The organism is Streptomyces sp. NBC_01591 (assembly GCF_035918155.1).
In the GTDB taxonomy this organism is placed as follows: domain Bacteria; phylum Actinomycetota; class Actinomycetes; order Streptomycetales; family Streptomycetaceae; genus Streptomyces.
The window spans coordinates 2,926,732-3,157,417 of sequence record NZ_CP109327.1 but is presented as its reverse complement, the minus strand read 5'-3'; the positions used below and the strand labels follow the sequence as shown (position 1 = coordinate 3,157,417).

The following is a 230,686-nucleotide window of genomic DNA, read 5'->3' as shown; positions in this document are numbered from 1 at the left end:
TCGAAGGCCTTCGGCGACAAGGTCCTCATCGACGACCTGTCGTTCACGCTGCCGCGCAACGGCATCGTCGGCGTCATCGGTCCGAACGGCGCGGGCAAGACCACGCTGTTCAAGATGATCCAGGGCCTGGAGACCCCGGACAGCGGCTCCGTCAAGATCGGCGACACGGTCAAGATCTCCTACGTCGACCAGTCCCGCGCCAACATCGACCCGAAGAAGACCCTCTGGGCCGTCGTGTCGGACGAGCTGGACTACATCAACGTCGGCCAGGTCGAGATGCCCTCGCGGGCGTACGTCTCCGCGTTCGGCTTCAAGGGCCCGGACCAGCAGAAGCCGGCCGGTGTCCTCTCCGGTGGTGAGCGCAACCGCCTCAACCTGGCGCTGACGCTCAAGGAGGGCGGCAACCTGCTGCTCCTCGACGAGCCCACCAACGACCTCGACGTCGAGACCCTGTCCTCGCTGGAGAACGCCCTCCTGGAGTTCCCGGGTGCCGCTGTGGTCATCTCCCACGACCGCTGGTTCCTGGACCGCGTCGCCACGCACATCCTGGCGTACGAGGGCGACTCCAGGTGGTACTGGTTCGAGGGCAACTTCGAGTCGTACGAGAAGAACAAGGTCGAGCGTCTCGGCGCGGACGCGGCCCGCCCGCACCGTGCCACGTACAAGAAGCTCACGCGAGGCTGATCGTCTTGGCTCGTCACATCTACAACTGCCCGCTGCGCTGGTCGGACATGGATGCCTTCGGCCATGTGAACAACGTGGTCTTCCTCCGCTACCTGGAGGAGGCGCGCATCGACTTCATGTTCCGGCTGGCGCCGGGAGACGGTTCGCCGTCCTTCGCGGGCGGCTCCGTCGTGGCCCGGCACGAGATCGACTACGTACGGCCGCTGGTCCACCGGCACGAGCCGGTGACCGTCGAGTCGTGGGTCACGAAGATCGGCGCGGCGTCGCTGACGATCGCGTACGAGATCAAGGACCCGGACCAGGTGTACGTCCGGGCCTCGACCGTCGTCGTGCCGTACGACCTGGCCGAGGAGCGGCCCCGGCGGATCTCCGCCGAGGAGAAGCTCTTCCTCCAGCAGTACCTGGCCGAGGAGCCCGCCGCAGCATGACGGTGCCCGTACGGTCGCTGGAGTTCGCCGACACGAGGGAGGCCGCGGATCTCGCGGCCTTCCTCGGCCGGCTGCTCCACTACGACCGGGCCGCCGTCGTGCGGATGCAGGCGGGCGGCGGTGCGCTGGCGGTGTTCGGCAGGCCGCCGTCGTTCGAGGTCCTGGCGATCCGGGCGGCGCGGCTGGCCGGGCCGGCCGGCAACTTCGACGTCACCGTGTCCGCCGGTGAACTCCTCGAATCCCTCGACGTCGAGGGCGCGGCAGCCGGTTCGGGCTCCATGCCCGCACCGGTCACCGGGCCGCCGTGGACGGGGGTCCTCCCGCCCCGCGGCGGCTGGCGTGAACTGCCGGGCCTGCCCGACCCGGTCTCCCTGCGCGCGGCGGTCGCCGCGGCGGTGGCGGAGTTCCGCTCCCGCGACGAGGCGCTGCCCGAGGAGCGCCGTACCCGGGCGGAGCGGGACCTGATCGGCCGCGAGATCTGGTCGCGCACGGTCGCCGGTACCGGGCTTCCGCTGCGGGCCGTCCACGCCGCCCAGTCCCTCGGCTTCCTCCGCCCGGCGCCCGACTTCCCGGTCGCCCTGCTAGCGGCCGGGTCCTGGCTCCGGCTGCGTACCCCGTTCGGCTCGGTCGCCCTGCGCGGCCCGGGCAGCGGGCTCGGCACGCTCGCTGTGTCGGTGGGCACGGGCTGAGCGACTGGCCCTAGCCGGTCAGGGCCCTGTCCACCAGGCGCCGAGCGGCCGCGTCCTGGGCGTCCTGGGCCGGGTCGCCCATCCGCAGGGTGAACGTGGCGCTGGTCGCGGCCCGCGAGCCGTCCGGCGTCACCCCGCTCTCGGAGACGATCCCCAGATGGGTTCCGCCGTGGAACCAGATCCCGCCGTCGCTCCCGGCCACCGGGCGCCAGGCGATGCCCAGCCCGTAACGGACTCCCGGCGCCGCGATCCAGTCCTCGGCCACGACCGTCTCCTTCATCGCGGCCAGCTGGGCCGGGCGCAGCAGCCGGCCGCTCATCAGGGCGCGCAGGAAGACCCCGTGGTCCTGGGTGGTGCTGATGACGGAGCCGTCCGCCCCGCCGCCGGAGGCCAGCGTCGTGTCGGTCGGCCGGGCGCAGCCGGGGAACCAGGTGTGCGCGGTGGCCGTGGGCCGGGGCACGTACGGGGAGGTTCCGGGGGTGAAGGTGTGACGCAGGCCCAGGGGTTCGATGATCCGGTCGTGGATCTCCTGCGCCCAGGAGTTGCCGGTCACCCGCTCGATGATCAGGCCCGCCACCACGTAGTTGGTGTTGGAGTAGCCCCAGCGCCGTTCCAGGGCGGGCTGTCCGGCGTCCGGCACCCACAGGGGCGGCCGGCTCAGGGCCGCCTTCAGCTGGTCCTCGGGGGCCGTGGTGCGAAACCGCGAACGGTGGTACCCGGCCGGGGTGAACGCATCGGCCGCGTCGGGCGAGACGGCGAGGTAGTCGTTCAGGCCGCTGGTCTGGCGCAGCAGGTCGGCGACCGCGATCCTGCGGCCGTCGTTGCCGTTGCCCCGCACCGCGCCGGGCAGCCACCGCTCGACGGTGTCCGTGAGCGCGAGCCGCCCCTCGCCCACCAGTTGGAGGGCGAGCGTGGCCGTGAACGTCTTGGTGTCGCTGCCGATCCGGTAGTAGGCGTCCCGGGGGACCGGGTGATGCCGGGCCCCCGGGCCGGCGGAGCCGGCGCGGGCCGTGGTCCGGCCGCGGGCGCTCTGGACCTCGGCCAGTACGCCGGTGGCTCCGGTGGCCAGGATCGCGTCCACATCGTCCTGGAGGCGGCTGCCGAGCCCGGGACGGTGGCGGGGCGCGGCCGTCGACGCGGGGCCGGACGCTCCGGTGAGCAGGGCTGCCGCCGTGGCTGCCAGGCCCGTACGTCTGCTGATCACCGGTCCTCCTCGGTGCGCGGGCAGGTCAGGTCGGCGGCGGGGAGCGTGCCGTCACGCAGGTAGTCGTTGACGGCTCCGTCGGCGCAGGGGACGGGGGCGAGGCCGTCGAGTCCCCGCCCGTACACCCCGTGCGAGCGGATGTCCGCCGTCACCAGCCGTGAGCCGGTCAGGCGGTGGTGCAGTGCCAGTGCCCCTTCGTACGGGACGTTGTTGTCGCGCCGGGCCTGGAGCATCAGGACGGGTACGTCGTTGCCGATCACCGTGGCGGGTTCGCGGGAGGTGCTTCTCCAGAACGCGCACGGAGCCGTCATGCCGTTGACGAGCGGGCCGAAGACGGGCTGGGTGGCGCGACTGGCCTCCATGTTCCTCCAGTACGTCTCCGGGTCCCCCGGCCAGCCACCGGCCGGCCAGCCGCTGTCGCCGCACATGAAGAGGGCCCCGCCCAGCATGCTGTCCGCCAGCTCGGGCGAGGCGAGCAGCTCCAGCATGGCGGCGAGCTCCGGGCCGGGCTCGACCGGCCTGCCCGCTGCGGCGTCGGCCAGGTCCCGCACCGTACCGGCGAGCGCCGGGTCGTACTCCTCGTGCTGGATGAGCTGCCTCAGCACCAGCCGCAGCAGCGGCGCGTCGAGCCGGACGCCGGAGACGGTGACCGGGCGCCGCTCGGCCCCGTCGAGCAGCCGTTGGACGCTCGACCGCACGCGGGCGGGCGTGCTGCCGAGCCGGTAGGTGCCGTCGTGCCGGGCGGTCCATCCGGCCCAGGCGTCCAGCGCCTCTTCGAGCGGCCTGCCCGCCCGCTGGAAGAGTTCGTACTGGGTGGCCGACGGGTCGGTCGAGGAGTCGATGACGATGCGGTCGGCGCGGCGCGGGAACATCTGGGTGTAGACGGCCCCCAGATCGGCGCCGTACGAGACGCCGTAGTACGACAGCCTGCGCTCACCCAGTGCCGCGCGGATCGCGTCCATGTCGCGGGCGACGTTCCGGGACGTGGCGTGGGGGAGGAGCCGTGCGTTGTCCCCATGCTCCTGGCAGCGGCGTGCGGTGTCGCGGGCGGACCGTACCGACCGCTCGAAGTCCTCGCGGCGGGTCGTGGCCGGGCCGTGCACGGGCGCCGGGGCGGCGGGGTCGCAGGCGACGGGGGTGGACTCGCCGAGGAAGCGGGGATCGAAGCCGATCAGGTCGTAGCGGTCGGCGGCGTCCTTCAACGCGGGGCGCAGATACAGGGTGTTGGCGAGTCCGGTGCCGCCCGGACCGCCCGGATTCGACAGCAGGATGCCCCGCCGCTCCCCGTGCTTCGCGGTGGCCTTGATACGGGAGACGGCGATCCGGATCGTCCGGCCGCCGGGTTCGGAGTAGTCGAGCGGGACGGTCACCTTCGTGCACTGCGCACCCGCCTCGTTCAGCTCCTGCTGCTGCGGCGAGCAGGGGCCCCAGACGAGCCGCTGGTGGGAGGGGGTGGCGGGGGTGGCCGACGCGGGTACGTTGCCCGTGAATAAACAGGTCAGGCCCAGGCCGGCGGCGGCCAGCGTGGCGACGCGCATGGTGCTCCTCGGGATCAGGTGGATGACTCCCGCACGACGCTAGGGGCGTAGGCGGCGCGGGAACATCGGGCCACCCGGCCGAAGCGACCTGGGGCCAGCACCACCAACACCCGTCACGGGCGCGGCTGGTCGTCCGGCCAGACCCCGATGTGGTCGTGCTCCAGCTCCAGCATCACCCGGTGCTCCATCCCGAGCGCCTCCGTGTAGTCGGCCGGCAGTTGCAGCCGGCCCGCCCGGTCGAGCATCGCGTACTCCCGGGCCACCTGGGACTCCAGACCCGTCGTGGCGTCGACCTCGGTGCGGCGCAGCACCTCGGAGGACGTACGGCCGTCCCGGATGGCGACCGTGCGGCGGACCTCGTCGGCCACCGCCTGGTCGTGCGTGACGATCACGATCGTGGTGCCGAGCTCCTCGTTGGCCCGGCGGAACGCCGCGAAGACCTGCTCGCCGGTGGCCGAGTCGAGCTCGCCGGTCGGTTCGTCGGCGAGCAGCACCGACGGGTTGTTGGCGAGCGCGACCGCGATCGCCACCCGCTGCTGCTGGCCGCCGGAGAGCTGCTGCGGGCGCCGGTCGCGGCAGTCCGCGACCTCCAGGATCCGGAGCAGTGATTCGGCGCGGGCGGCCCGTTCGGCACCCCGGACCCGGCCCCGGCCGCGCAGCTGCATCGGCAGGGTGACGTTCTGGATGGCGGTGAGGTACGGGAGCAGATTGCGGGCGGTCTGCTGCCAGACGAACCCGACGATGTCCCGCCGGTAGCGGAGCCGTTCCTTCGGCCCCATCGACAGCAGATCGCAGCCCGCGACCTTCGCCGAGCCGGCCGTCGGCACGTCGAGGCCCGCCAGGATGTTCATCAGAGTCGACTTGCCGCTGCCCGACGCGCCGACCAGGGCCATCAACTCGCCCTCGGTGACCAGGAGGTCCAGGCCCTGGAGGGCCTGCACCTCCACCCCGTCCGCCGAGAAGATGCGGACCAGCCGGTCGCAGGCGATCAGCGCGTCGTGCCCGTACGAGGGCCGGTCGCGGCGCGCGTTGGCGCGCTGTTCGAGCTCGGCGAGTGTGGTGTCGGCCGACGGCGACGTCATCGGGTGTCTCCTGACCTGAGTTCGGTGATCGGTCCGCGGCGGCCGGCCCACCGGGCCTGGACGGCGGCCAGGGCGGCGGTGAGGACGACCACGCCGAGCGCCGGGAGCGTCAGCGACCACGGGTCGGCCCGCAGCGGAGCGGTGTCGAGTGCGGTGGAGCCGGGCCCGGCGGAGAGCGCGAGGCCCACCAGATCGACGCCCGGCGCCAGCAGCACGATCGTCGTCCAGCCGACGAGCACCCCGCCGAAGGCCGCCAGCAGTGTCTGCGGCAGCGATTCCAGACCGAGCAGCCGTCTGCCCTGCCGGGAGGGGAGGCCCATGGTCCGCAGCCGGGCCAGCAGGGCCGTGCGCTCCGGCGCGGTGCGCAGCAGCGACAGCAGGACGGCGAGCAGGGCGTAGCCCGCACCGGCCACGACCGCCGCCGCGTAGATCCCCCAGGCACCTTGCTGCATGGGGGTGTCGAGGAACGCCTCGCGTTCCTCGGAGCGCAGCCGTACGGCGAAGCCCTCGCCCGCGTGTTGTGCCGCCGCCCGCAGGGCCTTCGCGTCCGGGGAGCCGCCGGTGATCAGCAGGGTGGTGGTCTGCCGACGGGTCAGCGACGCGGCGTCGACGATCAGGAAGTCGCTGTCGGGGACGGCGGCGGTGCGCGGGGCGATGCCTGCCACCCGCACCGTGAGGTCCCCGGCCGCCGTGGACAGCTCGCGCGGCCGGTCGCCCAGTTCCGCGGCGACGGACGGCGACGCGATCACGGGCAGCACCGCGTCCTTCGGCGGGGCGGTCCCCTTCGCCGCCGGGTCCCCGGCGGGCCTCAACCGGTCGGCGGGGAACGGACCGAGGCCCGTCGCGCGGGCCAGCCGGGCGTACGTCGCCGGGTCGACACCCAGCACGGCGGTGCTCTTCATGCGGTTGTTCCCGGCCGGGTCGGCAGGCAGCGGCACGCCGGACACGACCTGTACCTCCGCCACCTCCCGCACACCGTCCGCCTCCCGCACCTCCCGGATCAGGCGCTTCGGCAGCGGTACGGAGTCGAGCAGGCCGCTGATCCGGGCGTCCGCGCCGACCGTGTGCACCGCCGCCCTGTCCCGCGCGTCCGCGACACCCGCGAGCACCGAGCCGCCGAACGCCGCCGTGGTCAGCGCGAGCAGCAGCGCGAGCAGTGGCAGGGCGCCGCCCGCAGAGCTCCGCCCGGCGCGGGCCAGCGACAGGAAGCCGACCGCACCGCGCCGCCGGGCCACGGCGCGCGAGGCGAGACGCAGCGGCAGCGGAAGGAGCCGGACCAGCACCAGGGCGGCGATCAGCCCGACGAGTACGGGAGCGGCGCTGACCAGCAGGTCACTGCCGCCGTCGCCGCCCGTACCGCGTCGGCGCAGGCCGGCGACCGCGCCGACGGCCAGCACCAGCAGGGTGAGTTCGGCGACCGTGCGCCGCCGTGACGGGCGGGCATCCATCAGGTCCTCGCGGGCCCCGGGCAACTGCGGCCTGCGGTGCGGGAGCACCGAACCCAGCGGCAGGGCGAGGCAGACCAGCGCGGCGACGGCGGCCGGCCCGACGACGGAGGGCCACAGCCGGGCCCGGTCGAAGGCCGGCACGGCGATCAGCAGCCCCAGCGCCGCCGCGGGCACCGCGATCACCACCGTCTCGGCGAACAGCCGGCCGCCGATGCCGCGCAGCGATCCGCCGCGCGCACGCAGCAGTGCCAGTTCGGTGCGACGCCGCCCGCCGATCAGCCCGACGGTCATCAGCAGGACGACGGCGGCGACGGCCCCGATGCCCACGGCGGCGACCGTGACGACCGGGCCGATCGCCGTACGCAGGGTCTCGTACCCGGTGAGGATCTTGTCCAGATCGGTCGTGAACGTGGCGTTGCCGCCGGCCACCGCGCGCATCCTCACCAGCCCGGGACCGCCCTCCAGGGAGGCGAGCGACGAGCGCAGCCCCGCCACGTCGGGGACGGTGAGGCGGGAGGCGTCCGGCGTGAACCGCCAGAACATCTCCGGCTCCCCGGCGGTGGCGAGCAGCGCGGGCGCGGCGTCCGGAGGCAGCAGGACGGCCGCGATCCAGTGGAAACGCGGGGGGTACAGCCCCGGTTCGGGAAGCAGGGCCGGGGTCCGGAACAGTGGCTCGGCCGACCAGTAGGCCCCCTGCGGGTGCTCCGGTGCGACGATGCCGGTGATCCGGACGGTCAGCCGCTTTCCGCTCTGGGTGGGTACGGTGATGGCCGCACCGACCTTGGCCCGGAGGGCCTTCGCCGTCTCCTCGGTGACCACGCCCTCCACCTCGGGCGTGTTCTCGGTGACCTCGCCATGGACGACGGGCCATTTCCCGGCGCGCAGGGTGGCGTGGTCCGGGATGGCGGACAGGGTGGAGTAGGTCAGCTGGGGGTCGACGAGGTCCGGCCGCGACAGCCAGCTGTCCGGGGCGGCGATCGGCTTACCGGTGCGGAAGCCGTACGCGGACTCGGCGGTGCCGGGCCGCACCTCGGCGGGCAGCGCGGACCGCACCTTGCGCCGGACGGCCGCCAGCGCCGCATCGCGCACGGCCGCCTCGCGCTCTGCCCGGGGTATCTGCAGTTCGGGCTGCGGACTGTTCAGCTCCAGAACGCTGTGCCGGGGGTCCGCGGCGGCGATGTCATGGCGCAGACCCTCGTTCTCGTAGTGCTCGACGGCGCGCGGGAAGGCGGCGGCGAGGAATGACGTCAGCAGCACCAGCAGCCCCAGCGCCCAGGCCGTGCCGGGAGCGGTGCGCAGCCGGGTACGGACCCAGGGCGCACTGGCGGCGGAGGTGCCGCTGCCTCGAACGGAACGCGGAGTCATGTCAGTTGTCCCCCTGGACGCGCAGCGAGGCCGCGGGGTCGGCCCCGCGCAGAGCGAGGGACACGACGATCACCAGCGGCAGCGCGGCGACGCCTGCCAGCAACGCCGCGATCTGCCCGGCCGGCAATTGCACCAGCACCCCGGGCACCGGCGCGGTGGCCTGCCCGGTCAGTACGACGAGCGGTACGACGGCGCGGTTCAGCACGGCCCCGAGCACGGTCCCGACCAGCAGCGCGATCGCGATCAGCACGCCCTGTTCAGCGGCGATCATCCTGGTCAGCCGTCGGCGCGGGGTGCCCAGCGCCCGCAGTACGGCGAACTCGGCGGCCCTTTCCCGCTGCGCGCCGACGGCGCTCACCGCGAAGCCGACCGCGGCCAGGGCCGCGGCGACCACCGCCACCGCGGGCAGTGCGGACTGCGGCCCGGCGCCCAGCGGATCGCCGACCAGTTCCCGCGCGATCTCGTCCCGGACCAGGACCTGTGCCGGTTCGGTGTCGGGCTGCGCCCGCAGCGTGGCGGCGACCTTCGCGGCCTGTCCGGGGGCGGTGCTCAGCCACCACTCGTTGGCTGTGAGCACGGCGCCCGGGCGCTGCGCGAAGATCTGGCCGACGGCCCTGAAGTCGAGCAGCACGGCTCCGCCGTCGCGGTCCCGGCCGCTCCCGGGAGCGGAGTCGTCCGAGCCGGCGCCGGTGGTCGGCAGTCGCCGCACCACGTCCACGATCTCCACCCGGACCGTCTCGCCGGCCAGTGTGACGTCGACGTTCTGACCCTTCTTCGCCCCGGCGGCCTTCAGATACGCGTCGGTGACGATGGCCTTCGGCATCGGCGCCTTCGGGCGGGGCGCGGTGACCCGTACGGAGAAGGCGGGCGTGTACTCCCACGTGTTCGGGGCGGCGCCGGTGTCGTATCCGAAGGCCAGCGGGCTCTTCGCGGAGGCGGACGCGTCCACCGGATCGCCGGGTTGCGCCTCGCCACCGGATCCGGTGCCGGTCAGTTCCGCGTCCCAGCCGAACCCTTCGGGGACCGGGACCGCCTGCTCGGTGCCGTCGGCGGTCACCGTCCGCAGGGCGCTGACGTCCAGCCGGTGCGACTTGCTCGGACCGGACGGCCGGTTGCCGTTCAGCTCGAAGCCGGTCACGGCCAGGTCACCCGCGGCCCCCACCGCGAAGGCGACCGGATGCGCCTTGCCGTCGACGGGTACGGATCCGGCCGGCACCCGGTAGGGCAGGCCGTAACGGTCCTCCAGCAGCACGGCGAGCACCGGCTCGTCACCCGGCCGTCCGTGCGCCCCGTCCGCCGTGATCCGTACGTCGAACCTGAGCCGCTCGCTGTTCTCCGGCAGCACCAGCCCGGCCCGCGCGGTCCTCGGCGCGGCGATCGGGTCGAACAGCCGCTCCCGCGGCCGGTCGGCGAGATCGCCGCGGATCAGCATCCGCTCGGAGGCGTGCGCGGTGTCCAGGGCGAGGACCGTGGCGGTGCGGTTGCCCGAGAGCTCCGTGGTCGTGCGGAACGCGGGCGCGGCCTCCCGAACGCCCGGCAGCCCCGCGTACCCGCCCGACTTCACCGGATCGTCGTCGGCACCGGTCGTCACGCGCACCGAAGCACCGGCCCTGAAGTCCGCCTGGTCGCCCTGCGAACGGTCCCAGGACGCGCGCTGCCCGATGGCCAGCATGCCCATCGCCACCGCGAGGACCAGCAGCAGCACGGGCCCGGCATTGCGCAGCGGGCGCCGGCTGAACTGCCAGCCGGACAGGGCCGCGATCAGCCCCCGGCCGCCCGCCGCGCCGCGTTCCGCGAGCCGGGCCGCGGGCGGCAGCAGCCGCAGCGTCAGTACGGTGCCCGCGAGCAGCAACAGCGCGGGGGCCGCGACCAGCAGCGGATCGACGCCGAGCCGCCCCTGCCGGTCCCCGCTCAGCACACCGCCGCCAACACCCGTGGCCCGGCGGTCGAGTTGCCAGTACGCCACCGCCGCGATCACCAGCAGCCCGATGTCGGCACCCGCCCGCAGCGGCGCGGGCAGGGACGCGCCCCGGCCGGGCCGACGGTCCCCGGCACCCGCCGCCAGCGCGGGCGCCACGACGGCCAGCGCGCAGACGAGCGCGGTGACGACGGCGACCAGCCACACGGTGGCGGTGGCGCCGCCGTCGACCCGCAGCCCGATCCGGGACAGCGCGCCGTGGCCCGCGAGCAGCCGGGTCAGCGGCCCGGCGAGCAACGGGGCGACGAGCGCGGCGGGCAACGCCAGCAGCAGCGCCTCGATCGCGGCGAGCGCCGTGACGCGGCCGCGCGATCCGCCCCGGGCCCGCAACAGGCGGGTCTCTCCGTCGCGCTCGCTGCTCAGCAGCCGGGCCACCAGCAGCAGCGCGTAACCCGCGAGCAGCACCAGCTGGACGGCCACGATCATCAGCGTCGAGCGGGAGACCAGCAGTGCCCGGTCGATCTGCTCCAGCACCCGGGGGAGCGAGGTCCGCGCGGTGGCGCCGCTCTTGAACTCGGGGGCAGCCGTCACCGTCTTCGGAGCGGCCGTGGCGGCAGTGCGCAGCGAGTCGATGCGGCCCGTGGCGACCGTGCGGAAATCCGCGGCCGCCAGCCAGGACATCGTCCCGGGACTGACCCGTCCGGAACCGGCCACGGCCGGGTCGATGAGCAGCGGACCGTAAGTCGTGAAGGCGAGCTTGCGGATGCCGCGCCCGCCGAGCTCGTCCAGCTGCCAGTACGGATCGGCCGGGTCGGACACCTCGTACACGCCCGTGACCAGGACGTGCAGCGGCTTCTCGGTCAGCCGGTCGGTGACGGTGAACCGCGAACCGGGCTTCAGCTCCAGCGCTTCGGCGGCGGTGCGGGGCAGGGCGACCTGGACGGGCTCGCCGGACTTCCCGCCGCCCGACGCCGGCATGCGGCCCGCGGCGATACGGACACGGCTGCGGTCGAGCGAGGCGAAGTGGGTGAGATCGGGCTCGCCGCCCCGGACGGCCGGGGCCCGCAGATCGCGCGGCAGCGCGTACGCCCCCGACGTCTCCAGCGGCCGGACGGTCACCGGAAGGCCGTCGAAGGCCTCGCGGGCCGCTTTCCGGGCGATCGCGTCGGCCGCGTCCCGCTGTGCGGGCGCCACCTGCGCGGACATCACGAGGGAGGCGGCGGCCGCCGAGCGGTGGGTGAGGGCGTGGCGGAGCGCCGCGTCGCCGACGGAGCCGGAGAAGGCGGTGAGCGCGGCCAGCACCGAGGTGGTCAGCAGAACGGCGAGGACGGCCGCGGAGAGCAGGAGCCGGTGGGCCCGCACCCGGAGAAAGACGAACCCCGTCACTCACGCCCCCCTGGGCCCTCGTCACACACACGCCCCCCGGCGTTGTACGGATGCTTTCAAGACGCATGCGCTCTTGGAAACCGCTTGCGTGCGTACTTGATGCGATTGTGACCGTTTATCGGTGACGGAAGACCGTATTCCGCGCCTGCGGCGGCGAATGGGGCTCAGCCCTGGGTGTTCACCATCGAGGCGGCGGCGTAGGTCAGGTAGTCCCACAACTGCCGCTCGTGCTCCGGCGCCAGTCCGAGCTCGCCGAGGGCCACCCGCATATGGCTCAGCCAGGCGTCGTGCGCCGCCCGGTCCACCCGGAAGGGGACGTGCCGCATCCGCAGCCGGGGGTGTCCGCGCTGCTCGTTGTAGGTACGGGGCCCGCCCCAGTACTGCATCAGGAACAGCGCGAACCGTTCCTCGGCCGGGCCCAGATCCTCCTCCGGGTACATCGGCCGGAGCAGCGGGTCCTCGGCGACACCCTGGTAGAAGCGGTGCACCAGGCGCCGGAAGGTCTCCTCACCGCCGACCTGTTCGTAGAAGGTCTGCTCCTGCAGCGTGTCGCGCGGATTCTCTGTCACCCGTCCATCGTCGCAGACGCACCGGCCGAGGTCCGTGGTCCTAGGCCTTGTCGGCAGCCCGGCAGGCCGTCGCCCGCCCGGGTTCCTGGCCCCCGGGCCCCCGGCGCAGGAAGGTGGAGGTATGGACGCACACACCGACCGGTTCGCCGCGGCCGCCGCCGAGGAGCGGTGGGCGATGGTGCGCTCCATCGTGGCCGGCGGGGCGCTGGGCGATCCCGGCTGGCGGGCCGCCTTCGAGGAGGTGCCGCGGCATCTGTTCGTGCCGTACTACTTCGTGGCCGGCGGCTACGACCGCATGTGGTGCGAGGACCCCGACCCGGCCCGGCGGGCCCAGTGGCTGCGCGGGGCGTACGCGGACGGGCCGCTGGCCACCCGGATCCGGGACGGCGAACTGATCTCGTCGAGCAGCCAGCCCTCGCTGATGGCGCGGATGCTCGAAGAGCTGGACGTACGGGAGGGGCATCGGGTCCTGGAGATCGGCGCGGGCAGCGGCTACAACGCGGCGCTGCTCGCCCACCGGCTCGGCGACGACGCCGTGACCACCGTCGACCTCGACCCGGAGATCACCGAGTCGGCCCGCCGGCACCTGGCCGCGGCCGGGTACCACCCGGCGGTGATCACCGGGGACGGGACACGGGGCTGGCCCCGGCGCGGCCCGTACGACCGGATCATCGCGACCTGCACCCTGCCGTGCGTACCGCAGCCCTGGCTGGAGCAGTGCGTATCGGGCGCCCGGATTCTGGCCCCGTTCGCCACCGGACTGATCGCGCTGCGGGTGCGGGAAGGGGCGCACGGGAAGTACGCCGAGGGCCGGTTCCTGCACACGGCCGCCTACTTCGTACCGCTGCGCGGCGTTCCGGCGCAGTCCGCACGGCCCCCGCATTCCGGCAGGGTGCCGAGGCGCGTCAGCGAGAACGATCTCTTCCGGTTCCTGCTGATGCTCACCGGGGACACCCTCGACCCGCGCGAGGCGCTCTCGCTCTGGCAGCGCGAGAAGCGCCCCGAGCGGGAGAGGTTCGGCATCACGGTCAGGGACGGGCGGCAGTGGGCCTGGCTGGACGACCCCGAGGGGCCGTACACCTGGCCACTGCCCACCGTGTGACGCGGATCAGCCCCGGCGGATCGTGATCGTCGTCCACGCCCCGACGTGCACCTTGTCGCCGTCCTGGAGCGGGACGGGGACATAGGGCTGGATCGGGTCCTCGGCGCCGTTGAGCGTGGTGCCGTTCGTGGAGTTCTGGTCGACCACGGCCCAGCTGCCGTCGGGCTGCTGCACCAGCACCGCGTGCTGGTGCGAGACGCCCGGATCCTCCGGCGGCACGGACAGATCGATGTCGGGGGACTCACCGGTGCTGTGCCTGCGGCGGCCGATGGTGATCTGGTTGCCGGCCAGCGGAAGCTGCTGCTCCGGGGAGTACGCGGGCAGGTTCAGCCCGGTCGCCTCGGGGCCGCTGCGCTGCATCATCGCCAGGAAGTACTCACGGTCCGGGGCGATGACCGCGGTCCAGCTCGCGGGCGGCTGGTTCTGGTTCTGCCCCGGGAACGGCGGCTGCTGCTGTTGCGGCGGCGCCGACTGCTGCGGCGGGGCCTGGGTACGGGACGGCGGCGACAGCATCCAGTCGTCGTCGCCGCTCTGCGGCCCCTGCGGCCCCTGCGGCCCCTGCGGCCCCTGCGGCCCCTGCGGCTGCGGGGCGGGCGGCTGCGGGGCCGGCGGACCGGGCTGCTCGAACACGGGCGGCGCCGACTGCTGCTGGAACGGTGGCGGTGCGGACTGCTGCTGGAACGGCGGGGGCGGCGCGGACTGCTGCTGGAAGGACGGCGGTGCCGGCGGACCCTGCTGCTGGAACGGCGGCGGGGGCGCCTGCGGGCCCGGGCCGGGAGCCGGGGGACCGGGGTGGTTGCCCTGTCCGGAGGAGAGCGGCTCGGCCGGGCGGTTCATCTGCGAGGGCCGCGAGCCCTGGTATTCGAACGGGTCGCGCTGCTGCTGCGGCGGGGCCGACTGCTGCTGCGCCTGGAAGCCGGGCGGCAGGTTGAGTCCGGGCGGCGGGCCGGGAACGCCGTGGGCCGGGGCCAGCGGCGTGTACGACGTCGCGGTGTTCGTGAGGAAGTTCCAGCGGCACTCCTCGCAGAACGGCGCCATCGCCTCGCGGGGCGTGCGGCACTGCGGGCAGAGCTCCGCCTGCTGGGTCGCATCGGAACCCGCGCCCGGCGGGTAGCCGTGACCGGGAGCGGGCGGCGGAGGCGGCGGCGGGGGGACCGCACCCGCAGGCGCGCCCGCACCGGTCATGCGATGGCCGCAGACCTCGCACCAGTCGTCGGAACCCGACTGGTGTCCGTTCGGGCAGGTCGGCATGTCGGCGCTTCCCCCTCTCCTGGGCCGGCCCCGGGGCCGGCGTATTCTTCCTGCTCTTCGCCTCCCGGCGGATCACTCCGGCCGGGCGGCTCGACTGTGTTGTTCTGTGGTTACTTGCCGTGTGGCTCTGTGCTCACTTCTTGACGCGAACGGTCTTGGTCGAGCGCGTTTCGAGTGTCATCTCGTCGGCGTCCGCGACCCTCGCCTTCAGTCGCACAGTACCGGTCGCGGCGTCCACGACGTCCACCACCTTCGAAAGCAGTTTCGCAGTGTCCTCGTTCCCGGACGCCGACGCCAGCTGCACCGCGCGGCCCAGTTTCGCGGTCGCGCCGTCGAAGTCTCCCGACTTGCGGGCATCGAGCCCCTGCTGGATGACTTGTGCCAGTTCCGCCTGGCCGGTGTAGTGCGCGACCTGCGGATTGATCGAGGTGGACGCCACCATGTCCTCGGTCCACACGGCCCTGACCAGGCCCTGCGAGAGCGTCTGCGGACCCCCGCCCGACGGGTCGGGGAGGACCAGCGAGACCCGGGAGGCCAGCATCTCCTGCCCGATCCCGGCCCGCGGCACAGTCACGCACACGTGGTAGTCGCGGGACTCGTCGCCCCAGGAGCCCGTGGGGTAGTCCCCGGCACGGGGGCCCGCCTCGGTGCGCCGGTCGGTCAGATCGACGACCGTCGGTGCGACCTGTTTCACGAACTTGATCTCGACCCCGACGGGCGTCCAGAGCCGCAGCGCGACATCCGCGACCTCCTTGCCCATCGCGTTCTCCATCATCTGTGTGAAGTCCGTGGCCAGCCCCGCGGGGTCGGCGACGATGTCGGCCGTGCCGAGCAGCGCGGAGGCGATCGCTGTGACCTCTTTCACCTCCCAGTCGGTGCCGACACCGCGGGCGTCACAGGTGAAACGGCCCGCGCAGGAGTCGAGCGCGGCCCGCAGGTCCTCCGGGGCCTCGTGCTCGTTGCGGCCGTCGGTGAGCAGGATGCCGTGCCGGATGTCCACATCGGCCGCGCCGAGGAGCCGGTCGGCCAGCCGCAGCCAGGTGCCGATCGCCGTACCGCCACCGGCGCTGAGCGCGCGCAGGGCGCCCTTCGCCTGGGCCCTGGTCTGCGCGTCGGCCACGGCGAGCCTGCCATTGCCCGGGTAGACCTCCTTGGCGACGTGCGTACCGCCGACGACGGCGAACGAGGTGCCGTCGCGCAGGGTGTCGATGGCCGCGGCCGTCGCGTCGCGGGCGTTGCGCATCTTCGTCGGCGGATAGTCCATCGAGCCGGAGCAGTCGACCATGATCACCACGGCGGCGTTCGGTGCCTGTCCGGGAACGTGCACGGGCGCCGCGGACGCACCGGACAGCGGGACGCCGCCGGTGGTGCCGCCCCCGGTCGAGGTGACCGTCACGATTGCGTTGACCTCGCGACCGCCCTCCGGCAGATATTCGTTCTGGTACACCTCGACGGAGAACTGCGGCACGTTCGACTTGGAGAAGTTGGCCATCTGGTCGGCTCCTTGGGACTCCAGGTGTCGGATGAAGACAGCTGTGAGGGAAGAAATACGGGCGAAGGCAGCGGTGGCGGACTGGGCGGTCGGAACTGGAATCAAGCGTTACGGAACGGGACTCACGTGGTGCCGCAGGCCGATCCTGCCCCCTGCTGCTCCACGGCGAACGGCAGCAGAGCCACTGTTACGTTGTCGTGGCCCCCACCGTCGAGCGCATGACCCACCAGCACCTGGGCGCCGTGCAACGGCCGTTGATGCGCGTCGGCCGGTACCGCCGCGGCCATCTCGGCCGCCGACTCCGCGTAGTTCCACAGGCCGTCCGTGCACACGACCACGAGACCGGACCGGTCCGGCTTGAAGGACGCGGTGTGCGGTTCCAGCTCGTACGCGTCGGCGCCGAGCCACCCCGTGATGGCGTGGGCGCGCTCGTCCGCGTACGCCTCGGCCTCGTTCATCAGGCCCGCCGCCACCATCTGCGCGGCCCAGGAGTCGTCCTCGGTCAGCCGGGCGGGCGGGTTGGTGCGGTCGTCGGGCACCCAGTAGACGCGGCTGTCGCCGACCCAGCCGACGATCAGCAGGCCGCCCGCCATGATCGAGCCGACCAGGGTGCACGCCGGGGCGTTCTGGTGGCGGCGCTGGTCGTGCTCCATGGCCCGGGCCGGCTCCTGCGCCAGCGCGTTGACCGCCTCGGCGGCCGCGACGATCGCCTCGTGCATCGCCTGCTGTGGGTGGGTGCCGCGCGGTAGCGACTCCAGAAGCGCTTCGTTGGCCGCGCTCGCGGCGGCCGCCGACGCCTCGTCGGGGCGGCTGGCCGACGAGACGCCGTCGCAGACGATCGCGACGACGGCCGGTGAACCGTCGGGCAGGGCGGTGGTCGACACCGCGAACGAGTCCTCGTTGCGGTGATGGCGCAGGCCCCGGTCGCTGACGGCGGCCACCGAACCGAGCTCCTGCTCCATGTGGTCGCGCTCGCGCGGCTGGGCGTGACCGCAGTTCTCGCAGTAGCCGTCGGTGTCGACACTGCCGGACCGGCAGGCCACACACCGTTTGGCGCCGGCCTGCGGCGTGGCCGCCACCGGTTCCGCGGCGGGGGTACGGGGGTCGGGTGCGGACGTGGGCGCGGGCGCCGGGGCATCGGCCGACGGCGCACCCGCGGGCGCGGGCAGCTCGAAGTCGCCGGATCCGCCGGATCCGCCCAGTCCATCGGATTCACCCGGTCCACCCGAGCCGTCCCGACGGTCGAAGCGGAGCTCCGCCGCACCGTTCTCCGCCGGTGCGGCCATGGCGATCGTCGGGTGGTCCTGGGGAGCGGCGGGCACGGCCGACAGGTCGTACCCGCACGCACCGCAGAACAGGTCCCCCGGCTCCAGCGGCTCCTCGCAGCCGGGGCACTTCGACAGGGCCGTCTCCTGGGGCTTCTGCGACATTTTCACACCCACGTCCGGGGGCGGAAACGGTTGGCCCGCTCCACCAGTTCGATCCTCTCATCGCCGGGCTCCGCAAGCCTGGCGAGCATCCGGTACGAACGCTCGAGCCCGAAGCGCAGGCCCCGCTCGTCCAGCTCACTGCCGAGCAGCGTTCTCGGCCCGGGCGACCCGGCGGACTCGGGCGACTGGGCCGAGGGCCGGACCGTGGGGCTACCGGAGAGTACCCAGTCGAGCGCCGTGCCGAGCACCTCGGTCGACAGCTGCTCCCGGCGCACCGCGTCCAGACCGAAACCGGCCAGCCCCGAGACCTGGGCCGAGGCGGCCATCAGGTCGACGATCAGCGGATCGTCCGGGGCCCGCTCGCGCAGCCGGGCACGCACCGCGGCGACCCGGGCCGCCGTGTAGTGGATCGACGCCTCCGGCACCGACTCCAGCGCCCTGACGGCCCCGGCCCGGTCCCCGGCGGCTATCTGTACCCGGGCCAGCCCGAAGGCGGCGCTGACGAAGCTCGGGTCCGTCGTCCACACCAGCCGGTAGTACTCGGCGGCGTTGTCCAGCTGGCCCAGCACCTCCGCGCAGATCCCCAGCGCCAGCTTGGGCGCCGGCTCGCCGGGGAACGCGTCGTACACCGCGTCGAAGGAGAGCGCCGCGTTCTCGTTGTCACCGGTCACCAGCGAGGTGATGCCGCGGTACCAGACGACCCGCCAGTCGTCCGGGTACTGGCCCTCCAGCGCCGCCAGGGTCTGCCCCGCGGCACCGAGCTCGTTCAGCTCCAGGCGGGCGCGCAGCTCGCGCAGCCGGGTCTCCAGCGAGGCCACGGGCACGGCGTTCAGCGCGGAGATCAGCTCGGACGGGGCGGTGGCCATCAGCCCGGCGAGGAATCCCGCGTTGGGGTCGCTCGCGTCGACCCGGGGCACGGGCAGCGCGAGCGAGGTGGACCGTACGTCGAGCCTGGCCAGCCGGGGGTCGCCCGCAACCGGGAGCCCCGACGGCGCACCGGGGTCGGCGGCCGGGACCCGGGGAGCCGGAATCGCGGCCTGCGTCTGCGCGTACGCGACGGCCTCGCCGCTCCGGCCCGGACCGCCGCCGGCCCGGACATGGGTGGGCGGCGCGGTCAGCGCGCCGGCCCCCGGCGCGGCGTACCCGGGGGCCGGCGGGGCACCCGAGGGCAGCGCGCCCGGCGCCGGTGCGGCGGGCAGCACCGGCGTCGTGGCCGGGGTGGTGCTCCCCGCCCCGCCCCGCCGCCGCCCGAAGCGGCCGGACGGAGCCGGAGCGGTGGCCCGGCCTCCCAGCCGCGACACATCGTCCGTCAGCTCGGGGAACAACTGCGTGTCCGTGACCCGTACTTCCGTGCCGAACAGCGTCGAGAGCGCCGGACGCGGCCGCCCCGTCTGCAGCGACACCACCTCGCGCAGCACACCCGTCAGCTGGTCCGCCATCTCCGCCGCCGAGGCGAACCGCCGTGCCGGATCAGGGTCGGTGGCCCGCACCAGCAGCCGGTAGAACGACTCGTAGGTCCGGAACACCTCGATGTTGTCCGGATCCGGCAGCGAGTCCACGAAGACGTTGGTGTAGCCCTGGAAGTCGAAGGTGAGCACCGCGAGCGTCCGCGCGACCGTGTACAGGTCGGAGGCGACCGACGGGCCGACCTCCGCCACCTCCGGCGCCTGATACCCCACCGTGCCGTAGATGGCCGACTCGTCGTCGTCCATCCTGCGGACGGCGCCCATGTCGATCAGCTTCAGCTGGCCCTCGGTCTGGATCGCGTTGTCGACCTTGAAGTCGCAGTACAGCAGGTTGCGGCTGTGCAGGTGACCGAGCGCCTCCAGCGCCTCGATGCCGTACGCGCACGCCTGCTCGACGGGCAGCGGATCGCGCTTCCCGGCGGCGGTGCGGCGCTCGTTGGCGATGTCCTTGAGCGCCTTGCCGCCGACGTACTCCATCACGATGTAGCCGTCGAGCGAGCCGGTGCGCTGGTCGAGATGCTCGACGAAGTTGTAGATCCGGACGATGTTGGAGTGTTCGATCTCGGCCAGGAAGCGGCGCTCGGAGATCGCGGCCTCCATGGCGTCCTGGTCACCGGTGTCGAGCAGGCCCTTGAGGACCACCCAGCGGTCCGAGACCGCGCGGTCGACCGCGAGATAGACCCAGCCGAGCCCGCCGTGCGCCAGACAGCCGGCGACCTCGTACTGGCCGTGCACGATGTCGCCCTCGTGGAGCTTGGGCACGAACGAGTAGGGGTGACCGCACTTGGTGCAGAACCCCTCCGTGCGGCCCACCCGTTCACCGCGGGACCGGCCGACCGGGGCCCCGCAGTCGGAACGCGAACAGAAACGCTTCCGCTCCGGCACCTCCGGGTTCTCCATCACCGCCGAGCGCGGGTCGGGACGCGGCACGTCCGGTACCTCGACCAGGCCCACGCCCAGCCTGCCCCGGGCGGACGCACCCGAGGACGAACCGGAGGAACGCACCGAGACCGAAGGGGAGGTGGCGGCGCCGGACAGGGAACGCGACAGCCGCCCCGACACCGAACGCCGAGAGGTCGACGAGCGGGACGAGGAACGCGAGGACGCCCGGGACGAGGACCGCGAACTGCTGTTGCTGCTCCCCCGACTGCCCCTGCTGCTGCGGCTGTTCGCGCCGCCGCCCGCGATCCCGGTGGGCGGCGAGCTCACCATCCCGTTCGGCGAGACGACCGGAGCCAGACCGCAGGTGTCGCAGTACAGCTCACCGCCGCCCATGTCCTCGTAACTGCCCTCGCACGCGGGGCGCTGGCACTGCGTACTCATGGTCGGTCCCCCTGATCGCCCCGCCGCCGCAGCGGCCCTTCCGGCTTGCACACGCCTGTGATCATCGCCGGTCCTCCGGACCCGGTGCCCGGCGCTGGGACAGCAGTTCGGCCGCCGCCTCCTGGTAGCGCAGCACCGCCTGTCCGGCGACCCGCAGATCGCACGGCGCGCTCCACAGCATCCGGCGCGCCGCGTCGTACCGCTCGATCAGCAGCGGGTCCTCGGCCAGACCGTGCCGGGCGACCTTCGCCTTGTACGCGTCGAGCCTGCCGCGCAGCTCCGCCCGGACGGCCAGCGGTGCCGTGACCGCGGTCAACGACTCGCGGGCCCGCAGCAACTCCTCCTCCGCCTCCCGCTCCAGCGTCTCCAGGAGCGGGGACAGCCGGTGCCACTGGGCATGCCTGCGGTACTCCGAAGCGGCGGCCAGCCGCTCCTGGAGCACGGTCGCCGGACCGCTCACCGCGGGCACCTCGGAGGCCGCGATCTTCGCCAGCACCTCGCCGCGCGCCGACCGGGCCTCGGTCAGGGTGCGGTCCGCGCGGGAGAGCACGTCGCGCAGCTGGACCAGCCGCTGCTCCGCGTCCTGCCGGACCGCGAGCACCGCCTCGATCTCGCGGCGTACGTCGTCCAGGGCGCGGGCCGCCCGGTCGTAGCGCGCCGTGTCGGGGCGACCGCCGCCGGGCGCCGAACTGCCGGGTCCCGGCAGCCAGAACGCGAGGGGGTCGGAGATCACCTGCACCCGCAGCGTGGCCAGCTCGTGGGTGATCGCCTCCAGGTCGTCGCCCGCCGGGTGCTCACCGGGCCGCACTCCCACGGAGTGCGCCAGCGAGCGGGTGCGGTGCAGCTCGGCGGCGAGCAGATCTATCCGGGCGGGCAGCGCGGACCACACGGAGTCGGAGGCGACGACCATGTCCAGCGAGCGGGCGTACAGCTCGTTCATCCGGGCGACCAGTTCCTCCAGCGTGAACCGCTCGGAGAGCTTGGCCGGACCGTTGACCGAAGGATCGGGGCGCGCCGCGGCGTGCGCCACGGTGACGCCCTGGCCGCGCAGCAGCTCGGTGAGGGCCACCAGATCGTCCCGGTTGGGATAGCGCCGGCGGGCCCGCACCGCACGCGCCTGGGCGAGTGCCCCCGCGTAGGCGTCGAAATACCCCCACAGCAGCGTGATCGACTGCTCCGTGGAGGCCCAGCGTTCCCTGGTGACACCGGTCAGCTCGGCACCCTCCAGGAGCCGGCGCCCCGCGTGGTCCTGCAGGGCGAGCAGCGAGGTCTCGATCGCCTCGTGCTCCGCGCCGAGCCGGGCCAGCGCACGGTCCGCCTCGTCCCGGTCCATGACCGGGCCGGGGGGCCTGGCCGCATAGCCGGGGTAGGGGCCCGCGCCCATCGATCACCTCTCCGCTTCTGCTGCCGGGACGGGCCCGGCAGGATCAGTGCCACTGCCTCACCGGCCGGGTCCGCGCCGTCGCGCGCACCCGGGCCGTTGAGGCGTCAGTTGCTCCGCTGGTTGGGGGTCGGCGGCGCCTTTATGCCTGGCAGCCCGTCCTCCAGCCAATCCCGGTACGACTGCATCCAGCGGCTGTCCTTGCCACCCCTGCGGTAGTCGACCAGTACCTGGTTGACCCGGGCCACCAGGTCGTTCGCGCCGAGCTTGGTCGCCACGCCGTAGCTCTCGTCGGTGAACGGCTGGTCGCCCTTGAGCTCGACCGCCGGGTCCTGGGCGGCCTGCCCGGCCGCCAGCGCGTTGTCCGTGACCACCGCGTCGACCTCGCCCAGCTGCAACCGCACCAGGCAGTCCAGCTGGTTGGGGACGGTGAGCTGGTTCTCGTCCTTGTCGGTGCCGTCGTGCGGGTCCTCGAAGATCGCCCCGAACGACTGCTTCTTCAGCGCGTCGTACGCGGTCGAGCCGTTGGCGGTGCACACCCGCTTGCCGGCCAGGGACTTGTCGTACCCGGTGATCTGCGAGTCCTTCGGTGCGAGGACCTGCTGCCCGGCCTCGAAGTAGGCGGTGGAGAACGAGACCTTCTGCAGCTGCTTGCAGTTGATCGTCATCGTGCGGACGACGACGTCGACCGTGCCGTTCGCCAGGAGCTCGGCCCGCTTGTTGGTGGGAATCGCCCGGAAGATCACCGCGTCCCGATCGTTCAGGATGTTCTCGGCGATGGCCCGCACCAGATCGATGTCGAAGCCTTCGATCCTGCGCGTCTCCGGGTTTCGGTATCCCCAGCTGAAGCTGTTCTGGTCGATGCCCGCGATCAGCTTCCCGCGCGCCTTGATCTTCGCGATGCTCGGGCCCTCCGCGTTGGACGGCGGCAGGCTCGCCCCCGGGTTCTCGCAGTCGTCGGCCTTGGTCTGGACCGCCTGTGCGGCGCCCTGGCCCGCGACGTCCCCGCGGAAGGCCTCGGCGCCGCCGTGCGAGAGCGGCAGCAGGGTGAGCGAGGCCGTCACGGCGCAGGCCACGGCCATGGCCGTCACCCCGCCCCAGCCGCGCAGCCTCACACGGGCGGACCACGCGCCTGTGCGCTTCCTGGTCATCGCTCCCCCTCTCACCGGTACTCCGAGAGCCTGCGGTTGACCCCGACGATCGTGGCGACGGCGGCCAGCGCGGCCAGTGCGGCAGCCCCGGCCGGCAGGCCCCACAGCGCCCCGCGCCCGTCCTTCGCGGCCCGGGTGAACTCGTCCTGCTCGTAGGCGAGTGCCTGCTCCAGCGCGTCGTCCACCCGCTGGAAGGACTCACCCGTTGTCTTCTTCGGCCCGATGATCTGCTTCAGAGCGCCTTCGTAGTCGCCGCTGTCGTCGGTCGTGCGGGCGGCCCGGTGGCGGCTCTGCCACTCGGAGACAGCGCTGACGGCCTTCTTCACCGGCTCGCTTCCCGGGGTGCCCTCGGCGAGCTTCCCGGCCTTGCCCAGCTCTTCGCCGAGGGCCTTCATGCCCGTGTTGTAGTCGGTCTCGTACTTGTCGCTCTTGCCGTCCGCGGTGAGCACCGCGCCGCGGGCGACCAGGGTGAGGTTCTCATTGGCGCGGGCCTTCAGCGAGTCGATCCGCGCGTGGTTGAGCACGTCGAGGGACTGCTGCCCGTTCGCATCGGCGTCATGCAGCTGGGACCTCGCCACCGTGTGCCCCACGGCCAGCCACAGCAGCACCACCGTGGACGCCGCGGTCGCGACGAGCAGCCCGTGGTTGAAGACCCGGTTCGTCCTGCGGTAGTTGCGCCGCTGCGCCCAGAACAGCGCGGCCAGTGCCACGACCCCGAGCCCGAGCGAGAAGAACGGCAAGGTCCTGGCCGAATCGCTGTCCTGGCCGAGCCGCCCGGTCTCCGCCGCGTACAGCCGCTCGGCGGCCGGCAGCAGCACATTGCTCATCTTCTGGTTGGCGTACCGGAGATAGGCCCCGCCCAGCGGCAGGCCCTGCCGGTTGTTGGAGCGGGCCCGCTCGATCAGGCCGGTGTAGCGGGGCAGTTCCACGTTGAGCGTGGTGATCTCCTGCCCGGACTTGGTCGACGCGTCCGTGTTGGCGGCGGCCTTCACCAGCAGCCGGGACGCCTCCTTGATGTCCCTCTCGTACTGGTCGTGGACATCGGGCGGCTCCTGCGCCCCCGCCAGGAAACCGCTCGCCGCGGCGGTGTCGGCGTCCGCCAGCGAGCGGTAGACGGCCGCCGCGTCGGCGCTCAGCGGCTGACTGCGTCTCACCACGTCGTCGGCGGCGGACGACCGGTCGGCGATCTCGAACGCCGTCACGGCCCCGAACGCCACGACGAGCAGGGCCAGTACGGCCCCGATGATCTGGAGCCGGCCCGGCTCGGTGGTGGCCGCGGCCCGCACCTTGTCGGCCGTCTCGGACAGCACACCGCGCTGCGCCGGAGCGGGTGCGGTCGCAGGCACGGGCGGCTGTGCCCGCTCGTGTTCCGGCGCCGTGCGTACATTCGGCGGGTATGTCACTCGACCTCCCCCTCGGTCACTGACGGTGGCCCGACCCCCGGCCGATCGGGGGACTGGTGCCCGGCCATGAAGTATGGCCGCAGGGACCGACATCCACACCAGGAACGTCTGGATCCTGCATCGGCCCACGGATGCACTCACATGCATTCGATCAAGGCCTGCGCCGCCGATCAAGCCGATCGGCGGACCAGTACCCGATGCGGACCGATCTCCCCACTCAAGAACACGTCCGGGACAGCTGATCGGTTCCCTTGCACAAGGGGCGTCCCGCGGTGCCAAATCGCCGCGGAACGCCCCGAGGGTGACATGTCAGCTGTACTGCGCGCGCAGCCTCTCGTGCACCGCGGCCGCCGCGCCCGTGTGATCCAGGCCGAGCAGCGCGGCTCCCAGCACCGGCGGCTGGGTCACCACCCGCAGCGCCGCCTTCGGGGCGCGTACCGCGAGGAGTTCGGCGATCCTCGCGTCCAACTGCGGGTGACGGGCCGCCAGTACGCTGCCGCCCAGCACCACCGGCGCCTCCTCGTCCAGCAGATCGAGCCGGCCCAGCGCGACCGAGGCCATCGCGACGACCTCCTCCGCCAGCCGGTCCACCAGCGCGCCCGCCACCGGATCCCCGGCCGTCGCCGTCGCGAAGAGCACCGGAGCCAGCTCGTGCCTGCGCTCGAACTCGATCCCGCCCAGATGCAGCGCCTCGATCAGCGCGTACATCGAACCGAGCCCGAAGTGCGCGGGCAGCGTGTGCGCCAGCTCGGTCGGCCCACCGCGGCCGTCCTCCGCCCGCGCGGCGAACCACATCGCCTCCTCGGCCAGCCCCGCGCCACCGCCCCAGTCACCGGAAATCCGGCCTATGGCGGGGAACCGCGCGGTCCGCCCGTCCGGCACCATGCCGACACAGTTGATCCCCGCACCGCAGACGACCGCCACACCCCGCGGCTCGTCCACCCCCGCGCGCAGTATCGCGAAGGTGTCGTTGCGCACCTCGACGGTGGCGCCCCAGCCCCGCGCGCGCAGCGCCGCCGCCAACTGCTCCTCCTCCACCGGGAGGTCGGCGTTGGCGAGACAGGCGGACACGTGCGCGACGGAGCCGACCGGTTCGGGGGAGAGCTCCAGCGCCCGGTCGACGGCCGCGCCGAGGGCGTCGACGGCCGTCTCGATGCCCACGGCCGGCGGCTGGAAACCACCGCCCCGGGCCGTCGACAGCACCGTTCCGTCCGCACCGATCAGTGCCACGTCGGTCTTGCTGTTCCCCGCATCGATCGCGAGGACCGAAGCGTTCACGCCCACGCCAGGTGCTCCCGGTTGTGCGCGATCAGCTTGTCGGTGAGCGCCTCGGCGTACTCGAACTGGCCGATCAACGGGTGCGCGAGCAGCGCCTTGAACACCCGGTCCCGGCCACCGCGCAGCGCGGCCTCCAGGGCGAGGTCCTCGTACGCCGTCACGTTGGCGATCAGACCGGCGTAGAGCGGGTCCAGCTCGGGAACGGCGAGCGGCGTCGCGCCCGTTCCGTCGACCCGGGCCTGCACCTCGATCACCGCGTCGTCCGGCAGGAAAGGCAGCGTGCCCTTGTTGTACGTGTTGACCACCTGCACCGCGGAGCCGCCCGAGCCGAGCAGCGAGGACGCCAGGTCCACGGCCGCCTCCGAGTAGAAGGCGCCGCCGCGCTTGGCGAGCAGCGCGGGCTTCTCGTCCAGCGCCGGATCGCCGTACATGGCGAGGAGTTCCTTCTCCATCGCGGCGACCTCGGCCGCCCGGGACGGCTTGGTGCCGAGCTCCCGCACGACCGCGTCGTGCGCGTAGAAGTACCGCAGGTAGTACGAGGGGACGACGCCGAGCCGGTCGACGATCGCCCGGGGCATGCGCAGATCGTCCGAGATCGCTTCGCCGTGCTCGGCGAGCAGCTTCGGCAGGACGTTCTCGCCGTCCGGGCCGCCGAGGCGCACCCCGAGCTCCCAGGTCAGATGGTTGAGCCCGACATGGTCGAGGTGCACCTCGCCGGGGGTGACATCGAGCAGCCGGGCGAACTTCCGCTGGAAGCCGATCGCCACGTTGCACAGGCCGACGGCCTTGTGGCCGGCCTGGAGCAGCGCCCGGGTGACGATGCCGACCGGGTTGGTGAAGTCGATGATCCAGGCGTCGGGGTTGGTGCGGCGGACCCGCTCGGCGATGTCCAGGACGACCGGCACGGTGCGCATCGCCTTGGCGAGGCCGCCGGCGCCGGTGGTCTCCTGGCCGATGCAGCCGCACTCCAGCGGCCAGGTCTCGTCCTGGTTGCGGGCGGCCTGGCCGCCGACGCGCAGCTGGAGCAGGACCGCGTCGGCGTCGGCGACGCCCGCGTCGAGGTCCGAGGTGGTGACGATCCGCCCCGGGTGGCCCTGCTTGGCGAAGATCCGCCGGGCGAGGCCGCCGACGAGCTCCAGGCGGTCGGCCGCCGGGTCGACGAGCACCAGCTCCTCGATGGGCAGCGTGTCCCGCAACCGGGCGAAACCGTCGATCAGTTCAGGTGTGTAGGTGGACCCGCCACCAACTACTGCGAGCTTCATAGGTCAGCCCTTTACTCCGGTCAGTGTGACGCCCTCGACGAATGCCTTCTGTGCGAAGAAGAAGACGAGGATCACGGGGGCCATGACCAGTACGGTCGCGGCCATGGTCAGGTTCCAGTCGGTGTGGTGTGCGCCCTTGAAGGAATCCAGGCCGTAACTGAGCGTCCAGGCACCGGGGTTCTCCGACGCGTAGATCTGCGGGCCGAAGTAGTCGTTCCAGGCGTAGAAGAACTGGAAGAGGGCGACGGCGGCGATGCCCGGCTTGGCCATCGGCACCACGACGCGCATCAGGGTGCGGAACTCGCCGCAGCCGTCGACCTTCGCCGCGTCGAGGTACTCGTTCGGGATGGTCAGCAGGAACTGCCGCAGCAGGAAGATGGAGAACGCGTCGCCGAACGCCATCGGGATGATCAGCGGCCAGAGCGTGCCGGACATGTCCAGCTGCTTGGCCCAGAACAGATACATCGGGATGACGACGACCTGCGGCGGCAGCATCATCATCGAGATGACCAGCATCAGCGACAGATGCCGGCCGCGGAAGCGGAACTTGGCGAGCGCGTAGGCCACGGGCAGCGACGAGACGACCGTGAGGACGGTGCCGAGCCCCGCGTACAGCAGGGTGTTGCGCCACCAGGTCAGGAAGCCGTCGGTCTCGAAGACCCGCCGGTAGTTGCTCCACTCGAAGGGGTGCGGCCACAGATCGCGGGTCAGCGCCTGCTGGTCGCTCATCAGCGAGGTGAGCAGCAGGAAGACGAACGGCAGCACGAAGAAGAGCGCGGCGGCGACGCCGAGCGCGTGCACCGCGATCCAGTTCAGCAGCGACTTGCGCCGCGCGACGCGTTCGGCCGGGATGGCCGGGCCGGTCGCGGGGCCGGCCGTCTTCACGGCGTCGAGAGTCTGCGCCACGTCACTCACCTGCCTGGATCAGTCCGCTGCGGCGCCGCATCAGCAGTGCGGTGAACGCCATGGCGAGTACGAAGAGAACGAGCGCGACCACGCAGGCGGAGCCGTAGTCGAAGCGCTGGAAACCGAGGTTGTAGACGACCTGCGGCAGCGTCAGTGTCGACTTGTCGGGATAGCCCGGTTCGAACTGCTGCCCGGAGCCGCCCATCACGCCCGAGGCGACCTTCCCGGCCACGAACGGCTGGGTGTAGTACTGCATCGTCTGGATGATCCCGGTGACCACCGCGAACAGGATGATCGGCGAGATGTTCGGCAGGGTGACGAAGCGGAACCGCTGGAACGCGGTCGCCCCGTCCAGCTCCGCCGCCTCGTACTGCTCCTTCGGTACGTCGAGCAGCGCGGCCATGAAGATCACCATCAGGTCGCCCACCCCCCAGACCGCGAGCGCGGTCAGGGCCGGCTTGGACCAGGTGGCGTCGGTGAACCAGCCGGGCGTGGGCAGCCCGATCTCGCCGAGGATCGAATTGACCGGCCCGGTACCCGGGTTGAGCAGGAAGACGAAGCCGAGGGTCGCCGCGACCGGCGGGGCCAGGTAGGGCAGGTAGAACAGGGTCCGGAAGACCCCGGCACCCGTCTTGATCTTCGTGATCAGCAGCCCGACACCGAGGCCGAACACCACCCGGCAGGTGACCATGACCACGACCAGCCAGAGCGTGTTGCGCAGCGCCGGCCAGAACAGCGGGTAGTCGTTGAAGACGAACGACCAGTTCTTCAGCCCGCTGAACTCGGGGGCCGTGAAACCGTCGTACGAGGTGAAGGAGAAGCAGACGGTGGAGATCAGCGGGTAGGCGAAGAAGACGCAGAACCCGATCAGCCACGGCGACATGAAGGCCGCTGTCCGAAGCGCCGACCGGCGGCGCTTCGCACGGAGTGTGTACGTGGTCATCGCGGCGCTACTTCGCCTGCGCGATGGCTGCGTCGATCTCCTCGGCGGTGTTCTTCAGACCCGCCTCGATGTCCTTCTGCTTGCCCTTCTCGATGTCGAATCCGAGGTTCTGCAGGGACACCAGGTACGCGCCGCCGTTCACCGAGGGCGGGGTCGTGGTGCTCTTCGGGTTCGCAGCGATGTCGAGGAAGGTCTTGAACCGCGGGTCGTACTTCAGCTTCGGCGACTTCAGCGCCGCCAGGGTGGAGGGCACATTGTGGATGGCATTGGCGAAATTCACCACGGCGTCGGTGTCGGTCGTCATGAACTTCACCAGCTCCCAGGCCGCGTTCTGCTTCTTCGAGGTGGCAGCGATACCGGCGATGGTGCCGGTCAGATAGCCCTTGCCGTAGGTGTCGGCCTCGTCGTCGGCGACGGGCATCGGGGCGACGCCGATCTCGAACTTCGGCTTGGTCTCCTCGGCCATTCCGAGCCGCCACTCGCCGTCCAGCTGCATGGCCACCTGGCCGGTGTGGAACGGGTGCTTGGCGCCCCACTCGTCACCGAACGACGTGCGGTACTTCTCCAGCTTCTCGTAGCCGCCCAGGTCGTCGACCAGCTTCTTCTGGGTCTTGAGCATGGAGGCGAACGACGGGTCCTCGGCGATGTTCGACTTGCCGTCCGCGTCGAAGTACTTCGGGTCCCAGGCGCCGAGGTAGTGCTCGGTCGTCGTCTCGTAGCCGTGGTAGTTCGGCATGAAACCGAGCCGCTCGTACGAGTCGCCCTTGGTCTTCGTCAGCTTCTTGGCGGTCGCGGCCAGCTCCGACCAGGTCTGCGGGGGCCTCTTGATACCGGCCTTCTCGAACGCGTCCTTGTTGTAGTAGAGGCCGTACGCGTCACCGAGCAGCGGCACGGTGCAGCGCACCCCGTCGAACTGGGTGTACTCGTTCATCGCCTTCGGGAAGGTCTTGTCCGGGTCGATCCCGTCCTTCTTCAGGAAGGGGTCGAGGTCGACGAACGCCTTCGACGAGCAGAACTTGCCGACGTTGTTCGTGGTGAACGACGAGATGACGTCCGGGGCCTTCGAGCCGCCCGCCCGCAGCGCCTGGTTGATCTTGTCGTCGGTCATGTTGCCGATGACCTTCACATGGATGTTGGGGTGCGCCTTCTCGAAGGCGTCGACCGTCGCCCGGATTCCCGCGACCTCGTTCGGGGAGTTCCAGCCGTGCCAGAAGTTGATGGTCGTCTCCTTGGACGGGTCATCACTGGCACCGTTGCTCTGCCCCGTACAGGCCGAGGCGAGCAGAGATATGGCGGCGGTCGCGGCGAGCGCGGCGGCCGTCTTCCGGCGGTTTCCGGACATGGCGGTCTCCCGGTGAAGGAATGGGGCAGGGGTACGGAGGAAGCGGGCGGGCCGAGAAGGGGTCAGCGGGACGTGTCGAAGACTTCGTCACGGGTGGTGGCGAGTGCGCTCTCCAGCGCGCCGCGCAGCACGGGGCGGTGCGTCACTTCGCCGGCGATCAGCCGGGGCCGGGAGGCCGCCAGTTCGGTGAGCTCGGACTCCACCCGGCAGCGCAGCGGCTCGCCGCCGGCCGCGATCACCTCGCCGGACAGCACGACGACTTCCGGGTCGAGCACGGCGGTCATGGAGGCGAGCCCGGTCGCGAGCCCGGTGGCGAACAGATCGAGGAGCCGGGGGTACGGGCCGTCCTCGCCGGCCTCCGCGGCCTCGGCGGCGCGGGCGAGCAGCCGGGCCGCGACCTCGTGGTGGGTACCGGGCGCGCGGATCAGCTCGTCGTCGATGCCGAGCTCCCGGCCCAGCCGGGACAGCACCTGCGCACCCGCCAGCTCCTGGAAGCCGCCCGCATTCACCTTGGTGACCTGACGGACCAGCGGGGCACCCGGCACCGGCAGGAAACCGACCTCGCCCGCGCCGCCGGTGAAGCCGCGGTGCAGCCGCCCGTTTATGACGAGGGCGGCACCGAGCCCCTCCTCGTTCCACAGCAGGACGAAGTCCTCGTGTCCGCGCGCCGCGCCCAGCCGCTGCTCGGCCACCGCGACCAGGTTCACGTCGTTCTCGTACTCCACCGGCATCGGCAGAAAGGCGGCCAGCTCCTCCAACAGCGTGGGGGAGTGCCAGCCCGGCAGGTGGGAGGCGTACCGCAGCCGCCCGGTACCGGGATCGAAGGCGCCCGGCGTGCCGATGACGACCCGGTGCACATCGGAGCGGGTGAGCCCGGCGTCCTTCACCGCCCCGTCCAGCGCCTCCGCCACCTGCCGCACCACACTGTCGGCGCGCCGCCCGGGGGTGCGCAGCTCGAACTGCCCGACGGTCTCCCCGGTCACATCGGCGACGGCGGCGACGATCCGGCGGGCGTTCACATCCAGCCCCGCGACATGGGCGGCCCGCGCGTTCACCCCGTACAACTGGGCATTGGGCCCCGGCCGCCCCGCCACGGTTCCGGTAGCGACGACCAGCCCGGCCGCCTCCAGCCGCGCCAGCAACTGCGACGCGGTGGGCTTGGAGAGCCCGGTCAGCTTCCCGATCCTGGTCCGCGAGAGGGGGCCGTGCTCCAGCAGCAGATCGAGGGCGGCCCGGTCGTTCATGGCCCGCAGAACGCGGGGGGTACCCGGTGTGGTTCCGGCCATGAGTACTGCACCTGCCCTCTGTTAGGAAAGTTTCCTATTTGGTGAGAGGACGGTATGCGCGCGTCACCTGGCCGTCAATGGGCGGCGCCCCGGTGGCAACCAAAGCGTTACCTGTCACACTTCCGGAATATCCGGGTCCATGGTGACGCATGCCCAACCGCGCCGTCGGCGAACCGAGTTGAGGTCGCGTCGGCCCGCCGACCGCTCGCGCGGCCGAGAACTACTTCGAGATGTTCGGCGGGGCGATCGGGGCCGTGGCCAGGGACTGGGGCGAGGTGGCCGAGGCGTAGGCCGAGGGGGCGGCCACGCCGGCTGCCGCGTCGGCCTTGGAGGGCTCGTCCGCCTGGGCCGGGACGCCGCCGACGATGCGGATGCCCGCCTCGTCGAAGGCCCGCTTGATCCGCCAGCGCAGCTCGCGTTCCACGCCCAGCGCCTTGCCCGGCATCGTCTTCGCGCTCAGCCGGACCGTCATCGAGTCCAGGAGCACGGCGTCCAGGCCCAGGATCTCCACCGGGCCCCACAGGCGCTCGTTCCAGGGGTCCTCCTTGGCCATCGCCGTGGCGGCCTCGGTGATCACCGTACGTACCTTGTCGAGGTCCTCCGTGGGACGCACAGTCACATCGACGCCGGCCGTCGACCAGCCCTGGCTGAGGTTGCCGATCCGCTTCACCTCGCCGTTGCGGACGTACCAGATCTCACCGTTGTCGCCGCGCAGCTTCGTGACCCGCAGGCCGACCTCGATGACCTCGCCGGAGGCGACGCCCGCGTCGATAGTGTCGCCCACGCCGTACTGGTCCTCAAGGATCATGAAGACACCGGAGAGGAAGTCGGTGACCAGGTTGCGCGCACCGAAACCGAGTGCCACACCGGCCACACCGGCGGATGCCAGCAGCGGGGCCAGGTTGATCTGGAACGCGCCCAGGATCATCAGGGCGGCCGTACCGAGGATCAGGAACGACGCGACCGAGCGGAGTACCGAACCGATCGCCTCCGAACGCTGGCGGCGGCGTTCCGCGTTGACCAGCAGCCCGCCGAGCGCGGTGCCCTCCACGGCCTGGGCGCTGCGGTTCATCCGTTCTATGAGCTTGGTGAGAGCACGCCGGATCGCAATCCGCAACACGATCGCGATCGTCGCGATGAGGATGATGCGCAGGCCGGTGTTCAGCCAGGTGGACCAGTTCTCCTCCACCCAGCCCGCGGCGTCGCCGGCCTGCTTGGCGGCTTCGTCCAGCGAGCTGCCGGGCTCGGGCGACGGGGCTGCGGCCAACAGCGCGGACAGGGACACGGTGGAACCTCCAGATGGGCGACAGCGGCCCAACCACACTAACGGGGCATCGGGAGTACTCCGTTGTCGTGGCCGAGGGGAGAGACGCGTCTCACGGGGGGATACCGAGGGCGGGAAGCAGCGGAGGAACGGGGCCGCAGCGGCTGCCTGTGGCCGATCGCACATCGGGTGCGGTCGCCGCGGCAGCGGCCCGAAGGCGGCTCGGAAGCGGCTGTTCCGGTGTGTGGCCGCGGTGCGAGGGGCAGGGGGCCGGGAAAAAAATCCTTCCGGCCCGTTACCTGCACGTGGTGGCGCTTCTACCAGGCAGGAGTAGAGACTGAGATCGGATCGTCCCGGCGCGAGCCACGCGCCGCCGGCGTACAAGGAGGCATCCACCGTGCCGCATGTCCTGGTTCTCAACGCGTCGTACGAGCCACTCGGCGTCGTACCGCTCCGCCGCGCGCTCGTCCTCGTCCTCGAAAACAAGGCCATCTGCCTAGAGGAGTCCGGCGCCTTCATGCACAGTGCCACCCGGGCCGTCCCGGCCCCCAGCGTCGTACGCCTGAAGCGGTTTGTGCGGGTTCCCTACCGGGGGCCCGTACCGCTGACCCGCAGGGCGCTGTTCGCCCGGGACGGGGGGCGCTGCATGTACTGCGGTGCCACCGCGACCAGCGTCGACCACGTGATTCCGCGCAGCCGCGGCGGACAGCACGCCTGGGACAACGTGGTGGCTGCCTGCCGCCGCTGCAACCACGTCAAGGCGGACCGGCACCTGCCGGAGCTCGGCTGGCGGCTGCACCAGCAACCCGCCCCGCCGACGGGCCTCGCCTGGCGGATCATCGGCACGGGACACCGCGACCCGCGCTGGTTGCCGTACTTGCAACCGTTCGGCGCGGACGACGCCATGGCCCGGATCGACGGCATTTCTGCCTGAGGGATCCGGGCCTTCGACGTCCCCGGGACGGCAGGGGCCCGGATCGCTACTCCGTTGCGGCGACGGCGTACGCCTCCACCGACCAGAGCGAGTAGCCGAACTCGCTGCCCCGGGAATCGCCCTGGACCCTGAGGTAGCGGGCGTCCTTCGCGTCCATCCGGACCGACTCGCGCCCGCCCCTGCCGTCCCGGACGGTCGCCGCCGTGCGCCAGTTGCGGCCGTCCGAGGAGACCTGGACGCGGTAGCGGGTGGCGTACGCGTCCTGCCAGTGCAGCACCACCAGGCCGATCCGGGCGGTCCGGGGCAGTTCCGCCTGCCACCAGGCGCCGTCCTCGACCGGTGAGGACCAGCGGGTCTCCGGATCGCCGTCGGCGGCGGCCGACGCCGGGAAGTCCGGGGTCTCGTCGCCGGACGAGGACGCGGTGGCGGTACGCAGCAGATCGGGGCCCGCGGTGCGCGGGAACGCCCGGACGGTGAGCGTGCTGCGCTCGTCGCCGAAGCTCAACGGCACCTCGTACTCCCCGGCCGGCGTGCCCGCCGGGACCGTGATCTCGACGGGGACGTCGGTACGGGAACCGCGCGCCACCCTGGTCTGCTTCGGGATGTCCACCTTGATGCCCTTGGGCGCCTTCGCGGTGAGCGCGCCCCGCACCTCGGCGGGGCGCCGGGCGGCGAGGCGCGCCTCGACCCGCTGCGGCCCGCCGCCGATCTCGGCGTCCGTCTCGCCGCGCGCGAGATCGAGCCGGGCCGCGGGCTCGTCGCCGAACCAGGGCACGAGCGCGTGCACCCGCGGAGCCGGTACCGAGGTGTTCCCGGCGGCATTGGCGCCCGGGGCCATCGGCGCCACCGTGCCCGCGATGACCGGGGGCACCGACGGGCCGCCCGTGGGCCAGCTGATCCGTATCGCGTCGGCCCGCAGCCCCTTCGCCGCCGTCTGGGTCCAGCCGGTCGCCGACAACGCGCCCAGGCGGCGCCAGCCCTCGCCCGGCACATGGGCCTCCAGCGTCGCGTCGGCCACCTTGCCGCCGCCGGGCAGGGTCATCGCCGTCACGGCCTCCACCGGGCGGGCCCGGTTCAGCCGGACCGTGTAGTTGCCCGGAGCCTTCGTCACCGTACCGGCGTCGCGGTCCGTGCCCGTCCAGGCGTCCGCCTCCCGGCGCACCCGGTCCAGGAACGGGCCGAGCACCCCCTTGCCGACCGTCGCGCCGTCCGCCTTCGTGGCCTTGCGCACCGGTTCCAGGGCCAGTGACGCCTGCCAGGCGGCGGCGCCGTCGCCGCGCGACTGGGCCTGGAGCAGATCCACGGCCAGCTCGCCGGCCCGGCCGTACCGGGACAACTGCTCGGTCCACGGCCGCACTTCGCCGTCCAGGCGCCCGTCCGCCAGGCCCTTCAGCCGCTGCGGGGCCTCCCGCATCACGGTGAACGCCTCCCGCAGCCTGCGCGCCGCGTCGTCCCGCGCCGTGGCGTCGTGCGCCGTACGGGACTTCCAGAACGCGGCCAGCAGCGGCCGCAGATACGAGGACTCGTCACCGCCCAGCACGGACGTCGCGCTGTTCCCGGCCAGCGCGCGCAGCGCGTCCCTGGTGCGTGCGTCACCGCCCGCCAGGTCGTCGATCGCCGCCCGCCAGGACTCCTGCGGCCGGTAACCCCTCGGGTTCCAGGCGAAGTCGGCGGCGGTGAAGAGCGGAATGCGGGACGCGGACGGCTGCTCCATCGCGTTGGCGAGCAGCGCCGCGGAGCCTATGGCCACCGCGGGGTCCCGGCCGGTGTACGGACCGAGGAAGATCCGGTCCTGGGCGTAGTCGTTCACCGGGTAGTTGTCCATCGTGACCAGCGGATGCCCGAACGCGGCGCGGGCACCGGCCAGTTCCCCGCCGGTGATGGTCCTCGGCACGACCCCGACTCCGGTCCAGGCGATCTGGACCCGCTCGTCCAGTTCCTCGGCGAGCGCCCTGCGGTAGTCGGTGGACCCGTCCTGGTAGAACTCCGTCGGCATCACCGACAGCGGCTGCGAACCCGGATACCGGTCCGCGAGATGCCGCGCCACCTCGCCGGCCACCCGCGCCTGAGCCCTGGCCGCCGCCTGCGGGCCGCTGCCGAAGGTGTCGGCGTCGCTGTCGCAGTGCCATTCGCTGTAGCTGACGTCCTGGAACTGCAGCTGGAAGGCCCGCACGCCCAGTGCCCACATCGCGTCGAGCTTCTTCGTCAGCGCCTTCACGTCGCCGGCCGACGACATGCACATGGCCTGGCCCGGGGCGACGGCCCAGCCGAGCGTCACGTGCTCGGCGCGGGCTCGTTCGGCCAGCGCCCGGAAGTCGGCGCGCCGGTCGGCCGGGTACGGGTCGCGCCAACGGGCCTGCCGGTACGGATCGTCGCCCGCCGCGTACAGATATCTGTTCTGCTTCGTACGCCCCATGAAGCCGATCTGGGCCAGCCGCTCCTCGCGGCTCCACGGCTGCCCGTAGAAGCCCTCGGTCATCCCGCGTACGGCGGTGCCCGGCCAGTCCCTCACGGTGACCCCGGCGACGCCTCCGTCCCGGATCAGCTGACGCAGTGTCTGCACGCCGTGGAAGAGGCCGTCCTCGCCGAGACCGTCCACGGCGACGGTGTCCCGGCCCGCGACCCGGCCGACCGCGATCCGGTAGCCCCCGGTGGGCAGATCGCCGCGCTCGGGGGCGCGCAGCGTGCGCAGCGCGTCCCGGGCGCCGTCGCCGCCGAGCCTGATGACCGGGCCGCGGCCGGGCAGGGCCTCGTGGACGGTCCGCACGCCCGCGTCCCGCAGGATGCGCCGGAGCGCGTCGACCGCGTACGGATCGGCGTGGGCGCCGACGACGAGGGTGGCCTCGGCGGCGAGCGGTACGGACGGTCCGGCGGCCTCGATGGACTGCGGCCGGGGCCACACGGCGGGCAGTGCGGTGTCATCCGTGCGGTCGGGGGTGGTGACGGCGGTGGAGCCGGGTACCGGAGGGGCCGCGACGGCGGCCGGGGTTCCCGTGGAGAGCAGTCCGCCGAGCACGGCGACCGCGATGGCCGTTGCCTGCTTTCCGCGCCTGAGCCGCATCGCTCGTCTCCCTCGTTCCGCCGGTGGGATCCGAGCCCACCACCCGCGCGCGAGGGTGTCAATGCGCGTGGGTGGTGTGCCGGAAATGCCCGATGCGGCAGGAGGGGTGAGGGGGGTGGGGCAGGGCGTTTGACGCCAAAGATGACGCCGGATGGCCGAAAACAGCGGACAACTTGCGGAGAACAGGCCCGCGGGGAACGGAATGTGACCCAGAGCACGTTGGACTCGTTGTGATGGCGCCTACACCTGTGGCCGAGCCCGCCGGGTAGGTCTGCTGTGTCCTGTTTCCTCATGGCCAGGAGGTCGCCATGCCCGCTGCCGCGAAGCTTCTGCTCTCCGCCCTCCCCGAACCCGAACAGGTCCCAGGTCCCGCCGCCCCGTCGGCCGACGCGCTCCCGGCCCCCGGGCCCGGCCCGCTGACGAGCGAACCGCCGCTCGCCGACGCGATACCCCTCACCAGCGAGCCGCCGCTCGCCGACGCCACACCCCTGACCAGCGAACCCCCGCTCGCCGTCAATGCCCCGCTGACCAGCGAGCCGGCCACGTCCGGCGGCGCATGGGGCACGGAGTCCCCAGGAGTCTGAATGGGCTTGTCCCGGCTCGCCGCACTGCACGGCGTCGCCACCTCCTACTCCCCGTCCGCCGATGTGACGGTGTCCGTCCCCGACGACACGGTCGTCGCCGTGCTCGCCGCGCTCGGCGTGGACGCCGGCACGCCCGAGGCGGTACGGGAATCGCTCGCCGCCGCCGAGTCCTCGGCCCGCTCCCGGCTGCTCCCGCCGACGCTGGTGGTGTGGACCGGTGAGCCGCTGCCCGCGGCCCTGACCGCCCTGCCACCCGGCACCACACTGGACATCGCCCTCGAAGGCCCCGGTTCGGCCTCGCCCCCGCGGATGCGCATTCCGGCCGACCGACCGGATCCGGCCGTTTCGGTACGGGGCGCCGACGGGCGTACGGGCCCGGCGGACGAGGAGAGCGCGGAGGCCGGTACGGGAGCGCCCCCGGCCCCCGCCTGGTGGGTCGAACCGCCGCTCGGGGTGCACCGGTTGGCCGTCCGGGCGCCCGGCGGCCGGAGTGCGGCCGGCACGCTCGTCGTCGCCCCGCCCCGGGCTCCCCGGCCGCCTGCCCGCGGCCACGGCTTCCTCGTCCAGCTCTACTCCCTGCTCTCCGCCCGCTCCTGGGGCATGGGCGACCTCGGGGACCTCGCCGACCTCGCCGCCTGGTCCGGGCGGACCCTCGACGCCGGATTCGTCCAGGTCAACCCGCTCCACGCCGCCGTGCCCGGCGACCCCACCGACCCGTCCCCGTACCGCCCGTCGTCGCGGCGCTTCCCCGACCCCGTGCATCTGCACATCGAGTCCATCCCCGAGTACGGGCACGTGACGGACCGGGGCACCCTCGACGACCTCCGGCAGGACGCCGCGACACTCAGCGACACCGTCCTGAACAAGGGCGCCCTGATCGACCGCGACGCCGTCTGGGAGCTCAAGCGCCAGGCTCTCGAACTCGTACGGGAGGTGCCCCTCACCCCGGGCCGCCGCGCCGCGTACTGCGACTTCCTGGCCGAGCAGGGGCAGGCCCTGGAGGACCACGCCCTGTGGTGCGCCCTCGCCGAGGCGCACGGCTCCGACTGGCACACCTGGCCCGCCGGGCTGCGCGACCCCCGCTCCAAGGAGACCGCCCGCGCCCGTGGCGAACTGCTGGACCGGGTCGACTTCCACTGCCGGCTCGCCTGGCTGACCGACGGTCAGCTCGCCGGTGCCCAGCGCGCCGGACTCGACGCGGGGATGGCCGTCGGCATCGTCCACGACCTCGCCGTCGGCGTGCACCCCGGCGGCGCCGACGCCTGGGCCCAGCAGGACGCCTTCGCGCACGGCATGTCCGTCGGCGCGCCCCCGGACGCCTTCAACGCCCGCGGCCAGGACTGGGGCCTGCCCCCGTGGCGCCCGGACGTCCTCGCCGCGTCCGGCTACGCCCCGTACCGCGGACTGCTGCGCGGGCTCCTCGCCCACGCGGGCGCCCTGCGTATCGACCACGTCATGGGCCTCTTCCGGCTCTGGTGGGTGCCCGAAGGGCGCCCGCCCACCGAGGGCACCTACGTCACCCACGACGCCGAGGCGATGCTCGCCGTCCTCGTCCTGGAGGCGCACCGGGCCGGCGCCGTCGTCATGGGGGAGGACCTCGGCACCGTCGAGCCGGGGGTCCGCGAGGCGCTGGCCCGGCGCGGCGTGCTCGGCACCTCCGTGCTCTGGTTCGAGCGGGACTGGGCGGGCACCGGTCGCCCACTGGCCCCCGAGAAATGGCGCGAGGGCTGCCTCGCCACCGTCACCACGCATGACCTGCCCTCCACCGCGGCCCGGCTGACCGGCGACCATGTGACGCTGCGCCACCGCCTCGGCCTGCTCACCCGCCCCCTCGACCAGGAGCTGACGGCGGACGCGACGGACACCGCCGAGTGGCTGGCGTATCTCTCCAGGCTCGGCCTGCTCCCCGAGGGCGAGAGCGACGAGGAGGGCGCGGTCCGCGCCGTGCACCGCTTCCTGCTGCGCACCCCCGCCCGCATGACCGGCGTCTGGCTGCCCGACGCGCTCGGCGACCGCCGCCCGCAGAACCTCCCCGGCACCTGGGACCAGTACCCCAACTGGCGCCTGCCCGTCGCCGATGCGGAGGGCCACCCGGTCACCCTGGAGGAGCTGGCCGCCGCGCCCCGCCTGCACCGGCTGATGGAGGTCTTCCGACCACGCGAGGACCGCCCGGAACCCGGCCCGGAAACCCACGGGCACGCGTACCCGCACACCCACCCATGACCCGGCCCCGACCCCCGTACGGCACCCCCGGGCGCGCGCCCCTCGCGGGCGTTCGCTACGTTTGCACCGTGGACAAGAAGAACGCTATGCGCGCCGGCGCCGTCGCGGCCGGAACGACGCTGATGATGCTGCTCATGTCGTCCCCCGCGCTCGCGCTCACCCGCGACGACGGTGACGACCCGGGGCCCGGCCTGAGCGCGATGGAGACCATCGGCCTCTACGTCGTGGCACCCATCGCCCTGTTCCTGGTCATCACGGGCCTGGTCATGGTCCTGGACAAGTCCAAGAAGCAGGCCTAGCACCCACGCCCGTCCCGCGTGCGCCGCAGGTACTCCGTCAGTACCGCGCGGCGCACACGCATGTCCGCGGCCGGTATCCCGTCCGCGGCGCCGGGTAGGTTGCGGCCATGACCGAGTGGGACGTCAAGAAGCTCCGCATCCTCCGCACCCTGCGCGACCGGGGCACGGTCACCGCGACCGCGCAGGCCCTGCTGATGACGCCCTCCGCGGTCTCCCAGCAGCTGTCCGGCCTCTCCAGACAGCTCGGTGTGCCGCTCCTGGAGGCCCAGGGCCGACGGGTCCGGCTCACCGACGCCGCGCACCTCGTGCTGCGCCATGCCGAGGCCGTCTTCGCCCAACTGGAGCGCGCCGACGCCGAACTGACCGGCTATCTGCGCGGCGAGGCCGGCGAGGTGCGGATCGCGGCGTTCTCCACGGCGGTGCCCGCCCTCGTCGTACCGGCGATCCAGCGGCTGCGCGCCGAGGACCGCCCGGGGCCCGGCGTGCGGGTGCGGGAGGCGGAGGCCGCGCAGGCGTACGAGCTCCTGGTCGCCGGTGACGTCGACCTCGCCCTGTCCCTCGCCGCGCACGCCCCGACGGCCCGCGACCCCCGGTTCTCGGTGCTGCCCCTGCTCGCGGACCCGCTGGATGTGGCGCTGCCAGTGGACCACCGCCTCACCGCCGCGCCCGCCCTCCGCCTCGCGGATCTCTCCGGCGACCCGTGGATCTTCGGTGGCTCGGATCCCTGGTCGCAGATCACGACGACGGCGTGCGAGGCCGCCGGATTCGTGCCCGAGCAGGCGCACAGCGCCTCCGGCTGGACGGCGATCCTGGCCATGGTCGAGGCGGGCATGGGAGTGGCGCTCATCCCGCGCATGGCCTCGGCGGAACGCCACAGCCGGGGCGGTGTGGTGATGCGGGCCCTCGACGTCGACCAGCCGCGCCGTCATGTGGTGGCGGCGGTACGGCAGGGCGCCGATCGGGGCCCCGCGGTCGCCAGGGTCCTCACGGCGCTCACCGCGACGGCCGAATCGTTCACTTCAACTGAATAAACAATGTAAAAACTTTCGATGGACCTGATGGGTTGTCCGCCGTGACAGTAGGCGCATGACCTTCGACGAGAATGAGAACCACCACGAGGACCCCCACGCCAACGACGCGGCCCCGTACGGCGGTGGCGACCCGTATGCCGACTACCGGACCACCGACCTCCCCTTCACCGAACTCGTCGACCTCGCCGACCGCCGCCTCGGCGCGGGCGTGATCGCCGCCAACGACGAGTTCTTCGCCCAGCGCGAGAACCTCCTGCTCCGGGAGCGCGCGGCCTTCGACCCCGAGCACTTCGGCCACAAGGGCAAGATCATGGACGGCTGGGAGACCCGCCGCCGGCGCGGCGCGGACGCGGACCACCCGTTCCCGGCCCCCGACGAGCACGACTGGGCCCTGATCCGCCTCGGCGCCCCCGGCATCATCCGCGGCATCGTCGTCGACACGGCCCACTTCCGCGGCAACTACCCGCAGCGCGTCTCGATCCAGGCCACCACGGTCGAGGGCACGCCCAGCCCCGCCGAACTCCTCGCCGACGACGTGAAGTGGGAGGAGATCGTCCCACCGACCCCCGTACGCGGCCACGCCGCCAACGGCTTCGAGATCACCGGCGGCCGCCGCTGCACCCACATACGCCTGTGCCAGCACCCCGACGGCGGCATCGCCCGTCTCCGCGTCCACGGCGAGGTCCTCCCCGACCCGTCCTGGCTCGCCACGCTCGGCACGTTCGACCTGATCTCGGTCCTGAACGGCGGCAGTTACGAGGACGCCTCCGACCGCTTCTACTCCTCGCCGACCCAGATCATCCTGCCCGGCACCTCCCGCAAGATGGACGACGGCTGGGAGAACCGCCGCCGCCGGGTCCGCGACACGAACGACTGGGTCCGCTTCCGCCTCCCCGCCCAGGGCGCGGTCCGCGCGGTCGAGATCGACACGGCCTGCCTCAAGGGCAACTCGGCCGGCTGGATCGCCCTCCAGGGCCGCAACGGCGAGACGGGCGAGTGGTTCGAGATCATCCCCCGCACCAGGCTCCAGCCCGACGCCCTGCACCGCTTCCCGCTCCGCGCCCAGGCGATCGTCACCCACGTCCGCCTCGACGCCTTCCCGGACGGCGGCGTCGCCCGCATGCGCCTGCACGGCAGCCTTACGGAGTCGGGCGCGGCCGAACTGGCCCGCCGCTACGAGGAGTCGGGCGCGTAACACCCTGCTCCGTCCGTCGGACGGTTGCGCGATGGCGCCCGTCCGACGGGCGGTTTCCAGACCGGCGGATTCCCGCACCCGCACCGGTGCACGCGGACCCGCCACGGGCTACGGTTCTGCGATGCCGAAGGAGAGCAGCACCGGGCCCGAGCGGATGGAACCGATAGGTCCCGTCCTGGCCGTGATCGGATGCACCGTGGGCCTGGTCCTCCTCATCGGTGGCGCGGGTGCGGCGCTGGTCGCCGGAATCCGAGCGGCGTCGGGAGACGCCGAGGGCGTGGACCTGGGGCTCCTGATCGCCGGAGGCCTGTTCGCGGCACTCGTCGCCTACGTGGGACTCGGCACGGTGCTCCACCACTGGGACGTGCGGCGGGCGACACTCCGGCTCGAAGCCGCCGGGGTCGGGGCGAGTGCGGAAGTGACCGGGGTCGGGCCCGAGGACACGACCGCGGACGGCGGTTCCCGGCTGATCTGGATTCGCGTACGGGTCAGCGGGACCGGCTTCCCGCCGTTCGAGGCGAGCTTCCCGCGTCCCTACGGCGCGGCGGAAGCGACCGTGGGAGCGGAGATCGAGGTCGTGGTCGACCTGGTCGGCAACACCTTCCGGCTGTGATCCGACAGCCGGGTGGGAAGACGAGAAGGGGCGCCCCCACCGCGGGAGGCGCCCCTCACTGCTTCACCGGTCAGCGCGTCACGCCGTGGCCGCCGCCGTGTCCGCGGCCCGGGCCTTCAGCGCCCGCTCCACGCCCGAACGGGACTCCGACATCAGCCGGCGCAGGGCCGCGCTCGGGTCCGCCGAGGAGAGCCAGGCGTCCGTGGTGTCCAGCGTGGCCTGCGAGACCTGGACGGCCGGGTAGAGGCCGATCGCGACCTGCTGCGCCATCTCGTGGCTGCGCGAGTCCCAGACGTCCTTGACCGCGGCGAAGAACTTCTCCGTGTACGGAGCCAGCAGTTCGCGCTGGTCGGTCTGGACGAAGCCGGTGATGACCGCCTCCTGGAGGGAGTTCGGCAGCTTGTCGGACTCGACGACCGAGGCCCACGCCTCCGCCTTCGCCTCCTCGGTGGGGCGTGCCGCACGGGCGGTCGCCGCGTGGCGCTCGCCCGCCGCCGTCTTGTCACGCTCGTACTCGGCGGCGATCTCGTCCTCTTCGATGAGACCGGTCGCGGCGAGCCGCTCGACGAACGCCCAGCGCAGCTCCGTGTCGACGGCCAGGCCCTCGACCGTCTCCTTGCCGTCGAGCAGCGACTGCAGCAGGTCCGTCTGCTGCGGGGTACGGGCCGTCGCCGCGAAGGCGCGGGCCCAGGCCAGCTGGTGGTCGCTGCCCGGCTCCGCCGCGCGCAGGTGCGCGAGGGTGGCCTCGGTCCACTGCGTCAGCCCGGCCTCGCGCCACTCCGGCGCCGCGTACAGGTCCAGCGCCAGCTTCACCTGACGGTGCAGCGACTGGACGACGCCGATGTCCGACTCCTTGCCGATGCCGGAGAGCACCAGGGCGAGGTAGTCGCGGGTCGCCAGCTCGCCGTCGCGGGTCATGTCCCAGGCGGAGGCCCAGCACAGGGCGCGGGGGAGGGACTCCGTGAAGTCGCCGAGGTGCTCGGTGACGACGCGCAGCGACTCCTCGTCGAGCCGGACCTTCGCGTACGAGAGGTCGTCGTCGTTGAGCAGGATCACGGCGGGGCGGGCGGTGCCGGCCGGGAACGGCACGGTCGTGCGCGCGCCGTCGACGTCCAGCTCGATGCGGTCCGTACGGACCAGCTTGCCGGAGCCGGCGGTGTCGATGGCATAGCAGCCGATGGCGATGCGGTGCGGCCGCAGCGTCGGCTCGCCCTTCGCACCGGCAGGGAGGGCCGGGGCCTCCTGGAGCACGGTGAACGACGTCACGTGGCCGTTCTCGTCCGTGGTGATCTCCGGGCGCAGGACGTTGATGCCCGCCGTCTCCAGCCACGCCTTCGACCAGGTCTTCAGGTCGCGGCCGGAGGTCTCCTCCAAGGCGCCCAGCAGGTCGGACAGCCGGGTGTTGCCGAACGCGTGCGCCTTGAAGTACGCCTGGACGCCCTTGAAAAACGCGTCCATGCCGACGTACGCCACCAGCTGCTTCAGGACCGAGGCGCCCTTGGCGTAGGTGATCCCGTCGAAGTTGACCAGCACATCGTCCAGATCACGGATGTCCGCCATGATCGGGTGCGTGGACGGCAGCTGGTCCTGGCGGTAGGCCCACGTCTTCATGGAGTTGGCGAACGTGGTCCAGGAGTGCGGCCACTTCGAGCCCTCGGCGTACGCCTGGCAGGCGACCGAGGTGTACGTGGCGAACGACTCGTTCAGCCACAGGTCGTTCCACCACTCCATGGTGACGAGGTCGCCGAACCACATGTGGGCCAGCTCGTGCAGGATGGTCTCGGCCCGCGTCTCGTACGCCGCGTCCGTCACCTTGGAACGGAACACGTACTGGTCGCGGATGGTGACCGCGCCCGCGTTCTCCATCGCACCGGCGTTGAACTCCGGGACGAACAGCTGGTCGTACTTGGCGAACGGGTAGTCGTAGTCGAACTTCTCCTGGAACCAGTCGAAGCCCTGCCGCGTGACGTCGAAGATCTCGTCCGCGTCGAGGAACTCGGCCAGCGACGGACGGCAGTAGATGCCGAGCGGGACGGACTGGCCGTCCTTCTCGTAGCTGCTGTGCACCGAGTGGTACGGGCCGACGATCAGGGCCGTGATGTACGAAGAGATGCGCGGCGTCGGCTCGAAGGACCAGATGTTGTCCTGCGGCTCGGGCGTCGGCGAGTTCGAGATGACCGTCCAGCCCGCCGGTGCCTTCACGGTGAACTGGAACGTCGCCTTCAGGTCCGGCTGTTCGAAGCTCGCGAAGACGCGGCGCGCGTCCGGCACCTCGAACTGGGTGTAGAGGTACGCCTGCTGGTCGACCGGGTCGACGAAGCGGTGCAGGCCCTCGCCCGTGTTGGTGTACGAGCAGTCGGCGACGACCTTCAGCTCGTTGGAGCCCGCGACCAGGTGCGGGAGCGCGATGCGCGAGTCGCGGAACACGGCCGCGACATCCAGCGCCTTGCCGTTCAGCTCGACCTCGTGCACGGCCGGGGCGACCAGGTCGATGAAGGTCTCCGCACCGGCTTCGGCGGAGTCGAAGCGCACGGTGGTCACGGACCGGTAGGTGCCGCCCTCCTGCGCTCCGGAGAGGTCGAGATCGATCTCGTACGCGTCCACGGTCAGCAGGCGCGCCCGCTCCTGTGCCTCTTCGCGGGTCAGATTGGTGCCAGGCACGCGGTCATCTCCTTGGTATGTGACGTTTCTGGTCATCCTTCCACGCCACAGACTCCGGCGGGGGGCCCGGTCCGCGGCGGGTGCGCGCTTACGAAAGGGCGGCCACCGCACACCGGTGGCCGCCCTTTCCCGTATCCGTCGGGCGTCAGAGCCTGCCGGGTGACCTCCGACCGGGCGGATCTGAGGTCACCCGGCAGGCTCTCAGCCGTTCAGCTCCGCCGCGACCAGCTCCGCGATCTGCACCGCGTTCAGTGCCGCGCCCTTGCGCAGGTTGTCGTTGGAGACGAAGAGCGCGAGGCCGTTCTCCACGGTCTCGTCGACCCGGATCCGGCCGACGAACGAGGCGTCCTTGCCGGCCGCCTGCAGCGGGGTGGGGATCTCGGAGATCTCGACGCCCGGCGCGTCCTTCAGCAGCTCGTACGCGCGCGCCACGCTGATCGGGCGGGCGAAACGGGCGTTGACCTGGAGCGAGTGACCGGAGAAGACCGGGACGCGGACGCAGGTGCCGGACACCTTCAGCTCCGGGATCTCCAGGATCTTGCGGGACTCGTTGCGGAGCTTCTGCTCCTCGTCGGTCTCGAAGGAGCCGTCGTCCACGATCGAGCCGGCCAGCGGCAGCACGTTGAAGGCGATCGGGCGCTTGTAGACGCCCGGCTCGGGGAACTCGACGGCCTCGCCGTCGTGGGTGAGCTTGTCGGCGTCGGCGACGACCTTGGCCGCCTGGCCGTGCAACTCGGCGACGCCGGCCAGACCGGAGCCGGACACCGCCTGGTAGGTGGCGACGGTCAGCGTCTGGAGACCGGCCTCGTCGTGCAGCGGGCGCAGCACGGGCATGGCGGCCATCGTGGTGCAGTTCGGGTTGGCGATGATGCCCTTGGGCCGGTTCGCGATCGCGTGCGCGTTGACCTCGGAGACGACGAGCGGGACCTCGGGGTCCTTGCGCCAGGCGGAGGAGTTGTCGATCACGACGGCACCCTGCGCGGCGACCTTCTCGGCGAGCGCCTTCGACGTCGCGCCACCGGCCGAGAACAGCACGATGTCCAGCCCGGTGTAGTCGGCCGTCGAGGCGTCCTCGACGGTGATCTCGCGGCCCTGCCACTCGATCGTCGAGCCCGCGGAGCGCGCGGAGGCGAACAGCCTCAGTTCGTCGGCCGGGAACTTGCGCTCGGCCAGGATCCTGCGCATGACTGTGCCGACCTGACCGGTGGCGCCGACGATTCCGACCTTCACAGGGACTCCTTCGAACGTACGAGGTGGCACGGTTGCCGGTCCATGATGCGGGTGCAAACGGCTTCCTTGTCCAATCCATTGTCCGGGGTACGGACAGCGCCCGCCCGGCCGGGCGCACAGCAGTGGGGCGGGAGCTCCATCGAGCGCCCGCCCCACTGCCGTGCATGTCGTACGGATCACACGGTGACCGTTACGGCGTGACCTTCTCGATCACGACGCTGCCGGTGCCCGCGGGGGTCCCGTGGCCGTTCACCAGGTGGACCTCGCCGAAGAACTGCCGGCCCTCGGGGGCCGTCCCGGCGACCGCGACCTCGGCACCGATCTGCGCCGAGGCGCCGTTGGCCAGGTTCACGGCCTTCGACTCGTCGACCTTGATCGTGCCGAGCGACGGTGCGTAGTACACGTCGCGGTAGTCGTACGTGGTGGTGCCGGCCGGGACGTCGTAGCCGTCGATCACGACGGTGTACGTACCGGCGGCGGGGTCCGCCAGGCTGACCGCCTCCTCGGAGCCCGCCGTGGTGGACTTGCCGACCTCGCTGTCGCCCCGGTAGACGTACAGGTCCAGGTCCGCGTTGGCGTCCGAGGTGCCGCCGATGGCGACGTCCAGCTTCTCGACGCCCTCACCGATGGTGACCGTGTACTCCTGCTGGTCGCCCGTCTTGATCGACGGCTTCGCGACCTTGGCCGAGCCCAGCGAGCCGCCCTTGAGCGCGCCCTCCAGGGCACCCGCGTTGTTGGTGACCTTCCAGTTCACCGCGGCCGGGGTGCCGATCTTCGCCTCGGCGATGGTCTGCACCGCCGGGTCGAAGGTGGCACCGAGCAGCGAGACATCCAGCTTGTACGGGTTGTCCAGCAGCGGCGACGTACGCCGTGCCTCGACCTCGATCTCCCAGACGCCCGGCTGCGGGTCCTTGTACGAGCGCACGTCCGGACGGCAGGTGTTGGCCGGGTTCTCGTAGTTCGGGTAGCAGAAGATCGTGGAGCTGTCCTCCGACTGCACCCCGTACGGGTGGATGGAGATGAAGCGGGTCTGGCTGCCCGAGCGCAGCGCGCCCATGGCGACCTCAAGGGTCTTGGCGCCCTCCGGCACGGTCACGAAGTACGACGTGGTGCCGTTGCGCTGAACCGAGCCGGACGTCTTGAACGCGTAGGCGGGCTTCACGAGCTTCGAGGAGACGACCACCGTGGTGAGGACCTGCTGGTCCACACCGACGGTCTTGCGGTCGTCGACCCGCAGGATCGCGCTGTGCACGCCCGCGCTGCCCGGCTTCGCCTGCACCTTGACGGTGACGGGCTTGCCCAGCGGCAGGGAGACCGTGCTCGAACCGGCCAGCTTGAAGGTGCCGTCGTTGTTCTTCCACGACAGCTTGTGCTTGACGGCCTTGTCCGGACCCGTGGTGCGGGTGATCGTGACGTCGTACGACTTCTTCTGGCCGGCCTTCAGGCCACCCTCGCGGTCGTACAGGCCGGTACCGAAGCCGGGGGTCTTCAGCGCGAAGTCGATCGCGGTGTCGACCGGGGCCTTCACCGAGTACTCGTGCGCCGGGGCACCCTGCTTCTCGATCTGCTTCCAGGCACCGACGATGTTGATCAGACCGGAGCCCTGGGCGTGCGCGGGCACACCCTTGATGTGGGTGGCGGTGCTGGTCAGCGCGGTGCGCAGATCGGCCGGGGGCAGCTCGATGTGCTTCTGCTTCGCGGCGGACAGCAGCAGCGCGGTCGCACCGGCGGCCTGCGGCGAGGACATCGAGGTGCCCTGCAGCATGGAGTAGCCCGCAGGAAGCGAGTAGCCCGCCTCCTTGACCGGGCCGCCGGGCAGCCAGGTCTGGGTGGTGTTGATGGCCGCACCCGGGGCCGTCAGGATCGGCGCGAAGCCGCCGTCCTCACGCGGACCGCGCGAGGAGAAGGGCAGCATGTCGTACTTCTTGGTGACGTTCGAGCCGTAGTTGGCGGCCCAGGTCTCCTTGGAGATCGACGCGCCGACGGAGATGACGTGGTCGGCGAGACCGGGGTCACCGATGGTGTTGACACCCGGGCCCTCGTTGCCGGCCGAGATGACCAGCTGGACGCCGTAGATGTCGATGAGCCGCTTGTAGAGCTCGGCGCGGGCGTTGTTGCCGTCGTTGAGCGGCGGCAGGCCACCGATCGACATGTTGACGACATCGACACCGCGGTTCACGACGAGGTCGATCATGCCCTCGGTGAGCGCGATGTTGGTGCAGCCGCCGGACCAGGTGCAGGCACGCGAGGAGACGATCTTCGCGCCCGGTGCGGCACCGTTCATCTTGCCGCCGAACAGGCCGTTCGCGGCGGTGATGCCCGCGACGTGGGTGCCGTGCTCGCTCTCGATGACGCCGATGCTGACGAAGTCGGAAGTGTCACCGGCGTCGTTGTGGACGACGTCCTTGCGGGTCTCGACGACGAACGGGATCCGCTCGACGACATCGGTCCGCGGGTCGTCCTTGCCGAAGTAGGAGACCTGGTGCTTCTCCTTGTACGGCTTCATGACGGCGTCGTCGGAGAAGTCCGCGTTGTTGTTCAGGTCGACGCGGGTGGTGCCGGTGACCGGGTCGTAGAGCACGGCCCAGACATCGGTGGTGTCGCCGTCGCGGTTCAGGTCGCCCGCCATGTCGCCGCCCTTGGTGGCGGCCTCGGCGAACAGCTTGATCTTGTACTCGCCCGCGGGCGCCTTGTACGTACGGCCCTCGTACGTGAACACCGGGCCGGACACGGCGTCCGTCATCTGCAGCCAGGTGCCGTCGTCGTCGCTGACCGGGTCGGTCGCGGTGACCCAGTCGACGATCTTGCGGGCGCCGGTGGTGGTCTTCTGCAGCGCCGGGTGGCCGACGTCGACACCCGAGTCGAGGACGCCGATGGTCACCCCGCGGCCGTCGGCCTTCGGGTGCTGCTGGACGAAGTCGACCGCGCCCGTCTCGAAGGACGGGTTGTACGGGTTCTTCGCCGGGGTCTTCTTGCCGGGCGCCGGGTAGGAACCGGTCGCCCTGATGCCGGCCTTGGCACCGGCCGCACGGTCGGCGGCGGGGGTCGGGTCGTCCAGCTTGATCTCCTGCTTGAGATCGATGCCGTGGACGGACGACAGCTTGGAGGCCGCCTTGATGGTCGCGTCGGCGGACGCGGTGGGCACGGTGGCCCGTACGTAGCCGAGCTTGTCGTACGCACGTCCCAGCACGGACCCCTTGACGGCGTCCAGCTGCTTGGCGACCTGCTCGGTCGCACCGGGAGTGGTGGCGACCATCATCGTGACGTTCTTCTGGCCCTTGGCCTTCGCCTTGGCCAGCAGCTGCTCGTCGTTCGTGCCGAGCTTGTCGGCCGTGGCGCCCTTGGCGGCCGATTTCACGGGAGCGGGGGCAGGGGCGTCGGCGGCGAAGACGGGGGCGGCACCGGTGGCGGCCAGCGCGGCCACCAGACCGGCAGCGGCCGCGACTCGGGCCGCGCGTCTCGCCCCGGGTATGGAACTGGGGGACTCGGAGGTCATCAGCATCCCTGGATATGAAAGAGAGAGTCCGGAATTCGGTACCGGATGACCGCTCACCCTTTCGTAAATGACCGGGGTTTGTGGAGAGTTGAAGGGGGCGAGATGAGGACATGGCGGGCTTCCGCCACCGGGGCTGATGTGCCATCAGGAATAAAGCGGTGAATAAGCGGCGCCTGTGACCCGCTGGGTGACGCCCATGACCCGCTGAGCGACGCCTATGACCCGCCCGCCGTTCTCAACGGGGCAGGATCATCACATACGCCGCCGGTTCGCGGTCGGCCGCCGCCATCAGCGCCGTACGCACCACGACCGCCTGCTGCTCGCTCGCGTCGCGGAGCTTCTTCGGTGCGAGGCGGACGACGGTGACGCCGAGCCGCTCCAGGTGCTCCCGCTCCGCGGCGTACCCGGACCACCGGCCCCCCTGCTCCCGCTCCTCCCGGTACCGGCCGTCGTCGGGCCCGCCGCGCCGCGGCGCTTTGGTGTCGAGTTCCACGGCGACCGCCTGCTCGGGCCAGTAGGCGTCCACGCCGCCGAGGCAGGGGCCGCCGGGCAGGCGCAGCTCCACGTTCCACAGCGGCTCCGGCAGCCCGTACGTCCGCACCATGTCGTACAGCCGGCTCTCCGCCAGCGCCCGGCCCTCGGCGAGGAACGAGTCGACGGCCTGCACCACCTGTGGCCGGCCCAGCAGCTTCGCGCGGCTCAACTCGCGTACGACGGCGGCTGGTTCGCAGTACCCGCCGCGCACCGCCTCGATGAGCAGCCCGCGCACGGCCAAGGGGTCCCCGAGCCCGGCGACCGCGTCCGCGAGCGCCCGCTCCACGGGGGCCACGGGCAGGCCGTGCACCTGCTCGGCGCGGGGCGCTTCGGAGCAGCGCACCAGGCGCACGTACCCGACCGGGCGCAGCCGCCGGGTGCGCGGCACCAGTACGTCGATGTCGTCCGCAGACGCGGGCGGCGGCACGGCGGCGAACCCGTGCAGGGCGAGCGCGGCGAGCCCGGTGAGCATGGCCTCGCCGTACCCGGGCTCCGTCTCCGGCTCCCGTCCCGACTGCGCCGGTACGCTCCGGCGGCCGGAGGCCGGTGGCCGTCCGGCGTACAGCAGGGCGGCACGCAGCCGTTCCTCGCCGGTGGGCGGTTCCGGGTGCAGGACGTACACGCCGGGCAGCGGCTGCTGCCACGGCCCACCGGCCCCGCAGTGCGCGGCGGCCTGCGCGGCGGACACGCCCTGCTCCCTCAACTGCGCTGCGGACAGCACGCGTTGGCGGAGATCGTCGGCGATGCGGGGGTGGCAGGGGGAGGGCGGGGTGTTCTGGGTCATGCTTCGGGGTATCCCGCATGGCACCACGGTGCTAACCCCTGTTACACGCTCGTCGACAATTCAGGACAACGCCGTCCTAAAGTACGCACGTTCGACGACCGAAAGGGCCCGTCTCGGCCGCCTTCCGGCGGCCGAAAGGCAGCCGAAGGCGGCCGGGGCGGTCCGGGGCAGGGCACCTGGCCCCGCCCCGGACCGCCCCGGCCCGCCCCGCGTCCGTCAGATCCCGGCCCCGGCCCCGGCCTCCGCCGCGCCCGCGTCGCACGCCTGCGCCCGCAACGCCCGCGCCAGATCGTCCCGGGCCTCCAGTACCAGCCTCCGCAGAGCCGGCGCCGCATCCGCGTGGGCGGCCAGCCACGTGTCCGTCGCGGCCAGCGTCGACGGGTCGTCCTGAAGGGCCGGGAACAGGCCCTTGACCACGATCACCCCGATCTGGATCGACCGCTCGGCCCACACCCGCTCGATCGCGTCGAAGTACTTGCCCGCGTACGGCGCCAGCAACTCCCGCTGCGACGACTGGGTGAAGCCCGAGATCGTCGCCTCCACCAACGCGTTGGACAGCGCCTCCGACTCCACGACGCCCGCCCAGGCCTGCCCCTTGACCGCCTCGGAGGGCCGGGAGGCCAGGCACCGCACCTGGTGCCGCTTGCCGGACGCCGTGTCGTCGCGGTCCAGCTCGGCATCGATCACCGACTCGTCGGCCACACCGTGCGAGGCCAGCGGGGACAGGAACGCCCACCGCAGCTCCTGGTCGACGTCGAGCCCGTCGATCCGGGCCGAGCCGTCCAGCAGCCCGGACAGCAGCTGGAAGTCCGCGTCCGAGTCGGCGACCGACGCGAAGAACCGCGCCCACGCCAGCTGGTGCTCGCTGCCCGGCTCGGCGACCCGCAGCTCCCGCAGCGCACCCTCGGCCAGCGCCCGGCCGCCCCCCTCGCGCCACCCGGGCGCCGCGTACTGCACGAGCGCGGTCCGGGTCCAGATGTGCAGCATCTGCAGCACGCCGATGTCGGACTCCCGGCCCGAGAAGGCCAGGACGAGCGAGACGAAGTCGCGGGCCGGCATCAGACCGTCCCGGGTCAGGCTCCACAGCGCCGACCAGCACAGCGCCCGCGCCAGAGGGTCGGTCATGTCACCGAGGTGCGCCCGCAGCGTGGCCAGCGACACCTCGTCGAAGCGGACCTTGCAGTACGTGAGGTCGTCGTCGTTGACCAGGATCAGCTCGGGCCGCTCGGCCCCCGCCAGCTCCCCGACCACCGTGCGCGGACCGGCCACGTCCACCTCGGCGCGGGCGTACCGCACCAGGTCGCCGTCGGCGGCACACCGGTACAGGCCCACCGCGACCCGGTGCGGCCGCAGCTCCGGGTGGGAGTCGGCCGCCTCCTGGAGGACCGCCAGCTCCGTGATCCGGTCCGCCGAGTCGTACGTCACCACCGGCGTCAGCGAGTTGACGCCCGCGGTCTGCAGCCACGACCGCGACCAGGCGGTCATGTCACGCCCGGACGTCTCGGCCAGCACGGACAGCAGATCGCCCAGCTGGGTGTTGCCGTAGGCGTGCTTCTTGAAGTAGCGCCGGGCACCCTCCAGGAACGCCTCCCGCCCCACGTACGCGACCAGCTGCTTCAGGACCGAGGCGCCCTTGGCGTACGTGATGCCGTCGAAGTTCAGCTTGGCGTCCTCCAGGTCACGGATGTCGGCCGTGATCGGGTGCGTGGACGGCAGCTGGTCGGCGCGGTACGCCCAGGACTTGCGATTGTTGGCGAAGGTGATCCAGCCGTTCTCGAAACGGGTCGCCCCGACCATCGCGAAGACGCCCATGAAGTCGGCGAAGGACTCCTTCAGCCACAGGTCGTCCCACCACTGCATGGTGACGAGGTCGCCGAACCACATGTGCGCCATCTCGTGCAGGATGACGTTGGCCCGGCCCTCGTACGCGGCCTGCGTCACCTTGCCGCGGAAGATGAACTCCTCGCGGAACGTGACACAGCCCGGGTTCTCCATCGCGCCGAGGTTGTACTCGGGCACGAACGCCTGGTCGTACTTCCCGAACGGATACGGGTAGTCGAAGTTGTCGTGGAAGAAGTCCAGGCCCTGCTTGGTGATCAGGAAGACGTCGTCCGCGTCGAAGTGCCGGGCGAGCCCCTTGCGGCACATCGCGCCGAGCGGGATCTCCAGCGTCGTACCGTCCTCGAAGGTACGGCTGTAGGAGTCCGTCACGTAGTGGTACGGACCGGCGACGACCGCCGTGATGTACGTGGAGATCGGCTTCGTCTCGGCGAACCGCCAGACCCCGCCGTCCCGCGACTCCTCCGCCCCGTTGCTCCAGACCGTCCAGCCCTCCGGCGCCGTCACCTGGAAGCGGAAGGGGGCCTTCAGGTCGGGCTGCTCGAAGTTGGTGAAGACGCGCCGCGAGTCGGCCGGCTCGTACTGCGTGTAGAGGTAGACCTCGCCGTCCTCCGGGTCGACGAAGCGGTGCATGCCCTCACCGGTCCGGCTGTACGCGCACTGCGCGTCGACCACCAGGACGTTCTCGCCCTCCGGCAGCTCGTCCAGCGCCACCCGCGTGCCGTCGAAGACCGCGGCGGGATCGAGCGACCGCCCGTTCAGCGTCACCGCGTTCACGGCCGGCGCCACCAGATCCGCGAAGGTCGACGCCCCCGCCCGCGCGTTGCGGAACCGGATCGTGGTCACCGAGCGGAAGGTCCGCGGAGCGGAGGCGGCGTCCTGGCCCCCGTCGGGACCACCGACGGCGGAACGCAGATCGAGCTCGACCTCGTAACCGTCGACGGTCAGCAGCTCGGCCCTTGCTCGGGCCTCGTCGCGGGACAGGTTCTCACCGGGCACGGGCGCACTCCTTTGTGTCACGTTCGAATGGTTTTGATCCTCCCATGCTGCTACTCGGCCCGGCACTCGGGAATGGCGGGCGCCTCCGGGGACGTTCTGCGCACAGATGCGATCGCCCTTACGAGGAGAGACGATGCCCGACAACAGCACGGCGGCCGGCAAGACCCCTGTCGATTTCTGGTTCGACCCGCTCTGCCCCTGGGCCTGGATGACCTCCCGCTGGATGCTGGAGGTGGAGAAGGTCCGCGACGTCGAGGTCCGCTGGCACGTGATGAGCCTGTCCGTCCTCAACGAGGACCGGATCGACGAGCTGCCGGAGGAGTACCGCGAGCTGCTGGAGAAGGGGTGGGGCCCGGTCCGCGTAGTCATCGCCGCCCAGCAGAAGCACGGCGACGAGGTCGTCGGCCCGCTGTACACCGCGCTCGGCACCCGCTTCCACAACCAGGGCGAGGGCGCCACCCGCGAGGCGGTCGTGGGGGCGCTCCAGGACGTCGGCCTGCCCGTCGAGCTGGCGGACTTCGCGGACTCGGACGTGTACGACGCCGAGCTGCGCGCCTCGCACAAGGAGGGCATCGACAAGGTCGGCCAGGACGTCGGCACCCCGGTCATCGCCGTGCCGGGCGCGGACGGCGAGCAGATCGCCTTCTTCGGCCCGGTCGTCACCCCCGCCCCGAAGGGCGAGGCGGCGGCGAAGCTGTGGGACGGCACGCTGCTGGTGGCGTCGACCCCCGGCTTCTACGAGATCAAGCGGACCCGGACGCAGGACCCGATCTTCGACTGATCCACCAGGCGCGGCGCGGGGCCGTCCGCCGCACGGCCCCGCACCGCCCCGCCTCACGCGTGCGGCGAGCCGTTCTGCGCCGGGGGTGGCGGTCGGGGTCCTCGTCCTCGTCGAAGTCGCCCAGGTCCAGCGGCGGCCGACCGGGGGAAGGGCACCCGAGCAGGGGCGGCAGGAGCCCGCCCATCCCCTTCGGCCGGACCGTCTCCCGGGTGACCGCCAGCTCGTCCACCGGCCACCAACGATGGCCGTACCGGGCCTCGTCGGTCTCCACCCGCATCGCCGCCACCTCGGCGGCGGTGACGCGGGCCACGCGGTACTCCTCGTACTGGTCGAAGCCCTGACCGTCCACGCTGAACAGTGTCTGCCGGGTCCACACCACCGGCCCCAGCCGGTCGGCCGGCAGCCTCAGCGCGGTCTCCTCCCGGACCTCCCGTATCGCGGCCCGCACATAATCCTCGCCGTCCTCGACCCCACCGCCGACGGTGAACCACCACCGGGCACCGTCCCGCCTGGGGTCCCTGCCGCACAACAGCAGCAGCCGGTCATGCTTGTCGATCAGCAGAACCCGCGACGTCCACCGCTTCCGAAGTCCCATGCGGCGCCACACTATCCACGGCTCCCGCGGCCCGGCGACCGGCCGCGGTCAGGGCCAGGGTGACCGCGAGCGAGGCCGCCGCCATCACGGTCATCGCCGTCGCGGGGGAGGTCCACTGGGCAACGGTGCCGGCCAGCGCCGCCGCGACGCCCTGCATGGTGAGCATCCCGGAGGAGTGCAGGCCGAGCGCCTGACCGGTGAACTCGTCCGGGGTCAGGGCCATCAGCCGCTCCTGGAACAGCAGACTCGCCGAGAACCCGACCGAGGCGAGCATCGCCAGGGCGAGCGCCAGTGGGAGCGCCGGGCGCGCGGCGAAGAGCAGATAAGGGGCGGCCAGGAGCAGCTGCAACGGCGTGGCCAGTCGCCCCCGCCAGCGCCGCGCGACGAACCGGCCCGCCACGGTGTCCCCGATGAGCATCCCCAGCGCGGCGCAGGCGAAGAGGAGCCCGGCGTGCTCGGGGGCGTACGGGACGAAGAGCGACTCGCAGCCGACGATCAGCCCGTTCGGCACCCAGAGCGCGAGATAGACCCGGCGGCGCGGGCCCGAGGACCACAGCAGGGCGTTGATCCGCCAGGTCTCGGCAGCCGACGGCCGCCCGGCTGCGCGCGGCGGCCGGCGCATCAGCCCGAACCGGGCGACCGCCGCACCCGTCAGATACAGGGCGGCGGCGACCAGCAGCGTGCCGCGCGCGGAGAGCGTCGTCACCAGAAGCCCACCGAGCGCGAACCCGCCGATCTGCATCAGGCCGGAGCACATGTTCAGTACGGAACGCCCCAGCAGATAGCCGTCCTTGGGCAGCACCTCGTTGAGCAGTCCGTACCGCACACCGCCGCCCACGGCCGCGACCACGCCCTCGGCCAGGATGATCGCGAAGACCACCGGCAGCGGCAGCCCGGGCACGGCGAGGACGGCGGTGGCCAGCCCGAAGGCGAGCGCCAGACCGGTCATCGCGGCCCGGGGCGGCAGCCGGTCCGCCGCCGACATCAGCACGGTCGCCCCGATCATCTGGGCGAGCGAGGAGCCGAACATGGACAGGGCGGCGAGCAGCGGCGAGTCGGTCGCGGCGTAGACGAGGGTGCCGAGGGCCAGCCCGCTCGTCGTCGACGCGGCGACCTGTACGGCACTGGTCGCGAAGAGCGGTCCGAACTGCGGCGTACGGAAGAGTTCCCGGTAGGTGCGCATGCGGGGAGTCTCGGCGGCGGCCCGGGACGACCGTTACAGTTTCGCGCGGAGGCGAAACGTCATGGGTACGTGGCAGATCGACACGGACACGCTCGCGGGGAGCCGGTTCGTCGTCTCACCCCTCGCCGAGACCGTCTCCGCACTGAACTCCCTGGAGCGGGGCCGGCCCGAGCACCCCGGCGAACGGGCCTGGCTCGACGCCCATCTGCCCGCCTACCGCGCCCGGCAGGCCGCCGACCCGGTCGCGGCACTTCTCATACCGGCGGCGCTCGGCGGCAGCTGGAACGCGGACTTCATCACGCCCACGCCGACGGGGGAGGGCGCCCCGTCCTTCGAGGAGGAGCTGGCCCCCGCCCGGTCGACCACCCCCGAGCGCGCCCGTGCGGACCTGGCGGTGTCGCTCGGCGGCGCCCCACTCCCGGCGCTCCTGGACCGCGACGACCTGGCCCAGCGAGCCGCCGACGTCCTGCACTGGGTCTGGCTGCACACCGTGCTCCCGGACTGGCCGCGCCGCCGCCGGATCATCGAGGCGGACATCGTCGCGCGGACCGGTCAGCTGAGCCAGGGCGGCTGGGCCGCCGCCCTGAGCGGTCTGCGCCCGGGAATGCGGTGGCTCGGCGGGAGCCGGCTCCAGATCAACGCGTACGACTATCCCCCGAAGCAACTCTTCGGCGTACGGCTGCTGTTCGTCCCGGTCACCCAGCGCTCGGGCTGGGTCTCCTGGGACGACGAAGCCCAGCGCTACGCGGTCGTCTACCCCTGCTCCGGCACCCTGGCCGACGCGGACCGGGCCCGGGTCCCGGACAGCCTGTCCCGCCTCCTCGGTCCTGGGCGAGCAGCTCTCCTCGTCCTCCTCGCCGACCCGAAGAGCACCACCCAGCTGGTGGCCCTGACCGACCAGGCCCTCGGCTCGGTCGGCCGCCACCTCAAGATCCTCCTCGACGCGGGCCTGGCAGACCGCCGCAGAGCCGGCCGATCGGTCCTGTACTTCCGCACGGATGCGGGGGACGTGCTGGTGGGGGCTCAGCGGGGCGGCTCACGGTGCTCCCCCCGGGCATGACCGGCATCGATGCGGCGGCGGCCCTGCAACGCGAGCTCCCGGCTGCGAAGGTCGTCGTCATCACCTTCGGTCGCCCCGGCTTCCCAACTGGCCGAGCGGTCCGCATCGCGCGCGAGAAGTGCTGGCTGTAGTGCGCCGGGACGGCTCAGGTGGGGAATTCGCCGAGCCAGCTGTGCTGGAGGAAATGCTTGGGCAGGTACTCGGATTCGACGCCGATGGGGAACTTTCCGTCATAGGCGAGGCAGGCGATGGCGAGGGGGCCGAGGGCGATGCTGCCGTCGATGTCGGTGGTGCGTTCCTCGGTCAGGGTCCAGTAGGCCTGGTGCAGTTTCAGGGCTTCGACCAGGGCAGGCGTGAAGCCCTCGGTGTCCCTGGTGACGAAGTGGTAAAAGAGGTTGATCGGCGGATAGAGCTGCCCCTGCAGCAGGTCGAGCGGGGCGATCCGTGCCACCGAGGGGTCTGACATCTCGATCGCGGCGGTGAGCTTCTCCACCAGCCCCGGCCGCCGAAGCCAGTAGGTCTGAAGCGCATCGACCCAGTGATAAATGTACTCGTCGTACGCCCCCTCCGGAGCGTGCAGCCGCTCCAGCGGGATCTCGCACAACTGTGTCATCCGCTGCTGCTCACGGCAGATGACGGCAAGCCAGAACGCCGTCAGCCAGTTGCCCGCATCAGCGGCCGACAACGGGCCGACAGCCGGGAGAGTTCGTAGCTTTCGGTCGATGCGACACTCGATTGTTCCTTCGCTCATCCCCGTCACGGCGAAGAGTGCCGAGCCGAGCTGCATCGCGTTGACTGCGGCCTCCCACGTCTCTGCATTCGCTGCTCGTGGGTCGACGACGCAATGAGCATTCAGGGCCATGACAGCCGTACTGAATGCGAAGTCGATCACGTCTGCGGACTCTTCAGTCCTGTCGATTCGCCTGGTTACTCGCTCACTCAGCTGCTCCGCGAAGCTCTCGGCGTCGGGGCCGCCGGGCAAGGCGTGGCGGATGAAGGATTCGGTCACGAAATAGTTCCCTTACTTATATCGAATCGCCTGTACCTGTAGCCATTGTACGTCCCTGAGTTCTTTTCTCCCTTAACTACGACATATTCGAGCTTTTCTGTTCCTAGGACTCTTTCTATGGCGTCGACGAGCTTTGTTTCTCCTCGCTTTTCCATGAGTTTGAGGATTTCTGAGAAATATTCTTTGCTTCCTTGGGAAACTTGCTTACCGTTTGGTAGGGTCCTTCTCCCAAGTTCTGTCGTCGTGCTGCTCTTCGCCTCGATGACAACGACGCGCCCGTCTTCGTGCGTCCATATTTGATCGAACTGGTCGTTTCCGCTGTTCGGGCCGAGAAGTTCTTCCTTCTGGAACCCCGGATGTTGCTCGGCCATGTAATGGTACTCGGCCACCTTCTCCCCGAATTCCTCGGCGGCATGTCCCATCTGGGTGTGGGATTCTTTGTATGTGCCTTTTGCCTCCCCCCAGAGCCCGGCTGATTCGAACGTGCCTTGAGCTTCATGGGCCCTGGCCGCCTCTGCCTTCCATTCCGTTACCAGGTTGTCCCACCGGATGGCGAAGTGTCGCTTCCTCGTGGCCTCTTCCAGGATTTTTAGTCTGAACTTGCTTTTGACTGTTTCCGCTTTCGCGGAAACATATCCCTCGTCCAGGTAGTGAGGGGTGGGGGGAGCTGGAACATCCTTGGCGCGAATCCACGGGGTATGTTCCGACAGTCGGGTGAGCTGCGGTGGCGCAAAGCCGCTTGCGTCGTTCCGCTCCACCCTGATGCGTGTTCCGTCTTTTCTGTAGTAACGCTCGAAGTAACCCGGCTCTTCGTTGGCGCGGTGGACCTGGATTTCCTCGATCTGCTCTCGGGTGAGTGAATTGCGAGGTCCGTAGGGGTTGGCGCCGTCGCGCATGAAGCTGGGGCGTGGCACGGGCTGGCGTTGCGGCGGGATTGCGCTGTCGCCGATGTGAGTGCCGCCGCCGCGGCCGCCGGTGCCCGGAGGGCCGGGGTGGCCGGAGCCGGTGTGGAGGTCGTGGCCGGCGGTGGGGCCTGTGCCTGATGGCCCGGTGTGGTGGGCAGGCCCATTTCCGCCTGATCTGCCGCTGGGGGCGTTGCTGTCCAGATGGTTGCTGGGTGTGTTGTCGCCGACTCCGCCGCCAGGTGCGTGGTGGGGGCCGCTGCCCGGCAGATGGTTGCCCGCACTTCCGCCCGATGCGTCGCTTCCGGGCCGGCCGAGGTCGCCCAGGTCGTTGCCGAGGTGGATGGCGTCGTCGCCGGTACGGGCGCCTGCGCCGGTCAGGGCCGGTTCGCGTATGGGGTCCGGGGTTTGTGTGTGGGGGTTCGTTCCTGCCTGGTCGGCGCGTTGGGCGAGGGTGCCGTCCTCGTTGTAGAGGTTCCCGTGGCGGTCGAGGTAGGAGGCGCCTTCGTCGAAGGGGGATCTGACCGTTCCTTCGGGGAGTGCGACGGCGTTGTCGGGGAGTTTGACGGTGCCGTCGGGGAGGGTGGTCGCGCCTTCGGGGACGGTGGCGCCTTCAGGGAGGCGGAGGGTGCCGTCGGGGAGTCTGAGGGTGCCTTCGGGGAGGGTGATGACGTGATCGGGGAGGGGCGGGAACTCGACGTGGCCCAGGCCCTTGAGGCCGGCCATGACGTCGCCGATCCTCCTCAGCCCGACGCCCGCGCCCTTGAAGACGTAGGTCATGGGGTCCACGGCGCGGGCGGTCTTGCTGGTGAGGGAGAGGGCCTTGGCGGCCAGGCCGGCTTTGCCCGCGCCTGCTGCGGCGCCGCCGGTGCCGCCGGTGAAGACGGTGGTCAGGACGTTGAAGGTGACCGCTCCGGCGGCGCGGGAGGGGTTGCTGCCCCACTGGTCCCAGGCGATCAGTGCCTTGCCAGTCTCCTTCACCGCGGTCTGGGAGTCGCGTATCCAGGCCGAGTGGTCGCCGGGCAGGGCGTGCAGGACGAGCATCGCGGCGGGGGAGAGCCCGGTGGCGAGTTTGGCCAGACCGGTCCATGCCTCTTTCGCGGCGTCCCCGCCCTCGAAGCCGGCCAGGGTGCCCAGGCCTTTGAGGGTGCCCCAGACCCCGTCGACGAGGAACCCCTTGCCGAAGTCGTAGGCGTGCTCCCACACCTGCCACCAGGGCGTCGACTCCTCGACCGCCTCTCCCCAGGGCAGGCTCTTGGCCTGCTTGAGGGCCTCGGCGTCGTACCCGTACACGCCCTCCTTCTTGCCGGAGCCGTCATCGATCTTCAGCGCCTTGCCGCCGACCAGGGCGACGATCTTGGCGTGACAGGCCCGTTCCACCTCCTGGAAGGCGGTCCAGACCTCGGCTATCTCGCTACGGCGCCGGTTGTTCTCCTCGACCAGGTCACCGTCCTCGCGCCACTCGTCGTCGCCTTCGGCCCTGACCCGGAAGGCGACCGCGTCCCGCTTCAGCTCCTTGAGCTTCTCCACCAGCGGGAACGCATCGTCCGAGTACGTACTCAGCGCACCGGCGATGACGCACAGGTCCGAACTCAGAGACAGCCCGGTCGCCGCCACCGGCCTGGTCGTCGCGAACAACTGCTCCGCCTCGGGCGCCTTGTAGAAGGCGCTCAGCCCGCCGAAGCTGCTGTGCACATCACCGGCAGCCGTCGCGATCGCGGCCCCGTGGCCCGACAGAGCCGTCACCTTCGTGTCGAGCAGCGCCAGATCACCGGTGAACACCGGTATCCCCACCGGGTCGACCGGCTCGGCGTCACTCACCGGTGACCCTGCATGCCCTTGAGGACGTCCAGACGTACGGCCCTCGCCGCGTCCTGCGCGTTCCTGGCCGTCTCCAGATCACCCTCGCAGTACGCGTTGGTGGCCTCCACCGCACCCAGCACGGACGCCTCGATCCGCTCGGCCGCCGCCTTGAGGTCCTTCTTGCGCACACCCAGATACTCACCCAGCGCCGCGGCCACCGGCCCCATCGCCTGGCGGGACAACGGCGCCTGACCCGGAGCCACCGGCCCCTGAAGGTGCGTGACCGCCTGCGGGCCCGGCACCGCCGTACCCGCCGCCTGAGCCGCCTCCGACACCGTCGTCATCAGCGCCGTCAGGGCCTTCTCCAGATCACCGGCATGCGTACCGACAACCTTCAACTGCCCCTGCACACCCTGCGGTCTGATGTCCCATGCCACCATGGAGAGCCCCCTCGTGCCGGTTGCCCTCGACGTCAGGGGCTTCCGGAAGTCTGAACAACCGTTCGCACGCTCTTCTTTATCAACTCGGACATCGCTGATGCAATCAGCAAATCAACAATCAGCCAACTGTGGCCAGTGCGTGATGGGGAGACCAGGTTCGTGCGTTCACATGGGCTTCGTGTGAGAGCCGGGGCTGGCTCTGCGCTTCCGCACCCAGGCGGCGGATTTGCTGGCGGAGGCACGGTGGTTTCGTGGACGGGCCGGTGCTTGGGCCGTGGATCGCGACTTCGGGGTCGTCGGCATCCCCGGATGTCCCGTCTGACAGGGTTGGCCGATGGTCGAGCGCGAAGATTCCCACCCTGACGACCAGTCGGCGCGGGCACTCCAGTCGTTCCTCGCCGCGCTGTGGAGCATGGTCGTCGACGAGGACAGTTACACCGATGGTCACCCGTCCTGGCTCGAACCCGAGCTGAGGGGTCACCAGCAGGGTAACGATCCCGTCGGCCCGGGGGCGAGCGCGCTCCAGCGGGTGCTGGCGTGCGGCGTGGACCCGGACGATCTCACCGACCTGGTACGGGAGATGCAGCATGAAGTCCTCTACAACGTCTGCCAGTTGATCGACGATCCCGGATTGCTGGGAATCGGCCTGGACCACGAGGGGGCCCCGCCCGCGGAATTCCGCTGGGAGCTCGTGGCGGTCCGCGACGAGGAGCCGGCAGGGCGAGCGCCGGTCCACGGGCTGCACTCCTCGCTCGACGAACTCGACCCCAGCGGCCGCCACGGCGAGCCGCGCGGCCGCCCGATTCCCGCCCGGCTGCCGGGCCACCCGCTCCACGCGAGGCTCGCCGTCGCCCACGCACGTGCGGGCGACCGCATCCAGGCGATCAACACCTGGCGCAAGTCGACCGGTGCGACTGTGACGGAGGCGAAGGCGGCCATCGACCTTCTGCACGACCGGGTGGGGAAGGACTCAGGAAGCGCGTCCTGAGCCGCTCGGGGCAAGAGGCGGGCCGCGCCTCAGGGGCGAATCACGGGGTCCGGTCAGGGCGATCACGGATGGGCAAAGGCGACTGCTCCCACCAGGGTTGATTTTGCCACCAAGGCCGTCAACGCTCCTCCGGAGGAACCTCGATGCGTACCCGCCTCGCCCTCACCGCCCTTGCCCTGGCCACCGCCGTCACCGCAGGCCTGGCGGCACCCGCGACCGCCGCCGGGCCGGACCCCGTGCAACAAGGACTGGAGACGTTGCTGCGCCCCGACGGAGCCCCCGGTGCGCTGGCGAGTGTGCAGGGCCCCAAGCAGCAGACCCGCACCTATACCGCGGGCGAGGGGGACCGGGACACTCACACAGGGTGCCCCGGGAGAACTACCGGGTCGGCATGGACAACACCCTGTACATCGAGGACAAGGGCCTGAGTAACTGCCGGAAGGCGATTACCTGGTCCGTCATGTCCAACATCGCGGAGACCATCGACACGAAACCGCGATGACCGTGGCCAGGGGCAGGGCCGACACGGGGCGCGCGGACCATTCGATGACGCGTTCGCCCGCGCGAGTGGTGTAGGGGTACGGTTCGCCGGCTTTGAGCCGTATGACGGCCTCCCGCTGGCCGTGGTCGAGCCAGCGGAAGGTGCGGTCGCGGTCCTCCGCGTCGAACGCGGAGAGCAGGGTCCGTACGGAGACCCGCATCCGGATCAGCGCCTGCGGGGGAGTGGCGGCGTGCTCGGCCCGTACGAGCAGTCCGTCGATGGTGACCTCGCACCGCCAGGCGGTTGTGAGGGGCCGCCTCATGTCAACTCGGCTTGACCGATGGCCAGATGGGCCCAGACGGTCTTGCCGGGGTCACGGGGCCGTACGCCCCACTTCGCCGCGACCGCGTCCACGATGACCAGACCCCGGCCGGAGAGGTCGTCGAGCGTGGGGGTGCGGAGTTCGGGCATCCGCCACTGGTGCGAGTCGGAGACCTCCAGCACGAGGGTGCCGTTGCGGCGGCGTAAGCCGAGCTCGAAGTAGTCGCCGGTCCCTTTGGCGTGGTTGACGACGTTGGTGCTCAACTCGCTTGCGAGGAGGGTGGTTTCGTCGATGAGCCCGCCGAGCCTCCACTCGGTCAGGATGCTCTCGACGTGGCGTCGGGCGGCGGGGACGGAGTCCCTGCGGGCCCGGAATCTCTTGATGTGCGTGCGCCCGGACATGGGTCCCCCAAGGTCGTGGGTGGGCAGGCGGATTCACGGTCACGGAGTGCTGTCATTCAGTAGCGTGATGTGACGCAAGCCACGCTAAAGGTAGGTTCTGACGAAAGGCAAGTGAATCGTGAGTGCAAGCTTGCATTCACTCGTCGGGGTCAAGTCGCTAGCGCCTGCGAACAGTTAGTGGGCACACTGGCTTGGAGAGTGAGGGGGACGTATGCCCGCAGGTGGGAAGTCCACGGTGCGCAGTCGCCGGTTGGGGGCGGCGCTGAAGCGCCTGCGCTTGAACGCGCTCCTGGACCAGGAACATGCCGCCGAGGCGGTGGCGTGCTCAACTGCCAAGATCAGTCGGATCGAATCCGGGGCGGTCAGTGCACGCGTGGGTGACGTGCGCGTGCTGCTCGACCTGTACGAGGTCGAGGACGCGGCGGAGCGCAAACTGCTGGAGCAACTGGCTCGGAACAGCAACAAGCGTGGCTGGTGGCTCGACTTCGAAACCGGTCATCCCATGCGTGAAATCCTGGGTGACTTCCTGTCTCTGGAGTCCGATGCGACGTATATCCGTACCTGGCACCCTCTGCTCGTGCCGGCGCTGCTCCAGACCCCTGAGTACACGCGAGCCCTGACCGATGCCAGCCCCGATGTCGTCGAGGAGGCGGCGGCCGATCTGGTCGTCAAGGTGCGCCAGGAGCGGCGTCGGATCTTCGAGGAGAACGGTCGACGGTTCGCGGCAGTCATCTGGGAGCCCGTGGTTACGGGCCCGATGCCCGATCTCGCCGTTCGTCGGGCGCAGTTGGGGCATCTCATCAAGATGGCCAAGCAGCCGAACGTGACCATTCAGGTGCTCCCCGTCAGTGAGTGGGCCGCCGCCAGGGTCTCACCGGCGTTCGTCGGCTTCTCCTACGCGAGCGAGACATCCCCGGAAGTCGTTGTTCACGATACGGTTTCCAACTGCGTCATTTTGGAAGACCCCGACGCTATGGCTGGCTACGTGCACGCGTTTGACGCACTCCGGTCGGCGGCCCTCACGCCGAACAAGAGTGTGGCGTTCATCCGCGAGATCATGGACGGCCTCACCATCGAGAATGAGGAAATGTGAACAGCCCGGAGATCACCACCCACTTCACGAAGTCGTCCTACTCTGGCGGCGGGCAGGCCAACGACTGTGTCGAGATAGCCCACACCGCCGACGGTGGCCGGGCTGTGCGGGACAGCAAGAACCCTGGCGGCGGGCTCCAGTTCTACGCTCCCGAGGGGTGGGCCGCGTTCCTGGACGGAGTGAAGCGCGGGGCCTTCGGGGGCTGACGCACCCGGGCCGGACGGACAGCTGCGCTAAACGTGTGTGAGCAGTCGCTCCAGCGGCCGGGGTACGTGCTTGAGGTCCAGGTGTGCGATCAGAGCCTGCGCATACAGCGCCTTGCGGCCGCTGTGCGTGCCCATGAACCGCCGCAGCTGGTGTTCCACGGGCCGTTCCCGCTGTGCCGGCTGGCCCTGGAACGTCTGGAAGGGGCGCATCTCGCCCTGGGCCTCGATCACTTGCTGCACGCCCTCGGCGCCGAGGGCGCGGATCAGTTCGTCCTCCAGGTCGGCGACGCACATCTGGAACCCGAGGGTCTCCAGTCCGGCACGGGTGAGACCGGACCCGAGCCCGACCCGTTCCAGATGGCGCCGGAAGTGTCGCTCCTCGCCGATGTCGCAGAGACCCGCCAGCGGGAGGCCGAGCCCCGGTGGGCCGCACACGTCCAGGAAGCGCCCGATGCTCATCGCGCCGCCGAGCGGCACCACCACGATGCCCTCCGCGTCGAGGTCGCGGCCGTACCGCGTGGCCAGCGCTTCGAGCGCGACCTGGTCGCTGCTTCCCTCGACGAGCACGACCGTACGCACACCGCCGGCCAGTTCCCGCGCCTCCGCGGCTGCCGCGTCCGCACTCGCTCCGCCGGCCGCCCATGCGATCGCCGACTGGCGGAATCGCCTCAACTCGTCCACGAGACCTCGCTTTCCGACGCCATCCTGCACGGCCGGGACCCCGCACGCCTACGCCTTTTCCCGGCCCACGTCGTCCAGGGGCCGCTCGGCCGGCGCATCACTCGGCGTCGAACCACGGCTTACCGGCGGCCCAGTGCCGGACCCATCCGGCGAACCCGGCCTCGGCGGTCGTGAATCCGAAGCCCGCTCCGAACGGAACGGCACCCTCGCCGCTGATGTTCCAGATGTGACCCCGATGAGCTCCGGACACCACGAGGTGCCAGTACATCCCACAGCCGTCAGTACCGAGCACGATCGACCCGTCGTTGAAGACCTGGTCGAGGATGGGATCGATCTCCTCGGACGGTCTGGGGTCGTCGTCCCATATCCACCGCTCGGTCAGCGGGAAGGGCCGGCTCAAGTCGCGCGTCGGCCGGTTGTCTCCCCAGTCACCGGGCAGCTCAGCCAGCGGTACGAGGCCGAAGTCGGGCGGCCCGGCGTAGGACCCATCGGTCATCTCCGCGACGAACGTCCGGTACGGCTCGGGCAGGACGATGCCGTGCTGCACCTCGAAGGCGTGCACCGCCTCCCAGCCCAGCGCCGACGCGCCGTCGTCGTCCACGTCGAAGGCCGCACGAAGCGCGGCCACGTCCTCAGGGTCAGCGCGATCAGTGTCCATGCTGCCCATGGATACCACTCAGCTGTGACAGTGCTCAGCGGCCCGTCACGCGCCGAGCCACTCCGCGACCTCGACCACGTCCCCGACGCTCACCGCGCCCTCGCAGACCACCGCGTTCTTCGCGCCGAAGCTGACCTTGTTGCCGTACTCCGGTTCGCGCCGGTACGTCGACAGGGTGCGGATCGGTTCCGGGCCCGCGCGGTGGCCGGTGGTCTGGTCGACCATGGGGACGGCGCACCGTGTCGCCCGTACCGAGTAGGCGAGTTCGACGGAGCCGATGGTCATCCGGCGCACCCGGTCCTCGAAGTGCGGCTCGTCGTTGCCGGTCAGGACGATGTTGGGGCGGAAGCGGTTCATGGGGACGGCCTGCGCGTCGCCCCGGGCGGTGATGCGGGCGTTGAGGTCGTCCAGGGACGCCGTCGAGGCGACCAGCACCGCGTGCGCGTCGGCGAAGTTGAGCTTGCCGGGGGTGTCGCCCCAGCCGTTCCGGTCGAAGCCGGGAGCCACCCGTACCAGGCGGGACTTCGCGCCGAGCGCGTCGGAGAACCATTCCGCGACCGCGTCTCCCTGGTCGACGGCCGGGCCGAGGGGGCGGTCGAACATGCTGACGTCACGGCGCGCGCCGTCCCTGTCGACGTCCAGGCGCAACGGCTCGACGCCCTCGGCGGTCAGGGCCAACGCCGCGCCGGCGTCCAGGACTTCGACCCTGATCGCGGCCATCGCCGGGTGCGTGCGCTGGCTGCGGAACGCGCCGTCCGCCGCGTCCACCACCATGAACGTACGGTCGTGTTCGAGGCCGGTGCCGAGAACCTGTGCGGAGTCGACCGTGGTCCCGGCGCAGCCCTTGACCGGGTAGTAGGCCAGTTCGCGGACGGTGATCGTCATGGTGTCCCCTCCGGGGCAGCCGCTTCGAGAGCGTCGACGGTGCCGGACATGATGGTGCGGATGTGTCGGGTGAGGTGCTCGGTGGGCCAGTCCCACCAAGCGACGGCGAGGAGTCGGGCGACGGTCTCCTCGTCGTAGCGGGTACGGATCAGTCGCGCCGGATTGCCGCCGACTATCCCGTAGTCGGGTACGTCGGTGGTGACGACGGAGCCGGCGCCGATGATCGCGCCGTGCCCGATCCGTACGCCCGGCATCACCATGGAGTTGTAGCCGAACCAGACGTCGTTGCCGACGACCGTGTCGCCCCGGCCCGGCAGCCCGGTCAGCAGGTCGAAGTGGTCGGTCCAGGAGCCGCCCATGGAGGGGAACGGGAACGTGGACGGGCCGTCCATCCGGTGGTTGGCGCCGTTCATGATGAACCGCACCCCGGTCCCGAGCGCGCAGAACTTCCCGATGACGAGCTTCTCCGGGCCGTAGTGGTACAGCACATTGCGGGTCTCGAACGCGGTCGCGTCGTCGGGGTCGTCGTAGTACGTGAAGTCCCCGACCTCGATCAGCTCGGACTTCACCAGAGGCTTCAGCAGTACGACCCGGGGCTGGCCCGGCATCGGGTGCAGGACAGTGGGGTCGGCGGGGGCTGGGCTCATGGCGGTCATGGCGCTCATCATCGCATTCGCCTCGCGTGAGGTAAGTTTCTTTTGGGAACTTACATCCGATCGAGAGGAACATGCCGTGACGCTGGCGCAATGGACCGAGGTCGACGACTACTTCAACGGTCTGCTGGTGGGTCCGGACGAAGCCCTGGACGCGGCCGTGGAGGCCAGTGACAGGGCCGGACTCCCGGCGATCCAGGTCGCCGCCAACCAGGGCAAGCTGCTGAACCTGCTGGCCAGGCTCCAGGGGGCGCGCACCGTGCTGGAGATCGGCACCCTGGGCGGCTACAGCACCATCTGGCTGGCCCGCGCGCTGCCCGAGGGCGGCAAGGTCGTGACGCTGGAGGCCGATCCGGCGTACGCGGAGATCGCGCGGGCCAACATCGAGCGGGCGGGGCTCGCGCACGTCGTCGAGATCCGGGTCGGCCGCGCCCTCGACACGCTGCCGGAGCTCGCGGCGGAGGGGCACGGGCCGTTCGACGTCGTGTTCATCGACGCCGACAAGCCGAGCAACCCCGACTACCTGGCCTGGTCCCTGAAGCTGACCCGGCCCGGCAGCCTGATCGTCGCCGACAACGTCGTACGCGACGGAGAGGTGGCCGACGGCGCCAGCGAGGACCCGAAGGTGCAGGGTGTGCGCCGGTTCACCGAACTCGTCGCCGCCGAGCCGACGTTGACCGCGACCGCGCTGCAGACCGTAGGGAGCAAGGGGTACGACGGGCTGATGATGGCGCTGGTCACCGGCTGACATCCGTCGGCATCGGCCGGGATGCTTGCGGCCCCACCTGTCACGTTCGGGCAAGAGGTCCCTCAACCCGCCCGCCCGGCGTCCTCCTCCGGGCCGGGCAGCCGCCATGTGTAGGGGAAGAGGTCCCTGCCCCATCGGGACGGGGCTCCCAGCTCGTCGGCGGCGTCCGGGGCTCTCAGGAGGCAGCGGTGGCGCAGAAGTTCGCGTCGTTCAGTCGGAGTCAGCAGCTGCTCCTCGTCGCCGAGATGCGCCGGGTCGTCGATATCCGTGGACTCGGCCACGTTGAGACGCGTGGACGTCGGTGTCCGGTAGTCGAGGCGGAGATCGGTCCCCCACTGCGAGGCGTCGGCGTTCCCGCGCCGGCCGAAGTGGTGGAAAGCCTCCAAGAGCTGCCGAGTATTACTGTGGCCGACGAGGTGATCACCCGTGTCCGTACGGTCGCAGACTTGCAGGGCGCGGTACGTGCCCTCGCGGTCGCCGCTTCCTCGTCCGTGACGACCCGAAGGACCCGAGCCCATGAGCGAACGCGTCATCGCCCCCAAGAACCGTGGTTTCCTCTTCCTCGACTCCCACCCGGCCGGCTGCGAGCGCCTGGTGGAGGACATGTGGCAGGCCGTCCCCGCCCCTTCCCGTGTGCCCGACCGGGCGCCCGTGGCGCTGGTCATCGGCTCCTCCGCCGGGTACGGGCTGGCCGCGACGATCGCGGGTCTCGCCCGTGCCGGGATCCGTGGGATCGGGGTCTGCTTCGAGAAAGCCCCCGGACGGCGTACGGGCACGGCCGGTTGGTACCGCACGGCCGCGACCGCCGAACTCGCCCGTCGGCACGGCCACGACATGGTGTTCCTCAACGGGGACGCGTTCTCCGACGAGATGAAGAACCAGGTCGCGCAGGTGCTGGAGGAGCGCTTCGACGGACGCCTGGACTACCTGATCTACTCGGTGGCCGCCCCGCGCCGTACCGACCCCGACACCGGGACCACCTACGCGTCCGTCCTCAAGCCCATCGGTGAGGCGTACAGCACCAAGACCCTCGTCTTCGACGACCGGGGCACCGGCGAGGTGCGGGAGGTCGAGACGCAGCCGGCCGACGGCGACGACATCGAGCAGACCGTCGCCGTCATGGGCGGAGCCGACTGGGAACGGTGGATCGACCACCTCGCCGACCGCGGACTGCTCGCCGATGGATTCACCACCGCCGCCCTCTCCTACATCGGCTCCGCACTGACGGCCGCGATCTACCGGCAGGGCACCATCGGCGCTGCCAAGTCCCACCTCGAACAGACCGCCCGCACCCTCGACGAGCGGCTCGGCAAGCTGGTCGACGGGCGCGCGGTCACCTCGGTCAACGCGGCTGCCGTCACCCAGTCCTCGACCGCGATCCCCGGCATCGCCCTGTACGTCGGGCTGCTCCGCGGCGTCCTCGGCCAGGCCATGGTCCCGCCGATCGGGCAGCTGACCGACCTGTGGGACCAGCTCACCGGTGTCCGCCCGCTCGACCTCGACGACGAAGGACGGGTGCGCCTGGACAGCTGGGAACTCGCCCCCACCGTCCAGGCGGCCGTCACCGAGCGGTGGCAGGCCGCCACCACCGAGAACATCACCGAACTCGCCGATCTCGACTGGTTCCACACCGAAGTGCAGCGCCTGTACGGATTCGCCGTGTCCGGCGTCGACTATGCCGCGCCGGTCGAGACCGACATCTCCTGGCCGGACGCCGCCACCCCCTGAAGCGGCCCGCTCCGGGCTCCGGGGAAAGTCCTTCGACACCGGCAGCGGATCCGGTCATGATCGGGTGCATGTCTTTGCGTGTGATTGAACCGGTTCGTATCGGTACGGAACAGCTCCCGGGAGGGCGGCTGCTGGGCTGGGCCGAGTGGGGGCCGGGGGACGGGGTGCCGGTGCTGTTGTCGCCCGGCGCGGCCACCAGCAGGCATCTCGGGTTCGGTGCCGAGGCGCTGGACGGGCTCGGCGTGCGGCTGATCTCCGTCGACCGGCCCGGTCTGGGGGCCTCCTCGCCTCTGCCGGGGCGTACGTTCGGTGACTTCGTCGATGACGTCCGCGCGTTCGCCGGCCTGCGTGGCCTGGGCCGGCCCCTGATGGTCGGCAATTCGCAGGGGGCGCCCTTCGCGCTGGCGTGCGCCGCTGCCGGAGCGGTCGGGGCGCTCGCGGTGGTCTCCGGTGCGGACGAGGTCGCCGAGCCGTGCTTCGCCGACGCGCTTCCGGAGGAACTGCGGCGCCTCGTCGGCCTGGCCGTGTCCGACCCGGCCGCCGCCGAGCAGGTCTTCGCCGGGTTCACCCCGCAGGGGATGTGGGACATGGTCATGTCCGGCAGCCCGGAGTGCGACCTCGACGTGTACCGGCAGCCCGCGTTCGCCGCCGCCTACCGGCGTGCCCTCGACGAAGCCTTCGCGCAGGGAGCGGCCGGCTATGCCCGGGACACCGCCCTGACCATGGGGCGCTGGGGGATCGGGCTGTCGGACATCGCCGTACCCGTCGACCTCTGGTACGGGGAGAAGGACACCGGTCACTCGCCCGACCAGGGGCTCCGGCTGGCCTCGCGCATCCCGGGCGCGGTCCGGCACCTGGTGCCGGAGGCGGGAGGGGCGGTGCTCTGGACCCACGCCGAGCAGATCCTGAGCACCCTGCTGGGCCGCGCCACAGCCTCCTGAGCCGTCGGACGCGGCAGAAGGGCCCTCACCTGTCACGTCCAGGCGAGGGCCCTCCCTTCATCCGCCTGCCCGGTGAAGGTTGAGAAGACGATCACGAGGCAGGACGTTCATGCGCCTCCCGGTCAGGGAGCGAGCAGCAGCACGTCGGCGCGCTCCTTGGCGGCCGCGTAACGCTTCGCCACGTCCTGCCAGTTGACGACGGCCCACATCGCCTCGATGAAGTCGACCTTCTGGTTCTTGTACTGGAGGTAGAAGGCGTGCTCCCAGGCGTCGAAGACCAGGACCGGGACGGAGCCCTGGCCGACATTGCCCTGGTGGTCGTAGACCTGCTCGACGATCAGCTTGTCGCTGACCGGCTCGTACGCCAGGACGCCCCAGCCGGAGCCCTGCGTGGTGGCCGCGGCCTTCGTCAGCTGGGACTTGAAACCGGCGAACGAGCCGAACGACTCCGTGATCGCTTCCGCCAGGTCACCGACGCCGTCCGCCGCGAGCGGCTCGCCGCCGCCGTCGCCGGTCATGTTGTGCCAGTAGATCGAGTGCAGGATGTGGCCGGAGAGGTGGAACGCGAGGCTCTTCTGGAGCCCGTTGATCGCTCCCCAGGCCTCCTTGTCACGCGCCTCCGCCAGCTGCTCCAGGGTGTCGTTCGCACCCTTCACATAGGCGGCGTGGTGCTTGTCGTGGTGGAGCTCGATGATCTGCGGATTGATGACCGGTTCGAGCGCCGCGTAGTCGTACGGGAGTTCCGGAAGCGTGTACGTGGCCATGTGGTCGAACCCTCCAGCTGCTGTCCTGTTGTTATTGCAAGCAATATGCAAGAGCAGGCTAACAGCAGGAAGGGTGGCGAAGTGATCAGCCCTTTGACCTAGGACGTGTCTCCGGGGCGCCGGCGTCCCCGCCGGGGCACTGCCGCATCGAGGGCGTCGGCGAGTTCGGGAATCGCGGGCCTGGCGGCCGGGTCGGGCCGGAGACAGGTGTCGATGGCCGTGGCCAGGTCACGGGGGAGGCGTCGGCGGGAGCCGATCGGCGGCGCGGTCTCCTCCAGTTGCGGGTACCAGTCCACACCGCTGCCCGAGTCGTCGGTCCCGCCCGTGTCGTCCGTTCCGTCGGCGCCGTCCATGGTCTCGCCGCTGTCGAACGGTGCGTCGCCGGTGGCGACTTCGTACAGCGTGACGCCGATGCCCCACACATCGGCCGCGGCCGACAACGGCCCGCCCCGTGCCTGTTCGGGAGCCAGGTAGCAGAAGGTGCCGATGCCCGGAGGGGCGATGCCGGGCGGTCGGGCCACGCTGAGGTCGAGCACCTTGGCGAGCCCGCGGTCGACCACCACGTTGGACGGCTTGAGGTCCAGGTGCAGCAGGCCCTGACCGTGGAGGTAGTGGACCGCGGAACACAGGTGCACGCCGAGGAGCGCCACGTCCTGGGCGGACGCCCGGCGGGGCAACCGGTCGACGAGGTGCGACAGCGTTTCGCCGGTCAGCGTCTCCAGCACGACGATCGGCTCGGGCGAGTCGAAGGTCTCGTACGCGCGGACCAGGTGCGGATGACTGAAGGCCCGCAGCCAGTGGCCCTCCCGCCGCAGCCGGTCGCGCAGCCGCTGCTCGTGGCGGCGGTCGGGGCGCAGCACCTTCACGACGCACCGGCAGTCCCGCTCCTCGCTCCACGCGTCGTAGAGGTCGAGCCATCCCGTCCGGGCCAGATGGGCCAGGACCTCGTACCCCGGCGCGGGTCTCGTCCCGGGGGCGAGGGGCGGAGTCGGCGGAGCGGTGGTGCGGCGGCTCATGACAGGACCTTCCGCAGGGGCGGCGAGCCGGTGGGCTCCCGGTCGGTCTCCGTGTTCAGCCGGTGCAGCCGGGCGTACGTTCCGCCGCGCAGGAGCAGATCCTCGTGCGTGCCGCGTTCGACGACCCGGCCGTGGTCCAGCACCACGGTGGACGTGGCGTCGCGGACGGTGAGCAGATTGTGGGAGATGACGACGGTGGTCCGCCCCGCCATGAGCCGGCGCAGCGGTTCCATGATCCGGCGGCCCGACCGGGCGTCCAGACCCGTGGTCGGTTCGTCCAGGAGCAGCACGGGCGCGTCCCTGATCATCGCGCGGGCGATCGCCAGGCGCTGGGCCTGCCCGCCGGACAGCGTCCGGCCGCGCTGTCCCACCACGGTGTCGTAACCCTGGGGGAGCAGCCGGATGAAGTCATGGGCGTCGGCGGCGCGGGCCGCCGCGACGATGTCCGCCTCCGTCGCGTCCGGGCGGCCGTAGGCGATGTTCTCCCGCACGGTGCCGTGCAGGACGAGCGTCTCCTGCAACACCACCGCGACGTTCTCGCGCAGCTCGGACAGCCGCAGGTCCCTGAGGTCCGTGCCGTCGAGCAGGATCGCGCCCCGGTCCGGGTCGTAGAAGCGCAGTTGCAGCTTTCCGACCGTGGACTTGCCGGCGCCGCTCGCGCCGACCAGCGCCAGCGTCGTGCCGGGTGTCACGTGGAACGACACGTCCGTGAGCGCCCACCGGGACGTACCCGGATAGCGGAAGGAGACGCCGCGGAACTCCACGTCGCCCCGGGCACGCCTGATCCGCCGGGCTCCGGCGGCCTCGACGACCTGCGGGTGCTGGTCTAGCAGCTCGATGATCCGCTCGGCGGAGGCGGATGCCGCGTAGAACGTATTGGTGAGACGGGACAGATCGCGGATCGGGCTGTAGAGGTTGCTCAGCAGCGCGAGGAAGACCAGCAGCCCGCCCAGTGTGAGCTGCCCCTGCGCCAGCTTCCAGGTGCCCAGACCCATGACGGCCAGCGCGCCGGCCAGTTCGATGACCTCGACGACCGGGCCGTACACCGCATGGATGCGTGCCGAGGCCATCGCCGCGCGGAACTTGCCCACGCTCTCGCGCTCGAACCGGCACCCCTCCGTCTCCTGCCGGTTGTACGCCTGCACCAGCGCGACGTTGCCGAGCGACTCCTCGGCGATCGCGCTGATCGAGCCGCTGCGCCGCCGCCGCTCCCGCGAAGCGGCCTTGATCAGCCGGGAGAAGCGCCGGGCCGCGCACCAGAAGAGCGGCACGATGACGAGCGCGAGGAGGGTCAGGTCCCATCGCAGGTAGAACAGCAGACCCAGGAAGACGCCCAGCCGGATCACGTAGTAGAGGCCGTTCGCCACCCCCGAGAGCAGGAACGTCTCGACCGCGTCGACATCGCCCGTGATGCGCGACAGCACGTCCCCCAGCCGGCGCCGCTCGAAGAACCCGAGCGAGAGGCCCTGGACATGCCGGAACACATCCGACCGAAGAGCCAGCAGGAAGCGCTCGCTCACCCAGGTGGACATCACGTCGTCGGCGAAATCCAGCACGCCGGAGCAGACGAAGAGCGCGGTGTACGCCAGGGCGATCCAGGCGAAGGGGCGCAGATCGCGCGGGACGAGCACCTCGTCCACCACGACCTTGAAGAGCCAGATCTCGGCCGCGTCGACGACGGGACCGATCATGCTGAGGGCGAGGATCGGAACGAGCCAGCGCCGGCCGCCGCGCGTATAGGGCCAGAAGCGCCGGAACACCTCGCGCGGGGCGACCGCCGGCGCGGCGGCGACGACCGCGTCGGGATCGTCCGCCACCGACAGCAGCCGTCGTACGAGATGCCACGGGACACGCCTCATGGAAGCGTTCCTCACATCGCCGGCCGAGCGGACCAAGAAGCAGGGCCCGCTCAGCCGTTCTGGATGGTCACCAGTGGTGACCGTGGTGATCGTGGTGGGTGTTACGGCGACGACGGCGACGGCGCCTTCCGGTGCTGTCGGAGCGCCCCGACGTCATGTCCCTCTTTTCGTGACGGTGTTTGGCGGGGGTCAGATGCCTGAAGATCGCCATGAGCTTCCCTCCTGAGAGGCTTCTGGACGGAATACGCGCCAGGGCGCTCGTGGGATTGCCGTCCCCGGGAGAATCTTGCCCGGACGCGGGCCCCGTCCTCGGTCAGTGCGACCGAGCCGACGAGGACTTCGCGTGAACGGCTTCGCGGGGCAGCGGCTCCGCGGCCCGCGGGGCGCCGCTCTCCTTCAGCCACACCACGAAGGCGAGCACGAAGGCGACTTCCGCGATCAGGCACAGGACGCCGTACGGCGGCTCCCAGCCCGTTTCGCGGTAGCCCGGCAGTCCGACGGTCCGCGACAGCAGGAATCCGACGATCATGCCGATGCTGGTGGCCGCCCCGATCAGCCAGGCGCCGAACGGCCGCTGCTGGAGGACGAGGCCCGCGGCGACGGCGAGCAGCACCACGCCGCCGATCAGGAACAGGACGCCGATGTACGGCATCTCCGTCAGGTGTGAGGGGACCAGCAGGAGATGGAGCACCGCGCTCGCCAGGGCGCAGATCGCGCCGGTTCCGCGCAATGTCATGAGTGTCGTGGGGGACGTCATCACGACTCCAAGGGTCCGAGGCGGCCTGCGCCGCCGTGTTCGGCAGGGCGCGCCTTCACTACCTACGGCGCCGCAGGCCCGAGGGTTCATGATCGGCCCGCCCGCCTGGCCCGATCCGAACGAGAGGTCCCGGGGGCGCCCGCAGCAGGCAATCCCCGCGGGCGCGTGTTACGTAAGGAGTATGCGCAGGATTGGCATCCCCCTGGAGCGGGTGCCCGACGAAGCGCTGCTGGCCGGGCTCATGACCGGCGATCCCGAGATCGCCGTGGCCTTCGTACGGCGGTTCCAGCATCGGGTCTTCGGCGTGGCTGTCGCCGTGGTCGGCGACATCCAGCTCGCCGAGGACATCGCCCAGCAGACCTTCGAGCGCGCCTGCCGGCACGCCCAGGTCTACGACCCGCGCCGGGGATCGGTGCCCACCTGGCTGTCGGCCATCGCACACAACCTCGCGATCGACGCCGTACGTGCCCGCAAGGCCACTCCGGTCGACCCCGCGGACCTGGAGAACATGATGGAGACCGTCGCCGACACACCGGAGCGGCACGCACTCTCCGCCGAAGCCGCGGCGGACCTGCGCCGTGCGGTCGGCAAGCTGCCGAGGGAACAGGCACGTGCTCTGGTGATGGCCGGTATCTACGGGATGACGGCCCAGCAGGTCGCCGACTTCGAGCAGATACCGCTCGGTACCGCCAAGACCCGGATAAGGGCAGCCATGGGCAAGGTCCGGGCATCCCTCGCGACCAGGCAGGTGGACCATGACTGACAACGGCGGGCGGAGCTGCGAGCAGCTCCGGGAGATCGGCGCGGAACTGGCGCTCGGCGTGCTGCCCGCCAGGGAACGGGCCGGGGCGATGGACCACCTGGAGCACTGCCCCGCCTGCCGCGAACACGTCCACGAGCTGGCCGCCGCCTCGGACGCGCTGCTGGATCTCCTACCGGGCAGCGAACCGCCGGTCGGCTTCGAGGACCGGGTGATCGAGCGGCTCGGGCTCGCCCCGGCGCGGCGGCCGGCCGTCCGGCACCCGAGGTGGCGGCGGATCGCCCTCGCCGCCGCGGCGGCGGCAGCGGGCCTGGCGCTCGGCGGCGGCGGCTGGGTGCTCGGCGCGTACACCGGGAGCCCGGCCCCGGTCGCGCCCGTCGCCTCCTCTGTGCAGCCGCAGCTGCTCGCCGCCCAACTCACCAACGGAAACCACTCGTTCGGGCAGGTCTACCTCTATGCCGGAGCCTCGCCCTGGCTGTACATGGCGGTGGACGCCGACGGGCACTCCGGCACCGTCCACTGCCTGCTCCAGCGGGCCGACGGCACCACCGTCAAGGCCGGTACCTTCACCCTCGACGACGACGGCTACGGCTCCTGGGGCGGGCCCTACCTGGCCGGCACGTCGCCGGTCACCGGCGTACGTCTGACCGACGCACACGGCACCGTGCTCGCGAGCGCCTCCTTCGGCCCGGTGCCGGGGCAGGCCCTGGGCCCACCTCTGGAGGGCCCGACCGGGAACACGTGATCATGCGCGGGCGTGCGTACGGGCCTCCGCGAGCCGGTCCAGGTGGTCCTCGTACGCCTTCGCGTAGTACGCCGCCCGCGCCGGGTCCGGTTCGACGACCGAGGTCGGGGCCGTCCACGCCGCCGTGTCCAGCTCCGCGCCGAAGCGCCGGGCCGCCGCGAGCACCGCACCCCGCGCACCGACCTCGCCCTCCACGATCCGGACCGGCCGTCCCAGCACATCGGCGAACAGCCGCATCCAGGCGGGGGATCGGGTGCCGCCGCCGCACAGGGCGAGGGTGCCGGTGAGGCCCGCGGCCTCCAGGCAGTGCCGGGCGGCGAAGCCGATGCCTTCGCAGACGGCGCGGATCAGGTCCGCCGGGGTGGTCTCCAGGGACACCCCGGTGAGTTCGGCGCGCAGCCTCGGCTCGACGAACGGGGCGCGTTCGCCGGACGGGGCGAAGTAGGGGAGCACCCGGACACCGTTCGCGCCGGGCGGGGTGGCGGCGAGCAGCGCGTCGACCTCCGTGTGGCGTACGCCGGTGGTGGTCAGGACCCAGTCCAGGGCCGCGGTGCCGACCATCGCGGGCATGGCGCGCAGCCAGTGGCCGGGGCGGTCGGTGGAGATGTGCAGCCCCGCCGGTTCGCCGTCCAGGTCGAGCCGTTCGGTGGCCACCAGCGCGGCGAGACAGGTGCCGACGATCAGCAGCCCGTCGCCGGGACGGGTGACGCCCGCGCCGAGCGCGCAGGCCGGCAGGTCGTACGGGCCGTTGGAGATCCGTAACCCGGAGGGGAGTTCGGCGGTGGCCACCGGGTCGCTGACCGGGGCGAGGAGCGGGGCCCGGTGGGTGAGGCCGAGGGCGGCCACGACATCCGGGGCGTACGCACGGGTCAACGGGTCCAGGAACGGCATCGACGCGTCGGAGACATCCGTGGCCCGGACCCCCGTCAGCCGCTGGAACACCATGTCCTTGCAGTACAGGGCGGTCGTCGCGGCGTCGAGCGCGGCCGGCTCGTGCCGGTCGAGCCAGGCCAGCACCGGGCCCGGGCAGCCCGGGAACATCGCGCTGCCGGTGCGCCGGTAGACGGTCTCGAAGACCCCGGACGCCAGCCAGGAGTCGACCAGTTCATGGGCCCGGCCGTCCATCCAGGAGATCGCCTTGCGGACCGGCCGGCCCGCCGCGTCGACCAGCCAGACGCCGTCGCCCTGACCGGTGAGGCCGACGAACGCCACCCCGTCGGAGCCGAGCGCGTCCAGCACCTCGCGGACCGCGCCGTACACCTCCTCCATGTCCTGCTCCACGAAACCGTCGTGGATCGTGAGGCCCACCGGGCGGGACTCGACGGCCAGGGTGCGGCCGCGCGGGTCGAAGGCCGCGGCCTTCACCACGGACGTGCCGACATCGATGCCGATGTATCTCGTCATGGGTCGGCTCGTGGTCCCGTTCATGGGTCCGGTCATGGGCCTGGTCATGGGTCCGGCTCCTCTCACAGCGCGTGGGCGAGCGGCTCGCCCCGGACGTAGCGCGCCACCTCGGCCGCCGCGATCCGGGCCGCCTTCTGCGCGACGGCCCGGCTGGCACCCGCCACATGCGGGGTCATCAGCAGATGCGGGGTACGGAAGAGCCGCGAAGTGGCCGGGGGCGGCTCCTGCTCGTACGTGTCGAGCGCCGCGGCCCGCAACTGTCCCGAGTCCAGGGCGTCGCACAGCGCGTCCGTGTCCAGCAGCCCGCCCCGGGCCGCGTTCACCAGCACCGCACCGCGCGGCAGCAGCGCCAGCTCGCGGGCGCCGATGAGATGCCGGGACTCCGGGGTGAGCCGGGCGTGCAGGGTGAGGACGCGCGAGCGGGCCAGCAGCGCCTCCAGCGAGCCGGCGCGCATGCCGTGGACGTCGCCGCGCACATACGGGTCGTACACCTCGACCTCGGCGCCGAACGCGGAGAGCACCCGGGCCACCCGGCTGCCCACCGCGCCGTAACCGATCAGGCCGACCGGGGTGTCCTCCAGCTCCAGGCCGCAGTTCTCGTAGGTGTAGTGGGAGGCGTCCCAGCGGCCGTCGGCGGCGAGGGAACGGTGCGCCTCGGGGATACGGCGCAGGGCGGAGAGGATCAGCCCGACGGTGAACTCGGCGGTCGCCGCCGCGTTGCGCCCCGGCGCGAAGCACACCCGCACGCCCCGGGCGCGTGCCGCGGCGGCGTTCACATTGACCGGGCCGCCCCGGCAGACCACGATCAGCCGGAGATCGGGGGCGGCGGCCAGGACCCGCTCGGTGAACGGGCCCATCTGGGTCACGCAGACCTCGACCCCGTCCAGGGCGGCGATCAGCGCGTCCTCGACGTCACTCGCCTCGTCGACCTCGGCGACCTTGCCGAAGGGTTCCAGGGGCCAGGGCAGGGTGAGTTCGCCGAGCTGCGGCTCCGTGCCGAGAGGGTCGAGCGCGTGGTGCAGGGCCTCGGCGAGCAGCGAGTTGCGGACGAAGTGGTCACCGGCGAGCAGAATCCTCGTAGCGGGGCGGACTGCCTCCGGGCGGACTGTCTCGGGGCGGGTCATCGCAGAGCGTCTCCTGTCTGGGCGTCGAAGACATGGACGTGCCGGGGATCGGCGGTGATGCGTACGGTGTCGTCCCGGTCGAGCCGTACCTCCGGACCGGTCACGACGACCAGTGGCTCCGCCACCCCGTCGAGCGAGAGCGTGGCGATGCCGGATTCCAGCAGGGGCTCGTGGGCGGCGACCCGGGCCCGTACGCCAGTGTCGTCCAGACACAGGTCCTCCGGGCGGATGCCGAGCACCACCGCGCGTCCCGCCGCGATCCGGTGCGGTACGGGGATGCGCACGGAGTCCGAGAGGCGCACCCCGCCCGATCCGTCGGCCGTGCCCGGCAGCAGATTGACCGCCGGTTCCCCGACGAAGTCGGCGACGAACAGATTCGCCGGGGCGTCGTAGATCTCCTCGGGCGTGCCGAGCTGCTGGATCTCGCCGTCCCGCATCACCGCGATCCGGTCGGCGAGCGACAGCGCCTCCTCCTGGTCGTGCGTGACGAGGATGGTGGTGTGGCCGCTGTCGCGCTGGATGCGTTTCAACTCGCGCCGGGTGGTGTCCCGTTGGGCGGCGTCGAGATGGGAGAGCGGTTCGTCCAGGAGGAGGACGTCGGGGACCCGGATCAGCGCGCGGGCCAGCGCGACCCGCTGCTTCTGGCCGCTGGAGAGCCCGGCCGGGCGGGCGTCCAGGAGGTCGGTGATCCCGATGCGTTCGGCCATCCCGGTGACCCGGCGGCGGATCTCGGCCCGGCCGCACCCGCCCCGGGCGGCGAGTCCGAAACCGAGGTTCTCGGCGACCGTCAGCGGCGGGTAGAGAGCGTAGTTCTCGAACGCCACCCCGATATTGCGCCGCCGGGCCGGGAGCTCGGCCACCGACGAGCCGCCGATGAGGATGTCGCCGCCGGTGACTGTCTCCAGGCCGGCGATCATCCGCAGGGTCGTGGACTTGCCGCAGCCGGACGGGCCGAGCAGCCCCAGCAGCTCGCCGGAGCGCAGCTCGATGTCGATGGACCGGACGGCCTCGACGGCCACCCGGCCCCGCCCGGTGTAGGTCTTGCGCAGGGCGCGCAGGGCCAGTTCAGTCATCCGTCATCGCCGCCTCGCCCTCACCCGTCATCGCCGTCCCCCGCTCCGGTGTCCCGACCCGTGCTGCAGACCTCGTAGGGCACCTTGTGCTCGTCGAGTTCGCGCAGTGCCTGCGGGGACGCCCCGTCGTCGACCAGCAGCAGATCGAAGCGGGAGAGCGGGGCCAGGCGGTGCAGGGCGACCCGGCCCAGCTTCGAGTGGTCGAGCAGCAGCACATTGCGGCTCGCCGAGTCGAGCATCGCCCGCTTCACGGCGATGATGTGCTGCTCCTGGTGGTAGGCGAATCCGCCGGACGCGGCGGAGGTGGAGGTGAAGCAGATGTCGACCTGGAGCGACTGCACCGCCTCCACGCACGAGACGCCGAGGAACGAGGAGTGCAGCGGGTCGAAGTCCCCTCCGAGGCCCATCAGATGGATGCCGCGCTCCTGCGACAGCAGGTTGATCGCCTCCAGGAAGTTGGTGACGACGGTCAGCGGGGTGATGGAGCGCAGCCTGCGCGCTATCTCCAGCGTGGACGTCGAGTCGTCGAGCATCACCGCCATGCCCGGCTCTATGAGTTTCAGGGCCCGTTCGGCGACGGCGGCCTTCTCGGCGCGCATCGTCTTCAGCCGGTAGGAGACGTTCGACTCGAAGACGCCGGACGGCTGGGCGGTGACGCCGCCGCGGAACTTGCGGACGATGCCCTGCCGTTCCAGCTCGTCCAGATCGCGGTGGATGGTCATCAGGCTGACGTCGAAACGCTCCGCCAGTTCTGCGGCGCTCACCTCGCCCTGCGCGAGGACGTACTCGGCTATGGATGCCTGGCGCGGGGCGGGACCCCGCTGCGGAACGTTGCTCACGTGCTGATCCTTCGTCCTGGACGTGCCGGCCGGTCGGCCTCGAACAGCAGCAGACTCTCAGGCGGTACGGAGAGCCGGACCGGCTGGTCGGGGCTCAGGCCGGCCGCTTCGGCGCGCGGGACGACGAGGGACAGCCGCTGCCCGCCGATCCGGACGGTGACTTCGGTGGCCCGGCCCAGCAGCTCGGTGACATGGACGACGCCGGTCAGCTCCGGGGCCGGGCCCCCGCCGGCGGTCTCCGCCGGTCCCCGGAGCCCGATGTCCCGTGGCCGTACGCCCAGTTGGACGGCGGTGCCGGGCGGGGCGGGCACCGTCAGCGGCAGCTCGTACGCCCCGTCCGGCGACCGGAAGTGCCCCTCGGGCGTCACCGTCCCCGGCAGCAGATTGATCCGTGGCCGGCCGAAGGACCGGGCGACGAAGGTGTCGTACGGGCGGTGCCACAGCTCCTCGCGGGTGCCGGTCTGCACCATGCGGCCGTCCCTGATCACCCCGATCCGGTCGCCCAGCGCCAGCGCCTCCACCGAGTCGTGGGTGACGTACAGCGTGGTGGTGCGCCGGACCGCGCCGATCGCCCGCAGCTCCGCGCGCATCGCCTGCCGCAGCTTCGCGTCGAGGTGCGACAGCGGCTCGTCGAGCAGGAACGCCCTGGCCGGCCGCACCAGCACCCGGCCGAGCGCCACCCGCTGCCGCTGGCCGTTGGAGAGCCGGCCCACCTGACGGTCCAGCAGGGCGCCGATGCCCAGGAGCTCGGCGATCTCCCCGATCCGCTCGCGCGCCTCGTGCGCGGGGAGGCGGTGGCGCGGCGAGCGGAGCGGGGAAGCGAGATTGTCGTACGCGGTGCGGTGCGGGTAGAGCGCGTACGACTCGAAGCACATGGCCACGCCCCGGTCGTAGGGCTCCACGCCCGCCATGTCCGCCCCGCCCAGCTCGACCGTCCCGGCCTGCGGCCGCTCCAGGCCCGCGATCGTCTTGAGCGTGGTCGTCTTACCGGCGCCGGACGGGCCGAGCAGACAGAAGAACTCGCCCTCGGCCACCTCCAGGTCCAGGCCGTCGAGCGCGGTGTTCTTCCCGTACCGCTTCCTGACACCGCGCAGCGCGATGGCTGCCGGGCCGGTCATGACTTCACCGCCCCGAACGACAGGCCGCGCACCAGATAGCGCTGGATGGTGAGCGCCAGCAGCAGCGGCGGGATCACCGAGACCAGGGCCGCCGCGGCCGTCAGGTTGTACTTGGGCCGGTCGCCGCCGAGGAAGGACAGCGCGCCGACCGTCACCGTCTGCGCGTTCGACGAGGTCAGGATCAGCGGGAAGACGAAGTTGTTCCACGCGAAGATGAACGCCAGCAGCGAGACGGCCGCGATCCCCGGCTTCACCAGCGGCAGCGCGACCTTGAAGAACGCCTGTTTGCGCGTGTACCCGTCCAGCAGCGCCGCCTGCTCCAGCTCGGGGGAGAGGTCGGAGAAGTACGACCGCATGATCCAGACGATCAACGGGAGCGTCACCAGTTGCAGCACCCACACCATGCCGACATAGGTGTCGAAGAGCCCGAGCTGCTGGTAGAGCACGAACAGCGGGATGATCACGGTGAGTTCGGGCGCGAAGCGGAACGAGAGCAGGGTGAACATCAGGTTCTCCGAGCCGCGGAACCGCCACCGCGCGGCGGCGTACGCGGCGGGCAGCCCGATCACCAGCGACAGCGCGACGGCCCCCAGCGACACGACGAGGCTGTTCACGAAGAACCGGAGGAACGGCACGCCCTGGTCGTCCCCGGCGCCCAGGACCGTGCGGTACGAGTCGAGGGTCGGGGTGAACGAGAAGTACGTGCTGAACAGCTCGTTCGTCGGCTTCAGCGACAGGATCACCATCCAGGCGACCGGGAACAGCGCGAAGACGAAGTAGAGGATCAGCGCCAGGTCGGCGGCGAGGGCGAGCAGCCTGCGTTTCATCGCTCCACCTCTGCGGCCCGGTTCTGGATCCGGCCCAGATAGCGCACCAGCACCATCGTGACCAGGTAGACCACGGCCCACAGCACGATCATGTAGCTGATCCCGAACGAGTAGCGCTGGAAGCGGATCGCCTCCAGATAGGCCCGGATCTGGAGCACCATCGTCGAGTCGCCGGGGCCGCCCTCGGTCAGCGCGTAGATGATGTCGAAGACCTTCAGCGAATCCATGAACCGGAAGATCACGGCGACCAGGACGTACGGCCAGAGCATCGGCAGGGTCAGGCGCCGGAAGGTGAACCACCAGCCCGCCCCGTCGACCGCCGCCGCCTCGAACGGCGAGGCGGGCAGCGAGCGCAGACCGGCCAGCGCGAGGATCGCGACGAACGGTGTGTAGACCCACACGTCCACGGCGATCGACGAGAGCAGCGCGCCCGTCGGGGTGTCCGTCCACTGCACACCGCCGAGCCCGAACGGCTCCAGGAGATGGTTGATGACGCCGACCGACGGCTGGAGCATCAGCTTCCACATGATCGCGGCGATCACCGGCGCGATCATCAGCGGCAGGATCAGGATCTTCTCCAGCACCCGCCCGACGCGGCTCGACCGGTGCAGCAGCAGCGCCACGGCCACCCCGAGCACCGTCTCGACGGCCGCCGCGCCGACCGCGTACGCCACCGTCACCCGCGCCGAGTCCCAGAACGCCGGCTGGGTGAAGATCCGCCGGTAGTTCTCGACGCCCACCAGGTCCGGCTGCGGTTTGCTCGCCGCGAAGTCGAACACCGTGTAGTAGAGGCCGAGGCCGAACGGGTAGAGGATGCCGCCGGTCAGCAGCAGCGCGGGCGCGATCAGCAGATACGGCCGCAGCGAGCGGCGCCAGGCCGGCACCGCCCGCACCGCACGCTTCCCGGCCCCCGTGCCGGAGGCCGCCCCGTGGTCGGCCTCCAGCACGGGGGCCGCGCGTCCCGGCACCGGTCAGCCGACCTTCGACGCCAGATCGCCGGACAGGCCGTTCAGCACGGACGAGGCGTTCTTCCCGCCGTAGATCTCCTGGAGCGCGGCGGCCCAGCTGGTCGTCGCGTCGAAGAACTGCTCCTGCGGGGTGAACTGGATCCTCGTCTCGTCGACGACCGTCTCGAAGGTCTCGATGAAGCCCGGGACGGCCCGCATCTTGTCCTTGTACGCCGCGTCCTGGCTGACCGACTTCCGTACCGGGTCGATGTGGTTGTGCTCGATCGCGCCCTTGCGCAGATGCTCCTTGCCGGTCGCCCACTGGAGGAACAGCCAGGCGGCGGACTTGTTGCGGCTCCTGGCGTTCATGCCGAGCGACCAGATCCACATGTTCGTGGCGAGAGAGCCGCCGGGGCCCTTCGGGCCGGGGTGGAAGGCGATCTTCCCGGAGGCGGGGGAGGCCCCCTTCACCGCCTGGAAGTAGGCGGCGGTGTCCGCGTCGAAGAGCATCCCCGCCTTCTTCGCCCCGAGGTCGCTGGAGCACTGGTACCAGGTGTACGAGGTCCAGGACGGCGGCCCGCCCTTCCTGACCATCTCCGCCCAGTCCCGGGTGAACGCGATCGCCTCCGGGGAGTTCATCGCGGGCTTCACCTTCCCGCCCTCGACCGTGAAGTCCTTCAGGCCGTTGCGGGCGTACATCGTCATGAAGCCGGGATGGATCGTCGCCCAGCTGCGCGAGCCGCGCACCGCGACCCCGTACATCCCGTCGAAGCCCGCCCCCGGCGCCCGGCGGGTGATGGCCCCGGCGACCTCGCGCAGCTCGTCGAAGGTCTCGGCGGGCTTCAGGCCGAGCTTCTTGAACACCTCGGTGTTGTACGCGACGACATTGGTCTCCCAGCCCCACGGCAGCGCGTACTGCCCGCCCTGCCCGAGCGGCGCACCCGCCTTCAGCGACCACTGGTCGGCCGAGAGGAGGTTGGGGAAGAAGTCCTCCTGGTCCCATTCGGACCCGGTGGCCGAGGAATTGCGCATCCAGGGGCCGAGATCCTCCAGCCAGCCGGGCGGCCCGTACTGCCACACCATGTACGCGCCGAGCATGAACACGTCGTAGGAGGCACGTCCGCTGGAGAGGTCGACGGTGAGCTTGTCGAAGTAGTTGTCCTCGGGGAAGACGTCGTACTCGACCTTGATCCCGGTCTTCTCGGTGAACGCCTTCAGGTCGGCGATCAGCGCATCGGTGTACGGATGCTTGTTGAGCAGCGCCTTGACCGTTCTTCCCTTGGCCCGCTTCCAGTCGAAGGAGCCGGTGACATCGTCGGCCGCGGAGCCGTCGTTCCTGGCCTTGTCACCGCCGAAGCCCGCACCGCAGGCGGTCAGCAGCGGGGTGGCGGACGCGGCCGTGGCCGCGCCGATGGCGAGGAACCGTCGCCGGTCGTGCGCGTGCATGTCCATCCGTGACCTCCACGGTCCGGCCGGAGATGGGTGGGGGGCCCGTTCACACGTTGAATCGACTGGTTAACAGAGCTTGGAACAACGGAAGTTGGCCGTCAATCCCTCGCGCAACGGAAATTCTCGGTGCAGAGTGAGAAGTTCACAGAGGGGACCGATATGTGGATGGGCATCGATCTCGGCACGCAGAGCGTCCGGGCGGTGGTGGCAGGAGACCGCGGTGAGATCCTCGGCAGCGGCTCGGCCCCGCTCACGGGCAGACGTGACGGCGTACGGCATGAGCAGCGGCCCCTCGACTGGTGGAAGGCCCTGTGCGCGGCCGGCCGGCAGGCGCTGCGCGACTGCCCCGCCCCGCGTGCGCTCGCCGTCTGCGCCACCTCCGGCACCGTGCTGCTCGGCGACCGCGAAGGCCGGCCGCTGACCCCCGGGGTGATGTACGACGACGGGCGGGCCGTCGCGGAGGCGGCCAGGGCCAAGGCCCCGCCCAGCTGGGCCCTGCCCAAGGTGATGTGGCTGCTGCGGGAGTACGGGGGAGGGGCGGGCGGCGCCGTACGGGTCATGCACCAGGCCGATCTGGTCCTGGCGCGGCTCGCCGGAACGCCGCTGCCCACCGATTCCAGCCACGCCCTGAAGACCGGCTACGACCTGGAGCGGGACGACTGGCCGCGGCGGCGATTCGAGCAGCTGGGCCTGCCCGACGGGCTGTTCCCGGACGTGGTGCGGCCGGGGACACGGATCGGCGAGGTGGGGCGGGCGGCGGCCGAGGAGACCGGGATTCCGGCGGGCACGCCCATCGTGGCCGGGATGACGGACGGGTGCGCGGCGCAGCTCGCCTCCGGCTCGCTCACCGTCGGCTCCTGGAACTCGGTGCTCGGCACGACGCTGGTCCTCAAGGGGGTCACCTCGTCACCGGTCGAGGACCGGACCGGTGTCGTCTACAACCATCGCGCGCCGGACGGGAGCTGGCTGCCGGGCGGGGCCTCGGGGGTCGGCGGCGGGGTGCTGACGGCCGCCTTCCCGGCCGTGGACCCGGCCCGCATGGACGCGCTGGCCCGCGATCACGAACCGGCGCGCGTGGTGGCGTATCCGCTGGTGGCGACAGGGGAGCGCTTCCCGTTCGTGGCGCCGGAGGCCACCGGGTTCCTGCTCGGCGAGCCTGCCTCCGACGCCGAGCACTGGGTGGCCCTGCTGACCGGGGTGGGCCTGGTCGAACGGCTCTGCCTCGACTACCTCGACCTGCTCGGCGCCCAGCAGTACGGCCGGCTCACGTTCACCGGCGGCGCGGCCCGCAGCGGCTACTGGAGCCGGCTGCGCGCCGACATCCTGGGTAGGCCCGTCTACATCCCGCAGCACAGCGAACCCGCCCTCGGCATGGCCGTCCTGGCCGCGTACGGGGCGGGGGAGGCGGACACCCTGCAACGGGCCGCGGGCCGGATGGTGCGGCTGCGGCACGTGCTGCGCCCGCACCCGGTGCGCACGGCGTGGTACACCGAGCCGTACCTCACGCTGGTGGAGGAACTGGAGCGACGCGGCTGGCTGCCCGGCCCGGTCGCCGCACACGCCCGGACCCGGGCGGAGCAGTCGTGACCATCCGCGACCACCCGAACCCGAACGGAGAAGCCATGACCAGGAGCCCGGCCACCCTGCTGCTCGCCCGCCACGGTCAGACCGTCTGGCACGCGGAGAACCGCTACGCCGGGGTCAGCGACATCGCCCTCACCGACGAGGGCCGCCGCCAGGCCCGGCGGCTGGGCGAGTGGGCGGCCCGGGACGAGGTCGACGCGATCTGGACATCCACGGTCACCCGCGCGATCGAGACCGCACAACCCGCGTGCGAGGCGCTCGGTCTCGCCCCCCGGCGCGAACACGAGCTGCGCGAATGCGACTTCGGCGAGGTGGAGGGGCGCACCCTGGCGGAATTCGCGGCCGAGCACCCGGAGCGGGCCCGGGAGTACCGCGCAGACCCGGTGGCCCACCCCTTTCCCGGGGCCGAGGACCCCAGGGCCGCGGCGGCCCGGGGGACGGCGGCGCTGCGCCGGATCGCGGACGGGCACCCGGGGCAGCGGGTGCTCGTCGTCGCGCACAACACCCTGCTGCGGCTCGTGCTGTGCGAACTGCTGTCGATTCCGCTGGGCAGCTACCGCCGGGTCTTCCCGCAGTTGCGGAACGCGGCGGTGAGCGAGGTACGGGTCGGAGAGCAGGGCGGTGCGCTGCTCTCCCTCAACGTGCCCTGCAATCTCTGACGTGCCCTGCACTCTCTGACATGCCCTGCGCACCGGATGCCCCCGGCGCGCAGGGCGTACCCGGCATCAGCCCTTGACGGCCGCAGCCCGCCGCTGCCGCACGAGACCGATGACGCTCAGTACGAGGGTCAGCGCGCCGGACGCCATCAACTGGTCACGGGTGTCCGGCTGGCGCAGCATCAGGACGAAGATGCCGACCATCGCCAGGAGCGCCACCACCGTCAGGACCGGGAAGAGCCACATCCGTACGACGAGCTTCTCCGGGGCCTCGCGCTCCATCCGGTCGCGCAGGATCAGCTGGGAGACGGCGATGAAGATCCAGACGACCAGGATCACCGCGCCGATCATGTTGAGCAGCCACGGGAAGACGTCGTCCGGACGCCAGTAGCTGAGCAGCACGCACAGGAAGCCGAACACGGACGAGACCAGCACCGCGGTGCGCGGGACCCCCGAGGAGATCCGGCCGAGCCGCTTGGGGCCCTGGCCGCGGGCGACCAGCGAACAGGCCATGCGCGAGGCGCCGTAGATGTTGGCGTTCATCGCGGAGAGCAGGGCGACCAGGATGACCACGTTCATGATCTCGGCCGCGCCATTGATGCCCAGGTGGTCCAGGGCCGCGTAGAACGGGCCGACCTTCACGACCTTCGGGTCGTCCCACGGGACGAGCGTGACGACGACCGCCATCGAGCCGACGTAGAAGAGCGCGATCCGCCACATCGCCGTCCGCACGGCCTTGGCGACGCCCTGCACCGGGTTCTCGGACTCGGCCGCGGCGATGGTGACGGTCTCCAGACCGCCGTACGCGAAGACGGAGGCGAGCAGTCCGATCACCAGGCCCTCGGCGCCGTTCGGCATGAAGCCGCCCTCACCGCTGAGGTTGGCGGTGCCGGGGGCGTCCGTGCCGGGCAGCACGCCCAGGATCGCCAGCACGCCCAGGACCAGGAAGAGCGTGATCGCCACGACCTTGAGGGTGGCGAACCAGAACTCGAACTCGCCGAACTTCTTCACCGAGGCCAGGTTGGTGCCCAGGAAGACCACCATGAACAGCGCGACCCAGGCCCACTCCGGGGTACCGGGCAGCCAGCCGGTGACGATCTTCGCGGCGCCGATGCCCTCCAGGCCGACGGCGACACAGAGCAGCACCCAGAACGCCCAGCCGGCGGTGAATCCCGCCCATGGCCCTATCGCCCGCTCCGCGTGGACGGAGAAGGAGCCGGAGGCCGGGTTCGCGGCCGACATCTCGCCGAGCATGCGCATCACGAGCATGACCAGCAGCCCGGAGACGGCGTACGCGATGATGATCGACGGGCCGGCGGCGGCGATGCCCGCGCCCGAGCCGACGAAGAGCCCGGCGCCGATGACCCCGCCGAGGGCGATCATCGACAGGTGGCGCTGCTTGAGCCCGTGGGTGAGAGCCGAATCGGCCCCGGCATCGGAGACGGCGACCGGGGAGCCGGTGGGGGGAGACGCGGAATTCCGAGACATGGACAAGCTCTGTTCGGTAGGTGAGGCGTGGGGGGAGGTGCGCGGACAGTCTGAGTGCGCGCCCCGCCGACGGGGAACCACTGTCCGCTATACGGGCACGATGTTCACACAAGGTGCACACCCGGACACAGTGGGACGGCCGTCCGGCTCGCGGCCGGGTCGGCACTCGCTCGGCCGCCGGTCGACCCGGGCTGGAATTGGCGGGAACCTACAGTCCCTCCCGGTGACTGCTCCCGGCCGGATCCGAGCCGATCCGCCCCCACCTCAGTGACGAGCATCACGCCGCCGCGCGATTGCGTACCGTCCTTTGTGTGAACCTCACCAACGCCCCGGTCATCGCTTTGTGGGCCACTGATGGTGATCGACCGTTAACCCGTGGGCTAACGTCGGGCTCAGTCTGTCCCCACCTGCCCTCACCCCGCGGAGTCCCGATGAGCACTGCTGCCGCCGCCCCTGCCCGCACCGGAGCGGTCCTCGCCGACCTGCTGCCCGCCGCCAGGCACCGCTACGCCGTCGACACGGCCCTGGTCCTCGGTGGCGCCGCGCTCACCGGCATCGCCGCCCAGATCGCCGTGCCGGTCCCCGGCTCCCCGGTCCCGGTCACCGGCCAGACCTTCGCCGCGCTCCTCGTCGGCACCGCGCTCGGCGCCCGCCGCGGCTTCCTCTCCCTCGCGGTGTACACGCTGGTGGGCATGGCGGGCATGCCGTGGTTCTCCGAGGGCACCTCCGGAATGGGCTTCCCCTCGTTCGGCTACGTCCTCGGCATGCTGCTCGCCGCTGCCGTGGTCGGCGGCCTCGCCCGCCGCGGCGGCGACCGCTCCGTGCTGCGTACCGCGGGCACGATGGTGCTGGGCTCCGCGATCATCTACGCGGTCGGCGTCCCGTACCTGGCGCTGGCCACCGGCATGTCGGCGAGCGCCGCGATCGCGGCCGGCCTGGTGCCGTTCCTGATCGGTGACGCGCTGAAGGCGGCGCTGGCCATGGGCGCGCTGCCCACGGCCTGGAAGCTCATCGGCCGCCGGGGCTGATGCCGTAACTCCCCCCGAAGAGGCTCGCCGGGTCGTGACGCGACACCAGACCGGCGAGCCTCTTCTGCGTCCGCGCGTCGTGGAAACCCTCGGTCCGGTCCCCGCCGCCGAAGGAGAAGCCGAGCGACCGGCCCAGGGCGACCGGGGCGAGCACCTCGGCCACCTCCGCGTACAGGGTCCGTACCGACGCCACGTCCGTACCGTCGAGCGGTGAGAGCAGCCGCACCAGGAACCCGGCCTCGCGGTACGGCACCGCGTTGTCGACGGCGGGCCGTGCGGCGAGCGCACCGCCCAGGTGGTTGATCTGGACCACGGTCATCATCGGGGCCTTCGGCCCGGTCAGCTCCAGCACGCGCCCGGCGCGGTCCTCGTCCAGGGAGCCGAGCACCACGCTGTCGCCGTAGTAGGCGTGCGGGAACGGCGGGTCGCTGTGAATGGTGTGGCTGTCGGTGTACGGCATCTCCCGCAGCGAATCCGTGAGTGCGGGCCTGATCGCCCGCAGCGGCGCGACCAGCCGCTCGCCCTCCTCCGCGCTGCCGGTGTACGCGACCCGTACCGAGATCACGTACCGCCCCCGCATCGGCTGCGGCATCTGCGGGACGTCGGGGTACCGGATCGCCGCCAGCGAGGACGTAAGCGTGGCGGGCACGGTCTGGGCCCACTCCAGGTAGCCGCCGACCACCTCGGCGGCGCCCACCCCGTCCCCGTCGAAGGCGACCGAGCCGCCGTACAGCCGCCCGACCTCGACCAGGCCGATCTCCATGCCGGCCACCACGCCGAGCCGGTGGCCGCCGCCGCGCAGCGCCCAGAAGAGATCGGGTTCGCTGTCCGGGGAGGCATGGCGCAGCACCCCGTCGGCCGTCACCACGTCGAGCGCGTGCACATGGTCGGCCGCGTATCCGAACTCCCTGGCAAGGATGCCCAGCCCGCCTCCGAGGGTGTAGGAGACCGCGCCGACCGACGGGGACGACCCGCTCAGCGGGGCGAGCCCGTGCGGTGCGGCGGCCTTGATCACCTGCCCCCAGGTGACGCCCGCGCCGATCCGGGCGGTGCGGCGGACCGGGTCGATCCCGACGGAGTCCATCCGGCGGGTGCTGATCAGGACCCCGCCCTCGACGGCCCCGGGCAGCCCGTGGCCGGTGGCGTGGACATGGACCGGCACTCCGCGCGCGGCGGCGTCGGCCACGGCGGTGCGTACGTCATCGGCGTGGGCGGCCTCGACGACGAGGTCGGGCCGGACCGCGAAACCGGTCTGGAAGCCGGCAGTGACAGGGGCGGAAGCAGGGACAGGGGCAGTGGACATGGAAAGGCTCTCCGATCGCTCGCTCGATGGCGTTGCGAGGGAGAGCCTTTCCGGTAAACCTGACAACGGCCGTCAGGTATTGGCGGGCGTTTCCGGGGCCGTGCGGTCCTTGCGGTTCCTGACCTCACGGACCAGCGAGATCGCCACCACCAGCGCCGCGACCAGCAGCGAGAGCAGCACCTGCTCGCGTCCGCTGTCGTCGGTCAGCATGTAGACCAGGACGAACGAGATCATCGCGATGGTCGCCCAGGTCAGGTACGGGAAGAGCCACATCCGTACGACCAGCTTCTCCGGCGACTCGCGCAGGATCATGCCGCGCATCCGCAGCTGGGTGAAGCAGATGACCAGCCAGACGAACAGGGCGACCGCACCGGAGGAGTTCAGCAGGAACTGGAAGACGGTGTCGGGCCACTGGTAGTTGAAGAACACGGCGACGAAGCCGAAGACGACCGAGGACAGGATGGCGGCCTGCGGCACGCCCCGCTTGTTCGTCCGGGCGAACGCCTTCGGCGCGTCCCCGCGGCCGCCGAGCGAGAAGGCCATCCGCGAGGCGGTGTAGAGGCCGGAGTTCAGACAGGACAGCACGGCGGTGAGGACGATGACGTTCATGACCTCTCCGGCGTGCGGGATGCCGATGGAGTTGAGGGCGGCGACATAGCTGCCGTCCTTCACGATCGACGGGTCGTTCCACGGCAGCAGGGTCAGCACGATGAAGATCGAACCCAGGTAGAAGACGGCGATCCGCCAGATCACGCTGTTGGTGGCCTTCTGGACGGCGCGCTGCGGGTTCTCGGACTCACCGGCGGCGAGGGTGACGATCTCGCTGCCCATGAAGGAGAAGACGACCATCAGCACACCGGTCAGGATCGCGCCCGGCCCGTTGGGGAAGAACCCGCCGGTGTCGGTGAGATGCGCGAGACCCGCGCCGGGGTTGTCCGAACCGGGCAGCAGCCCGAAGACGGCGAGCATTCCGACGACCACGAAGGCGCCGATCGCCACGACCTTGATCCCGGCGAACCAGAACTCGAACTCGCCGTACGACCCGACCGAGACCAGGTTCGTCGCGGTCAGCACCACCATCACGATCAGCGCCCACGCCCACTGCGGGACGCCCGGCACCCAGCCCTCCAGGATCTTGGCACCCGCCGTGGCCTCGACGGCGAGCACCACGACCCAGAAGAACCAGTACAGCCAGCCGATCGAGAAGCCGGCCCAGCGGCCCAGCGCCTGGTCGGCGTAGGCGGAGAAGGAGCCCGAGCTGGGGCGGGCCGCGGCCATCTCGCCGAGCATCCGCATCACGAAGACGACCATCAGGCCGACCAGGGCGTACGACAACAGGATGGCCGGTCCGGCGGCGGCGATACCGGAACCGGAGCCCACGAAGAGGCCCGCTCCGATCACGCCTCCGATGGCGATCATCGAGAGGTGGCGGTTCTTGAGGCCCGCCTGGAGACCGTCGGAGGAGTCCGGGGAGTGGGGGGTTTCCGGGGTGCCCGGCCCGTTCGACCGGTCCGGCTTACGGGGCTGGTGGCCCGGCCCGGCCGTAGTCGTCTGCGACGTCATGGATTGAATCCTTACGTTCTCGGATCACGTGATGCGTGCCCGGCCGCGGCAGTGGGGTGCGGCAGCGAGTGATGCATTGAAGCCCGGCGAACGGCAAAAACGGAACCCCTTCTTCCGGATCGTTGACCAGATCGTTGCCGGAGTGGCCTTGCTCACACAGCGTCTGCACATCGCGATCGCACGAGGTCCGCCGCGTGCGCCGACCGGAGCCGCCGGGGCGTTGTGACCCCGATGGCGGCTGCCCCGCGTCGCACGTGCCACACTCGGAACATGCGCGTGTACCTCGGCTCGGACCATGCCGGCTATGAACTCAAGAACCACCTCGTCGAGTGGCTCACGGCCCAGGGCCACGAGGCCGTCGACTGCGGCCCCCACATCTACGACGCCCAGGACGACTACCCGCCGTTCTGCCTGCGTGCCGCCGAGCGGACGGCCGCGGACCCGGACAGCCTCGGCATCGTGATCGGTGGCTCCGGCAACGGCGAGCAGATCGCCGCCAACAAGGTCAAGGGCGTCCGTGCCGCGCTGGCCTGGAGCGAGCAGACCGCCGCCCTGGGCCGCGAGCACAACAACGCCAACGTAGTCGCCATCGGTGGCCGGATGCACTCGGTGGAGGAGTCCACCAAGTTCGTCGAGATCTTCCTCGCCACCCCGTACTCCAACGAGGAGCGTCACACCCGTCGCATCGAGATGCTGACGGCGTACGAGACGACCGGCGAGCTCCCCCCGATCCCGGCCCACCACCCGCAGCAGGGCTGACCGGCCTCCACCCCTGTGCCGCCGGTGCTCCCGGCGGCACAGCCATGTCCGCCTCCGCATCCCACCGAGGAGAGTCGCCGCCGTGCCCGAGGGACATACGATCCACCGCCTCGCGGCGGACCACCGGGACAGGTTCGCCGGGCGGCCGGTGCGGGTGAGCAGCCCGCAGGGCAAGTTCTCCGCCGGCGCCGCGCTGCTCGACGGCCGGCCCCTCACCGACGTCGACGCCCACGGCAAGCACCTCTTCCTCGGCTTCGACGGCGCAGGCTGGGTCCACATCCACCTGGGCCTGTTCGGCAAGCTCGGATTCGGTACGGTCCCGGCCCCGCCGCCCACCGACACGGTCCGGCTGCGCCTGCTGAACGAGGAGCACCACGCGGATCTGCGCGGCCCGACGGCCTGCGCGCTGATCACCGATCCGGAGAAGCGCGCGATACACGACCGCCTCGGACCCGACCCGCTGCGGACCGACGAGGACGGCGAGCGGGCCTGGCTGCGGATCTCGCGCAGCCGGATCACCGTCGCGGCCCTGCTGATGGACCAGAAGGTCATCGCGGGCGTCGGCAACGTCTACCGCGCGGAGGTGCTCTTCCGGCACGGGATCGACCCGTACCGCCTCGGCAGGGACCTCACCCGCGCGGAGTGGGACGCCGTCTGGGCGGACCTGGTGGTGCTGATGCGCGAGGGCGTGCGGAACAACCGGATCGACACGGTCCGCCCCGAGCACATGCCGGAGGCGATGGGCCGCCCGCCGCGGGTCGACGACCACGGCGGCGAGGTGTACGTGTACCGCCGGGCCCGGCAGGCCTGCCACATCTGCGGCGGCGAGATCCGCACCGCCGACCTCGCCGCCCGCAACCTCTTCTGGTGCCCGGGGTGCCAGAAGGCTTAGACCGACCGGCAATTGCCGGTCGGTCTAAGGGGTGCCCTAGAACCCCCGGGGCAGCCACGGCGCCGTGTCCGAGGAGAACGCCGACGACGCCTCCGCCAGCGCGCCCGCCCGCAGCTCCCGTACCCGCCCGGCCAGCCCCAGCGAGCTCAGCGACTCGCCGCCCAGATAGGCCGAGCCCAACTCCCGTACCGAAAGCGCGAGATCGGCCGCGTCATCGGTGCGCCGGCACGACGCGGCGCCCTTCGCGTCGGCCGTGAGCCGCCAACGCCCCGCGTTCCAGGGGCAGAACGCGTCCTCGACCTCGAACACCACGTCCACCGGACCCCGGTACGTCCGGGCCTCCAGCGCCGCGCCCAGTTCCACCAGGCGCACATGGAGCGAATCGCGGACCCGGATGTTGCACCGCCGCACATCCGACACCAGGTGCAGCACCGCATCGTCGACCGGCCGGTTCCGGGCCTCGACCGTCTTCATCAGGTCGATCTCGAAGACGAACCGCCACAGCGCCGCGTACGCCGCCGGGTCCAGCGCGCCCAGATCGTTCACCGAGACAGTGCCGTTGGGGCCGGACGGCTCCCACTCCGGCTTGATGCAGTACGTCACATAGCCGACGATCTCCCCGTCCCGCTCCGCCAGCACGCACTGCTGTGCCGAAGCGCCCTGCCGGGAGGAGACCGGGTCGACCATGGGCTTGCGCTCCCAGCCGGGTGCGTGGACCGGTGTACCGGGACGGCCGGGCACCAGCTGCTCGTACACGCCCTCGCACGCCGCCATCGCCTCGTCCGGCTTCGCGCGGCGCAGCCGCACCTCGTCCGTGCCCGGCGGCACCGTCAGCCGGACCCTGTCCTTCTCGATCGTCATGGACATCTGCTGCGAGGCCGTGCCGTATCCGAACCGGCCGTAGATCGCCGGTTCCGAGGCGGTCAGGATGGCGATCGGCTCGCCCAGCGCACGGATGTCGTCCAGCTGCCGGCGCATCATCGAGGTCAGCAACCCGCGCCTGCGGTGGGTGGAGGCGACACTCACCATCGTGATCGCGGCGGCGGGCACCAGCGCCCCGCCCGGCACCGCGACCCGGAAGCTGAACGCCCCCGCCGTCGCGACGACATCGTCGCCGTCCCAGATCCCGATCGACCGCTCGTGCTCCGTCAGCTGCTCGTACAGCTCGCGCTGCTCGGGAGGCTCCGCGACCCCACCGAACGCCAGCTCCAGACACTCGAACCATTCGTTCCACTCGGACGGGCGCAACACGCGAAGCTCAGTAGTCATGGGCCATGCCTACCAGGGGGCAGGGCGGCGGGGCGACCCGATTTCGAACGCATTGTCACGGGGTCCCCCTGCACCTCGGGCGGCCGGGTAGATAGGGTCCCGGCAATGGCCCGTCGCGCAGGAGCAGACTCGTACCCGGCCCGATTGCGGAAATCGGCGCACCGGGCACGCACCGCGCTGCGCAAGTCCGGTGTCGACTACTTCCGCGGCGACGGATCGGACTGGATCGCGCTGGCCGGCCTGCTGCTGACCATTCCCGCCATCACCTGCGCCACGCTGGTCGATCCGATGTGGTGCTCACCGGCCGCGCTCGTCCTGCCGATCGTCGCGGGCGGCCTGCTGCTGCGCCCGGCCAGTCTGCTGGGCCTGTACGCGACCGCCGCCACAGCCCTGATCGTGGAGTCGATCGGACTGGGCCCGTACAACGACGGCCCGGCCCGGGTGACCCCCGGCATCGTCCTGGTGGTCGCGGCCTGCGGCTTCTTCGGGCTGGTCCTCGCCCAGTTCCGTGCCAGGGTCGGTGTGCCGTGGCGGCGCGGCGGCACCATGCTCTTCGACCTGCGCGAACGCATCCGGGTACAGAGCGCCCTGCCCCGGCTGCCGCAGGGCTGGCACCGCGAGATGGCGCTGCGCCCGGCGGGCGGGCAGTCCTTCTCCGGGGACTTCGTCGTCGCCGCCCGTACCAACGGCGGCCGGACCCTGGAAGCCGTGCTCACCGATGTCTCCGGCAAGGGCATGGACGCGGGCTCCCGCGCCCTGCTGCTGTCCGGGGCCTTCGGCGGCCTCCTCGGCTCGCTGCCCCCGCACGGCTTCCTGCCGGCGGCCAACGGCTATCTGCTGCGCCAGGACTGGGACGAGGGGTTCGCCACCTCGATCCATCTGGTCCTGGACCTCGAATCGGGCGACTACGAACTCCTGTCGGCCGGGCATCCGCCCGCCCTCCAGCTCCACTCGGGCAGTGGCCAGTGGGAGGAGAAGGCGGCCGAGGGGCCGCTGCTGGGGGTGTACGACGGGGCGCAGTTCGACGCCGTGAAGGGCTCGCTGGCCCCCGGCGACGTACTGATGCTCTTCACGGACGGCCTGGTCGAGGCGTCGGACCGCGATATCGCGGAGGGCATCGACCGGTTGACCGGTGAGGCCGACCGCTATGTCGCCACCGGATTCGAGGGCGCGGCCTGGCACCTGATCGAGGCATGCGCCAAGGACGTCAACGACGACCGGGCGCTGCTGCTGTTGTCACGCAGATCCTGAACCGTACGTAAACGGCCCGAACCGGGCGTGGGTCAACGGAGATCGGCCCGTCACCGGAACGTGGACACCACCGGCATGTCCGGGCACGGGGAAGACCCTGGGTTCGTATCCGACCCGTCCCCGTACCCGGAACACCGCGGTGTCGTCTCAGGCCGGGACCGCGAGTTTCCCGGCGCCGTGGTCGCTGTTGCTGCCCTCGCCCCGGTCCCGCCCGCCCGGCAGGATGCGGGCCAGCCAGTGCGAGCGCCCGGCCGCCAGCGGTGCGAGGACCGCGAGGAGGAGCACATAGCCCGCGATGAACGGGGAGAGCCGCTCGTCCAGCCCGGCGGCCGCCGCCATGGTGGCGAGGATCAGGGCGAACTCGCCGCGCGCCACCAGCGTGGTGGAGATGTTCGCCGTGGCCTGCGGGCCGAACGCGTACACCTTGGCGGCGGCGAGGCCGGCGAAGACGTTCATGACCAGGGTCACCGCGACGGCGGCCAGCACCGGCCACAGCACGGTCGGCAGATCGCCCGGGTCGATGGAGAGCCCGAAGGCGAAGAAGAAGATCGCGCCGAAGGCGTCCCGCAGCGGGTGGACCAGCTTGAGGATGCGCTCGCCGGAGGTGGTGCTGCCGAGCATCAGGCCGACCATGAACGCGCCGATCGCGTCCGCGACCCCGAACCACTCCGAGACGCCCGCCACGAAGACCGCGGCGCCGAGGAAGGAGATGACGAGGAGTTCGTCGTCCCGGGTGTTGATCAGCTTGCCGATGACCTTGGTGCCGAAGCGGGCGGCCAGTGCGAGCAGCAGCAGGAAGCCGAAGGCCTTGCCGCCGTCGACCGCCGCGGCGGAGAGGCTGTCGGCGCCCGACAGGATGGGCTGGAGCGCGGCCAGGTAGAGGGCGAGGAAGACGTCCTCGACCACGATGATGCCGAGGATCGGCTTGGTCTCCGGATTGCCGATACGGCCCAGGTCGACCAGGACCTTGGTGACGATGGCCGACGACGAGATGCCGAGCACACCGGCGAGGACCAGCGCCTCGGACGTGCCCCAGCCCAGTGCGAAGCCGAAGCCGAGCCCGGCGCCGACGTTCAGGGCGAGATAGGTGCCGCCGGCGATCGCCATCTTGCGGCCGCCGGCCTTGAGGTCGTCGAGGTGGAATTCGAGACCGAGGTAGAAGAGCAGCAGCACCAGGCCGAGTGCGGAGAGCATCTCCAGCTCGTGCGGGTCGGCGACGAGCACGATGCCGGGCGTGTGCGGGCCGAGCAGGATTCCGGCCAGGATGAACAGGGGGATGGTCGGCAGTCCGATGCGGCTGCCGACGCGGGCGAGAACGGCGGCGGCCAGGAAGGCGCCGCCCATGGCTATGAGCGTGTCTGTGTGTCCGATGAGCCCGATCCTTCATTTGGTCAAGAGAACGTCAAGGAAGCGTCAGTAATTAGTTTACCGAACGATTGACGTTGCAACTGTTGCCCCTCCGAAATCTCTCGACGTTCCCCCGCCGTGGTCTGCCGTCCCCCCGACCGGTCCTGGGGTTTCCCCCACCCCCGATCCGCCAGCAGCCGCCATGTTCCGGACCCACCCCCGATCCGTAGGTTCGAATCACGGTCGAAGACGCGGCCGATGAGCAACGGAAGGCGGACACCATGGGGCTGCGACGCACCAGGCAGCGCGCGCAGGACAGGCAGTACACGACGGACATCCATCAGGGGTCCGGGCCCGCGGACCTCGCCGTCGAACTGCGCGGTGTCCGCAGGCAGTACGGCCGGGGCAGCTCCGCCGTCCACGCGCTGCGGGGCATCGACCTCGCCCTCCCGCGCTCCACCTTCACCGCCGTCATGGGTCCCTCCGGCTCCGGGAAGTCGACCTTCCTCCAGTGCGCGGCCGGACTCGACCGCCCCACCGAGGGCTCCGTACGCCTCGGCGGCACCGAGATCACCGGCATGAGCGAGAACCGGCTCACCGAACTGCGCCGCACCCGCCTCGGCTTCGTCTTCCAGGCCTTCAACCTGCTGCCGTCCCTGACGGTCGAGCAGAACGTCGTCCTGCCCATGCGCCTGGCCGGACAGCGCACCGGCTCCGCCCGCAGCCGCCGCGAGGCCACCGAGATGCTCACCCGGGTCGGCCTCGGCGACAAGGGTGACCGCCGCCCCGGCCAGCTCTCCGGCGGTCAGCAGCAGCGCGTCGCCGTCGCCCGCGCCCTGGTCACCCGGCCCGACGTGATCTTCGCCGACGAGCCGACCGGCGCCCTCGACACCACCACCGCCGCCGAGATCCTCGCCCTGCTCCGCAACGCGGTGGACGGCCTCGGCGCCACCGTCGTGATGGTCACCCACGACCCGGCGGCCGCCGCCTACGCCGACCAGGTGCTCTTCCTCGCCGACGGCGCGATCGCGGACAGCCTGCCGCGCGCCGGCGCCGCGCAGATCGCCGCCCGGATGACCGCGCTCACCGCACGGACCGCCCCCGCCCACGCAGGAGCAGCAGCCTGATGTTCACCCCGCACGCCCCGAACGGCCTGGCCCGGGCGGCCGTCCGTTTCAAGCCCTCGTCGTTCATCGGGACTTTCGTCGCGCTCCTGCTCGCCGCGGCCATCGTCTCCGCCTGCGGCGTCCTGCTGGAGACCGGCCTGCGCGCCTCCGTCCCCGCGGACCGCTACGCGAAGGCCCCGGTGGTGGTCGCCGCCGACCAGAAGATCCATATGAAGTCCGGCAGCGGCGACAGCGCGGAGGAGACCGACGTACTCGTCCCGGACACCGCGCGGCTGCCCGAATCCCTGGTGGCGAAGGCCGCCTCGGCCCCCGGCGCGGCCACCGCGATCGGCGACGTCACCTACTCCGTACGACAGGACGGCACCCCCCTCACCGCTCACGGCTGGGGCTCCACCGCCCTTACCGGTACGCGGCTGCTCACCGGCGACGCGCCCGGGACCGGCGAAGTCGTCGTCCCCGCGGGCACCAAGAGCCGGGTCGGCGAGCGCATCGCCCTCGACACGCCCGCGGGCGTACGGGAGTTCCGGGTGTCGGGCACCGCCGCCGCCGACGCCACCGTCTGGTTCGCCGACCGGCAGGCCGTACAGCTCTCCGGCCACCCCGGCCGGGTCGACGCCATCGCCGTGCTCGCCGACCGGGGCACCCCCACCGACACCCTTGCCGAGCACGTCGGCAAGGCCGTCGGCCACACCGCCACGGCCCAGGTCCACACCGGTGACGACCGGGGTGCCGTCGAGAACCCGGCCCTCGCGAGCTCCGAGGAACTCCTCTTCGGGCTCGGCGTCTCCTTCGGCGGCGTCGCCACGATGGTCGCCGTCTTCACCGCCGCCGGTACGGTCGCCCTCTCCGTGGGCCAGCGCAGCCGCGAGTTCGCCCTGCTGCGCGCCATCGGCGCCACCCCGCGCCAGCTGCGCCGCACCATCGCCACGGAGTCCCTGCTCGTCGCCCCGCTCGCCGGAGCGCTCGGCTGCCTGCCCGGAACCGCCCTGGCCAAGTGGTGGTTCGGGCAGCTCCAGGACAGGGGAGCCATCCTCGATGCCGTCACCCTGCACGTCTCCTGGCTGCCGCTGACCGTCGCGGCCGCCACCACCATGCTCACCGCGCTGGGGGCCGGCTACCTCGCCGCGCGGCGCCCCGCCAAGATGAAGCCGGGACTCGCCCTCGCCCAGACGGCCGTGGAACGCGCCCCGTTCGGCGCGATCCGCACCCCGCTCGGCATCGCCGCCCTCGTCGGCGGCGGGGTCCTCGCCGGAGTCGCGGCCTCCACATCCGGCGGGGATGCGGCGAACGCGGCCCTGGGCGTCGTCATGCTCTTCATGCTCGCGGTCGGGCTGCTCGGCCCGGTGATCGCCCGGATCTGCGCCACCGTCATCGGGTTCCCGCTGCGCGCCGCCGGCGCGTCGGGCTCGCTGGCCGCCGCCAACTCCCGCACCAACTCCCGCCGGCTGGCCTCCGCGATCACCCCGATCGTGCTCGCCATGGCCTTCTCGTCGACGCTCGTCTTCATGCAGACCAGCCAGGAGCGGGTCACCGCACACCAGCAGCGCGACGCCATCACCGCCGACCACATCGTCTCCGCCCCGGCGGGACTCGGCTCCGACGCGACCGAACGGGCCGCCGCCACCCCCGGCGTCTCCACCGCCGTCGGGCTGCTCCGCGGCTCCGTCCTGGTACCCGGCGGCGGGGGCGTGGAACTGCAGAGCGCCTCCGCACAGGGCGTCATCGGCTCCGGCAAGGAGCTCGCCGAGGTCCAGGACCTCGACGTCAGGACCGGCTCCCTCGCCGCCCTGCGGCCCGGAACCGTCGCCGTCGACACCACGCTCGCCGACACGGCGGACCTGCGCACGGGTGACCGGCTCGCCCTGCGGCTGCCGGACGGCACCAAGGCGAACCCGAAGGTCGTAGCGGTCTACGGACGCGGCCTCGGCACCAGCTTCGTCACGTTCCCCGCGGCCGACCTGAAGGACCGTATGACCTCGCCGTACGCCACCGACATCCTGGTACGGGCCACCCCCGCCGCCGCACAGAAGCTCACCGCGCTCGGTACCGTCACCGACTCCTCCGGCTACGCCGCCGCACAGGACAAGGACCGTGAGCTCAACGCCTGGGCCAACACCGTCATGGCCGCGGTGCTCGGCGGATTCGCCGCCATCGCCGCCGTCAACACCCTGGTGATGACCGTTCTCGACCGCCGCCGCGAACTGACCATGCTGCGCCTGGTCGGCTCCACCCGGCGCCAGGTCATGGGCATGATCCGCTGGGAGGCGCTGCTCGTCACGGTGGCGGGCGCCGCGCTCGGCACCGCCATCGCACTGGCCACGCTCTTCCCGATGATGAAGGGCCTGACGGGCGAGTCGCCGTACATCCCGCCGGCCCTGTACGGGACCTTCGTCGCCGCGACCGTCGGCGTCGGCCTCGCCGCCACGATGGTCCCGGCCCGGGCGGCCCTGCGCAGAACGGCCGCCCGTCCGTAGCCCGTCCGGCGGATCCGGGTCGGACAGGCCCTAGAGTCGGGCCATGACCGAGCCACGCGCACACCTGACCCTGGCCGAAGTCGAGGCGATCGCCCGCGAGGCCCACCGTTCGCAGACGGACAAGGCGGGCCGCCCGTACAGCGAACACCTCCACGCCGTCGCCGAGGGGGTACGGATCAGGGGCGGCAGCGACGAGCAGATCGCCGCGGCCTGGCTGCACGACGCGGTCGAGGACGACGCGCTGTCGGCGCAGTGGCTGGCCGACGCCGCGCTGCCGCAGCAGGTGAAGGACATGGTCCTCGCCGTCACCAAACGTGACGGCGAGGACCTCCGTTCGTACACCCGGCGCATCCTGGACACCCCGGGCGCCCTGCTGATCAAGGAGTCCGACCTGGCACACAACGCGGACCCGGCCCGCCTCGCCGTGCTGGAACCGGCGACCCGTACCCGGCTGACCGAGAAATATGCGCAGGTACGGGGCCTGCTGGGTCTCACCCCGGGCGAATCGCCCACCGAGCAATCGGTTCAAGCCAACACGGCGAAGGACTGATCCACTCGCCCGCCCGGTTCAGAGCCGGGCGGAGTCCCGCCGGAACGCCCAGTCCATGTCCGGCTCCGTCAACGGGCGCAGCGCCCGCCGCACCGGCGGTGTGCACATCAGGGTCACGGCAGCGGCCGCGACCAGGGAGACGAGGACCAGACCGGCGGGCGCCGCGAGCCATTCGTAGATGTCGAACACCCCGGCGTATCCGGCTCCCTTGATGAGGAAGCCGTGCAGCAGATAGCCGCAGATCGTCCCGGCGCCGAGCACCGTGAACCACATGTGGCGGCGCGGTACCCAGGACAGGAACCCGATGCTGAGCAGCAGCGCGCAGCCGAACATCACCAGCGTCATCACGGCACCGGACCACCACGGCGCGCCCATCTCCTGCGCGCTGTTGCTGCGGTAGAACCAGCCCAGCTGCATCCGCGGCGCCGCCCAGTACGCGAACAGCAGGGCCCCGGCGAACAGCGGGAGCGCGAGCATCCGCACCTCACGCCGGCGCACCAGCTGGAAGTGCTCGGGCTTCAGCCGCAGTCCCAGCACGAAGAACGGCAGGAACTGCAGAACACGCTGGAGATCGAGATCGTCGCCGATCGTCGGGCAGACGGAGGCGAGCACGGCGATGACGAGCGCGACCGGCAGCGGATGGCGCAGCGACTGCCACAGCGGCGTGGTGAGCCGCCAGACGAACAGCGCGACCAGGAACCAGGTGAGGTACCAGGGGTCGAGCAGGCTGATCGCCGGATCGGCCGAGTCGTCCGCGTACCGCTTGAACAGCGAATACGCCGTCTCGAACACCACATAGGGCACGGCGACGCCGGTGACCAGGCGCTTCACCTTGGCGGCGGACATGTCGAAGGAGCGGGAGAAGTAGCCGGAGACGATGATGAAGGCCGGCATGTGAAAGGTGTACGCCACCATGTACAGCGCTCGGGCGGTCCGGCTGCCGTCCATCACCGGTTCCCACGAATGCGCCACCGCGACGAGCACGATGGCCAGATATTTGACGTTGTCGAAGTAGGCGTCACGCCGCTTCGCCGGTGCGGCCGCCGGAGGCTTGTTCGCCACCGGCGCGGGGGGTGCCGCGGTGGCGGTCGTCCCTCGGGGTCTGGGCTCCGACTCCCGGGTCGCCGATGGGAGCGGGGCCCTCTGAAATACGTTCGGAGCGTGGAACATCTCATGCACCCTAGACGCCCCGATTGCAATTCGTAAAACCGCTCCCGGATATCGCGTGTTCCCGACCAATCGAAAGTGAAACCGCCGCCAACCGCCCGCTATGCACCGATTCATCCACCTTAAATGGTGCATATCGGCAGGCTGTTGGGGAGTATGAATTTCATCGCATCCGAACCTTGGAATTGCGTGTGAATGAAGTGTGTGGATATGGAAACCGTCACATTCTCAACTCGTTGCGGTTCGTTGATCTACAGTTCGCTCACAGGTATGCGGGGCAATGGCGGAGCCTGTGCGACCCCGCGTGCAGCCATGCGCCCCCGGGCGCACGCGGGGCGCAAGGATGGCGCGATCCCGTCAGTTCGATCCGTCACCTGGCAGCGACCACAGGGGAGTTGGTGGCACGATGGACGTGACGGAGGAGTGCTCGGCCGCACATCTCCGGGCCGGCAAGGCGGACCGACCAAGGGTGTGAGCAGTCGTGGCCATTTCACTGTCTGTGGTGCTGATGTTGGCGATCATCCTGGTGGTCCTGATCCGGGGTGGCTCGATCAAAGCCGGGCCGGCGATCGTCGCGGTGCTCTTCGGCTTCTTCCTGGCATCGACCGGCATGGCGCCGTCGATCAACAGGTTCATGAACTCGATAGCGGAGACCATCAACCAGATCTCCTTCTGATCCGGCCGGTCCACCGCCCGCGCTCCGGACCGCCCGCGCTCCGGCGCGGGCGGCCCGGCATCGCGCGAACAGAACGCAAAAGGCCCGGTCCGGCGAGGAATTCGCCGGACCGGGCCCAAGCATGGAGCGGGCGACGGGAATCGAACCCGCGTAGCTAGTTTGGAAGACTAGGGCTCTACCATTGAGCTACGCCCGCAAAGCCGCACCGCGGATCCTGAGGACCGGCGGCACGTGAAGCATCGTAGCGGGTCGCGGGCGCTGCCCGCACACCCGATTGCGGCCACCCGGTGTCGCGTTCCGTGCCGCCCGCGCAAAGCGGCCGATGCACTGCCTGACTGCATGTACCCTACGTGTCGCACCGACGGGGTGTGGCGCAGCTTGGTAGCGCGTCCGCTTTGGGAGCGGAAGGTCGTCGGTTCGAATCCGGCCACCCCGACCACCGGCAAGATCAGGGACCACCACAAGCAGGATCAAGGGCCACCCGCAAGATCGCGGACCGCGGGCAAGATCGCATTGTGGGAGTCCGACTCCTTGCCGTTACTATGCAAAATGCGTGCCCGTGTGTCTGATGTACCGGGCTCGGTCCGCGAAGCCGCCTCCCGTGCGGCGGAGCAGAACCCCAAGAAGTCAGCCACAAGGAGACCGAACCGTGAAGAGCGCCGTGGAGACCCTGAACCCGACCCGGGTTCGGCTCACTGTCGAGGTGCCCTTCGAGGAGCTCAAGGACAGCCTCGACGCGGCGTACAAGAAGATCAACCAGCAGGTCACGGTGAAGGGCTTCCGCAAGGGCAAGATCCCTGCCCGGGTCATCGACCAGCGCTTCGGCCGCGGTGCGGTGCTGGAGGAGGCCGTCAATGACGCCCTCCCGAAGTTCTACACCGAGGCCGTCAACGAGGGTGAGCTCAATGTCCTCGGTCAGCCCGAGGTCGACATCACCGAGCTGAAGGACGGCGAACTGCTGGCCTTCACCGCCGAGGTTGACGTACGCCCCGAGATCGAGATTCCGGACTACTCCGGCATCGAGGTCACCGTCGACGCCCTCGAGGTCAGCGACGAGGATGTCGAGAAGGCCGTGGAGCAGCTCCGCGAGCGCTTCGCCTCCACCAACCCGGTCGAGCGCGCCGCCGCCGAGGGCGACGTCGTGACGATCGACCTGCAGGCCAAGGTCGACGGCGAGGTCCTGGAGGACGGCGTGGCCGAGGGTGTCTCGTACACCATCGGTTCCGGAGAGCTCCTCGACGGCATCGACGCCGCCGTCACCGGCCTGGAGGCGGGTGGCGAGGCCACCTTCACCTCCGAGCTGAAGGGCGGCTCCGCCGAGGGCAAGGAGGCCGAGGTCACCGTCAAGGTCGCCACCGTCGCCGCCCGTGAGCTCCCCGAGCTGGACGACGAGTTCGCCCAGATGGCGAGCGAGTTCGACACCCTCGACGAGCTGAAGGCGGACAGCCGCAAGCGCCTCGAGGACACCAAGCAGTACGACCAGGCCACCCAGGCCCAGGAGCGCGTCCTGGACGAGCTGCTCAAGCTCGCCGAGGTCCCGATCCCGGAGAAGCTGCTCGCGGACGAGGTCCAGACCCGCAAGCACAACCTGGAGCACCACCAGCTCGGCCAGATGGGTCTGACCCTCGAGAAGTACCTGGAGATCCAGGGCAAGACGGTCGAGGAGTTCGACGCCGAGACCTCCGAGCAGGCGATCAAGGGCATCAAGACCCAGTTCATCCTGGACGAGATCGTCAACAAGGAGAAGCTGAACGTCAACCAGGAGGAGCTCACCGAGCACCTCATGCGGCGCGCTGCTTCCTCCGGCATGAGCCCCGACCAGTTCGCCCAGGCCGTCGTCGAGGGCGGCCAGGTGCCGATGCTCGTCGGCGAGGTCGCCCGCGGCAAGGCGCTGGCCGTGGTCGTCGAGGCCGCCAAGGTCGTCGACACCAACGGTGAGGTCGTCGAGCTGGAGGACGAGGAGGAGGCCGTCGAGGCCGCCGAGGCCGCCGAGGGCACCACCGAGGCCGTCGCCGACGCCGCCGCCGAGGCCGCCGAGGAGAAGAACGAGGCCTGAGCCTCGCGCTGAACCCGAACGACGGGCTCCGGACGCATGTGCGTCCGGAGCCCGTCGCCGTATGGCGGACGGTGCCCCACAACCCTTGTGCGGACTGCGGAGCTTGCGCTCCCAGCGAACAGTTGCGGAAGCGGGATGGCGTTGTCCCACCTGCGCGTTAGGGTCCATGAATAGGAAGGGCAGGGGGGTCCCCGCCCACCCGGTACGAAGACGCTGAGACGGCCGGAGCCGTCAGAGACGAGCAGGTGGATACGTGACGAATCTGATGCCCTACGCCGCCGGAGAGCCGCCCCTCGGTGGAGGCCTCGGTGACCAGGTCTACAGCCGACTGCTCGGCGAGCGCATCATCTTCCTCGGTCAGCAGGTCGACGATGAGATCGCCAACAAGATCACCGCGCAGCTGCTTCTTCTCGCCGCGGAGCCCGAGAAGGACATCTACCTCTACATCAACAGCCCCGGCGGCTCGGTGACGGCCGGCATGGCGGTCTACGACACCATGCAGTACATCCCGAACGACGTCGTCACCATCGGTATGGGCATGGCGGCCTCGATGGGCCAGTTCCTGCTCACCGGCGGCACCGCGGGCAAGCGCTTCGCGCTCCCGAACACCGACATCCTCATGCACCAGGGTTCGGCCGGCATCGGCGGTACGGCCTCGGACATCAAGATCCAGGCCCAGTACCTGCTGCGCACCAAGCAGCGGATGGCGGAGATCACCGCCCGTCACTCCGGCCAGACCGTCGAGACGATCATCCGCGACGGTGACCGCGACCGCTGGTACACCGCGGAGGAGGCCAAGGAGTACGGCCTCATCGACGAGATCATCACGATCGCATCGGGCGTTCCGGGCGGCGGCGGCACCGGCGCCTGATCCGGTACCCACCGGATCCGGCTCCACCGCCCCGCGCACCTCTCGTACGCCGAGACACCCAGCCACAGAACGCCACCAGGATGGTGAACACCCACATGAACAACTTCCCCGGCGCCTCCGCGAGCGGCCTCTACACCGGCCCGCAGGTGGACAACCGCTACATCGTGCCGCGCTTCGTGGAGCGCACCTCGCAGGGCGTGCGTGAGTACGACCCGTACGCGAAGCTCTTCGAGGAGCGCGTGATCTTCCTCGGCGTGCAGATCGACGACGCCTCCGCCAACGACGTCATGGCGCAGCTGCTGTGCCTGGAGTCGATGGACCCGGACCGGGACATCTCGATCTACATCAACAGCCCCGGCGGCTCGTTCACCGCGCTCACCGCGATCTACGACACGATGCAGTTCGTGAAGCCGGACATCCAGACGGTCTGCATGGGCCAGGCGGCCTCCGCCGCGGCCGTGCTGCTCGCCGCGGGCACGCCCGGCAAGCGGATGGCGCTGCCCAACGCCCGTGTGCTGATCCACCAGCCGTCCTCGCAGACCGGCCGTGAGCAGCTCTCCGACCTGGAGATCGCGGCCAACGAGATCCTGCGGATGCGCACCCAGCTGGAGGAGATGCTGGCCAAGCACTCCACCACACCGATCGACAAGATCCGCGACGACATCGAGCGCGACAAGATCCTGACCGCCGAGGACGCCCTCGCCTACGGTCTCGTCGACCAGATCGTGTCGACCCGCAAGCAGGCGGCCACGGCCGTCTGACGTCCGCCTTCACCCCTTGGCACACCACGTTCGCCCGGTCTCGGCCGTGTGAACCGTGCCAAGGGGGGCCCGAACGGGGGCCAAGGCAAGGTACCGTCGGATAGAGGCACCAGGAGCCGCTGAACCAAGCTGCTCCCAGGCGAAGGGGAAGCACCTCGTGGCACGCATCGGTGATGGCGGCGACCTGCTCAAGTGCTCGTTCTGTGGAAAGAGCCAGAAGCAGGTGAAGAAGCTCATCGCGGGACCCGGTGTGTACATCTGCGACGAGTGCATCGATCTCTGCAACGAGATCATCGAGGAGGAGCTCGCCGAGACCTCCGAGGTGCGGTGGGAGGAACTCCCCAAGCCGCGCGAGATCTACGAGTTCCTCGAGGGGTACGTCGTCGGGCAGGAGCCCGCGAAGAAGGCCCTCTCGGTCGCTGTGTACAACCACTACAAGCGGGTCCAGGCGGGCGAGAACGGCGGCGCGCAGGGCCGGGACGACGCCATCGAACTGGCCAAGTCCAACATCCTGCTGCTGGGCCCCACGGGCTCCGGCAAGACGCTGCTCGCGCAGACGCTGGCCCGCATGCTCAACGTCCCGTTCGCCATCGCCGACGCGACGGCGCTGACGGAGGCCGGCTATGTCGGCGAGGACGTCGAGAACATCCTGCTGAAGCTGATCCAGGCCGCGGACTACGACGTCAAGAAGGCCGAGACCGGGATCATCTACATCGACGAGATCGACAAGGTCGCCCGCAAGAGCGAGAACCCGTCGATCACCCGCGATGTCTCCGGCGAGGGCGTCCAGCAGGCCCTGCTGAAGATCCTGGAGGGCACCACCGCCTCCGTACCGCCGCAGGGCGGCCGGAAGCACCCGCACCAGGAGTTCATCCAGATCGACACGACGAACGTGCTGTTCATCGTGGGCGGCGCCTTCTCCGGTCTGGAGCGGATCATCGAGTCCCGGGCGGGTGCCAAGGGCATCGGCTTCGGCGCCACGATCCGTTCCAAGCGGGAGATCGAGGCGAGCGACCAGTTCCAGGAGGTCATGCCGGAGGACCTGGTGAAGTTCGGGATGATCCCGGAGTTCATCGGCCGGCTGCCCGTCCTCACCTCGGTCCACAACCTGGACCGCGAGGCGTTGCTGCAGATCCTCGTCGAGCCGCGCAACGCGCTGGTGAAGCAGTACCAGCGGCTCTTCGAACTCGACGGCGTCGAGCTGGACTTCGACCGCCCGTCCCTGGAGGCCATCGCCGACCAGGCGATCCTGCGCGGCACCGGCGCGCGTGGCCTGCGGGCCATCATGGAAGAGGTCCTCCAGTCCGTGATGTACGAGGTGCCGTCCCGCAAGGACGTCGCCCGCGTCGTCATCACGGCGGACGTCGTCCGCGACAACGTGAACCCGACCCTGGTCCCGCGCGAGCCGCGGACGATCGGCAAGGGCGACGGCGGACGGCACGAGAAGTCCGCGTAGCGGTACGTATGCGAGGAAGGGGCGCCCGAACGGGCGCCCCTTCCTCGTTGGTCCATCCTGCTGCTATCGCCGTGTTTAGGCTTCCTGGCACGCAGCGAAGCGTGTTGCCCAGGTCTTTACTCCTGCTTGCTCGAGCAGCGTCATGCATGCATTGCTGGGTATCCCGAAGTCATCTGCGGGCCAATTGCACGCCTGCCTTGCTTTGGGTCCTACGGTGACACCCATCTTGGAAAGGGCAACAATGCAGTCGTTTTGAGATGCGGATGCCGGTGAGGCAGTAGCCAGTGGAACTGCGCAAAGTGCTGAGGTCAGGGCGAACCCAGTAAGTATGCGGCTGAACTTGGAAGGCATGGCTGCAAAAACTCCTGTTCCTGCTGGTGCGCCAGGTGAGTGCTTTGATCGGACTGCATCGAATCACGTGGGGGGGGGCGTGCTACTCGGTGTGGAGCTCTTGGCTGATTTGCGCCAGGCAGACGTCTTATTGCTTGCCTGTGGTGTGCACTTGCTGAGATGGGGCATTGCGAGTGAGGCAAGCGGTCCTTGTTGTATTGATGCGTTTTGAGGACTGGCTCGCAACGAGGGGCGCCCGCCAGGTGGGCTGGCGGGCGCCCCTCGTTGCAAGCCGTGGTGCCTGGTGGCTACTCCTTGACGCGGATCTCGTTGCGGAGATCTGCCGTGATCTTGACCGCCGTGTCTTTGTCCACGCTCTCCATAGCGTTGCCGGGGGACACCATCGCCATGGTGCTGTAATCCGCCCATGCGCAGAACCAGTCGGTCTTCGACTTCTTGGTCTTGAGGTCCTGGCCCGTGGCGGCCTGGCATTTCATGATGCCGTTCTCGAAGCCGGAGGGAGATACCTCCTCCGGCTCGCCGACGAGCTGGGTCTTCTTCTCCTCGTCCTCCGACGCGCTTTTCTTCAGAGAGACGAAGAACTTGTCCAGTGCCTTGGCCGGATCGCTGATCTTGCCGTACGCGCCGAGATAAGTGATGCTCTTCGCTGTGAGCGCCTCGGACGGCATGGTGCTCGGGTCACTGGGGTCGAACTTGCTGAGATCCGCCGTCGAGTAGATTCCAGTGACGGTCTTGCCGTTCTCGATGCCGCTGGACGTCAATTCCTTCGTGGTCTTGTCGTCCTGCTTCTGGGCTGCGCCGTCTGAGCCGAACCGGTGGTACTCGCCCAGCACCGTCTTTGGAGTCGTCAGCGTGTGCGGCCCGTCGTCGCTGAGACCGCCACCGCCCGACGTCAGGAAGTACACCCCGCCCCCGATGACTGCCAGCGCCACGACGATGCCGCCGATGATCAGGCCGGTCTTCTTCTTCGGCTGGGCCGGGGGCATCGGCATCGTGCCGTAGGCCTGCTGGCCGCCGTACGGGGGAGTGGGGGGCTGCTGGCCGTACTGGCCGGGCTGCTGGGCCTGCGGGTAGCCGTAGCCCGGCTGGGGCTGCTGCTGCGGCGGGACACCCTGGGGGGCCTGCTGGGGGTAGCCGTACCCGGGCTGGCCCTGCGGGGGCTGGCCGCCGTACGGGCCCGGCTGCTGGCCGTACGGGCCGGGCTGACCCTGCGGCTGCTGGCCGTACGGTCCGGGCTGGCCCTGCGGCGGCTGTCCCCCGTACGGACCCGGCTGGCCCTGGGGCGGCTGGCCGCCGTACGGGCCCGGCTGGTTGTAGCTCATCTGCGGTGTCCCCTGTTCGTAATGCTTATGCGTTCCGAACATCCTGACGGAAGGCTCACCCGTATGGAGCGCCGGGAGTCACACCGTTACTCAACAAACCGGTTTCAGTGCATGACTGTGACGGCCCTAAACTGTCCCCCGTGACCGAGAACACTCAGCAGACGCCAGCCAGCAACCCCGAACTGCCGACCCAGTACGCACCGGCCGAGGTAGAGGGGAAGCTGTATGAGCGCTGGGTAGAACGGGGTTACTTCGAAGCCGACGAGCACAGCGAGAAGCCGCCGTACTCGATCGTCATCCCGCCGCCGAACGTCACGGGCAGCCTGCACCTCGGGCACGCCTTCGAGCACACGCTGATCGACGCCCTCGTCCGACGCAAGCGCATGCAGGGCTTCGAGGCGCTCTACCAGCCCGGCATGGACCACGCCGGCATCGCCACCCAGAACGTCGTCGAGCGCGAGCTCGGCAAGGAGGGCAAGTCCCGCCACGACCTGGGCCGCGAGGCCTTCGTCGAGCGTGTCTGGAAGTGGAAGAACGAGTCCGGCGGCCAGATCTCCGGCCAGATGCGCCGCCTCGGCGAGGGCGTCGCCTGGTCCCGTGAGCGCTTCACCATGGACGAGGGCCTGTCCACCGCCGTCCAGACCATCTTCAAGCGGATGTACGACGAGGAGCTCATCTATCGCAAAGAGCGCATCGTCAACTGGTGCCCGCGCTGTCTGACGGCGATCTCGGACATCGAGGTCGAGTACCAGGACGACGACGGCGAGCTCGTCTCCATGACGTACGGGGACGGGGACGACACCATCGTCGTCGCCACGACCCGCGCCGAGACGATGCTCGGTGACACCGCCGTCGCCGTCCACCCCGACGACGAGCGCTACAAGCACCTCGTCGGCAAGCAGATCAGGCTGCCGCTGACCAACCGCACGATCCCCGTCGTCGCCGACCACCACGTCGACCCGGAGTTCGGCACCGGCGCCGTCAAGGTCACGCCCGCCCACGACCCGAACGACTTCGAGATCGGTACGCGCCACGACCTGCCGTTCCTCACGGTCATGGACGAGCGCGCGGTCATCACCGTCCCCGGTCCGTTCGAGGGCCTGGACCGGCTGGAGGCCCGCTCCGCCATCGTCGGCGCGCTGCGCGCCGAGGGCCGGATCGTCGCCGAGAAGCGTCCGTACATCCACTCCGTCGGCCACTGCTCGCGCTGCAAGACCACCGTCGAGCCGCGGCTGTCCATGCAGTGGTGGGTCAGGGTCGCCCCGCTCGCCAAGGCGGCCGGTGACGCCGTCCGCGACGGCAAGGTCACGATCCACCCGCAGGAGATGGAGAAGCGGTACTTCGACTGGGTCGACAACCTCCACGACTGGTGCATCTCGCGCCAGCTGTGGTGGGGGCACCGCATCCCCGTCTGGCACGGACCCGACGGAGAGATGGTCTGCGTCGGACCGGACGACGAGGCCCCCACCGGTGAGGGCTGGACGCAGGACAGCGACGTCCTGGACACCTGGTTCTCCTCCGGCCTGTGGCCGTTCTCCACGCTGGGCTGGCCCGAACAGACCGACAGCCTCGCGAAGTTCTACCCGAACTCGGTCCTGGTCACCGGCTACGACATCCTCTTCTTCTGGGTCGCCCGGATGATGATGTTCGGCCTGTACGTCAACGACGGCGTCCCGCCGTTCGAGACCGTCGTCCTGCACGGCATGGTCCGCGACGAGTACGGCAAGAAGATGTCGAAGTCCTTCGGCAATGTCGTCAACCCGCTGGACTGGATGGACAAGTACGGCTCCGACGCGCTGCGCTTCACCCTGGCGCGCGGCGCCAACCCCGGCGTCGACGTCCCGATCGGCGAGGAGTGGGTCCAAGGCTCCGCCAAGTTCGCCAACAAGATCTGGAACGCCACCCGCTTCGCGCTGATGAACGGCGCCACGATCGAGGGCGAACTGCCGTCCGCCGACGAGATGTCGGTCACCGACCGCTGGATCCTCTCCCGGCTGGGCAAGACGGTCGCCGAAGTCGACGCGTACTACGACGACTTCCAGTTCTCCAAGCTCAGCGAGGCGCTGCGGCACTTCGCCTGGGACGAGGTCTTCGACTGGTACGTCGAGCTGTCCAAGACCACGTTCTTCGCGGGCGGCCGGCCGGCCGAGGTCTCGGGCCGGGTCCTCGGCGAGGTCCTCGACGTGATGCTGCGCCTGCTGCACCCGGTCGTCCCGTTCGTCACGGAGACGCTCTGGACCGCGCTCACCGGCCGGGAGTCCGTCGTCATCGCCGACTGGCCGAAGGCTGTGTCCGTTCCTGGGGCCGGCGCCCCGGGCGGCTTCCGCGACGACGCGGCCGAGCAGGAGATCGCCCTCGTCCAGCAGGTCGTCACCGAGGTCCGCCGGTTCCGCTCCGACCAGGGCCTGCAGCCCGGCCAGAAGGTCCCGGCCGAGCTCACCCTGACCGGCACGCCGCTCGCCCCGCACGAGGCGGCCATCCGCCAGCTGCTGCGGCTCCAGCCCGCCGAGGAGGGCTTCCACGCCACCGCGTCGCTGCCCGTCGCGGGGGCCACGGTCGCCCTCGACCTCTCCGGCACCATCGATGTCGAGGCCGAGCGCAAGCGCCTGACGAAGGACCTGGGCGCCGCCGAGAAGGAGAAGGCCCAGGCGGTCGGCAAGCTCTCCAACGAGGCGTTCCTCGGCAAGGCCCCGGACAACGTGGTCGACAAGATCCGCGGCCGGCTCGCCAAGGCCGAGGCCGACATCGAGCGGATCTCCGGCCAGCTGGCGAACCTGCCGCAGAGCTGATCCCCTGAGCACGGAGCCCCCGTACCCCTGACCGACCAGGGGCGCGGGGGCTCCGCCTTCAGGGCCTCTTGTTTGGATCAGGCCGGGCTCGCGTGCCCCGGTGCCGCGCCTCGCCGCGTTGTCGTCGGTCGCCAGGGCTCCTTCCCCGAGCTCTCGGCTCCGCTCGAGCAGGGGAGGCCCCATCCGACTCCCTCCTCCGCCTTGCGATGCACGTCACCGGACCCCGCTCCCTGATCCGGCCTGATCCAAACGGAAGACCCTGCCTCCGACATCCGTGCCCGCACCGGGCGCTGCGTGCGATGTCCGTGCCCATCCGTAGACTGGGCCCCGTGAGTGAGCCCCGCCCTTCCGACCGGCACGACAACTCCGATTCCGACGACACCTTCGCGGAGATCGTCGACGAAGAGACCCAGCGAGACCCCGACCTGGCGGTGATCGAGGCCGGGAGCCGCACGCTGCGCACCCGCTCCGGACCGCCGCAGGGCGAAGAGGTCCCCGCCCGCCCCGCCGACCCCGAGGTGGACAAGGCGCTGCGCGCCGTGGAGCAGGAGCTCGCCGGGCGCTGGGGCGAGACCAAGCTGGAGCCCTCCGTCACGCGCATCGCCGCGCTGATGGACGTGCTCGGCGAGCCGCAGCGCGCGTACCCCTCGATCCACATCACCGGGACCAACGGCAAGACGAGCACGGCCCGCATGATCGAGGCGCTGCTCGGCGCCTTCGACCTGCGTACCGGCCGCTACACCTCGCCGCACGTCCAGTCGATCACCGAGCGGATCAGCCTGGACGGCGCCCCGATCGACCCCGAGCGGTTCATCGAGGCGTACCAGGACATCAAGCCGTACGTGGAGATGGTCGACACCCAGCAGCCGTACCGGCTCTCCTTCTTCGAGGTGCTGACGGGCATGGCCTACGCGGCCTTCGCCGACGCGCCGGTCGACGTCGCGGTCGTCGAGGTCGGCATGGGCGGCAGCTGGGACGCGACGAACGTCATCGACTCCTCGGTCGCCGTCGTCACCCCGATCTCGCTGGACCACACCGACCGGCTCGGCACCACGCCCGCCGAGATCGCCGGTGAGAAGGCCGGGATCATCAAGCAGGGCGCCACGGTCATCCTGGCCCAGCAGCCCGTCGACGCCGCGCAGGTCATGCTGAAGAAGGCCGTCGAGGTCGACGCCACGGTCGCCCGCGAGGGCATGGAGTTCGGCGTCGTCGCCCGCGAGGTCGCCGTCGGCGGCCAGCTGCTGACGCTGCGCGGCCTCGGTGGCGAGTACGAGGAGATCTTCCTCCCGCTGTACGGCGCCCACCAGGCGCACAACGCCGCGGTGGCGCTCTCCGCGGTGGAGGCGTTCTTCGGGATCGGCGCCGAGCAGCCCGGTTCGCTCGACGTCGACACGGTCCGCCGGGCCTTCGCCTCGGTGATCTCCCCGGGCCGCCTCGAAGTCGTCCGCAGCAGCCCCACCGTCGTCCTGGACGCGGCGCACAACCCGGCGGGCGCCCGCGCCACCGCCGACGGGCTCTCCGAGGCGTTCGGCTTCTCCCGGCTGATCGGAGTCGTCGGCACCAGCGGCGACAAGGACGTCAAGGGACTCCTCGAAGCCTTCGAGCCGATCTTCGCCGAGGTCGTCGTCACGCAGAACTCCAGCGGCCGCGCGATGGACGTCGATGAACTGGCCGCCATCGCGGTCGAGGTCTTCGGCGAGGACCGCGTCCAGGTGGAGCCGCGCCTGGACGACGCCCTGGAGGCGGCGATCACCCTCGCCGAGGAGGAGGACGAGTACGCGGGCGCCGGTGTTCTGGTGACCGGTTCCGTGATCACGGTCGGCGAGGCCCGGCTGCTTCTGGGAAGGCGCTGACCCCATGCGTACGCTCTGTGCATCCACGTTGATCGGCGAGTTCTTCGTGATCGGCTTCGCCGGACTCGTGGCGATGAAGTCCGACGACCTGACCGGTGCCACGGTCTGGACGGTCTGCGGCATCGGCATGCTGCTGACCGTGCTGCTCTGCGGGATGATCACCCGACCCGGCGGGATACAGCTCGGCTGGGCGCTGCAGATCGCCCTGGTGCTGGGCGGCTTCGTGGTCCCGATGATGTTCATCCTCGGCGTGGTCTTCGCCGGCCTGTGGTGGGCCTCGGTGTACTACGGCCGCAAGATCGACGAGGCGAAGGCCCGCTGGGCGGCGCAGGAGGCGGCATAGAGCGAGTCCGCAGAGTCCCGGCGTACGCCCGCGGGCCAGGCGGGACTCTGCGGACACGCTCCAGGCTCCGGCCGGTGGCTGAACCGGCACCCGGTGGCCAAACCCGGCCGCCGGCCCGTCCCCGTACCCCTGTAGCCTCGGTTCACCGCACCCGCATGCCTGCAAGGAGCCGCACACCATGACCCAGCGCACCCTCGTTCTCCTCAAGCCCGACGCTGTCCGGCGCGGACTGGTCGGCGAGATCGTCGGGCGGATCGAGCGCAAGGCCGGCTGGCGGATCACCGCACTGGAGCTGCGCACCCTCGACCGTGCCACGCTGGAGCAGCACTACGCCGAGCACGTCGGCCGCCCGTTCTACGAGCCGCTCGTCGAGTTCATGCAGTCCGGCCCGATCGTGGCGCTGGTCGCCGAGGGCGAGCGGGTCATCGAGGGCATCCGTACGCTGGCCGGCCCCACCGACCCGATCGCCGCCGCGCCCGGTTCCATCCGCGGCGACTTCGGCACCATCACCCGGGAGAACCTCATCCACGCCTCGGACTCCGAGGAGTCCGCGGAGCGGGAACTGAAGCTCTTCTTCCCCGGCCTCGTCTGATCCGCGATCAGCCGAACAGCGCTCATGACCTGGGGCGACCGAATTAATTCGGTCGCCCTTCGGTATAGGGTCCGGGATCGCGGGAACGCATCCCTCCGACGTAACGTCACCATGAGTGGAACAGCCACCCGTTCCGCCCACAATGGCGAAGTACCCTCGCGCGGTGTCCGTCAATACGGCACTACGATGGAATCTTCCACGCCCACAGCGCTCACCTCGCCGACCAGAACAAGCCACATCGCGTTCTCGGAAGGCCCGACGCATCCTCAATGGGGAACAAGGGGAACTCAATGTCGTTCATCGGCCGTGACATGGCTATCGACCTCGGGACTGCCAACACGCTGGTGTACGTCAGGGGGCGCGGCATCGTCCTGAACGAGCCGTCCGTCGTGGCCATCAACACCAACACCGGCGGCATCCTGGCGGTCGGCTCCGAGGCCAAGAAGATGATCGGGCGCACGCCGGGCAACATCGTTGCCGTACGGCCCCTGAAGGACGGCGTGATCGCCGACTTCGAGATCACCGAGCGGATGCTCCGCTACTTCATCCTGAAGATCCACAAGCGCCGCTACCTGGCCCGCCCGCGGGTCGTCGTCTGCGTGCCCTCCGGCATCACCGGGGTCGAGCGGCGCGCCGTCATCGAGGCGTCGACGCAGGCCGGCGCGCGCCAGGTGCACATCATCGAGGAGCCCATGGCGGCGGCCATCGGTTCCGGTCTTCCGGTCCACGAGGCCACCGGCAACATGGTCGTCGACATCGGTGGCGGCACCACCGAGGTCGCGGTCATCTCGCTCGGCGGAATCGTCACTGCCCAGTCGATCCGGACCGCCGGCGACGAGCTGGACAACGCGATCATCCAGCACATCAAGAAGGAGTACTCGCTCCTCCTCGGCGAGCGCACCGCCGAACAGATCAAGATCACGATCGGTTCCGCGTACGACCTGGACAAGGACGAGCACACCGAGATCCGCGGCCGCGACCTCGTCTCCGGGCTGCCCAAGACCGTGGTCGTCTCGGCCGCCGAGGTCCGCAAGGCCATCGAGGAGCCGGTCAACGCGATCGTCGACGCCGTGAAGACCACGCTCGACAAGTGCCCGCCGGAGCTCTCCGGCGACGTCATGGACCGCGGCATCGTCCTCACCGGCGGCGGCGCGCTGCTGCGTGGACTGGACGAGCGGCTGCGCCGCGAGACCGGCATGCCGATCCACATCGCGGAGGACCCGCTGGACTCGGTGGCGCTCGGATCCGGCAAGTGCGTCGAGGAGTTCGAGGCGCTCCAGCAGGTGCTGGACGCCCAGCCCCGCAGGTGACAACGCGCAGGTGAACAACGCGCAGGTGAACAACCCGGCGGTCTGCTGTACGGAACACTGCCGCTCCGTACGGCCGATCGTTGATATACAGGCACGAACATTCCGACGAGGAAGGCACGGCCGCCGCACGTGAGGGACACACGAGAGAGCCGGCTGCTCCTGGTGCTGCTGATCGCCATCGCATTCGCATTGATCACGGTGGACATCCGCGGCGGCGAGGAGTCGCCGGTGGACGGCGCCCGGCGGGCCGCCGCAGCGGCCTTCGGGCCGGTGGAGAACGGCGTCGCGGCAGCCGTCGACCCGGTGGGCAACGCCATAGGGGCGGTACGCGACTCCGGTGCACGGCACAACCGGATCGCCGAGCTGGAACAGCAGAACGCCGCGCTCAAGACGAAGCTCGGCAGCGACGACCGCAACCGCAGCAGGGTCCGTGAACTCGACCGGATGCTGAAGAAGTCGGCCACCGGTCAGTACGGCATCAAGGGCGCCGAGGTCATCGCCATAGGAGCGGCCCAGGGCTTCTCCTGGACGGTCACCATCGACGCGGGTTCCAACGACGGAATCAAGCGCGACATGACCGTCATCAACGGCGACGGTCTGGTCGGCCGGGTCACCACCGTCGGCCCGGACACCTCCACGGTGCTCCTCGCCAACGACCCCGACTTCACCGTCGGCACCCGTATGGAGAAGACCGACGAACTCGGCTTCGCCACCGGTCAGGGTTCCCGGCCGTTGTCCGTCCAGTTCCTCAACGGCAAGGCCAAGGTGAAGAAGGGCGACCGGCTCGTCACCTTCGGCTCCAGCAAGGACAAGCCCTTCGTGCCCGGCGTCCCGGTCGGCGAGGTCGTCCGGGTCGACCCGTCCGGCGGCGGCCTGACCCGTACCGTCTACGTCCGCCCGTACGTCGGCTTCACCAAGCTCGACATCGTCGGCGTCGTGGTCCAGGCCCCGCGCGAGGACCCCCGCGACATGGTCCTGCCGAAGCAGCCCGCCAAGCCCGCCAAGCCGAAGCCCACCCCCACCGTCACCGTCACGATCTCGCCCAACGGCGACATCGTCGACACCGAAGGAAACGTGGTCGGGAACATCCACGAGAGCCCGGACCCGAGCAACAGCCCGGACGCGAACGGCACTCCGAACGCCACACCGAACACCGGCACCGCGGTCAACGAGCAGAGGTAGAGCTGATCCCCATGCGTCTGAACCGGATTCTGCTCTCCGCCGTCCTGGTCGTCGTCGCCCTCGTCGTCCAGGTCTCCGTGCTCGCCCGCCTCCAGCTCCCCGGCGCCGTGCCCGACCTGCTGCTCCTCGTCGTCCTCGGCCTCGCCTTCGTGTACGGGCATGTCAGCGGCGCCCTCATCGGCTTCGGCGCGGGACTCCTCGCCGACCTGGCACCGCCCGCCGACCACGCCGCCGGACGCTACGCACTGGTCCTGTGCATCATCGGCTACCTCGCCGGACTGGTCAGGCCGGAGAACGGACAGCTCAAGTCGGCCTTCGTCCCGATGGTCGCGGTCGTCGCCGCGGCGATCGGCTCGACCCTGCTGTACGCGCTGGTCGGCGCGCTCGTCGGGGACACGGCCGCCCGTCATGTCGGCCTCGGCAGCCTGCTGTTCACCGCGGCCGTCTACGACCTGCTTCTCGCCCCCTTCGTCGTACCGCTGATCATGGCGATCGCCAGACGCACGGTGAACGACCCGCTCGCGGACTCCACCGGCGGCGGGGACGTGGCCGCGGGCTGGCTCGCCTCCGGCACCGGACTGCGGATCGGCAGCCAGCGCGGCGGACTGCGCGTCAAGGCCGCCCGCAGCCGCGCCGCCCGCGCCGGACGGATCAAGGGGGTCAAGCGACTGTGAGGACGCACCGCAGCCAGGACACCCCGCGTACCTCCGGCCCGACCACCACCGGGGGCGCCCCGTGACCAACATCCCCGAGACCGGCCGGACCCAACGGGTCCAGATCCGCCTCATCGTCATCCAGGTCCTCGTCTTCTCCCTGCTGCTCACCCTCGGCGGGCGCCTCTGGTACCTCCAGATCCGCAACGGCCAGGAGTACAGCGACGAGGCGAAGAACAACCATGTCCAGCAGGTCGTCCAGCCCGCCGTCCGAGGCTCCATCCTGGACGCGCGCGGCGTACCCCTCGCCGACAACGAGACCCGGCTGGTCGTCTCCGCGAGCCGCACCGAGCTGATGAAGATGGAGGACGACGGCAAGAGCGTTCTGACCCGGCTCGCCGGCGTCCTCGGCATGAAGCCCAAGGAAGTCCTCGACAAGGTCCGGCTCTGCGACTCGAAGACGCCGCAGCCCTGCTGGAACGGCTCGCCGTACCAGCCGATCCCGGTCACCGACGAGGCCACCACCCAGCAGGCCCTCCAGATCCGCGAACGCGCAGAGGACTTCCCCGGCATCACCGCCGAGCCCACCGCCGTACGCCGGTACGGAGCCCCCGGCAAGGCCAACACCGCCCAGGTCCTCGGTTACCTCTCGCCCGTCACCGACGAGGAGATCACCAAGGCTCAGGACACCGACTCGCCGTACCTCCGCTCCGACCAGGTCGGCCGCTCCGGCCTGGAGCGCACCTACGACAAGGAGCTGCGCGGCAAGGCCGGCGTCACCCGCTACGAGGTCGACAACCTCGGCCGGGTCATCGGCGAGGCGAAGAACGACAAGGCGGAGCCCGGCTCCAGCGTCGTCACCTCCATCGACGCCCGGGTCCAGGCCGTCGCCGAGTACGAGCTCAACGAGGCCATGAAGACGGCCCGCAAGGCGTTCGACAAGAACACCGGGGAGAACTACAAGGCCGACTCCGGCGCCGTCGTCGTCATGGAGGCCAAGACCGGCCGCGTCGTCTCGATGGCCTCGCTGCCGAACTACGACCCCAACTCCTGGGTCGGCGGCATCTCCGCCAAGGACTACGCCAAGCTCACCGGCAAGAACTCCAACTTCCCGCTGCTGAACCGGGCCATCCAGGGCCAGGCCGCCCCCGGCTCGATCTTCAAGGTCATCTCCTCGACCGCCGCGGTCAACGCCGGCTACCCCTTCAACGGCAACTACCCCTGCCCCAGCTCGTACAACGTCGGCGGGCAGACCTTCAAGAACTTCGAGTCCCAGGGCTACGGCTCCATCACCATCGGCCGGGCCCTCGAAGTCTCCTGCGACACCGTGTACTACGGCATCGCGCACAAGGAGTGGCTGAAGGACGGCGGTATGAACCCCAAGAAGAACGCCAAGGACTGGTTCTACAAGACCGCCCACCAGTTCGGCCTCGGCAAGGAGACCGGTATCGACCTCCCCAACGAGGTCAGCGGCCGGGTCCCCGACCGCAAGTGGAAGCAGGACTTCTACAAGGCGAACAAGGACGCCTGGTGCAAGCAGGGCAAGAAGGGCGGCACGTACGTCGAGCAGATCGCGTACGAGAACTGCCTCGAAGGCAACAAGATGCGCGCCGGTGACTCCGTCAACTACTCGATCGGCCAGGGCGACACGCTGGTCACCCCGATCCAGATGGCCACCATCTACGCCGCGATCTCCAACGGCGGCACGCTCTACGACCCCACCGTCGGCAAGGCGGTCGTCAGCGGCGACGGCAAGACCGTCCAGGAGATCAAGCCCAAGTCGCACGGCAAGCTGCCCTTCACGCGCAAGACCCGCAACGAGATAGACGGTGCCCTCGCGGGAGTCGCGACCCGTGGTTCGGCCGCCTGGCGATTCGGCGGCTGGCCGCAGGACAAGATCCCGATGCACGCCAAGACGGGTACGGCCGAGGTCTACGGCAAGCAGACGACCTCCTGGTTCGCCACGTACACCAAGGACTACTCGATCGTCATGACGATCTCCCAGGGCGGTACGGGCTCCGGTGCGTCCGGGCCCGCCGTGCGCAACATTTACGACGCCCTCTACGGTCTCGACGACTCCGGCAAGCAGGACCTGAAGAAGGCGCTGCTGCCCACCCCGCAGAAGTCCCTGCCGAAGATCCAGCAGGACGGCTCGATCGACGCCCCGGAGATCAAGCCCTACAACCCGGACTCGCAGAAGACCCCGGAGGAACAGACCCTCGCCGCGATCCTGGGGAGGCGCGACTGATGGCCGGCTTCTCCGTCCAGCGGTACGCCCCCGAGCGGTCCGCCTGGGGCAAACTCACCGCCCGCGACTCCCTCGTACGCAAACTCGACTGGCCGCTGCTCGGGTCCGCGCTCGCGCTCTCCCTCATCGGCTCGCTGCTGGTCTACTCGGCGACCCGGGGACGCGACTCGCTCACCCACGGCGACCCGTACTACTTCCTCTTCCGGCACGTCCTCAACACCGGCATCGGCTTCGCCCTGATGGTCGGCACGATCTGGCTCGGCCACCGCACCCTGCGCGGCGCCGTCCCGATCCTCTACGGCCTCTCGGTGCTCCTCGTGCTGGCGGTGCTCACCCCGCTCGGCGCCACCGTCAACGGCGCTCACGCCTGGATCATCATCGGCGGCGGCTTCTCGCTCCAGCCGTCCGAGTTCACCAAGATCACCATCATCCTGATCATGGCGATGCTGCTCGCCGAGCGCGTCGACGCGGGCGACCAGCTCCATCCCGACCACCGGACCGTCGCCAAGGCCCTCGGTCTGGCGGCCGTCCCGATGGCCGTCGTCATGGGAATGCCGGACCTCGGCTCCGTGATGGTCATGGTCGTCATCGTGCTCGGCGTGCTCCTCGCCTCCGGCGCGTCGAACCGCTGGATCGCCGGCCTGCTCGGCGCGGGCGTGGCCGGCGCGATCGCGATCTGGCAGCTCGGTCTGCTCGACGAGTACCAGATCGCCCGCTTCGCAGCCTTCGCCAACCCCGCGCTCGACCCGGCGGGCGTTGGCTACAACACCAACCAGGCCCGCATCGCGATCGGCTCCGGCGGCCTCTCCGGAACGGGGCTCTTCCACGGCACCCAGACCACCGGCCAGTTCGTCCCCGAGCAGCAGACCGACTTCGTCTTCACCGTCGCGGGCGAGGAGCTCGGCTTCCTCGGCGCCGGGCTGATCCTCGTCCTGCTCGGCGTCGTCCTGTGGCGCGCCTGCCGGATCGCCCGCGAGACGACCGAGCTGTACGGCACGGTCGTCGCCGCCGGAATCATCGCCTGGTTCGCCTTCCAGGCCTTCGAGAACATCGGGATGACGCTCGGCATCATGCCGGTCGCCGGGCTCCCGCTGCCGTTCGTGTCGTACGGAGGTTCCTCGATGTTCGCCGTCTGGGTGGCCGTCGGGCTGCTCCAGTCGATCAGGGTGCAACGGCCGATAAGCGCCTGAGCCGGTGCGGGAGCACTGCCCATTCGCGTACAACACGTCTAGATTCGGTTCATGGCGGACTCGAAGCGTGAGATCGAGCGGAAGTACGAAGCCACCGCGGAGACCCGGCTCCCGGACCTGAGCCGGGTGGCCGGGGTCTCGGCCGTCGCCCACCGGGGCGTCAGCGAACTGGACGCCGTCTACTACGACACCGAGGACCTCCGGCTCGCGGCGGACTCCCTCACCCTGCGCCGCCGCACCGGCGGGAGCGACGCCGGCTGGCACCTGAAGTTCCCGGTCGCCTCCGGCATCCGGGACGAGCTGCGGGAACCGCTCTCCGACACCCTGCCGCGCTCCTTCGCGGGGCTGCTGCGCTCCCGGGTCCGTGACCGCGGGCTCGTTCCCGTCGTCCGGCTGGTCTCCGCCCGCGACGTCCACCACCTCCTCGACGCCGAGGGCGCCCTGCTCGCCGAGGTCAGCGTCGACCAGGTGCGGGCCGAACGGCTGACCGGCGGCGACGGCACGGCCGTCTGGACCGAGATCGAGGCCGAGCTCGCCGACGACGGCGACCCCGCCTTCCTCGACGCCGTGGAGCGCCGGCTGCGCAAGGCCGGGGTCCGCCCGTCCGCGTCCCCGTCCAAGCTGGCCAGGGCGCTTGCCGAGACCGCGCCGAAGCGGAAGAAGCGCCCCGACGGTAAGCCCCGGCGGCCCACCGCGGGCGACCACGTCCTCGCGTACATCCGTCACCAGACCGAGGCGATCGTCGCCCTCGACCCCGCGGTGCGCCGCGACCTCCCCGACTCCGTGCACCAGATGCGGGTCGCCACCCGAAGGCTGCGCAGCGCACTGCGGACGTACCGGAAGATCCTCGACCGCGGCGTCACCGACCCGGTCGGCGACGAGCTGAAATGGCTGGCCGCCGAGCTCGGCATCGACCGAGACCAGGAGGTGCTCGACGCCCGGCTCCGCGCCCGCCTCGCCGAACTGCCCCGCACCCTGGTCCTCGGCCCGGTCCGCGGACGGCTCCGGATCTGGTCGGTGGCCCGGCGGAACGGCTCCCGCCGCCGCACTGTCGCGGTGCTCGACGGGAAGCGGTATCTGGCCCTCCTGGAGAGCCTCGACACCCTGCTCGCCGACCCGCCCCTGCTGCCCGGCGCGTCCCGTGCCCCCGGGCGGGCGCTGCCCCGCGCCGTGCTGAAGGAGTACGGGCGCCTCGCGGCCCGGGTCGGCCATGCCCTGGAGCTCCCGCCCGGCCACGACCGGGACCTGGCCATGCACGAGGCCCGCAAGGCCGCCAAACGTGCCCGGTACGCGGCGGAGGCGGCCCGCCCCGCGCTCGGCAAGCCCGCCAAGCGGTTCGCCAAACGGATGAAGGCCGTGCAGAGCCTCCTCGGCGATCACCAGGACAGCGTGGTGACCCGCGAGGCCCTGCGCACCCTGGCCGTCCAGGCGCACGCGGCGGGGGAGTCGGCCTTCACCTGGGGACTGCTCCACGGGCGGGAGGAGGCGACCGCCGCCGACCGGGAACGGGAGCTGCCCCAGGTGTGGGAGCGGGCGTCGCGGGCGGAGCTCCGGGCGGCGCTGGGAGACTGAGCATCGGGGTACGCTTGATGGTCACCCTTGCCGGCTCTCGAAAGTTCGCGATGTCTGTCGATTCGGTCTTCCCACAGCTCGAAGCTCTGCTCCCGCATGTGCAGAAGCCCATCCAGTACGTCGGCGGTGAACTGAACTCCACCGTCAAGCCGTGGGACGAATGCGACGTCCGCTGGGCACTGATGTACCCGGACGCGTACGAGGTCGGGCTCCCCAACCAGGGCGTCATGATCCTCTACGAGGTGCTCAACGAGCGCCAGGGCGTCCTCGCCGAGCGCACCTACAGCGTGTGGCCGGACCTCGAGGAGCTGATGCGCGAGCACAAGGTCCCGCAGTTCACCGTGGACAGCCACCGCCCGGTCAAGGCGTTCGACGTCTTCGGGCTGAGCTTCTCCACCGAGCTCGGCTACACCAACATGCTCACCGCCCTGGATCTCGCGGGCATCCCGCTGGAGGCCCGGGACCGCACCGTCGACGACCCGATCGTGCTGGCCGGCGGCCACGCCGCGTTCAACCCCGAGCCGATCGCCGAGTTCATCGACTGCGCGGTCGTCGGCGACGGCGAGCAGGCCGTCCTGGAGATCACCGAGATCGTCCGCGCCTGGAAGGCCGAGGGCCGCCCCGGCGGCCGCGAGGAGGTGCTCTTCCGCCTCGCGAAGACCGGCGGCGTCTACGTCCCGGGCTTCTACGACGTCGAGTACCTCCCGGACGGGCGCATCGGACGCGTCGTGCCCAACAAGTCGGGCGTGCCGTGGCGGGTGTCCAAGCACACCGTGATGGACCTCGACGAGTGGCCGTACCCGAAGCAGCCCCTCGTGCCCCTCGCCGAGACCGTCCACGAGCGGATGTCCGTCGAGATCTTCCGCGGCTGCACCCGCGGCTGCCGTTTCTGCCAGGCCGGCATGATCACGCGCCCCGTGCGGGAGCGAAGCATCACCGGCATCGGCGAGATGGTCGAGAAGGGCCTCAAGGCGACCGGCTTCGAGGAGGTCGGCCTGCTCTCGCTCTCCTCCGCGGACCACACCGAGATCGGGGAGATCGCCAAGGGCCTCGCCGACCGGTACACCGAGGACAAGATCGGCCTCTCGCTGCCGTCCACCCGCGTCGACGCGTTCAACGTGGACCTGGCCAACGAGCTGACCCGCAACGGCCGCCGCTCCGGTCTCACCTTCGCCCCCGAGGGCGGCTCCGAGCGCATGCGCAAGGTCATCAACAAGATGGTCTCGGAAGAGGACCTCATCCGTACCGTCGCCACCGCGTACGGCAACGGCTGGCGCCAGGTGAAGCTGTACTTCATGTGCGGCCTGCCCACCGAGACCGACGAGGACGTCCTCCAGATCGGCGACATGGCGGTCAATGTGATCGCCAAGGGCCGCGAGGTCTCCGGGCAGAACGACATCCGCTGCACCGTCTCCATCGGCGGTTTCGTGCCCAAGCCGCACACGCCGTTCCAGTGGGCCCCGCAGCTGAGCGCCGAGGAGACCGACGCCCGGCTCACCAAGCTCCGCGACAAGATCCGCGGCGACAAGAAGTACGGCCGCTCCATCGGCTTCCGCTACCACGACGGCAAGCCCGGCATCGTCGAGGGCCTGCTCTCGCGCGGCGACCGGCGCGTCGGCTCCGTCATCCGCGCGGTCTACGAGTCCGGCGGCCGCTTCGACGGCTGGCGCGAGCACTTCAGCTACGACCGCTGGATGACCGCCGCCGAGAAGACGCTGCCCGAGTACGGCGTGGACGTCGACTGGTACACCACCCGCGAGCGGACCTACGAGGAGGTCCTGCCCTGGGACCACCTGGACTCCGGCCTCGACAAGGACTGGCTCTGGGAGGACTGGCAGGACTCGCTCGACGAGACCGAGGTCGAGGACTGCCGCTGGACCCCGTGCTTCGACTGCGGCGTCTGCCCGCAGATGGACACCAGCATCCAGATCGGCCCGACCGGCAAGAAGCTGCTGCCGCTGTCGGTCGTGAAGTAGCCGCCGCGAGCGCGTCCCCGCAGATGACAGCTCGATGACGAAGGCCCGGTCCGGGAAACTCCGGACCGGGCCTTCGCGTCATGTACGGCATGGACTACGGCGAGCACCAGGCCCCCGCGCATTACGAACCCGGCGAGGGCTGTCTGACCACGCTGATCCGGATTCCGGTACGGATCGTGGTGCTGGTCGTCGTGCTGCCCGTACGGATGATCTGGGACGCCCTGGTGGTGGCGGGCCGCGCCGTCGACCGGACCCTGCTGCGTCCGCTGGGCCGCGCCCTGTCCTGGCTGTTCGGGACGCTGGTGGTGATCCCCGCCGTCTGGTTGTACGAGTCGGTGCTCACCCCGCTCGGCCATGCGCTGCTGTGGCTGGCCGCGGCGGTCTTCGTGTGGCCGTGGGTCGCGCTCTGGCGGTATGTGCTGGTGCCCGCGGTGCGGTACGGGCTGGTGGTGCCGGTGGTGTGGCTGTACGAGTCGGTGCTCACCCCGGTCGGACACGGGCTGCGGTGGGTGTACCGGGCGCTGCTCGCACCCGCCGGACGGGGGATCCGTACGGCCGTCGGCTGGGTTCTCACCGCTCTCTTCGTCTGGCCGGTGACCGGCCTGTGGCGGTACGTCCTGGTGCCCCTCGCGCTCGCTGCCGCCTGGCTGGCCGAGCACCTGGTCGTACGGCCGCTGGGCTGGGTGTACCGGGAAGTCCTCACGCCGCTCGGCCACGGCATCGCCTGGCTGCTCGACCGGCTGGCGCGCGGGATCGCGGCCATCGGGACCGGCCTGTGGACGGCGGTGGTGTGGCTGGTCACGACCCTGCTGGTCGCGCCGCTGCGTTGGCTGTACCGGCGGGTCCTGGCCCCGGTCGGCCGGGAGATCGCCGCGGCCCTCGGCGTCGCCTGGCGCATCGCGGGGTACATCTCGCGGGCCGTCGGCCGGGCCGTCGCCTGGCTGGCCTGGCATCTGGTCGGTGCGCCGGTGACCTGGGTCTACCGCACGGTCTGCACACCGGTGGGACATTTCGTGCGCGACCAGGTCTGGGCCCCGGCCAGGCGGGCCGCCGCCGAGGCGGGGCGCGCGGCCCGGTCGGCGCTGCGCTCGGCGGGCGAGACCGTGCGCCGGGCACGGCGTGACGCATGGCGGGCGCTGGTCGGCGGGCAGGGGGCGCCCGAGCCCCGGGAACCGGGAGGGGCCCTTGCGCGTACTCTGGGTAGTACAACGACTGTGCCCAGCGCGGCGCCCGAACCAGAGATCTCCTCGCTCGGAGAGAAGAACGCCGAGCGGGGGTGAGCCGGACCGGACACCCCGGGCCACCCGCATTTCGAGGGCGGCGCGCCACCGCGTCCGCCCCGCACCGAGGAGAAGAACCACTGGGCAAGCGACAGCCCGAAGGCCCGCCGCCCGCACCGGCAGTGCAGCGCATCCGACTGCGCTACACGAAGCGCGGCCGCCTCCGGTTCACCAGTCACCGCGACTTCCAGCGCGCCTTCGAGCGGGCACTGCGCCGCTCCGAGGTGCCCATGGCCTACTCGGCCGGCTTCACCCCGCACCCGAAGGTGTCGTACGCCAACGCCGCCCCGACCGGCACGGGCAGCGAAGCCGAATTCCTGGAGATCGCCCTCACCGAGGCCCGCGATCCGGCCGTACTGCGGGATCTGCTCAACGCCTCGCTGCCGGACGGTCTCGACATCACCGATGCCGTGGAGGCCCGCACCTCGGGTCTCGCCGACCGGCTGACCGCCTCCGTCTGGGAACTGCGTCTCGACGGTGTCGCCGTGGCGGACGCGGCCGAGGCCGTGGCCGCCTTCAACGAGGCGGAGACCGTCGAGGTCCAGCGCCGCGCGAAGAACGGCATGCGCACCTTCGACGCCCGTGCCGCCGTGGTCGACCTGCAGGCCCTTGATCCACAGGCTGATAGGCCCGAGGACAGGCCCTGTGCGATACTGCGGCTGGTTGTTCGGCACGTGACACCTGCCGTGCGACCTGACGACGTCCTGTCCGGTCTCCGCGTTGTGGCCGACCTGGCGCCGCCGGTCCCCGCAGCGGTGACCAGGCTGGCGCAGGGGCTCTTCGACGAGGGGTCCGGCACGGTGACCGACCCGCTCGCGCCCGACCGCGAGGCAGCCCCGGCCGCTCCATCCACGGCCGCCGGGACCGCCGTCGCGACGGCGCCGGAAGGTGCAGGTTCCGCGTAAGGCGGTCGTTGCAGCGCAGCCTTCGATTCGGGAGCCATCCGGTTCGGGCCGCGCGATGACCCATAAGACTTTCGCCAGGCCGTACGCACATCGCGTACGGAACCGGCGAGCCAGACATTGAGTTCCCGTGCGGCGCCCGCGCCCCGGACGGCGGAGCCGCGTACATCACGCGGACCGTGCCGGACCGGAAACAGACGCGGCGCCCGGGAGCCTGACGGGAGAACCGCCCGCATGCCCCAGTCCAACGAACCCGGCACGACCGGGAACGCCGAAGAGAACAACGCACCCGGCGACAAGCTGCCGCCGCGCCGCAGGCGCCGCGCAGCGTCCCGCCCGGCCGGTCCGCCGGTGGCGGAGACACCGGGCGCAGCCGCGCCGGCCATACCGGCCGTTGACGCCGCAGTGTCCGACAGCCAGCCCGCCGACGCCGAGAGCGCCGCGTCGGAAGAAGCCGCGCCGCCCGCCCGTACGCGCCGTCGCGCGGTCCGCAAGGCGACCGCTCCGGCGGGTGCGCCGCAGGCCGCCGAGGTCCCCGAGGCCGCCGCACCTGTCGCCGAGCCCGAGCCCGTGGCCGAGGCCGAGGTTCCGGCGGAGGCGGCGCCCGCGCGTCCGCGTCGTCGTGCGGTCCGCAAGGCGACCGCTCCGGCGGGTGCGCCGCAGGCCGCCGAGGTCCCTGAGGCCGCCGCACCTGTCGCCGAGCCCGAGCCCGTGGCCGAGGCCGAGGTTCCGGCGGAGGCGGCGCCCGCGCGTCCGCGTCGTCGTGCGGTGCGCAAGGCGACCGCTCCGGCGGGTGCGCCGCAGGCCGCCGAGGTCCCTGAGGCCGCCGCACCTGTCGCCGAGCCCGAGCCCGTGGCCGAGGCCGAGGTTCCGGCGGAGGCGGCGCCCGCGCGTCCGCGTCGTCGTGCGGTGCGCAAGGCGACGGCCCCGGCGGGTGCGCCGCAGGCCGCCGAAGCCGTGGAGATCGTCGAAGAGGCACCGGCCGTCGCCGAGCCCGAGCCGGCTGCCGAGATCGCCGAGCCCGAGCCCGCCGCGCCGCGCGGTCGCACCCGGCGCAGGGCATCGGCTCCGGCCGGTGCGCCGCAGCCCATCGAGGCGCCTGCTGCGACCGCCGAACCCGTCGTGGCCGCTGAGGAAGAGCCCGCCGAGGTCGTCGAGGCCCCGCGCGGCCGTCGTCGTGCGGTGCGCAAGGCGACCGCTCCGGCGGGTGCGCCGAAGGCCGCCGAAGACACCGAGGACACCGGCGACAGCCTCCCCGGGGCCGCCGCCGAGGAGCGCGCCGCCGAGCCCGCCGAGGCCGAGGACGCCGCACCGCGCGGCCGTCAGCGCCGCCGGGCCACCGCCGCCGCCGGCCGGCCGGAGTTCACCGCCAAGGCCGAGGAGCCCGTACGCAAGAGCCGTCGCGCCACGCGCCCCGCCGTGGCCGTGTTCCAGGCGCCGGTCTTCGCCGAGCCGATGTTCCAGACCCCGGAGACCGCGGCCGCCGCCGCTGCGGCGTCGCGCTACGAAGAGGTCGAGGAAGAGACCGAGACGGTCGAGGAGCCGACGGCCACCGTCGAGACCCCGGCCGCCGAGGCCGCGCCGCAGGGCGGTTCGCGCCGCCGTCGCCGCCGTCGCGGTGAGGCCGCCGAGCCCGAGCAGGCCGCCGCCCCCGCTGCCCCCGCCGTGCCCGTGGTGGAGGAGCCGGCCGAGGAGGAGCACGAGCCGGAGCACGAGGCCGACGCCGAGCACGAGGGCGACGAGACGGACGAGTACGGGGACCGGCCCTCGCGCCGTCGCCGTCGCGGAGGCCGTCGCCGCCGTCGTGGCGAGATCAACGAGGGTGACGAGGCCGCGGAGCAGCACGGCGACGAGGCCGCCGCCGACCACGCCGAGGACGACCAGGAGCGCGCCCAGGAGTCCGAGGAGGAGGACGAGGAGCACGAGTCGTCCGCCGCCGGATCGAGCAGCAGCCGTCGCCGGCGCCGCCGTCGTCGTCGCAGCGGGGATGTCTCCGCCGACGCCGACAACGGCACGGACGACCCGGAGCGCACGGTCGTCAAGGTCCGCGAGCCCCGCAAGAAGGAAGAGCGCGAGCCCGGCACCGGCTTCGACGAGGTCCAGTCCATCAAGGGCTCGACCCGTATGGAGGCCAAGAAGCAGCGCCGCCGCGAGGGCCGTGAGCAGGGCCGCCGTCGCGTCCCGATCATCACCGAGGCCGAGTTCCTGGCCCGCCGCGAGGCCGTGGAGCGGGTCATGGTCGTCCGCCAGAACGGCGAGCGCACCCAGATCGGCGTTCTTGAGGACAACGTGCTCGTCGAGCACTACGTCAACAAGGAGCAGGCCACCAGCTACGTCGGCAACGTCTACCTGGGCAAGGTGCAGAACGTACTGCCGTCCATGGAGGCCGCCTTCGTCGACATCGGCAAGGGCCGCAACGCCGTGCTCTACGCCGGTGAGGTGAACTTCGAGGCGCTCGGCATGGCCCACGGGCCGCGTCGTATCGAGACCGCGCTCAAGTCCGGCCAGTCCGTCCTCGTCCAGGTGACCAAGGACCCGATCGGCCACAAGGGCGCCCGCCTGACCAGCCAGGTCTCGCTGCCCGGCCGCTACCTGGTCTACGTGCCCGAGGGCTCGATGACCGGCATCAGCCGCAAGCTGCCCGACACCGAGCGGGCCCGGCTGAAGACCATCCTCAAGAAGATCGTCCCCGAGGACGCGGGCGTCATCGTCCGCACCGCCGCGGAGGGCGCGAGCGAGGACGAGCTGCGCCGCGATGTCGAGCGGCTCCAGCAGCAGTGGGAGGACATCCAGAAGAAGTCGAAGAGCACCGGCAGCTCCAATGCGCCGACCCTGCTCTACGGCGAGCCGGACATGACCGTCCGGGTCGTCCGCGACATCTTCAACGAGGACTTCTCGAAGGTCATCGTCAGCGGCGACGACGCGTGGGAGACCATCCACGGCTACGTCTCGCAGGTGGCTCCCGACCTGACGGACCGCCTGTCGCGGTGGACCTCCGAGGTCGACATCTTCGCGACGTACCGGATCGACGAGCAGCTGATGAAGGCGCTGGACCGGAAGGTCTATCTGCCGAGCGGCGGCTCGCTGGTGATCGACAAGACCGAGGCGATGGTCGTCGTCGACGTCAACACCGGCAAGTTCACCGGTCAGGGCGGAAACCTCGAGGAGACCGTCACCAAGAACAACCTGGAGGCGGCCGAGGAGATCGTGCGCCAGCTGCGGCTGCGCGACCTCGGTGGCATCGTCGTCGTCGACTTCATCGACATGGTGCTGGAGTCCAACCGGGACCTGGTGCTGCGGCGCCTGCTGGAGTGCCTGGGACGCGACCGTACGAAGCACCAGGTCGCCGAGGTCACGTCGCTGGGCCTGGTCCAGATGACCCGCAAGCGGGTGGGCCAGGGTCTGCTGGAGTCCTTCTCCGAGATCTGCGTCCACTGCAACGGGCGCGGCGTGATCGTGCACATGGAGCAGCCGACCTCGGTCGGTGGCGGCGGCAAGCGTTCCAAGAAGCGCGGCCGGGGCGGCGTCGACCACGAGTACGTGGCCGAGGCCGAAGCCGTGGCAGAGGTCGAGACCGAGGCCGAGGTGGCTGCCGAGGTGGCCGCCCCGGTGGCGCTGCCCGAGCCGGAGTTCGTCCCGGACGAGGAGCTGTACAGCAGCCCGGCCGAGGCCGAGGCGGCCGCCACGCGCGGCCGTGGCCGTCGTCGTGCGACCCGTAAGGCATCGGCCCCGGCCGGCGCCCCGAAGGCCGCAGCCGTCGCTGCCCCGGCCGTCGTCGAGCCGGAGCCGGTCGAGGTCGCGGAGCCCGAGCTGGTCGTGGAGCCGGAGCCGGCCGCCGAGGCCCCGGCCCCGGTGGTCGAGGAGGCCCCCGCGGCCGAGGCCCCCCAGGGCCGTACGCGCCGTCGGGCGACCCGTAAGGCGACCGCCCCGGCGGGCTCGCCGGTCCAGGCCGAGCCGGTCGTTCCCGAGCCGGTCGTCCCGGTGCAGGCCGCCGAGCCGGTCGAGCAGCCGGAACCCGTCGCCGAGGCCGCGCAGCCCGAGGCCGCACCCGAGGAGGTGGCCCCCGAGGCCGCCCCGCCGCGTGCGCGTCGCCGGGTGACCCGCAAGGTCACCGCCCCTGCGGGCTCGCCCGCCGGTGCGGACGGGGCGGAGGTCGTCGTGGTGACCGGCCCGGTCGAGCCGAAGCCCGACGCCGAGCCGGCCGAGACCGCCGAGGCGGAGGCCCCGGCCAAGAAGGCGGCCCGCAAGACCGCCAAGAAGGCCACCGCCAAGAAGGCAGCCACCAAGAAGACGGCTGCCAAGAAGACCGCCGCGAAGAAGACGACGGCCAAGAAGGCGGCAGCGAAGAAGACGGTCGCTGCCGCGGAGAAGTCGCCGCAGCCCGCCGTCTCGGCCGACGCCGAGGCGTAGGCGACAGGACGGCCTCACGGCCTCGGAGGCCGCCTCCGCGGCCGTACGGCGCAGCACGACGGCCGGTGGGCCACACTCCGACAGGGGTGTGGCCCACCGGCCGTTCCGGTCCGCCGCGGGCCCCTCGGCCGTGCCGGCAGCGGAATGCCGGCGGTCCGGCAGGAGTGAACGGGGGAGCGGTGGGGAAGGACACAGGGCCCGGTTTGACCCTCCGGACGGCGGCCCGTAATCTTGCCCTTCGGCGTGTTTCCATGCGCCTGTCCCTGAGCAACCCCCTCCCTTCATCGGTGAGAGGCCGCTCGTCCATTCGGATCACCGCGGGCCCCGGCCCGTGTGAGCGGCTGGCATCAGGGGCTTCGTTCCGAGCGAGAGAGAGATCCGCGTGTACGCCATCGTGCGCAGCGGTGGCCGCCAGCACAAGGTTGCTGTCGGTGACATCGTTGAGGTTGACAAGATTTCCACTGCCCAGGTTGGCGACACGGTCGAGCTCTCGACCCTGCTCGTGGTCGACGGCGACGCCGTGACCAGCGACCCGTGGGTGCTGGCCGGGATCAAGGTCCAGGCCGAGATCGTGGACCACCACAAGGGCGCGAAGATCGACATCCTTCGCTACAAGAACAAGACCGGCTACCGCCGTCGCCAGGGTCACCGCCAGCAGTACACGGCGATCAAGGTCACCGGTATCCCCGCGGCTGCGAAGTAAGGGACTGAGGAGACATGGCACACAAGAAGGGCGCATCGTCCACCCGGAACGGGCGCGATTCCAATGCTCAGCGGCTCGGCGTGAAGCGCTTCGGCGGTCAGGCCGTCAACGCCGGTGAGATCCTGGTCCGCCAGCGCGGCACCCACTTCCACCCGGGCACGGGCGTCGGCCGTGGCGGCGACGACACGCTGTTCGCACTCGCCGCCGGTGCGGTCGAGTTCGGCACGCACCGTGGCCGCAAGGTCGTGAACATCGTTCCGATCGCCGGCTGATTTTCGGCGCTCGTCGAGCGGTTTCTGCGGAGGCGGACCTCACTTCCCGTACGGGAAGCGGGTCCGCCTTTCGCGTGTTTCTCCCATGAGAGACGGCTTTCTCCCAGCGGTACGGCACGTGCCGGCGAGACAGCACGAGTGAGACATTTCTGCATGTATGTAACTGGAGGTTTCAACCATGACCACCTTCGTGGACCGCGTCGAGCTGCATGTCGCCGCGGGTAACGGGGGCCACGGCTGTGCCTCCGTACACCGTGAGAAGTTCAAGCCGCTCGGCGGTCCGGACGGCGGCAACGGCGGCCGCGGCGGCGATGTGACCCTGGTCGTCGACCAGGCGATCACCACGCTCCTCGACTACCACCACCACCCCCACCGCAAGGCCACCAACGGCCAGCCCGGCGCGGGCGACAACCGTTCCGGCAAGGACGGCCAGGACCTGGTCCTGCCGGTGCCCGACGGCACGGTCGTGCTCGACGGGAACGGCAACGTGCTCGCCGACCTGGTCGGCCAGGGCACCACGTTCGTCGCCGGACAGGGCGGCCGCGGTGGCCTCGGCAACGCCGCGCTGGCCTCCGCCCGGCGCAAGGCCCCCGGCTTCGCGCTGCTCGGCGAGCCCGGTGAGGCCCGGGACATCGTCCTGGAGCTCAAGACCGTCGCCGATGTCGCACTGGTCGGCTACCCGAGCGCCGGCAAGTCCTCGCTGATCTCCGTCCTGTCGGCGGCCAAGCCGAAGATTGCCGACTACCCCTTCACGACCCTCGTCCCGAACCTCGGCGTGGTCACCGCGGGCAGCACCGTCTACACCGTCGCCGATGTCCCGGGCCTGATCCCGGGCGCCAGCCAGGGCCGCGGCCTCGGCCTGGAGTTCCTGCGGCACGTGGAGCGCTGCTCGGTGCTCGTGCACGTGCTGGACACCGCGACGCTGGAGTCCGACCGTGACCCGGTCTCCGACCTCGACACGATCGAGGAGGAGCTGAAGCAGTACGGCGGTCTGGAGGACCGACCTCGCATCGTCGTCCTCAACAAGATCGACATCCCGGACGGCCAGGACCTCGCCGACATGATCCGCCCGGACCTGGAGGAGCGCGGCTACCGCGTCTTCGAGGTGTCCGCCGTCGCCCACACCGGTCTGAAGGAGCTCTCCTTCGCGCTCGCGGGCATCATCGCCGAGGCGCGTGCGGCCAAGCCGGTGGAGGTGGCGACCCGGATCGTCATCCGTCCGAAGGCCGTCGACGACGCGGGCTTCACCGTCACGCTGGAGGAGGACGGCATCTACCGGGTGCGCGGCGAGAAGCCGGAGCGCTGGGTGCGCCAGACCGACTTCAACAACGACGAGGCCGTCGGTTACCTGGCGGACCGGCTCAACCGTCTCGGCGTCGAGGACGCACTGGTGAAGGCCGGTGCCCGGGCGGGCGACGGCGTCGCCATCGGTGCCGAGGACAACGCGGTCGTCTTCGACTGGGAGCCGACCCTGGCGGCGGGCGCGGAGATGCTCGGCCGTCGTGGCGAGGACCACCGGCTCGAAGCACCGCGTCCGGCGGCGCAGCGCAGGCGCGAGCGTGAGTCGGAACTCGACGAGGCGCAGCGCGAGTTCGACGAGTTCAACCCGTTCTAGACCGAGCCGCGGCCGCCGACGGGCCTGTTCCGTAAGCCCGTTCGGCGGCCGTGCACGCTCTCCGCGTCATACGTCCGGGGGAACCGAACCCGCTCAAGGGTGAATCATGCCGCTCACTCGTGTGGCGTCGATCACCTGGCCAGGAAGCGTTAACTCCGGTATTCGCCCTGATCGCAAGGCAACAGAAGGTTTCGATACGGCATGCGGTGGCCGACGTCCACCTTGCGAGACGGTAACGGAGAGTGCAACCATCGCTGTATCTCCCAGCCCTCGCAAGGTAGGTCGTCTGTGTCTGCTCAGCACATAGTCAAAGCCCGAACCACAGCAGTCGTGCTCGCCGGCGGTACCGGCCAGCGCGTGGGTCTGTCCATTCCCAAGCAGCTGCTGAAGATCGCAGGCAAGGCTGTCATCGAGCACACACTGTCGATCTTCCAGCAGGCCGACTCCATCGACGACGTCATCGTGCTGATGGCTCCGGGCTACGTGCCCGACGTCGAGAAGATCGTCGCCAAGGCCGGGCTCACCAAGGTCTCCAAGGTGATCGAGGGCGGCTCCACGCGCAATGAGACCACCGAGCGCGCCATCGCGGCCCTCGGCGAGGGCCTGGCCGAGGGAGAGGACCGCAACGTCCTCTTCCACGATGCCGTGCGCCCGCTGCTCTCGCAGCGCGTCATCAAGGGCTGCGTCGACGCACTGGACCGCTACCAGGCGGTCGACGTCGCCATCCCGTCCGCGGACACGATCATCGTGACCCGCACCCACGGCGGCGACGGCGAGTTCATCACCGATGTGCCCGACCGCTCCCGGCTGCGCCGCGGCCAGACGCCGCAGGCCTTCAAGCTCTCCACGATCCGCCGGGCGTACGAGGTCGCAGCCGGCGACCCGAACTTCCAGGCCACCGACGACTGCTCGGTCGTGCTGAAGTACCTCCCCGACGTACCGATCTACGTCGTGGCGGGCGACGAGTACAACATGAAGGTCACCCAGCCGGTCGACGTCTTCATCGCGGACAAGCTCTTCCAGCTGGCCTCCACGGCCGTCCCGCAGCCGACCGACGACGCGGCCTACCGTGAGCTGCTCACCGGCAAGACCCTCGTCGTCTTCGGCGGCTCGTACGGCATCGGCGCGGACATCGCGACGCTCGCCGAGTCCTACGGCGCCACCGTCTACGCCCTGGGCCGCTCCACCACCGGTACGCACGTGGAGAACCCCGAGCACATCGACGAGGCGCTCTCCAAGGCGTACGCCGACACCGGCCGCGTCGACTACGTGATCAACACCGCGGGCGTGCTCCGCATCGGCAAGCTCGCCGAGACGGACAGCGCGGTCATCCAGGAAGCGCTGAACGTCAACTACCTGGCACCCGTGCAGATCGCCCGCGCCTCGTACAAGTACCTCGCCGAGGCCAAGGGCCAGCTGCTGCTCTACACCTCCAGCAGCTACACCCGGGGCCGCGCGGAGTACAGCCTCTACTCGTCGACCAAGGCCGCCATGGTGAACCTCACCCAGGCGCTCTCGGACGAGTGGGCGGCCGACGGCGTGCGGGTGAACTGCGTGAACCCCGAGCGCACCGCCACCCCGATGCGCACCAAGGCGTTCGGCGACGAGCCCGCGGGCACGCTGCTCTCCTCCGAGGCGGTCGCCAGGACCTCGCTCGACGTCCTGCTCTCCGAGATGACCGGCCATGTCATCGACGTACGCCAGCAGGATCCGACCCGCGGTGCCTCCGAGGCATCCGGTTTCGAGCAGGCGCTTGCCGCTGTCCTGGACCGTCAGGCCGATGTGTAATACTGCTTGACAATCGACTATTCGGACCCCTGCAGTCGCCAAGTGCGAACCGCAGGGGTCCGAATTCGTGAAGCTCTGTCTTCACATTCCCCACGTAAGGTAAAAGTCGGCACCCTCGGGAGCGGTACTTCGTGATTTCGAAAGCCATGCGCTTGGCTCGGGTGGGCAGCGGTTCGGAGCTGGCCGCCGCGCTCCTGGTGGCTCTGGGGTTCCCGTGCATAATGCTCGCGGCAATAATCCCCAATCTCTGGTTCTTCGCCGCGGCCACCGCGGCCACCTATCTCGCGGACCGGTATCTGCACCACTGCGGCAGCTATCTGATCAACCGGCTCGCCGCCGTCCGGGCGGGGCTTTCGATCCGCTTCCTGGTCCGGCAACTGCTGCTCATCCTGCTGCTCTCCCGCATGGGATACGGCGAGGAGACGCTTTTCTACGTGACGGTCGCCTGCCTCCTGGCGTTCTACGGACTCCAGGCGCCGCAGAGCGCCATGGTCACCCTGATCCGGCTCCGCCGCAAGCTTCCGGTGGTCACCCGCAACATCGACCTGGCGTCGGTGCGGATAGCGGATGCCCCGCCGCAACGCCTGATGAGCCGCCCCGCGGAGAAGATGCTGCACCTGGACATCTTCTCGATGGTGGGCGTGCTGGTCGCCGTCGAGACCGGCAAGGACATCATCGCGTACATCGGCCTCGGCCTGACGCTCGTTCTCGCGGTCTGCTACCTGGTGGCGCTGCTGCCGTACGTCCGGCCGAGCCGGCTCGTACCGCCGGAGACCAAGGTCCTCAACGCGGTGGGCGACTGGCTCGCCGAGTACCGGCCGACCGTGATGCTGTACTTCTCCGGCTCCAAGGACTCCGCCTACCAGGCCAACATGTGGCTGGAGACGATGGCCCAGCTCGGCGGGCGGCCGATGATCCTGCTGCGTGAGCGCAACATCGTGCCGCAGCTCGCCACGACCTCGGTGCCGGTGCTCTGTGTGCCCGGCGGCGTGCACCTGATGAACCTGGACCTCTCGTCGGTGCGGGTCGCGCTCTACGCGGCCAACGTCGGCAAGAACATCCACCTGCTCCGGGTGCCGACGATGAAGCACGTCTTCATCGGTCACGGCGACAGCGACAAGATCGCCAGCGTCAACCCGTACAGCAAGGTCTACGACGAGGTGTGGACCGCGGGCCGGGCCGGCCGCGACCGTTACGCGCTGGCCGATGTCGGTGTGCGGGACGACGACATCGTGGAGGTGGGCCGCCCGCAGCTGGCCGCCATCCAGTCGTGGTCCGGTACGCCGGGGAACCCGATCCCGACCGTGCTGTACGCCCCCACCTGGGAGGGCTGGGACGACAACCCGGGCAACACCTCCCTGCTGCTGGCCGGCGAGAACATCGTCAGGCGGCTGCTGGAGGCCGAGCAGCCGGTCCGGCTGCTGTACAAGCCGCACCCCTTCACCGGCACCCGCAGCGCGAAGGCCAAGGCGGTGCACCTGCGCATCACCGCGATGATCGAGCAGGCCGCGGTCCAGCGCGCCACCGACCCCCGCTGGGCGGAGCAGTCGGCCGCGCTGCAGGGTGAGCAGGCCGAGGCGCGGGCCGAGCTGGCCCGTATCGAGGCACGGCTGGCCGAGCTGGCCGGCGGCGGTGGCCGCGCAGCCCGGGACGAGGCGGAGCTGTCCCGCGACTCGCTGGCCGACCCGGCGCGCGAGGCCGAGACGGCGAAGCTCAAGGACGAGTGGAACGCGGCGTCCTGGCGTGCGCAGGGCTGGTGGGAGCACCGGGTCATCACCGGAGCCCGGATGCGGCTGTACGACTGCTTCAACGAGTCGGACGCCATGGTCTCGGACATCTCCAGCGTGGTGTCCGACTTCATCGCGAGCGGCAAGCCGTACGCGGTCACGGACTCGGCCGAACTGGGCGAGGACGAGTTCCGCCGACAGAACACCGCGGTACGCGCCGCGGTGATCCTGTCCAACTCGGCGGCCGAGCTGGATGCCCTGCTCGCCGCGGTGACGGATCCGGCCGCGGACGCCCAGGCGGATGCCCGGCGTGAGCTGAAGCAGTACCTCCTCGGCCCGGACGAGCCCACCTCGATCGTGCAGTTCGACACGGCCGTGACGGCGCTCGCGGCCAAGTCCGACGCACGGAACGCCGGAGTGGCGAAGAGCCTGGGTGAGCCCGTGGGCGGCTGAGAAGTCAACCATTTGCATTACACGATCAGGTAAGGCCCGGCATACCCCTCCAAAGGGTTGTGCCGGGCCTTTGTGATGAGTGTCACCATTTGGCGGTGTGGCGCAAGACAACCAATGGGCCGGGTCGGCTGTCTTCTGTTTGTGTGAACGAGACGCAAATTCCTGACGTGACCGTGGTTGTCGGTGCATATGAGGCGATGCCCTATCTCATTCGCTGCCTCGAATCGGTGGAGGCGCAGACCATCGGTGCCGATCGGATCGAGATCGTCGCGGTCGACGACGGTTCCACCGACGGCACGGGCGAGTATCTGGAGGAATTCGCGGCCAGGTCGCAGGTTCCGACCAGAGTGATCAGACAGAAGAACTCAGGCGGCCCCAGCGGGCCGCGCAATGTGGGCCTCGGTCTGGCCCGCGGCCGCTATGTGTTCTTCCTGGACGCGGACGACTACTTCGGCGACGAGGCCCTGGAGCGGATGGTGGCCATGGCCGACCGGGCCGGCACCGACGTGGTGCTCGGCAAGGTGGTCGGCGTGAACAGGGGGGCGCCACAGTCGATGTGGCGGGCCACCAAGGAGCGCGTCGACGTCTACAACTCCAAGGTCATTTACACCCTGAGCGCACAGAAGCTCTTCCGGCGTGAACTCCTGGAGCGTCTCGCCCTGAGATTCGACGAGAATCTCAGAACCGGTGAGGACGCCCTCTTCACGATGGAGGCGTATCTCCGCGGTGCCGGGGTCTCGGTGATCTCCAATTACGTCTGCTATTACCTCGTGGGTCGTGACGACGGGAAGCACGTCACCAAGAGCGGAACCTACGTGTGGCGATTCGACTCGATGCGCGCAATGATGGCGCTCATTCACCGGATCGAACCCGCGGGCCCGAAACGGGATTTCCTGATGGTCCGGCCCTTCACGGTAGGGATGCTCCAGCAGTTCGGCCCCGTTGTGCTGAAGGATTCCGAGGAAGTCCGGCGGCACAAGATGGAACTCGCGGCTCCGCTGATGGACGCGTACTGGGACGACGGCGTGGCCCGGCTGATCAAGGTGTCGGAGCGGCTGCGTCTCGCCTGTGTGGCACAGGGCAGGATGGACCTGCTCATCGAGGTGGTGCGGTACGTCCGGGCGAAGACGGTCCCGGACGTGGTCAGTTCGCGCAATGGTGACAAGCTCTACCTCGCGTACCCGCACTTCCGCGACAGGTCGGCCGGTCTGGCCGATTCCAACTATGAGGTCACCGTGCCGGACTGGCACGACGGCAAGCGCATCGACCAGCCGAAGGTCGCCGCCCGCCGGGCCTCGCTGTCCCGGCGGGTGGTCCGCAGGATGCGCCGCGACATGCGGCGATGGAAGGAACGGTTGAACGCGGCGTGACGGCCGCTCGTCCACCGGGTGGATCCCGAGTGCACCCGTTGGACGGATTCACCGAAGACCACGCACAGAAGCTCAGTAAAATCGTTCGGACGTCGCGCCCGCGACAGGACCGACAGATCACCATGGGGACTCGTCACGTGAAGGCTCTCGTACTATCCGGAGGGGCCGGCACCCGCCTGCGTCCCATCACACACACCTCGGCCAAGCAGCTGGTGCCCGTGGCGAACAAGCCCGTGCTGTTCTACGGGCTGGAAGCCATCGCGGAAGCGGGCATCACCGAGGTCGGCATCATCGTGGGCGACACCGCGCCCGAGATCCGCGAGGCGGTCGGCGACGGTTCCGCGCTCGGCATCGAGGTCACGTACATCCCGCAGGACGAGCCGCTCGGTCTCGCCCACGCGGTGCTGATCGCCCGCGACTTCCTGGGGGACGACGACTTCGTCATGTACCTCGGCGACAACTTCATCGTCGGTGGGATCACCGGTCTGGTGGAGGAGTTCCGCGCGGACAAGCCCGACGCGCAGATCCTGCTGACGCAGGTGCCCAACCCGACCTCCTTCGGTGTCGCCGAGCTCGACGCCGACGGCCGGGTGGCGGCGCTGGAGGAGAAGCCGAAGGAGCCCAAGAGCGATCTGGCGCTCGTCGGCGTCTACCTCTTCACCCCCGCCATCCACGAGGCGGTCCGCTCGATCGAGCCGTCCTGGCGCGGCGAGCTGGAGATCACGCACGCCATCCAGTGGCTGATCGACCAGAAGCGCGACGTGCGCTCCACCACGATCCGCGGCTACTGGAAGGACACCGGCAACGTCACCGACATGCTGGAGGTCAACCGGACCGTCCTGGAGGCCGTCGAGCCGTTCCAGGAGGGTGCCGACGTCGACGCGGACAGCGAGATCATCGGCCGGGTCCGGATCGAGCCGGGCGCCAAGGTCAGCGGCAGCCGCATCGTCGGGCCCGTGATCATCGGCGCCCGTTCGGTGATCAGCGGCGCGTACGTGGGCCCGTTCACCTCGGTCTCGGAGGACGTCCGCATCGAGGACAGTGAGATCGAGTACTCCATCGTGCTGCGGGGCGCCTCCATCGCCGGTGTCCGCCGCGTCGAGGCGTCGCTCATCGGCCGTGACGTCGAAGTGACCCCCGCCCCCCGTTCCCCGTCCGCCCACCGACTCGTGCTCGGCGACCACAGCAAGGTGCAGATCTCTTCATGACCACGAACATCCTGGTGACCGGCGGCGCCGGCTTCATCGGCTCGCACTACGTCCGTACGGTGCTCGGCCCCGAGGGCCCCGGCGACATCGCCGTCACCGTGCTCGACAAGCTCACCTACGCGGGCAACCCGGCCAACCTCGACGAGGTGCGCGACCACCCCGGTTTCCGGTTCGTGCAGGGTGACATCTGCGACCCGGAGCTGGTCGCCAAGCTGATGGCCGAGCACGACCAGGTGGTGCACTTCGCCGCCGAGTCCCACGTGGACCGTTCCATCGACGGCGGCGCCGAGTTCGTCCGTACCAACGTCGTGGGCACCCACACCCTGATCCACGCCGCGCACCTGGCGGGCATCAAGACCTTCGTGCACATCTCCACCGACGAGGTCTACGGCTCGATCGACGAGGGCTCCTGGCCCGAGACCCACCCGCTCGCGCCCAACTCGCCGTACTCCGCGGCCAAGGCGTCCAGCGACCTGATCGCGCTCTCGTACCACCGCACCCACGGCCTCGACGTGCGGGTGACCCGCTGCTCCAACAACTACGGGCACCACCACTTCCCCGAGAAGGTCATCCCGCTCTTCGTCACCAACCTGCTGGACGGCAAGACGGTCCCGCTCTACGGCGACGGCGCCAACGTCCGCGACTGGCTGCACATCGACGACCACGTCCAGGGCATCGAGCTGGTCCGCACCAAGGGCCGGGCCGGCGAGGTCTACAACATCGGCGGCGGCACCGAGCTCTCCAACAAGGAGCTCACCGGCCTGCTGCTGGACGCCTGCGGCGCCGACTGGGACACCAGCGTCACCTACGTCGAGGACCGCAAGGGCCACGACCGCCGCTACTCGGTCGACTGCACCAAGATCCGCGAGGAGCTCGGCTACGAGCCCCGCAAGGACTTCCGCACCGGCCTTGCCGAGACCGTGCAGTGGTACCGCGACAACCGCGCCTGGTGGGAGCCGCTGAAGGACCGGGCCGCCCTGTGAGCGCCGTCTGGCTGGTCACCGGAGCCGCCGGGATGCTGGGCCAGGACATCCTGGCCCGGCTCGCCGGTGAGGACGTCACCGCGGTCGCCGCGGACCGGGCGGCCGTGGACATCGCCGACCCCGCATCGGTGCGGGCGGCCTTCGAGAAGCACTGCCCCGCCGTCGTGGTGAACTGCGCCGCCTGGACCGCGGTCGACGACGCGGAGTCCCAGGAGGACGCCGCGCTGCGGGTCAACGGCACGGGCCCCGGGGTCCTCGCCGAGGCCTGCCGCGAACACGGCGCCGTGCTCCTCCAGGTCTCCACCGACTACGTCTTCGCCGGTGACGGCGAGAAGCCTTACGCCGAGGACGACCCGACCGGGCCGCGCAGCGCCTACGGCCGCACCAAGCTGGCCGGTGAGCAGGCGGTGCTGAGCACCCTGCCGGACACCGGTTACGTGGTCCGCACCGCCTGGCTGTACGGCGCGGGCGGCGGCAACTTCGTCCGGACGATGATCAAGCTGGAGGGCGTCAAGGACACCCTCGACGTGGTGGACGACCAGCGCGGTCAGCCCACCTGGACCGTCGATCTGGCCGACCGGCTGGTCCGGCTCGGGCAGGCCGCCCTCGCGGGCACCGCTCCCGCCGGTGTCTACCACGGCACCAGCGGCGGCGAGACGACCTGGTTCGGCTTCACCCGGGAGATCTTCCGGCTGCTCGGCACCGACCCGGAGCGGGTCCGTCCCACGACCAGCGAGGCTTTCGTGCGGCCGGCCCCCCGGCCCGCGTTCAGCGTGCTGGGCCACGAGCGCTGGGCCGCGGCGGGGATCGAACCGGTCCGGGACTGGCGGGCGGCGCTGGGGGAAGCATTCCCCGCACTTCTCGCGGCAGAGCGGCCATGATCATTTAATTGATCGCACAAGCGGTCAAATCTCGTCGAATTTCAAAGATGTACGCAACGCAGGTTTACATGGGGGAGAACGCTTACATCACAGTGCGGTCATGAGGTAACTTCGCCGGGATCCAGACCAGTTGGTTTTCTGCGAAGGGCTGCTCCACGTGAACCGCCATGACTTCCTGCGTCATCTGCACCGCGTCTACCGCCCCCGGAACTATCTGGAGATCGGGGTCAACGACGGCAGAAGCCTGGCCCTCTCACGGGTCCCTTCCGTCGCCGTCGACCCTGCCTTCCGGGTCGTGACGGACATCAGCTGCGACGTCCACCTGGTCAAGGCGACGAGCGACGACTTCTTCGCCCGCAAGGACCCGCTGCTGCACCTGCGCAACGGCCGCAACCCGTTCCGCGCCCTCGCCCGCCGCGATGCGCTCAACGTTCTCGGCGGGGACCCGAAACTGGAGCTCGCCTTCATCGACGGCATGCACCTCTTCGAGTACGCCCTGCGCGACTTCATGAACGTGGAGAAGCACGCCCGCTGGTCGAGCGTGATCGTGCTGGACGACATGCTGCCGCGCGACGTCGACGAGGCGGCCCGCGACCGGCACACCAAGTACTGGACCGGTGATGTGTACAAGGTGGCGCAGGTACTGCGCCGCTACCGCCCCGACCTGGTGGTCGTCGAGGTGGACACGGAACCGACCGGCGTGGTCGTCGTGTTCGGCGCCAACCCGGGGAGCGACATCCTGAAGAACGCGTACGACAAGATCATCGAGGAGTTCGTCGTAAGCGATCCGCAGGACGTGCCCGAAGAAGTACTGGTGCGCAAGAACGCCGTCCGGCCCGAGGCGCTGCTCCGCGCCGACTTCTGGCCGGCCCTGGCACGCGCCCGCAACCTGCGCCGCCCGCGTTCGGCGTTCGCGCCGCTGCGCTCGCGCATCGAGGCAGTGACGGGCTGACCGGACCCGGACAATGCCGAAGCCCCCGTGATCCGTACGGACCACGGGGGCTTCGGCGTAGGCGCGTATCCGCCCGGACTCAGCCGCGGGCGCGCAGCTGCGCGTAGTACGCCTGGCACGCCTCGTACGAAGGCAGCAGACCCTGCTCCTCGGCCTCGGCCAGCGAGGGCGCCGCGGCGTCCTTGTCGGACAGCAGCGGGGTGATCCCCTGCGGCCACTCGATGCCCAGCCCGGGGTCGAGCGGGTTGATGCCGTGCTCGCGGCCGGGCGCGTAGCCCTCGGAGCACAGATAGGCGACCGAGGCGTCGTCCGTCAGTGCCATGAAGGCATGGCCGAGGCCCTCGGCGAGGTAGACGGAGTGGTGGTCGACGTCGTCGAGCCGGACGGCCTCCCACTGCTTGTACGTGGGGGAGCCGACCCGGATGTCCACGATGACGTCGAGCACCGCGCCGCGCACGCACTTGACGTACTTCGCCTGGCTCGGCGGCACATCGGCGAAGTGCACGCCGCGCAGCGTCCCCCGGCTGGAGATGGAGAAGTTGGCCTGCGCCAGCTGCAGCGTGTGCCCGACGGCCTCGCTGAGCTCCGACGCCTTGAACCACTCGTGGAAGCTGCCGCGGCTGTCCGGGAAGACCTTGGGCTCATGCACCCAGGCCCCTGCGATGGAGAGCTGCCGCATGCGATCACGTCCTTGTTCTGTTGCTCGTGGCCGATGCGCTCGGCCGGTGTGTGCTGGTGGGAAGCGTACGGAGGTACGGGCGCGGGTCAGCCGGTGAACCGGGCGGCGAGGCGACGCGCCCGCTTGCGGCTCTTGGCCGGCAGCCTGCGCACGATGGGACCGCCGACGGCGCGCAGCGCGCGGCGCAGCTTCGCCTTCCTGCGCCTGCTGGTGATGCCGAGCATGATCCCGGCGTCGATCTTGGGCAGGCTCGCCGGAAGGGTGATCCGGCCGCCCTTGCCGACGGTGACGTCACAGAGGTGGAACGCGGGGTTCTTGTCGCCGTCCAGCCGGACCGCGAGCTTCCACGTACCGGCCGGGATGCCCGGCGCACGGTCGGGCACGGTGAGGTGGGCCCGGGCGTCGGTGGGCCGCAGGGTGGTGCGGAGCTGGTGCGAGGACCCGCCCGACCCGTCCGCCGGGCTCAGGACCAGCGTGGTCGCGGAGGGACCGGTCGCGTCGGTGGTGAAGAGATCCAGCCGGAGCTCGTTGCCGCCGCCGGGGAACCGCTGGAGCGGACGCCCTTCGAGGTAGTCGGCCAGCTTCTTGCCGCGGCGGGCGACATCGAGGGTGATGTTGCCGTGCGGGTCGGTGAAGTACGGGATGACGGCACGGGCCGGCGAACCCAGCGAGGCGGGCAGGCAGGCGGCGTCCACCTCCGGGGCGCGGTCGGCGCCGAGCCGGGCCTTGCGGACCAGGCCGAGACCGCGCAGCGGCACCCAGACGTCCCAGAAGCCGCGCGACACCCGGCCGCGGCCCTTGACCGCCTCCGAGCCGATCTGGCCGCTGCCGTGCAGGACGACCTCGCAGACGTCGTCGCCGAGCTCCTCGACCCGGGCGGTGAAGCTCGCGGGGCAGGACCACTCGACGGCGGTCTCACGGTTGCGCAGCGACAGCTCGGCGGAGAATCCGGACATGTCGTCCGTGACGTCCAGGAGCTCGCCGTCCGGCAGCAGACCCTCGGTGATGTCGGGGTGCAGGAAGTAGCGCCCGTCGCGGCGCAGCAGCGTCAGCGGGGCCTGGTCCTCGCCGTGGACGAGGCGGCCGCTGATGGTGAGGTCGATCCTGCCGTCCGGCCGCCAGGCGAAGTCCTCCAGGCGGGCCGCCGCCTTGACCGACGCGGCGAAGCGGGAGATCCGGACGAGGCCCTGGCGGTCGTTGTTGCGCAGCAGCGTGGAGCGCAGCCGGAGCACCGGGCCGAGCCCGTCGTGCACCCCGTCGTCCATGAAGTCCGTGGCCAGGCCCTGGACGGCGTCGCACATCTCGTCCAGGTACTCGGGGTCGTACTTGAGGACGGCGGGCTCGCTGAGCCGGCCGAGCATCTCCACGCGGTAGAAGCGGCGCAGCAGCATGTCCCGGAATTCGCCGGGCTCGGTGTTGTCCACGACCACGTCGAGGACCTCACGGAGGTTGCCGTAGTAGCCGGACGGGATGATCTTCGCGGATCCGGCGTTCTGGCCGTCGTCCCGCCGGGAGTAGTAGTAGCAGGTGTAGTTGCCGAGGATCGAGACGACCTTGGCGGGGAAGTACGCCTGCATCATGTAGAGCTGGTCCTCGAGCCGGCGCTTGCCCTCGGGGTAGGCGATGCCGTTCTCGCGGAGGAACTCCGTACGGAACATCTTGTGCGGCGTGAGGCTGTCGTACAGGGGTGCGTCGTGCAGGGTGCACTTCTCGCGGTTCTTCTTGAACACGCCGTGCGGGACACCGCGGAAGTTGCTCGCCACCTTGCCGATGACGATGTCCGAACCGTTGCGGTGGCCCATGTCGTACAGCCGCTGCAGGGCGCCGGACGCGAGGTAGTCGTCCTGGTCGACGAACTGGACGTACTCGCCCTTCGCCTCGTCCACACCGATGTTGCGCGGCTTTCCGGGCCAGCCGGAATTCGGGATGGTGATGACACGGAAATGCGAGTGCTCCCCGGCCAGCTTTTCGAGCCGTTCACGAGTGTCGTCCGTCGAGCCATCGTTGACGAAGAGAACTTCGAACTCCCCTGCGGGGAGGGTCTGTCGCAGCAGCGAGTCGATGCAGGGGTCGATGTACTTGCCCGGGTTGTATACAGGAATGACGACACTTACTTTGACTGGCATTGCTGCTGTCCCATGTCTGTTGGAAGTCCCTCTGGCCGGCGGCGGATGCGGGGGCCTGCACTGCTGAAAATGGGCATAAGAAGTCACCCGCCGTGCACCCTATCGGCTGTTAGATGATCGAGATGCCTCGATGGTTGCCTCCGCCGGCACAGCGTGATTCTGCCGACAGCGCGCGGGCGCGGGTCCAGAGGGCGGAACGCGCGGGCGTCGGTATCGCCGCTCGCGTAGATTGCGGGGGCTGGGCGAGGCCGAATCATTGGGGATAGACGTGTCAGGGGCAAGGCAGGGCGTCACAGAGGCCCGCAGGATTGTGGTCAAGGTCGGTTCCTCATCCCTCACCACCGCGGCGGGCGGACTCGACGCGGACCGCGTCGACGCGCTCGTCGACGTACTGACCAAGGTGAGAAGCGGCGGGGAGCGCGAGATCGTGCTCGTCTCCAGCGGCGCCATCGCGGCCGGGCTCGCCCCGCTCGGACTGGTGCGCCGGCCCAAGGACCTGGCCAGACAGCAGGCCGCCGCCAGCGTCGGCCAGGGACTGCTCGTCGCCCGCTACACCGCCTCCTTCGCCCGGTACGGCGTACGCGTCGGCCAGGTGCTGCTCACCAGCAACGACACCAGCCGCCGCGCCCACTACCGCAACGCCTACCGCACCCTCGACCAGCTCCTGGACATGGGCGCGCTCCCGATCGTCAACGAGAACGACACCGTCGCCACCGACGAGATCCGGTTCGGCGACAACGACCGGCTCGCCGCACTCGTCGCCCATCTCGTCCGCGCGGATCTGCTGGTCCTCCTCTCGGACGTGGACGGCCTCTACGACGGCGACCCCGGCATCCCGGGCACCTCGCGGATCGCCGAAGTGGCCGGCCCCGAGGACCTCGCGGGCGTCACCATCGGCAGTGCCGGGAAGGCGGGCGTCGGCACCGGTGGCATGGTCACCAAGGTCGAGGCCGCCCGGATCGCCACGGCGGCCGGAGTCCCCGTCGTCCTCACCTCGGCGAGCCGGGCCGCCGACGCCCTGGCCGGACGCGACACCGGCACGTACTTCCACCGCACCGGACGCCGCTCGGCGGACCGGCTGCTCTGGCTCGCCCACGCCTCCACCCCGCAGGGCTCACTGACCCTCGACGACGGGGCCGTGCGGGCGGTCGTCGAACGCCACAGCTCGCTGCTGCCCGCCGGAATCGCCTCGGTCGAGGGCGAGTTCACCGCCGGTGACCCGGTGGAACTGCGCGACCTCGAAGGCCGGCCCGTGGCCCGCGGACTCGTCAACTTCGACGCCAAGGAGATCCCGCAGCTGCTCGGCCGCTCCACCCGCGACCTGGCGCGGGAGCTCGGTCCGGCCTACGAGCGCGAGGTCGTACACAGGGACGATCTGGTCGTACTGCACTCCTGACAGACCCCTGAAACGGCTGAAAGTCCAGCCTTCGGGCAGAGACCTTCACGAAAACAGCCCCATCCCCGGCCGCGGACTGGTCAACTCTGTAACGGGGAAACAGCGGGGTACAGCACAGTAAACGCATTCACAGGAGGCCGCCGGTGAGACGAGCGCGCCCGGGGGCGCCGCCCCGAGGAACGGGTGGCAGGGCCCTGACCAGCGTCGGAGCAGGTGCCGGCTTCGACGGGAGCCGGACCATGGAGCGAGGGGATGACCGGACCACCGGGCCCGAGCAGACGGTGGTGAAGGAGGAACGCACCCCGTCGAGGCTGTGGCACATCACGCTCAGCGTCTCGGGAGCCGCCATTCCCCTGAAGGAGGTCAGACGCGGACTCGAGCAGCTCGCGCACGACCATCCCTTCCTGCTGACCAGCCGCTACGCCAACGACCATGCGGAGATCCGCTACTGGGAGGAGGCCCGCGACCTGCACGACGCGGCGGCCGTCGCGCTGCGGCTGTGGGGCGAACACCGCTCCACGGCCAGGCTTCCGCCCTGGGAGATCGTCGGCCTGGAGGTCATCGACCGCGAGACGTACCACCAGCGCGTCGCCGAGGGATACGGGCCGCCCCCGGCCGCCCCGATCGGAGTGCACCCGTACTGAGCGCGGCGGCCCCCGGGACGGTGCCCCCAGCGCGGGGCACCGTCCCGGGGCGGTCGTCCCGGGTCTCGGGAGCCGTCTCGCATCACGGGATAAGTGAGGGATGCCCGCAGTGTGCGCACTACCCTGCGGGCATGACCACGCTCTCGCCGTACGACAACATGTCCCCGGTCGCCCAGGCCGCCTACCGGGCACGCTCCGCCGCCGCCGACATCGCGCCGCTGCCGCGCGCGGCGAAGGACGACGCGCTGCTGGCCATCGCGGATGCGCTGGAGGTGCGAACGGGCGAGATCGTCACGGCCAACGCCGAGGACGTCGCCCGCGCCCGCGAGGCCGGGACCAGCGAGTCGATCATCGACCGGCTCACCCTCACCCCGGAGCGGATCCGCGCCATCGCCGCCGATGTGCGGGACGTGGCCGCGCTGCCCGACCCGGTCGGCGAGGTCGTCCGCGGCTCGACCCTGCCCAACGGCATCGACCTGCGACAGGTCCGGGTGCCGCTCGGCGTGGTCGGGATCATCTACGAGGCCCGGCCCAATGTGACGGTCGACGCCGCGGCCCTCTGCCTGAAGTCCGGCAACGCCGTCCTGCTGCGCGGCTCGTCCTCCGCGTACTCCTCCAACGTCGCGCTCGTACGGGTGCTGCGCGACGCTGTCGGCGGCTCCGGACTCCCGGCCGACGCGGTGCAGCTGGTCCCGGGCGAGAACCGCGACTCGGTACGGGAACTGATGCGGGCCCGCGGCCTGGTCGACGTCCTCATCCCGCGCGGCGGCGCCTCGCTGATCCGTACGGTGGTCGAGGAATCCACCGTGCCGGTCATCGAGACCGGCACCGGCAACTGCCATGTGTACGTGGACGCGGAGACCGACCTCGACATGGCCGTGGACATCCTGATCAACTCCAAGGCGCAGCGCCCGAGCGTCTGCAACGCCGCCGAGACGCTCCTGGTCCACAAGGACGTCGCCGCCCGGTTCCTGCCGCGCGCCCTGGACGCGCTGGCCGACGCGGGCGTGACCGTCCACGGTGACGAGCGGGTTCTCGAATACGCCGAGGGGTCCAAGGCCACCGTGGTCGAGGCGACGCCGGAGGACTGGGAGACCGAGTACCTCTCCTACGACATCGCCGCGGCCGTCGTGGAGTCGCTGGACGCGGCCGTCGCGCACATCCGGCTCTGGTCCTCCGGCCACACCGAGGCGATCGTGACCACCTCCCAGGCCGCGGCCCGCCGCTTCACCCAGCTGGTGGACTCCACGACGGTGGCCGTGAACGCCTCCACCCGCTTCACCGACGGCGGCCAGTTCGGCTTCGGCGCCGAGATCGGCATCTCCACGCAGAAGCTGCACGCCAGGGGACCGATGGGCCTGCCGGAGCTCACCTCGACGAAGTACATCGTCACGGGCGACGGCCACGTGCGGTGACCTTCAGGGGTCGGTGAATGTTGCGGGCTCCCTGCCCAGAACGATCGGGCGGGGCTAGTCTGGAGCCGTGCCGGACGACGTGGGGGGCAGGCCGTTCCCGGACGGCTGGGAGCCCGACGACGACCGCGGGGGCGCGGACGAGGACTTCGCCTCCGTGGTGTTCGACGAGGACTTCGTACGGGCCGCCGAGATCCATGAGCCGACCGCCGTCGAGCGTCTGCTGGCAGCCGCCCAGTCGCGCGCCGAGGCCGAGGCCTCCCGGGCGCGGGCGGGCGGCGGCCCCATGGACGACGACCTCTACAACGAGGGGTACGGCCCCGGCGCGTACGGCCGCGAGGGCGCCTACGACGACCCGCTGGACCCCGATGGTGACGGCTACGGCAGCGGCCCCTACGGGCGCCACGGCGGCGCCCTGCGCCCGTATCGGGGTGCGGCGCGCTGGCACCGGCCGGTGGCCTGGCTGCTTGCCGTGCTGATGGGCATCGGAATGGTCGCGCTGGCCTTCAGCGCCGTCTACCGCAATACATCGGGCAGCCGCCAGGACCCCGCCCCGCCACCCGCCACGACCGGCGTGGACAGCGCTCCCGGCTCCGCCCCTGGTGCCACCCCATCGGCCTCCACGGGCTATCCGCGCCCCACGGTGTCGGCGATCCCCCGCACCGGCTGAGGGGCCGGCCGCCGGCTGCCCGGGACGGCGGGGCGCCGGCAGGCCGGGTTCCGGATGGCTGGCCGTGCGCGCCCGCGTGTGGCCGTGCGTGCCTGCCTGTACCCGTATAGGCCCTGCTCTCTCCGCGTTCCGCGCACGCCCTGAAGGCGTGCCCGCGGGCTCCGGCGGTACTCCCGGTGGTTTCTCCCGTGGTTCTGTCGCGGCTGGGCGTTTATCCCGGTCGTATTCGACCTACCCTGAAAGTGTGACCCCTCTCTCCGAGGGGGCTTCTCACTCGTCCGTGCATGCGCACTCGTGCGACGTCATACGAACTCATGACGGGCAGGCCCTGTCCGAAGCCATTCGGCCGAAGCAGAGCGAAGCGTTTCGGCCCCGGTCGGTGACGTGGAGTCGGGAGAAGTCATGGCAGACCGCGGAGAACCACCAGAAGGGCCGCCCGGGAGTCCGGCGGGCGGCGGTGAGGACGAGTACCGGTCACTCGTCTTCGACGAGTCGTTCGTGCGCGCTGCCCGGCTGCAGGAATTCTCCGCCCAGGAGCGGATGGGGGACCACGCCCCCGCCGTACGCAGCCTGCCGGCCCGGCGTCTGCGCACCGGATCCAGAGCCGCCATCGCCCTGGTCCTCGTGATCGCCCTGGCCTTCGGAATGGCTGTGTACATGGGCCTTCGCCACCCCTACGAGGCGCCCGTCGGCAGACGGGCCGAGCCGCTGAGGTCGACCGTCGTACCCCTGGCGCCCCAGGGCGCCGTACCGGGCGGAACCGCTGCCGCACTCCTCGCCGAGAGCCCCGCCGCACACTTCGAAACAGGTTCCGCAGGCATCAATCTTCCGGTGATCAGACGGACGGACAACTTCTCGGACAGCCAGGTGGCGACCGCCCTGACCACGGTCAAGGACTATCTGGTGGCCTCCTCTCTCGACCCCGACGTTCTCACCGGCGCCGTGGCGCGCCCGGTGGAACTGCTGCTCGATCCGGATCAGACGGCCCAGTTCGAGCGCAGCATGAACCGGCCGCAGGACGACGGGCAGCATGCCGCCATCGGGTGGCTGGTGCGGTTCGACCCGGCGAAGGTGGCGCTGGCCGGTCCAGACATCCGGGTCCGGGGCACTCTGAGCTACACCGAGGAGGGGTCCGACACGCTGGAGGTGGTGTCGGACCACACCTTCACCTACACGCTCCGCCCCGCCGCCGCAGGGCCCCAACAGGCGGGCGGCGCCTCGCTCTTCACCGTACGGCGCGAGCTGCACTTCCGCTTCGACCGGGAGGACCTGCGGCTGCACCGGCTGGAGCTGCGCACCAGCTACGTCCAGGCCGGACCGCAGGCGTGCCCGGCGGACACCACCGGTGCGCTGCATCCGCTGCTCGCCGGGCAGCGCGCTGTCTCCCGCGGCCCCGCGGGCACGGACCCGTACACGACGGGCCGGCCCACGGCGGCGCTCTGCGGAACCCTGACGATCAGCTCCCCGCAGGCCCCTTCCCAGTCCCCGGTCCATCAGGGTTCCCCGGCCCCTCCGGCCGCGCAGAGTCCGCGGAGCCGTCCGTAGCGCCACCCTTGCCGGCCGAGCTCCCGCCCTGGCCGGTGAACTTGTCGCGGAGCTTGCCGCCCAGATCCCCGGCGCCCCCGGCTATGTCGCCGACCAGCTTCATCAGCGGATCCTTGCTGGTGCGCACCGTGTCCGCGTAGTGGGACGCGGACTCCCGGAAGGAGTCGGTCACCGAGGTGTCCTTGTCCTCGTCGCGCCGCGGGTAGTGGCCGTCCATGATCCGCTGGTAGTCGCGGGTCTCGGACCACTTCTTCAGCTCGGCCGCGCGCACCGTGGTGAACGGGTGCGAGCGGGGCAGCAGGTTGAGGATCTTGAGTACCGAGTCGCGCAGATCGCCGCCCTTCTCGTACTCGTCGGCCTGGGCGAGGAAGGCGTCCACGTTCATCTCGTGCAGATGATTGCCGCCCGCGATCTTCATCAGACCGCGCATCGACGCCTGCAGATCCTGGCCGACGAGCAGCCCGGCCCGGTCGGCGGACAGCTCGGACTTGCGGAACCACTCGCGCAGCGCCGTCACGATCGCCATGATCGCGACGTTGCCGAGCGGGATCCAGGCGACCTTCAGCGCGATATTGGTGAGGAACAACAGGATCGTGCGGTACACGGCATGGCCGGAGAGCGCGTGTCCCACCTCGTGGCCGATGACGGCCCGCATCTCCTCCTCGTCGAGCAGCTCCACCAGCCCCGTCGTCACCACGATGATCGGCTCGTCGAGGCCGATGCACATGGCGTTGGGCTGCGGGTCCTGGTTGACGTACATCGGCGGGACCTTCTCCAGGTCCAGGATGTAACAGGCGTCCCGAAGCATGTCGTTGAGATGGGCGAACTGCGCGTCGCTCACCCGGACGGAGTCGGAGAGGAAGAGCAGTCGGAGACTGCGCTCGGGCAGCAGGCCGCTCAGTGTCTTGAACACGGTGTCGAAACCGCTCAGCTTGCGCAGGGCCACCAGGGCCGAGCGGTCCGCCGGGTGCTCGTAGGCCCGGGACGAGATCCCTGCGAAACGCCTGCGCTGCCTGCTCGGCACCTTCTCGTGGCTCTCGTTGCTGCGTTCGGTCATGAATGGGCCCCCTGTTCGTACGAGATGTCACTCGCCCCCTGATAAATCCCAGCGTAGGTGCTGGGGCTACGGTGTGCGGGGGGCTGTGGATAACTGAGGAGACGCCCGACATGCCGCACACCGTTGCTCTGCTCGCCGCCGCGTCCGGGGATCAGGGGCCAGGCAACACGCTCCGTATCGTGCTGCTCGCCTCGCTCGTCGGAGCCGTGCTGCTCGGCTGGTTCCTGCTCCGCGGATACCGCAACGACGACAACAACGACTGAGTCGGCGTGAGCGTGCCCGGGGCGCACGCATACGATGTGCGCGACGTCTTCCTTCCGACTCCCGATCGATAGGTCCTGCCGAAGATGAGCCTCACGAGCACCGCGCACCAGCTGGTCACTCTCGCCTCTGAGGGCGGCGAGCACGGTGGCAACCACGAAAGCCTCAGCCCGTATCTCACCGGGGGCGGTGCGTTCGTCGCGCTGATGCTCCTGCTGTGGATCACCACTCGCTTCAACCGCGACCGCTGAGGCGAAGGCGTACAGCTGTGCCAGTAGGCTCTGCACGCATGGGAGAGCAGGAAGTGCCTACCGGCCGCGGAAAGCGCCGACTCGGCGTGATGGGCGGGACGTTTGACCCGATTCATCATGGACACCTGGTGGCGGCCAGCGAAGTGGCCGCCCAGTTCCACCTCGACGAGGTGATCTTCGTTCCGACCGGGCAGCCGTGGCAGAAGAGCCACAAGCACGTCTCCCCGGCCGAGGACCGTTATCTGATGACGGTCATCGCGACAGCTTCCAACCCGCAGTTCTCGGTCAGCCGGAGCGACATCGACCGCAGCGGGCCCACGTACACCATCGATACTCTGCGGGACCTGCGCGCGATCCACGGCGACGCGGACCTCTTCTTCATCACCGGTGCCGACGCTCTCTCCCAGATCCTCACCTGGCGGGACGCCGACGAACTGTTCTCGCTCTCCCACTTCATCGGTGTGACGCGGCCGGGGCATGTGCTCACGGACGCCGGGCTGCCGGAGGGTGGGGTCTCCCTCGTGGAGGTTCCCGCGCTCGCGATCTCGTCCACGGACTGCCGTGAGAGGGTCGCGCAGGGGGATCCGGTCTGGTACTTGGTGCCGGACGGCGTGGTCCGCTACATCGACAAACGCCAGCTGTACCGCGGCGAATGAGCGACGCAGAGGGGCACCGGTGAACGACCGACAGAATCCGTACGACCCGTACTACCAGCAGCCGCAGATCATCGGCTACGACGAGTACGGGCAGCCGGTGTACCAGCAGCCGCAGCACGTCCAGCATCAGGCGTACGACCCGTATGCGCCCCAACAGCCCCAACAGCCCCAACAGCCCCAACAGCCGCAGCAGACCCAGCAGCCGCAGCAGGCCGACCAGGGGTACGGCTATGACCCGTACGCCCAGCCGCAGCCCCAGCAGCCGCATCCGCCGCAGCACGTCCAGCAGCAGGCGTACGACCCGTACGCCCAGCCCCAGCAGCCCCAACAGCAGGCGTATGGCGGCTACGACGGCTATGGCTACGACACCGGCGGGCAGCCCGCCGCGGTCGACACCACCCAGCAGTGGAACATCCCGCAGCAGGCACCCGCGCAGCCGTCCCCGCCCGCACCTGCTCCGACCCCGCCGGAACCCGGGCCCGAGCCTGGCGCCGGCGCGGAGCCGGACGTGGCCGTCCCCGGGCAGCGCCGCGCCGACCGCGACTACCGCACCGAGCAGTTCTCCTTCATCGAGGAGCCCGACGAGGACTCCGAAGACGTCATCGACTGGTTGAAGTTCACCGAGAGCCGCAGTGAGCGGCGCGAGGAGGCCCGGCGCCGCGGCCGCAACCGCATGGTCGCGCTCATAGTCGTGGTGGCCCTGATCGTGGTCGGCGGTGTCGGCTACCTCTGGTCCGCCGGAATGATTCCGGGCCTGTCCGGCTCGGAGAAGGACAACACGGCGTCGACGGGCCCGCAGAAGCGGGACGTCATCGTGGTCCATCTGCACAACACCAAGAAGGGCGGCACCTCCACGGCGCTGCTCGTCGACAATGTGACGACCAAACAGGGCACCACGGTCCTGCTTCCCAACTCGCTCGCGGTCGCCGATGACGACGGCACCACTACCACCCTCGGCAAGTCCGTCGAGGACGACGGCGCCGCCGGCACCCGCGACTCCATCGGCACGCTGCTCGGCACCGACATCAGTGGCACGTGGCGGCTCGACACCCCGTACCTGGAGACCCTTGTCGACCTGGTCGGCAACATCGAGGTCGACACCGACACCGAGGTGCCGGATGCGAAGAAAAACGCTTCCCCCCTGGTGAAGAAGGGCGAGGCGCAGACCCTGAGCGGCCAGATGGCCGTCGCCTACGCCACCTACCGGGGACCGGGCGAGGCCGAGACGAAGCAGCTCATGCGGTTCGGGGAGGTCATGCGGAGCGTTCTGCGGAAGATCTCGGACGACCCGAAGGCCGCCACGGTCACCGTGCAGACGCTGGCGCAGATCCTCGACCCGTCGCTTCCCGAGAAGGACCTGGGAGCCTCCCTGGCGAAGCTCGCCCAACACGCCAAGGTCGGCGACCACAAGACGGCGCTGCTGCCGGTGCAGGCCGACGGGGCACTCACCGACGCGGCCACCGAGAGCGTCGTCAAGGACATCCTGGGCGGCACGGTCAAGGCTCCGGCCGCGGACGCGACGGTGCGGGTCGGCGTCAAGAACGCCACCGGGAACAAGGACGGCACGGGGTCCGCGCAGATCAAGCTGGTCAACGGCGGCTACGTCTTCGTCGGCGGTGGAACGGCCGAGACCACGGCACTGTCCGAGGTCGTCTACAAGACCGCGGCGGACAAGCAGAAGGCGACGGGGGTCGCCAAGACCCTGGGTCTGCCGGAGGACGCGGTGAAGCAGGGCAAGCCCGCCGCGAACGCGGATGTGTCCGTCGTGCTCGGCCAGAACTACAAGATCGAATGACCCGCATCCGACCGCCCGGATGATGTCGATTCGATCTTCGAACATTCACTGCGTGGGCTGTCGGCGGTCCGTGAGACCCTAGAGGTCGACCTGACCGCCGACGAAAGCCTGCTTGTGACCGCCACGGACCGCTCCATCGAGCTCATCAACGCCGCCGCTCAGGCGGCCGCCGACCGGCTCGCGCACGACATCATTGCGTACGACGTCAGCGACGTGCTGTCGATCACGGACGCCTTCCTGCTGGCCTCGGCCCCCAACGACCGCCAGGTCAAGTCGATCGTCGACGAGATCGAGGAGCGGCTCCAGAAGGAGCTCGGCGCCAAGCCGGTACGCCGCGAGGGCGACCGCGACGCGCGCTGGATCCTCCTCGACTACGTCGACATCGTCATCCACGTCCAGCACAGCGAGGAGCGTGTCTTCTACGCGCTGGAGCGCCTCTGGAAGGACTGCCCCGAGATCGCGCTTCCCGAGGACGCCGTCAAGACCCGCGGTAAGGCCGAGGAGCACGCCCGGCTCACCGGCAGCACGGAAGGTGAGCAGAGCTGAACGGCGGCGGAGGCGGCAGGGGCCGCAGGATCGTCCTCTGGCGCCACGGCCAGACGGCATGGAATCTGGAGCGCAGGTTCCAGGGATCCACGGACATCGCTCTCACCGAGGCCGGAGTCGGGCAGGCCCAGCGGGCCGCCCGGCTGCTGGCCTCGCTGAAGCCGGATGCGATCGTCGCCTCCGATCTGCAGCGGGCGGCGGCCACCGCCGCCGAGCTCGCCGCGATCACCGGCCTCGAAGTCGCGCACGACGCGGGACTGCGCGAGACCTACGCGGGCGCCTGGCAGGGTCTCACCCACGAGGAGATCGTCGGGCAGTACGGCGAGCAGTACGCCGCGTGGAAGCGCGGCGAGCCTGTGCGCCGCGGCGGCGGTGAGCTGGAGACCGAGGTCGCCGACCGGGCCGCCCCGGTCGTCCTCGGACACGCCGACAAGCTGCCCGAGAGCGGCACGCTCGTCGTGGTCAGCCACGGCGGCACCATCCGCACCACCATCGGCCGGCTGCTGGGCCTGGAGGCGCACCACTGGGAAGGGCTCGGCGGGCTCTCCAACTGCTGCTGGTCGGTGCTGGGCGAGGGCGCGCGCGGTTGGCGCCTGCTGGAGCACAACGCCGGCACGCTGCCCGAGCCGGTGCTCGGCGACGACACGTAGGGCATGTCCTGCGGATCCCGGCCGGACGGGCCCCAGGGCCTCTCGGCCGGATTTCACTTTCTGGCAGGTCACAGGCTAAAGTTCTTCTTGTTCGCAGCGCGGAAACGCAGAGAAACACAGTGAACAGCGGGGCTATAGCTCAGTTGGTAGAGCGCCTGCATGGCATGCAGGAGGTCAGGAGTTCAATTCTCCTTAGCTCCACAATCAAGATCCCGTCCCCGGCAGGGGGCGGGATCTTTGCGTTCATTCCTCCCGGCGCCGCCGCAACGCGGCCACCCGTTCCCTGCTCTCCTCATCGGCCGGGGTGTACGCCACGATCCGGCACTCCGGCAGCCCATGGACGGACAGCGACACCGAGGTCATCCGTATCTCCCCGGTCGATGCCCAGTGCCTGAAGGTCTTCACCCGCGGCCCGGGCGGGGCGACGTCCCCACTGCGCCACAGCTCGGCGAAGTACTGGCTGGCGGCCGAGAGCTGCTCGACGAACGACTCCCAGGCGGGTTCGCCCGCATGGCGCCCGTACGCGCCCCGCAGCGTGGCCACCATGATCGGCAGCTCCTGCGCCCGGTGGACGACGGGACAGGCTTCCTCGGACACCGTGAACAGCGTCCACAGCACGTTGCGTATCCCCGTTCCCGTGATCTCGGGGACCGCGAACAGGTCGCGATAGGCGGGGTTGGTGGCCAGGATGTCGTATCTCGCGTTGTAGACCACGGCGGGGTGCGGATCGAGCGCGTCGATGATGCCCTGGATCTCCGGCCCCACCTCGACGGCGTCGGACTGCCTGCCGGGTGCGCAGGCCACCTCCGCCAGGTGGTAGAGGTGTTCGCGCTCCGATGCGTCCAGCCGGAGCGTGCGCGCCACGGCGTCCAGGACTTGCGGTGACGCGTTGATCGGACGCCCCTGTTCCAGCCAGGTGTACCAGGTGACACCGACGCCGGAGAGCTGCGCGACCTCCTCGCGGCGCAGGCCCGGGGTGCGACGGCGCAGTCCGGGCGCCATGCCCACATCGGCGGGTGTCACCCGCGCCCGGCGATTGCGCAGAAAGGCCGCGAGCTCCGGACGCCGCCGGTGCCGGCCCGTCGGATCTGCCGTCGGATTCTCCGTTCGATGTGCCGTTCGATGTGCTGCTTGATGTGCCGCCTGATGTGTCGTCACCGTAGTCACCCCCCCATGGTCGGTGCCCTGCAAGGGAGTTGCCAGGTGCTGTCGGTACCAGCATCAACGGGCTCTCGTTACCCGTATACGGCCGGGGCCAGGCTCGATGTCATGACGACGGCCTCCGAGGCGACTCCACATTCCGTAACCAGTAAAGACTCCACCACTGACAACCGCTCCGGGAGAGTGCTCGCCCTGGTGCTCGCGGCTCAGTTCATGGCACTGCTCGACATCTTCATCGTCAATGTCGCCGCCCCGACGATCCAGAGCGAACTCGGTGCTTCCGGCGCCGGGTTGCAGCTCATCGTGGCCGGTTACACCATCACGTACGCGGTACTGCTCATCACCGGCGCGAGCCTCGGCGACCTGCTGGGACACGGCCGGGCCCATCTGATCGGGCTCGGCGTCTTCACCGCGGCCTCGCTCGCCTGCGGACTCGCCGCGGGGGCAGGGCAGTTGATCGCCTTCCGGCTGGTGCAGGGCGCAGCAGCGGCGGTGATGATTCCGCAGGTACTCAGCCTCATTCAGCGCCACTTCACCGGCGAGGCGCGGATCCGGGCGCTCGGCGCCTACAGCGCGGTGCTCGCCACCGGGGCGGCTGCCGGGCAGGTGGTCGGCGGAGTGCTGGTCAGCGCCGATCTGTTCGGCGCGGGCTGGCGGCCGGTCTTCCTGGTGAACGTGCCGATCGGGCTCATCCTGCTGGTGCTTGGTATCCGTCTGCTGCCGCGCGAACCGCGCACCGCGCCCGGCAGGGCCCAGGCGCGGGCCCGCGGTCTCGATCTGCCGGGGCTGGTACTGCTTGCCGCCGCTGTCACGCTGCTCACCGTCCCCCTGGTGCTCGGGCAGGAACTGGGCTGGCCGGTCTGGTCCCAGGTCTGCCTGGCCGCCTCCGCGGGGTTCTTCGCCGGTTTCGTCGGATACGAGTCACGGCTGGCCGCGCGCGGTGGTGCGCCCCTGATCGCGCCCAGGGTGCTGCGCGTTCCCGGCATCGCCCGAGCGGCGCTGCGCATTCTCTTGGTGATGGCGATCAACGCGGGCTTCCTTTTCGCGATGACCCTGCACGTCCAGGGAGGCCTGGGCTACTCGCCGTTGCGTGCGGGGCTGATGTTCGCGCCGACCGCTCTGGTATTCGGTGCGACCGGACTGACCTGGCGACGGTGGCCCGCGGGGCTCCAAGGGGCCCTGGTGTCCGGCGGGTTCGTGCTCGTGGCTGTCGCCTCCGCGGCTGTCGGGCTGCTGATGCGTGGCGGCGGCGACGGCGGGCCCGCGCTGTATGCGGCCTTTGTGGCGATGGGCGTCGGCCTGGCGCTGAGCTTCAGCCCCACCCTCACGAGGGCGCTGGCGGACGTACGTCCTAAGGACGCGGCCGATGCGAGCGGCGTATTGGTGACGGTCACCCAGCTCGGTCAGCTGACCGGGGTCGCCGTATTCGGCACGCTCTATCTCAACCGCCTTGATACGCAAGGGGTGCAGGGGTCGGGGCATGCGTTGTGGGTATGCGCCCTCGCGCTCTCCGTGGCCGCTGCGGCAGGTGCGGCGGTGGGGCTCGTGCGGCGTCGGTGAGTGGCCGGATCTCCAGCGGGCTGCCCCTCTTGCGGGGTCATGGCAGAATCGGAGCGCCGGAGGGGGCGACGGACCGAACGGGAGGGAGCGCGATGCCTGCGAGCCGCCACGAGGTCCCGGACCTGCTCCTTGTTCCCGGAATCCCCGTTCCTGGATTCCCCGCAGACCTCTGCGTGTGTACCGCCCGCGGCCAAAGCCGGAGCTGACCCATGGGTGCACACAGGCGGAAATGCGACTGGTGCGGCAGCGGTACGCCCATCGTCAGGGACATGGACCCGATCAATCCGGAGTACCAGTACTGGTGCGAGGAGTGTGCGCGGGCGCTGATCATAAAGGGCGACCCGATCGAGACCTATCGGGAGCTGGAGGGGGAGCCGATCTACGGTCGGCTGCTGGAGGAGCACTGCACGCTCAAGCGCTTCTACTCCTTCGCCACGGCCTGACCCCTTCAGCGCCGCCGCCGACCTTGAACCAAGTGCCGCGAAATCGGTCAAATCGGCACGGCCGGGAATCGATTTGGTGGACTGGTGGGGTCACCGGTAATGTTCTCGATGTCGCCAGGGAAACCAGGCGGTACGCAGCACGGGGCTATAGCTCAGTTGGTAGAGCGCCTGCATGGCATGCAGGAGGTCAGGAGTTCAATTCTCCTTAGCTCCACAGTGAAGAACGAGAAGCGGGTCACCCACACAGGGTGACCCGCTTCTCGTATGTGCGCCCCTGTCCTGCTCAACCTGCCGGAGAGCCGGGAGTTCCGCCGCAGGGGCGCTCCTGCCGCACTGTCCCGGGGTTCGGTCGCGCACGGCCCCGTTCCGGGCCCGTGCGGTACCCTGACGCCATGCGTGCCGTACGCCTTCTGCTTAGCGAGCCGCGCTGATCAGTCCCGACCGGTGAGAATGCCTGGTCGGAATCGGCGCGGCGTCCCCTCCTGTGCGAGGGGATTTTTCGTTTCCGTAGACGCGTGTCCGTAGACATGGGCGCCGGCAGATGACGATCGATGGAGCTTTGAGGATCATGAGCGAGACGACTTCCGCAGCCGAGACGGCTGCGCCGCACCGCTACACGGCGGCGATGGCCGCCGACATCGAGGCACGCTGGCAGGACTTCTGGGACGCCGAGGGCACGTACGAGGCGCCGAATCCGACCGGTGACCTGGCGAGCGATCCGGAGCTGGCCGCCAGGCCGAAGAAGTTCATCATGGACATGTTCCCGTACCCCTCGGGCGCGGGCCTGCACGTCGGTCACCCGCTGGGCTACATCGCCACCGATGTCTTCGCCCGCCACCAGCGGATGACCGGGCACAACGTGCTGCACACCCTGGGCTTCGACGCCTTCGGCCTGCCCGCGGAGCAGTACGCGGTACAGACCGGCACGCACCCGCGGGTCTCCACCGAGGCCAACATCGAGAACATGACCGCTCAGCTGCGCCGGCTGGGCCTGGGCCACGACAAGCGCCGCTCGTTCGCCACGATCGAGTCGGAGTACTACAAGTGGACCCAGTGGATCTTCCTGCAGATCTTCAACTCCTGGTACGACACCGAGGCCGACCGGGCCCGCCCGATCGCCGAACTGGTCGAACAGTTCGAGAGCGGTGCGCGCCCCACCCCGGACGGCCGTGACTGGAGCGCGCTGAGCGCCGCCGAGCGCGCGGACATCCTGGGCGAGTACCGCCTGGCGTACGCCTCCGACGCGCCCGTCAACTGGTCGCCCGGACTGGGCACCGTGCTGGCCAATGAAGAGGTGACGGCCGACGGCCGCTCCGAGCGCGGCAACTTCCCCGTGTTCAAGGCCAAGCTGCGCCAGTGGAACATGCGCATCACCGCCTACGCCGACCGGCTGCTGAACGACCTGGACGGGCTGGACTGGCCCGAGGCCATCAAGCTGCAGCAGCGCAACTGGATCGGGCGTTCCGAAGGCGCTCGCGTCGACTTTCCGGTCGACGGTGCCGGCAGCATCACCGTCTTCACCACCCGCCAGGACACCCTGTTCGGTGCCACCTACATGGTGCTGGCGCCCGAGCACGAGCTGGTCGAGCCGATCATCCCGGCCGCCTGGCCCGAGGGCACCCACGCGGTGTGGACCGGCGGATACGCGTCCCCGGCCGAGGCTGTCGCCGCGTACCGCAAGCTGGCCGCCGCCAAGTCCGACGTGGAGCGGCAGGCCGAGGCCAAGGACAAGACCGGTGTCTTCACCGGTGCGTACGCGACCAACCCGGTCAGCGGCGAGAAGGTTCCCGTCTTCATCGCCGACTACGTCCTGATGGGTTACGGCACCGGCGCGATCATGGCCGTACCGGCGCACGACGCACGCGACTTCGCCTTCGCGCGCGCCTTCGAGCTGCCGATGCGCTGTGTCGTCGAGCCGTCGGACGACCGCGGTACGGACCCCTCGACGTGGGACGATGCCTTCGCCTCGTACGAGGCGAAGCTGGTCAACTCCGCCAACGACGAGATCTCGCTGGACGGTCTGGGCGTCGTCGACGCCAAGGCGAAGATCACCGAGTGGCTGACCGCCCACGGCGTCGGTGAGGGCACGGTCAACTTCCGGCTGCGCGACTGGCTGTTCAGCCGCCAGCGCTACTGGGGCGAGCCCTTCCCGATCGTCTACGACGAGGACGGCATCGCCCACCCGCTGCCCGAGTCGATGCTGCCCCTGGAGCTGCCGGAGGTCGACGACTACTCACCGCGCACCTTCGACCCCGACGACGCCGACACCCAGCCCGAGACCCCGCTGTCCCGGAACGCCGACTGGGTCAACGTCACCCTGGACCTGGGCGACGGCAACGGTCCGAAGAAGTACCGCCGCGAGACCAATACCATGCCCAACTGGGCGGGCTCCTGCTGGTACGAGCTGCGCTATCTGGACCCGAACAACGACTCGAAGCTGGTCGACCCGGCGATCGAGCAGTATTGGATGGGCCCGCGCGAGGGGCAGCCGACCGGCGGCGTCGACCTGTACGTCGGCGGCGCCGAGCACGCCGTCCTGCACCTGCTGTACGCCCGCTTCTGGTCCAAGGTGCTGCACGACCTGGGCCACATCTCGTCCGCAGAGCCGTTCCACAAGCTGTACAACCAGGGCATGATCCAGGCGTTCGTCTACCGGGACAGCCGCGGCATCGCGGTCCCGGCGGCGGAGGTCGAGGAGCGCGACGGGAAGTTCTACTACCAGGACGAGAAGGTCAGCCGCGTCCTGGGCAAGATGGGCAAGTCCCTGAAGAACGCCGTCACGCCGGACGAGATCTGCGCCGAGTACGGGGCGGACACGCTGCGCCTGTACGAGATGGCGATGGGCCCGCTGGACGTGTCGCGGCCGTGGGACACGCGCGCCGTCGTCGGCCAGTACCGGCTGCTGCAGCGGCTGTGGCGCAATGTCGTCGACGAGGAGACCGGTGCGGTCACCGTCGTCGACACGGAGCCGGGCGAGGATACGCTGCGTGCGCTGCACAAGGCGATCGACGGAGTCGGCCAGGACATGGCCGGGATGCGTTTCAACACGGCGATCGCCAAGGTCACCGAGCTGAACAACCACCTGACCAAGGCGGGCGGGCCGCTGTCCCGGTCCGTCGCCGAGTCGCTGGTGCTGCTGGTGGCGCCGCTGGCACCGCACATCGCCGAGGAGCTGTGGCGCCGGCTGGGCCACACCGAGTCGGTCGTGCACCAGGACTTCCCGGTCGCCGACCCGGCGTACGTCGTGGACGAGACCGTGACCTGCGTCGTGCAGGTCAAGGGCAAGGTCAAGGCACGCCTGGAGATCTCCCCGTCGATCACGGACGAGGAGCTGGAGGCGCTGGCCCTGGCCGACCCGGCCGTGGTGGCGGCGCTGGACGGCGCGGGCATCCGCAAGGTGATCGTGCGGGCACCGAAGCTGGTCAATATCGTCCCGGCGTGATGGCGCGGAGTCCCGCGTGAGGCGCTGACCGCGCCGCGCGCGATGGTGTGGGGGCATTCCCCTACGGGCAGGCTGGGGGTTCCGAAGGAACCCTCGGCCTGCCCTTTCCGTTTACGGTGGAGGGGCCGGAACCGGCAGCCGACGACATTCGAGGGGCGCTCATGGACGTGGACTCCGTGATCCTGATTCTGGGGTTGCTCTTTTTCGCGTTCGTGGCCCTGGGCGTGTACGCGGGCGTCAAAGCCATCGGCGCGGCGAAGCGCGGTGTGGACCGAACGATCACGCAGGCGCGACGCACCGTCGAGGAGACCGCGCTGCGAGCGAAGAGCTACGGCCAGGCGGGCGTGGGCGGAGAGCTGGCGCAGCTGCGGCTGGCACTGCGCACATCGATGCGGGCCACGCAGGAGGCCTTGCGGGCGGGAGCCGTCGAGGACGCCTCGCTCTCGGAGTCGCTGGGCCTCTTCCAGCGGCTGAGTGTGCACGGGCGGGAGCTGGACGAAGAGCTGAAGAGACTGGAGCGCGAGCCCGACCGGGCGACTGTGGCCTCGCTGCTGCCGAGCCTGAAGCAGCGCACGGAGCGGATCACGAACTCCGCGGATTCGCTGCGGTGGGCCGCGCGTGACAGGGCGCGGCAGTTCACCGACGACGATCTGGACGCACTGAATGCGCAGATCGACGTGGAGGCGGGGGCGCTTCGGCACTGGACGGTGGAGACGGACGAGCCGGCCCGGGGACAGGACCGGCCACAGGGCGACGCGAGCGAGCAGGGACAGGGGCAGAAGCAGGGGAGCAGGCCGGTCGACGGTATCGCCCAGGAGATCACGGCTCCGGACCCGCGACAGCAGACTGGATACCCGTGGCAGAAGGCGCCCCGGCCCGAATCGACGAACTGAGATGTTCGATGACCGACGGTGACAGGAAGCGGTCCGAAGGGATCAGGAGAGATCATTCGGTCGGGGTCGGACTGCCGGGACACGGACCCGCCAGGTAACCTCCCGCTCATGTCCCGCCATGTCGCGATCGTCACCGATTCCACGGCCTACCTGCCACCCGAGACGATGGAGCGGCACGGCATCACCGCGGTGCCGCTGACCGTCGTCCTCGGTGATCAGGCTCTGGAGGACGGCACCGAGATCTCGGCCCGTTCCCTTGCGGTGGCGCTCCAGAAGCGTCGTCCCGTGACCACGTCCCGGCCGAGTCCCGAGGTGTTCGCCGCCACCTACCGGGCGGCGGCCGGGGCCGGGGCCACCGGCATCGTCTCGCTGCACCTCTCGGCCGAGATCTCGGGTACGTACGATGCCGCTCTGCTCGCGGCGAAGGACGCGCCGGTTCCGGTTCGGGTGGTGGACACCGGGATGGTTGCCATGGCCCTCGGATTCTGCGCCCTGGCGTCGGCGGAGACGGCGGAGGCGGGCGGGAGCCTGGACGAGGCGGTCGCAGCCGCGGAGAAGCGGGCCGCGGGCACCTCCGCGTACTTCTACGTCGACACGCTGGACTATCTGCGTCGCGGCGGCCGCATCGGTGCCGCACAGGCGCTGCTGGGATCGGCGCTCGCCGTGAAGCCGCTGCTCCAGCTCGACGGCGGCCGTATCGAACTGCTGGAGAAGGTACGGACGGCCTCGAAGGCGATCGCGCGCCTGGAGGAGATCGTCGCGGAGCGGGCGGGCAGCGGCTGCGTGGACATCGCCGTGCACCACCTGGCGGCACCCGAGCGGGCGGAGCGGCTCGCCGAGCGGCTGCGTGAACGGGTGCCGGGCCTGGTCGATCTGCATGTGAGCGAGGTGGGTGCGGTGATCGGCGCGCACACCGGACCCGGTCTGCTCGGGGCAGTGGTCTCGCCGCGCTGACTCGGCCGATCGGCGCCGGCGGCCTCTTGCACGTCTTGGGCGTCACTCCTGCGGGTGGCCGAGATATCCACAACTGGTGGGTTGTCCACCGGAATTGGGCCTGTCCAGCGGATTCGGGCAGATGTGCCTACCGTCGTGAGGCATGGCTCCCCGATCACATCGTGCAACCAGCGGAAGCGGCAGCGGCCCCGGCCGGGCCCCGGCCTCGGACGGCCGTGTTCGTAGCGGACCCGGCAATGGGCCAGGTGCCGGCGCCGGACCAGGCCCCGGGCCGGGTGCCGGGCCCGGTCGGCGACGGTCGTCGCGCGGGCGTGCGAACGCACTGGCCGCGGCTTCGCGCCGTCGGGCGGACGCCCTCATGTCGGGTGCGTACGGCGGACGAGTGGCGCGGCCCGTGCTGGGGATCACTCCGGCCCCGGTCCCGGCTCAGGGTTTGGTCTCGGCTCCGGCTCCGGCTCCGGTTCCGGCCCCGACTCCAGCTCCGGCACCGACCCCGACCCCGACCCCGACCCCGAGCCAAGGTTCAAGTTCGGTTGGGGCTGCGGCTGTCGCTTCCGTTTCCCTCCCTGCGCGAGCCACGGCCACGGCCACGGTTCCGGATTCCGGTGAATCGGGGCGGTGGCGGGAGAGGCTGGTTCTGGCGCTGCGGGAACGGATTCCGGTGTGGCTGCAGCTCAGATGCGGTCTGGAGCCAAAGACCCTTGCCGCGCTGGCCGTTGTCCTGGTCGCGGCCGGAGTCTTTGCCACGATGCATTTCTGGTCCGCGCGCCCTCACTCCGTGCGCGCGCCCGATCCGGTCAACGAGACCGCGCACGCCCGGATGCCGACCCCGGCGTCGGGCGACGCCGAAGTGCCGGGGCCCTCACCGGGACCGCCACCCGTGACAGGGCCGGGCGGACACATCGTCGTCGACGTGAGCGGAAAGGTGCGAAGGCCCGGCATCCACCAACTGCCGTCCGGAGCAAGGGTCGCCGACGCGTTACGTGCGGCGGGCGGAGTCCGGGCCGGGACGGACCTCACCGGGCTCAACCGGGCGCGGGTGCTCATGGACGGAGAGCAGATCGTGGTGGGCGCCCCGTCCGGCCCTTCAGCCGTCGGCGGGACAGGAGGAGTCGCGACGGGCGGTGGCGGGGGCTCTGCGGCCGGTCCGGTCAGCCTCAACACCGCGACCGTCGAGCAACTGGACACGCTGCCCGGTGTCGGCCCGGTCCTTGCCCAGCACATCGTCGACTACCGCACACAGCACGGCGGTTTCCGGTCCGTCGATGAGCTGCGTGAGGTCAACGGGATCGGTGACCGCCGGTTCGCCGACCTCCAGCCACTGGTGGGGCCATGAGCCGCCTGGACGTCCATGCGGCGTCGGGCCGTCGGCTCGGCGCCTCCGAACCGCGGCAGGAGGGTCCGGTCGATCTCCGCCTGCTCCCGCCTGCCATGGCGGCCTGGGCCGGAGCGGCGCTGGCGCTGAGCGCGCCGGGGCGGTGGACCACGGCGGGCGTGATGCTCGGCGTGGGCGCGGCCATGGTGCTCCTGGCCATGTCGGGAGCCTCGGCAACGCGCGCACTGCGCAGGGTGACGGGCAACCCCGCACCACACAGCAGGTCAGCCGGCACCGGAGCAGGCGCGGCGGCGGATCAGGGCGACGACGAGACCGAGAGCGAGGGAGAGGAAGCAGGCGGGAGTGGCGGCGAGGCCGAGTTGGCGGTACGCGGTCGGCGGCGGAAACGGGTCACGGCGACCGCCACCGCTGCGGCGTTGCTCTGCGCGGCGGCGGGGGCCGCATCGGCCGGGTTGCACAGCGCGGACGTACGGCAGGGGCCGGTCCACGTGCTGGCCCAGCGGTTCGCGAGGGTCGAGGCGGAGGTGACGGTGACGTCCGACGTCCGGCAGACCCTGCCCCGGGTACGCGGCGACCACAGCACACCCGCCTCCCTCCTCGTGGACGCCGAGATCACACGGCTGACCGGGCCCGACGGTGCGGTCACCAGGCTGAGTACGCCAGTGCTGCTGATCGTCTCGCCCGGCGGATCGATGGGGCAGTGGCAGCAGTTGCTCCCCTCCACGCATCTGCGCGTCGGCGGCCGGCTGGCGCCGCCACTGCACGACGGGGAGCGCAGCGCCGCCGTACTGCGACCCGAGGGCAAGGGCCCGCCCCGCGTCACCGGACCGCCTTCCTTCCTCCAGCGCACGGCAGGCGCGCTGCGCGGCGGTCTGCGGCAGGCGACCGAGCGGCTCGCACCCGACGCGCGGGCCCTTCTGCCGGGCCTGGTGGTCGGCGACACCGCACGGATCACCCCCGAACTGCACGAGGCGTTCAAGGCTGCCGATCTCACCCACCTGATGGCGGTCTCCGGTGCCAACCTGGCGATCCTGCTCGTCCTCCTCATCGGTCCGCCGGGCGCAGCGCTTCGCGTCGAACGCGGCGGACTGGCACCCCGGTTGGGGATCCCGCTGCGGCTGACGGCACTGCTGGGCGGCGGGCTCACGCTCGCCTTCGTCATCGTCTGCCGGCCCGAGCCGAGCGTTCTGCGGGCAGCGGCCTGCGGGCTGATCACCCTGCTCGCCATCGGCACGGGGCGGCGCAGATCGCTGATTCCCGCGCTGGCCGCCGCGGTTCTGCTGCTGGTGCTGTACGACCCGTGGATGGCGCGCAGTTACGGCTTCGTCCTCTCCGTGCTGGCCACCGGCGCCCTGCTGACCATCGCCCCGAAATGGAGCGATGCGCTGCAACGGCGCGGAGTTCCGCCCCGGCTCGCCGAGGCGCTGGCCGCGGCGGCCGCCGCGCAGGCGGTGTGCGCGCCGGTCGTCGTGCTGCTCGCCTCCCGGGTCAGTCTGGTGGCGATCCCGTGCAACCTGCTGGCCGAGTTCGCGGTGGCACCGGCCACGGTCCTCGGGTTCGCCGCGCTCGCCCTGGCGCCGGTGGCCATGCCGGTGGCGGAGTTGCTCGCCCGGATCGCGGGGTGGCCGGCCGGTTGGATCGCCACGGTGGCCCGTACCGGGGCGGCCCTGCCCGGAGCGGAGATCGACTGGCCCGACGGCGGGAAGGGGGCGGTGCTGCTCACCGCGCTCACCGCTCTGGTGGTGCTCTTCGCCCGTCGCATCGTGCGCCACCCCTGGGTCTGTTCGGCCGCCGCGCTGCTGTTGATCCTCGCGGTGCTGCGCCCGGTGCCGCTCACCCGGGTGCTGACCGGATGGCCGCCGCCTGACTGGGCGTTCGCGATGTGCGACGTGGGGCAGGGGGACGCCCTGGTGCTGGCCGCGGGGGACGGCGCGGGGGTGGTCGTCGACGCCGGCCCCGATCCCTCTCTCGTCGATCGGTGCCTTCGTGACCTCGGCATCACGGAGGTGCCGTTCCTGGTCCTGACACACTTCCACGCCGACCATGTGCGGGGCCTGCCCGGTGTGCTGCGGGGCAGGGCGGTGGGCGCGATCGAGATGACGAGTCTGGACGAACCTCCGGACCAGGTCGCGTTCGTACGGAGAACGGCGGCCGAGTCGCACGTGCCCCTGGTCCGGGCCGCCCCGGGGGAGCGCCGCCGGATCGGGGCGCTCGACTGGCGGGTTCTCTGGCCGACGAACGCCACAGGGGCCGACGGCATGCCGGTGGACCCGGGCGCCGGTCCCGTACCGCTGGAACCGAACGATGCCAGCGTCACCCTGTACGTCCGGACCGGCGGGTCGACCCTGTTGCTCCTGGGAGACCTCGAACCGCCCGCTCAGCAGGGGCTGTTGCGCAGGTATCCCGCGCTGCCGCGGGTGGACGTGCTCAAGGTCGCCCATCACGGCTCGGCCCATCAGGACCCCGCTCTGCTGCGCAGTGCGCACCCGCGGTTCGCCCTGGTGAGCGTGGGCAGGGACAACCCGTACGGTCACCCTGCCGCGCGTACCGTCGATGCGCTCAGAGCAGGCGGCGCCGTGGTGCTGCGTACGGACACCGATGGTGCGATCGCCGTGACGGGTGCCGGGGCGGGGCTGCGGGCGGTGGGCCGGTCATGACCGTCACCTGCAGCCCACCGTACGGAACGATCAATTCGGACCATCGGTAACACCTCCCCCCAAGCTCCTGCGAGCTGCTCTGTTTGCCTCGAATGCCACAATGGTGATCGAATGCATGCTCGTCGGTGGGCCGCTGCTCCGACAGAGATGTCCAGCCGCCGGGCCCCAAGGTGAATCCCCGGGGGAAGGTGGAAGATGTTCGGTCGTTGGCTGAATAGCGGGCGAGCGGCGGGGGCCGCGCAGGGCAACGCCCTTGCCGGACTCGAGGTGCCGCGCACCGCCGGATTGCTCAGTTGCCGTGTGCTCGACCCCGTCAACGAGGTCGTGCCGCAGGCCGAGTTCGCGGTCACGGACGGTGCGGGCCGCAAGGTTTTCGGCGGCGAGACGGACCCGTTCGGCAACGTGCTCGCCACCGTCCCGGCCGGTGAGTACCGGCTGGCCGTCACGGCCGAGGGCTTCACGCCGTTCCACGGCTCGGCCACGGTGGTCGAGGGCGGTCACGCGAGCCTCGGTGATGTCACCCTTCAGCTGTCCGCGCCCCCGCAGCTGCCCGCGCCGGGTGAGTGGGAGGTCGACCCCATGCACTCGCAGATCGGTTTCACGGCCCGGCACATCGGCCTTGCGCGTATCCACGGCCGGTTCAACAACTTCGCGGGTGCCGTGCGGATCGCCGACCGCATGGAGGACTCGGCCATGCACGTGATCATCGACGCCGCGTCGATCGACACGAATGTCCAGATGCGGGACGACCATCTGCGCTCCAGCGACTTCCTCGACGTCGGGCGCTACCCGACGATGGAGTTCTACAGCGAACGCTTCGTCCACCGGGGCGGCACACGCTGGGGAGTGACCGGTGCGCTCACACTGCACGGTGTCAGCCGCACGGTCACGCTGGACAGCCAGTACCTCGGCCTGGGCAACGGTCTGGAGGGCGAGACCCGTGCCGCCTGCCGGGCCACCACGGAACTGCACCGTGAGGACTTCACCCTCACCTGGCAGACCATGCTGGCCCGCGGCATCGCGGCCGTCGGCTCCAGCATCTCCATCGACATGGACATCCAGATCGTCCCCAAGAGCTGAGCCGCGGGAGCCCGCCAGAGGCCCTAAGGCGCTTCGAGCCACCCCTCGTACTCCGCGGCGAAGGCATCGAGCGCCGAGGAGTCCAGCCGCCCGGACGGGTCCTCCACGACCACCAGCCACTGGGCGTCATCGGCGTCGTCCTCGCCGGCCAGCGCGTCGCGTACGAGCTGGGGCTCCTCGGCGACCCCGAACCGGTCGGCGAGCTCTCCCGCCACCTCCTCCGCGGCATCGCGGTCGGGCAGCACCAGCACATGTCTCACATCACTCACCGGCCCATTCTCCCGCACGGCGCACCGCGCCCAGGCCCCGGAAGCACCACGGCTCAGGCTCCAGGGAGCGCCACGGCCCAGACCCCGAAGACGCCACGGCTCAGGGCTGTCAGTGGTGCATGGGATGCTGGACGACGATGGCCACCAGAAGGAATTCCACCGACGACCCGCTCGCCCCCCTCACGCTCGCCGTGGGCCAGGAGGACCTGCTCCTCGACCGCGCCGTTCAGCAGGTGGTGGCGGCGGCCCGCGCCTCCGACCCCGACACCGATGTCCGCGACCTCACCTCCGACCAGCTCCAGCCCGGCACCCTCGCCGAGCTGACGAGCCCGTCGCTCTTCGCCGAGCGCAAGGTGGTGATCGTGCGCAACGCACAGGACCTCTCCGCCGACACGGTCAAGGACGTCAAGGCGTATCTCGGCGATCCGGTCGAGGAGATCACCCTCGTGCTGCTGCACGCGGGCGGCGCCAAGGGCAAGGGCCTGCTGGACGCGGCGCGCAAGGCAGGGGCGCGGGAAGTCGCGTGTCCAAAGACGACCAAGCCGGCCGAGCGGCTCTCGTTCGTACGGTCCGAGTTCAGGGCGCTGGGGCGCTCGGCGACGCCCGAGGCGTGCCAGGCGTTGGTCGACTCCATCGGCAGCGATCTCCGGGAGTTGGCGAGCGCGGTCTCGCAGCTTGTCGCGGATGTCGAGGGCACCATCGACGAAGCGGTCGTCGCCCGTTACTACACGGGCCGCGCCGAGGCGTCGAGCTTCACGGTCGCCGACCGCGCGGTGGAGGGACGGGCTGCGGAAGCGCTGGAGGCGCTGCGCTGGTCGCTGTCGACCGGAGTGGCGCCGGTGCTGATCACGAGCGCGCTTGCACAGGGCGTACGGGCGATCGGCAAGCTGTCCTCGGCCCGCGGCGGGCGGCCCGCCGACCTCGCCCGTGAGCTGGGCATGCCGCCGTGGAAGATCGACCGGGTGCGGCAGCAGATGCGTGGCTGGACGCCCGACGGGGTGGCCCTGGCGCTGCGAGCGGTCGCGGACGCGGACGCGGGGGTCAAGGGCGGCGGTGACGACCCGGAGTACGCGCTGGAGAAGGCCGTGGTCGCGGTGGCGCGGGCGGCACGGTCGGGGCGGTAGCCCCGCGACGGGACTGTCGGGCAGGCGGGGCTACCGGGCAGGCGGGGCCGTCCGGCAGGTGGGGCCGTCCGGCACGAGCGCGAGTACGTACGCCGAAGGCCCCGCCCCCGGAACGGTACGCCGAAGGCCCCGGTCCTCGCCCTGGGGAGAGCGGAGGCCGGGGCCTTCGGTTCACGCTTGGTGCGCCGCACCCGCGTGGCGAACGCAGGTTCGGTGTGCGGCGCGGGGTGCCGGTCAGGAACGGGAGAGAGGGCCCGCTGGGTCCGTCCCGGCGATCACATCAGAATGCTCAGCCCTGGAGGGAGGCAACCTTGGACGCCAGCGCCGACTTCTTGTTGGCGGCGGCGTTCTTGTGGATGACACCCTTCGAGACGGCCTTGTCGAGCGCGCGGGAGGCGTCGCGAGCGGCCGTGGTGGCCTTCTCGACATCACCGGCGGCGGCAGCCTCACGGGCCTTGCGGATAGCGGTCTTGAGCGAGGACTTGACGGCCTTGTTGCGCAGGCGCGCCTTCTCGTTCGTCTTGTTCCGCTTGATCTGGGACTTGATGTTCGCCACGAAAGAGCCTTTTCAGGTTCGTTGGATCTTCGATGTGCGCCCCACGGCCTGAGAGAGTCGCGAGGCACAGCTGTCAACGGTACCAGCCCCACTCCGACCGGCCCAAACCGGTCTCCGCCCCGCAACCATGGGACGATGGAGGCTACGTATCGATCCGACCGACCCGACATCGACCCGAGACACGGCGTTCGGCGTCTCAAGAATCAGGACCCTGCGTGCCCGCGACTCCTACCAACGTGCCCGAGCCGAGCCGTACCGACCCGGCGCTGATCCGCAACTTCTGCATCATCGCGCACATCGACCACGGCAAGTCGACCCTTGCCGACCGGATGCTCCAGCTGACCGGTGTGGTCGACCAGCGGCAGATGCGTGCTCAGTACCTCGACCGGATGGACATCGAGCGCGAGCGCGGCATCACCATCAAGTCCCAGGCGGTGCGGCTGCCCTGGGCGCCCACCACGGGCGAGGGCCAGGGCCGCACCCATGTCCTCAACATGATCGACACCCCGGGCCACGTGGACTTCACCTACGAGGTCTCCCGCTCGCTCGCCGCCTGCGAGGGCACGGTCCTGCTGGTCGACGCCGCGCAGGGCATCGAGGCCCAGACGCTGGCCAACCTCTACCTGGCGATGGAGAACGACCTCACCATCGTCCCGGTGCTCAACAAGATCGACCTGCCGGCCGCGCAGCCCGAGAAGTTCTCCGAGGAGCTGGCCAACCTCATCGGCTGCCAGCCGGAGGACGTGCTCAAGGTCTCCGCGAAGACCGGCATCGGCGTGGACGCGCTGCTCGACCGGGTGGTCAGGGACGTCCCGGCCCCGATTGGCCAGGCGGACGCCCCGGCCCGCGCGATGATCTTCGACTCGGTCTACGACTCGTACCGCGGCGTCGTCACGTACGTCCGTGTGGTCGACGGCCAGCTCAACAAGCGCGAGCGCATCAGGATGATGTCCACCGGCGCCACCCACGAGCTGCTGGAGATCGGGGTCTCCTCCCCGGAGATGACCCCGGCCGACGGCCTCGGCGTGGGTGAGGTCGGCTACATCATCACCGGTGTGAAGGACGTCCGGCAGTCCAAGGTCGGTGACACCATCACCTCCCTGAGCAAGGGCGCGACCGAGGCGCTGGGCGGCTACAAGGACCCCAAGCCGATGGTGTTCTCGGGCCTGTACCCGCTGGATGGATCGGACTACCCGGACCTGCGCGAGGCGCTCGACAAGCTCCAGCTCAACGACGCCGCCCTGGTGTACGAGCCGGAGACCTCCGCGGCCCTCGGCTTCGGCTTCCGCGTCGGCTTCCTCGGGCTGCTCCACCTCGACGTGATCCGCGAGCGGCTGGAGCGCGAGTTCGGTCTCGAACTCATCGCCACCGCCCCCAACGTGGTCTACCGCGTCGACATGGAGGACGGCACCGAGCACACCGTCACCAACCCGAGCGAATTCCCCGAGGGCAAGATCGACAAGGTGCACGAGCCCGTCGTGCGTGCCACGGTCCTGGCCCCCAGCGAGTTCATCGGCGCGATCATGGAGCTCTGCCAGAACCGGCGCGGCACCCTGCTCGGCATGGACTACCTCTCCGAGGACCGGGTCGAGATCCGCTACACCCTGCCGCTCGCCGAGATCGTCTTCGACTTCTTCGACCAGCTGAAGTCCAAGACGCGGGGTTACGCCTCGCTCGACTACGAGCCCACCGGCGAGCAGTCCGCCCAGCTCGTCAAGGTCGACATCCTGCTGCACGGCGACAAGGTCGATGCGTTCTCCGCGGTCACGCACAAGGACAAGGCGTACGCGTACGGCGTCCGGCTGGTCGCCAAGCTGCGTGAGCTGATCCCGCGGCAGAACTTCGAGGTGCCGATCCAGGCCGCCATCGGCTCCCGGGTCATCGCCCGTGAGACCGTCCGCGCCATCCGCAAGGACGTCCTCGCCAAGTGCTACGGCGGTGACATCTCCCGTAAGCGGAAGCTGCTGGAGAAGCAGAAGGAAGGCAAGAAGCGGATGAAGATGGTCGGCAACGTGGAGGTGCCGCAGGAGGCCTTCATCGCCGTGCTGTCCACGGACGAGTCGGGCGGGGAGAGCAAGGGCAAGAAGTAGCCCGCCCCGGTCGTCGCCGTGACCCCAGGTCCGGCTCCGTCCGCCCCTACCCGGTGGTAGCCCGAACAGGCCCCTGTGTCGCAGCACCTCGCGACACAGGGGCCCGTTTGTTATGAAGCGGCGGCCCGTTGCCTCTTACGCGGCGGACGCGGGCGCTCTACCCTGATCACGGCTTCGTAGTTACTCGCCAGTTAAACAAGCGCCGCAGAGCAACCCGCGGAGCAACCCGCAGAACAAGCCCCGCAGAACAAGCGCCGCAGGATCAAGCACGCAGACACGCGCAGGAACAAGCAGCAACCAGCAGCCGGTCGTGAAGCACTGCCGCAGGCCCGGAGGACGTCGTGAGCGACACACTGACCTTGATCGAGAACCGACCGCCCTCCGTGGCGAACCTCTTCATCGACCGCGTGGCGGCCACCCCGGACGGGGAGGCCTACCGCTACCCCGTCCCCTCGGCCAACGGCGAGGGACCCGATGAGTGGAAGTCCCTGAGCTGGGCACAGGCCGCCGAGCGGGTCTACGCCGTCGCGGCAGGGCTCATCGGTCTGGGTGTGCGGCCGGAGGAGCGGATCGCGCTCGCCGCCAGTACGCGAGTGGAATGGATCCTCGTCGACCTCGGTGTCATGTGCGCGGGTGCCGCCACCACCACGATCTACCCGTCGACCAACGCGGAGGAGTCGGCGTTCATCCTCTCCGACTCCGCGAGCCGGGTACTGATCGCCGAGGACGCCATCCAGCTGGCCAAGGCCCGCGAGCGCCGCGCCGAGCTGCCGGACCTCGCCCATGTCGTCGTCATCGACCCCGAGGGCGCCGGCCCCGCCGAGGGCGACCCCGAGGGCTGGGTGCTCACCCTCGCCGAGCTGGAGGCCCGCGGCGCCGAGTACCTGGCCGAGCACCCCGAGGCGATCAAGGAGCGGGTCGCCGCCATCACGGCCGACCAGCTGGCCACCCTGATCTACACCTCGGGCACCACCGGCCGCCCCAAGGGCGTACGCCTGCCGCACGACAACTGGTCGTACATGGCCAAGGCCACCGTGGCGACCGGGCTCATCACTCCGGAGGACGTGCAGTACCTCTGGCTGCCGCTCGCGCACGTCTTCGGCAAGGTCCTCACCTCCGGCCAGATCGAGGTCGGCCACGTCACCGCCATCGACGGCCGGGTTGACAAGATCATCGAGAACCTGCCGGTGGTCCAGCCGACGTACATGGCCGCCGTCCCCCGGATCTTCGAGAAGGTCTACAACGGCGTCGCCGCCAAGGCGCGGGCCGGCGGCGGGGCCAAGTACAAGATCTTCCAGTGGGCGGCCGGGGTCGCCCGCGAGTACGCCACGGTCGCGCAGGACAACTTCCGGCGCACCGGCACGGCCTCCGTCCCCTTCGCCCTCGGCGCCAAGCACAAGGTCGCCGACGCCCTCGTCTTCGCCAAGATCCGCGAAGCCTTCGGCGGCCGGCTGCGCGCCTGCATCTCCGGCTCCGCCGCGCTCGCCCCCGACATCGGCTTCTTCTTCGCCGGTGCCGGGATCCACATCCTGGAGGGCTACGGCCTCACCGAGTCCAGCGCCGCCTCCTTCGTCAACCCGGGCGAGGCCTACCGCACCGGCACCGTCGGCAAGCCGCTCCCCGGCACCGAGGTGCGGATCGCGGACGACGGCGAGATCCTGCTGCGCGGCCCCGGCCTGATGCAGGGCTACCACGGGCAGCCGGAGAAGACCGCCGAGGTGCTGGAGTCGGACGGCTGGTTCCACACCGGCGACATCGGCGAGCTGTCCGTGGACGGCTATCTCCGGATCACCGACCGCAAGAAGGACCTGATCAAGACGTCCGGCGGAAAGTACATCGCCCCGGCGGAGGTCGAGGGGCAGTTCAAGGCGGTCTGCCCGTTCGTCTCCAACATCCTGGTGCACGGCGCGGACCGTAACTTCTGCACCGCCCTGATCGCACTCGACGAGCCGACCATCCTCGGCTGGGCCGCCGAGAACGGCCTGGGCGGGAAGCCGTACGCCGAAGTGGTGGCCTCCCCGCAGGCCGTCGAGCTCATCGAGGGCTATGTGAAGCGGCTCAACGAGGGGCTGCAGCGCTGGCAGACCATCAAGAAGTTCCGGCTGCTGCCCCGTGACCTCGACATCGAGCACGGCGAGCTGACGCCCAGTCTCAAGCTGAAGAGGCCGGTCGTCGAGCGCGCGTACAAGGGTCTCATCGACGACATGTACGCAGGGTCCCGCGAGGCGTAAGCAGGTCCTCGCGGACCGGTCGCACGGTGCGGCTGCCTCTGTTCCTCCCCGCTCATTTTCTCCGCTCAACTTCGGCAACTCGCTGCTTATGGGCATGGTCCATCTGTCACTCTGTCGGTGTCGTCAGCGCCGCCCAACGAGAACAGACAGACACCAACGAGAACAGACAGAGCGAGAACAGGTCAGGAGCTGCACCGTGGGGCCCATTCCCTTGCAGCGGGACATCGTTCAGCGTCCCGGTATTCCCGCAGGCCGTGCGGATGCGCGGCCGGTCGCCCATACGTCCCTGCCCGGAAACCTCCTCGCACCCTCCGCCGCCCGCCGGTTCGTCCGGGCCGCGCTCGACGAGTGGACCGGGCTCGGGCTGCCGGCGGCCGTGGGCTTCAGCGAGCGCGTGGCCGAGGACGCGGAGGTCGTCGTCAGCGAGCTGGTCACCAACGCGGTCGTGCACGCCGGGACCAACGTGGAACTGCTCGCCCGGCTGGAGGAGGCCACCGAGGACGAGGCCGCGGCCCTGGTGCTGGAGGTCTCGGACCACCATCCGGCCCGCGCCGTGCGCAGCGACCGCCCGGAGACCGGAAGCGCGGCCGAAGCGGCGGAGGGGGCCGGCATCGCGGGCCCCGACGAGCCCGCCGAGTACGGTCGCGGGCTCCAGCTCGTCGGCACCCTCGCCGAGCGCTGGGGCATCACCTACCGCACCGGCCTCAAGACCGTCTGGGCCCGGCTCCCCGTGGACGACTGGAACCCGTTCCCGGAACCGGCGGCCGAGCCCGAATTCCAGCAGGGACTGCGCGCCGCCGAGCTGCTCGCCCCCACCGCCCGGCGCGCGCTGCGCGACGACGCGGACTGGGCCGGCCGCGGCGCGCTCTCGTTCCTCGCCGAGGCCTCGGACCTGCTCGCCGGCCAGCTCGACGAGGACATCGTGGCGGCGCTCTCCGGACAGTTACTGGTGCCCAGACTCGCCGACTGGTGCGCGATCTGGCTGGAGCCCGAGAACGGCGGACCCTCGGCCGTCCCCCGGCTCGCCAGTGTCTGGCACCGGGACGAGGCCGAGACCGGGCAGCTGCGCACCCTGCTGGAGCAGGACCCGATCCGGCTCCCCGAGCGGGTCGGCACCGGGCCCGTCTCCATGCCGTGGCCCGGGGGCGAGGAGGACGGCGAGAAGGCCGACGAGCCCGCCGCGTCCGCCCTCGCCTACCGGATCACCTCCGGCGGCCGGACACTCGGCGCCGTGCTCCTCGGCCGGGAGGGCCTCGCCCGCGTCCCCGACGAGGTGACCGCGCTCATCGAGGACTTCGTACGCCGGGTCGGCCTCGCCGTCGGTGCGGCCCGCGCCTACACCCGGCAGGCCACCATCAGCCGCATCCTGCAGCGAGCGCTGCTGCCCGGCAAGGTCGCCGACATACCGGGGGTCACCAGCTCGCTGGTGTACGAACCCAGCGACGACGGCGTCGTCGGCGGTGACTTCTACGACATCTTCCCGTGCCCCGGCGACCGCTGGTGCTTCGTGCTCGGCGATGTGCAGGGCAGCGGCCCCGAAGCCGCCGTCGTCACCGGCCTCGCCCGCCCCTGGCTGCGGCTGCTGGCCCGCGAGGGCTTCGGCGTCGGCGAGGTCCTGGACCGGCTCAACCGGCTGCTCCTCGACGACGCGATGGAGGCCGCCGAGGCGGCCGCGCTCATGGTGGCCGCCGCGGGCGGCCAGCAGACGGCGGACACCGGGCAGTCCCGCTTCCTGTCCCTGCTGTACGGAGAACTCGTACCGCTGCCCGGCGGCGGCGTGCGCTGCACCCTGGCCAGCGGCGGCCACCCGCTGCCGCTGCTGCTGCGGCCCGACGGCGAGGTGCGTCCGGCCGCCGAGCCGCAGATGCTGCTCGGGATCTTCGACGACGTCGCGTACGAGAGCCAGAGCTTCGAGCTGGCGCCCGGCGACAGCCTGCTGTGCGTCACGGACGGCGTGACGGAGCGGCGTTCCGGGCCGCTGATGTTCGACGACGGGGACGGGCTGGCCCTGGCGCTGGCCGGCTGCACCGGGCTGTCGGCCGACGGGATCGCGGACCGGATCAAACGGGCGGTGCACGAATTCGCCGAGCGGCCGCCCGACGACGACCTGGCGCTGCTGGTGCTGCAGGCGGGGTGAGGACGCGTGGTCGGGGGCGGGCGGCTTCCGTGATCACGGGCGTGGCTCGGACATCCCGGGCGGCGCGCGACAATGGGCGGTATGCCTTCCGTACTGCCCGATGGTGAACCCGTACCCGACGACGGGGCGCTGCCCCGCCATGCCCTGGAAGGCGCCGCCGACCGGCCGCTCGGCTTCTACCTGCACGTGCCGTACTGCGCGACCCGCTGCGGCTACTGCGACTTCAACACCTACACCGCGACCGAGCTGCGCGGCTCCGGCGGCGCGCTGGCCTCCCGGGACAACTACGCCACCCATCTGATCGGCGAGGTCCGCCAGGCCCGCAAGGTGCTCGGGGACGATCCGCGTCCGGTCCGCACGGTCTTCGTCGGCGGCGGTACGCCGACCCTGCTGGCCGCCGCGGACCTGGTCCGGATGCTGGGGGCGATCCGCGAGGAGTTCGGGCTCGCGGACGACGCCGAGATCACCACCGAGGCCAATCCGGAGTCCGTCGGTCCGGCGTATCTCGCCGAGCTGCGGGAGGGCGGCTTCAACCGGATCTCGTTCGGGATGCAGAGCGCGCGGCAGCACGTGCTGAAGATCCTGGACCGTACGCATACGCCGGGGCGGCCCGAAGCGTGTGTCGCCGAGGCCCGGGAGGCGGGCTTCGAGCACGTCAACCTCGACCTGATCTACGGCACGCCGGGGGAGTCCGACGACGACTGGCGGGCCTCGCTGGACGCCGCGATCGGTGCGGGGCCGGACCATGTGTCCGCGTACGCGCTGATCGTCGAGGAGGGCACACAGCTGGCTCGGCGGATCCGGCGCGGCGAGATCCCGATGACCGACGACGACGCCCACGCGGACCGGTATCTGATCGCGGACGAGGCGATGGCCGCGGCGGGCTTCTCCTGGTACGAGGTGTCGAACTGGGCCCGTACGCCGGAGGGCCGGTGCCTGCACAACGAGCTGTACTGGCGAGGGGCCGACTGGTGGGGCGCCGGGCCCGGGGCGCACAGCCACGTCGGCGGGGTGCGCTGGTGGAACGTGAAGCATCCGGGTGCGTACGCGCAGGCGCTGGCCGAGGGGCGGTCGCCGGGGGCCGGGCGCGAAATCCTCTCCGAGGAGGACCGGCGGGTCGAGCGGATCCTGCTGGAGCTCCGGCTCCAGGACGGGTGCCCGCTCGGCATCCTGGCCCCGGCCGGTCTGGCCGCTTCCCGCCGTGCGCTGGCGGACGGGCTCCTGGAGTCCGGGCCGTACGAGCGGGGGCGGGCGGTGCTCACCTTGCGGGGGCGGTTGTTGGCGGATGCGGTGGTGCGGGATCTGGTGGACTGAGGGGGCGGGGGCTCTGCCCCCGGACCCCCGCTCCTCGATCGCCGGAGGGGCTTGATTTCGCTCCTCGATCGCCGGAGGGCTGTCGGCGGGCTATTCGGGGGCTGTCACGAAGTCGATCAGGTGCTCCACCGAACCCAGCAGGTCCGGCTCCAGGTCGCGGTACGAGTGGACCGTGGACAGGATGCGCTGCCAGGCCGCGCCGGTGTTCTCCGGCCAGCCGAGGGCGCGGCACACGCCCGTCTTCCAGTCCTGGCCGCGCGGTACCACCGGCCAGGCCGTGATGCCCGCGGAGGACGGCTTCACCGCCTCCCACACGTCGATGTAGGGGTGGCCGACCACCAGCACGTTCGCGTCCGAGACCTGAGCGGCGATCCGGGACTCCTTGGAGCCGGGGACCAGGTGGTCGACCAGGACGCCCAGCCTGGCGTCCGGGCCGGGGGAGAACTCGCGCACGATGGCGGGGAGGTCGTCGATACCCTCCAGGTATTCGACGACCACGCCCTCGATCCGCAGGTCGTCGCCCCAGACCCGTTCGACCAGCTCCGCGTCGTGCCGGCCCTCCACATAGATCCGGCCCGCCCGCGCGACCCGGGCGCGCGCCCCGGGGACCGCGACCGAGCCCGAGGCCGTGCGCGCGGGGCGCACCGGAGCGGCGGCCGAGGGGCGTACGAGGGTGATCACCCGGCCCTCCAGCAGAAAGCCGCGCGGCTCCATCGGGAACACCCGGTGCTTGCCGAAGCGGTCCTCCAGGGTCACCGTCGGACCCTGGGCCGTCTTCTCGCAGCGGATCACCGCACCGCAGAATCCGGTGGAGACCTCCTCCACGACCAGATCGGTTTCGGCGGGGACCTCGGGAACGGGGGCGGACTTCTTCCACGGCGGGGTCAGGTCCGGCTGGTAGCTGCGCATCGGACGACGATAGGCCCTGAGGGTCACGACACGCCGAAGCGTACGGCCAGTTGTTCGCGCTGGTCCCGTACGAACGCAGCGTCCACCACCGCCCCGTGCCCCGGTACGTACACCGCGTCCTCGCCGCCCAGCGCCAGCAGCCGGTCCAGCGCGGCCGGCCAGCGGGACGGGAACGCGTCCCGGCCCGCCTGCGGTTCGCCGGACTCCTCGACCAGGTCGCCGCAGAGCACGATCGCGGGGGAGCCGGGGACGACCGCCACCAGGTCGTGGCCGCTGTGTGCGGGGCCCACGTCGGCCAGCAGCACCTCGCGCCCGCCGCCCAGGTCGAGCGTCCAGTCGCCGTACACCTGGTGCTGCGGGACCACCAGCGCGTCGACGGCCTCCGCCGCGTCGTGCTCGCTGACCCCCTGGCGCACCGCCGAGGTGTGCAGATCGTCCGCCCCGCGCTTCAGCAGCTCCGCCATGCCGACCGCCCCGTACACCTCGGCCCCGGAGAACGCGGCGGTGCCCAGCACATGGTCGAAATGGGGATGGCTGAGTGCGATATGCGTCACCCTCCGGCCGAGCAGGGCCTGCGCCTGGGCCCGTACCTCGGCACCCTCACGGAGCGTCGATCCGGTGTCGAAGAGCAGCACTCCATCGGCTCCGGCCACCAGTGCGACCGTTGCGTCCCACCCGGGAAGGCGCCGCCGGCCCACTCCGTGACCGAGTCGCTCCCACCCGAGCTCTTCCCAAGAGGCATCCATACCGGGACGCTATCGGCAAACGACCTGCGCAGTCTCGCGGTAGCGTGGCCGGTTGCCCTTGCTAGGCCCCCACTCGGCCGCCGTACACTGGCCGGGGGATTGCTGGCACTCGCGATGACAGAGTGCCAGGCGGATTCCTGGGCAGAGAAACAGGAACGTCCCGAGAACCACCGAGGAACACAGCTGGAGGTGTGCGCGATGCTCAGCGAACGCAGACTCGAAGTGCTTCGCGCCATCGTCCAGGACTATGTCGGCACGGAGGAGCCCGTCGGCTCCAAGGCGCTCACCGAGCGGCACAAGCTGGGGGTCTCCCCGGCGACCGTCCGCAACGACATGGCGGTGCTGGAGGACGAGGGCTTCATCGCCCAGCCCCACACCAGCGCCGGACGCATCCCGACGGACAAGGGCTACCGGCTCTTCGTCGACAAGCTCGCGGGGGTCAAGCCCCTCTCGTCGCCGGAGCGCCGTGCCATCCACAATTTCCTCGACGGCGCGGTCGACCTCGACGATGTCGTGGGCCGCACCGTACGGCTGCTCGCGCAGCTGACCCGGCAGGTCGCCATCGTGCAGTACCCCTCGCTGACCCGGTCGACGGTGCGGCATGTGGAACTGCTGTCGCTGGCAGCCGCCCGGCTGATGCTCGTGCTCATCACGGACACCGGCCGGGTCGAACAGCGCATGATCGACTGCCCCGCCCCGTTCGGCGAGACCTCTCTCGCCGATCTGCGGGCCCGGCTCAACAGCCGGGTCGTCGGACGCCGCTTCGCGGACGTCCCGCAGCTGGTGCAGGATCTGCCGGAATCCTTCGAGAGCGAGGACCGGGGAACCGTGTCCACCGTGCTCTCCACCCTGCTCGAAACCCTCGTCGAGGAGACGGAGGAGCGGCTGATGATCGGCGGCACCTCCAACCTCACCCGCTTCGGGCACGACTTCCCTGTGATGATCCGGCCGGTGCTGGAAGCACTGGAGGAGCAGGTCGTGCTGCTGAAGCTGCTCGGCGAGGCCAAGGACTCGGGCATGACCGTACGTATCGGGCACGAGAACGCCCACGAGGGGCTCAACTCCACGTCCGTCGTCGCGGTCGGCTACGGTTCGGGCGACGAGGCAGTCGCCAAACTCGGCGTGGTCGGACCGACCCGCATGGACTACCCCGGAACGATGGGAGCGGTACGCGCAGTGGCACGTTACGTCGGACAGATCCTGGCGGAGTCGTAAGTGGCCACGGACTACTACGCCGTACTCGGCGTGCGCCGCGACGCATCTCAGGACGAGATCAAGAAGGCATTCCGTCGGCTCGCCCGCGAGCTGCACCCGGATGTGAACCCCGATCCGAAGACCCAGGAGCGGTTCAAGGAGATCAACGCCGCCTACGAGGTGCTGTCGGACCCGCAGAAGAAGCAGGTCTACGACCTCGGCGGCGACCCGCTGTCCGCCTCCGGCGGCGCGGGCGCGGGCGGATTCGGACAAGGCGGCTTCGGCAACTTCTCCGACATCATGGACGCGTTCTTCGGTACGTCGTCGCAGCGCGGACCCCGTTCGCGCACCCGGCGCGGCCAGGACGCGATGATCCGTCTGGAGATCGATCTCGCCGAGGCGGCGTTCGGCACCACCAAGGACATCCAGGTCGACACGGCCGTCGTCTGTACGACCTGCAGCGGCGAGGGCGCCGCGCCCGGCACCTCCGCCCAGACCTGTGACATGTGCCGCGGCCGCGGCGAGGTCTCCCAGGTCACCCGGTCCTTCCTCGGCCAGGTCATGACCTCGCGGCCCTGCCCGCAGTGTCAGGGCTTCGGTACGGTCGTGCCGACCCCGTGCCCGGAGTGCGCCGGCGACGGCCGCATCCGGTCGAGGCGCACGCTCACCGTGAAGATCCCCGCCGGTGTCGACAACGGCACCCGCATCCAGCTCGCGGGCGAGGGCGAGGTCGGCCCCGGCGGCGGCCCGGCCGGCGATCTGTACGTGGAGATCCACGAGCTCTCGCACGCGGTGTTCCAGCGCCGCGGCGACGACCTGCACTGCACGGTCACCATCCCCATGACGGCGGGCGCGCTCGGCACCAAGGTGCCGCTGGAGACGCTCGACGGCCTGGAGGAGGTCGACATCCGGCCGGGCACCCAGTCCGGCCAGTCGGTTCCGCTGCACGGCCGCGGCATCACGCACCTGCGGGGCGGCGGGCGCGGCGATCTGATCGTCCATGTCGAGGTGATGACCCCGACGAAGCTGGACCCGGAGCAGGAGCGTCTGCTGCGGGACCTGGCGAAGCTGCGTGGCGAGGAGCGGCCCACCGGCCAGTTCCAGCCCGGCCAGCAGGGGCTGTTCTCCCGGCTGAAGGACGCCTTCAACGGCCGCTGACCGGTCCCGCAGACCGTTCCCGGACGCCGGACGGACCCGCTCGACGGGCCCGTCCGGCGTTTGCGTACGAAGCCGTCCGGCGTTTGAGTACAAAGCGGACCCCGGGCCGCGCACGCCGGGCCGCGCGGGACGTGACACGATGCGGTCATGTCATCCGCGTTGACCGATCTCTGCCGGTATCCGATCGTGCAGGCCCCGATGGCGGGGGGCACGTCCTGTCCGCAACTCGTCGCGGCCGTCTCCGAGGCGGGCGGGCTCGGGTTTCTCGCCGCCGGGTACAAGACGGCGGACGGCATGTACAACGAGATCAAACAACTGCGCGGGCTGACCGGTCAGCCCTTCGGCGTCAATCTCTTCATGCCGCAGCCGGGGCTCGCCGACCCGAGCGCCGTCGAGGTGTACCAGCACCAGCTCGCGGGCGAGGCCGCCTGGTACGAGACCCCGCTCGGCGACCCGGACTCCGGCGGCGACGACAACTACGACGCCAAACTCGCCATCCTCCTGGAGGATCCGGTCCCGGCCGTCTCGTTCACCTTCGGCTGCCCGACCCGGGACACCCTCGACGCCTTCGCCGCGGTCGGCACGTACACCGTCGTGACGGTCACCACGCCCGAGGAGGCCCAGACCGCCCAGTGGGCGGGCGCCGACGCGGTCTGTGTCCAGGGCATCGAGGCGGGCGGCCACCAGTCCACCCACCGCGACGACCCGCAGACCGACGGCGCCGGAATCGGACTGCTCTCGCTGGTGTCCCAGGTCCGTGAGACCGTGCAGATACCGATCGTCGCCACGGGCGGGCTGATGCGCGGCTCACAGATCGCCGCGGTGCTCGCCGCGGGCGCGGAGGCGGCGCAGCTCGGTACGGCGTTCCTCGTCTGTCCCGAGTCCGGGGCGAGTCCGCTGCACAAGCAGGCACTGACAAATCCGCTGTTCGTGCGGACCGCCCTGACCCGGGCGTTCTCCGGCCGCCCGGCCCGCGGCCTGGTCAACCGGTTCATGCGCGAGCACGGCCCGTACGCCCCCGCCGCCTACCCGCAGGTCCACTACCTGACCGCCGGGCTGCGCAAGGCGGCGGCGAAGGCCGGGGACGCGCAGGGCATGGCCCTGTGGGCGGGTCAGGGACACCGGATGGCACGCGAGCTGTCGGCCGGCCGGCTGGTCAGGCTGCTCGCCGAAGAACTGGACGCCGCACGGGCGGCAGTGAGCACAGGGAGTACGCAGTGACCGCACCGGTCTTCGTCGTCGAACAGGTCCCCGACGGGCCCGAGTTCGTCCTGGAGGGGCCCGAGGGCCGGCATGCCGTGTCGGTGAAGCGGCTGCGTGCCGGTGAGGACGTCGTGCTCACCGACGGGCGCGGCCGCTGGACGGAAGGCGTCGTCGGGGCCGCCGAGGGCAAGGACCGGCTCGTCCTCACCGGCCTGGCCACGGTCCGGGAGGAGCCCTGGCCCACTCCCCGCATCACCGTCGTCCAGGCCCTGCCCAAGGGCGACCGCGGCGAGGTCGCCGTGGAGACGATGACGGAGACCGGCGTCGACGCGATCGTGCCCTGGCAGGCATCGCGCTGCATTACGCAGTGGAAGGGCGACCGCGGCCTCAAGTCCCTCGCGAAATGGCGCAACACGGCCCGGGAGGCGGGCAAGCAGTCCCGCCGGGTGCGCTTCCCCGAAGTGGCCGACGCGATGACGACCAAACAGATCGCCGCGCTCCTGACCACGGCGGACTTCGCCGCCGTCCTCCACGAGGACCGGGGGCACGACAGCGATCCGCTGGCCACCGTCCCGCTCCCCACCCAGGGCGAGATCGTGCTGGTCGTCGGTCCCGAGGGCGGTGTGTCGCCGGACGAACTGGCGGTCTTCGCCGCAGCGGGCGCCCGGACCTGCCGGCTCGGAGCGAGTGTGCTGCGCACCTCCACGGCGGGCACGGCGGCGACGGCACTGCTGCTGGGGCGGACCGGCCGCTGGTCGTGAGGCCGTCATGAGCCCGGCGCGCGCCCTGTCGCGCGCCCCGTCGTGCGCGCCGGAGCCGCTCGCGGTTTTGGCCGCAAGCCGTCTACCGCTTCACGGGCGAACGGTGGGAAGCTGCCCGGATGTGGACATCAAGGACATGCTGTCAGGGAAGGGAGCGGCGCTTTCTGGCCGCGTCCGCACTCGTTGTCGCGGCGGTCGCGGGTGCCGCCGCCTGTGACCCCGCGGGCGGGCTGAACTCCGCGTCCATCGCCGTGACCACCGACCGCGTCGGCACCGGCGCACTGGAGCGCAACGGGGTCGACGTGCAGTGGCTGACCTGTATGGCCGGCGTCGACGGGGGCCGGATCGGGGGCGCGTCGCCCTCCGCGTCCGTGCGCCGGGTCGCGGACGTCGACTGCTCCGGCAAGACCGGGAAGGGCGAGGCCATCACCCTCACCGGCAAGGTGACCCAGGAGCTCGGCGGGCGGTGCGTGCGGGGGGACTTGACCGCGAAGGCGGGCGGGAAGTCCGTCTTCCGGGCGGATGTGCTCGGCAACTGCGACGCGGCCCCCTCGACCGCCGTGGTGAATCCGCCGCCGGCCGGTGGCGGCGGAGACTTCTGGCCGACGGTCACCGTCACGGTGACGGTGACCGAAGCGCCCATGGGCAAGTAAGGCCCGCGGCAGCCCCGTCGGACTCCGGCCAACCCGGTTACGCAGAGCATGGCGGCGGCCTAGGGTGATCGATGTGACACAGCCTGCTTATACACAGCCTGCCTACCTCCGATACCCCCATGTCCAGGGCGATTCGATCGCCTTCACCGCCGAGGACGATGTCTGGCTGGCGCCGCTGGACGGCGGCCGGGCCTGGCGTGTCAGTGCCGACAACCGGCCTGTCACCAACCCCCGGATATCGCCCGACGGAACCCGGGTCGCCTGGATGTCCACCCGGGACGGGGCTCCCGAGGTGCACATCGCGTCGGCCGACGGCGGCCCCTCCGCGCGGCTCACCTACTGGGGCGACGCGCGGACCGCCATCCACGGCTGGACGCCCGAGGGAGAGGTGCTGGTCGTGAGCGCCCAGGGGCAGGCGTCGTTCCGGCGCACCTGGGCCAGGGCCGTCCCGGTCGACGGCGGACCCGCACGGACCCTGCCGTACGGGCCGGCCGGCTCGGTCGCGTACGGGCCCGGCGGCCGGGTCCTGCTGCTCTCGGTCACCATGGGGCGCGAGGCCGCCGCCTGGAAGCGCTACCGGGGCGGTACGGCAGGCAAGTTGTGGATCGAGCAGGAGTCCCCGGCGGACGGCCCGGCGGAGTTCGTACGGCTCCACGCGGAGCTCGACGGGAACATCGAGTCCCCGATGTGGGTGGGAGAGCGCGTCGCCTTCCTCTCCGACCACGAAGGCGTCGGCGCGCTCTACTCCTCGCTCCCCGACGGCTCCGACCTGCGCCGTCACACCGGCATCGAGGGCTTCTACGCCCGCCACGCGACCACCGACGGCACCCGCGTCGCCTACGCCTCGGCCGGTGAACTCTGGCTGCTGGACGACCTCGGAGGCGACGGGCCCCGCCGCCTCGACATCCGGCTCGGCGGCCAGCGCGCCGACCTCCAGCCGCACTCCGTGCACGCCGGCAGCCATCTCGACTCCGCGTCCCCGGACCGTACGGGCCGCGGCAGCGCCGTCGGGACGCGCGGCGCCGTCCACTGGGTCACCCACCGCGGGGGCCCGGCCCGCGCGCTCGCCGTCGAACCGGGCGTACGGGCCAGGCTGCCCCGCACCTTTCAGGCCGACGGCGACCAGCATGTCGTCTGGGTCACCGACGCCGAGGGCGACGACGCCCTGGAGTGCGCACCCGCCACCGGCACCGCCCCCGGCGCCGTACCGCGCCGCCTCGCCGCAGGCCGTATCGGCAGGGTCCTCGACCTGGCCCCGGCCCCCGACGGCAGCCGGTTCGCCGTCGCCGCGCACGACGGGCGGGTCCTGATCGTCGAGCGGGAGAGCGGCGAGGTCCACGAGGTGGACCGCAGCGAGCACGGCGACGTCTCCGGCCTCGTCTTCTCGCCCGATTCCTCCTGGCTCGCCTGGTCCCACCCCGGTCCCGAGCCGCTCAGCCAGCTCAAGCTCGCGCACCTCGCCGATCTGTCGGTCGCCGAGGCCACCCCGCTGCGCTTCCGGGACTTCGCCCCCGCGTTCACCGGCGACGGCAAGCACCTGGCGTTCCTCTCCGAGCGGTCCTTCGACCCGGTCTACGACGCCCATGTCTTCGACCTGGCGTTCATCGGCTCCTGCCGCCCGCATCTGCTGACGCTCGCCGCCACCACGCCCTCCCCGTTCGGGCCGCAGCGCCACGGCCGCCCGACCGAGAAGGAGAAGAGCGGCGGCGAGGGCGACCAGGACAACCCGACCGCGCTGCCCGTCACCCGGATCGACCTCGAAGGACTCGCCGACCGGATCGTGCCGCTGCCCGTCGAGGCCGCCAGCTACTCCACGCTGCGCGCCGCGAAGGACGGGCTGCTGTGGCTGAGCCACCCGGTGACCGGAGTGCTCGGTACGAGCGCCGCCACCCCCGACTCCGGGCGGCCCGAGACCGTGCTGGAGCGGTACGACCTGGAGAAGCTGCGCTGCGAGGAACTCGCCTCGGGCGTCAGGGATTTCGCGGTCAGCGGGGACGGTAAGCGGGTTGTCCTGCACACCCGGGGCAAGCTGCGCGTCGTACCGTCCGACAGCCATGTCGCGGCGGACGACGACGACGGCGGCAGCGACGGCGGCGTCACCGTCGACCTCTCCCGGATCCGGCGGACCCTCGAACCGGCCGCCGAATGGCGCCAGATGTACAACGAGGCCGGGCGCATCATGCGGGACAACTTCTGGCGCCCCGACATGGGCGGCCTCGACTGGGACGGGGTGCTGGACCGCTACCGCCCGGTGCTGGAGCGGGTCGCCACCCACGACGACCTGATGGACCTGCTGTGGGAGGTGCAGGGGGAGCTCGGCACCTCGCACGCCTATGTGACGCCGCCGGGCGGATGGCGCGACGACTCGGCCCGGCAGGGGCTGCTCGGTGCGGACATCTCCCGTACGGACGAAGGCAGTTGGCGGATCGACCGGATCCTGCCGTCCGAGACCTCCGACCCGGAGGCCCGCTCGCCGCTCGCCGCGCCCGGGGTGGCGGTACGTACCGGGGACGCGATCCTCGCCGTCGACGGACGCCCGGTCGACCCGGTGACCGGGCCCGGACCGCTGCTCACCGGCTCGGCGGGCAAACCGGTCGAGCTGACCGTCTCGCCGGTGGACGGCGGTGACCCCCGCCATGTCGTCGTCGTACCCGTCGCCGACGAGGAGGCGCTGCGCTACCACGCGTGGGTCGCCGACCGGCGGACCTACGTGCACGAGCACTCCGGCGGACGCCTCGGCTACCTCCACGTCCCCGACATGGCCGGCGCGGGCTGGGCACAGCTCCACCGCGATCTGCGGGTCGAAGTGGCCCGCGAGGGGCTGGTCGTGGACGTCCGGGAGAACCGCGGCGGCCACACCTCGCAGCTGATCGTGGAGAAGCTCGCCCGCCGTGTCATCGGCTGGGACATGCCGCGCGGCGTGCAGCCGTACAGCTACCCGCAGGACGCGCCGCGCGGCCCCGTGGTCGCCGTGGCCAACGAGTTCTCCGGTTCGGACGGCGACGTCGTGAACGCCGCGATCAAGGCGCTGCGCATCGGTCCGGTCGTCGGTACGCGGACCTGGGGCGGCGTGGTCGGCATCGACAGCCGGTACCGGCTGGTGGACGGGACGTCGGTCACCCAGCCCAAGTACGCGTTCTGGTTCGAGGGTTACGGCTGGGGCGTGGAGAACCACGGGGTCGATCCCGATGTCGAGGTCGTGGTGACGCCGCAGGACCATGCGGCGGGGCGGGATCCGCAGCTGGACGAGGCGATCCGGATCGCGCTGGCGTCGCTGGCGGAGACGCCGGCGAAGCGGGCGCCGGAGTTGCCGGAGGCGTAGGGGGTTGGGTGCGGGGGCGGTGCGCCTGCGGCGGGCGTGTTCCCCTGCCCGCCCTTTCCCGTAACCGGGTGCTCCGCCCCCGGACCTCCGCTTCTCAAACGCCGGAGGGGCTGGATTCCGGGCCCGATACCATGCCGTACAACGATCACCACCACCGTCACCACCTACCGAGGAGCCACCCCATGGCAGGAGAACCGCAGCCCGACTGCCTGTTCTGCAAGATCGTCTCGGGTGAGATCCCGGCAACCATCGTCCGCGAGACCGAAACCACCGTCGCCTTCCGGGACATCAACCCGCAGGCCCCCACCCACGTACTCGTCATCCCCCGCGTCCACCACCCGGACGCCGCCGCGCTCGCCGCCGCCGAGCCGGCGATCGCCGCCGACATACTGCGTGAGGCCGGGCAGGTCGCCGCCGACGAGAAGATCGTGGACACCGGTTACCGGGTCGTCCTCAACACCGGCTCCGGCGCCGGCCAGACCGTCTTCCACGCGCACGCCCACGTCCTGGGCGGCCGTGGACTGCAGTGGCCCCCCGGCTAGAAGGATCGATCGCACACCGTGTCCGTACGCGAACTCGTGGTCCTCGGCACCGCCAGCCAGGTCCCGACCAGGCACCGCAACCACAACGGCTATCTGCTGCGCTGGGACGGCGAGGGCATCCTCTTCGACCCCGGTGAGGGCACCCAGCGCCAGATGCTGCGGGCGGGCGTCGCCGCGCACGACATCGACCGGATCTGCGTCACGCACTTCCACGGAGACCACTCGCTCGGCCTGGCCGGGGTGATCCAGCGGATCAACCTCGACCAGGTCCCGCACCCGGTCACCGCGCACTACCCGGCGAGCGGGCAGCACTTCTTCGAGCGGCTGCGGTACGCCACCGCCTACCGCGAGTCCGTCGAGCTGACCGAGTCCCCGGTCGCCGCCGACGGGGTGCTCGCCACCACCGAGGCGTACACGCTCAGCACCCACCAGCTCTCGCACCCCGTCGAGTCGTACGGCTACCGGCTCGTCGAACCCGACGGGCGCCGCATGCTGCCGGAGAAGCTCGCCGAGCACGGCATCAAGGGGCCCGACGTCGGCCGGATCCAGCGCGAGGGCGCCCTCGGCGGCGTCACGCTGGACGACGTCTCCGAGCGCAGGCGCGGCCAGCGGTTCGCGTTCATCATGGACACGAGGCTCTGCGACGGCGTGCGGGTGCTCGCCGAGGGCTGCGACCTGCTGGTCATCGAGTCGACCTTCCTCGACGAGGACGAACGGCTCGCCACCGACCACGGCCATCTGACCGCCGGACAGGCGGGCCGGGTGGCCCGGGACGCGGGCGTGCGGCACCTCGTGCTGACGCACTTCTCGCAGCGGTACGACGACCCGGCCGCCTTCGAGTCCCAGGCCCGCGCGGCCGGGTTCGAGGGCGAACTGACCGTCGCCCAGGACCTCGGCCGGGTTCCCGTGCCCACCCGGCACCCCTGAACACCATCAGCAACACATCAGCACCACCGTCTGTGAGCGTGAAAAACCCGTGCACCTCCCCAAGGCCGAACTCCACCTCCACATCGAAGGCACCCTCGAACCCGAGCTGGCCTTCGCGCTCGCCGGACGCAACGGCGTACAGCTGCCTTACGCGGACACCGAGGAGCTCCGCACCGCCTACCTCTTCGACGACCTGCAGAGCTTCCTCGACCTGTACTACGCGCTGATGGCGGTCCTCCGGACCGAGGAGGACTTCGAGGAGCTCGCCGACGCGTATCTCGCCCGCGCCGCCGCTCAGGGCGTCCGGCACGCGGAGATCTTCTTCGACCCGCAGGCGCACACCGCCCGCGGCGTCCCGATCGGCACCGTCGTCGAGGGGCTCGGCCGGGCGCTGGACCGCAGCGAGGAGAAGCACGGCATCTCCACCCAGCTGATCATGTGCTTCCTGCGCGACCAGTCCGCCGAGTCGGCCCTGGAGACCCTGGAGGCCGTCAAGCCGTATCTGCACCGGATCAGCGCGGTCGGCCTCGACTCGGCGGAGGTCGGCCACCCGCCCGTCAAGTTCCGTGAGGTGTACGAGGCGGCCGGGGCGCTCGGGCTGCGCAAGGTCGCCCACGCCGGCGAGGAGGGCCCGCCCGAGTACATCCGGGAGGCCCTGGACGTCCTCGGGGTCGAGCGCATCGACCACGGGCTGCGCTGCATGGAGGACCCGGACCTGGTGAAGCGGCTGGTCGCGGACCGGGTGCCGCTCACCCTCTGCCCGCTGTCCAACGTACGGCTGCGCGCCGTCGACACCCTGGAGCAGCACCCGCTGCGGGCCATGATGGCCGCCGGACTGCTCTGCACGGTGAACTCCGACGACCCCGCCTACTTCGGCGGATACGTCGGGGACACCTTCCACGCCGTCCACGAGGCGCTCGGCCTGGACCGGGAGCAGCTGCGCACGCTGGCCCGCAACTCCTTCGAGGCGGCCTTCCTCGACCACGACGAGGAGCGCAGGGCGCGCTATCTGTCCGAGGTCGAGGCGTACGCGTTCGACTGACCGACCCCACCCGCAGGGCCGGCCGTCCGGAACGCGTTCCGGACGGGGCGCCTGCGGCGCACGGGCAGGCTGATCTCCGTGACGGCCTGCTCGGGCGCGCCCAGCCTGGGCACGGCGCCGGGCACTGCTCCGGTGGTGACGGCGAGCAGCGCGGCCGGTGCGCCGCCCCGGCGGCGCACCGATCCCGGCACCAGCGGGCGGCCACCGGTGTGCAGGGCGACGGCCGTGACCGGGGCCGCGACCAGGAGCGTGACGGCGCCCAGGATCAGGCCCATGACCGGGTAGCCGGCCTGCTCGGACAGCACACTGCCCAGGACCGGCCCGCAGGCCACCCCGACGGACGACGCGGAGCCCGCGAGGACCGCCCAGCGGCCGCGTACGTCCAGGGAGGCGGCCAGGCCGATCAGGTACGACAGGACCACGGGGTAGATCGTGTTCCAGAGGATCTCGCCGGTCGCGAACTGGGCGAGGTTCCCGGCCGACGAGCTGAGCACGATGCTTGCCGCGATGATCACGGTACCCAGACCGATCGGCACCGCCCGGCCGAGCCTGGCGCCCAGCAGCCCGGCGCCCATCACCCCGAGCAGACCCGCGCCGAGCGCGGCGGCGAACACCGCGCCGATGGTGACCTCGGAGAGCCCTACCCGGTCCACCCCGATCCGGCTGCTGACACCCCACAGCGCGTTCTGCGCCATGGACCAGACGAGCATGCCGCCCGCGAGCACCAGACCGGAACGGCGGTGCGGCAGCCGGCCGGCGACCGGGGCGGTGGAGCCGGTGGGCGTGACGCCGCCGAGCCGTGCGGTGGCGGGCCAGACGAGCAGGGCGACCAGGGCGATGGAGGCGAACGGCAGCCGGTGGCCGCCGCCGAGGTGCGGGACCGTCAGATAGAGGGCGCCCGCCGTCGCTGAGACGCTGAGCAGCCCGAGCGACGAGGTCCGGTGCGGATCGCGCTCGGCGGCGATGCCCGCGGCGGCCACCGCGGTCGCCGTGCCGGAGCCGAAGCCGCCGATCATCGCGCCCATGACCACCAGCGGTACCGACCCGGCCAGGGCGGCGCAGCCGTACCCCACCATGGCCAGTACCAGCCCGATCCGGGCCGGCCGCCGCGGCCCGTACGTCTCGACCCGGCCCGCCAGCGTGAACCCGGCGGTCGCCGAGCTCAGCAGCAGGGCACTGCCGACCAGACCGGCCTGCGCCGTACTGAGACCGAGATAGACGGAGAGCCGCCCGACGATGGTGGGGAGCAGATAGGCGGCGAGGTAGCCGGCGGTGAACACGGCGACCAGGGGCCACGCGGCGCGAGGGCGCGAGGACATGGGCGTTCCTGAAGACATGCCGGAGACGGCAGAGAAGGCAGGGGAGGGCAATGCGGGAAATACGGGGAAGTCGGGCCAGTCGTCGGCAACCGTCGCCGAAGGGGCTCGCGGGCCAATTTGTATCAACCACGGCCAGTTGGCCGAAAGGCGCCCCCATGTGATCTGGGTCACTTATGCGTTTATGCACCGGGAGTGCGGGTAGCAGCGCATGTTTATGCAGGTCAGCGCCCACGTGCCAGGGACCGGAACGGGTCCTGTGGAACCGGCGGCGCGGACCCTCGGGTTACGGCGCTGAATCGGGCACACTGGCCAGATCTGCCACGACCGGGGAGTGCAAGGTGAGTACGGACATTCCAGGTATCGACCCACTGGACGGGCTGCGCGCCCCGCAGGACCCGGACTGCGACGTCTTTCTCACCGGCACGGTCTTCCTCGACATCATCTTCACCGGCCTCGACAGCGCCCCGGTGCGCGGCACCGAGTCCTGGGCACGCGGCATGGGCTCCAGTCCCGGCGGAGTCGCCAACATGGCGACCGCCCTGGCCAGGCTGGGGCTGCACACCTCGCTGGCCGCCGCGTTCGGCGACGACCACTACGGGGAGTACTGCTGGGACGCCCTGGAACAGGGCGAGGGCATCGACCTGTCCATGTCGCACACTGTCCCCGGCTGGCACTCGCCGGTGACCGTCTCGATGGCGTACGAGGGCGAGCGGACGATGGTCTCGCACGGCCACGAGGCCCCCGGCCCCGAGGGCACCCACGGCACCGCGATCTCCGCCGGGGAACCCCCGTTCCCGCGCTGCCCGCCCCGCGCCCGCGCCGCCGTCGCCTCGCTCGCCCCCGGCCGCAGCGAGCCCTGGGTCGCCACCGCGGCCCGCAACGGCGCCCGGATCTTCGCCGACGTCGGCTGGGACGAGACCGGCTGCTGGGACCTGGACGCCCTCGCCGACCTGGAGCACTGCCAGGCCTTCCTCCCCAACGCCGAGGAGGCGATGCGCTACACCCGCACCGACTGCCCGCGCGCCGCCGCTCACGCCCTGGCCGAGCGCGTACCGCTGGCCGTGGTCACCCTGGGTGCGGAGGGCGCGTACGCGGTGGACTCGGCGACCGGGGCGAGCGCCGAGGTGCCCGCGATCGAGGTCGAGGCGCTCGACCCCACCGGCGCGGGCGACGTCTTCGTCGCCGGTTTCGTCACCGGCACCCTGGCGAACTGGCCGCTGGCCGACCGGCTGGCCTTCGCCGGACTGACCGCGGCGCTCTCGGTCCAGGAGTTCGGCGGATCGCTGTCGGCACCGGGCTGGGCGGAGATCGCCGCCTGGTGGCAGCAGATCCGCACCTTCGCCGACCAGGACCCGGCCGCGCTCCAGCGGTACGCCTTCCTGGAGGAGCTGCTGCCCGCCGCCGCCCGGCCCTGGCCGCTGCGCCGGGCGGTCCCGACGATCGGCTTCCGCCGTCCCGCCTGACGGCCGCACACACCTGTTCGTGAGCGTGTGCGAAAAAGCTCTCGGTGTTGTCGGTGCGGAGTCGTAGGCTTGGTAATCCGAGAGGTTGTCGATCGGCGAGAACCTTGCAACGGGAGGTATGTGCAGGCCACAGAGCCGGCCCATGACTCAGACACCCACAGCCCAGACCCCTGCGCCGAGGCAGGCGCGAGCCCATTTCACCGTCCCTGCCAGCCATCCGATGGTGACCGTTCTGGGCTCAGGCGACGCCTTGCTGCGCGTGATCGAGACGGCCTTCCCGGCGGCCGACATCCACGTCCGGGGAAACGAGGTCAGCGCCGCCGGAGACGCGACGGAAGTCGCGCTGATCCAGCGCCTGTTCGACGAGATGATGCTGGTGCTCCGCACCGGTCAGCCGATGACGGAGGACGCAGTGGAACGCTCGATCGCCATGCTCAGGGCGAGTGAGAGAGGCGAGGGGGACGGCCAGGAGACACCGGCCGAGGTGCTCACCCAGAACATCCTCTCCAGCCGCGGTCGCACGATCCGCCCCAAGACGCTCAACCAGAAGCGGTACGTCGACGCGATCGACAAGCACACGGTCGTCTTCGGCATCGGCCCCGCCGGTACCGGCAAGACCTATCTCGCCATGGCGAAGGCCGTCCAGGCCCTGCAGTCCAAGCAGGTCAACCGGATCATCCTGACCCGTCCCGCGGTCGAGGCGGGCGAGCGGCTCGGCTTCCTGCCGGGCACGCTCTACGAGAAGATCGACCCGTATCTGCGCCCGCTCTACGACGCGCTGCACGACATGCTCGACCCCGATTCGATCCCGCGGCTGATGGCGGCGGGCACGATCGAGGTGGCGCCCCTGGCGTACATGCGCGGCCGCACGCTCAACGACGCGTTCATCATCCTCGACGAGGCGCAGAACACCAGCGCCGAGCAGATGAAGATGTTCCTGACCCGGCTCGGCTTCGACTCGAAGATCGTCATCACCGGTGACGTCACCCAGGTCGACCTGCCGAACGGCACCAAGAGCGGTCTGCGCCAGGTCCAGGAGATCCTGGACGGCGTCGAGGACGTCCACTTCTCCCGGCTCACCTCCCAGGATGTCGTCCGGCACAAGCTGGTCGGCCGTATCGTCGACGCGTACGAGAAGTACGACAGCCGAGACAGCCACAACGGGAAGCAGTAGCAGCGCACCATGTCGATCGACGTCAACAACGAGTCCGGAACCGAGGTCGACGAGCAGGCGATCCTCGACATCGCCCGCTACGCACTCGCGCGGATGCGGATCCACCCGCTCTCCGAGCTCTCGGTGATCGTGGTGGACACCGACGCCATGGAACAGCTCCACATCCAGTGGATGGACCTCCCGGGCCCGACCGATGTCATGTCCTTCCCGATGGACGAGCTGCGTCCGCCGGCCAAGGACGACGAGGAGCCCCCGCAGGGGCTCCTCGGTGACATCGTGCTCTGCCCCGAGGTCGCCAAGAAGCAGGGCGAGGACGCGGAGACCCAGCACTCCATGGACGAGGAGCTCCAGCTCCTCACGGTCCACGGCGTGCTGCACCTCCTCGGGTACGACCACGAGGAGCCGGACGAGAAGGCCGAGATGTTCGGCCTCCAGGCCGCGATCGTCGACGGCTGGCGCGCCGAGCACGGCCTGACCGGCCCGTCGCCCGCCCCCACCGTGTCGTGAGCGTTCCTCTCGTCCTGGGGGCCGTCCTGCTGGTCGTCGTCGGCTGGCTGGCGGCCTGCGCGGAGGCGGGCATCGCCCGTGTCTCCAGCTTCCGGGCCGCCGAGGCGGTCCGCTCCGGGCGGCGCGGCAGCCAGAAGCTGGAACAGGTCGCGGCGGATCCGACCCGCTATCTCAACGTCGCCCTGCTGGTGCGGGTCGCCTGTGAGATGTCGGCCGCCGTGCTCGTCACGTACGCCTGTCTGAAGGAGTTCCCGGAGACCTGGGAGGCGCTGGCCGTCGCCATGGGCGTGATGGTCCTCGTCTCCTACGTCGCCATCGGGGTGTCGCCGCGCACCATCGGCCGCCAGCACCCGCTGAACACGGCCACGGCCGCGGCGTACGTCCTGCTGCCGCTGGCCAGGGTCATGGGCCCGATCCCGCAGCTGCTGATCCTCATCGGCAACGCGCTGACCCCGGGCAAGGGGTTCCGCAAGGGCCCGTTCGCCAGCGAGGCCGAACTGCGTGCGATGGTCGACCTCGCCGAGGCGGAGTCGCTGATCGAGGACGAGGAGCGCCGCATGGTGCACTCCGTCTTCGAGCTCGGTGACACGCTCGTGCGCGAGGTCATGGTGCCGCGGACGGACCTGGTCTGCATCGAGCGCTACAAGACGATCCGTCAGGCGCTGACCCTGGCCCTGCGCTCCGGTTTCTCGCGGATCCCGGTCACCGGGGAGAACGAGGACGACATCGTCGGCATCGTGTATCTCAAGGACCTGGTCCGCAAGACCCACATCAACCGCGAGTCCGAGGCCGATCTGGTCTCCACGGCGATGCGGCCGGCGGCCTTCGTGCCCGACACCAAGAACGCCGGTGACCTGCTGCGCGAGATGCAGCAGGAGCGCAGCCACGTCGCCGTCGTGATCGACGAGTACGGCGGCACGGCGGGCATCGTCACCATCGAGGACATCCTCGAAGAGATCGTCGGCGAGATCACCGACGAGTACGACCGCGAACTGCCGCCCGTCCAGGAGCTGGGGAACGGCTGCTTCCGGGTGACCGCGCGCCTCGACATCGGCGACCTCGGGGAGCTGTTCGGCCTCGACGAGTACGACGACGAGGACGTGGAGACCGTCGGCGGACTGCTGGCCAAGGCGCTGGGGCGGGTCCCGATCGCCGGGGCGTCGGCGGTGGTCGACCTGCCGGACGGCCGCCGGCTGAGGCTGACCGCGGAGTCCCCGGCGGGCCGCCGCAACAAGATCGTCACGGTGCTGGTGGAGCCCGTGGCGTCCCAGGGGGAGGGCGAGGGATGACCCCGCAGCAGCTCAGGGCGTTCTGCCTGGAGTTCAACGCGAGCGCCGAGGAATTCCCGTTCGGGCCGGAGACCTCCGTCTTCAAGGTGCTCGGCAAGATGTTCGCGCTCAGCACGCTGGACGCGCGGCCGCTGACGGTGAACCTGAAGTGCGATCCGGACGAGGCGGTGCGGCTGCGGGAGAAGTACGACGCGGTGGTGCCGGGCTGGCACATGAACAAACGGCACTGGAACACGGTGACGGTGTCCGGGGTGCCGGGCCGGGTGCTCCGCGAGCTGATCGAGGACTCCTACGACCTGGTGGTGGCGGGGCTGCCGAAGGCGGACCGGTTGCGGCTCGACCGGCCGTAGGCGGTGCGCGGGCGAGTGCGCCCGGTTCGTATGCTCGGCACATGACTGAGAGCACCGACCTCGGCCCCGAGGACCGCAAGATCGTCACGCTGGCGCGCAGCGCCCGCGCCCGCAACGGTGTGCCGGAGGGCGCGGCCGTACGGGACGAGACCGGGCGTACGTACGTCGCCGGCACCGTACGGCTGGAGTCGCTGAAACTCAGCGCGCTGCAGACCGCCGTGGCGATGGCCGTGGCCAGCGGGGCCACCTCCCTGGAGGCGGCCGCGGTCGTCTCCGAGGCCGAGACCCCGTCGGACGAGGACCGTGCCGCGGTACGGGACCTGGGCGGCCCGGACACCCCCGTCCTGCTCGCCGGGCCCGACGGCACACTGCGGGTCAGCGTGACGGCGGGCTGACGCCGGCCGAATCCGCACATCGTGTACGAACGCCCCGCGCCCGACCGACCGGCGCGGGGCGTTCGCACACCGTGTGCGGGAATCACGGATCTTGACAGCATCTGATGGTTCATCAGCCGATGCGTATCGCTTCCATTGACTTCTTCGGGGCCGGAGCCGTCAATGGGCCCCCGTCGGCGCGGAAGAGCCGCTGCGCCGCATCGCAGGAGGGGGCTCCATGCGTCCGACCGTCCGAAGAATCAGCATGCGAAGATCCGGCGCCCGAAGACGGCCCGCAGTCGGTCGCCGCTGGGCCGCCGCGCTGGGTGTCGGCGCGCTCGTCGTGGCCGGGGGAGGGGGGCTCGCGAGCCCCGCGCAGGCCATGGTGACCGCCTCGGTTCCGGTGGACTTCCCCACCCACTGCATCCCGCCGGCCATCGCGGGCATCCCGCCGATCGACGGGACGACGAAGGCCGAGATCACCGTCGACAACGCCGCCCCGGAGGTGGGCGACACGGTCACGGTCACGTACACCGTCGTCGAGCCGGCCGCCGGCAACCCGGTAGATCTGGCACTGCCCGCCGACATCATGACGCCGACCGGCAAGGTCACCGTCGGCGGTGCGCAGACCGCGAGCGTCACCGTCGCGGGCCCGAAGAAGAACGACCCGGTACCCGGCAAGGGCGCCTTCCCGTCGTTCTCGATGACCGGCACCTTCACGGTCACCGCGCCCGGCTCGATCACGCTGTCGCCCGGCGACTACAACATCCACACCAGCTACATCATGGAGCTGGACACGCCCTGCACCGTGACGGATCCGCCCGCCCCCGTCTCCGAGACGATCATCGCGACGGACGGCGGCGGCCAGGTCAACGAGCGTGCCATCCAGCTCGGGGCCGCGTCCGGCAAGGCGGGCGACGAGGTCACCGTCACCGGGTCGAAGTTCACCCCGGGCGCGGACATCACCCTCGCCGGCCGGGCCGGTGACGCCCAGACCGCCGACACGGCCACCGTCAAGGCGGACGGCTCCGGCGGCTTCAGCGGCCGGCTCACCGTCGACGATCCGGCGACCACCGGCATCGTCGCCTACGAGGGCGGCGGCTGGGACCCGGCCAAGGGCGCGGGCCCGCAGGCCTACACCGTCACCGGTGGCGGCGGCGAGACCCCGGACGGCAGCCAGAAGCTCAATACCTCCATCAAGGCGGGCACGCTCTCCATGGTCCAGGCCGGGGACACCGTCGAGATGTCGGCGGTCGACTTCGGCCGGGGCGGCGCCTCCCGCGGCTCCCTGCAGACGGTGACGGTCGAGGACTTCCGCGGCGGCCCCGCGGGCTGGTCCCTGACCGGAAAGGTCACCGACTTCAAGGGCCCCGGCGGCGCGACGATCGGCGCGTCCGCACTCGCCTGGACCCCGGTCTGCGCGACGAAGCCCGGCAGCCCCAGTACCTGCGCGGCGGGTTCCGAGGGGTCGGTCGGCAGCGCGGGCGCCACGCTGGCGTCCACGCCCAACGGGACCGTCACCGGCGGCGAGTTCACCGTCGACGCCCGGCTCGCGCTGAACGTACCGGCGTACACCGCCCCCGGCGCGTACTCCGGCGTGCTCACCCTCACCCTCGCGTGATCGAACGCTCCCGAGCAACCGGCGGACCGGGCGCGCACCCGCCCGGACCGCCCGTCCCGACCACCACCCGGGGGTTCCGCACCGTGCGCAACATCTACGTACTGCTCCTGGCCGGCGCCCTCCTGCTGATCGGCGCGCCCGCCGCCCACGCCGCGGACAATGGCAGCTGGTCGGTCTACCCGGCCACCGAACGGTCCGGTCAGCGCCCGTACTTCTACCTCTCGGCCGACCCGGGCGCCACGCTCCACGACAAGGTCACCGTCACCAACAAGACGGACCGGCCGGAGACCTTCCGGCTGTACGCGGCCGACGCCTACAACACCGCACGCGACGGCGGGTACGCCGTACGGGCCCGCGACGAGAGACAGCGCTCGGTCGGCGCCTGGGCGAGGACCGGCCGCGACCGGGTCACCGTGGAGCCGCACGGCTCGGTCACCGTCCCGGTCACCATCGCCGTCCCCGAGAACGCCGAACCGGGCGACCACCCCGGCGCGCTCGTCGCCCTCGACGAGCGCATCGACCCCGCCGACGCCGGTGCCGTCGCCGTCGGCATCCAGAAGGCGGTCGGCGCCCGGATCTATCTGCGGGTGAACGGGCCGACCATGCCCGCGCTCTCCGTGGACGACATCCGGGTCGAGCACTCCCAGCCGCTGGTCCCCGGCACCGGGAAGAGCCGGGCCGTCATCTCGTACACGCTCCACAACCGGGGCAATGTCACCCTCAGCCCCAAGGTCGCCCTCAAGGCCGAGGGACTCTTCGGCCGCACCCTGCTCGCCCGCGACCTGAAGAGGATCCCCGCCGAGCTGCTGCCCCGCCAGGAGGTCCGGCTGACCGAACAGTGGGCCGACGCGCCCCAGCTGGAATGGGGCGAGATCCGGCTGACCGCGAGCGCCCGCGAGACCCGCGAGTCCGCCACCGCCTCGTACTTCGCCCTGCCCTGGCTGGTGGCCGGGATCCTGCTGGTGATCGTCGGCGGGGGTACGGGGATGTGGATACGGGCCCGCCGGAGCCGCTCTGGCACCGCCTGAGGCGACACCCGACAGGCCCCGCCGCGGCCCTTGGTGCGGCGGGGCCGCCGGGATCGGGGACAATGGGCGCCATGAGCGTTCGACCTGACACAGAAGCCGCCGCGCAGCAGGCTGCGGACAAAGCCCCCCACCGGGCCGGTTTCGCCTGCTTCGTGGGCCGCCCCAACGCGGGCAAGTCCACCCTCACGAACGCTCTGGTCGGCCAGAAGGTGGCAATCACCTCCAACCGGCCGCAGACCACCCGGCACACCGTGCGCGGCATCGTGCACCGCGACGACGCGCAGCTGATCCTGGTCGACACCCCCGGCCTCCACAAGCCGCGCACGCTGCTGGGCGAGCGGCTCAACGACGTCGTACGGACCACCTGGGCCGAGGTCGACGTCATCGGCTTCTGCCTGCCCGCCGACCAGAAGCTCGGCCCCGGCGACAAGTACATCGTCAAGGAACTCGCGGGCATCAAGAAGACCCCGAAGATCGCCATCATCACCAAGACCGACCTGGTCGACTCCAAGCAGCTCGCCGAACAGCTGCTCGCCGTCTCCCGCCTCGGCGAGGAGCTCGGCTTCGAGTGGGCGGAGATCATTCCGGTCTCCGCGGTCAAGGACACCCAGGTCGGCCTGCTGGGCGACCTGATCGCCCCGCTGCTCCCGGTGAGCCCGCCGCTCTACCCGGAGGGCGACCTCACCGACGAGCCCGAGATGGTCATGGTCGCGGAGCTGATCCGCGAGGCCGCGCTGGAAGGCGTACGGGACGAGCTGCCGCACTCCATCGCGGTCGTCGTCGAGGAGATGCTGCCGCGCGAGGGCCGCCCGGCGGACAAGCCGCTGCTCGACATCCACGCCAACGTCTACATCGAGCGTCCCAGCCAGAAGGGCATCATCATCGGCCCGAAGGGCAAGCGGCTGAAGGACGTCGGTACGAAGTCGCGCAAGCACATCGAGGCACTGCTCGGCACACCGGTCTTCCTGGACCTCCATGTGAAGGTCGCGAAGGACTGGCAGCGCGATCCGAAGCAGCTGCGCAAGCTGGGGTTCTGAGTTCTGCCCGGTCCGGCGGCCGGAGAACGGCGCAGCTGCCCGAAGCCGCTGAGGCCCCCGGGGTCGAAGGGTGCGAGGGCGGCGGTCGAGATGGGGCCCGAAGCAGCTGCGCAAGCTCGGCTTCTGACCCGGGTCGCAGGCTCGGGGCGTGACCCGGAGACCGGCCTCACGCGCCCTCCTTCAGGACGCGTGAGACCAGTGCCCGCTGGGCGTCGGTCAGCCTCGGGTCCGCGCAGTGCACCGTCCGGTCGCCGACCGTGATCCGGTACCGGAAGCCGTCCGGCACGCCCTTGGGCGGGGCGGCGTGGCCCGCGGCGAGCGCCGATTCGGCCAGAGCCTCCCACTCCGGGGCGTCGTCCCGCCCGGCGGTGTCGACCTCGCTGTGGCGTGCGATGCCGGCGAAGCCGCCGGTCCTGCTGACCTGAATCCGCATGCGATGTCCTCCAACGCCGGACGGGCTGGGGCAAGGGCCGGATCGCACTACGCGGTCGGTACGCCCACTTCCGACCACGCCTTCAGGACGGCCTCGGCCTCGTCGCCCTCGCCGAAGCGGCTGCGGGCCGCGGCGACCGTCAGCCGGGCGAAGGACGCGAAGTCCGCGTCCACGGCCAGTTGACCACCTGTGAGCACATCGAACCAGAGCTGGCCGGCACGCTCCCACGCATTGCCGCCGAGCGCCGTCGCCAGCAGATAGAACGCGCGGTTCGGGATGCCGGAGTTGAGGTGCACCCCGCCGTTGTCCTCGCTGGTGTGGACGTAGTCCTCCATCTTCGCGGGCTGCGGGTCCTTGCCCAGCACGTCGTCGTCGTACGCCGTGCCCGGCGCCTTCATCGAGCGCAGCGCGACGCCCTGGACGCGGGGGGCCAGCAGCCCGGCGCCGATCAGCCAGTCGGCCTGGTCGGCGTTCTGGCCCAGCGTGTACTGCTTGACCAGGGAGCCGAAGACGTCGGACATGGATTCGTTGAGCGCGCCGGACTGGCCGTAGTAGCTCAGGTTGGCGGTGTACTGGGTCAGGCCGTGGGCCAGCTCGTGGCCGATCACGTCGATGGCGACGGTGAAGTCCAGGAAGATCTCCCCGTCCCCGTCGCCGAAGACCATCTGCTCGCCGTCGAAGAAGGCGTTGTTGTACTTCTCGTCGTAGTGCACGGAACCGATCAGCGGCAGTCCGTTGCCGTCGATCGAACGGCGGCCGTACGCCTTGAGCAGCAGTTCGAAGGTGGCGCCGAGTCCCGCGTACGCGCGGTTGACGCTCGCGTCCTTCGTCGGATCCTGGCCCTCGGCGCGGACCTCGGTGCCGGGCAGCTGGGTGCCGTTGCGGCAGTCGTACAGGGTGCGGTCGGGCTTGTCGGACGCTTCCCCCTCGGTCGCGGGGGCGACGGGCACGGTGACGACCGTGGCCATCTGGCGGCGGGTGCGGCGGGCCGCGTCGCTCTCCAGGGTGCGACGGGCCGGACCGGCGAGATCGGGGTTGTCGGACTGCGACAGCTTGTCGAGGACCTGGGGCGGCACGATCGTGCAGAAGACGGGGTGGAATCCGTGCTGTGACTGAGGGTGCATACAGCCGACTGTGGCAGCAGGTAATCGCCATGTCACTGGTTGCGATCAGGATTGACGAAATGGAGTGATCGATCACCGTTGGGCGTTTCCTGCGCCCGGTCCCGCATACTGATACGGGACCGGCGTATCAGGCGCCTCTCGGCTAGTCTCGTCGCATCATGCGTTTCGGGCTGCTTCTTCTTAGCTGCCGCGGCGAGGGCCTGTAGTCGTAGGCCGACCCCCTCCCCGCGGAGTCTGGTGTTGCAGCGACACAGTCGGCCGTCCCACTTGGTTGGACCCCGAGGAGCCGTACGCCATGACCGCCGCAAATCCCGCTCAGTCCCCCGCTGAAACCGCTGTCGGCCGTCCGACGCCGATCACCAACGCGACTCAGCTGCAGAAGCCGTCCGGGATGCCGATCCACAAGTACGGCACCTACGAGGCCGTCGACATCCCCGACCGCACCTGGCCGGACAACCGGATCACCGTCGCGCCCCGCTGGCTCTCCACCGACCTGCGCGACGGCAACCAGGCCCTGATCGACCCGATGTCGCCGGCCCGCAAGCGCGAGATGTTCGATCTGCTCGTACGCATGGGCTACAAGGAGATCGAGGTCGGCTTCCCGTCCTCCGGCGAGACCGACTTCGCGTTCGTCCGCTCCATCATCGAAGAGGGCGCGATCCCCGAGGACGTGACGATCTCCGTCCTGACGCAGGCCCGCGAGGACCTGATCGAGCGGACCGTAGAGTCCATCGTCGGCGCCCGCCGCGCCACCGTGCACCTGTACAACGCGACGGCGCCCACCTTCCGCCGGGTCGTCTTCCGCGGTTCCAAGGACGACATCAAGCAGATCGCCGTGGACGGCACGCGGCTGGTCATGGAGTACGCGGAGAAGCTGCTGGGCCCGGAGACGACCTTCGGCTACCAGTACAGCCCCGAGATCTTCACCGACACCGAGCTGGACTTCGCCCTGGAGGTCTGCGAGGCGGTCTGCGACGTCTGGCAGCCCGAGGAGGGCCGCGAGATCATCCTCAACCTGCCCGCCACCGTGGAGCGTTCGACGCCGTCCACGCACGCGGACCGGTTCGAGTGGATGTCGCGCAATCTGTCGCGCCGCGAGTTCGTCTGCCTGTCGGTCCACCCGCACAACGACCGCGGCACCGCCGTCGCCGCCGCCGAGCTGGCCATCATGGCCGGTGCGGACCGGATCGAGGGCTGCCTGTTCGGCCAGGGCGAGCGCACCGGCAACGTCGACCTGGTCACCCTGGGCATGAACCTGTTCTCGCAGGGCGTCGACCCGCAGATCGACTTCTCGCAGATCGACGAGATCCGCCGCACCAGCGAGTACTGCAACCAGATGGAGGTCCACCCGCGCCACCCCTACGCGGGCGACCTGGTCTACACCGCCTTCTCCGGCTCCCACCAGGACGCCATCAAGAAGGGCTTCGACGCCATGGAGGCCGACGCGGCCGCCCAGGGCGAGGGCGTGACCATCGATGATCTCGAGTGGGCGGTGCCGTACCTGCCGATCGACCCGAAGGACGTCGGCCGCAGCTACGAGGCCGTCATCCGGGTCAACTCGCAGTCCGGCAAGGGCGGAATCGCCTATGTCCTGAAGAACGACCACAAGCTGGACCTGCCGCGCCGGATGCAGATCGAATTCTCCCGGATCATTCAGGCCAAGACGGATGCCGAGGGCGGCGAGGTCACGCCCACGCAGATCTGGTCCACGTTCCGCGACGAGTACCTGCCCAACCCGGAGAACGCCTGGGGTCGCGTACAGATCCGCACCGGCCAGACCACGACCGGCTCCGACGGCAAGGACACGATCACCGTCGAGGCGACCGTGGACGGCGCGGACACCGTGCTGACCGGCACCGGCAACGGACCGATCTCCGCGTTCTTCGAAGCGCTGCAGGCCATCGGTATCGACGCCCGTCTCCTGGACTACACCGAGCACACCATGAGCGAGGGCGCCAGCTCCCAGGCCGCCTCGTACATCGAGTGCGCGATCGACGGAAAGGTCCTGTGGGGCATCGGCATCGACGCCAACACCACGCGGGCCTCGCTGAAGGCGGTCGTCTCCGCCGTCAACCGCGCCACCCGCTGATCCGGCGCCCGGAAGGGCAAAGCCGCACGGCCGAAGACCCCGTCCACCCGCACCCGGGGGGCGGGGTTCGGCCATCTCCGGACGGTTGTGACGACCGAGGTACTGACGCCGCATCACGACTGTGGTTAACATCACGTCCACACGGCAATGTTGCCGGAGGGGGCACCTCCCGTGCCCTTGGGGCTACGGGGGAGTTACGGAGGTGTGCGACGTGCGGTCAGCCCTGGGACAACGCGCCATGAAGCTGCGAATCTGCGGCATCCGCACCATCTGGGACCCCGTCGGCGACGGGGAGTTCTACTGCCCCGGCTGCGGCGGCGACCGCAACTACCGCAGGCTCACCGGCCGTCGGCGCTTCGCGGTGCTCGGCGTACCGATGGTGCGGCGCGGCACTGTGGGCCCCGTCGTCGAATGCGCCGCCTGCCGGGAGCACTTCGGCACCGATGTGCTCGACCACCCCACCACCACCCGGCTCTCCGCCATGCTCCGGGACGCCGTCCACACCGTCGCGCTCGGTGTCCTCGCGGCCGGCGGCACCACTTCCCGCACGGTGCTGGAGACCGCGGCCGCCATCGTGCGCGGCGCCGGAATCGACGACTGCACCGAGGAACAGCTCTGCACCGTCGTCGAGGTCCTCGCCGCCGACACCGGCCAGGGCTCCGCCTTCGACCCCGCGGCCGAGGCGTGCGGAGCGGCCCTCGCCATCGAACTGCACGAGGCGCTGGAACCCCTCGCCCCTCATCTGGCCCCCGCCGGACGCGAATCGATTCTGCTCCAGGGCGCCAGGATCGCGCTCGCCGACGGCCCGTACGGACAGGCGGAGCGCGAGGTGCTGACCACGGTCGGTGGCGCGCTGCAGATCTGCGCCCAGGACACCGCCCGACTGCTCGCCGAGGCGGCGCGCACCCCCTCCTGACGGTCCCGGATGGGGCCGGGGGCCCCGTCGGCCGTCCCCGTACCGGACAATGGACGCATGAGCTTGTTCCGGGACGACGGCGTGGTGCTGCGCACGCAGAAGCTGGGCGAGGCCGACCGGATCATCACGATCCTGACCCGCGGCCACGGCCGGGTACGCGCCGTCGCGCGCGGGGTGCGCCGCACGAAGTCCAAGTTCGGGGCGCGGCTGGAACCCTTCTCCCACGTCGACGTGCAGTTCTTCGCCCGCGGCAGCGAACTCATCGGCCGCGGACTGCCGCTCTGCACCCAGAGCGAGACCATCGCTCCGTACGGTGGCGGCATCGTCACCGACTACGCCCGCTACACCGCGGGCACCGCGATGCTGGAGACCGCCGAGCGGTTCACCGACCACGAGGGCGAGCCCGCGGTCCAGCAGTACCTGCTGCTCGTCGGCGGGCTGCGCACCCTCGCCCGCGGCGAACACGAGCCGCATCTCATCCTCGACGCCTTCCTGCTGCGCTCGCTCGCCGTCAACGGCTACGCACCCAGCTTCGAGGACTGCGCCAGGTGCGGAATGCCCGGACCGAACCGGTTCTTCTCCGTCGCGGCGGGCGGCGTCATATGCGGCGACTGCCGGGTGCCCGGCAGCGTCGTACCCTCGGCTGAGGCCGTCACTCTGCTGAGCGCGCTGCTCAGCGGCGACTGGGAGACGGCGGACGCATGCGAGGCGCGTCATGTCAGGGAGGGGAGCGGGCTGGTGTCCGCCTATCTGCACTGGCACCTGGAGCGCGGGCTGCGCTCATTGCGGTACGTAGAGAAGTGACACAGGCAGATCAGGCACAGGGAGCGAGACAGTTCATGGCAGTACGCGGGATGCTCGGCGGCCGTAACCGGCGCGACTACAAGACCCCGGAGCCGCACCCCTCCGGTGCCACGCCCCCGAAGATCCCCGGCGAGCTGGTGCCCAAGCACGTGGCCGTCGTGATGGACGGCAACGGCCGCTGGGCCAAGGAACGCGGCCTCCCGCGCACCGAGGGCCACAAGGTCGGCGAGGGCGTCGTCATGGACGTTCTCAAGGGCTGCATCGAGATGGGCGTCAAGAACCTCTCGCTGTACGCGTTCTCCACCGAGAACTGGAAGCGGTCCCCGGAGGAGGTGAAGTTCCTCATGAACTTCAACCGGGACGTCATCCGCCGCCGCCGCGACGAGATGGACGAACTGGGTATCCGCATCCGCTGGGTGGGCCGCATGCCCAAGCTGTGGAAGTCCGTGGTCCAGGAGCTCCAGGTCGCCCAGGAGCAGACCAAGGACAATGACAGGATGACGCTGTACTTCTGCGTCAACTACGGCGGCCGGGCCGAGATCGCCGACGCCGCGCAGCGCATCGCGCAGGACGTCGCGGCCGGGAAGCTGGACCCGTCCAAGGTCAACGAGAAGACCTTCGCGAAGTACATCTACTACCCGGACATGCCGGACGTCGACCTCTTCGTCCGTCCCAGCGGCGAGCAGCGCACGTCCAACTACCTGATCTGGCAGAGCGCCTACGCCGAGATGGTCTTCCAGGACGTGCTGTGGCCGGACTTCGACCGCCGCGACCTGTGGCGCGCCTGCCTGGAGTTCGCCCAGCGGGACCGGCGCTTCGGCGGTGCGGTGGAGGCGGGGACCGCCGGTCCGGCCGTCTGACCCTGCCGTTACGATTCCGCCCCATGACGACTCAGGGGTGGGACGGAGAGGGGGCCGTGGTCGAGCTGGAGTACCAGCCGACCACGGCCGATTTCGCGGAGGCGCTGAACGCCCGCGCGAAGATCAGCAGGAGCGGCCGCATGCAGCGCAAGCTGCTGATCCTGATGCCGGCGGTGGCCGTGCTGATGGGAATCCTGATCGCGCTCGGCGGGGACGGCCCGGGGGCGCCCTTCTGGGTGGCGCTCGTCTTCGTGATGGTGGCCGTGATCCTGACGCCCTGGCTCCAGGGCCGGCAGCTGTACCGGTTCGCCGCGAGCCAGGGCACCTGCCGCACAGTGGTGCGCGAGACCGGCATACAGGTGGTCACGGACCACAGCACCACGACCGTCAGCTGGCCGATGGTGCCCCGCTACCGGGAGACGCCGGAGCTCTTCGTACTGTTCAGCGACGACAAGCAGGCCATCGGGATCACCATGCTGCCCAAGCGCGGTGTGCGCGGGCCGGACGACCTCGACCGGCTGCGCAGCGTGCTCGACCGCAACGTACGAAGGCTCTGAGACGGGCGAGGTGCGCGGGGGCGCCGCCCCCGCGCCGTCACTTCTTCGCGGCCGCGCACTCCGCGCAGGTACCGAAGATCTCCACCGTATGGGCCACGTTCACATACCCGTGCTGAGCGGCGATGGTCTCCGCCCACTGTTCCACCGCGGGCCCCTCTACCTCCACGGCCTTGCCGCACATCCGGCACACCAGGTGGTGATGGTGGTCCCCGGTCGAGCAGCGCCGGTACACGGACTCGCCGTCCGTGGTGCGCAGCACGTCGACCTCGCCGGCGTCGGCGAGGGACTGAAGGGTGCGGTAGACGGTGGTCAGCCCGACCGAGTCACCGCGGTGCTTGAGCACATCGTGCAGCTCCTGGGCGCTGCGGAACTCGTCCACCTCGTCGAGCGCCGCCGCCACCGCCGCCCGCTGCCGGGTTGACCGGCCGCGTACCGGGGCCGCGTTCGTTCCACTGATCGGCGCCGTCGCCACAGCAGCCTCCTCGTGTCGCCCGTACCTGTGTCGGGCCATTGTGCCAGCCCGTCCGGGCGTCACGGTCAAACGCGGAGCTCGTCCGGGGCCGGACGGGAGGCCGGTACCTCCAGGGTGCACTCCTCGGACGCCGCTTCGCTCCGGCGGGCGCGGCTTCTGGCCAGCGGGGTCGCCAGCAGCGTCAGGGCGACGAAGACCGCGATGGCCAGCAGCACGATCGTCGCGCCGGGCGGGACGTCCTGGTAGTACGAGGTGACGGTGCCGGCCAGGGTCACCGCCGTACCGATGACGACCGACAGCACGAACGTCACCCTGAAGGACCTGGAGATCTGCTGCGCGGCCGCGACCGGCACCACCATCAGGGCGCTGACCAGCAGCAGCCCGACGACCCGCATCGCGACGGTGACGGTCACCGCCGCCGTCACGGCGACCAGCAGATTCAGCGCGCGCACCGGCAGACCGGTGACCCGGGCGAACTCCTCGTCCTGGCTGACCGCGAACAGCTGGCGGCGCAGCCCCAGTGTCACCAGCAGCACGAAGGAGGCCAGCACACAGATCGAGGTGATGTCCTCGGCGGAGACCGTGGACAGGGAGCCGAAGAGGTACGAGGTGAGGTTGGCGTTGGAGCCGGTGTCGGAGAGGTTGATCAGCAGCACACCGCCCGCCATGCCGCCGTAGAACAGCATGGCCAGCGCGATGTCGCCGCGGGTGCGTCCGTACCAGCGGATCAGCTCCATCACGACGGCGCCGGCGACGGCGACCGCCGTGGCCATCCAGACCGGGTTGGTGGAGAGCAGGAAGCCGAGGCCGACACCGGTCATCGCGATATGGCCGATGCCGTCGCCCATCAGGGCCTGGCGGCGCTGGACGAGGTAGATGCCGACGGCGGGCGCGATGACGCCGACGAGCACGGCGGCGAGCAGGGCCCGCTGCATGAAGGGAGGGTCGAGGAATTCCATGGTCAGCTCAGCAGTCCCGTACGGACGGGCTCGGAGGCCGCGTGGGGGTGTACATGGTCGTGTCCGGGCAGGGCGTGCTGGCCCAGCGCCTTCGGCGGCGGCCCGTCGTGCATCACGCAGCCGTCGCGCAGCACGATCGCGCGGTCGATCAGCGGCTCCAGCGGGCCGAGCTCGTGCAGTACGAGCAGTACCGTGGCGCCGGCCGCGACCTGCTCGCGCAGGGTCGCGGCGAGGATCTCCTGGCTGGCCAGGTCGACGCCGGCCATCGGCTCGTCCATGATCAGCAGCTCGGGTTCGGCGGCCAGCGCGCGGGCGATCAGCACCCGCTGGTGCTGCCCGCCGGAGAGCGCGCCCACCGAGTCCTTGGCCCGGTCGGCGAGGCCGACGAGCTCGATGGCCCGGTCGACGGCGGCCCGGTCGGCCTTGCGGAGCAGGCCCAGCTTCGTGCGGGACAGCCGCCCGGAGGTGACGACCTCACGGATCGTGGCGGGGACGCCGCCGGCCGCCGTGGTGCGCTGGGGTACGTAACCGATCCGCGCCCAGGAGCGGAAGCGGCGCAGCGGGGTGCCGAACAGTTCGACGGAGCCGCCGGTGAGCGGGACCTGGCCGATGACGGAGCGTACGGCGGTCGACTTGCCCGAGCCGTTGGCGCCGAGCAGGGCGGCGACCTCGCCGCGGTGGACGGTCAGGTCGATGCCCCGCAGCACCGGACGCGCACCGAGCGTGGCCGTGGCGCCCCGCAGGGCTATCACGGGGTCGGTCGTGGTGCTCCCGGTCTCGGGCATGTGCGCCTCCGATGCTGCTGTGGCGGGTGTTACGGGGGTCACTTCGCGCCGAGCGCCTTCTGCAGGGCGGCGAGGTTGGACTGCATGACCTCGATGTAGTCAGCGCCCTTGGACTTGTCCGTGATTCCTTCGAGCGGGTCCAGGACGTCGGTCTTCAGGCCGGTGTCCTTGGCGAGGGTCTTCGCGGTCTTGTCGCTGGCGAGCGTCTCGAAGAATACGGTGGTGGCCTTGTCCTTCTCCGCGATGGTGTGGATCTCGTTGATCCGGGCGGGGCTGGGCTCGGCCTCGGGGTCGATGCCGGCGATGCCCTCCTGGGTGAGGCCGTAGCGCTCGGCGAGGTACCCGAAGGCGGAGTGGGTGGTGATGAAGGTCTTGGTGGAGGTGTTCTTGAGACCGTTCACGTAAGCCGTGTTCAGGCCGTCGAGCTTGGTGACCAGCGCGTCCGTGTTCTTCCGGTAGTCCGCGGCGTGGTCGGGGTCGGTCTTCTCCAGGGACGCGCCCACGCCCTTGGCGACCTCGGCGTACTTCACCGGGTCCAGCCAGATGTGGGGGTCGGCTCCGGCCTCGTCGCCGTGGTGCTCGTGGCCGTGCTCGTCGCCGCCGGTCTCGGTGCCGTGGTCCTCCAGCGTGGTGAGCTTCGAGGCGTCGACGGCGTCCTTCGACCCGGACTGCTCGACGGCGTCGTCCACGGCGGGCTGGATGCCCTCGAGGTACAGGATGTAGTCGGCGTCGGCGAGCCCGCCTATCTGCCGCGGGCTGAGCTCCAGGTCGTGCGGCTCGACGCCCGGCTTGGTCAGCGTGGTGACGGAGACGTGCTCCCCGCCAATCTGCTCGGCCAGGAACTGCATCGGATAGAACGAGGCCACCACGTCCAGCTTGTCGCCGTTCTTGTGGTCCGCGGCGTCCGAGGAGGAACAGGCGGTGAGGGCGGTGAGGCCGAGGACGACTGCTCCGGCGACGGTGGCGGTGGGTATGAGGCGGCTGACGTTCATGACAGTCATTTTCAACAAAACTGGAAACGATTGTCAACAAGGCTTATGAGATGACTTCGCGGCCGACCATGCCGATACCGATTTGATCGAAGGGCCGTGCCCGCCGGTAATCTGAAGCATTCGCCCGCCCGTCTCCCGACCACCACCACCCCCCACATAGGCGCTTCGCGCCACCCCTGTCCAATTTCGTCGTAATGAAGAGAGCACCGTGGCCGCCGACAAGATCGACTCCATCGTCAGCCTGAGCAAGCGCCGTGGCTTCGTCTACCCGTGCAGTGAGATCTACGGCGGCCAGCGCGCCGCCTGGGACTACGGGCCGCTGGGCGTCGAGATGAAGGAGAACCTCAAGCGCCAGTGGTGGCGCTACATGGTCACCTCGCGCGAGGACGTGGTCGGTCTCGACTCGTCGGTCATCCTTGCCCCCGAGGTCTGGGTGGCCTCCGGCCACGTCGCCACGTTCACCGACCCGCTGACCGAGTGCACCTCCTGTCACAAGCGCTTCCGCGCCGACCACCTGGAGGAGGCATACGAGGAGAAGCACGGCCACGCGCCCGCGAACGGCCTGACCGAGCTCAACTGCCCCAACTGCGGCAACAAGGGCACCTTCACCGAGCCCAAGCAGTTCTCGGGTCTGCTCTCCACTCACCTCGGCCCGACCCAGGACTCCGGCTCGGTCGCCTACCTGCGTCCCGAGACCGCCCAGGGCATCTTCACCAACTTCGGCCAGGTGCAGCAGACTTCGCGCAAGAAGCCGCCGTTCGGTATCGCCCAGATGGGCAAGTCCTTCCGGAACGAGATCACTCCGGGCAACTTCATCTTCCGCACCCGTGAGTTCGAGCAGATGGAGATGGAGTTCTTCGTCAAGCCGGGCGAGGACGAGGAGTGGCAGCAGTACTGGATGGACCAGCGCTGGAACTGGTACACGGACCTCGGCATGCGCGAGGAGAACATGCGCTGGTACGACCACCCGGCGGAGAAGCTCTCCCACTACTCCAAGCGCACCGCCGACATCGAGTACCGCTTCCGCTTCGGCGGCAGCGAGTGGGGCGAGCTGGAGGGCGTCGCCAACCGCACGGACTACGACCTCAAGGCCCACTCCAAGGCCTCGGGCACGGACCTGACCTTCTTCGACCAGGAGGCCGGCGAGCGCTGGACTCCGTACGTCATCGAGCCGGCGGCCGGTGTCGGCCGCGCGATGCTCGCCTTCCTCCTCGACGCCTACATCGAGGACGAGGCGCCCAACGCCAAGGGCGTCATGGAGAAGCGCACCGTGATGCGTCTCGACCCGCGCCTCGCGCCGGTCAAGGTCGCCGTCCTGCCGCTGTCCCGCAACCCGCAGCTGTCGCCGAAGGCCAAGGGCCTCGCGACCGACCTGCGGAAGAACTGGAACATCGAGTTCGACGACGCGGGCGCCATCGGCCGCCGCTACCGCCGTCAGGACGAGATCGGTACGCCGTTCTGCGTCACCGTCGACTTCGACACCCTCGACGACAACGCGGTGACCGTGCGCGAGCGCGACACCATGAAGCAGGAGCGCGTCTCCCTGGACCAGATCCAGGCCTACCTCGGCGCCCGCCTGCTCGGCTGCTGACCCATCGAGTCCGCGGGCGAAGCCCCGGTCCCCGCGCGGGGGCCGGGGCTTCGTCGTACCGCGGCACCGGCGTCCGGTCGGCCGAAAACCGGGTGCGGGGCCCGACCGGGGCGGGGTACGGTTCCGGCATGTATTCGTTCTTCCAGATCTACGAGTGAGAGCGCGGCGGGTCCGACCACCCGCCGCCCGCCGGACCGATTCCAGGTCGCTTCAGACCTCACTTCGCACTACGAACGGGAGAACGCCATGGCCAAGAGCCGTAATAACCTGCTCGGTGTGGGCGGACAGCGCAAGAAGCTGTCCCGCGCCGAGCAGCAGGGCGCCGGCCCTGCGCGCGACGCCGACCGCAAGACGGCGGCCGACCAGAAGCAGGAGCTGCTGCGCAAGATGCGCGAGCGTGCGCAGTCGGGTACCGCGTCGGAGTCCTCCTCGGACGACGCCGCGCAGCCGGACGCGCCCGAGCAGGACGCCCCGGCGCAGAGCTGACGCCCCCTCGCCACCCGCACGACCGTGGGCCCGGATCATTTCGTATGTCGTGATCCGGGCCCACGCCCATGTCCGCACCCTGCTGCTCGACCGCGGCGAACGCGGCCACCTCTTCAGGCCCTGGGGTCAGACCTTGGAGCTCGCCGACGTCTGATCCCCGGCCGGGGCATCCGCCTGCCTCTCCAGCCGCTGGGCGGTCCGGCGTGCCGTCTCCCGCGCCCAGCGCCCGCTCGTCAGCGCCCCCACCAGCAGGACGCACAGCCCGCACCCGCCGATGATCCACCAGGCGGGCTTGCTCGCGTCCACGAAGGCCGCCGCGTACCCGGCACTGCGCGGCGCCCCGGCCCCGGCCACGCCCGCCGCCAGCACCGCACCGATCACGGCGACCCCGAGCGTCCCGCCGATCTGACGGCTGGTCGAGGCCACCGCGGCCGCCACCCCGGCCTGTGAGCGCGGCATCCCGGAGACGGCCGTGTTGGTGATCGGCGCGTTCACCATGCCGAAGCCGAGGCCGAAGAGCACGAAGCCGGTGAACATCAGGACGTCGTCCGTCTCCGCGTCGAACGCGGCGAACAGCAGCCCGCACGCCGTCATGGCCACGCCCGCCACGAGCAGCGAAAGCCGCGGCCCGCGGTTGCCGACGAGCCGCCCGGACAGCGGTGCGCTGACAAAGGTCAGGGCCGCCATCGGCAGCATGTACAGACCGGCGTGCAGCGCACTCAGCCCGCGCACGTTCTGCAGATACAGGGTGTTGAGGAAGAGGAACCCGCTCAGTGCGGCGAAGGCGCAGACCGCGATGACCGTGGCACCGCTGAACGGGGCGCTGCGGAAGAACCGCAGATCGATGAGGGGCTCGGCACGTCGGCGCTCGTACAGCAGCAGGCCGGCCAGCGAGCAGACGGCGAGCACGGTGAACACCAGGATCCGCGGCGAGGTCCAGCCCACCGAGGGCGCCTCGATGATCGCGTACGTCAGCGAACCGAGCAGCCCGATCACCAGCAGCTGCCCCACCGGGTCGGGTCGGCGCGGCTTCGGGGCGCGGGACTCGGGGACGTAGCGCCAGGTGAGCAGGAGCGCGGCGAGGCCGACCGGCAGATTGATCCAGAAGATCGACCGCCAGCCGACCGAGTCCACCAGCAGACCGCCGACCACCGGGCCCGCGGCCATGGAGATGCCGACGACACCGCCCCACACCCCGATGGCACGGGCCCGCTCGCGCGGGTCGGTGAAGGTGTTGGTGATGATCGACATCGCGACGGGGTTGAGCATCGATCCGCCCACCGCCTGCACCATCCGGAACGCCACCAGCGACTCCAGGTTCGGCGCCACGGAGCAGAGCAGCGAACCGAGGGTGAAGAGGACGAGCCCGATCTTGAAGACCTTGCGGCGCCCGATCCGGTCGGCGGTGGAGCCCGCGAGCATCAGCAGCGAGGCCAGGACGAGGGTGTAGGCGTCGATCGTCCACTGCATGCCCGCGACGGTGGCGTGCAGCTCCTTCTGCATGGATGGCAGGGCGACGTTGAGCACGGTGTTGTCGAGACTGACGATCAGCAGACTCATGCAGCAGATCGCCAGCACCAACTGCCGTCGGCGGTGACTGAGCTCGGGCATACATGGATAGTACGGTTAACTAACGAACTCCGCCGCCGGAGAGCCCCGCTCCGTACGCGACAATGGAGCAATGACCACGCTCGCCCCCTCGCTCCCGCTGCTCCGGATCGGCCCGCACACGGTGCAGCCGCCGGTGGTGCTCGCCCCCATGGCCGGCATCACCAACGCCCCGTTCCGCACCCTGTGCCGGGAGTTCTCCGGCGGCAAGGGGCTGTTCGTCAGCGAGATGATCACCACGCGGGCGCTGGTCGAGCGCAACGAGAAGACCATGCAGCTGATCCACTTCGACGCGAGCGAGACCCCGCGCTCGATCCAGCTCTACGGAGTGGACCCGGTCACCGTCGGCAAGGCCGTCCGGATGATCGTCGACGAGAACCTCGCCGACCACATCGACCTGAACTTCGGCTGCCCGGTCCCCAAGGTGACCCGCAAGGGCGGCGGCTCGGCGCTCCCGTACAAGCGGCCGCTGCTGCGCGCGATCCTCAACCAGGCGGTCTCCAACGCGGGTGATCTGCCGGTCACCATCAAGATGCGCAAGGGCATCGACGACGACCACACGACCTACCTGGACGCGGGCCGGATCGCGGTCGAGGAGGGTGTCACGGCTGTCGCCCTGCACGGCAGGACGGCCGCCCAGCACTACGGCGGCACCGCCGACTGGGACGCCATCGCCCGCCTCAAGGAGCACGTCCCGGAGATCCCCGTCCTGGGCAACGGCGACATCTGGTGCGCGGACGACGCCCGCCGGATGATGCGCGAGACCGGCTGTGACGGCGTGGTGGTGGGCCGCGGCTGCCTGGGCCGCCCCTGGCTCTTCGGTGACCTGGTGAGCGCGTTCGAGGGCACGGGGACGCGGCAGGCACCGGGGCTCCGGGAGGTCGCCGACGTGATGCTGCGGCACGCGACGCTGCTGGGGGAGTGGATCGGCGACGAGACGCGGGGCGTGATCGACTTCCGCAAGCATGTCGCCTGGTACCTCAAGGGCTTCGCGGTCGGCTCGGAGATGCGCAAGAAGCTCGCGATCACCTCGTCGCTGGAGGAGCTGGGCGGGCAGTTGCAGGAGCTGGACCTGGACCAGCCGTGGCCGGACGGCGCGGACGGGCCGCGCGGGCGCACCTCGGGCAACAACCGCGTGGTGCTGCCGGACGGCTGGCTGAAGGACCCGTACGACTGCGCGGGCGTGAGCGCGGACGCGGAGCTGGACACCTCGGGCGGCTGAGAGCCGGTCGGAGGTCACCCGACAGGCTCTGAGGGGGTTCGCCCGGTCTTCCGGGCCCTTCGCGGGCACGCGGCGCCACAGGCACCGCGTGCCTCTTCTTTTGCCTCGCTCATCTGAGCGCCACATTTAGTCGGATTCGGCGGCGGTTCGGTCGGTGGACGGCTCGAACGAGTCGGAAACGGGCATCGGGCGGTGACTCGGCCCCGCCCTGGGTGCGCTTCGGTGATCAACGCGTGACGGGCAGTCGCCGATCGGGCGTCCGGATGGTGACATCTGAGCGCCGACCGTAGAGTGATTCTCGCCACCCTGAGAGCTGGTGTGCTCGGATGAGCGCAATTTTGAGGGCTGCATTTCTCAAATGATGGCACTGGGTGCCAAGGACCTCCACTTTGATCGATCGACGCTTCCGTTGCGCAGTGTCACCAGAATGGCCGATATTGATAGCCCTCAGTGCTTATGTGTTCAAGAAGTGAACGAATACTGCCGATCGGACTACAGGTCGCGTCACTTTCGATCTGCTGGCGGACGGGTGGTTGAGGCCTCATGACGCGCAAGTGGACGTACCCAGACACCTTCGATCTGGGTATGTTCCTCGCCGTCAGGGCAGCCACCGCGTCCTCGAGGAGTCGAGACCCGTGTCGGAAAACAAAGATCCCCACGTAGCCACCCCGGAATCCCCGGAGCTCAAGGGCGAGAAGTTCGTTTATGACTTCACCGAGGGCAACAAGGATCTGAAGGACCTCCTCGGCGGCAAGGGTGCGAACCTCGCCGAGATGACCAACCTCGGGCTTCCCGTCCCGCCGGGATTCACCATCACCACCGAGGCGTGCAAGGTCTACCTCGAAAGCGGCGAGGAGCCGACCGAGCTGCGCGCCGAGGTCAGCGCGCACCTCGACGCCCTCGAAGCGCGGATGGGCAAGAAGCTCGGCCAGGCCGACGACCCGCTGCTGGTCTCGGTCCGCTCCGGCGCGAAGTTCTCGATGCCCGGCATGATGGACACGGTTCTCAACATCGGCCTCTCCGACGAGTCCGTGGTCGGTCTCACCGCCCAGGCCGGCGACGAGCGGTTCGCGTGGGACTCCTACCGCCGCCTCATCCAGATGTTCGGCAAGACCGTCCTCGGTGTCGACGGCGACCTCTTCGAGGAGGCGCTGGAGGCGGCGAAGGAGGCCAAGGGCGTCACCGTCGACGTCGACCTCGACGCGGCCGACCTGAAGAAGCTGGTCAAGCAGTTCAAGAAGATCGTCGCGCGGGACGCCGGACGCGACTTCCCGCAGGACCCGCGCGAGCAGATGGACCTGGCCATAAAGGCCGTCTTCGACTCGTGGAACACCGACCGGGCCAAGCTCTACCGCCGCCAGGAGCGCATCCCCGGCGACCTGGGCACGGCCGTCAACGTCTGCTCGATGGTCTTCGGCAACCTCGGCCCCGACTCCGGTACGGGCGTCGCGTTCACCCGTGACCCGGCCAGCGGCCATCAGGGCGTGTACGGCGACTACCTGCAGAACGCGCAGGGCGAGGACGTCGTCGCCGGTATCCGCAACACCGTGCCGCTCGCCGAGCTGGAGTCGATCGACAAGAAGTCGTACGACCAGCTGATGCAGATCATGGAGACGCTGGAGACCCACTACAAGGATCTCTGCGACATCGAATTCACCATCGAGCGCGGCCAGCTGTGGATGCTCCAGACCCGGGTCGGCAAGCGCACCGCCGGTGCCGCCTTCCGGATCGCGACCCAGCTCGTCGACCAGGGCCTGATCGACGAGGCCGAGGCGCTCCAGCGGGTCAACGGCGCGCAGCTGGCGCAGCTGATGTTCCCGCGCTTCGACGACGAAGCGAAGACCGAGCTGCTGGGACGCGGCATCGCCGCCTCTCCGGGCGCCGCGGTCGGCAAGGCCGTCTTCGACTCGTACACCGCAATCAAGTGGTCCCGGTCCGGCGAGAAGGTCATCCTGATCCGCCGCGAGACCAACCCCGACGACCTCGACGGCATGATCGCGGCCGAGGGCATCCTGACCTCGCGCGGCGGCAAGACCTCGCACGCCGCCGTCGTCGCCCGCGGCATGGGCAAGACCTGTGTCTGCGGCGCCGAGGACCTGGAGGTCGACACCAAGCGCCGCCGGATGACAGTGGGCGGCCGGGTCGTCGAGGAGGGCGACGTCGTCTCCATCGACGGCTCCACCGGCAAGGTGTACCTCGGTGAGGTCCCCGTCGTACCGTCCCCGGTCGTCGAGTACTTCGAGGGCCGGATGCACGCCGGCGCCGACGACGCCGACGAGCTGGTCGCCGCCGTGCACCGGATCATGGCGTACGCGGACCGGGTGCGCCGGCTGCGGGTGCGGGCCAACGCCGACAACGCCGAGGACGCGCTGCGGGCCCGCCGCTTCGGCGCCCAGGGCATCGGCCTGTGCCGCACCGAGCACATGTTCCTCGGCGAGCGCCGCGAGATGGTCGAGAAGCTGATCCTCGCGGACACCGACGCCGAGCGCGAGACCGCGCTGGAGGAGCTGCTCCCGCTCCAGAAGGCCGACTTCATCGAGCTGTTCGAGGCGATGGACGGACTGCCCGTCACCGTACGGCTGCTCGACCCGCCGCTGCACGAGTTCCTGCCCGACATCACCGAGCTCTCGGTGCGGGTCGCGCTCGCCGAGTCCCGCAAGGACGCCAACGAGAACGATCTGCGTCTGCTCCAGGCCGTGCACAAGCTGCACGAGCAGAACCCGATGCTCGGTCTGCGCGGCGTCCGTCTCGGGCTCGTCATCCCCGGCCTGTTCGCCATGCAGGTACGGGCGATCGCCGAGGCCGCGGCCGAGCGGAAGAACGCCAAGGGCGACCCGCGCGCCGAGATCATGATTCCGCTCGTCGGCACGGTCCAGGAGCTGGAGATCGTCCGCGAGGAGGCCGACCAGGTCATCGCCGAGGTCGAGGCGGCCACCGGCACCCGGCTGAAGCTCACCATCGGCACGATGATCGAGCTGCCGCGCGCCGCGCTGACCGCGGGCCAGATCGCCGAGGCCGCGCAGTTCTTCTCCTTCGGTACGAACGACCTGACCCAGACGGTGTGGGGCTTCTCCCGCGACGACGTGGAGGCCTCGTTCTTCACCGCGTACCTGGAGAAGGGCATCTTCGGGGTGTCGCCGTTCGAGACGATCGACAAGGACGGTGTCGGCTCGCTGGTGCGCAGCGCCGTCGCGGCCGGCCGGGCCACCCGCCCGGACCTGAAGCTCGGCGTCTGCGGCGAGCACGGCGGAGACCCGGAGTCGGTGCACTTCTTCCACGAGGTGGGCCTGGACTACGTGTCCTGCTCCCCGTTCCGCATCCCCGTCGCCCGGCTCGAAGCGGGCCGTGCGGCGGCGGGTTCGACCGGCAGCGACAGCCGCTGACCCGTTACCGGACTCCCTGACCCCCTGACCCGGAGCGCCGTCGGCCCAGCACGACCCTCACCGGCTCGACGGCAACTCCGGAACACCCAAGGACGGCGGCACCCTGTGCGGGGGTGCCGCCGTCTCGTTTTGTTCTGGGGAAAGTCGTTGTTCGACGTTGTGTCTTTTCTTCGCGCATTAGGCAAAGTTCGTTCAATACGCAAAGACATGTGCCCGGAACGGACCGGGATGCGGCCCATGGATCCCCATCCATGGGCCGCACCCGGGTTACCCCCATCGGGCACGGAGCCGCACCGTCGTCCACCGCCGCCGGGCGAGCAAAACCCCCCACGGCCTTCACTCGCCCTTCCGGTGGCGCCGGAATCGTGCCCGACGCCGTACAGCTTTTCGGGTGACGGCGGGTGGGTGCGAGGCGTTTCACCTCTGGCCGAAACCCCGTGGTGACGTGCTGTTACGGATCACCTACCCTGGGGTGGGGGTAATTGCAGGTGCAACAGGTGGGGGACCGGTGCTGCGTATCCATATGTCCGGAGTGGACCTTTCCAAGGTGCGGATGGCCACCCGGCCGGACGCGCTGTGGGAAACCGCTCTGAGTTTCCACCGGCTGAGGGACCGGCGCGGTTCCGCGGTGTTCGGGAAATGGCGTACGGAAACCCGGCCGCGGTTGAATGGTGAAGTACGTCTGCTGTCCGCCGTGATTCCGCCGCGCGGCTATTTCCCGGATTTCCTGACGCCTTCTCAGGAAAACGGCGAACCGTATGGCGTCGACGCGGGAATGCAGGCATTGTGTGACACCCCGCCCGGCCGGGTCCTGGCCGAACTCGCCCTGCTCGGCGCCGAACGCCGCGACGCGGGCCGCTCCCCGGACTGCCGCGCCGAACCGCTCGGCCGCCTCGTCGACGCGCTGCGCAGCTACCACCGCGCCGCCATCGAACCGTACTGGCCGCACATCCGGGCCAGCGTCGAGGCCGACCGCGCCGTACGCGGCCGCGCCCTCCTGGACGGCGGCGCGCACGAACTGCTCGCCTCCCTCCCACCGATGATCCGCTGGCGGGCCCCCGTGCTGGAGGCGGACTACCCCGTCGACCGGGAAATCCATCTGGACGGGCGGGGACTGCTGCTCCAGCCGTCCTTCTTCTGCCGCGTCACCCCGGTCGTCTACCGCGACCCGCGGCTCCCGCCGGTCCTCGTCTACCCGGTCACCCACTCCCGCGCCCCGGTCTTCGCCGAACCGGGCCCCTGGCTCGGCCGGCTCCTCGGCAACACCCGCTCGACGGTCCTGAGCGCCATAGGGAACGGCTGCACGACCAGCGAGCTCGCGCTCCGGGCCGGAGTGTCCCTCGCCTCGGCGAGCCAGCACGCCTGCGTGCTGCGCGAGGCGGGCCTGATCCACACCCTGCGGCACGGCGGCTCGGTCCTGCACACGCTGACGCCCCTGGGCGGATCGCTGCTCCGGGGCGGCGCCCCGCTCGCCCTGTCCTGAGGCGGACGGGGCCCGGGGCGGCGAAAATATTCTTCGCGGGCAGCGATGAGTTCCGGGAAGCCCCGCCGTCTACCTGTCGTACACGTTCGAACAACAGAGAGAGCGAAGCGGCCATGCCTCAGATGATCTTCGTCAACCTGCCGGTCAAGGACCTCGAAGCGACCAAGGCCTTCTTCGGCAAGCTGGGTTTCTCGTGCAACCCGCAGTTCAGCGACGAGAACACCGCGTGTCTCGTCATCAGCGACACCATTTTCGCGATGCTCCTCACCGAGCCGCGCTTCAAGGAATTCACCAAGAAGGAGCTCGCCGACTCCTCGAAGTCCACCGAGGTCATCCTCGCCCTGAGCGCCGAGAGCAGGGAGAAGGTGGACGAGCTGGTCGACACCGCCCTCGCCTCCGGCGGGTCGCCCGCCAACGAGACGATGGACTACGGCCACATGTACGGCCGTTCCTTCCAGGACCCGAACAACCACATCTGGGAGGTCGTGTGGATGGACCCCGCCGCAGTCGAGGGCTAGAGGCTGTCCGGCGGATCAGGATCGGTCAGGGGGCGAGGCCCGGGTACGTCACCCCCGTGAGCTGCTCGGACGCCACCCAGAGCCGCTCGCTCGTCACATCGTCGCGCGTCCAGCCCGCCCGCCAGGACGGGGCGGGCGCACCGCGCCAGCCCAGCAGCCCCGGCCCGGTGAACGAGTCGGGGCGCACGCCGGGCGCGGTCGCCGCGTACAGCGTGGGCAGCGCACCGGCCGACGCGGGCTGGGCGACGATCCGGTTGCCGAGCTCGAAGACCCGCTCCGCCGCCCTGCGGTTCTCCATCCGGGCGGCGGCGGACTGCAGGTTGGTCGCCGCGTAGCCCGGGTGCGCGGCGGCGGCCACCAGCCGGGAGCCGGCCTTCGTGAGCCGTCGCGCCAGCTCATGGACGAAGAGCAGGTTGGCGGTCTTCGAGCGGCCGTAGGCGATCCAGCGACGGTACTTCCGCTCGCTGTTGAGATCCCCCATGTCGATGTCGGACAGCGCGTGCATCCCGCTGGAGACGGTCACCACACGCGCCCCGGGGGTGTCGAGGAGCCTGGGAAGCAGCAACCCGGTCAGGGCGAAGTGCCCGAGGTGATTGATGCCGAACTGCCGCTCGAAGCCATCGGCCGTCGTCCCGTACGGGAGGGCCATCACGCCCGCGTTGTTGATCAGCAGATCGAGCCGGCCGGGCGCATGGGTCGCGGCGAACTCGCGCACCGAGTCCAGATCGGCCAGATCGAGCGGTACGAACGCCACGTCCGCGCCGGTCACGGCTTTCCGGATACGGGACGCGGCCTCCTCGCCGCGCGTCTCGTCACGGCAGGCGAGCAGGACCCGCGCACCGTGCCGGGCCAGCTCCCGCGCGGTGTTCAGGCCGATGCCGCTGTTGGCTCCGGTGACCACGGCCGTACGGCCGCTCTGGTCAGGGATGTCGTTCGCGTTCCAGCCGTGGCTCATGGGCCCAGCGTACGGCCGTGCGGGAACCTCAGGTTTGGCTCAATCGGATGGACGGCGCACGGATCGCGTCCTTAGGGTCGCGATCATGCCCGACATAACCTTCACCACCCTGGTTGTCCTGTGCCTCGCCGCGGCCGCGGCCGGCTGGATCGACGCGGTGGTCGGCGGCGGCGGACTGCTTCTGCTGCCCGCACTGCTCCTGGGCCTGCCGCACGTACCGGCCGCGCAGGTACTCGGCACCAACAAGGCGGTCGCGATCGTCGGTACGTCGGGCGCCGCCGTGACGTACGTACGCAAGGCGCCGGTGAAGGTCGGGACCGCGCTGCGGATCGGGCTCGCGGCGCTGGCCGGATCGATGGCCGGCGCGTTCTTCGCCGCCGGGATCAGCAGCGAGGTGCTCCGGCCGGTGATCATGGTGGTGCTGCTGGCCGTCGCGGCGTTCGTGATGCTGCGGCCCTCGTTCGGCAGGGACACGGACGACGGTGTGCGGCAGCAGGTCACCCGGGCCCGCACCGTCACCGCCATCGTGCTGGTCGGCGGCGGCATCGGCTTCTACGACGGGCTGTTCGGCCCCGGTACGGGAACGTTCCTGGTGCTGGCGCTGACCGCGGTGCTCCACCTCGATCTGGTGACCGCGTCCGCCACCGCCAAGATCGTCAACGTCTGCACCAACGGTGGCGCGCTGGCGATGTTCGCCTACCAGGGCAGTGTGCTGTGGCAACTGGCCGCGCTGATGGCGGTGTTCAACCTGGCGGGCGGGCTCTTCGGGGCGCGGATGGCACTCAGGAAGGGCAGCGAGTTCGTCCGCGGCGTGCTGCTGGTCGTGGTGTTCTCGCTGATCGCGAAGCTGGCCTTCGACCAGTGGACGGCCTGAGCGGCGGATGCCCGGCGGGCGGGGCGACCGTACGACGGGTCCACCATGACGGCGGGTTCACCGCACGGCGGTCAGGTGCGCGTACGCCACCACATTGCCTTCGTACCCCGTCTTCTTCGAGAAGCCGCCGCCGCAGGTGATCAGCCGCAGCGAGGCGAAGGACGCGGCGCCGTACACCCGCTCGTCGGGGAAGTTCTCGTTCTCGTAGACCTCGATCGCGTCGAGGGAGAAGACGGCGGTGCGGCCGTCCTGGCGGACCACCTCGACCGTGCTGCCCTTTTGCAGCACGCCCAGGTCGTAGAAGACCGACCGCCCCTGCGCGTTGTCCACATGACCGGCGACGATCGCGCTGCCTCTGGAGCCCGGGGGAGTGCCGTCCCGGTACCAGCCGACGACGTTGCGGTTCCCGGCCGGGGGCACGTCGAGACTGCCGTCGGGCCCGAGGCCGAGACGCAACATCGGGGCGTCCACCCGGATGCTCGGGATGCGGATGCGTACGGGGGCCGAAGGCTGCAACGGCTCGGCGACCTGGGACCCCGGCTGGGGCTCCGGGCCACCGGCGAAGGCCTGGGCGGCGGTCGGCCGGGGCGGGACCAGCTGGGTGTCGGCACCGTTCCGGATCAGCCAGACACCGGCCAGCGCCGCGATGACCAGCAGCCAGCCCTTGGCCTTCTGGGACACGGTCGTCCTCCGGGTGACGTAAGGGGGACGGTCCCGTCCCGGTGGCGCGCGGCCACCGGGACGGAAACCAGGCGGTACGGAGACGTGAATCCGTCTCTGTCAGCCGGCTTCCTGCGTGCCGCTCGCCCGGCGACGCAGGAGCCAGGCTCCGCCGACGGCGGTCGCGGCGAGAACGCCGGCGCCCGCCGCGATCTGGGTGGTGTCGGGTCGGACGCTGCCGCCGACTCCGGTTTTGACGTGCCCGGTGGGGGCGGTTGGGGCGCCCCAGGGGCGGTGCCCGGAGGACGAGCTGTCGTGCCCGGAGGACGATGAGCTGTCGTGTCCCGACGAGGACGAACTGTCGTGCTCGGACGACGAGCTGTCATGTCCGGACGAGGACGAGCTGTCATGTCCGGACGACGAGCTGTCGGGCTTGCCCGGGCCCTCCTCCTCGGACGGGCTCCCGCTCTCGCGCCCGCCCGAGGACGAACTGTCGTGCCCCGACGAGGACGAGCTGTCGTGCCCCGACGAGGACGAGCTGTCGTGCTCGGACGAGCTCTCGCCCCGGTCCGTGTCCTCGTCCCCGGACGGGGTCTCGCGCCCGCTCGGGATGTCGAGTCCGGAGAAGGCGTCGAGCCCGCCGGCCGAGTCGAGCAGCGAGGGGGTGTCGAGGCCGGAAAGGGCGTCGAGGCTGAACGGGGTGTCCGTGCCGGACCCGGACCCGGAATCGGACCCGGACTCAGAATCGGACCCGGCGTCGTCGGCCGAGGCTTCGTCGCCCGTGGCCCGCGCCCCGAAACCACCGGCCGTCTGCGACGCGGCATCGGCCGATCCGGTCCGCACCGCGCCGGCATCACCTGCGTACGCGGACGGCGCGGCGGTGAGGAAGCCGAGCGTGGCTATGGTGACCGCGGATGCGGCGGTACCGGTCACTAGGCGGGCAGGACGCATGGGGGGTTCCTCCGGCGATGGCGCGAGTAGGTGTGTCCTGACCACGAGCTAACGGGCGGGCCGCCACCCATGCCTGCTGACACCGAGTCAGCTTTCACTCGAACGGACCGGCGCGGCGTCCTTGCCAAGGTGTAATCGCGCAGGTCACAGCGGTGATCGAAGCCGGTGGAGCCGGTCCCGTGCCGACGGGTGCCGATCGGGTGATGCCACCCCGGAAGAAAGTGGCGTACATCACACGCATGACCTCGCGGACGTCGGGCACACGTCTCACACCCCCCACGGGACGGTGCACGGGACCGCCCCCGGTCACCGCCCTCACCGGGCCCATCCCCCCTGGGACCGGTGAGGGCGGATTCGCGCCAAGGGGGGTCCGGTCGCGCACGGTCCGTCACATTCGGTGGCCGATTGCTGCGGCAGCATTTCGACCCGGTGCGGTCGCCCGACCGCGCAGGGGCAGGGCGCGTCAGATCGTGTCCCACCGCGCACCCTCGTACGCCTGCCCGATCCGCTTCATCAACTCCTCGTCCACCGCGAATTCCGTGTCGTCGATCCGCCGGACCGGCGCGATGCCCTGCGAGTTGGTGAGGAACGCCGACCGGAACGCGGCCAGCCCGTCCAGGGTCACCGGACGCCGTACGGACTCCAGCCCCGCGCCGGGCAGTTCCCGCTCCAGCAGCGCCATGGTGATGCCGAGCAGACAGGGAGCGTCCGGCCACACGAGCGAAGTGCCGTCCCAGAAGCCGATGTTGGTGATCGAGCCCTCCGTCACCGCGCCGTCCGGCAGGGTCAGCAGGGCCTCGTCGAACCCGGCGCGGGCGGCCAGCCGTGCGTAGTACGTCTGGCCGAACTCGCCTGGCCGCTTGATGTGCGGCACGGTACGGGCGTACGGAACG

The 230,686-nt window shown here is 70.7% G+C and carries 192 protein-coding genes and 4 tRNA genes (2 of these 196 running past the window's edge); 118 read left to right on the top strand and 78 right to left on the bottom strand.

Annotation, left to right across the window (positions count from 1 at the left end; all coding sequences use genetic code 11):
- The 3 genes in view from ettA to OG978_RS14660 are tightly spaced (at most 5 nt apart) and all read left to right on the top strand, a layout consistent with a single transcriptional unit that may run on beyond the window.
- A protein-coding gene (gene ettA, locus OG978_RS14670; RefSeq protein ID WP_326765661.1) for an energy-dependent translational throttle protein EttA crosses the window boundary here: on the top strand, positions 1-684 show its 3' portion. It extends 981 nt beyond the left edge of the window; the window shows 684 of its 1,665 coding nt (coding positions 982-1,665); its start codon lies beyond the left edge, outside the window; it ends in the stop codon at positions 682-684.
- A gap of 5 nt (positions 685-689) precedes the next feature.
- On the top strand, positions 690-1,112 hold the full coding sequence (locus OG978_RS14665; protein ID WP_124717647.1) for an acyl-CoA thioesterase: 423 nt from the start codon (positions 690-692) through the stop codon (positions 1,110-1,112).
- Positions 1,109-1,801 carry a hypothetical protein gene (locus OG978_RS14660; RefSeq protein ID WP_326765660.1) on the top strand — a complete coding sequence of 231 codons (693 nt, stop codon included), beginning with the start codon at positions 1,109-1,111 and terminating at the stop codon, positions 1,799-1,801. Before OG978_RS14665 ends, OG978_RS14660 begins: the two co-directional genes overlap by 4 nt.
- Positions 1,802-1,811: 10 nt before the next feature.
- On the opposite strand, the gene OG978_RS14655 is transcribed toward OG978_RS14660, so the two are convergent.
- From OG978_RS14655 to OG978_RS14630, 6 genes are all read right to left on the bottom strand, one after another.
- Positions 1,812-3,005 carry a serine hydrolase domain-containing protein gene (locus tag OG978_RS14655; RefSeq protein ID WP_326765659.1) on the bottom strand — a complete coding sequence of 398 codons (1,194 nt, stop codon included), beginning with the start codon at positions 3,003-3,005 and terminating at the stop codon, positions 1,812-1,814.
- A complete protein-coding gene (locus tag OG978_RS14650) occupies positions 3,002-4,543 on the bottom strand; it encodes an alpha/beta hydrolase (protein ID WP_326765658.1) in 1,542 nt (513 codons plus the stop codon). Before OG978_RS14650 ends, OG978_RS14655 begins: the two co-directional genes overlap by 4 nt.
- A gap of 113 nt (positions 4,544-4,656) precedes the next feature.
- Positions 4,657-5,625 (bottom strand): ATP-binding cassette domain-containing protein, encoded by a 969-nt coding sequence (locus OG978_RS14645; RefSeq protein WP_326765657.1) that lies wholly within the window; start codon positions 5,623-5,625, stop codon positions 4,657-4,659.
- Positions 5,622-8,438, bottom strand: a complete 2,817-nt coding sequence (locus tag OG978_RS14640; RefSeq protein ID WP_326765656.1) for an FtsX-like permease family protein — start codon at positions 8,436-8,438, stop codon at positions 5,622-5,624. The genes OG978_RS14645 and OG978_RS14640 overlap by 4 nt, the downstream gene beginning before the upstream one ends.
- Position 8,439: 1 nt before the next feature.
- On the bottom strand, positions 8,440-11,742 hold the full coding sequence (locus tag OG978_RS14635) for an ABC transporter permease (RefSeq protein ID WP_326765655.1): 3,303 nt from the start codon (positions 11,740-11,742) through the stop codon (positions 8,440-8,442).
- Between the two features lie 164 nt (positions 11,743-11,906).
- On the bottom strand, positions 11,907-12,311 hold the full coding sequence (locus OG978_RS14630; RefSeq protein ID WP_326765654.1) for a globin: 405 nt from the start codon (positions 12,309-12,311) through the stop codon (positions 11,907-11,909).
- A gap of 121 nt (positions 12,312-12,432) precedes the next feature.
- On the opposite strand from OG978_RS14630, the gene OG978_RS14625 reads away from it, so the two are divergent.
- On the top strand, positions 12,433-13,413 hold the full coding sequence (locus tag OG978_RS14625) for a methyltransferase domain-containing protein (RefSeq protein WP_326765653.1): 981 nt from the start codon (positions 12,433-12,435) through the stop codon (positions 13,411-13,413).
- Positions 13,414-13,419: 6 nt separating this feature from the next.
- Here OG978_RS14625 and OG978_RS14620 read toward each other — a convergent pair whose 3' ends face one another.
- From OG978_RS14620 to OG978_RS14555, 14 genes are all read right to left on the bottom strand, one after another.
- Entirely contained in the window at positions 13,420-14,664 is a 1,245-nt protein-coding gene (locus OG978_RS14620; RefSeq protein ID WP_326765652.1) for an FHA domain-containing protein, read from the bottom strand.
- A 133-nt stretch (positions 14,665-14,797) separates the two neighbouring features.
- Positions 14,798-16,156, bottom strand: a complete 1,359-nt coding sequence (locus tag OG978_RS14615) for a vWA domain-containing protein (protein ID WP_326765651.1) — start codon at positions 16,154-16,156, stop codon at positions 14,798-14,800.
- 122 nt (positions 16,157-16,278) lie between these two features.
- A complete protein-coding gene (locus OG978_RS14610) occupies positions 16,279-17,586 on the bottom strand; it encodes a protein phosphatase 2C domain-containing protein (RefSeq protein ID WP_326765650.1) in 1,308 nt (435 codons plus the stop codon).
- A 2-nt stretch (positions 17,587-17,588) separates the two neighbouring features.
- Complete coding sequence (locus OG978_RS14605) at positions 17,589-20,375, bottom strand: serine/threonine-protein kinase (RefSeq protein WP_326765649.1); 2,787 nt, start codon at positions 20,373-20,375, stop codon at positions 17,589-17,591.
- A gap of 61 nt (positions 20,376-20,436) precedes the next feature.
- Positions 20,437-21,759 (bottom strand): hypothetical protein, encoded by a 1,323-nt coding sequence (locus OG978_RS14600; protein WP_326765648.1) that lies wholly within the window; start codon positions 21,757-21,759, stop codon positions 20,437-20,439.
- A gap of 104 nt (positions 21,760-21,863) precedes the next feature.
- On the bottom strand, positions 21,864-22,907 hold the full coding sequence (locus OG978_RS14595) for a glutamate ABC transporter substrate-binding protein (protein ID WP_326765647.1): 1,044 nt from the start codon (positions 22,905-22,907) through the stop codon (positions 21,864-21,866).
- A gap of 11 nt (positions 22,908-22,918) precedes the next feature.
- Complete coding sequence (locus OG978_RS14590; protein ID WP_442817687.1) at positions 22,919-24,310, bottom strand: hypothetical protein; 1,392 nt, start codon at positions 24,308-24,310, stop codon at positions 22,919-22,921.
- A 309-nt stretch (positions 24,311-24,619) separates the two neighbouring features.
- On the bottom strand, positions 24,620-25,594 hold the full coding sequence (locus OG978_RS14585) for an N-acetylglucosamine kinase (protein ID WP_326765646.1): 975 nt from the start codon (positions 25,592-25,594) through the stop codon (positions 24,620-24,622).
- Positions 25,585-26,850 carry a 6-phospho-beta-glucosidase gene (locus OG978_RS14580; protein WP_326765645.1) on the bottom strand — a complete coding sequence of 422 codons (1,266 nt, stop codon included), beginning with the start codon at positions 26,848-26,850 and terminating at the stop codon, positions 25,585-25,587. Before OG978_RS14580 ends, OG978_RS14585 begins: the two co-directional genes overlap by 10 nt.
- Before the next feature lie 3 nt (positions 26,851-26,853).
- Positions 26,854-27,756 (bottom strand): carbohydrate ABC transporter permease, encoded by a 903-nt coding sequence (locus OG978_RS14575; RefSeq protein ID WP_326765644.1) that lies wholly within the window; start codon positions 27,754-27,756, stop codon positions 26,854-26,856.
- 1 nt (position 27,757) lies between these two features.
- Positions 27,758-28,699 (bottom strand): carbohydrate ABC transporter permease, encoded by a 942-nt coding sequence (locus OG978_RS14570; protein WP_326765643.1) that lies wholly within the window; start codon positions 28,697-28,699, stop codon positions 27,758-27,760.
- Positions 28,700-28,706: 7 nt separating this feature from the next.
- Positions 28,707-30,041 (bottom strand): ABC transporter substrate-binding protein, encoded by a 1,335-nt coding sequence (locus OG978_RS14565; RefSeq protein WP_326765642.1) that lies wholly within the window; start codon positions 30,039-30,041, stop codon positions 28,707-28,709.
- A 62-nt stretch (positions 30,042-30,103) separates the two neighbouring features.
- Positions 30,104-31,327 (bottom strand): ROK family transcriptional regulator, encoded by a 1,224-nt coding sequence (locus tag OG978_RS14560; protein WP_326765641.1) that lies wholly within the window; start codon positions 31,325-31,327, stop codon positions 30,104-30,106.
- A gap of 220 nt (positions 31,328-31,547) precedes the next feature.
- A complete protein-coding gene (locus OG978_RS14555; RefSeq protein ID WP_326765640.1) occupies positions 31,548-32,612 on the bottom strand; it encodes a mechanosensitive ion channel family protein in 1,065 nt (354 codons plus the stop codon).
- A gap of 376 nt (positions 32,613-32,988) precedes the next feature.
- On the opposite strand from OG978_RS14555, the gene OG978_RS14550 reads away from it, so the two are divergent.
- The gene (locus OG978_RS14550; RefSeq protein WP_114244529.1) at positions 32,989-33,525 is read left to right on the top strand and encodes an HNH endonuclease; all 537 of its coding nucleotides are present in this window, start codon (positions 32,989-32,991) and stop codon (positions 33,523-33,525) included.
- 46 nt (positions 33,526-33,571) lie between these two features.
- Here OG978_RS14550 and OG978_RS14545 read toward each other — a convergent pair whose 3' ends face one another.
- Entirely contained in the window at positions 33,572-36,586 is a 3,015-nt protein-coding gene (locus OG978_RS14545) for a beta-N-acetylglucosaminidase domain-containing protein (protein WP_326765639.1), read from the bottom strand.
- A gap of 308 nt (positions 36,587-36,894) precedes the next feature.
- On the opposite strand from OG978_RS14545, the gene OG978_RS14540 reads away from it, so the two are divergent.
- From OG978_RS14540 to OG978_RS14515, 6 genes are all read left to right on the top strand, one after another.
- Positions 36,895-37,170, top strand: coding sequence for a hypothetical protein (locus OG978_RS14540; RefSeq protein ID WP_326765638.1), 276 nt, complete (start codon positions 36,895-36,897; stop codon positions 37,168-37,170).
- Entirely contained in the window at positions 37,171-39,393 is a 2,223-nt protein-coding gene (malQ, locus tag OG978_RS14535) for a 4-alpha-glucanotransferase (RefSeq protein WP_326765637.1), read from the top strand.
- 68 nt (positions 39,394-39,461) lie between these two features.
- Positions 39,462-39,692, top strand: coding sequence for a hypothetical protein (locus OG978_RS14530; RefSeq protein WP_073723257.1), 231 nt, complete (start codon positions 39,462-39,464; stop codon positions 39,690-39,692).
- A gap of 107 nt (positions 39,693-39,799) precedes the next feature.
- Complete coding sequence (locus OG978_RS14525; RefSeq protein WP_326765636.1) at positions 39,800-40,723, top strand: LysR family transcriptional regulator; 924 nt, start codon at positions 39,800-39,802, stop codon at positions 40,721-40,723.
- Positions 40,724-40,778: 55 nt separating this feature from the next.
- Positions 40,779-41,918: an allantoicase gene (gene alc, locus OG978_RS14520; protein ID WP_326765635.1), complete on the top strand. Its 1,140-nt coding sequence runs from the start codon at positions 40,779-40,781 to the stop codon at positions 41,916-41,918.
- Between the two features lie 121 nt (positions 41,919-42,039).
- Entirely contained in the window at positions 42,040-42,531 is a 492-nt protein-coding gene (locus tag OG978_RS14515; protein WP_326765634.1) for a hypothetical protein, read from the top strand.
- Positions 42,532-42,609: 78 nt separating this feature from the next.
- Here the strand turns inward: OG978_RS14515 and pepN (OG978_RS14510) are convergent, their stop codons facing one another.
- The 5 genes from pepN (OG978_RS14510) to pepN (OG978_RS14490) all read right to left on the bottom strand — a co-directional run bounded on the left by pepN (OG978_RS14510) (position 42,610) and on the right by pepN (OG978_RS14490) (position 54,074).
- Positions 42,610-45,192, bottom strand: a complete 2,583-nt coding sequence (pepN, locus tag OG978_RS14510; protein ID WP_326765633.1) for an aminopeptidase N — start codon at positions 45,190-45,192, stop codon at positions 42,610-42,612.
- Between the two features lie 201 nt (positions 45,193-45,393).
- Positions 45,394-46,422, bottom strand: a complete 1,029-nt coding sequence (locus OG978_RS14505; protein WP_326765632.1) for an aspartate-semialdehyde dehydrogenase — start codon at positions 46,420-46,422, stop codon at positions 45,394-45,396.
- 190 nt (positions 46,423-46,612) lie between these two features.
- Positions 46,613-49,924 (bottom strand): S8 family serine peptidase, encoded by a 3,312-nt coding sequence (locus OG978_RS14500; RefSeq protein WP_326765630.1) that lies wholly within the window; start codon positions 49,922-49,924, stop codon positions 46,613-46,615.
- 229 nt (positions 49,925-50,153) lie between these two features.
- On the bottom strand, positions 50,154-51,236 hold the full coding sequence (locus tag OG978_RS14495; protein WP_326765629.1) for a hypothetical protein: 1,083 nt from the start codon (positions 51,234-51,236) through the stop codon (positions 50,154-50,156).
- Positions 51,237-51,452: 216 nt separating this feature from the next.
- On the bottom strand, positions 51,453-54,074 hold the full coding sequence (pepN, locus tag OG978_RS14490) for an aminopeptidase N (RefSeq protein ID WP_326765628.1): 2,622 nt from the start codon (positions 54,072-54,074) through the stop codon (positions 51,453-51,455).
- 133 nt (positions 54,075-54,207) lie between these two features.
- Here pepN (OG978_RS14490) and OG978_RS14485 point away from each other — a divergent pair, with 133 nt between their 5' ends.
- Positions 54,208-54,855, top strand: a complete 648-nt coding sequence (locus OG978_RS14485) for a mycothiol-dependent nitroreductase Rv2466c family protein (protein WP_326765627.1) — start codon at positions 54,208-54,210, stop codon at positions 54,853-54,855.
- Here the strand turns inward: OG978_RS14485 and OG978_RS14480 are convergent.
- Both OG978_RS14480 and OG978_RS14475 read right to left on the bottom strand, forming a co-directional pair.
- Positions 54,818-55,450: an NUDIX hydrolase gene (locus tag OG978_RS14480; protein WP_326765626.1), complete on the bottom strand. Its 633-nt coding sequence runs from the start codon at positions 55,448-55,450 to the stop codon at positions 54,818-54,820. The genes OG978_RS14485 and OG978_RS14480 overlap by 38 nt on opposite strands.
- Positions 55,398-56,633 carry an MFS transporter gene (locus OG978_RS14475; protein WP_326765625.1) on the bottom strand — a complete coding sequence of 412 codons (1,236 nt, stop codon included), beginning with the start codon at positions 56,631-56,633 and terminating at the stop codon, positions 55,398-55,400. The genes OG978_RS14480 and OG978_RS14475 overlap by 53 nt, the downstream gene beginning before the upstream one ends.
- Before the next feature lie 61 nt (positions 56,634-56,694).
- On the opposite strand from OG978_RS14475, the gene OG978_RS14470 reads away from it, so the two are divergent.
- Together OG978_RS14470 and OG978_RS14465 are read left to right on the top strand one after the other, a co-directional pair.
- Positions 56,695-57,693, top strand: coding sequence for an ArsR/SmtB family transcription factor (locus OG978_RS14470; protein ID WP_326765624.1), 999 nt, complete (start codon positions 56,695-56,697; stop codon positions 57,691-57,693).
- The gene (locus tag OG978_RS14465) at positions 57,690-57,824 is read left to right on the top strand and encodes a hypothetical protein (RefSeq protein WP_256260322.1); all 135 of its coding nucleotides are present in this window, start codon (positions 57,690-57,692) and stop codon (positions 57,822-57,824) included. The genes OG978_RS14470 and OG978_RS14465 overlap by 4 nt, the downstream gene beginning before the upstream one ends.
- Before the next feature lie 14 nt (positions 57,825-57,838).
- Here the strand turns inward: OG978_RS14465 and OG978_RS14460 are convergent, their stop codons facing one another.
- From OG978_RS14460 to OG978_RS14450, 3 genes are read right to left on the bottom strand one after another with little or no spacing between them, the layout of a single operon-like run.
- Entirely contained in the window at positions 57,839-58,702 is an 864-nt protein-coding gene (locus OG978_RS14460; RefSeq protein ID WP_326765623.1) for an immunity 49 family protein, read from the bottom strand.
- On the bottom strand, positions 58,699-61,425 hold the full coding sequence (locus OG978_RS14455) for a hypothetical protein (protein ID WP_326765622.1): 2,727 nt from the start codon (positions 61,423-61,425) through the stop codon (positions 58,699-58,701). Before OG978_RS14455 ends, OG978_RS14460 begins: the two co-directional genes overlap by 4 nt.
- Positions 61,422-61,847: a DUF6507 family protein gene (locus tag OG978_RS14450; protein WP_326765621.1), complete on the bottom strand. Its 426-nt coding sequence runs from the start codon at positions 61,845-61,847 to the stop codon at positions 61,422-61,424. The genes OG978_RS14455 and OG978_RS14450 overlap by 4 nt, the downstream gene beginning before the upstream one ends.
- A gap of 334 nt (positions 61,848-62,181) precedes the next feature.
- Here OG978_RS14450 and OG978_RS14445 point away from each other — a divergent pair, with 334 nt between their 5' ends.
- Both OG978_RS14445 and OG978_RS14440 read left to right on the top strand, forming a co-directional pair.
- Positions 62,182-62,835: a hypothetical protein gene (locus OG978_RS14445; protein WP_326765620.1), complete on the top strand. Its 654-nt coding sequence runs from the start codon at positions 62,182-62,184 to the stop codon at positions 62,833-62,835.
- Between the two features lie 143 nt (positions 62,836-62,978).
- Complete coding sequence (locus OG978_RS14440) at positions 62,979-63,263, top strand: hypothetical protein (protein WP_326765619.1); 285 nt, start codon at positions 62,979-62,981, stop codon at positions 63,261-63,263.
- A 30-nt stretch (positions 63,264-63,293) separates the two neighbouring features.
- Here the strand turns inward: OG978_RS14440 and OG978_RS14435 are convergent, their stop codons facing one another.
- Both OG978_RS14435 and OG978_RS14430 read right to left on the bottom strand, forming a co-directional pair.
- Positions 63,294-63,638, bottom strand: coding sequence for a hypothetical protein (locus tag OG978_RS14435; protein ID WP_326765618.1), 345 nt, complete (start codon positions 63,636-63,638; stop codon positions 63,294-63,296).
- Entirely contained in the window at positions 63,635-64,039 is a 405-nt protein-coding gene (locus OG978_RS14430; RefSeq protein WP_326765617.1) for an ATP-binding protein, read from the bottom strand. The genes OG978_RS14435 and OG978_RS14430 overlap by 4 nt, the downstream gene beginning before the upstream one ends.
- 235 nt (positions 64,040-64,274) lie before the next feature.
- Here OG978_RS14430 and OG978_RS14425 point away from each other — a divergent pair, with 235 nt between their 5' ends.
- A complete protein-coding gene (locus OG978_RS14425; protein WP_326765616.1) occupies positions 64,275-65,132 on the top strand; it encodes a helix-turn-helix domain-containing protein in 858 nt (285 codons plus the stop codon).
- Positions 65,129-65,338 (top strand): DUF397 domain-containing protein, encoded by a 210-nt coding sequence (locus OG978_RS14420; RefSeq protein WP_326765615.1) that lies wholly within the window; start codon positions 65,129-65,131, stop codon positions 65,336-65,338. The genes OG978_RS14425 and OG978_RS14420 overlap by 4 nt, the downstream gene beginning before the upstream one ends.
- A 27-nt stretch (positions 65,339-65,365) precedes the next feature.
- Here OG978_RS14420 and OG978_RS14415 read toward each other — a convergent pair whose 3' ends face one another.
- The 4 genes from OG978_RS14415 to OG978_RS14400 all read right to left on the bottom strand — a co-directional run bounded on the left by OG978_RS14415 (position 65,366) and on the right by OG978_RS14400 (position 68,218).
- Positions 65,366-66,019: an ATP-dependent endonuclease gene (locus tag OG978_RS14415; RefSeq protein ID WP_326765614.1), complete on the bottom strand. Its 654-nt coding sequence runs from the start codon at positions 66,017-66,019 to the stop codon at positions 65,366-65,368.
- A 97-nt stretch (positions 66,020-66,116) separates the two neighbouring features.
- The gene (locus OG978_RS14410; RefSeq protein WP_326765613.1) at positions 66,117-66,677 is read right to left on the bottom strand and encodes an SMI1/KNR4 family protein; all 561 of its coding nucleotides are present in this window, start codon (positions 66,675-66,677) and stop codon (positions 66,117-66,119) included.
- A gap of 45 nt (positions 66,678-66,722) precedes the next feature.
- On the bottom strand, positions 66,723-67,562 hold the full coding sequence (locus OG978_RS14405) for an MOSC domain-containing protein (protein WP_326765612.1): 840 nt from the start codon (positions 67,560-67,562) through the stop codon (positions 66,723-66,725).
- Entirely contained in the window at positions 67,559-68,218 is a 660-nt protein-coding gene (locus OG978_RS14400) for a CatB-related O-acetyltransferase (RefSeq protein WP_326765611.1), read from the bottom strand. The genes OG978_RS14405 and OG978_RS14400 overlap by 4 nt, the downstream gene beginning before the upstream one ends.
- Positions 68,219-68,294: 76 nt before the next feature.
- Here OG978_RS14400 and OG978_RS14395 point away from each other — a divergent pair, with 76 nt between their 5' ends.
- Positions 68,295-68,963, top strand: coding sequence for an O-methyltransferase (locus tag OG978_RS14395; protein WP_326765610.1), 669 nt, complete (start codon positions 68,295-68,297; stop codon positions 68,961-68,963).
- A 62-nt stretch (positions 68,964-69,025) separates the two neighbouring features.
- Here the strand turns inward: OG978_RS14395 and OG978_RS14390 are convergent, their stop codons facing one another.
- Complete coding sequence (locus tag OG978_RS14390) at positions 69,026-69,349, bottom strand: hypothetical protein (RefSeq protein WP_326765609.1); 324 nt, start codon at positions 69,347-69,349, stop codon at positions 69,026-69,028.
- A gap of 130 nt (positions 69,350-69,479) precedes the next feature.
- On the opposite strand from OG978_RS14390, the gene fabV reads away from it, so the two are divergent.
- Together fabV and OG978_RS14380 are read left to right on the top strand one after the other, a co-directional pair.
- Positions 69,480-70,691, top strand: coding sequence for an enoyl-[acyl-carrier-protein] reductase FabV (gene fabV, locus OG978_RS14385; RefSeq protein ID WP_326765608.1), 1,212 nt, complete (start codon positions 69,480-69,482; stop codon positions 70,689-70,691).
- Positions 70,692-70,759: 68 nt separating this feature from the next.
- The gene (locus tag OG978_RS14380) at positions 70,760-71,632 is read left to right on the top strand and encodes an alpha/beta fold hydrolase (RefSeq protein ID WP_326765607.1); all 873 of its coding nucleotides are present in this window, start codon (positions 70,760-70,762) and stop codon (positions 71,630-71,632) included.
- Positions 71,633-71,754: 122 nt separating this feature from the next.
- Here the strand turns inward: OG978_RS14380 and OG978_RS14375 are convergent, their stop codons facing one another.
- The 4 genes from OG978_RS14375 to OG978_RS14360 form a co-directional block, all read right to left on the bottom strand.
- Complete coding sequence (locus OG978_RS14375) at positions 71,755-72,396, bottom strand: superoxide dismutase (RefSeq protein ID WP_326765606.1); 642 nt, start codon at positions 72,394-72,396, stop codon at positions 71,755-71,757.
- A 98-nt stretch (positions 72,397-72,494) separates the two neighbouring features.
- Entirely contained in the window at positions 72,495-73,412 is a 918-nt protein-coding gene (locus OG978_RS14370) for a serine/threonine-protein kinase (RefSeq protein ID WP_326765605.1), read from the bottom strand.
- Positions 73,409-75,271 (bottom strand): ABC transporter ATP-binding protein, encoded by a 1,863-nt coding sequence (locus OG978_RS14365; RefSeq protein ID WP_326765604.1) that lies wholly within the window; start codon positions 75,269-75,271, stop codon positions 73,409-73,411. Before OG978_RS14365 ends, OG978_RS14370 begins: the two co-directional genes overlap by 4 nt.
- 313 nt (positions 75,272-75,584) lie before the next feature.
- Positions 75,585-76,028 carry a hypothetical protein gene (locus OG978_RS14360; protein ID WP_326765603.1) on the bottom strand — a complete coding sequence of 148 codons (444 nt, stop codon included), beginning with the start codon at positions 76,026-76,028 and terminating at the stop codon, positions 75,585-75,587.
- Positions 76,029-76,209: 181 nt separating this feature from the next.
- Between OG978_RS14360 and OG978_RS14355 the strand changes: the two genes are divergently transcribed.
- Positions 76,210-76,791, top strand: a complete 582-nt coding sequence (locus OG978_RS14355) for an RNA polymerase sigma factor (protein WP_326765602.1) — start codon at positions 76,210-76,212, stop codon at positions 76,789-76,791.
- Positions 76,784-77,533, top strand: a complete 750-nt coding sequence (locus OG978_RS14350) for a hypothetical protein (RefSeq protein ID WP_326765601.1) — start codon at positions 76,784-76,786, stop codon at positions 77,531-77,533. The genes OG978_RS14355 and OG978_RS14350 overlap by 8 nt, the downstream gene beginning before the upstream one ends.
- Here the strand turns inward: OG978_RS14350 and OG978_RS14345 are convergent, their stop codons facing one another.
- The 8 genes from OG978_RS14345 to OG978_RS14310 are packed head-to-tail and all read right to left on the bottom strand — an operon-like array spanning position 77,534 to position 86,317.
- Positions 77,534-78,985: an FGGY-family carbohydrate kinase gene (locus OG978_RS14345; RefSeq protein WP_326765600.1), complete on the bottom strand. Its 1,452-nt coding sequence runs from the start codon at positions 78,983-78,985 to the stop codon at positions 77,534-77,536. It lies immediately after the preceding gene.
- A gap of 14 nt (positions 78,986-78,999) precedes the next feature.
- Positions 79,000-80,061, bottom strand: a complete 1,062-nt coding sequence (locus tag OG978_RS14340) for an NAD(P)-dependent oxidoreductase (RefSeq protein WP_326765599.1) — start codon at positions 80,059-80,061, stop codon at positions 79,000-79,002.
- Positions 80,058-81,134, bottom strand: coding sequence for an ABC transporter ATP-binding protein (locus OG978_RS14335; protein WP_326765598.1), 1,077 nt, complete (start codon positions 81,132-81,134; stop codon positions 80,058-80,060). Before OG978_RS14335 ends, OG978_RS14340 begins: the two co-directional genes overlap by 4 nt.
- A gap of 20 nt (positions 81,135-81,154) precedes the next feature.
- Positions 81,155-81,973 carry a DeoR/GlpR family DNA-binding transcription regulator gene (locus tag OG978_RS14330; RefSeq protein ID WP_326765597.1) on the bottom strand — a complete coding sequence of 273 codons (819 nt, stop codon included), beginning with the start codon at positions 81,971-81,973 and terminating at the stop codon, positions 81,155-81,157.
- On the bottom strand, positions 81,970-83,091 hold the full coding sequence (locus tag OG978_RS14325; protein WP_326765596.1) for an ABC transporter ATP-binding protein: 1,122 nt from the start codon (positions 83,089-83,091) through the stop codon (positions 81,970-81,972). Before OG978_RS14325 ends, OG978_RS14330 begins: the two co-directional genes overlap by 4 nt.
- Positions 83,088-83,918, bottom strand: coding sequence for a carbohydrate ABC transporter permease (locus OG978_RS14320; RefSeq protein WP_326765595.1), 831 nt, complete (start codon positions 83,916-83,918; stop codon positions 83,088-83,090). Before OG978_RS14320 ends, OG978_RS14325 begins: the two co-directional genes overlap by 4 nt.
- A complete protein-coding gene (locus OG978_RS14315; RefSeq protein WP_326765594.1) occupies positions 83,915-84,886 on the bottom strand; it encodes a carbohydrate ABC transporter permease in 972 nt (323 codons plus the stop codon). Before OG978_RS14315 ends, OG978_RS14320 begins: the two co-directional genes overlap by 4 nt.
- A gap of 3 nt (positions 84,887-84,889) precedes the next feature.
- Positions 84,890-86,317 carry an ABC transporter substrate-binding protein gene (locus OG978_RS14310; RefSeq protein WP_326765593.1) on the bottom strand — a complete coding sequence of 476 codons (1,428 nt, stop codon included), beginning with the start codon at positions 86,315-86,317 and terminating at the stop codon, positions 84,890-84,892.
- A gap of 156 nt (positions 86,318-86,473) precedes the next feature.
- Here OG978_RS14310 and OG978_RS14305 point away from each other — a divergent pair, with 156 nt between their 5' ends.
- Positions 86,474-87,901 carry an FGGY-family carbohydrate kinase gene (locus tag OG978_RS14305; RefSeq protein WP_326770032.1) on the top strand — a complete coding sequence of 476 codons (1,428 nt, stop codon included), beginning with the start codon at positions 86,474-86,476 and terminating at the stop codon, positions 87,899-87,901.
- A gap of 35 nt (positions 87,902-87,936) precedes the next feature.
- Entirely contained in the window at positions 87,937-88,557 is a 621-nt protein-coding gene (locus OG978_RS14300; RefSeq protein WP_326765592.1) for a histidine phosphatase family protein, read from the top strand.
- A gap of 66 nt (positions 88,558-88,623) precedes the next feature.
- On the opposite strand, the gene OG978_RS14295 is transcribed toward OG978_RS14300, so the two are convergent.
- Complete coding sequence (locus OG978_RS14295; RefSeq protein WP_326765591.1) at positions 88,624-90,042, bottom strand: amino acid permease; 1,419 nt, start codon at positions 90,040-90,042, stop codon at positions 88,624-88,626.
- 431 nt (positions 90,043-90,473) lie between these two features.
- Here OG978_RS14295 and OG978_RS14290 point away from each other — a divergent pair, with 431 nt between their 5' ends.
- Complete coding sequence (locus OG978_RS14290; RefSeq protein ID WP_326765590.1) at positions 90,474-91,070, top strand: biotin transporter BioY; 597 nt, start codon at positions 90,474-90,476, stop codon at positions 91,068-91,070.
- Here the strand turns inward: OG978_RS14290 and OG978_RS14285 are convergent.
- Positions 91,051-92,373, bottom strand: a complete 1,323-nt coding sequence (locus OG978_RS14285) for an FAD-binding oxidoreductase (protein WP_326765589.1) — start codon at positions 92,371-92,373, stop codon at positions 91,051-91,053. The two genes, OG978_RS14290 and OG978_RS14285, sit on opposite strands and share 20 nt — an antisense overlap.
- Before the next feature lie 72 nt (positions 92,374-92,445).
- Positions 92,446-93,936, bottom strand: a complete 1,491-nt coding sequence (locus OG978_RS14280) for an amino acid permease (protein WP_326765588.1) — start codon at positions 93,934-93,936, stop codon at positions 92,446-92,448.
- 270 nt (positions 93,937-94,206) lie between these two features.
- Here OG978_RS14280 and OG978_RS14275 point away from each other — a divergent pair, with 270 nt between their 5' ends.
- Together OG978_RS14275 and OG978_RS14270 are read left to right on the top strand one after the other, a co-directional pair.
- Complete coding sequence (locus tag OG978_RS14275; protein WP_072483643.1) at positions 94,207-94,695, top strand: ribose-5-phosphate isomerase; 489 nt, start codon at positions 94,207-94,209, stop codon at positions 94,693-94,695.
- Positions 94,696-94,777: 82 nt separating this feature from the next.
- Positions 94,778-95,587: an Fpg/Nei family DNA glycosylase gene (locus tag OG978_RS14270; RefSeq protein WP_326765586.1), complete on the top strand. Its 810-nt coding sequence runs from the start codon at positions 94,778-94,780 to the stop codon at positions 95,585-95,587.
- A 36-nt stretch (positions 95,588-95,623) separates the two neighbouring features.
- On the opposite strand, the gene OG978_RS14265 is transcribed toward OG978_RS14270, so the two are convergent.
- The gene (locus tag OG978_RS14265) at positions 95,624-96,856 is read right to left on the bottom strand and encodes a GNAT family N-acetyltransferase (protein WP_326765585.1); all 1,233 of its coding nucleotides are present in this window, start codon (positions 96,854-96,856) and stop codon (positions 95,624-95,626) included.
- 105 nt (positions 96,857-96,961) lie between these two features.
- Here OG978_RS14265 and OG978_RS14260 point away from each other — a divergent pair, with 105 nt between their 5' ends.
- Entirely contained in the window at positions 96,962-98,107 is a 1,146-nt protein-coding gene (locus OG978_RS14260) for a PP2C family protein-serine/threonine phosphatase (protein WP_326765584.1), read from the top strand.
- A 147-nt stretch (positions 98,108-98,254) separates the two neighbouring features.
- Here the strand turns inward: OG978_RS14260 and OG978_RS14255 are convergent, their stop codons facing one another.
- Positions 98,255-99,451: a cation:proton antiporter gene (locus OG978_RS14255; protein ID WP_326765583.1), complete on the bottom strand. Its 1,197-nt coding sequence runs from the start codon at positions 99,449-99,451 to the stop codon at positions 98,255-98,257.
- A gap of 284 nt (positions 99,452-99,735) precedes the next feature.
- On the opposite strand from OG978_RS14255, the gene OG978_RS14250 reads away from it, so the two are divergent.
- The 3 genes from OG978_RS14250 to OG978_RS14240 are packed head-to-tail and all read left to right on the top strand — an operon-like array spanning position 99,736 to position 103,605.
- Positions 99,736-100,581 (top strand): ABC transporter ATP-binding protein, encoded by an 846-nt coding sequence (locus OG978_RS14250; protein ID WP_326765582.1) that lies wholly within the window; start codon positions 99,736-99,738, stop codon positions 100,579-100,581.
- Positions 100,581-103,055: an ABC transporter permease gene (locus OG978_RS14245; RefSeq protein WP_326765581.1), complete on the top strand. Its 2,475-nt coding sequence runs from the start codon at positions 100,581-100,583 to the stop codon at positions 103,053-103,055. Before OG978_RS14250 ends, OG978_RS14245 begins: the two co-directional genes overlap by 1 nt.
- Positions 103,056-103,098: 43 nt before the next feature.
- Positions 103,099-103,605, top strand: coding sequence for an HD domain-containing protein (locus OG978_RS14240; RefSeq protein ID WP_326765580.1), 507 nt, complete (start codon positions 103,099-103,101; stop codon positions 103,603-103,605).
- A gap of 18 nt (positions 103,606-103,623) precedes the next feature.
- Here OG978_RS14240 and OG978_RS14235 read toward each other — a convergent pair whose 3' ends face one another.
- Positions 103,624-104,775, bottom strand: coding sequence for an acyltransferase family protein (locus OG978_RS14235; RefSeq protein WP_326765579.1), 1,152 nt, complete (start codon positions 104,773-104,775; stop codon positions 103,624-103,626).
- A gap of 478 nt (positions 104,776-105,253) precedes the next feature.
- Here OG978_RS14235 and OG978_RS14230 point away from each other — a divergent pair, with 478 nt between their 5' ends.
- Positions 105,254-105,448: a hypothetical protein gene (locus tag OG978_RS14230; protein WP_266419258.1), complete on the top strand. Its 195-nt coding sequence runs from the start codon at positions 105,254-105,256 to the stop codon at positions 105,446-105,448.
- Between the two features lie 122 nt (positions 105,449-105,570).
- On the opposite strand, the gene OG978_RS14225 is transcribed toward OG978_RS14230, so the two are convergent.
- A tRNA-Gly gene (locus tag OG978_RS14225) sits at positions 105,571-105,644 on the bottom strand.
- 166 nt (positions 105,645-105,810) lie between these two features.
- On the opposite strand from OG978_RS14225, the gene OG978_RS14220 reads away from it, so the two are divergent.
- The 5 genes from OG978_RS14220 (at position 105,811) to clpX (ending at position 110,592) form a co-directional block, all read left to right on the top strand.
- A tRNA-Pro gene (locus tag OG978_RS14220) sits at positions 105,811-105,887 on the top strand.
- A 210-nt stretch (positions 105,888-106,097) separates the two neighbouring features.
- Entirely contained in the window at positions 106,098-107,504 is a 1,407-nt protein-coding gene (gene tig / locus OG978_RS14215) for a trigger factor (RefSeq protein WP_326765578.1), read from the top strand.
- Between the two features lie 265 nt (positions 107,505-107,769).
- Positions 107,770-108,375, top strand: a complete 606-nt coding sequence (locus OG978_RS14210) for an ATP-dependent Clp protease proteolytic subunit (protein ID WP_326770031.1) — start codon at positions 107,770-107,772, stop codon at positions 108,373-108,375.
- An 80-nt stretch (positions 108,376-108,455) separates the two neighbouring features.
- A complete protein-coding gene (locus OG978_RS14205) occupies positions 108,456-109,136 on the top strand; it encodes an ATP-dependent Clp protease proteolytic subunit (RefSeq protein WP_093898221.1) in 681 nt (226 codons plus the stop codon).
- Between the two features lie 157 nt (positions 109,137-109,293).
- On the top strand, positions 109,294-110,592 hold the full coding sequence (gene clpX, locus OG978_RS14200) for an ATP-dependent Clp protease ATP-binding subunit ClpX (RefSeq protein WP_326765577.1): 1,299 nt from the start codon (positions 109,294-109,296) through the stop codon (positions 110,590-110,592).
- Positions 110,593-111,230: 638 nt separating this feature from the next.
- Here clpX and OG978_RS14195 read toward each other — a convergent pair.
- A complete protein-coding gene (locus tag OG978_RS14195; protein ID WP_326765576.1) occupies positions 111,231-112,265 on the bottom strand; it encodes a hypothetical protein in 1,035 nt (344 codons plus the stop codon).
- 140 nt (positions 112,266-112,405) lie between these two features.
- Here OG978_RS14195 and OG978_RS14190 point away from each other — a divergent pair, with 140 nt between their 5' ends.
- From OG978_RS14190 to OG978_RS14075, 24 genes are all read left to right on the top strand, one after another.
- Entirely contained in the window at positions 112,406-115,054 is a 2,649-nt protein-coding gene (locus tag OG978_RS14190; protein WP_326765575.1) for a valine--tRNA ligase, read from the top strand.
- A gap of 329 nt (positions 115,055-115,383) precedes the next feature.
- A complete protein-coding gene (gene folC, locus OG978_RS14185; protein WP_326765574.1) occupies positions 115,384-116,907 on the top strand; it encodes a bifunctional tetrahydrofolate synthase/dihydrofolate synthase in 1,524 nt (507 codons plus the stop codon).
- Positions 116,908-116,911: 4 nt separating this feature from the next.
- Entirely contained in the window at positions 116,912-117,250 is a 339-nt protein-coding gene (locus tag OG978_RS14180) for a DUF4233 domain-containing protein (RefSeq protein ID WP_326765573.1), read from the top strand.
- Positions 117,251-117,428: 178 nt separating this feature from the next.
- Positions 117,429-117,842, top strand: coding sequence for a nucleoside-diphosphate kinase (gene ndk, locus OG978_RS14175; protein ID WP_124717727.1), 414 nt, complete (start codon positions 117,429-117,431; stop codon positions 117,840-117,842).
- A gap of 290 nt (positions 117,843-118,132) precedes the next feature.
- Positions 118,133-119,152 (top strand): rod shape-determining protein, encoded by a 1,020-nt coding sequence (locus tag OG978_RS14170; RefSeq protein ID WP_326765572.1) that lies wholly within the window; start codon positions 118,133-118,135, stop codon positions 119,150-119,152.
- Between the two features lie 129 nt (positions 119,153-119,281).
- Positions 119,282-120,334 (top strand): rod shape-determining protein MreC, encoded by a 1,053-nt coding sequence (gene mreC / locus OG978_RS14165; RefSeq protein ID WP_326765571.1) that lies wholly within the window; start codon positions 119,282-119,284, stop codon positions 120,332-120,334.
- 11 nt (positions 120,335-120,345) lie between these two features.
- Complete coding sequence (gene mreD, locus OG978_RS14160) at positions 120,346-121,008, top strand: rod shape-determining protein MreD (RefSeq protein WP_326765570.1); 663 nt, start codon at positions 120,346-120,348, stop codon at positions 121,006-121,008.
- Between the two features lie 61 nt (positions 121,009-121,069).
- A complete protein-coding gene (gene mrdA, locus OG978_RS14155; RefSeq protein WP_326765569.1) occupies positions 121,070-123,235 on the top strand; it encodes a penicillin-binding protein 2 in 2,166 nt (721 codons plus the stop codon).
- Complete coding sequence (rodA, locus tag OG978_RS14150) at positions 123,235-124,425, top strand: rod shape-determining protein RodA (RefSeq protein ID WP_326765568.1); 1,191 nt, start codon at positions 123,235-123,237, stop codon at positions 124,423-124,425. Before mrdA ends, rodA begins: the two co-directional genes overlap by 1 nt.
- Before the next feature lie 51 nt (positions 124,426-124,476).
- Positions 124,477-125,997, top strand: coding sequence for a CYTH and CHAD domain-containing protein (locus OG978_RS14145; protein ID WP_326765567.1), 1,521 nt, complete (start codon positions 124,477-124,479; stop codon positions 125,995-125,997).
- A gap of 50 nt (positions 125,998-126,047) precedes the next feature.
- On the top strand, positions 126,048-127,973 hold the full coding sequence (locus OG978_RS14140; RefSeq protein WP_326765566.1) for a TIGR03960 family B12-binding radical SAM protein: 1,926 nt from the start codon (positions 126,048-126,050) through the stop codon (positions 127,971-127,973).
- An 89-nt stretch (positions 127,974-128,062) separates the two neighbouring features.
- Entirely contained in the window at positions 128,063-129,253 is a 1,191-nt protein-coding gene (locus tag OG978_RS14135; RefSeq protein WP_326765565.1) for a hypothetical protein, read from the top strand.
- A 122-nt stretch (positions 129,254-129,375) separates the two neighbouring features.
- Positions 129,376-130,158, top strand: coding sequence for a TIGR03936 family radical SAM-associated protein (locus tag OG978_RS14130; RefSeq protein ID WP_326765564.1), 783 nt, complete (start codon positions 129,376-129,378; stop codon positions 130,156-130,158).
- Between the two features lie 231 nt (positions 130,159-130,389).
- Positions 130,390-134,565 (top strand): Rne/Rng family ribonuclease, encoded by a 4,176-nt coding sequence (locus OG978_RS14125; RefSeq protein WP_326765563.1) that lies wholly within the window; start codon positions 130,390-130,392, stop codon positions 134,563-134,565.
- Between the two features lie 382 nt (positions 134,566-134,947).
- The gene (gene rplU / locus OG978_RS14120) at positions 134,948-135,268 is read left to right on the top strand and encodes a 50S ribosomal protein L21 (protein ID WP_072483615.1); all 321 of its coding nucleotides are present in this window, start codon (positions 134,948-134,950) and stop codon (positions 135,266-135,268) included.
- Positions 135,269-135,282: 14 nt separating this feature from the next.
- The gene (gene rpmA, locus OG978_RS14115) at positions 135,283-135,540 is read left to right on the top strand and encodes a 50S ribosomal protein L27 (RefSeq protein ID WP_018103204.1); all 258 of its coding nucleotides are present in this window, start codon (positions 135,283-135,285) and stop codon (positions 135,538-135,540) included.
- Positions 135,541-135,718: 178 nt separating this feature from the next.
- Positions 135,719-137,155 carry a GTPase ObgE gene (obgE, locus tag OG978_RS14110; RefSeq protein WP_326765562.1) on the top strand — a complete coding sequence of 479 codons (1,437 nt, stop codon included), beginning with the start codon at positions 135,719-135,721 and terminating at the stop codon, positions 137,153-137,155.
- 330 nt (positions 137,156-137,485) lie between these two features.
- The gene (locus OG978_RS14105; RefSeq protein WP_442817834.1) at positions 137,486-138,943 is read left to right on the top strand and encodes an SDR family NAD(P)-dependent oxidoreductase; all 1,458 of its coding nucleotides are present in this window, start codon (positions 137,486-137,488) and stop codon (positions 138,941-138,943) included.
- A gap of 146 nt (positions 138,944-139,089) precedes the next feature.
- Positions 139,090-141,123, top strand: a complete 2,034-nt coding sequence (locus OG978_RS14100; protein WP_326765560.1) for a hypothetical protein — start codon at positions 139,090-139,092, stop codon at positions 141,121-141,123.
- Between the two features lie 158 nt (positions 141,124-141,281).
- Positions 141,282-142,493, top strand: coding sequence for a glycosyltransferase family 2 protein (locus OG978_RS14095; RefSeq protein ID WP_326770030.1), 1,212 nt, complete (start codon positions 141,282-141,284; stop codon positions 142,491-142,493).
- 137 nt (positions 142,494-142,630) lie between these two features.
- Positions 142,631-143,701, top strand: a complete 1,071-nt coding sequence (locus OG978_RS14090; protein WP_326770029.1) for a glucose-1-phosphate thymidylyltransferase — start codon at positions 142,631-142,633, stop codon at positions 143,699-143,701.
- On the top strand, positions 143,698-144,684 hold the full coding sequence (gene rfbB / locus OG978_RS14085; protein ID WP_124717742.1) for a dTDP-glucose 4,6-dehydratase: 987 nt from the start codon (positions 143,698-143,700) through the stop codon (positions 144,682-144,684). Before OG978_RS14090 ends, rfbB begins: the two co-directional genes overlap by 4 nt.
- On the top strand, positions 144,681-145,565 hold the full coding sequence (gene rfbD / locus OG978_RS14080; protein ID WP_326765559.1) for a dTDP-4-dehydrorhamnose reductase: 885 nt from the start codon (positions 144,681-144,683) through the stop codon (positions 145,563-145,565). Before rfbB ends, rfbD begins: the two co-directional genes overlap by 4 nt.
- Positions 145,566-145,722: 157 nt before the next feature.
- Entirely contained in the window at positions 145,723-146,517 is a 795-nt protein-coding gene (locus tag OG978_RS14075) for a class I SAM-dependent methyltransferase (protein ID WP_326765558.1), read from the top strand.
- A 79-nt stretch (positions 146,518-146,596) separates the two neighbouring features.
- Here the strand turns inward: OG978_RS14075 and rfbC are convergent, their stop codons facing one another.
- Positions 146,597-147,196: a dTDP-4-dehydrorhamnose 3,5-epimerase gene (gene rfbC, locus OG978_RS14070; RefSeq protein ID WP_326765557.1), complete on the bottom strand. Its 600-nt coding sequence runs from the start codon at positions 147,194-147,196 to the stop codon at positions 146,597-146,599.
- A gap of 86 nt (positions 147,197-147,282) precedes the next feature.
- The gene (locus OG978_RS14065) at positions 147,283-149,322 is read right to left on the bottom strand and encodes a glycosyltransferase family 2 protein (RefSeq protein WP_326765556.1); all 2,040 of its coding nucleotides are present in this window, start codon (positions 149,320-149,322) and stop codon (positions 147,283-147,285) included.
- A 310-nt stretch (positions 149,323-149,632) separates the two neighbouring features.
- On the opposite strand from OG978_RS14065, the gene proB reads away from it, so the two are divergent.
- The 5 genes from proB (at position 149,633) to OG978_RS14040 (ending at position 154,989) form a co-directional block, all read left to right on the top strand.
- Positions 149,633-150,718 carry a glutamate 5-kinase gene (proB, locus tag OG978_RS14060; protein ID WP_326770028.1) on the top strand — a complete coding sequence of 362 codons (1,086 nt, stop codon included), beginning with the start codon at positions 149,633-149,635 and terminating at the stop codon, positions 150,716-150,718.
- 143 nt (positions 150,719-150,861) lie between these two features.
- A complete protein-coding gene (locus tag OG978_RS14055) occupies positions 150,862-151,362 on the top strand; it encodes a hypothetical protein (RefSeq protein ID WP_326765555.1) in 501 nt (166 codons plus the stop codon).
- A 131-nt stretch (positions 151,363-151,493) separates the two neighbouring features.
- The gene (locus OG978_RS14050; RefSeq protein WP_326765554.1) at positions 151,494-152,777 is read left to right on the top strand and encodes a glutamate-5-semialdehyde dehydrogenase; all 1,284 of its coding nucleotides are present in this window, start codon (positions 151,494-151,496) and stop codon (positions 152,775-152,777) included.
- A 67-nt stretch (positions 152,778-152,844) separates the two neighbouring features.
- Positions 152,845-153,444 carry an SCO2584 family spore wall biosynthesis protein gene (locus tag OG978_RS14045; RefSeq protein WP_326765553.1) on the top strand — a complete coding sequence of 200 codons (600 nt, stop codon included), beginning with the start codon at positions 152,845-152,847 and terminating at the stop codon, positions 153,442-153,444.
- 402 nt (positions 153,445-153,846) lie between these two features.
- Complete coding sequence (locus OG978_RS14040; protein ID WP_326765552.1) at positions 153,847-154,989, top strand: SCO2583 family membrane protein; 1,143 nt, start codon at positions 153,847-153,849, stop codon at positions 154,987-154,989.
- On the opposite strand, the gene OG978_RS14035 is transcribed toward OG978_RS14040, so the two are convergent.
- Complete coding sequence (locus OG978_RS14035; RefSeq protein WP_326765551.1) at positions 154,901-156,046, bottom strand: M48 family metallopeptidase; 1,146 nt, start codon at positions 156,044-156,046, stop codon at positions 154,901-154,903. The genes OG978_RS14040 and OG978_RS14035 overlap by 89 nt on opposite strands.
- A gap of 110 nt (positions 156,047-156,156) precedes the next feature.
- Here OG978_RS14035 and OG978_RS14030 point away from each other — a divergent pair, with 110 nt between their 5' ends.
- From OG978_RS14030 to OG978_RS14000, 7 genes are all read left to right on the top strand, one after another.
- Positions 156,157-156,309: a hypothetical protein gene (locus tag OG978_RS14030; protein ID WP_326765550.1), complete on the top strand. Its 153-nt coding sequence runs from the start codon at positions 156,157-156,159 to the stop codon at positions 156,307-156,309.
- An 84-nt stretch (positions 156,310-156,393) separates the two neighbouring features.
- Positions 156,394-156,558: a hypothetical protein gene (locus OG978_RS14025; RefSeq protein WP_326765549.1), complete on the top strand. Its 165-nt coding sequence runs from the start codon at positions 156,394-156,396 to the stop codon at positions 156,556-156,558.
- Positions 156,559-156,596: 38 nt separating this feature from the next.
- Positions 156,597-157,214, top strand: coding sequence for a nicotinate-nucleotide adenylyltransferase (nadD, locus tag OG978_RS14020; RefSeq protein ID WP_124717753.1), 618 nt, complete (start codon positions 156,597-156,599; stop codon positions 157,212-157,214).
- A gap of 19 nt (positions 157,215-157,233) precedes the next feature.
- A complete protein-coding gene (locus tag OG978_RS14015) occupies positions 157,234-159,009 on the top strand; it encodes an LCP family protein (RefSeq protein ID WP_326765548.1) in 1,776 nt (591 codons plus the stop codon).
- Between the two features lie 114 nt (positions 159,010-159,123).
- A complete protein-coding gene (gene rsfS / locus OG978_RS14010; RefSeq protein WP_124717755.1) occupies positions 159,124-159,555 on the top strand; it encodes a ribosome silencing factor in 432 nt (143 codons plus the stop codon).
- A complete protein-coding gene (locus OG978_RS14005; RefSeq protein WP_326770027.1) occupies positions 159,552-160,205 on the top strand; it encodes a histidine phosphatase family protein in 654 nt (217 codons plus the stop codon). The genes rsfS and OG978_RS14005 overlap by 4 nt, the downstream gene beginning before the upstream one ends.
- A 128-nt stretch (positions 160,206-160,333) precedes the next feature.
- Positions 160,334-160,406, top strand: a tRNA-Ala gene (locus tag OG978_RS14000).
- A gap of 42 nt (positions 160,407-160,448) precedes the next feature.
- On the opposite strand, the gene OG978_RS13995 is transcribed toward OG978_RS14000, so the two are convergent.
- Entirely contained in the window at positions 160,449-161,372 is a 924-nt protein-coding gene (locus OG978_RS13995; protein ID WP_442817686.1) for a helix-turn-helix transcriptional regulator, read from the bottom strand.
- A 102-nt stretch (positions 161,373-161,474) separates the two neighbouring features.
- Between OG978_RS13995 and OG978_RS13990 the strand changes: the two genes are divergently transcribed.
- The 9 genes from OG978_RS13990 (at position 161,475) to OG978_RS13950 (ending at position 173,731) form a co-directional block, all read left to right on the top strand.
- Positions 161,475-162,926, top strand: coding sequence for an MFS transporter (locus OG978_RS13990; protein WP_442817685.1), 1,452 nt, complete (start codon positions 161,475-161,477; stop codon positions 162,924-162,926).
- A 209-nt stretch (positions 162,927-163,135) separates the two neighbouring features.
- Positions 163,136-163,369, top strand: a complete 234-nt coding sequence (locus OG978_RS13985; RefSeq protein ID WP_015608461.1) for a hypothetical protein — start codon at positions 163,136-163,138, stop codon at positions 163,367-163,369.
- Between the two features lie 141 nt (positions 163,370-163,510).
- A tRNA-Ala gene (locus OG978_RS13980) sits at positions 163,511-163,583 on the top strand.
- Between the two features lie 354 nt (positions 163,584-163,937).
- Positions 163,938-166,811, top strand: a complete 2,874-nt coding sequence (gene leuS / locus OG978_RS13975) for a leucine--tRNA ligase (RefSeq protein ID WP_326765546.1) — start codon at positions 163,938-163,940, stop codon at positions 166,809-166,811.
- 167 nt (positions 166,812-166,978) lie between these two features.
- Positions 166,979-167,704 carry a hypothetical protein gene (locus OG978_RS13970; protein ID WP_326770025.1) on the top strand — a complete coding sequence of 242 codons (726 nt, stop codon included), beginning with the start codon at positions 166,979-166,981 and terminating at the stop codon, positions 167,702-167,704.
- A 108-nt stretch (positions 167,705-167,812) separates the two neighbouring features.
- A complete protein-coding gene (locus OG978_RS13965; protein ID WP_326765545.1) occupies positions 167,813-168,658 on the top strand; it encodes a DegV family protein in 846 nt (281 codons plus the stop codon).
- A gap of 778 nt (positions 168,659-169,436) precedes the next feature.
- Positions 169,437-169,994 (top strand): helix-hairpin-helix domain-containing protein, encoded by a 558-nt coding sequence (locus OG978_RS48285; RefSeq protein WP_442817684.1) that lies wholly within the window; start codon positions 169,437-169,439, stop codon positions 169,992-169,994.
- Complete coding sequence (locus OG978_RS13955) at positions 169,991-172,651, top strand: ComEC/Rec2 family competence protein (RefSeq protein ID WP_326765543.1); 2,661 nt, start codon at positions 169,991-169,993, stop codon at positions 172,649-172,651. The genes OG978_RS48285 and OG978_RS13955 overlap by 4 nt, the downstream gene beginning before the upstream one ends.
- Before the next feature lie 195 nt (positions 172,652-172,846).
- Complete coding sequence (locus OG978_RS13950; protein ID WP_326765542.1) at positions 172,847-173,731, top strand: YceI family protein; 885 nt, start codon at positions 172,847-172,849, stop codon at positions 173,729-173,731.
- 23 nt (positions 173,732-173,754) lie between these two features.
- Here the strand turns inward: OG978_RS13950 and OG978_RS13945 are convergent, their stop codons facing one another.
- On the bottom strand, positions 173,755-174,000 hold the full coding sequence (locus OG978_RS13945; protein WP_326765541.1) for a hypothetical protein: 246 nt from the start codon (positions 173,998-174,000) through the stop codon (positions 173,755-173,757).
- 137 nt (positions 174,001-174,137) lie between these two features.
- Between OG978_RS13945 and holA the strand changes: the two genes are divergently transcribed.
- Positions 174,138-175,124: a DNA polymerase III subunit delta gene (gene holA, locus OG978_RS13940; RefSeq protein ID WP_326765540.1), complete on the top strand. Its 987-nt coding sequence runs from the start codon at positions 174,138-174,140 to the stop codon at positions 175,122-175,124.
- A 289-nt stretch (positions 175,125-175,413) separates the two neighbouring features.
- On the opposite strand, the gene rpsT is transcribed toward holA, so the two are convergent.
- Positions 175,414-175,680 carry a 30S ribosomal protein S20 gene (gene rpsT, locus OG978_RS13935; RefSeq protein WP_124717766.1) on the bottom strand — a complete coding sequence of 89 codons (267 nt, stop codon included), beginning with the start codon at positions 175,678-175,680 and terminating at the stop codon, positions 175,414-175,416.
- Positions 175,681-175,895: 215 nt separating this feature from the next.
- Here rpsT and lepA point away from each other — a divergent pair, with 215 nt between their 5' ends.
- The 4 genes from lepA (at position 175,896) to hemW (ending at position 183,452) form a co-directional block, all read left to right on the top strand.
- The gene (gene lepA, locus OG978_RS13930) at positions 175,896-177,770 is read left to right on the top strand and encodes a translation elongation factor 4 (RefSeq protein WP_326765539.1); all 1,875 of its coding nucleotides are present in this window, start codon (positions 175,896-175,898) and stop codon (positions 177,768-177,770) included.
- Between the two features lie 341 nt (positions 177,771-178,111).
- Complete coding sequence (locus OG978_RS13925) at positions 178,112-180,001, top strand: AMP-dependent synthetase/ligase (RefSeq protein WP_326765538.1); 1,890 nt, start codon at positions 178,112-178,114, stop codon at positions 179,999-180,001.
- A gap of 211 nt (positions 180,002-180,212) precedes the next feature.
- On the top strand, positions 180,213-182,138 hold the full coding sequence (locus OG978_RS13920; RefSeq protein WP_326770024.1) for an ATP-binding SpoIIE family protein phosphatase: 1,926 nt from the start codon (positions 180,213-180,215) through the stop codon (positions 182,136-182,138).
- Between the two features lie 72 nt (positions 182,139-182,210).
- Positions 182,211-183,452: a radical SAM family heme chaperone HemW gene (gene hemW / locus OG978_RS13915; RefSeq protein WP_326765537.1), complete on the top strand. Its 1,242-nt coding sequence runs from the start codon at positions 182,211-182,213 to the stop codon at positions 183,450-183,452.
- A 90-nt stretch (positions 183,453-183,542) separates the two neighbouring features.
- On the opposite strand, the gene OG978_RS13910 is transcribed toward hemW, so the two are convergent.
- Positions 183,543-184,361 carry a DUF3097 domain-containing protein gene (locus OG978_RS13910; RefSeq protein WP_326765536.1) on the bottom strand — a complete coding sequence of 273 codons (819 nt, stop codon included), beginning with the start codon at positions 184,359-184,361 and terminating at the stop codon, positions 183,543-183,545.
- A gap of 23 nt (positions 184,362-184,384) precedes the next feature.
- Positions 184,385-185,107 carry an MBL fold metallo-hydrolase gene (locus OG978_RS13905; protein ID WP_326765535.1) on the bottom strand — a complete coding sequence of 241 codons (723 nt, stop codon included), beginning with the start codon at positions 185,105-185,107 and terminating at the stop codon, positions 184,385-184,387.
- A 198-nt stretch (positions 185,108-185,305) separates the two neighbouring features.
- Here OG978_RS13905 and hrcA point away from each other — a divergent pair, with 198 nt between their 5' ends.
- The 9 genes from hrcA (at position 185,306) to OG978_RS13860 (ending at position 195,909) form a co-directional block, all read left to right on the top strand.
- The gene (gene hrcA, locus OG978_RS13900; RefSeq protein ID WP_072483581.1) at positions 185,306-186,322 is read left to right on the top strand and encodes a heat-inducible transcriptional repressor HrcA; all 1,017 of its coding nucleotides are present in this window, start codon (positions 185,306-185,308) and stop codon (positions 186,320-186,322) included.
- Positions 186,323-187,459 carry a molecular chaperone DnaJ gene (dnaJ, locus tag OG978_RS13895; protein WP_266419396.1) on the top strand — a complete coding sequence of 379 codons (1,137 nt, stop codon included), beginning with the start codon at positions 186,323-186,325 and terminating at the stop codon, positions 187,457-187,459. It begins immediately after the preceding gene.
- 147 nt (positions 187,460-187,606) lie between these two features.
- Positions 187,607-188,680, top strand: coding sequence for a nitronate monooxygenase (locus OG978_RS13890; protein ID WP_326765534.1), 1,074 nt, complete (start codon positions 187,607-187,609; stop codon positions 188,678-188,680).
- A complete protein-coding gene (locus OG978_RS13885; RefSeq protein WP_326765533.1) occupies positions 188,677-189,423 on the top strand; it encodes a 16S rRNA (uracil(1498)-N(3))-methyltransferase in 747 nt (248 codons plus the stop codon). Before OG978_RS13890 ends, OG978_RS13885 begins: the two co-directional genes overlap by 4 nt.
- A 119-nt stretch (positions 189,424-189,542) precedes the next feature.
- Positions 189,543-190,076: a hypothetical protein gene (locus tag OG978_RS13880; protein WP_326765532.1), complete on the top strand. Its 534-nt coding sequence runs from the start codon at positions 189,543-189,545 to the stop codon at positions 190,074-190,076.
- 73 nt (positions 190,077-190,149) lie between these two features.
- Positions 190,150-193,398, top strand: coding sequence for a S41 family peptidase (locus tag OG978_RS13875; protein ID WP_326765531.1), 3,249 nt, complete (start codon positions 190,150-190,152; stop codon positions 193,396-193,398).
- A 182-nt stretch (positions 193,399-193,580) separates the two neighbouring features.
- Entirely contained in the window at positions 193,581-193,940 is a 360-nt protein-coding gene (locus tag OG978_RS13870) for a histidine triad nucleotide-binding protein (RefSeq protein ID WP_326765530.1), read from the top strand.
- 18 nt (positions 193,941-193,958) lie between these two features.
- Entirely contained in the window at positions 193,959-194,867 is a 909-nt protein-coding gene (locus OG978_RS13865; protein ID WP_326765529.1) for a ribonuclease Z, read from the top strand.
- 49 nt (positions 194,868-194,916) lie between these two features.
- Complete coding sequence (locus tag OG978_RS13860) at positions 194,917-195,909, top strand: adenosine deaminase (RefSeq protein WP_326765528.1); 993 nt, start codon at positions 194,917-194,919, stop codon at positions 195,907-195,909.
- Here OG978_RS13860 and OG978_RS13855 read toward each other — a convergent pair.
- Positions 195,873-197,228, bottom strand: coding sequence for an MFS transporter (locus OG978_RS13855; RefSeq protein WP_326765527.1), 1,356 nt, complete (start codon positions 197,226-197,228; stop codon positions 195,873-195,875). The two genes, OG978_RS13860 and OG978_RS13855, sit on opposite strands and share 37 nt — an antisense overlap.
- 338 nt (positions 197,229-197,566) lie before the next feature.
- On the opposite strand from OG978_RS13855, the gene OG978_RS13850 reads away from it, so the two are divergent.
- The 9 genes from OG978_RS13850 (at position 197,567) to era (ending at position 206,071) form a co-directional block, all read left to right on the top strand.
- The gene (locus OG978_RS13850) at positions 197,567-198,691 is read left to right on the top strand and encodes a carbohydrate kinase family protein (protein ID WP_326765526.1); all 1,125 of its coding nucleotides are present in this window, start codon (positions 197,567-197,569) and stop codon (positions 198,689-198,691) included.
- Between the two features lie 142 nt (positions 198,692-198,833).
- Complete coding sequence (locus OG978_RS13845) at positions 198,834-199,865, top strand: PhoH family protein (RefSeq protein WP_326765525.1); 1,032 nt, start codon at positions 198,834-198,836, stop codon at positions 199,863-199,865.
- Positions 199,866-199,874: 9 nt separating this feature from the next.
- Positions 199,875-200,372, top strand: a complete 498-nt coding sequence (ybeY, locus tag OG978_RS13840) for an rRNA maturation RNase YbeY (RefSeq protein WP_030921061.1) — start codon at positions 199,875-199,877, stop codon at positions 200,370-200,372.
- The gene (locus OG978_RS13835; RefSeq protein WP_326765524.1) at positions 200,369-201,661 is read left to right on the top strand and encodes a hemolysin family protein; all 1,293 of its coding nucleotides are present in this window, start codon (positions 200,369-200,371) and stop codon (positions 201,659-201,661) included. Before ybeY ends, OG978_RS13835 begins: the two co-directional genes overlap by 4 nt.
- Positions 201,658-202,011, top strand: coding sequence for an MmcQ/YjbR family DNA-binding protein (locus tag OG978_RS13830; protein WP_326765523.1), 354 nt, complete (start codon positions 201,658-201,660; stop codon positions 202,009-202,011). Before OG978_RS13835 ends, OG978_RS13830 begins: the two co-directional genes overlap by 4 nt.
- A 41-nt stretch (positions 202,012-202,052) precedes the next feature.
- On the top strand, positions 202,053-202,406 hold the full coding sequence (locus OG978_RS13825) for a cytidine deaminase (protein WP_326765522.1): 354 nt from the start codon (positions 202,053-202,055) through the stop codon (positions 202,404-202,406).
- A 244-nt stretch (positions 202,407-202,650) separates the two neighbouring features.
- Entirely contained in the window at positions 202,651-204,006 is a 1,356-nt protein-coding gene (locus OG978_RS13820) for a beta-xylosidase (protein WP_326770023.1), read from the top strand.
- An 83-nt stretch (positions 204,007-204,089) separates the two neighbouring features.
- On the top strand, positions 204,090-205,034 hold the full coding sequence (locus tag OG978_RS13815; protein WP_326770022.1) for a WxL protein peptidoglycan domain-containing protein: 945 nt from the start codon (positions 204,090-204,092) through the stop codon (positions 205,032-205,034).
- A 62-nt stretch (positions 205,035-205,096) separates the two neighbouring features.
- On the top strand, positions 205,097-206,071 hold the full coding sequence (gene era / locus OG978_RS13810) for a GTPase Era (protein ID WP_326765521.1): 975 nt from the start codon (positions 205,097-205,099) through the stop codon (positions 206,069-206,071).
- A 166-nt stretch (positions 206,072-206,237) separates the two neighbouring features.
- On the opposite strand, the gene OG978_RS13805 is transcribed toward era, so the two are convergent.
- Together OG978_RS13805 and OG978_RS13800 are read right to left on the bottom strand one after the other, a co-directional pair.
- A complete protein-coding gene (locus OG978_RS13805; protein ID WP_326765520.1) occupies positions 206,238-206,504 on the bottom strand; it encodes a protealysin inhibitor emfourin in 267 nt (88 codons plus the stop codon).
- A 47-nt stretch (positions 206,505-206,551) separates the two neighbouring features.
- Complete coding sequence (locus OG978_RS13800; RefSeq protein WP_326765519.1) at positions 206,552-207,628, bottom strand: M4 family metallopeptidase; 1,077 nt, start codon at positions 207,626-207,628, stop codon at positions 206,552-206,554.
- Between the two features lie 295 nt (positions 207,629-207,923).
- Between OG978_RS13800 and leuA the strand changes: the two genes are divergently transcribed.
- The 5 genes from leuA to OG978_RS13775 all read left to right on the top strand — a co-directional run bounded on the left by leuA (position 207,924) and on the right by OG978_RS13775 (position 212,854).
- Complete coding sequence (gene leuA, locus OG978_RS13795) at positions 207,924-209,717, top strand: 2-isopropylmalate synthase (protein WP_326765518.1); 1,794 nt, start codon at positions 207,924-207,926, stop codon at positions 209,715-209,717.
- 238 nt (positions 209,718-209,955) lie between these two features.
- Positions 209,956-210,633: a TerB family tellurite resistance protein gene (locus OG978_RS13790; RefSeq protein WP_326770021.1), complete on the top strand. Its 678-nt coding sequence runs from the start codon at positions 209,956-209,958 to the stop codon at positions 210,631-210,633.
- A gap of 57 nt (positions 210,634-210,690) precedes the next feature.
- Positions 210,691-211,437 (top strand): DNA repair protein RecO, encoded by a 747-nt coding sequence (gene recO / locus OG978_RS13785; protein WP_326765517.1) that lies wholly within the window; start codon positions 210,691-210,693, stop codon positions 211,435-211,437.
- Positions 211,438-211,472: 35 nt separating this feature from the next.
- On the top strand, positions 211,473-212,297 hold the full coding sequence (locus OG978_RS13780) for an isoprenyl transferase (protein WP_326765516.1): 825 nt from the start codon (positions 211,473-211,475) through the stop codon (positions 212,295-212,297).
- 23 nt (positions 212,298-212,320) lie between these two features.
- Positions 212,321-212,854 carry a YcxB family protein gene (locus OG978_RS13775; RefSeq protein ID WP_326765515.1) on the top strand — a complete coding sequence of 178 codons (534 nt, stop codon included), beginning with the start codon at positions 212,321-212,323 and terminating at the stop codon, positions 212,852-212,854.
- Between the two features lie 37 nt (positions 212,855-212,891).
- Here the strand turns inward: OG978_RS13775 and OG978_RS13770 are convergent, their stop codons facing one another.
- The 4 genes from OG978_RS13770 to OG978_RS13755 form a co-directional block, all read right to left on the bottom strand.
- A complete protein-coding gene (locus OG978_RS13770) occupies positions 212,892-213,326 on the bottom strand; it encodes a Fur family transcriptional regulator (protein ID WP_266733149.1) in 435 nt (144 codons plus the stop codon).
- A gap of 65 nt (positions 213,327-213,391) precedes the next feature.
- Entirely contained in the window at positions 213,392-214,285 is an 894-nt protein-coding gene (locus OG978_RS13765) for a metal ABC transporter permease (protein ID WP_326765514.1), read from the bottom strand.
- Positions 214,286-214,287: 2 nt separating this feature from the next.
- Positions 214,288-215,070, bottom strand: coding sequence for a metal ABC transporter ATP-binding protein (locus OG978_RS13760; RefSeq protein WP_326765513.1), 783 nt, complete (start codon positions 215,068-215,070; stop codon positions 214,288-214,290).
- 38 nt (positions 215,071-215,108) lie between these two features.
- Positions 215,109-216,062 (bottom strand): metal ABC transporter substrate-binding protein, encoded by a 954-nt coding sequence (locus OG978_RS13755; RefSeq protein WP_326765512.1) that lies wholly within the window; start codon positions 216,060-216,062, stop codon positions 215,109-215,111.
- 208 nt (positions 216,063-216,270) lie between these two features.
- On the opposite strand from OG978_RS13755, the gene OG978_RS13750 reads away from it, so the two are divergent.
- Both OG978_RS13750 and OG978_RS13745 read left to right on the top strand, forming a co-directional pair.
- Positions 216,271-217,653, top strand: coding sequence for a glycine--tRNA ligase (locus OG978_RS13750; protein WP_326765511.1), 1,383 nt, complete (start codon positions 216,271-216,273; stop codon positions 217,651-217,653).
- A 246-nt stretch (positions 217,654-217,899) separates the two neighbouring features.
- Positions 217,900-218,139, top strand: a complete 240-nt coding sequence (locus tag OG978_RS13745; protein ID WP_326765510.1) for a DUF6243 family protein — start codon at positions 217,900-217,902, stop codon at positions 218,137-218,139.
- Positions 218,140-218,265: 126 nt separating this feature from the next.
- On the opposite strand, the gene OG978_RS13740 is transcribed toward OG978_RS13745, so the two are convergent.
- Positions 218,266-219,750: an MFS transporter gene (locus tag OG978_RS13740; RefSeq protein ID WP_326765509.1), complete on the bottom strand. Its 1,485-nt coding sequence runs from the start codon at positions 219,748-219,750 to the stop codon at positions 218,266-218,268.
- A gap of 70 nt (positions 219,751-219,820) precedes the next feature.
- Here OG978_RS13740 and dusB point away from each other — a divergent pair, with 70 nt between their 5' ends.
- The 4 genes from dusB (at position 219,821) to OG978_RS13720 (ending at position 226,353) form a co-directional block, all read left to right on the top strand.
- Positions 219,821-220,969 (top strand): tRNA dihydrouridine synthase DusB, encoded by a 1,149-nt coding sequence (dusB, locus tag OG978_RS13735; protein ID WP_326765508.1) that lies wholly within the window; start codon positions 219,821-219,823, stop codon positions 220,967-220,969.
- Between the two features lie 635 nt (positions 220,970-221,604).
- Positions 221,605-224,352 carry a pyruvate, phosphate dikinase gene (gene ppdK, locus OG978_RS13730; protein WP_326765507.1) on the top strand — a complete coding sequence of 916 codons (2,748 nt, stop codon included), beginning with the start codon at positions 221,605-221,607 and terminating at the stop codon, positions 224,350-224,352.
- A gap of 508 nt (positions 224,353-224,860) precedes the next feature.
- Entirely contained in the window at positions 224,861-225,835 is a 975-nt protein-coding gene (locus OG978_RS13725) for an ArsR/SmtB family transcription factor (protein WP_326765506.1), read from the top strand.
- Between the two features lie 113 nt (positions 225,836-225,948).
- On the top strand, positions 225,949-226,353 hold the full coding sequence (locus OG978_RS13720) for a VOC family protein (RefSeq protein ID WP_326765505.1): 405 nt from the start codon (positions 225,949-225,951) through the stop codon (positions 226,351-226,353).
- 25 nt (positions 226,354-226,378) lie between these two features.
- Here the strand turns inward: OG978_RS13720 and OG978_RS13715 are convergent, their stop codons facing one another.
- Positions 226,379-227,308, bottom strand: coding sequence for an oxidoreductase (locus OG978_RS13715; RefSeq protein WP_326765504.1), 930 nt, complete (start codon positions 227,306-227,308; stop codon positions 226,379-226,381).
- Positions 227,309-227,393: 85 nt separating this feature from the next.
- Here OG978_RS13715 and OG978_RS13710 point away from each other — a divergent pair, with 85 nt between their 5' ends.
- Complete coding sequence (locus tag OG978_RS13710) at positions 227,394-228,182, top strand: sulfite exporter TauE/SafE family protein (protein WP_326765503.1); 789 nt, start codon at positions 227,394-227,396, stop codon at positions 228,180-228,182.
- A 57-nt stretch (positions 228,183-228,239) separates the two neighbouring features.
- Here OG978_RS13710 and OG978_RS13705 read toward each other — a convergent pair whose 3' ends face one another.
- From OG978_RS13705 to OG978_RS13695, 3 genes are all read right to left on the bottom strand, one after another.
- Complete coding sequence (locus tag OG978_RS13705) at positions 228,240-228,863, bottom strand: class F sortase (RefSeq protein ID WP_326765502.1); 624 nt, start codon at positions 228,861-228,863, stop codon at positions 228,240-228,242.
- A 99-nt stretch (positions 228,864-228,962) separates the two neighbouring features.
- On the bottom strand, positions 228,963-229,793 hold the full coding sequence (locus OG978_RS13700; RefSeq protein ID WP_326770318.1) for a hypothetical protein: 831 nt from the start codon (positions 229,791-229,793) through the stop codon (positions 228,963-228,965).
- 463 nt (positions 229,794-230,256) lie between these two features.
- Positions 230,257-230,686, bottom strand: partial view of an aminotransferase class IV family protein gene (locus OG978_RS13695; RefSeq protein ID WP_326765501.1) — the 3' portion only. Its footprint extends 371 nt past the window's final position; only the last 430 of its 801 coding nucleotides appear in the window; the start codon falls outside the window, past its right edge; its stop codon occupies positions 230,257-230,259.

Coding starts and splice junctions, on each gene's coding strand:
- OG978_RS13830 (WP_326765523.1), top strand. CDS start 201,658: ATGACCCCGCAGCAGCTCAGGGCGTTCTGCCTGGAGTTCAACGCGAGC.
- OG978_RS14140 (WP_326765566.1), top strand. CDS start 126,048: ATGTCTGTCGATTCGGTCTTCCCACAGCTCGAAGCTCTGCTCCCGCAT.
- rodA (WP_326765568.1), top strand. CDS start 123,235: ATGGCCGGCTTCTCCGTCCAGCGGTACGCCCCCGAGCGGTCCGCCTGG.
- OG978_RS13965 (WP_326765545.1), top strand. CDS start 167,813: ATGTCCCGCCATGTCGCGATCGTCACCGATTCCACGGCCTACCTGCCA.
- hemW (WP_326765537.1), top strand. CDS start 182,211: ATGGGCGGTATGCCTTCCGTACTGCCCGATGGTGAACCCGTACCCGAC.
- OG978_RS14495 (WP_326765629.1), bottom strand. CDS start 51,236: ATGACCCAGAACACCCCGCCCTCCCCCTGCCACCCCCGCATCGCCGAC.
- OG978_RS14285 (WP_326765589.1), bottom strand. CDS start 92,373: ATGTCCACTGCCCCTGTCCCTGCTTCCGCCCCTGTCACTGCCGGCTTC.
- OG978_RS14065 (WP_326765556.1), bottom strand. CDS start 149,322: ATGCCAGTCAAAGTAAGTGTCGTCATTCCTGTATACAACCCGGGCAAG.
- OG978_RS13985 (WP_015608461.1), top strand. CDS start 163,136: ATGGGTGCACACAGGCGGAAATGCGACTGGTGCGGCAGCGGTACGCCC.
- OG978_RS14360 (WP_326765603.1), bottom strand. CDS start 76,028: ATGACGTCCCCCACGACACTCATGACATTGCGCGGAACCGGCGCGATC.
- OG978_RS14380 (WP_326765607.1), top strand. CDS start 70,760: ATGTCTTTGCGTGTGATTGAACCGGTTCGTATCGGTACGGAACAGCTC.
- alc (WP_326765635.1), top strand. CDS start 40,779: ATGACCTTCGACGAGAATGAGAACCACCACGAGGACCCCCACGCCAAC.
- OG978_RS14195 (WP_326765576.1), bottom strand. CDS start 112,265: ATGAGCTACAACCAGCCGGGCCCGTACGGCGGCCAGCCGCCCCAGGGC.
- OG978_RS14620 (WP_326765652.1), bottom strand. CDS start 14,664: ATGCCGACCTGCCCGAACGGACACCAGTCGGGTTCCGACGACTGGTGC.
- OG978_RS13710 (WP_326765503.1), top strand. CDS start 227,394: ATGCCCGACATAACCTTCACCACCCTGGTTGTCCTGTGCCTCGCCGCG.
- OG978_RS14030 (WP_326765550.1), top strand. CDS start 156,157: ATGCCGCACACCGTTGCTCTGCTCGCCGCCGCGTCCGGGGATCAGGGG.
- OG978_RS14645 (WP_326765657.1), bottom strand. CDS start 5,625: ATGACGTCGCCGTCGGCCGACACCACACTCGCCGAGCTCGAACAGCGC.
- OG978_RS14345 (WP_326765600.1), bottom strand. CDS start 78,985: ATGACCAGGCCCATGACCGGACCCATGAACGGGACCACGAGCCGACCC.
- OG978_RS14280 (WP_326765588.1), bottom strand. CDS start 93,936: ATGACGTCGCAGACGACTACGGCCGGGCCGGGCCACCAGCCCCGTAAG.
- OG978_RS14365 (WP_326765604.1), bottom strand. CDS start 75,271: ATGAGGCGTGTCCCGTGGCATCTCGTACGACGGCTGCTGTCGGTGGCG.
- ybeY (WP_030921061.1), top strand. CDS start 199,875: ATGTCGATCGACGTCAACAACGAGTCCGGAACCGAGGTCGACGAGCAG.
- OG978_RS14275 (WP_072483643.1), top strand. CDS start 94,207: ATGCGCGTGTACCTCGGCTCGGACCATGCCGGCTATGAACTCAAGAAC.
- OG978_RS14580 (WP_326765645.1), bottom strand. CDS start 26,850: ATGAAGCTCGCAGTAGTTGGTGGCGGGTCCACCTACACACCTGAACTG.
- OG978_RS13910 (WP_326765536.1), bottom strand. CDS start 184,361: ATGCGCAGCTACCAGCCGGACCTGACCCCGCCGTGGAAGAAGTCCGCC.
- OG978_RS13760 (WP_326765513.1), bottom strand. CDS start 215,070: ATGCCCGAGACCGGGAGCACCACGACCGACCCCGTGATAGCCCTGCGG.
- OG978_RS14265 (WP_326765585.1), bottom strand. CDS start 96,856: ATGACTACTGAGCTTCGCGTGTTGCGCCCGTCCGAGTGGAACGAATGG.
- OG978_RS14400 (WP_326765611.1), bottom strand. CDS start 68,218: ATGACCGCCATGAGCCCAGCCCCCGCCGACCCCACTGTCCTGCACCCG.
- OG978_RS14300 (WP_326765592.1), top strand. CDS start 87,937: ATGACCAGGAGCCCGGCCACCCTGCTGCTCGCCCGCCACGGTCAGACC.
- OG978_RS14205 (WP_093898221.1), top strand. CDS start 108,456: ATGGTGAACACCCACATGAACAACTTCCCCGGCGCCTCCGCGAGCGGC.
- OG978_RS13740 (WP_326765509.1), bottom strand. CDS start 219,750: ATGCCCGAGCTCAGTCACCGCCGACGGCAGTTGGTGCTGGCGATCTGC.
- era (WP_326765521.1), top strand. CDS start 205,097: ATGGGCGCCATGAGCGTTCGACCTGACACAGAAGCCGCCGCGCAGCAG.
- OG978_RS14525 (WP_326765636.1), top strand. CDS start 39,800: ATGACCGAGTGGGACGTCAAGAAGCTCCGCATCCTCCGCACCCTGCGC.
- hrcA (WP_072483581.1), top strand. CDS start 185,306: ATGCTCAGCGAACGCAGACTCGAAGTGCTTCGCGCCATCGTCCAGGAC.
- OG978_RS14310 (WP_326765593.1), bottom strand. CDS start 86,317: ATGGACATGCACGCGCACGACCGGCGACGGTTCCTCGCCATCGGCGCG.
- OG978_RS13845 (WP_326765525.1), top strand. CDS start 198,834: ATGACTCAGACACCCACAGCCCAGACCCCTGCGCCGAGGCAGGCGCGA.
- OG978_RS14660 (WP_326765660.1), top strand. CDS start 1,109: ATGACGGTGCCCGTACGGTCGCTGGAGTTCGCCGACACGAGGGAGGCC.
- OG978_RS13955 (WP_326765543.1), top strand. CDS start 169,991: ATGAGCCGCCTGGACGTCCATGCGGCGTCGGGCCGTCGGCTCGGCGCC.
- leuA (WP_326765518.1), top strand. CDS start 207,924: ATGACCGCCGCAAATCCCGCTCAGTCCCCCGCTGAAACCGCTGTCGGC.
- OG978_RS14295 (WP_326765591.1), bottom strand. CDS start 90,042: ATGTCTCGGAATTCCGCGTCTCCCCCCACCGGCTCCCCGGTCGCCGTC.
- OG978_RS14040 (WP_326765552.1), top strand. CDS start 153,847: ATGGCAGACCGCGGAGAACCACCAGAAGGGCCGCCCGGGAGTCCGGCG.
- OG978_RS14235 (WP_326765579.1), bottom strand. CDS start 104,775: ATGTTCCACGCTCCGAACGTATTTCAGAGGGCCCCGCTCCCATCGGCG.
- OG978_RS14625 (WP_326765653.1), top strand. CDS start 12,433: ATGGACGCACACACCGACCGGTTCGCCGCGGCCGCCGCCGAGGAGCGG.
- OG978_RS14245 (WP_326765581.1), top strand. CDS start 100,581: ATGTTCACCCCGCACGCCCCGAACGGCCTGGCCCGGGCGGCCGTCCGT.
- OG978_RS14340 (WP_326765599.1), bottom strand. CDS start 80,061: ATGACCCGCCCCGAGACAGTCCGCCCGGAGGCAGTCCGCCCCGCTACG.
- OG978_RS14355 (WP_326765602.1), top strand. CDS start 76,210: ATGCGCAGGATTGGCATCCCCCTGGAGCGGGTGCCCGACGAAGCGCTG.
- OG978_RS14410 (WP_326765613.1), bottom strand. CDS start 66,677: ATGGACACTGATCGCGCTGACCCTGAGGACGTGGCCGCGCTTCGTGCG.
- holA (WP_326765540.1), top strand. CDS start 174,138: ATGGCCACCAGAAGGAATTCCACCGACGACCCGCTCGCCCCCCTCACG.
- OG978_RS14640 (WP_326765656.1), bottom strand. CDS start 8,438: ATGACTCCGCGTTCCGTTCGAGGCAGCGGCACCTCCGCCGCCAGTGCG.
- OG978_RS13775 (WP_326765515.1), top strand. CDS start 212,321: ATGACGACTCAGGGGTGGGACGGAGAGGGGGCCGTGGTCGAGCTGGAG.
- fabV (WP_326765608.1), top strand. CDS start 69,480: ATGAGCGAACGCGTCATCGCCCCCAAGAACCGTGGTTTCCTCTTCCTC.
- OG978_RS13765 (WP_326765514.1), bottom strand. CDS start 214,285: ATGGAATTCCTCGACCCTCCCTTCATGCAGCGGGCCCTGCTCGCCGCC.
- OG978_RS13950 (WP_326765542.1), top strand. CDS start 172,847: ATGTTCGGTCGTTGGCTGAATAGCGGGCGAGCGGCGGGGGCCGCGCAG.
- OG978_RS13820 (WP_326770023.1), top strand. CDS start 202,651: ATGCGAAGATCCGGCGCCCGAAGACGGCCCGCAGTCGGTCGCCGCTGG.
- OG978_RS13870 (WP_326765530.1), top strand. CDS start 193,581: ATGGCAGGAGAACCGCAGCCCGACTGCCTGTTCTGCAAGATCGTCTCG.
- OG978_RS14570 (WP_326765643.1), bottom strand. CDS start 28,699: ATGACCACGTACACACTCCGTGCGAAGCGCCGCCGGTCGGCGCTTCGG.
- rpmA (WP_018103204.1), top strand. CDS start 135,283: ATGGCACACAAGAAGGGCGCATCGTCCACCCGGAACGGGCGCGATTCC.
- OG978_RS13890 (WP_326765534.1), top strand. CDS start 187,607: ATGTCATCCGCGTTGACCGATCTCTGCCGGTATCCGATCGTGCAGGCC.
- OG978_RS14545 (WP_326765639.1), bottom strand. CDS start 36,586: ATGCGGCTCAGGCGCGGAAAGCAGGCAACGGCCATCGCGGTCGCCGTG.
- ndk (WP_124717727.1), top strand. CDS start 117,429: ATGACCCAGCGCACCCTCGTTCTCCTCAAGCCCGACGCTGTCCGGCGC.
- OG978_RS14350 (WP_326765601.1), top strand. CDS start 76,784: ATGACTGACAACGGCGGGCGGAGCTGCGAGCAGCTCCGGGAGATCGGC.
- OG978_RS14485 (WP_326765627.1), top strand. CDS start 54,208: ATGCCCGACAACAGCACGGCGGCCGGCAAGACCCCTGTCGATTTCTGG.
- OG978_RS14475 (WP_326765625.1), bottom strand. CDS start 56,633: ATGCGCACCTACCGGGAACTCTTCCGTACGCCGCAGTTCGGACCGCTC.
- OG978_RS14405 (WP_326765612.1), bottom strand. CDS start 67,562: ATGACGATCACCGTCCGCGAACTGGCCTACTACCCGGTCAAGGGCTGC.
- OG978_RS14500 (WP_326765630.1), bottom strand. CDS start 49,924: ATGCTGATGACCTCCGAGTCCCCCAGTTCCATACCCGGGGCGAGACGC.
- leuS (WP_326765546.1), top strand. CDS start 163,938: ATGAGCGAGACGACTTCCGCAGCCGAGACGGCTGCGCCGCACCGCTAC.
- OG978_RS13880 (WP_326765532.1), top strand. CDS start 189,543: ATGTGGACATCAAGGACATGCTGTCAGGGAAGGGAGCGGCGCTTTCTG.
- OG978_RS14600 (WP_326765648.1), bottom strand. CDS start 21,759: ATGGGCGCGGGCCCCTACCCCGGCTATGCGGCCAGGCCCCCCGGCCCG.
- OG978_RS14615 (WP_326765651.1), bottom strand. CDS start 16,156: ATGGCCAACTTCTCCAAGTCGAACGTGCCGCAGTTCTCCGTCGAGGTG.
- OG978_RS13990 (WP_442817685.1), top strand. CDS start 161,475: ATGACGACGGCCTCCGAGGCGACTCCACATTCCGTAACCAGTAAAGAC.
- OG978_RS14445 (WP_326765620.1), top strand. CDS start 62,182: ATGGTCGAGCGCGAAGATTCCCACCCTGACGACCAGTCGGCGCGGGCA.
- OG978_RS14515 (WP_326765634.1), top strand. CDS start 42,040: ATGCCGAAGGAGAGCAGCACCGGGCCCGAGCGGATGGAACCGATAGGT.
- OG978_RS14260 (WP_326765584.1), top strand. CDS start 96,962: ATGGCCCGTCGCGCAGGAGCAGACTCGTACCCGGCCCGATTGCGGAAA.
- OG978_RS14035 (WP_326765551.1), bottom strand. CDS start 156,046: ATGACCGAACGCAGCAACGAGAGCCACGAGAAGGTGCCGAGCAGGCAG.
- OG978_RS13700 (WP_326770318.1), bottom strand. CDS start 229,793: ATGCGTCCTGCCCGCCTAGTGACCGGTACCGCCGCATCCGCGGTCACC.
- OG978_RS14610 (WP_326765650.1), bottom strand. CDS start 17,586: ATGTCGCAGAAGCCCCAGGAGACGGCCCTGTCGAAGTGCCCCGGCTGC.
- OG978_RS14240 (WP_326765580.1), top strand. CDS start 103,099: ATGACCGAGCCACGCGCACACCTGACCCTGGCCGAAGTCGAGGCGATC.
- OG978_RS14605 (WP_326765649.1), bottom strand. CDS start 20,375: ATGAGTACGCAGTGCCAGCGCCCCGCGTGCGAGGGCAGTTACGAGGAC.
- OG978_RS14325 (WP_326765596.1), bottom strand. CDS start 83,091: ATGACCGGCCCGGCAGCCATCGCGCTGCGCGGTGTCAGGAAGCGGTAC.
- OG978_RS13790 (WP_326770021.1), top strand. CDS start 209,956: ATGAAGCTGCGAATCTGCGGCATCCGCACCATCTGGGACCCCGTCGGC.
- OG978_RS14135 (WP_326765565.1), top strand. CDS start 128,063: ATGGACTACGGCGAGCACCAGGCCCCCGCGCATTACGAACCCGGCGAG.
- OG978_RS14375 (WP_326765606.1), bottom strand. CDS start 72,396: ATGGCCACGTACACGCTTCCGGAACTCCCGTACGACTACGCGGCGCTC.
- OG978_RS14470 (WP_326765624.1), top strand. CDS start 56,695: ATGGGTACGTGGCAGATCGACACGGACACGCTCGCGGGGAGCCGGTTC.
- OG978_RS14450 (WP_326765621.1), bottom strand. CDS start 61,847: ATGGTGGCATGGGACATCAGACCGCAGGGTGTGCAGGGGCAGTTGAAG.
- OG978_RS13755 (WP_326765512.1), bottom strand. CDS start 216,062: ATGAACGTCAGCCGCCTCATACCCACCGCCACCGTCGCCGGAGCAGTC.
- dusB (WP_326765508.1), top strand. CDS start 219,821: ATGACCACGCTCGCCCCCTCGCTCCCGCTGCTCCGGATCGGCCCGCAC.
- OG978_RS14170 (WP_326765572.1), top strand. CDS start 118,133: ATGTCGTTCATCGGCCGTGACATGGCTATCGACCTCGGGACTGCCAAC.
- OG978_RS14210 (WP_326770031.1), top strand. CDS start 107,770: ATGCCCTACGCCGCCGGAGAGCCGCCCCTCGGTGGAGGCCTCGGTGAC.
- OG978_RS14290 (WP_326765590.1), top strand. CDS start 90,474: ATGAGCACTGCTGCCGCCGCCCCTGCCCGCACCGGAGCGGTCCTCGCC.
- OG978_RS14440 (WP_326765619.1), top strand. CDS start 62,979: ATGCGTACCCGCCTCGCCCTCACCGCCCTTGCCCTGGCCACCGCCGTC.
- rfbC (WP_326765557.1), bottom strand. CDS start 147,196: ATGCGGCAGCTCTCCATCGCAGGGGCCTGGGTGCATGAGCCCAAGGTC.
- OG978_RS13715 (WP_326765504.1), bottom strand. CDS start 227,308: ATGAGCCACGGCTGGAACGCGAACGACATCCCTGACCAGAGCGGCCGT.
- mreD (WP_326765570.1), top strand. CDS start 120,346: ATGCGTCTGAACCGGATTCTGCTCTCCGCCGTCCTGGTCGTCGTCGCC.
- recO (WP_326765517.1), top strand. CDS start 210,691: ATGAGCTTGTTCCGGGACGACGGCGTGGTGCTGCGCACGCAGAAGCTG.
- OG978_RS14050 (WP_326765554.1), top strand. CDS start 151,494: ATGACCACGCTCTCGCCGTACGACAACATGTCCCCGGTCGCCCAGGCC.
- OG978_RS14370 (WP_326765605.1), bottom strand. CDS start 73,412: ATGAGCCGCCGCACCACCGCTCCGCCGACTCCGCCCCTCGCCCCCGGG.
- OG978_RS14480 (WP_326765626.1), bottom strand. CDS start 55,450: ATGGGACTTCGGAAGCGGTGGACGTCGCGGGTTCTGCTGATCGACAAG.
- OG978_RS14180 (WP_326765573.1), top strand. CDS start 116,912: ATGCGTACGCTCTGTGCATCCACGTTGATCGGCGAGTTCTTCGTGATC.
- obgE (WP_326765562.1), top strand. CDS start 135,719: ATGACCACCTTCGTGGACCGCGTCGAGCTGCATGTCGCCGCGGGTAAC.
- OG978_RS14540 (WP_326765638.1), top strand. CDS start 36,895: ATGCCCGCTGCCGCGAAGCTTCTGCTCTCCGCCCTCCCCGAACCCGAA.
- OG978_RS14145 (WP_326765567.1), top strand. CDS start 124,477: ATGGCGGACTCGAAGCGTGAGATCGAGCGGAAGTACGAAGCCACCGCG.
- OG978_RS14320 (WP_326765595.1), bottom strand. CDS start 83,918: ATGAAACGCAGGCTGCTCGCCCTCGCCGCCGACCTGGCGCTGATCCTC.
- OG978_RS14560 (WP_326765641.1), bottom strand. CDS start 31,327: ATGGCCGGAACCACACCGGGTACCCCCCGCGTTCTGCGGGCCATGAAC.
- OG978_RS14465 (WP_256260322.1), top strand. CDS start 57,690: ATGACCGGCATCGATGCGGCGGCGGCCCTGCAACGCGAGCTCCCGGCT.
- OG978_RS14250 (WP_326765582.1), top strand. CDS start 99,736: ATGGGGCTGCGACGCACCAGGCAGCGCGCGCAGGACAGGCAGTACACG.
- OG978_RS14335 (WP_326765598.1), bottom strand. CDS start 81,134: ATGACTGAACTGGCCCTGCGCGCCCTGCGCAAGACCTACACCGGGCGG.
- OG978_RS13805 (WP_326765520.1), bottom strand. CDS start 206,504: ATGCGGATTCAGGTCAGCAGGACCGGCGGCTTCGCCGGCATCGCACGC.
- OG978_RS14565 (WP_326765642.1), bottom strand. CDS start 30,041: ATGTCCGGAAACCGCCGGAAGACGGCCGCCGCGCTCGCCGCGACCGCC.
- OG978_RS14025 (WP_326765549.1), top strand. CDS start 156,394: ATGAGCCTCACGAGCACCGCGCACCAGCTGGTCACTCTCGCCTCTGAG.
- OG978_RS13800 (WP_326765519.1), bottom strand. CDS start 207,628: ATGCACCCTCAGTCACAGCACGGATTCCACCCCGTCTTCTGCACGATC.
- OG978_RS14305 (WP_326770032.1), top strand. CDS start 86,474: ATGTGGATGGGCATCGATCTCGGCACGCAGAGCGTCCGGGCGGTGGTG.
- OG978_RS14595 (WP_326765647.1), bottom strand. CDS start 22,907: ATGACCAGGAAGCGCACAGGCGCGTGGTCCGCCCGTGTGAGGCTGCGC.
- OG978_RS14100 (WP_326765560.1), top strand. CDS start 139,090: ATGCGCTTGGCTCGGGTGGGCAGCGGTTCGGAGCTGGCCGCCGCGCTC.
- OG978_RS14650 (WP_326765658.1), bottom strand. CDS start 4,543: ATGCGCGTCGCCACGCTGGCCGCCGCCGGCCTGGGCCTGACCTGTTTA.
- malQ (WP_326765637.1), top strand. CDS start 37,171: ATGGGCTTGTCCCGGCTCGCCGCACTGCACGGCGTCGCCACCTCCTAC.
- OG978_RS13855 (WP_326765527.1), bottom strand. CDS start 197,228: ATGTCCTCGCGCCCTCGCGCCGCGTGGCCCCTGGTCGCCGTGTTCACC.
- nadD (WP_124717753.1), top strand. CDS start 156,597: ATGGGAGAGCAGGAAGTGCCTACCGGCCGCGGAAAGCGCCGACTCGGC.
- OG978_RS14435 (WP_326765618.1), bottom strand. CDS start 63,638: ATGAGGCGGCCCCTCACAACCGCCTGGCGGTGCGAGGTCACCATCGAC.
- rfbB (WP_124717742.1), top strand. CDS start 143,698: ATGACCACGAACATCCTGGTGACCGGCGGCGCCGGCTTCATCGGCTCG.
- OG978_RS14125 (WP_326765563.1), top strand. CDS start 130,390: ATGCCCCAGTCCAACGAACCCGGCACGACCGGGAACGCCGAAGAGAAC.
- OG978_RS13905 (WP_326765535.1), bottom strand. CDS start 185,107: ATGGATGCCTCTTGGGAAGAGCTCGGGTGGGAGCGACTCGGTCACGGA.
- OG978_RS13745 (WP_326765510.1), top strand. CDS start 217,900: ATGGCCAAGAGCCGTAATAACCTGCTCGGTGTGGGCGGACAGCGCAAG.
- OG978_RS13780 (WP_326765516.1), top strand. CDS start 211,473: ATGGCAGTACGCGGGATGCTCGGCGGCCGTAACCGGCGCGACTACAAG.
- OG978_RS13825 (WP_326765522.1), top strand. CDS start 202,053: ATGACTGAGAGCACCGACCTCGGCCCCGAGGACCGCAAGATCGTCACG.
- OG978_RS13720 (WP_326765505.1), top strand. CDS start 225,949: ATGCCTCAGATGATCTTCGTCAACCTGCCGGTCAAGGACCTCGAAGCG.
- OG978_RS14255 (WP_326765583.1), bottom strand. CDS start 99,451: ATGGGCGGCGCCTTCCTGGCCGCCGCCGTTCTCGCCCGCGTCGGCAGC.
- OG978_RS14430 (WP_326765617.1), bottom strand. CDS start 64,039: ATGTCCGGGCGCACGCACATCAAGAGATTCCGGGCCCGCAGGGACTCC.